Source organism: Bifidobacterium merycicum DSM 6492 (assembly GCF_900129045.1).
GTDB classification, from domain to species: domain Bacteria; phylum Actinomycetota; class Actinomycetes; order Actinomycetales; family Bifidobacteriaceae; genus Bifidobacterium; species Bifidobacterium merycicum.
The window spans coordinates 56,938-287,623 of record NZ_FQTX01000001.1; the positions used below are offsets into that span (position 1 = coordinate 56,938).

Annotated in this window: 177 protein-coding genes, 2 tRNA genes, 2 pseudogenes and 1 riboswitch (2 of these 182 running past the window's edge); of the genes and pseudogenes, 119 read left to right on the top strand and 62 right to left on the bottom strand. The window is 60.3% G+C overall.

Annotated features, from left to right (window positions below):
- Window positions 1–642 carry the 5' portion of a vitamin K epoxide reductase family protein gene (locus BUB29_RS00285; RefSeq protein ID WP_051914933.1) on the bottom strand. 33 nt of this gene lie to the left of the window's left edge, so only the first 642 of its 675 coding nucleotides appear in the window; it begins with the start codon at window positions 640–642; the stop codon falls past the left edge of the window.
- A 107-nt stretch (window positions 643–749) separates the two neighbouring features.
- On the opposite strand from BUB29_RS00285, the gene BUB29_RS00290 reads away from it, so the two are divergent.
- The gene (locus tag BUB29_RS00290) at window positions 750–1,631 is read left to right on the top strand and encodes a PHP domain-containing protein (RefSeq protein ID WP_033523105.1); all 882 of its coding nucleotides are present in this window, start codon (window positions 750–752) and stop codon (window positions 1,629–1,631) included.
- 140 nt (window positions 1,632–1,771) lie between these two features.
- Here the strand turns inward: BUB29_RS00290 and BUB29_RS00295 are convergent, their stop codons facing one another.
- Both BUB29_RS00295 and BUB29_RS00300 read right to left on the bottom strand, forming a co-directional pair.
- A complete protein-coding gene (locus tag BUB29_RS00295) occupies window positions 1,772–1,996 on the bottom strand; it encodes a DUF3107 domain-containing protein (protein ID WP_033523104.1) in 225 nt (74 codons plus the stop codon).
- Window positions 1,997–2,076: 80 nt separating this feature from the next.
- Window positions 2,077–3,555, bottom strand: coding sequence for a phosphotransferase (locus BUB29_RS00300; RefSeq protein ID WP_033523102.1), 1,479 nt, complete (start codon window positions 3,553–3,555; stop codon window positions 2,077–2,079).
- 133 nt (window positions 3,556–3,688) lie between these two features.
- Between BUB29_RS00300 and BUB29_RS00305 the strand changes: the two genes are divergently transcribed.
- A complete protein-coding gene (locus tag BUB29_RS00305) occupies window positions 3,689–5,209 on the top strand; it encodes an ATP-dependent helicase (protein WP_033523101.1) in 1,521 nt (506 codons plus the stop codon).
- Between the two features lie 192 nt (window positions 5,210–5,401).
- Here BUB29_RS00305 and BUB29_RS00310 read toward each other — a convergent pair whose 3' ends face one another.
- The gene (locus tag BUB29_RS00310) at window positions 5,402–7,045 is read right to left on the bottom strand and encodes a zinc-dependent metalloprotease (RefSeq protein ID WP_033523100.1); all 1,644 of its coding nucleotides are present in this window, start codon (window positions 7,043–7,045) and stop codon (window positions 5,402–5,404) included.
- A gap of 131 nt (window positions 7,046–7,176) precedes the next feature.
- Between BUB29_RS00310 and BUB29_RS00315 the strand changes: the two genes are divergently transcribed.
- Both BUB29_RS00315 and BUB29_RS00320 read left to right on the top strand, forming a co-directional pair.
- The gene (locus BUB29_RS00315; protein ID WP_234356109.1) at window positions 7,177–8,028 is read left to right on the top strand and encodes a YlbL family protein; all 852 of its coding nucleotides are present in this window, start codon (window positions 7,177–7,179) and stop codon (window positions 8,026–8,028) included.
- A gap of 54 nt (window positions 8,029–8,082) precedes the next feature.
- Window positions 8,083–8,499 carry a DUF3052 domain-containing protein gene (locus tag BUB29_RS00320; RefSeq protein ID WP_107315276.1) on the top strand — a complete coding sequence of 139 codons (417 nt, stop codon included), beginning with the start codon at window positions 8,083–8,085 and terminating at the stop codon, window positions 8,497–8,499.
- Window positions 8,500–8,669: 170 nt separating this feature from the next.
- Here BUB29_RS00320 and BUB29_RS00325 read toward each other — a convergent pair.
- Window positions 8,670–8,743, bottom strand: a tRNA-Val gene (locus BUB29_RS00325).
- Between the two features lie 158 nt (window positions 8,744–8,901).
- On the opposite strand from BUB29_RS00325, the gene BUB29_RS00330 reads away from it, so the two are divergent.
- From BUB29_RS00330 to BUB29_RS00355, 6 genes are all read left to right on the top strand, one after another.
- Entirely contained in the window at window positions 8,902–10,551 is a 1,650-nt protein-coding gene (locus BUB29_RS00330) for a DivIVA domain-containing protein (protein ID WP_051914936.1), read from the top strand.
- Entirely contained in the window at window positions 10,551–11,735 is a 1,185-nt protein-coding gene (gene dxr / locus BUB29_RS00335; protein ID WP_033523154.1) for a 1-deoxy-D-xylulose-5-phosphate reductoisomerase, read from the top strand. The genes BUB29_RS00330 and dxr overlap by 1 nt, the downstream gene beginning before the upstream one ends.
- Before the next feature lie 85 nt (window positions 11,736–11,820).
- Window positions 11,821–13,035 carry a flavodoxin-dependent (E)-4-hydroxy-3-methylbut-2-enyl-diphosphate synthase gene (gene ispG / locus BUB29_RS00340; protein ID WP_033523098.1) on the top strand — a complete coding sequence of 405 codons (1,215 nt, stop codon included), beginning with the start codon at window positions 11,821–11,823 and terminating at the stop codon, window positions 13,033–13,035.
- Window positions 13,036–13,236: 201 nt separating this feature from the next.
- A complete protein-coding gene (locus BUB29_RS00345; protein ID WP_162178563.1) occupies window positions 13,237–14,919 on the top strand; it encodes an alpha/beta hydrolase family protein in 1,683 nt (560 codons plus the stop codon).
- A 96-nt stretch (window positions 14,920–15,015) separates the two neighbouring features.
- Entirely contained in the window at window positions 15,016–15,738 is a 723-nt protein-coding gene (recO, locus tag BUB29_RS00350; RefSeq protein WP_033523096.1) for a DNA repair protein RecO, read from the top strand.
- A 58-nt stretch (window positions 15,739–15,796) separates the two neighbouring features.
- Complete coding sequence (locus BUB29_RS00355) at window positions 15,797–16,588, top strand: isoprenyl transferase (protein ID WP_033523095.1); 792 nt, start codon at window positions 15,797–15,799, stop codon at window positions 16,586–16,588.
- A gap of 32 nt (window positions 16,589–16,620) precedes the next feature.
- Here the strand turns inward: BUB29_RS00355 and BUB29_RS09980 are convergent, their stop codons facing one another.
- Window positions 16,621–17,004 carry a hypothetical protein gene (locus tag BUB29_RS09980; protein WP_234356108.1) on the bottom strand — a complete coding sequence of 128 codons (384 nt, stop codon included), beginning with the start codon at window positions 17,002–17,004 and terminating at the stop codon, window positions 16,621–16,623.
- On the opposite strand from BUB29_RS09980, the gene BUB29_RS00365 reads away from it, so the two are divergent.
- On the top strand, window positions 16,993–17,835 hold the full coding sequence (locus BUB29_RS00365) for a type IV toxin-antitoxin system AbiEi family antitoxin domain-containing protein (protein WP_234356107.1): 843 nt from the start codon (window positions 16,993–16,995) through the stop codon (window positions 17,833–17,835). The genes BUB29_RS09980 and BUB29_RS00365 overlap by 12 nt on opposite strands.
- Before the next feature lie 98 nt (window positions 17,836–17,933).
- On the opposite strand, the gene BUB29_RS00370 is transcribed toward BUB29_RS00365, so the two are convergent.
- From BUB29_RS00370 to ilvD, 7 genes are all read right to left on the bottom strand, one after another.
- The gene (locus BUB29_RS00370; RefSeq protein WP_033523091.1) at window positions 17,934–19,088 is read right to left on the bottom strand and encodes a nucleoside hydrolase; all 1,155 of its coding nucleotides are present in this window, start codon (window positions 19,086–19,088) and stop codon (window positions 17,934–17,936) included.
- 86 nt (window positions 19,089–19,174) lie between these two features.
- A complete protein-coding gene (locus BUB29_RS00375; RefSeq protein ID WP_407640895.1) occupies window positions 19,175–20,176 on the bottom strand; it encodes an ABC transporter substrate-binding protein in 1,002 nt (333 codons plus the stop codon).
- A gap of 489 nt (window positions 20,177–20,665) precedes the next feature.
- A complete protein-coding gene (locus tag BUB29_RS00380) occupies window positions 20,666–21,478 on the bottom strand; it encodes an ABC transporter permease (protein WP_033523090.1) in 813 nt (270 codons plus the stop codon).
- Between the two features lie 301 nt (window positions 21,479–21,779).
- Window positions 21,780–23,336, bottom strand: coding sequence for a glycoside hydrolase family 32 protein (locus BUB29_RS00385; protein WP_033523089.1), 1,557 nt, complete (start codon window positions 23,334–23,336; stop codon window positions 21,780–21,782).
- A 151-nt stretch (window positions 23,337–23,487) separates the two neighbouring features.
- A complete protein-coding gene (locus tag BUB29_RS00390; protein ID WP_033508553.1) occupies window positions 23,488–24,807 on the bottom strand; it encodes an MFS transporter in 1,320 nt (439 codons plus the stop codon).
- A 435-nt stretch (window positions 24,808–25,242) separates the two neighbouring features.
- The gene (locus BUB29_RS00395; RefSeq protein WP_033523088.1) at window positions 25,243–26,286 is read right to left on the bottom strand and encodes a LacI family DNA-binding transcriptional regulator; all 1,044 of its coding nucleotides are present in this window, start codon (window positions 26,284–26,286) and stop codon (window positions 25,243–25,245) included.
- Window positions 26,287–26,463: 177 nt separating this feature from the next.
- Window positions 26,464–28,323, bottom strand: coding sequence for a dihydroxy-acid dehydratase (gene ilvD, locus BUB29_RS00400; RefSeq protein WP_033523087.1), 1,860 nt, complete (start codon window positions 28,321–28,323; stop codon window positions 26,464–26,466).
- Between the two features lie 110 nt (window positions 28,324–28,433).
- Between ilvD and BUB29_RS10210 the strand changes: the two genes are divergently transcribed.
- The 8 genes from BUB29_RS10210 (at window position 28,434) to BUB29_RS00435 (ending at window position 37,118) form a co-directional block, all read left to right on the top strand.
- The gene (locus tag BUB29_RS10210) at window positions 28,434–28,568 is read left to right on the top strand and encodes a hypothetical protein (protein ID WP_267895170.1); all 135 of its coding nucleotides are present in this window, start codon (window positions 28,434–28,436) and stop codon (window positions 28,566–28,568) included.
- A 179-nt stretch (window positions 28,569–28,747) separates the two neighbouring features.
- The gene (prfB, locus tag BUB29_RS00405) at window positions 28,748–29,869 is read left to right on the top strand and encodes a peptide chain release factor 2 (RefSeq protein ID WP_033523086.1); all 1,122 of its coding nucleotides are present in this window, start codon (window positions 28,748–28,750) and stop codon (window positions 29,867–29,869) included.
- 54 nt (window positions 29,870–29,923) lie between these two features.
- The gene (gene ftsE / locus BUB29_RS00410) at window positions 29,924–31,084 is read left to right on the top strand and encodes a cell division ATP-binding protein FtsE (protein ID WP_033523085.1); all 1,161 of its coding nucleotides are present in this window, start codon (window positions 29,924–29,926) and stop codon (window positions 31,082–31,084) included.
- The gene (ftsX, locus tag BUB29_RS00415; protein ID WP_033523084.1) at window positions 31,081–32,004 is read left to right on the top strand and encodes a permease-like cell division protein FtsX; all 924 of its coding nucleotides are present in this window, start codon (window positions 31,081–31,083) and stop codon (window positions 32,002–32,004) included. The genes ftsE and ftsX overlap by 4 nt, the downstream gene beginning before the upstream one ends.
- Before the next feature lie 115 nt (window positions 32,005–32,119).
- Window positions 32,120–33,520: a CHAP domain-containing protein gene (locus BUB29_RS00420; protein ID WP_051915072.1), complete on the top strand. Its 1,401-nt coding sequence runs from the start codon at window positions 32,120–32,122 to the stop codon at window positions 33,518–33,520.
- 108 nt (window positions 33,521–33,628) lie between these two features.
- On the top strand, window positions 33,629–34,108 hold the full coding sequence (smpB, locus tag BUB29_RS00425; RefSeq protein WP_033523082.1) for an SsrA-binding protein SmpB: 480 nt from the start codon (window positions 33,629–33,631) through the stop codon (window positions 34,106–34,108).
- A 202-nt stretch (window positions 34,109–34,310) separates the two neighbouring features.
- On the top strand, window positions 34,311–36,203 hold the full coding sequence (gene glmS / locus BUB29_RS00430) for a glutamine--fructose-6-phosphate transaminase (isomerizing) (protein WP_033523081.1): 1,893 nt from the start codon (window positions 34,311–34,313) through the stop codon (window positions 36,201–36,203).
- A 117-nt stretch (window positions 36,204–36,320) separates the two neighbouring features.
- Window positions 36,321–37,118 (top strand): pseudouridine synthase, encoded by a 798-nt coding sequence (locus tag BUB29_RS00435; RefSeq protein ID WP_033523080.1) that lies wholly within the window; start codon window positions 36,321–36,323, stop codon window positions 37,116–37,118.
- A gap of 105 nt (window positions 37,119–37,223) precedes the next feature.
- Here the strand turns inward: BUB29_RS00435 and BUB29_RS00440 are convergent, their stop codons facing one another.
- Entirely contained in the window at window positions 37,224–38,645 is a 1,422-nt protein-coding gene (locus BUB29_RS00440) for a DUF349 domain-containing protein (RefSeq protein WP_033523079.1), read from the bottom strand.
- Between the two features lie 96 nt (window positions 38,646–38,741).
- Here BUB29_RS00440 and hisS point away from each other — a divergent pair, with 96 nt between their 5' ends.
- The 11 genes from hisS (at window position 38,742) to BUB29_RS00495 (ending at window position 51,132) form a co-directional block, all read left to right on the top strand.
- Window positions 38,742–40,121: a histidine--tRNA ligase gene (gene hisS, locus BUB29_RS00445; protein WP_033523152.1), complete on the top strand. Its 1,380-nt coding sequence runs from the start codon at window positions 38,742–38,744 to the stop codon at window positions 40,119–40,121.
- A gap of 29 nt (window positions 40,122–40,150) precedes the next feature.
- Window positions 40,151–41,950: an aspartate--tRNA ligase gene (aspS, locus tag BUB29_RS00450; protein ID WP_033523078.1), complete on the top strand. Its 1,800-nt coding sequence runs from the start codon at window positions 40,151–40,153 to the stop codon at window positions 41,948–41,950.
- 406 nt (window positions 41,951–42,356) lie between these two features.
- Window positions 42,357–43,154 carry an amino acid ABC transporter ATP-binding protein gene (locus BUB29_RS00455; protein ID WP_033523077.1) on the top strand — a complete coding sequence of 266 codons (798 nt, stop codon included), beginning with the start codon at window positions 42,357–42,359 and terminating at the stop codon, window positions 43,152–43,154.
- Between the two features lie 15 nt (window positions 43,155–43,169).
- The gene (locus tag BUB29_RS00460; protein ID WP_033523075.1) at window positions 43,170–43,997 is read left to right on the top strand and encodes a glutamate ABC transporter substrate-binding protein; all 828 of its coding nucleotides are present in this window, start codon (window positions 43,170–43,172) and stop codon (window positions 43,995–43,997) included.
- Window positions 43,997–44,674 carry an amino acid ABC transporter permease gene (locus tag BUB29_RS00465; RefSeq protein WP_003825696.1) on the top strand — a complete coding sequence of 226 codons (678 nt, stop codon included), beginning with the start codon at window positions 43,997–43,999 and terminating at the stop codon, window positions 44,672–44,674. Before BUB29_RS00460 ends, BUB29_RS00465 begins: the two co-directional genes overlap by 1 nt.
- A gap of 6 nt (window positions 44,675–44,680) precedes the next feature.
- A complete protein-coding gene (locus BUB29_RS00470; RefSeq protein ID WP_033523074.1) occupies window positions 44,681–45,784 on the top strand; it encodes an amino acid ABC transporter permease in 1,104 nt (367 codons plus the stop codon).
- A gap of 233 nt (window positions 45,785–46,017) precedes the next feature.
- Window positions 46,018–47,661: an ABC transporter substrate-binding protein gene (locus BUB29_RS00475; RefSeq protein ID WP_033523073.1), complete on the top strand. Its 1,644-nt coding sequence runs from the start codon at window positions 46,018–46,020 to the stop codon at window positions 47,659–47,661.
- A gap of 1 nt (window position 47,662) precedes the next feature.
- Window positions 47,663–48,640, top strand: coding sequence for an ABC transporter permease (locus tag BUB29_RS00480; RefSeq protein ID WP_033523071.1), 978 nt, complete (start codon window positions 47,663–47,665; stop codon window positions 48,638–48,640).
- Window positions 48,640–49,497 carry an ABC transporter permease gene (locus BUB29_RS00485; protein ID WP_033523070.1) on the top strand — a complete coding sequence of 286 codons (858 nt, stop codon included), beginning with the start codon at window positions 48,640–48,642 and terminating at the stop codon, window positions 49,495–49,497. The genes BUB29_RS00480 and BUB29_RS00485 overlap by 1 nt, the downstream gene beginning before the upstream one ends.
- A complete protein-coding gene (locus BUB29_RS00490) occupies window positions 49,494–50,360 on the top strand; it encodes an ABC transporter ATP-binding protein (RefSeq protein WP_033523068.1) in 867 nt (288 codons plus the stop codon). The genes BUB29_RS00485 and BUB29_RS00490 overlap by 4 nt, the downstream gene beginning before the upstream one ends.
- Window positions 50,353–51,132 (top strand): ABC transporter ATP-binding protein, encoded by a 780-nt coding sequence (locus BUB29_RS00495; RefSeq protein ID WP_033523067.1) that lies wholly within the window; start codon window positions 50,353–50,355, stop codon window positions 51,130–51,132. Before BUB29_RS00490 ends, BUB29_RS00495 begins: the two co-directional genes overlap by 8 nt.
- A gap of 75 nt (window positions 51,133–51,207) precedes the next feature.
- Here the strand turns inward: BUB29_RS00495 and BUB29_RS00500 are convergent, their stop codons facing one another.
- Window positions 51,208–52,902: a glycosyltransferase family protein gene (locus BUB29_RS00500; RefSeq protein WP_234945664.1), complete on the bottom strand. Its 1,695-nt coding sequence runs from the start codon at window positions 52,900–52,902 to the stop codon at window positions 51,208–51,210.
- A gap of 495 nt (window positions 52,903–53,397) precedes the next feature.
- Between BUB29_RS00500 and BUB29_RS00505 the strand changes: the two genes are divergently transcribed.
- The 6 genes from BUB29_RS00505 to BUB29_RS00530 all read left to right on the top strand — a co-directional run bounded on the left by BUB29_RS00505 (window position 53,398) and on the right by BUB29_RS00530 (window position 62,195).
- Window positions 53,398–54,408 carry a cystathionine beta-synthase gene (locus BUB29_RS00505; protein ID WP_033523066.1) on the top strand — a complete coding sequence of 337 codons (1,011 nt, stop codon included), beginning with the start codon at window positions 53,398–53,400 and terminating at the stop codon, window positions 54,406–54,408.
- Window positions 54,409–54,526: 118 nt separating this feature from the next.
- Window positions 54,527–55,708, top strand: a complete 1,182-nt coding sequence (locus tag BUB29_RS00510) for a cystathionine gamma-synthase (protein ID WP_033523065.1) — start codon at window positions 54,527–54,529, stop codon at window positions 55,706–55,708.
- A gap of 268 nt (window positions 55,709–55,976) precedes the next feature.
- Window positions 55,977–58,811, top strand: a complete 2,835-nt coding sequence (locus BUB29_RS00515) for an ABC transporter ATP-binding protein/permease (RefSeq protein WP_033523064.1) — start codon at window positions 55,977–55,979, stop codon at window positions 58,809–58,811.
- Between the two features lie 117 nt (window positions 58,812–58,928).
- The gene (gene recQ, locus BUB29_RS00520) at window positions 58,929–60,851 is read left to right on the top strand and encodes a DNA helicase RecQ (RefSeq protein ID WP_033523063.1); all 1,923 of its coding nucleotides are present in this window, start codon (window positions 58,929–58,931) and stop codon (window positions 60,849–60,851) included.
- A 208-nt stretch (window positions 60,852–61,059) separates the two neighbouring features.
- Entirely contained in the window at window positions 61,060–61,545 is a 486-nt protein-coding gene (locus BUB29_RS00525; protein WP_033523062.1) for an S-ribosylhomocysteine lyase, read from the top strand.
- 164 nt (window positions 61,546–61,709) lie between these two features.
- Window positions 61,710–62,195 carry a GNAT family protein gene (locus BUB29_RS00530; protein ID WP_033523149.1) on the top strand — a complete coding sequence of 162 codons (486 nt, stop codon included), beginning with the start codon at window positions 61,710–61,712 and terminating at the stop codon, window positions 62,193–62,195.
- A 1,284-nt stretch (window positions 62,196–63,479) separates the two neighbouring features.
- On the opposite strand, the gene BUB29_RS00535 is transcribed toward BUB29_RS00530, so the two are convergent.
- Entirely contained in the window at window positions 63,480–64,973 is a 1,494-nt protein-coding gene (locus tag BUB29_RS00535; protein WP_033523061.1) for an amino acid permease, read from the bottom strand.
- Window positions 64,974–65,271: 298 nt separating this feature from the next.
- On the opposite strand from BUB29_RS00535, the gene alr reads away from it, so the two are divergent.
- From alr to BUB29_RS00590, 11 genes are all read left to right on the top strand, one after another.
- On the top strand, window positions 65,272–66,630 hold the full coding sequence (gene alr / locus BUB29_RS00540) for an alanine racemase (RefSeq protein ID WP_033523060.1): 1,359 nt from the start codon (window positions 65,272–65,274) through the stop codon (window positions 66,628–66,630).
- Window positions 66,631–66,650: 20 nt separating this feature from the next.
- Window positions 66,651–67,253 (top strand): response regulator transcription factor, encoded by a 603-nt coding sequence (locus BUB29_RS00545; RefSeq protein WP_051914997.1) that lies wholly within the window; start codon window positions 66,651–66,653, stop codon window positions 67,251–67,253.
- A gap of 43 nt (window positions 67,254–67,296) precedes the next feature.
- The gene (locus BUB29_RS00550; RefSeq protein WP_143155104.1) at window positions 67,297–68,460 is read left to right on the top strand and encodes a sensor histidine kinase; all 1,164 of its coding nucleotides are present in this window, start codon (window positions 67,297–67,299) and stop codon (window positions 68,458–68,460) included.
- A 143-nt stretch (window positions 68,461–68,603) separates the two neighbouring features.
- Window positions 68,604–69,365, top strand: coding sequence for an ABC transporter permease (locus tag BUB29_RS00555; protein WP_143155105.1), 762 nt, complete (start codon window positions 68,604–68,606; stop codon window positions 69,363–69,365).
- Between the two features lie 56 nt (window positions 69,366–69,421).
- On the top strand, window positions 69,422–69,841 hold the full coding sequence (locus tag BUB29_RS00560) for a hypothetical protein (protein ID WP_143155106.1): 420 nt from the start codon (window positions 69,422–69,424) through the stop codon (window positions 69,839–69,841).
- Window positions 69,841–70,449, top strand: coding sequence for a hypothetical protein (locus tag BUB29_RS00565; RefSeq protein WP_033523057.1), 609 nt, complete (start codon window positions 69,841–69,843; stop codon window positions 70,447–70,449). The genes BUB29_RS00560 and BUB29_RS00565 overlap by 1 nt, the downstream gene beginning before the upstream one ends.
- Complete coding sequence (locus BUB29_RS00570; RefSeq protein WP_234945665.1) at window positions 70,446–71,099, top strand: ABC transporter ATP-binding protein; 654 nt, start codon at window positions 70,446–70,448, stop codon at window positions 71,097–71,099. Before BUB29_RS00565 ends, BUB29_RS00570 begins: the two co-directional genes overlap by 4 nt.
- Window positions 71,100–71,575: 476 nt before the next feature.
- Window positions 71,576–73,639, top strand: coding sequence for a DNA primase (gene dnaG, locus BUB29_RS00575; RefSeq protein ID WP_033523056.1), 2,064 nt, complete (start codon window positions 71,576–71,578; stop codon window positions 73,637–73,639).
- Between the two features lie 214 nt (window positions 73,640–73,853).
- On the top strand, window positions 73,854–75,032 hold the full coding sequence (locus tag BUB29_RS00580) for an anion transporter (RefSeq protein WP_033523055.1): 1,179 nt from the start codon (window positions 73,854–73,856) through the stop codon (window positions 75,030–75,032).
- A gap of 132 nt (window positions 75,033–75,164) precedes the next feature.
- Window positions 75,165–75,238, top strand: a tRNA-Arg gene (locus BUB29_RS00585).
- 278 nt (window positions 75,239–75,516) lie between these two features.
- The gene (locus BUB29_RS00590) at window positions 75,517–76,092 is read left to right on the top strand and encodes a DUF805 domain-containing protein (protein WP_033523054.1); all 576 of its coding nucleotides are present in this window, start codon (window positions 75,517–75,519) and stop codon (window positions 76,090–76,092) included.
- 95 nt (window positions 76,093–76,187) lie between these two features.
- Here BUB29_RS00590 and BUB29_RS00595 read toward each other — a convergent pair whose 3' ends face one another.
- Complete coding sequence (locus BUB29_RS00595; RefSeq protein WP_033523053.1) at window positions 76,188–76,553, bottom strand: phage holin family protein; 366 nt, start codon at window positions 76,551–76,553, stop codon at window positions 76,188–76,190.
- Window positions 76,554–76,648: 95 nt separating this feature from the next.
- A complete protein-coding gene (locus tag BUB29_RS00600) occupies window positions 76,649–78,505 on the bottom strand; it encodes a 1-deoxy-D-xylulose-5-phosphate synthase (RefSeq protein WP_033523052.1) in 1,857 nt (618 codons plus the stop codon).
- A gap of 189 nt (window positions 78,506–78,694) precedes the next feature.
- On the opposite strand from BUB29_RS00600, the gene purE reads away from it, so the two are divergent.
- The 6 genes from purE (at window position 78,695) to BUB29_RS00630 (ending at window position 86,099) form a co-directional block, all read left to right on the top strand.
- Entirely contained in the window at window positions 78,695–79,192 is a 498-nt protein-coding gene (gene purE, locus BUB29_RS00605; RefSeq protein WP_033523051.1) for a 5-(carboxyamino)imidazole ribonucleotide mutase, read from the top strand.
- Window positions 79,176–80,366: a 5-(carboxyamino)imidazole ribonucleotide synthase gene (purK, locus tag BUB29_RS00610; RefSeq protein ID WP_033523050.1), complete on the top strand. Its 1,191-nt coding sequence runs from the start codon at window positions 79,176–79,178 to the stop codon at window positions 80,364–80,366. The genes purE and purK overlap by 17 nt, the downstream gene beginning before the upstream one ends.
- Before the next feature lie 8 nt (window positions 80,367–80,374).
- Window positions 80,375–80,782 carry a Fur family transcriptional regulator gene (locus BUB29_RS00615; RefSeq protein ID WP_033523145.1) on the top strand — a complete coding sequence of 136 codons (408 nt, stop codon included), beginning with the start codon at window positions 80,375–80,377 and terminating at the stop codon, window positions 80,780–80,782.
- 157 nt (window positions 80,783–80,939) lie between these two features.
- A complete protein-coding gene (locus BUB29_RS00620; protein ID WP_033523049.1) occupies window positions 80,940–82,970 on the top strand; it encodes an LTA synthase family protein in 2,031 nt (676 codons plus the stop codon).
- Window positions 82,971–83,186: 216 nt separating this feature from the next.
- Window positions 83,187–84,263, top strand: coding sequence for a LacI family DNA-binding transcriptional regulator (locus BUB29_RS00625; RefSeq protein WP_033523144.1), 1,077 nt, complete (start codon window positions 83,187–83,189; stop codon window positions 84,261–84,263).
- 195 nt (window positions 84,264–84,458) lie between these two features.
- Window positions 84,459–86,099 (top strand): glycoside hydrolase family 25 protein, encoded by a 1,641-nt coding sequence (locus BUB29_RS00630; RefSeq protein ID WP_407640896.1) that lies wholly within the window; start codon window positions 84,459–84,461, stop codon window positions 86,097–86,099.
- Between the two features lie 89 nt (window positions 86,100–86,188).
- Here BUB29_RS00630 and rfbA read toward each other — a convergent pair whose 3' ends face one another.
- The 3 genes from rfbA to rfbB all read right to left on the bottom strand — a co-directional run bounded on the left by rfbA (window position 86,189) and on the right by rfbB (window position 89,631).
- A complete protein-coding gene (gene rfbA / locus BUB29_RS00635) occupies window positions 86,189–87,097 on the bottom strand; it encodes a glucose-1-phosphate thymidylyltransferase RfbA (protein WP_033523047.1) in 909 nt (302 codons plus the stop codon).
- The gene (locus BUB29_RS00640) at window positions 87,094–88,515 is read right to left on the bottom strand and encodes a sugar nucleotide-binding protein (RefSeq protein ID WP_033523046.1); all 1,422 of its coding nucleotides are present in this window, start codon (window positions 88,513–88,515) and stop codon (window positions 87,094–87,096) included. The genes rfbA and BUB29_RS00640 overlap by 4 nt, the downstream gene beginning before the upstream one ends.
- 93 nt (window positions 88,516–88,608) lie before the next feature.
- Window positions 88,609–89,631 carry a dTDP-glucose 4,6-dehydratase gene (rfbB, locus tag BUB29_RS00645; protein ID WP_033523045.1) on the bottom strand — a complete coding sequence of 341 codons (1,023 nt, stop codon included), beginning with the start codon at window positions 89,629–89,631 and terminating at the stop codon, window positions 88,609–88,611.
- Window positions 89,632–89,741: 110 nt separating this feature from the next.
- On the opposite strand from rfbB, the gene BUB29_RS00650 reads away from it, so the two are divergent.
- Window positions 89,742–90,575: an NAD-dependent epimerase/dehydratase family protein gene (locus BUB29_RS00650; RefSeq protein ID WP_033523044.1), complete on the top strand. Its 834-nt coding sequence runs from the start codon at window positions 89,742–89,744 to the stop codon at window positions 90,573–90,575.
- A 26-nt stretch (window positions 90,576–90,601) separates the two neighbouring features.
- Window positions 90,602–92,242 carry a glucosyltransferase domain-containing protein gene (locus BUB29_RS00655; RefSeq protein ID WP_051915002.1) on the top strand — a complete coding sequence of 547 codons (1,641 nt, stop codon included), beginning with the start codon at window positions 90,602–90,604 and terminating at the stop codon, window positions 92,240–92,242.
- A 234-nt stretch (window positions 92,243–92,476) separates the two neighbouring features.
- On the opposite strand, the gene BUB29_RS00660 is transcribed toward BUB29_RS00655, so the two are convergent.
- From BUB29_RS00660 to BUB29_RS00690, 7 genes are all read right to left on the bottom strand, one after another.
- The gene (locus BUB29_RS00660) at window positions 92,477–93,559 is read right to left on the bottom strand and encodes an acyltransferase family protein (RefSeq protein WP_033523043.1); all 1,083 of its coding nucleotides are present in this window, start codon (window positions 93,557–93,559) and stop codon (window positions 92,477–92,479) included.
- Complete coding sequence (locus BUB29_RS00665) at window positions 93,556–95,502, bottom strand: rhamnan synthesis F family protein (RefSeq protein ID WP_033523041.1); 1,947 nt, start codon at window positions 95,500–95,502, stop codon at window positions 93,556–93,558. The genes BUB29_RS00660 and BUB29_RS00665 overlap by 4 nt, the downstream gene beginning before the upstream one ends.
- A 101-nt stretch (window positions 95,503–95,603) precedes the next feature.
- The gene (locus BUB29_RS00670; protein ID WP_073117539.1) at window positions 95,604–96,974 is read right to left on the bottom strand and encodes a polysaccharide pyruvyl transferase family protein; all 1,371 of its coding nucleotides are present in this window, start codon (window positions 96,972–96,974) and stop codon (window positions 95,604–95,606) included.
- Between the two features lie 12 nt (window positions 96,975–96,986).
- Window positions 96,987–98,240, bottom strand: coding sequence for an ABC transporter ATP-binding protein (locus BUB29_RS00675; RefSeq protein ID WP_033523141.1), 1,254 nt, complete (start codon window positions 98,238–98,240; stop codon window positions 96,987–96,989).
- Window positions 98,241–98,269: 29 nt separating this feature from the next.
- Complete coding sequence (locus BUB29_RS00680) at window positions 98,270–99,097, bottom strand: ABC transporter permease (protein ID WP_033523040.1); 828 nt, start codon at window positions 99,095–99,097, stop codon at window positions 98,270–98,272.
- Between the two features lie 143 nt (window positions 99,098–99,240).
- Window positions 99,241–100,266, bottom strand: coding sequence for a glycosyltransferase (locus BUB29_RS00685; RefSeq protein WP_033523039.1), 1,026 nt, complete (start codon window positions 100,264–100,266; stop codon window positions 99,241–99,243).
- A 67-nt stretch (window positions 100,267–100,333) separates the two neighbouring features.
- The gene (locus BUB29_RS00690) at window positions 100,334–102,847 is read right to left on the bottom strand and encodes an LTA synthase family protein (RefSeq protein WP_193349141.1); all 2,514 of its coding nucleotides are present in this window, start codon (window positions 102,845–102,847) and stop codon (window positions 100,334–100,336) included.
- A 326-nt stretch (window positions 102,848–103,173) separates the two neighbouring features.
- Between BUB29_RS00690 and BUB29_RS00695 the strand changes: the two genes are divergently transcribed.
- The 3 genes and pseudogenes from BUB29_RS00695 to BUB29_RS00705 all read left to right on the top strand — a co-directional run bounded on the left by BUB29_RS00695 (window position 103,174) and on the right by BUB29_RS00705 (window position 106,727).
- The gene (locus BUB29_RS00695; protein ID WP_033523038.1) at window positions 103,174–104,130 is read left to right on the top strand and encodes a nucleoside hydrolase; all 957 of its coding nucleotides are present in this window, start codon (window positions 103,174–103,176) and stop codon (window positions 104,128–104,130) included.
- Between the two features lie 41 nt (window positions 104,131–104,171).
- Window positions 104,172–105,613, top strand: a pseudogene (locus tag BUB29_RS00700) (MFS transporter).
- 133 nt (window positions 105,614–105,746) lie between these two features.
- Complete coding sequence (locus BUB29_RS00705) at window positions 105,747–106,727, top strand: ribokinase (RefSeq protein ID WP_033523037.1); 981 nt, start codon at window positions 105,747–105,749, stop codon at window positions 106,725–106,727.
- A gap of 182 nt (window positions 106,728–106,909) precedes the next feature.
- Here the strand turns inward: BUB29_RS00705 and purD are convergent, their stop codons facing one another.
- The 3 genes from purD to purF all read right to left on the bottom strand — a co-directional run bounded on the left by purD (window position 106,910) and on the right by purF (window position 111,010).
- Window positions 106,910–108,181 (bottom strand): phosphoribosylamine--glycine ligase, encoded by a 1,272-nt coding sequence (gene purD / locus BUB29_RS00710; protein ID WP_033523036.1) that lies wholly within the window; start codon window positions 108,179–108,181, stop codon window positions 106,910–106,912.
- A gap of 170 nt (window positions 108,182–108,351) precedes the next feature.
- Window positions 108,352–109,386 (bottom strand): phosphoribosylformylglycinamidine cyclo-ligase, encoded by a 1,035-nt coding sequence (gene purM / locus BUB29_RS00715; protein WP_033523035.1) that lies wholly within the window; start codon window positions 109,384–109,386, stop codon window positions 108,352–108,354.
- A gap of 118 nt (window positions 109,387–109,504) precedes the next feature.
- A complete protein-coding gene (gene purF, locus BUB29_RS00720) occupies window positions 109,505–111,010 on the bottom strand; it encodes an amidophosphoribosyltransferase (protein ID WP_033523034.1) in 1,506 nt (501 codons plus the stop codon).
- Between the two features lie 197 nt (window positions 111,011–111,207).
- On the opposite strand from purF, the gene BUB29_RS00725 reads away from it, so the two are divergent.
- Both BUB29_RS00725 and BUB29_RS00730 read left to right on the top strand, forming a co-directional pair.
- Window positions 111,208–112,806: a Y-family DNA polymerase gene (locus BUB29_RS00725; protein ID WP_033523033.1), complete on the top strand. Its 1,599-nt coding sequence runs from the start codon at window positions 111,208–111,210 to the stop codon at window positions 112,804–112,806.
- Window positions 112,807–112,911: 105 nt separating this feature from the next.
- Window positions 112,912–113,139 (top strand): hypothetical protein, encoded by a 228-nt coding sequence (locus BUB29_RS00730; RefSeq protein WP_033523032.1) that lies wholly within the window; start codon window positions 112,912–112,914, stop codon window positions 113,137–113,139.
- A gap of 94 nt (window positions 113,140–113,233) precedes the next feature.
- Here the strand turns inward: BUB29_RS00730 and BUB29_RS00735 are convergent, their stop codons facing one another.
- Window positions 113,234–113,842, bottom strand: a complete 609-nt coding sequence (locus BUB29_RS00735) for a transcriptional regulator (protein WP_033523031.1) — start codon at window positions 113,840–113,842, stop codon at window positions 113,234–113,236.
- Window positions 113,843–114,174: 332 nt separating this feature from the next.
- Between BUB29_RS00735 and BUB29_RS09765 the strand changes: the two genes are divergently transcribed.
- The 7 genes from BUB29_RS09765 to BUB29_RS00765 all read left to right on the top strand — a co-directional run bounded on the left by BUB29_RS09765 (window position 114,175) and on the right by BUB29_RS00765 (window position 120,099).
- Window positions 114,175–114,348: a hypothetical protein gene (locus tag BUB29_RS09765; RefSeq protein WP_156098193.1), complete on the top strand. Its 174-nt coding sequence runs from the start codon at window positions 114,175–114,177 to the stop codon at window positions 114,346–114,348.
- The gene (locus BUB29_RS00740) at window positions 114,335–115,702 is read left to right on the top strand and encodes a DUF6591 domain-containing protein (protein WP_051915004.1); all 1,368 of its coding nucleotides are present in this window, start codon (window positions 114,335–114,337) and stop codon (window positions 115,700–115,702) included. The genes BUB29_RS09765 and BUB29_RS00740 overlap by 14 nt, the downstream gene beginning before the upstream one ends.
- Window positions 115,703–115,779: 77 nt before the next feature.
- Window positions 115,780–116,283, top strand: coding sequence for a hypothetical protein (locus tag BUB29_RS00745; RefSeq protein ID WP_143155107.1), 504 nt, complete (start codon window positions 115,780–115,782; stop codon window positions 116,281–116,283).
- Window positions 116,284–116,285: 2 nt separating this feature from the next.
- Window positions 116,286–116,897: a hypothetical protein gene (locus BUB29_RS00750; RefSeq protein ID WP_033523741.1), complete on the top strand. Its 612-nt coding sequence runs from the start codon at window positions 116,286–116,288 to the stop codon at window positions 116,895–116,897.
- 28 nt (window positions 116,898–116,925) lie between these two features.
- Window positions 116,926–118,101 carry an SPFH domain-containing protein gene (locus tag BUB29_RS00755; RefSeq protein WP_033523740.1) on the top strand — a complete coding sequence of 392 codons (1,176 nt, stop codon included), beginning with the start codon at window positions 116,926–116,928 and terminating at the stop codon, window positions 118,099–118,101.
- An 18-nt stretch (window positions 118,102–118,119) separates the two neighbouring features.
- The gene (locus BUB29_RS00760) at window positions 118,120–118,914 is read left to right on the top strand and encodes an FxLYD domain-containing protein (RefSeq protein ID WP_033523739.1); all 795 of its coding nucleotides are present in this window, start codon (window positions 118,120–118,122) and stop codon (window positions 118,912–118,914) included.
- A gap of 219 nt (window positions 118,915–119,133) precedes the next feature.
- Window positions 119,134–120,099: an EcsC family protein gene (locus tag BUB29_RS00765; RefSeq protein ID WP_051915006.1), complete on the top strand. Its 966-nt coding sequence runs from the start codon at window positions 119,134–119,136 to the stop codon at window positions 120,097–120,099.
- Window positions 120,100–121,018: 919 nt separating this feature from the next.
- On the opposite strand, the gene BUB29_RS00770 is transcribed toward BUB29_RS00765, so the two are convergent.
- The 5 genes from BUB29_RS00770 to BUB29_RS00790 form a co-directional block, all read right to left on the bottom strand.
- Window positions 121,019–124,753: a phosphoribosylformylglycinamidine synthase gene (locus BUB29_RS00770; protein WP_033523738.1), complete on the bottom strand. Its 3,735-nt coding sequence runs from the start codon at window positions 124,751–124,753 to the stop codon at window positions 121,019–121,021.
- 113 nt (window positions 124,754–124,866) lie between these two features.
- A complete protein-coding gene (purC, locus tag BUB29_RS00775) occupies window positions 124,867–125,619 on the bottom strand; it encodes a phosphoribosylaminoimidazolesuccinocarboxamide synthase (RefSeq protein WP_033523736.1) in 753 nt (250 codons plus the stop codon).
- 147 nt (window positions 125,620–125,766) lie between these two features.
- Window positions 125,767–127,056 carry a formate-dependent phosphoribosylglycinamide formyltransferase gene (gene purT / locus BUB29_RS00780; RefSeq protein WP_033523735.1) on the bottom strand — a complete coding sequence of 430 codons (1,290 nt, stop codon included), beginning with the start codon at window positions 127,054–127,056 and terminating at the stop codon, window positions 125,767–125,769.
- A 136-nt stretch (window positions 127,057–127,192) separates the two neighbouring features.
- Window positions 127,193–131,233, bottom strand: coding sequence for an ATP-dependent RNA helicase HrpA (hrpA, locus tag BUB29_RS00785; protein WP_033523734.1), 4,041 nt, complete (start codon window positions 131,231–131,233; stop codon window positions 127,193–127,195).
- Window positions 131,234–131,485: 252 nt separating this feature from the next.
- Window positions 131,486–132,118, bottom strand: a complete 633-nt coding sequence (locus BUB29_RS00790; RefSeq protein WP_033523733.1) for a class I SAM-dependent methyltransferase — start codon at window positions 132,116–132,118, stop codon at window positions 131,486–131,488.
- 402 nt (window positions 132,119–132,520) lie between these two features.
- On the opposite strand from BUB29_RS00790, the gene hflX reads away from it, so the two are divergent.
- The 3 genes from hflX (at window position 132,521) to BUB29_RS00805 (ending at window position 137,085) form a co-directional block, all read left to right on the top strand.
- The gene (hflX, locus tag BUB29_RS00795) at window positions 132,521–134,242 is read left to right on the top strand and encodes a GTPase HflX (RefSeq protein WP_234945666.1); all 1,722 of its coding nucleotides are present in this window, start codon (window positions 132,521–132,523) and stop codon (window positions 134,240–134,242) included.
- Window positions 134,243–134,534: 292 nt separating this feature from the next.
- Window positions 134,535–135,497 (top strand): L-lactate dehydrogenase, encoded by a 963-nt coding sequence (locus BUB29_RS00800; protein WP_033523732.1) that lies wholly within the window; start codon window positions 134,535–134,537, stop codon window positions 135,495–135,497.
- A gap of 130 nt (window positions 135,498–135,627) precedes the next feature.
- Window positions 135,628–137,085 carry an acyltransferase gene (locus BUB29_RS00805; protein ID WP_081888401.1) on the top strand — a complete coding sequence of 486 codons (1,458 nt, stop codon included), beginning with the start codon at window positions 135,628–135,630 and terminating at the stop codon, window positions 137,083–137,085.
- Between the two features lie 350 nt (window positions 137,086–137,435).
- On the opposite strand, the gene BUB29_RS00810 is transcribed toward BUB29_RS00805, so the two are convergent.
- Window positions 137,436–138,359 (bottom strand): cation diffusion facilitator family transporter, encoded by a 924-nt coding sequence (locus BUB29_RS00810; protein ID WP_033523730.1) that lies wholly within the window; start codon window positions 138,357–138,359, stop codon window positions 137,436–137,438.
- A gap of 117 nt (window positions 138,360–138,476) precedes the next feature.
- Window positions 138,477–139,223: a transcriptional repressor LexA gene (lexA, locus tag BUB29_RS00815; RefSeq protein ID WP_033523729.1), complete on the bottom strand. Its 747-nt coding sequence runs from the start codon at window positions 139,221–139,223 to the stop codon at window positions 138,477–138,479.
- A gap of 220 nt (window positions 139,224–139,443) precedes the next feature.
- Between lexA and BUB29_RS00820 the strand changes: the two genes are divergently transcribed.
- The 3 genes from BUB29_RS00820 to BUB29_RS00830 all read left to right on the top strand — a co-directional run bounded on the left by BUB29_RS00820 (window position 139,444) and on the right by BUB29_RS00830 (window position 143,390).
- Complete coding sequence (locus BUB29_RS00820; protein ID WP_033523747.1) at window positions 139,444–139,776, top strand: LysM peptidoglycan-binding domain-containing protein; 333 nt, start codon at window positions 139,444–139,446, stop codon at window positions 139,774–139,776.
- Between the two features lie 99 nt (window positions 139,777–139,875).
- On the top strand, window positions 139,876–140,340 hold the full coding sequence (gene nrdR, locus BUB29_RS00825) for a transcriptional regulator NrdR (RefSeq protein WP_033523728.1): 465 nt from the start codon (window positions 139,876–139,878) through the stop codon (window positions 140,338–140,340).
- Window positions 140,341–140,819: 479 nt separating this feature from the next.
- Window positions 140,820–143,390, top strand: coding sequence for a DEAD/DEAH box helicase (locus tag BUB29_RS00830; protein WP_033523727.1), 2,571 nt, complete (start codon window positions 140,820–140,822; stop codon window positions 143,388–143,390).
- A gap of 326 nt (window positions 143,391–143,716) precedes the next feature.
- Here the strand turns inward: BUB29_RS00830 and BUB29_RS00835 are convergent, their stop codons facing one another.
- The gene (locus tag BUB29_RS00835) at window positions 143,717–144,712 is read right to left on the bottom strand and encodes a PPK2 family polyphosphate kinase (RefSeq protein ID WP_033523725.1); all 996 of its coding nucleotides are present in this window, start codon (window positions 144,710–144,712) and stop codon (window positions 143,717–143,719) included.
- A 710-nt stretch (window positions 144,713–145,422) separates the two neighbouring features.
- On the opposite strand from BUB29_RS00835, the gene BUB29_RS00840 reads away from it, so the two are divergent.
- Window positions 145,423–146,847 (top strand): replication-associated recombination protein A, encoded by a 1,425-nt coding sequence (locus BUB29_RS00840; RefSeq protein ID WP_033523746.1) that lies wholly within the window; start codon window positions 145,423–145,425, stop codon window positions 146,845–146,847.
- A gap of 289 nt (window positions 146,848–147,136) precedes the next feature.
- On the opposite strand, the gene BUB29_RS09875 is transcribed toward BUB29_RS00840, so the two are convergent.
- The gene (locus BUB29_RS09875) at window positions 147,137–147,451 is read right to left on the bottom strand and encodes a hypothetical protein (RefSeq protein WP_162178567.1); all 315 of its coding nucleotides are present in this window, start codon (window positions 147,449–147,451) and stop codon (window positions 147,137–147,139) included.
- Between BUB29_RS09875 and BUB29_RS00845 the strand changes: the two genes are divergently transcribed.
- On the top strand, window positions 147,423–148,835 hold the full coding sequence (locus BUB29_RS00845; RefSeq protein WP_407640897.1) for an MFS transporter: 1,413 nt from the start codon (window positions 147,423–147,425) through the stop codon (window positions 148,833–148,835). The two genes, BUB29_RS09875 and BUB29_RS00845, sit on opposite strands and share 29 nt — an antisense overlap.
- Window positions 148,836–149,100: 265 nt before the next feature.
- Here BUB29_RS00845 and BUB29_RS00850 read toward each other — a convergent pair whose 3' ends face one another.
- The 6 genes from BUB29_RS00850 to BUB29_RS00875 all read right to left on the bottom strand — a co-directional run bounded on the left by BUB29_RS00850 (window position 149,101) and on the right by BUB29_RS00875 (window position 157,163).
- Window positions 149,101–149,406 (bottom strand): YhbY family RNA-binding protein, encoded by a 306-nt coding sequence (locus tag BUB29_RS00850; RefSeq protein WP_033523724.1) that lies wholly within the window; start codon window positions 149,404–149,406, stop codon window positions 149,101–149,103.
- A gap of 1,115 nt (window positions 149,407–150,521) precedes the next feature.
- Complete coding sequence (locus tag BUB29_RS00855) at window positions 150,522–150,902, bottom strand: thiamine-binding protein (protein ID WP_033523723.1); 381 nt, start codon at window positions 150,900–150,902, stop codon at window positions 150,522–150,524.
- Between the two features lie 150 nt (window positions 150,903–151,052).
- A complete protein-coding gene (thiD, locus tag BUB29_RS00860; protein WP_033523627.1) occupies window positions 151,053–151,853 on the bottom strand; it encodes a bifunctional hydroxymethylpyrimidine kinase/phosphomethylpyrimidine kinase in 801 nt (266 codons plus the stop codon).
- 284 nt (window positions 151,854–152,137) lie between these two features.
- Window positions 152,138–154,708 carry a phosphomethylpyrimidine synthase ThiC gene (gene thiC, locus BUB29_RS00865; RefSeq protein WP_033523614.1) on the bottom strand — a complete coding sequence of 857 codons (2,571 nt, stop codon included), beginning with the start codon at window positions 154,706–154,708 and terminating at the stop codon, window positions 152,138–152,140.
- A 208-nt stretch (window positions 154,709–154,916) separates the two neighbouring features.
- Window positions 154,917–155,825: a hydroxyethylthiazole kinase gene (locus tag BUB29_RS00870; protein WP_033523613.1), complete on the bottom strand. Its 909-nt coding sequence runs from the start codon at window positions 155,823–155,825 to the stop codon at window positions 154,917–154,919.
- A riboswitch (TPP riboswitch) is annotated at window positions 155,817–155,926 on the bottom strand. (Overlaps the previous gene by 9 nt.)
- 85 nt (window positions 155,927–156,011) lie before the next feature.
- The gene (locus BUB29_RS00875) at window positions 156,012–157,163 is read right to left on the bottom strand and encodes a hypothetical protein (protein WP_051915008.1); all 1,152 of its coding nucleotides are present in this window, start codon (window positions 157,161–157,163) and stop codon (window positions 156,012–156,014) included.
- Between the two features lie 298 nt (window positions 157,164–157,461).
- Here BUB29_RS00875 and BUB29_RS00880 point away from each other — a divergent pair, with 298 nt between their 5' ends.
- The 5 genes from BUB29_RS00880 to BUB29_RS00900 all read left to right on the top strand — a co-directional run bounded on the left by BUB29_RS00880 (window position 157,462) and on the right by BUB29_RS00900 (window position 162,274).
- Window positions 157,462–158,142: a nitroreductase family protein gene (locus tag BUB29_RS00880; RefSeq protein WP_033523612.1), complete on the top strand. Its 681-nt coding sequence runs from the start codon at window positions 157,462–157,464 to the stop codon at window positions 158,140–158,142.
- Between the two features lie 95 nt (window positions 158,143–158,237).
- A complete protein-coding gene (locus BUB29_RS00885; RefSeq protein ID WP_033523611.1) occupies window positions 158,238–158,933 on the top strand; it encodes a hypothetical protein in 696 nt (231 codons plus the stop codon).
- Between the two features lie 231 nt (window positions 158,934–159,164).
- Window positions 159,165–160,439 carry an acyltransferase gene (locus BUB29_RS00890; RefSeq protein WP_159430601.1) on the top strand — a complete coding sequence of 425 codons (1,275 nt, stop codon included), beginning with the start codon at window positions 159,165–159,167 and terminating at the stop codon, window positions 160,437–160,439.
- Window positions 160,414–161,724 carry a hypothetical protein gene (locus BUB29_RS00895; RefSeq protein ID WP_143155109.1) on the top strand — a complete coding sequence of 437 codons (1,311 nt, stop codon included), beginning with the start codon at window positions 160,414–160,416 and terminating at the stop codon, window positions 161,722–161,724. Before BUB29_RS00890 ends, BUB29_RS00895 begins: the two co-directional genes overlap by 26 nt.
- A 19-nt stretch (window positions 161,725–161,743) precedes the next feature.
- Complete coding sequence (locus BUB29_RS00900; RefSeq protein WP_143155110.1) at window positions 161,744–162,274, top strand: hypothetical protein; 531 nt, start codon at window positions 161,744–161,746, stop codon at window positions 162,272–162,274.
- A gap of 409 nt (window positions 162,275–162,683) precedes the next feature.
- On the opposite strand, the gene BUB29_RS09985 is transcribed toward BUB29_RS00900, so the two are convergent.
- Together BUB29_RS09985 and BUB29_RS00910 are read right to left on the bottom strand one after the other, a co-directional pair.
- On the bottom strand, window positions 162,684–164,567 hold the full coding sequence (locus BUB29_RS09985) for a type IV pilus twitching motility protein PilT (RefSeq protein WP_033523609.1): 1,884 nt from the start codon (window positions 164,565–164,567) through the stop codon (window positions 162,684–162,686).
- A gap of 200 nt (window positions 164,568–164,767) precedes the next feature.
- On the bottom strand, window positions 164,768–166,513 hold the full coding sequence (locus BUB29_RS00910) for a GspE/PulE family protein (RefSeq protein WP_033523608.1): 1,746 nt from the start codon (window positions 166,511–166,513) through the stop codon (window positions 164,768–164,770).
- 303 nt (window positions 166,514–166,816) lie between these two features.
- Between BUB29_RS00910 and BUB29_RS00915 the strand changes: the two genes are divergently transcribed.
- The 23 genes and pseudogenes from BUB29_RS00915 to BUB29_RS01020 all read left to right on the top strand — a co-directional run bounded on the left by BUB29_RS00915 (window position 166,817) and on the right by BUB29_RS01020 (window position 196,932).
- Window positions 166,817–167,626, top strand: coding sequence for a type IV pilus modification PilV family protein (locus BUB29_RS00915; RefSeq protein ID WP_033523607.1), 810 nt, complete (start codon window positions 166,817–166,819; stop codon window positions 167,624–167,626).
- A 113-nt stretch (window positions 167,627–167,739) separates the two neighbouring features.
- The gene (locus tag BUB29_RS00920; RefSeq protein ID WP_143155126.1) at window positions 167,740–168,408 is read left to right on the top strand and encodes a PilW family protein; all 669 of its coding nucleotides are present in this window, start codon (window positions 167,740–167,742) and stop codon (window positions 168,406–168,408) included.
- A gap of 759 nt (window positions 168,409–169,167) precedes the next feature.
- Window positions 169,168–169,602: a type IV pilin protein gene (locus tag BUB29_RS00925; protein WP_033523604.1), complete on the top strand. Its 435-nt coding sequence runs from the start codon at window positions 169,168–169,170 to the stop codon at window positions 169,600–169,602.
- A gap of 367 nt (window positions 169,603–169,969) precedes the next feature.
- Window positions 169,970–170,425 carry a type IV pilin protein gene (locus BUB29_RS00930; protein ID WP_033523603.1) on the top strand — a complete coding sequence of 152 codons (456 nt, stop codon included), beginning with the start codon at window positions 169,970–169,972 and terminating at the stop codon, window positions 170,423–170,425.
- A gap of 114 nt (window positions 170,426–170,539) precedes the next feature.
- The gene (locus BUB29_RS00935) at window positions 170,540–171,817 is read left to right on the top strand and encodes a type II secretion system F family protein (RefSeq protein WP_033523602.1); all 1,278 of its coding nucleotides are present in this window, start codon (window positions 170,540–170,542) and stop codon (window positions 171,815–171,817) included.
- A gap of 22 nt (window positions 171,818–171,839) precedes the next feature.
- Entirely contained in the window at window positions 171,840–174,242 is a 2,403-nt protein-coding gene (locus tag BUB29_RS00940) for a hypothetical protein (protein WP_033523601.1), read from the top strand.
- A 4-nt stretch (window positions 174,243–174,246) separates the two neighbouring features.
- Window positions 174,247–175,083 (top strand): prepilin peptidase, encoded by an 837-nt coding sequence (locus BUB29_RS00945; protein WP_033523600.1) that lies wholly within the window; start codon window positions 174,247–174,249, stop codon window positions 175,081–175,083.
- Between the two features lie 23 nt (window positions 175,084–175,106).
- The gene (gene pilM, locus BUB29_RS00950; RefSeq protein ID WP_033523599.1) at window positions 175,107–176,153 is read left to right on the top strand and encodes a type IV pilus assembly protein PilM; all 1,047 of its coding nucleotides are present in this window, start codon (window positions 175,107–175,109) and stop codon (window positions 176,151–176,153) included.
- Entirely contained in the window at window positions 176,150–177,154 is a 1,005-nt protein-coding gene (locus tag BUB29_RS00955) for a hypothetical protein (protein WP_033523597.1), read from the top strand. Before pilM ends, BUB29_RS00955 begins: the two co-directional genes overlap by 4 nt.
- A gap of 41 nt (window positions 177,155–177,195) precedes the next feature.
- Window positions 177,196–177,807 (top strand): type IV pilus inner membrane component PilO, encoded by a 612-nt coding sequence (locus BUB29_RS00960; RefSeq protein WP_033523595.1) that lies wholly within the window; start codon window positions 177,196–177,198, stop codon window positions 177,805–177,807.
- A 174-nt stretch (window positions 177,808–177,981) separates the two neighbouring features.
- Entirely contained in the window at window positions 177,982–179,457 is a 1,476-nt protein-coding gene (locus BUB29_RS00965; protein WP_033523593.1) for a glycine--tRNA ligase, read from the top strand.
- Window positions 179,458–179,614: 157 nt separating this feature from the next.
- Entirely contained in the window at window positions 179,615–180,811 is a 1,197-nt protein-coding gene (dusB, locus tag BUB29_RS00970; RefSeq protein WP_073117569.1) for a tRNA dihydrouridine synthase DusB, read from the top strand.
- 212 nt (window positions 180,812–181,023) lie between these two features.
- On the top strand, window positions 181,024–182,280 hold the full coding sequence (ftsZ, locus tag BUB29_RS00975; RefSeq protein ID WP_033523592.1) for a cell division protein FtsZ: 1,257 nt from the start codon (window positions 181,024–181,026) through the stop codon (window positions 182,278–182,280).
- Window positions 182,281–182,337: 57 nt separating this feature from the next.
- Entirely contained in the window at window positions 182,338–182,814 is a 477-nt protein-coding gene (locus BUB29_RS00980; RefSeq protein ID WP_033523591.1) for a cell division protein SepF, read from the top strand.
- Between the two features lie 618 nt (window positions 182,815–183,432).
- Window positions 183,433–183,714, top strand: a complete 282-nt coding sequence (locus BUB29_RS00985; protein WP_033523589.1) for a YggT family protein — start codon at window positions 183,433–183,435, stop codon at window positions 183,712–183,714.
- A 134-nt stretch (window positions 183,715–183,848) separates the two neighbouring features.
- Window positions 183,849–185,261, top strand: coding sequence for a DivIVA domain-containing protein (locus BUB29_RS00990; RefSeq protein WP_033523588.1), 1,413 nt, complete (start codon window positions 183,849–183,851; stop codon window positions 185,259–185,261).
- A 25-nt stretch (window positions 185,262–185,286) separates the two neighbouring features.
- Window positions 185,287–185,832 carry a signal peptidase II gene (locus tag BUB29_RS00995; RefSeq protein WP_033523586.1) on the top strand — a complete coding sequence of 182 codons (546 nt, stop codon included), beginning with the start codon at window positions 185,287–185,289 and terminating at the stop codon, window positions 185,830–185,832.
- Window positions 185,829–186,764 (top strand): RluA family pseudouridine synthase, encoded by a 936-nt coding sequence (locus BUB29_RS01000; protein WP_033523585.1) that lies wholly within the window; start codon window positions 185,829–185,831, stop codon window positions 186,762–186,764. The genes BUB29_RS00995 and BUB29_RS01000 overlap by 4 nt, the downstream gene beginning before the upstream one ends.
- A gap of 798 nt (window positions 186,765–187,562) precedes the next feature.
- Window positions 187,563–187,880: a hypothetical protein gene (locus BUB29_RS09610; protein WP_143155111.1), complete on the top strand. Its 318-nt coding sequence runs from the start codon at window positions 187,563–187,565 to the stop codon at window positions 187,878–187,880.
- 5 nt (window positions 187,881–187,885) lie between these two features.
- Window positions 187,886–191,440, top strand: coding sequence for a DNA polymerase III subunit alpha (gene dnaE / locus BUB29_RS01005; RefSeq protein ID WP_033523582.1), 3,555 nt, complete (start codon window positions 187,886–187,888; stop codon window positions 191,438–191,440).
- 1,209 nt (window positions 191,441–192,649) lie between these two features.
- On the top strand, window positions 192,650–193,537 hold the full coding sequence (locus tag BUB29_RS01010; RefSeq protein WP_234356046.1) for a hypothetical protein: 888 nt from the start codon (window positions 192,650–192,652) through the stop codon (window positions 193,535–193,537).
- A 624-nt stretch (window positions 193,538–194,161) separates the two neighbouring features.
- Window positions 194,162–195,991, top strand: coding sequence for an ABC transporter permease (locus tag BUB29_RS01015; protein ID WP_033523579.1), 1,830 nt, complete (start codon window positions 194,162–194,164; stop codon window positions 195,989–195,991).
- Window positions 195,992–196,135: 144 nt separating this feature from the next.
- Window positions 196,136–196,932 (top strand): annotated as a pseudogene (locus BUB29_RS01020) (ABC transporter ATP-binding protein).
- Window positions 196,933–198,130: 1,198 nt separating this feature from the next.
- Here the strand turns inward: BUB29_RS01020 and BUB29_RS01025 are convergent.
- The gene (locus BUB29_RS01025; RefSeq protein ID WP_033523578.1) at window positions 198,131–199,027 is read right to left on the bottom strand and encodes a carbohydrate kinase family protein; all 897 of its coding nucleotides are present in this window, start codon (window positions 199,025–199,027) and stop codon (window positions 198,131–198,133) included.
- A 44-nt stretch (window positions 199,028–199,071) separates the two neighbouring features.
- On the bottom strand, window positions 199,072–200,289 hold the full coding sequence (locus BUB29_RS01030) for an ROK family transcriptional regulator (protein ID WP_033523616.1): 1,218 nt from the start codon (window positions 200,287–200,289) through the stop codon (window positions 199,072–199,074).
- Between the two features lie 350 nt (window positions 200,290–200,639).
- Here BUB29_RS01030 and BUB29_RS01035 point away from each other — a divergent pair, with 350 nt between their 5' ends.
- From BUB29_RS01035 to BUB29_RS01050, 4 genes are all read left to right on the top strand, one after another.
- The gene (locus BUB29_RS01035) at window positions 200,640–202,259 is read left to right on the top strand and encodes an ABC transporter substrate-binding protein (protein WP_033523577.1); all 1,620 of its coding nucleotides are present in this window, start codon (window positions 200,640–200,642) and stop codon (window positions 202,257–202,259) included.
- A 267-nt stretch (window positions 202,260–202,526) separates the two neighbouring features.
- Window positions 202,527–203,627, top strand: coding sequence for an ABC transporter permease (locus tag BUB29_RS01040; protein WP_033523576.1), 1,101 nt, complete (start codon window positions 202,527–202,529; stop codon window positions 203,625–203,627).
- Between the two features lies 1 nt (window position 203,628).
- On the top strand, window positions 203,629–204,825 hold the full coding sequence (locus BUB29_RS01045; RefSeq protein WP_033523575.1) for an ABC transporter permease: 1,197 nt from the start codon (window positions 203,629–203,631) through the stop codon (window positions 204,823–204,825).
- A 5-nt stretch (window positions 204,826–204,830) separates the two neighbouring features.
- Entirely contained in the window at window positions 204,831–206,582 is a 1,752-nt protein-coding gene (locus tag BUB29_RS01050) for a dipeptide ABC transporter ATP-binding protein (protein ID WP_051915016.1), read from the top strand.
- 122 nt (window positions 206,583–206,704) lie between these two features.
- On the opposite strand, the gene BUB29_RS01055 is transcribed toward BUB29_RS01050, so the two are convergent.
- Window positions 206,705–207,226, bottom strand: coding sequence for an NUDIX hydrolase (locus BUB29_RS01055; protein WP_033523574.1), 522 nt, complete (start codon window positions 207,224–207,226; stop codon window positions 206,705–206,707).
- 170 nt (window positions 207,227–207,396) lie between these two features.
- On the bottom strand, window positions 207,397–208,986 hold the full coding sequence (locus BUB29_RS01060; protein ID WP_033523572.1) for an aminopeptidase P family protein: 1,590 nt from the start codon (window positions 208,984–208,986) through the stop codon (window positions 207,397–207,399).
- 301 nt (window positions 208,987–209,287) lie between these two features.
- Here BUB29_RS01060 and BUB29_RS01065 point away from each other — a divergent pair, with 301 nt between their 5' ends.
- A complete protein-coding gene (locus BUB29_RS01065; protein ID WP_033523571.1) occupies window positions 209,288–210,799 on the top strand; it encodes a bifunctional folylpolyglutamate synthase/dihydrofolate synthase in 1,512 nt (503 codons plus the stop codon).
- A gap of 107 nt (window positions 210,800–210,906) precedes the next feature.
- Here BUB29_RS01065 and BUB29_RS01070 read toward each other — a convergent pair whose 3' ends face one another.
- Genes BUB29_RS01070 through BUB29_RS01085 form a run of 4 tightly spaced genes read right to left on the bottom strand, consistent with a single transcriptional unit; the run spans window position 210,907 to window position 216,134 of the window.
- Window positions 210,907–211,632, bottom strand: a complete 726-nt coding sequence (locus BUB29_RS01070) for an aspartate/glutamate racemase family protein (protein ID WP_033523570.1) — start codon at window positions 211,630–211,632, stop codon at window positions 210,907–210,909.
- On the bottom strand, window positions 211,629–212,873 hold the full coding sequence (locus tag BUB29_RS01075; protein WP_033523569.1) for a carboxylate--amine ligase: 1,245 nt from the start codon (window positions 212,871–212,873) through the stop codon (window positions 211,629–211,631). Before BUB29_RS01075 ends, BUB29_RS01070 begins: the two co-directional genes overlap by 4 nt.
- 58 nt (window positions 212,874–212,931) lie before the next feature.
- Window positions 212,932–214,506 carry a UDP-N-acetylmuramoyl-L-alanyl-D-glutamate--2,6-diaminopimelate ligase gene (locus tag BUB29_RS01080; protein ID WP_034249665.1) on the bottom strand — a complete coding sequence of 525 codons (1,575 nt, stop codon included), beginning with the start codon at window positions 214,504–214,506 and terminating at the stop codon, window positions 212,932–212,934.
- 59 nt (window positions 214,507–214,565) lie between these two features.
- Window positions 214,566–216,134, bottom strand: coding sequence for a UDP-N-acetylmuramoyl-L-alanyl-D-glutamate--2,6-diaminopimelate ligase (locus BUB29_RS01085; protein ID WP_034249669.1), 1,569 nt, complete (start codon window positions 216,132–216,134; stop codon window positions 214,566–214,568).
- 74 nt (window positions 216,135–216,208) lie between these two features.
- Here BUB29_RS01085 and BUB29_RS01090 point away from each other — a divergent pair, with 74 nt between their 5' ends.
- Window positions 216,209–216,886, top strand: a complete 678-nt coding sequence (locus tag BUB29_RS01090; protein WP_033523634.1) for a sigma-70 family RNA polymerase sigma factor — start codon at window positions 216,209–216,211, stop codon at window positions 216,884–216,886.
- Between the two features lie 62 nt (window positions 216,887–216,948).
- A complete protein-coding gene (locus BUB29_RS01095; RefSeq protein WP_234945668.1) occupies window positions 216,949–217,272 on the top strand; it encodes a hypothetical protein in 324 nt (107 codons plus the stop codon).
- A 276-nt stretch (window positions 217,273–217,548) separates the two neighbouring features.
- Here BUB29_RS01095 and BUB29_RS10270 read toward each other — a convergent pair whose 3' ends face one another.
- Both BUB29_RS10270 and BUB29_RS01100 read right to left on the bottom strand, forming a co-directional pair.
- A complete protein-coding gene (locus BUB29_RS10270) occupies window positions 217,549–217,623 on the bottom strand; it encodes a 50S ribosomal protein bL37 (protein WP_003817083.1) in 75 nt (24 codons plus the stop codon).
- A 150-nt stretch (window positions 217,624–217,773) separates the two neighbouring features.
- A complete protein-coding gene (locus tag BUB29_RS01100; RefSeq protein WP_033523635.1) occupies window positions 217,774–218,724 on the bottom strand; it encodes an aldose 1-epimerase family protein in 951 nt (316 codons plus the stop codon).
- A 553-nt stretch (window positions 218,725–219,277) separates the two neighbouring features.
- Between BUB29_RS01100 and BUB29_RS01105 the strand changes: the two genes are divergently transcribed.
- Window positions 219,278–220,306 (top strand): 4-hydroxy-3-methylbut-2-enyl diphosphate reductase, encoded by a 1,029-nt coding sequence (locus tag BUB29_RS01105; RefSeq protein WP_033523636.1) that lies wholly within the window; start codon window positions 219,278–219,280, stop codon window positions 220,304–220,306.
- 336 nt (window positions 220,307–220,642) lie between these two features.
- Here the strand turns inward: BUB29_RS01105 and ybaK are convergent, their stop codons facing one another.
- The 3 genes from ybaK to BUB29_RS01120 form a co-directional block, all read right to left on the bottom strand.
- A complete protein-coding gene (gene ybaK, locus BUB29_RS01110; RefSeq protein WP_033523637.1) occupies window positions 220,643–221,149 on the bottom strand; it encodes a Cys-tRNA(Pro) deacylase in 507 nt (168 codons plus the stop codon).
- A gap of 485 nt (window positions 221,150–221,634) precedes the next feature.
- Window positions 221,635–222,693: a type I glyceraldehyde-3-phosphate dehydrogenase gene (gene gap, locus BUB29_RS01115; protein ID WP_033523638.1), complete on the bottom strand. Its 1,059-nt coding sequence runs from the start codon at window positions 222,691–222,693 to the stop codon at window positions 221,635–221,637.
- A 219-nt stretch (window positions 222,694–222,912) separates the two neighbouring features.
- Window positions 222,913–223,656, bottom strand: a complete 744-nt coding sequence (locus BUB29_RS01120; protein ID WP_033523680.1) for a thiamine diphosphokinase — start codon at window positions 223,654–223,656, stop codon at window positions 222,913–222,915.
- Between the two features lie 183 nt (window positions 223,657–223,839).
- On the opposite strand from BUB29_RS01120, the gene asnB reads away from it, so the two are divergent.
- The 8 genes from asnB to BUB29_RS01160 all read left to right on the top strand — a co-directional run.
- Entirely contained in the window at window positions 223,840–225,726 is a 1,887-nt protein-coding gene (gene asnB, locus BUB29_RS01125) for an asparagine synthase (glutamine-hydrolyzing) (RefSeq protein ID WP_033523639.1), read from the top strand.
- 5 nt (window positions 225,727–225,731) lie between these two features.
- Window positions 225,732–226,049 carry a hypothetical protein gene (locus BUB29_RS01130; protein ID WP_143155112.1) on the top strand — a complete coding sequence of 106 codons (318 nt, stop codon included), beginning with the start codon at window positions 225,732–225,734 and terminating at the stop codon, window positions 226,047–226,049.
- 289 nt (window positions 226,050–226,338) lie between these two features.
- Window positions 226,339–227,067 carry a translation initiation factor IF-3 gene (gene infC, locus BUB29_RS01135; RefSeq protein ID WP_073117541.1) on the top strand — a complete coding sequence of 243 codons (729 nt, stop codon included), beginning with the start codon at window positions 226,339–226,341 and terminating at the stop codon, window positions 227,065–227,067.
- Complete coding sequence (gene rpmI / locus BUB29_RS01140; protein ID WP_033523642.1) at window positions 227,048–227,242, top strand: 50S ribosomal protein L35; 195 nt, start codon at window positions 227,048–227,050, stop codon at window positions 227,240–227,242. The genes infC and rpmI overlap by 20 nt, the downstream gene beginning before the upstream one ends.
- A gap of 42 nt (window positions 227,243–227,284) precedes the next feature.
- Window positions 227,285–227,668, top strand: a complete 384-nt coding sequence (gene rplT / locus BUB29_RS01145) for a 50S ribosomal protein L20 (RefSeq protein WP_033523643.1) — start codon at window positions 227,285–227,287, stop codon at window positions 227,666–227,668.
- 214 nt (window positions 227,669–227,882) lie between these two features.
- A complete protein-coding gene (gene xerD, locus BUB29_RS01150; protein WP_033523683.1) occupies window positions 227,883–228,833 on the top strand; it encodes a site-specific tyrosine recombinase XerD in 951 nt (316 codons plus the stop codon).
- Between the two features lie 186 nt (window positions 228,834–229,019).
- Entirely contained in the window at window positions 229,020–229,859 is an 840-nt protein-coding gene (locus BUB29_RS01155) for a ParA family protein (protein WP_033523644.1), read from the top strand.
- 402 nt (window positions 229,860–230,261) lie between these two features.
- Window positions 230,262–230,686, top strand: the beginning of a protein-coding gene (locus BUB29_RS01160; RefSeq protein WP_051915080.1) for an MFS transporter. The gene runs 748 nt beyond the window's last position; 425 of the gene's 1,173 nt are visible here — the first part of the coding sequence; its start codon is at window positions 230,262–230,264; the stop codon falls past the right edge of the window.

Genomic DNA, 230,686 nt, shown 5'->3' on the forward strand with positions numbered 1-230,686 from the left:
GATGATCGCGAGTAACGCGAGAATCCACACCACATCAACCATCAGGTCATAATTCAGGCGGTAATACGTATCAAGCCCGCGAGCCATGCCCTCCTTGCGCGGTGGCAGCTCCTGCACCACAACCGTCGCATGCGACAACGCGATGAACTGGATGGTCGTGGAGAACATCAGCACCATGCACCACGGGCACAGCGCCTGAATCACGAACAGCGACTGGGACGTCAACCAATACGAATACGCGAGCGCCGCGAGGCCGCCCAGCCACGTGCAGGCTGCGAACCAGCGCGGCACGGCGATGCGCGCCAAGCCGATCACGGCGATGGTGACGAACACGGATTCGGCGGCGATGCCGAAGAACGCGTTCGGGTAGCTCAGACCGCCGAATTTCACGATTTCCGCCTGCCAGGATTGCGCCACAGTGGAGCAGGAGAGCACGGCGTTCACATCGCAGCCCAGCTGTTGGTTGGGGTTGCGGGCCAGTTTCAACGTGTCCGCGCTCAGGATGAACGATACGGCCAACGCCACGGCCGACGCCACCAGCATGACCAGATATACCCAAGTGGCGCTATGACGCCATCCGCGTGGTCTGCGTTCGATATCCGGTTCGATGCCCGGCTGGATATGCGCCGTCTCTTCTCCCATAATCGTTCCTTTCCGTGTTCTTCCTTGTCGTGTTTCCTCGTTGAATCGGCGGAGCGCTCCTCCGCGGTGCTGCGGAACGAGCTTAACAGTGGGCTACGATAGGGGTCATGACACGCTATGAGATTCCCGCCGAACCGCCGGCGGCAGGATGGGATATCCACTGCCATACCGCGTTTTCGGATGGCACGATGACACCGGAAGGCATGGTGGCCCAAGCGGTGCGGATCGGTTTGGAAGGCGTCGCGATCACCGATCATGATACGAGCGCCGGATGGGGCGATGCCGTGGAAGCGGCGCAACGGCTGGGATTGCCGTTGCTGCGCGGCACGGAGATCACCGCGGCGGACGGTGATGTCAGCGTGCACATGCTCGGCTTGCAATACGATCCGACCAATGAGCGCCTCGTCAACATGTTCGCGACCACCAGGCGCAAACGTCTCCAACGCACACGGACGATGGTCGAACTCATGGCCCGCGATTTCCCCATCACCTGGCAGATGGTCGAACGGCAGGTTCGGGAAGGGGAGCGGACCACGGTCGGCAGGCCGCATATCGCGGATGCGCTGGTCGCCGCAGGCGTCTACCGGAATCGCAGCGAAGCGTTCGCAGGCGCGGTGAGCGCGCAATCGAAATACTACATTCCCACGCCTTCGCCGACGGCCATCGAAGTGACACGGACCGTCAAACAGGCCGGAGGCGTGATCATCCTCGCCCATCCCGGTGATCGGCGCAGGAACAGCACGCTGCTGTCCGATGAACGCATCGACGCGCTCGCCGACGCCGGATTGGATGGGCTCGAAGTGTGGCATCGCGGCAATGAACCCGATCAGCGTCGGCGTCTGCTCGATATCGCTCGCCGACGTGATCTGTTGGTCACCGGCGGCTCCGATTGGCATGGCGAGGGCAAGCCGAACAGGTTGGGGGAGAACCTGACCGATGCGGCCACGGTTCGGCGGATCGTGGAACGCGGCGCCATTCCGCTCGTCTGAGTCATGGGCGGGATTGTGCGGTGAGTACGATTCGAAGCCGATACGCAATCCGGAATCGATATACGAATGGGGTCCTTCCATCAGGAAGGACCCCATCGCGTTTTCGCGTCATACGCCGCCAGAATCGTGGCGGCGAACCGTCAGAGCGCGCCGAAACCGACGGCGTGCTTGGTTTCGGAACCGACGATCGCATAGCCGAGCGCTCCGGCGGGAACGATGATCCTACGGCCCTTGTCGTCGTTCAGCACGATCGGCTTGTCCTCGCTCACCGCGGTGCTGATGGCGGCGTTGACCGCATCGGCGGATTCCTCGGTGCTGAAGGTGACGGCACGCGCCACGTTCCGGATGCCCAGTTCGATATCCATTGATTGCTCCTTGATCGTTGTCCTGTTTGTCCTGTTTGAGGCTTTATTCTGCTCGCCCATGGCGAAAAGCGCATCGATGATTACGCTTGCGGCGTGATTTTCCGTTCGTTCGTCACGTCGGAGGCGTCCAGCCCGGTCCGCGCATCCTGCAACGCGCGTTCCTCGCGTTCCAGCAACGGAATCACCTCGGTCGCCGGTACATTGAGGTTCGGCACCGAGAAGCGTTGCGGTTGCTCGGTACGCGGCGCATCGGCGCTCGTACCCGCATTCGCACGATGCACCACGATGTGATGCTCGTTCGTGTCGTCGCTCACCGTGTCTCCGTCGGGCGACACCTGCGTGTCATTGGTTTCGTCATCCATGCGATCCAATGCGATGGTGGCCGAGGAAATCGGCGGAATATCAGGTAGCGGAGCGCTTGCGACCCTACCGCTTGCGGTGCTGTCGGATTCCAACGCGGCATTGGCGGATGCGATATTGGACGAACCGGTGTGATCCGGATCGATCGTATCGTCGGGATCCATGAGCCGGTCGGCCGAACGCGCGTTCCGCTCATCGTCGCGCAACAGCGTACCCACCGTGATCGTGGAAGGATGCTTGCCGGCCGAGGGCTTCAGCGTATTGGCGTTGGACGGGCGAGCATCTCTTACACTCACCCCGAGCTGATGCGCGAGACGATCCACCTGGGCCTTGAACTGGATGATCTTGTCGTTGTCGGCATTGTTCAGCGCACGGATGAAATCGCCCACCTGCTCCATCTGCACCCACAGGTTGGCGCGCAGCATGATCAGATCATCGAGCCTGTTGCCCATCATGCGTCCGTAGGCGGTGAGAACGGCGTTGCGGCGTTCCTCATCGAGTTTCGAGAAAATCCAAGCCAGATCGCGTGCCGGATCGTTGACCTGCATGTTCTGCCAGTTGTTCACCGCGGTGATCGTCGAACCGCTGAACCGAACGTCGCCGTTTTCGAACCCGCCGTGCACCATGCACGTCGAGAACGACCACAGGCCTTCCGTATCCATGATGCGGGCCCAACTCGTCGTGATCTCGCTCGGCACATGACCGGCGTTGCGCAGTCGTTTGATCCATGCGGTGAGCTGGGCACGAATCTGCCCGGTGACGAAGATCGGATAGCCGGCCTCCTGCATGAAATCGGGGCGTAGGCGGTGAATCGCGCCGATGGCGGTGCCCATCGCGGAACATTGGTTCGAGGTCAGCTCGTCAAGAGGCGTTTCCACACCGTCCTGATGGCGCATCACCATCACCGCGGTATCCCCGGTGGGCCCCTTGGAATCGGTGCCGGGAGCGAAGGAAAGCACACGGCCCAGCGAGAATCCGAAGCCGCCGGATTCCCTGATCGTCGAAAGCGCGTGCGACGCCTTCACGCGCGAGGCCAACAGCTTTCGCCCTTGATCGCTATTGGTGGCGTACACGTCGTACACGGTGCCCGATGCATCGCGCACCTGCGCCTGATCGATGTCAAGCGCATGCGTGGTTCCGGCGAACACGCCGGCCACGACGATGGAGGGCATGGCGGCGGAGGTCAGTGCAGCCATCATGAATTCGTTTCGTTCAGTCACCCTTCCACACTAATACATATGAGCGCCCGGAACCGGCAAACATGGCCGAGAATGGGCATTACTGAGCCGATTTTTGTCCAATCGTGGATGCGTGGGCATACCGCTTGCCACAATGGGGAACATGGACGACGAGCTGCTTGAAGGGTTGGATGATGCGCAGCTGGCCGCGGCGACGGCGCTGAGCGGACCGGTGCGCATCATAGCTGGCGCGGGCGCGGGCAAGACCCGGACCGTGACCCGGCGCATCGCCCACGCCTGCGTGAGCGGGGAGTGGGAGGCGTCGCGCGTGCTCGCGGTGACCTTCTCCGTCAAAGCCGCCGCCGAAATGCGTGTACGACTCGAATCCTTGGGCGTGGGCGATCAGGTCACGGCGTCCACATTCCACTCCGCCGCATTGCGGCAGCTGCGTCGCGTCTGGCCCGACGTGTGCGAGGCGCCGTTCCCGCATCTCGTCGAGGATACGCGTGACATCACCAGACGTGCCATGCGCAGGGTCGGCCTTACCGACGATATGGATGACATCACGGTTCGTGCGGTACGTGACGAAATCAACTGGGCGAAGATCTCCCTGGTTGCGCCGGGCGAGGTGGAGCGCGTGGCGGTCGCGGTCGAACGGTGCACACCGGCTGGCATCGAGGCGTCGCGTTTCGCTGACATCTACGACGCGTACGAGCTTGAAAAGGCCGCTCGTGGCGAAATGGATTTCGACGACATCCTGCTCATGATGTGCCATGTGCTGGAGGAATTCGACGAGCAGGCCGCCCGTGTCCGTAAATCCATTGGCTGGCTCACCGTGGACGAGTATCAGGACGTGTCGCCGTTGCAGCACCGGCTGATGCGCCTATGGCTGGGCGATAACCGCAACGTGTGCGTGGTGGGCGACCCCGCCCAGACCATTTACTCGTTCGCCGGCGCGTCAAGCTACGATCTGCTCGCGTTCGCGGACGAATTCAAACCCTTGTCCGCCGACATCCGGCTCGGCACGGATTACCGTTCCACGCCGCAGGTGGTGAACTACGCCAACCGTGTGCTCGCCGCCTCGCCCATGAGACGTGATTATCTGCGGTTGAGTTCCGCTCGTGGGAACGGCGCCAGGGTGTCGCGCAAAGTGTATGAGACGGACGCTCTGGAAGCACAGGGTGTCGCCATGCGCATCGCGAAACTGGTGGCGGATGGGGCGAATCCTTCGGATTGCGCGATCCTGACGCGCATCAACGCCCAGCAGGCCGCGTGTTGCAGCGCGTTGCGCGCCGTGCGGTTGGGATATCGCGTGCGCCGTGACTCCGGGTGGACGGCCTCGTCATCGGTGGCGGATCTCGAAGCCGCCGGGCAGCTCGCGTTGGCCGACACGATGCGGGAGCACGATGACGAGACGACGCGCAAACTCGGCAAGGTCACGGTTTCCACCATCCATGCCGCGAAAGGTTTGGAATTCAAGCATGTGTTTGTGATCGGATGCTCCGAGGGCCTGCTGCCGTACGGGTACGCCCAGGACGACGATGCGTTGGAGGAGGAGCGTCGGCTGATGTACGTGGCGATCACGCGAGCCGAAGACACCCTGCACATGTCGTACGCCCGATCCAAGGACGGCATGGGTGAGCGGCAGCGCAGTCTGAGCCGTTTCCTCAGCTAGGCGGCGCGGTTCGGGCGCTATTCGAGCCGTTCAGGTTGCTTGGGCCGTTCAGGTTGCTTGAGCGGTTCGGGCCGTTCGGGCCGCTCGGGCGATGACGGCAAGGACGACGACAATACGGAAACGGGGTTCCGACGATGCCATATCGTCGGAACCCCGTTTCCATAGTGTTTCATTGTTTCGGATGCCGAAAAATCAGCCCTGTTCGCCGTCCGTGCCGGCATCGCCTTCCTCGCCGAGCAGCTTGGACAGTTCGGCATCCCAATCATTGCCGCTGGACGGCTGATCGGTGGGGGATTGCGATGTGCCGGTTTGCCCGGACCCGTCTTCACCGCCATCAAGCGAAGGCAGCAGATCGGGATGCGCCCACATGGCGTCACGGGCCTCGGCGCCGTCCGCCGAGGTAATCATCGACCACAGGTCGGCGGCCTCGCGCATGCGCTTGGGGCGCAACTCCATGCCGAGCAGACTTTCGAACGTGCGCTCCGCAGGACCACCCGTGGCGCGTTCCCTCCGGGCCATTTCGCTGAGTTGTTCGATATGGGGCAGGTGAGCCATGCCGGCACGCCACACCACGCAGTCGACCCATCCTTCCACCAAGGCCAGCATCGATTCGATGGACGCCATGGCCTGACGCTGTTCGGGCGTATCCGGAATACCGACCTTGGTCAGATCGACCGCGCCGGAAATGGAATCGGGGTCGAAGCCCTCCACATCGCGCAACTGTTCCTCCATCGCATCCAGGTCGATGGAAATGCCCCGCGCATACTTGCCGATCAGCGCCTCGAAACGCGGCGTCAGCCACGGAACCGCGGAGAACAGACGCGCGTGCGCCGCCTCGCGCAACGCGAGGAACGTCATCACCTCACCCTGTGGAATCGGGTCGGGGCGGACGATCTCATCGAATAGCGCCTCGGTCTGCGCGTCCATCGCGGTGTTCCCGTCGTTCCCGTCAGGCGTATCGCCGGCATTCGCCGCGCCTGCCTGGCCGTTCCCGTCCGTATCGGCATCCGTACCGGCGTTCTTCAGCGCCTCTTCGGAAATGCTGTCGAAGGAATCCTCGACATTGCTGTTCAACGACTTCGCATACTCCTCCACGTTCTGCGCCACCAGCGCGCCGGCCGGATTGGACAGCAATGCGATGCCCTGATCGAAGCCGCCGTGCACCTCGCGGCTGAGCACGCCCGCCGCGTGGCCGAGCTGCATGGCGAAGGACGTGTTGCCCAACAGTTTGATGAGCTGGGCCGGGTCCTTCATATTCTCGGGAATCGGAATCGGAACAGGGCCTGCGAACATGCCCGCGATCTCGCCATGGAACGAATCGCCGAGGCGTTCGGAGATCACCGAAGCCAACGCATCGCCCATCGAGGAGGCGATCGGCCCCGCGAACTTCACCCAGGCGTCCAACGTGCCCTCGACCCAGCCGGCGCGCGTCAAAGCCTGCGGTTCCCCAGCGGGAGGCGCGAACTCGCAAGCGCTGTCAAGCCACAGATTCGCCTCGCTCATGGCCCTGCGCACCGCGGCGCCATCCTCGGCGCTGACGCTGGTGCGCGAACCGTCGGCATTCGCATGCTGCAATGCCAGCGTCTTCGCGAGCTTCACGTTGATGGGGCCGTCCTGCACGGTTTGCTGCATCTCGTTCACGGTATTGAGCCCGCCCGCGGTGAACATGCTCATCAGCTGCTGCACCTCGGCGGGATTGGGCAGCGTACTCGGATCCTGACTCAGCAGCTGCTCGCGGATCGATTCAGGCAGCTGGGAGATCTGCTGCCATGCAGCCTCGCCCTGCTCCTTGCCGAAGCAAGTGATAAGCCATTCGTGAAATGCGTTTTCGTCCATGATGGATGTCCCCGATTCCTTGCGGATGTATGGTCGATACACACATAGTAGAGTGTGCCTCACCCGTTTTCACGTTCGGCGTGGAAGAACCATGCCGGACGTTTCCAGTGTGCATGTGTAGTATGCACGGTATGTCGCTTACCTCGATACCTTCACGCATTGTGCGATATTTCCGTGCGCGTTCGCCGCGTTATCTCGCCGGTCTGATCGCGATCGCGCTTTCCGTCGTCGTGCTGTGCCTGCCCAGCGCCTATTCGGTGGAAGCGCCCGGCCCCACGCAGAACGTGCTCGGCTCCAGCGGCGGCAAGCAGGTCATCGCCGTGTCGAAAGGCAAAACGTATGCGAGCAAGGGTGAACTGCTGCTGACCACGGTGAATGCGAGCGGCCTGCCCGGCTACCCGGTGACCAATGCCGAAGTGCTGTGGTCCCTGATCGACCCGCATGCCGTCGTGATGCCCAGGGAGGTCGTGGTCCCCACCGGCCAGACCGCCGACGAGTACGAGAAGGAAAGCGCCAAGGAGATGGACGATTCGCAGAAGGACGCCATCAAAGCGGCGAAACGACTGTTGAACAGCAAGGGAATCGACGTTTCCTCGGTGAAGGCGACCATGCATGTGGACGATATCGGCGGGCCGTCCGCGGGCATGATGTACGCGCTCGGCCTGATCGACAAGCTCACCCCGCAGGACGAGACCGGCGGCAAGGTCATTGCGGGCACGGGAACCATCGACGCCAAAGGCAAGGTGGGCGAGATCGGCGGCATCCGTTTGAAGATGCTCGGCGCCAAACGTGACGGTGCCACATGGTTCCTTGCGCCGAAAGGCAATTGCGACGACGTGGCGGGCCATGTTCCCGAAGGCCTGCGCGACGTGGCCGTGTCCACTCTCGATGAGGCCTATGATGCGCTCGTCGCCATCGGTGAGGGGAAGGGCGCGTCGCTGCCCCACTGCACCGTCGGGACGGCGAACGAAGGCGAGGAGTGAAAAACATGGAAAGTTACCCGCGTATTTCGCCACATGTTGCTATTCTTAGGTTTTGTGAATCAAACGGCATCGCAGAACGCTGAAGAATTTGGATTTGAACGCGGCGACATCGTGCAGGAATGGCTGTGGGATGACGACGTGGACGATTCCATCCGAGAGAAGATTGAAGAGCTGACGGGCGAGGAACTCGTCGATGAGGATTACGGTTCCGCCGTGGATGGTGTGATTCTATGGTGGCGGGACGGCGATGACGAGGATGAGCTTTCCGATACCATCGTCGATGCCTACGCCGTGCTTGGCGATGACGGCCCGCTGTGGGTGCTGACCCCGAAGCCGGGGCGTCCGGGGGCGGCAAGCTCCAGCACCGTGCAGTCCGCGGCCAAGACCGCCGGCATGAACGCCGCCACACCGTTGACGGTGAGCGGTGATTGGAACGGCATCCGCCTGCGTGCCTACGGCAAGGGCAGGTGAGGGGCGGCATAGCTCCGGCCTTCTTTTGAAATCGATACGTTGCGACGGGGAACGACCTTCGGGCCGTTCCCCGTTTTGCATATGCGGCTGTACCTGCACATATGGGACGGGGGAAACAGCCGGGAATATAGGAAACCCCTTGGAATCCTGCGGTTCCAAGGGGTTTATTGTGGGCGATGAGGGACTCGAACCCCCGACATCCACCGTGTAAAGGTGGCGCTCTAACCAACTGAGCTAATCGCCCGCTCCCCAATACCATAGCGTAACCCATGACGAACCTGTGGCCTTCGGGAGAACTTGGCGGAAGCTTCGGCGCGTTGCCCGGTCGGGGTGATGCATGAGTCTCAACGCCCACGTAAAGTGGAACAGAGTATGTTTGTTCCTCTAGGAGGTCGGTAGACTATGGCTCAGCAGTCTGAAGCTTCAATCCCCAGGGCCGGGAAGCGCAAGTGGGGTTATGATCCCGATCAGGTGGATGAGTTTCTGGAACATGCGCACGCGCTGTACGACGAGGATGGTGTGCAGCTGACGCAGCGCGATATTCAAAACGTCTCCTTCGATCTGACCCGCGGCGGTTATGTCATCGCGCAGGTCGACGCCACGCTGGCCCGTTTGGAGCGTGCCGTGGTCGACAAGCAGACCGCATGCGAGATCTCCCAGCATGGTCGCGTCGCCTGGAAGGCGCAGACCGAGGATCTGTACCATGACGTCGCCCGTCATGTCGGACGTGCCGTCGGCGAGCGTTTCAGCTCCGGCGAGCCGCACGTGCCGTCCTACGACCGCAAGCAGGTCGACAAGCTGGCCGATAAGGTCGTCGACAAGTGCGCCGCGGAACTCGGCATCGACGGCATCTCCAAGGAAGACATCAAGGGATACGACAAAATCACCGCCGAAGCGGTGGCCAATTCCGTGTTCACCCAGCGCAAGGGCAAGCGCGGGTATGACGAGCGTCAGGTCGACTACTTCCTGAATTCCTGCGTGCAACTGCTGAGCCGCATCGAATCCTACGCCCGCATTTCCGACCGTATCGCACCCGGCGAGGGTGACGGCATCGCAGTGCCCGGCATGGCGGCCGTCGCTCCGGCCAACCGGGGTGACGGCAACGAGCCGCTGATTTCCAAGGATGCGGAATTCCAGTCCGCGGTCAGCGAATCGCTGCATGCGCCGAGCTTCGAACCGGCTGCCGCCGCCGGCGCGGCCTCCGACTCCACGTTCAATGCGGTCAGCCAGGCGGAACAGAGTCTGTTCGCGCAGACCGCCGCATCCACCGAAGACGAGCCTGCCACGGATGCCGCACCTGCCGCGCCCACGACCCCGAGCATCTTCCCCCAGCAGCTGTCCGATGCCTCCGCTTCCACGCTTCCGCCGTCCTTCGCGGTGCCGCAGCATGAGACCCCGGCCGTATCCGAACAGCCTGCCGCCGAACAGCCCGCAACCGCGCCGCTGTTCACTCCCGAAGTGCCCGAAGCAGCCCAGCCGACCCAGTCGGTCGACAATCATGATGAAGCTTCCCAATCCATCTTCGGCCAGCATGCCGTCGATTTCGGTCAGGTCGCCGCTGAAATGCAGCCCGCGGCCGCTCCCGTACAGCCGGGCGTCACGGAAGCGCCTTCGATTTTCCAACCGCAGACATCCTATGTTTCCGAAGACGCCATGTTCGCGCCGACCCAGCCGGCGGCCGCGGAACCCGCAGCTCCCGCGGAACCCGCAGCGCCCGCTGAGCCTGTAGCTCCCGCGGCCTCTGCGGCTCCTGCGGCTCCCGTCGAGAACCCCAGCTCCTCCCTGGCTTCGCTGGCCCACATGGCCGAGGTCTCCCAGGAACTGCCGAAGATCGAGGAGAAGAGCTTCGTGCCCAAGGTTCCGAGCCTCGACGCGCCCAGCCCGTTCGCATCCACCGCGTTCCCGACCTTCAAGCCCGTGAACGCCGATGACGCGCAGGCAAGCGGCAACGACGGTGACGGCGACGGCGTGAAGTTCAACTTCAATTTCCCCGGAGTCGAAATCCCCGACCTGTCGTTCCCCACATTCGATGACGAAAAGAAAGAGCAGTGATTCACAGCAATACCGTTGTCGTCCTCGGGTCCACCGGTTCCATCGGCACCCAAGGGCTTGACGTCATTTCCAGACATCCGGAACGTTTCACCGTCACCGGGCTTGCGGCCGGGGGAGCACACGTCGAACTACTCGCCCAGCAGGCGGCGCGGTTCCATGTTCCGCTGGTGGCGGTGTTCGATGAACGGGCGGCCAAGCCGCTACGCGAAGCGCTCGATCAGGCCGGCGCGACCGGCACCGACATTCAGGCCGGACCCGACGCTGTGATCGGATTGGCCGGTTCGGGTGCCGACGTGGTGCTCAACGGCATCACCGGATCCATCGGTCTGGAACCCTCCATCGCCGCGTTGCAGGCCGGCTCCCAGCTCGCCCTCGCCAACAAGGAATCTGTGGTGGCGGGCGGTCATCTGCTGTTCGACGCGCAGATCCGCGAAAAGCAGATCAACCCCGTCGATTCCGAGCATTCCGCGATCTGGCAGTCGCTGCGTGCCGGCACCCACGCCGAGGTCGCCCGACTCATCGTCACAGCGTCCGGCGGTCCGTTCCGCGGCTGGACGCGCGAACAGATGACCGACATCACGCCCGAACAGGCGCTGAACCATCCGACCTGGCATATGGGCCCGGTCGTCACCATCAATTCATCCACGCTGATGAACAAGGGATTGGAAGTCATCGAGGCGAGCCGCCTGTTCGATATTCCGCCCGAACGCATCGCGGTGACCGTCCACCCGCAATCCATCGTGCATTCCATGGTGGAATTCGTCGACGGCGCCACCATCAGCCAGGCATCCCCGCCCGACATGCGCCTGCCCATCGCGCTCGGCCTGTCCGCCCCCGACCGTCTGGGCGATGTCGCGGCCGCCTGCGACTGGACCAAGGCCGCGCAATGGACCTTCGAACCGTTGGATGACGAGGCGTTCCCCGCGGTTTCGCTTGCACGCCACTGCCTCGCGGCATCCGAAAAGCATACCGCCGTGCTGAACGCGGCGAACGAACAGGCCGTGCACGCCTTCCTCGACCATCGTCTGCCATACCTGGGCATCGTGGACACGGTCAAGGCCGTGCTCGACGAGATGGATGCCGAACTGCGCGGTGCACCGAAGTTCACGGACGTGGAGGAAATGGGCCAAGTCGAGCTTGAAGCTCGCCGTCGCGCCGATGATTTGATAAACCGTCAACAGTGACCCATGCGTGAGTGACCCATGTGCGCGGGCGACCCCGCGCGCATGGCATTGTCCGTCAATGCAAGAATTGCGAGTATCGAAACCCATGGCAGAAACCGAAAAGCCGTTCCGTCCGACCGGCGACCCCGTCGCCCTGACCAGCGAAAGCCCGTTGCATCCGCGCCGCAAGTCCCGCCGCATCATGGTAGGACCGGTGCCAGTCGGTGGCGGTGCCCCCATCTCCGTGCAGTCCATGACCAATACGGTCACCGCGGACGTGCCCGCGACGCTGCGCCAGATCGCTGAACTGACCGCGGCCGGATGCGATATCGTGCGCGTCGCCGTACCCAGTCAGGACGATGCCGACGCATTGCCTGAAATCTGCGCGAAATCACCCATTCCAGTGATCGCGGACATCCATTTCCAAAGCAAATACGTGTTCCAGGCGATTGATGCCGGCTGCGCCGCCGTGCGCGTGAACCCCGGCAACATCCGCAAGTTCGACGAAGTCGGCCCCTCGATCTGCAAGGCCGCGACCGATGCGGGCATCTCGCTGCGCATCGGCGTGAACGCCGGCTCGCTCGACAAGGAACTGTACGCCAAGTACGGCGGTCCCACCCCCGAGGCGCTGGTCGCCTCCGCGCTCAAGGAAGCGCACATGTTCGAGGACGTGGGATTCAAGGATTTCAAGATCTCCGTCAAACACCATGACGTGATCACCATGGTGGAAACCTACCGTCTGCTCGCCTCCAAAGGCGACTGGCCGCTGCACCTCGGCGTGACCGAGGCCGGCCCGGCCTGGCAGGGGACCATCAAATCCTGCCTGGCGTTCGGCGCGCTGCTCGCCGAAGGCATCGGCGACACGATTCGCGTTTCGCTGTCCGCGCCGCCCGTCGAAGAGGTGAAGGTCGGCTGCAAGCTGCTCGAATACATGGGATTGAGACCGCGCAAATTCGACATCATCTCCTGCCCGAGCTGCGGTCGCGCCCAAGTCGATGTGATCCAGCTCGCCTCCGCCGTGACCGAAGGATTGAAGGACGTCACCGCGCCGATCCGCGTGGCGGTGATGGGCTGCATCGTGAACGGTCCTGGCGAGGCCCGTGAAGCCGATCTCGGCGTGGCATCCGGCAACGGCAAGGGGCAGATCTTCATCAAAGGCAAGGTGATCCAGACCGTGTCCGAGGATCAGATCGTCGAAACGCTGCTCACCAAGGCGCAGGAAATCGCCGCGCAGATGGAGGCGGACGGCCAGGTGCCCGCCAACTCCACCGGACCGGTCGTGGTACCTATCCAGAATCCCGGTCACCAAGCCGGCAACTGATCTACTGACCTGCCCAACCGCCGCCCCGAGCCCGAACCAAGGCCGGGGCGGTTCGGTATCGGCCCGGAAGGTGCGCGCATCAGGTTGGCGGGACTCCCTACAATGAGACCTGTGTTGAGCAACGGTGAAGCATCAGACGAACGTTCCCAAGCCTGGCCGGTATGGCGCCGACTCGCCGTCGGCCTGCCGATCTTCATCGTGATGATGGGCCTGCTCATCGGCATATCCAGTCTCACCACCGTGCCATGGAACAATAATCCGACCGGCCAGACCATCGCCACCCTCGCCAACGACACCGCCGTCACCTTCGCCTCGTCGAACGGCGACGGCACGGCCGACCTGCCCGAACCCGGCGATTATCAAGTCCGCGAGCGCGCGCTCAGCATCACCGTGGACCGTAACGGCAACCAGGTGGGCAAGGCGCGTTCCGTGAAAGTCGATGAGAGTGCGGACAGCACGTGGAATGTGAGCGGCAAAGGCGACCAATGCACGCAGACCATCACCGTGCTGATCCGGGAACCGGTCGGGGCCACGGGCAAACACCCCGGCGCGGTGTTCATGCATGGCGCGGGATTCGGCACCGCCTACAATTCGTTCGGCGATGTCGCGGAAACGCTCGCATCGGCCGGTCTCGTCACCGCGGTGATCGACAAGCCCGCATGGGACACCACGGATGTGAACCGCGATTACCCGGCATCCGCCCGCGTTTACGACGACGCGATCAACCTGCTGCGCGGTTTCGACAATGTGGATGGCGGCAAGGTCGGCATCTACGCCACGTCGGAATCCACGTGGATCTCCCAATATCTGCTGGAAAACGACCCCGATGTTGCCTTCCAGGTGCTGCTCAGCCCCATGGTGTTCTCACCGCGCGAATCGTTGGGCTTCTTCGTGTCGCAGGATTTCGCGCTCGCCGGGGCGAACGAAGGGTACCAGTCGATTGTGCGCCGCGTGTTCAGCGCCGACACCGCCATGCTCGGGTTGGATAATTTCGATCTCGACCTGCCCGAATCGCATGCCTACTCCATTCCCACATTCGTGGCTTACGGTTCCAAGGATGTGATGACCGCCCAAGTTGAGGGTGTGAAACGCATCTTCGCCAAGGCGCGCGCATCAGGCAACCGGGACGTGACCGTACGCAGCTATCCGGTGGCCAATCATGTGCTCAGGCTCGGCGACGAGGCACAGACCGGTACGTTGCTCGCCGACGAATACGTCACCGATATGACCGCCTGGGTGGAAGGCACCGTGCAGGGGCTTGCACAGACCAGCGAACGGGTGGCGGGCAGTGCGATCTTCCAATCCATCGCCGTGCCGCATGACCTGCAGCCGCGGCGGACCGGAACCGTGTATGGCATCGTGCTGCATGCGAGTATGCTGCTTCTGCTCGTCGCCACGGGCGTCATGTGGCTGATCGCCCTGGTGCGTTGGATTCGCGGGCGGGGTCGAGGCGTCAGGCATCCGTTGGGTTTCGCCCACGGGCTTGACAATGTGCTCGTCGTTTTGACCGTGGCCACGTTCGCGACGCTGCTGCTGTTCGTGGCGGGCCTGTTCCAGGTGGTCATGGCCGTGGTGCACTTGGCGTGGGGCGCGGCGCCGACGGATACTCCCGGCATGATCCAATGGAGTTGGCCCGTGATCAAAGTGGTGTGCGTGCTCGTCGTACTGGCTTGGTCGCGCGTGTTCACGCGTCTCATCGAAGCCGCCGCGCGTCAAGGGGTGCTGCGTTGGCCGTTGCGCGGCGATCCCATCCGCAGAATGGTGCGCGGGGAGGAGCCGGTGATCGCCTCGACCAGATTCGCGCGCGTGCTGTTCTGGCTTACCGCGGCGACCATGATGTACATCCTGTTCTTCTTCGCCTTCTGGGGGTTGTTCGTGTACTGACGGCGTGGCGGAATGCGCGTTTGAAGGCGTGTCGGCATTGCGCTGATGGTGTTGACGGTGTCGGCGGTGTCGAAGGTGTACTGAAAGGTCGGATTCATGGCTCTCTACCACGATGAGGGAGTGGTGCTGCGCACCGCCAAACTCGGCGAGGCGGATCGCATCATCACCATGCTCACCCGCGACCACGGCAAGGTCCGTGCCGTCGCCAAAGGCGTACGCCGTGCCAAATCACGATTCGGCGGCAGGCTCGAACCGTTCATGCGCGTGGACGTGCTTATTGCCGAAGGGCGTACGCTCGACACGATCTCCCAAGCCGAATCCATCTCCGCTTACGCGGGTCCCATCTGCGCCGACTACGATTCATACGCCGCCGCCAACGTCATCGCCGAAACCGCCGACAAACTCGTCTCCGCCGAAAACGAATACGTTCCGGCGCAATACCGGTTGCTGGCCGGCGCGCTCAACGCGCTCGCCAAACATGCGCACGCGCCGACGCTCATCTCATCCTCCTATGTGATGCGCGCCCTCGCGCTCGCCGGCTGGACGCCGCGTCTCGCCTCATGCATGGTGTGTGACAATCGCGACGTCACGCATTTCTCCGTGGCGGACGGCGGCATGCTGTGCGCCACGCATCATACGCCGGGTTCGGAGCCGATACCGCTGCCCGTCCGCGCCGAATTGGAGGCGTTGACGGAAGGCGACTGGCCGGAGCTCGACGCGAGCGGTGATCTTCTGCCGCAGACGCGGGCGATCGTCGAGGAATGGGCGGAATACTATCTTGAACGACCGTTGCGGTCCATGCGGGTCACGGGAACCTGATCGCCGTGACAGGAGCTTTGGCCGTATTCGTTCCGTCGGGTTGCTACATTGGGGAACTATGACTTTCGAAAACGTCGATTACACTTCGTTGAGCGTTCCGGCGGCGCCCTTCTCCGACCCGTCGCGCATCCCCGATTTTCCCAAGAACAAGGTTCCGCGCCATGTGGGCGTGATCATGGACGGCAACGGCCGGTGGGCGCAGCAGCGCGGAATGATCCGCACCGAAGGGCATCAGGCGGCCGAACCGGTGGTGTTCGATACTATCGCCGGCGCCATCGAAGCCGGCGTGAGATACCTGTCGCTGTACACGTTCTCCACCGAAAACTGGAAGCGCAGCCCGCAGGAAGTGCGCTTCCTCATGGGTTTCTCGCGTGACATCATCCATCGCCGTGTGGCGCAGATGGACGAGTGGGGCGTGCGCGTGCGCTGGTCGGGCCGCAAGCCGAAGCTGTGGAAGTCGGTGATCGACGAACTGCAGGCCGCGGAGGAACGCACCAAAAACAATACGACCATCGACGTGGTGTTCTGCCTGAACTACGGTGGTCGCGCCGAAATCGCCGACGCTTGCGCCGCCATCGCCCGTGAAGTGCGCGACGGCAAGATCTCCGGCGATCGCGTGACCGAGAAGATGATCGCCGAGCATCTGTACAACCCGGACATTCCCGACTGCGATCTGGTGATCCGTACGTCCGGCGAGCAGCGCACCTCCAACTTCCTGCCGTGGGAAGCGGCTTACGCTGAGCTTGATTTCGTGCCCGAACTGTTTCCGGATTGCGGGCGTGAGGTGCTGTGGCGTTCCATCGACCACTACATCCACCGCGATCGCAGATTCGGCGGCGTGAAGAAGTGATATGCTGCGGGCGGCTGATGCGTTGTGACGCGTCACCGCCCGTTCTCGTATCCGTCCGCACACAATCCGCACATTCGCCCCACTGGGCGGTTCATTCGGACGAAATCCGGCAATTGGCTACCCATTCGGACGAAATCCGGGCTGAATTCGTCCATTTCAACCGCCCAATCGCGGATTTCATCCGAATGAACCGCACAATCGCGAATCGCATCCGTGCATCCGACCGCCAACGCGACTTGTTCTCGGGCAAGGTAAGCGTTTAGACTGCGCAAATGGGTGAAAAAGAGCAACATCATTCCTTGAATCTCCTGATTGCGAAGGCGCAGCGGGAACGATGCTGCATGCGGCCGTTCTGGGACACCGACATCAAGGTGGTCGCGCGGCGAGTCAAGCAGGGGAGCATTGTGCGGGTTCATCGCGGCCTGTATGCGGTGAAGGAGTATTGGGAACAGTTGGATCCCCACGAACAGATCCGCCATATCATGCGTTCGCTGGGGCGATGGCATGAGCAATGGGTGTTCTGCGGGGCGAGCGCGGCGATCATGCACGGCTTGGAATGTTCATATCGGCAATTGCGTCCGATTCATGTCGCGGTGGGCAAGAGCAGACGTGCGAAGAACCAGGCGACGATACGGTATCATGCGCTGTCCGATCCCGATGCGGTGATCATCGACGGTGTGAAGGTGACGTCGATCCAACGCACGCTCGTCGATTGCGCGTCGACGATGCCGTTCCGCTATGCGCTGGCGCCGATCGATGCCGCGCTGCGTCAAGGGCGGATCGGCAAGGAATCGCTGTTGGCATATGTGGATTCCCTGCCGATGCTGCGTGATCGTGAACGTGTTCGCTCCATAATCGCCTTGGGTGATGGCACAAGCGAGAACGGTGGGGAATCGGAGTGCCGTGCGGTGCTGCATGATATGGGTTTCCCGGTGCATCGTCTTCAGGTTGAATTCCCATGCCGGTCGCATCCCGGTCGCGTGCACAGAGTGGATTTCCTGTGGGTGCGCGAGGATGGCACTCTGATTGCCGGGGAATTCGATGGGGTGCGGAAATTCGTGGATCCGTCGATGACTTCGGGGCGCACGATCAGGCAAGTTGTGGATGATGAGCGTGACCGGCAGGAGTGCCTGAAGGGGAGTGGGGTGGATATGGTACGCATGTACTATTCGGATTTGGATGATCCGTGGACATTGTCGAGGCGGCTGGAAACGGCCCGCGTGCCGCGACGGATGCGGGGAAAGTAGCCCTGTGCGCGGGTAGTGCGGTCGAAATGGACGAAATCGGGGCTGAATTCGTCCATTTCGACCGCCCAATCACGGATTTCGTTAAGAGCGGGCCAGGGCTAGCCGAGCATGCCGCCGATACGTGCCGTGAATTCGCCGACGAACCGCGCGGCGTCGACATGCAGCGCCACATGGACGCGGGGCGCTTGAGGGTCGATCAGGCCCTCCGGATCGCCGATGGTGCGCCCGCGTGTGCCATGGAAGTCGCCGGATTCGGTTTCGACCTTCATCGGCAGGTCGATGCAGGAGACGAGCATCTGGTCGAGGGCTACGGCCACGGCGAGCGGATCATGCAACGGCATACCGGACGAGAACAGGCGTGCGTCGGCCCGGAGATTGGCGGCGATGGAGAAATCCGCGATGTCGGCTAGGAATCGCAGCGTTTCCGGGCGGGGGAGGGAAGTCTCATCGGATGCGCACGCAGGCCTGCTGGTGGCGGCTTCACGCCAGGATCGGGTGGCGGCCGTGCCTATCAGGCACTGATGCGTCACGTCCAAGCCGACCATGGTGATGTCCGCGCCGGAATGGAATACGCGGTCCGCCGCCTCCGGATCCTGGATGATGTTCGTTTCCGCGGTCAGATCCCAGCAATTCCCCTCCTGGGTGAGCGTGCCGCCCATCATCACCAGCCTGAGCAGCGGCGCGATATCAGGCGCCGCGGTGAACGCCGCATCGACATCGGTCAACGGCCCGGTCGCCACGACCGTCACGTCATGGCCATACCGTCGTACCTGATCGATGATGAACCGTACGCCGGGAGACAACCGATCGTCGGTTTCGCGCCCGCGTACGGAATCGACGGGATACGCGGGGTTCGCATGCGGATCGTCCACCGTGTATCCGCCGACCGAAACGGTAAGCCCGCCGGCCTCAATCGCCGGACAACCGTCGTGGCACGTTGCCGCGGGACGCTCATCGGTTCCGGGGCCGAAACCGCCCAATCCGTCGGTTCCATGGAATTGGGCGCATCCGGCATCGGGGATGAACCAGTCGGCCCATGACGGGCCGTTCGATCCGCGCAGCACCGGCACATCGCCCATTCCGAGCAATCCCAGCACATACGCCGTGTTGCGCACGGCGGTGCCGACCGAGACGTTGCCGTACGTGCCGATCACGCCAAGCACGTCGATATCGTTGAACGTCGAGAGATATGCGAGCGCAAGCGCGTCATCGATGCCGGTATCCATGCTGAGGATCAGGCGTGTGCTGTTCATGATCGTCTCCTTAGCGGTGTCGTGCCGATACGTCGCAGCTGGGCCGGGTTGCTGGATTGCACGGGGCATGGCGCAGCGCGAACCGGTTATTTGAGGAATTCGTCGGTGGACAGGTCCTTGGCCTGCGGGGCCTTGTGCACCACCTTGTCATGCGAATCAGTGTAGGCGTTCTCCTGCGCCAGGAAGTCAAAGTACTGCTGTGCACCCTTCACATCATTCGTACCGAAGGTGAACGAACCGTCCTTGATCTTGGCGGGATCCCCCCAATACTGGCCGTCCATGATGGTGTGCATGCTCTTCTTGACGAAAGCGGGCTTGAGATTCGCGTCGGGGGCTTCCTTCACCAGGATGTTCGCGGCATCGTCGGGATGGGCGTATGCGTATTCGTAGCCCTTCTTGGCGGCCTGCACGAACTGTTTCACCAGCGTGGGATTGCCGGAGATGGTTTTGTCGTTGGCGATGATGCCGATGGTGTCCGCGTTGCCGGGCACGCCGTAATCCGGCTCGGTGAAGCAGGTGAGCTTCGGACCGTACATGTCGGCCTGCACGCCCTCCCAAGTGGCGTAGAATCCGCCGAAGTCGGCCTTGCCGCTCGACAGCGTCTGGAACGTCGAAGTGCCGACGGTCACCTTGTCGAATTCGCCCTTGCCACCATCGTGCTGGATCATGCGACGGACCACGGCGTCGGATTCGCTGGAACCGAACGTGGCGAAGGTCTTGCCGTCCAGATCCTTCGGACGGGTGATCGCGGTGTTGGATGCCAGTGAGCACCAGATGGCGCTCGGCTTCTGCTGCACTTGCATGACCTGCTTGATTTGCGCGCCCTTGGTCGCGTACACGCCCACGTTCGTCAGATTCGACAGTGCGAAGTCGGCCTGACCGTTGTTCACCGCCTGTTCGGCGCCGGCTTGCGCCACGGCCACGATGTCGACATCAAGGCCGGCCTGCTTGAAATAGCCCTTGTTCTTGGCCACGTACACGCCGATGTGGTTGGTGTCGGGCGCCCAGGAAAGCATGAACGTGACCTTGGTCAGGCCGTCAGCCGTGGTGTTCGCGCTGTTCCCGCATGCGGCGACGCCGAACAGCATGGCGATTGCGCCGAATACGGCAATCAGACGGTTGATGACTTGCTTGGTGCGGTCGCGCAGAAGACCGCCGAGGATGCTATGTGCCATTGATTTCCCTGAATCCTGTGTTCTCGTCGTTTTCTAGGGATGTGCTGCGGGCGGAGTTCGGGCAGAAAACGATACGAAGGGCCCCGGCCCCCGCTCGTCCAATGCCCCCGACTGCCGTTATCGCACCGTTTCGCAACGGTTCGTGGAATCAAGTCGGTTTGCCACACATTGGCTGAACAGCGTCACCCATTATACGGGTGACGATGACTTGTGTAAGGACCTGGGTAGGGTAGGAATGTGTTCGGGGTATGGAAATGCGTCCGGATGTCCGGCAGAGAAGGGCAGATTCCAGTGGTGGTTGCAACGCCTTCGTCATCAATCGGTCTTCGGTCTATGGTCCCGCGCTGCCATGAGCCGTGCGGATCGCAGAAGTACGCCTGCATGTCGAGCGCCGCCGCACCTCTATTCCTCAGCATCCGGGTCGGCGTCCGAGCCGGCGGGACCGAGCAGCACGCGTTCGCTCAGGTTCACCAGGCACATGAGGATGCCGGTGATCGCGATGATGACCAGCGTGGCCGAGAAGATGAGCGGCGTGCGGAAGGAGTTGTAGACGGCTTGCAGCCAGATGCCGAGCCCGCCGCGTGCACCCAAGTATTCGGCGGTGGCCGCGGTGGCGTAGATGTATGCGGCGGAGACACGGATGCCGCCGTAGATCTGCCGTGCGGCGACGCGCAGTTTCACATGCCATAGCGTCCATGTGCGGGTTGCGCCGCAGGTCAGCGCCACGTCGGAGTAGAACGTGGGTACCGCTTCAAGGCCGCGTATCGTCTGCACGGCGATGGGGAACAGGCCGAATATGGCGACGATCACGATTTTGCCGGATATTTCGAAACCGAACCAGATGAGGAACAACGGCGCGATGGAGATCAACGGCATGGTCTGTGCAGCGGAGAGCAGCGGGAAAAGCGCCGCGTTCGCGATCCGTGAACAGTACAGCAGGATGCCGATCAGAATGCCGAGCGTGACGGCGAGCAGGAATCCGACACTTCCCTCAAGAAGCGTGATGCGTGTGGCGGGCCAGAGCGTCGGCCACGTTTCGACGGTGGCCTGCGCGATTTCGCTGGGGGAGGGGATCATCGTCGCGGGTACGTGCGCGATCCGCACCCATGCCTCCCAAGCGACGAGCATCAGCAGCACTGTCACCATTGTGGGAACACGGCGCTTGAATGCCTTGACCAATGTGTTCCAAGTGTGTTGAACGCGGTTCCCGACCATCGTTCACCTTGCTTTCTGCGCCGAAGTGGGCGCGCACACGGCCGGCGGCGAGAAACCAGTAAGGTGAGGAGCCTGTTCGCGCATCGGCCAGAAACCTGTAATCCAGCAGGTCAGTATAGGGCAGATGCGCGAACATGCGCGAATCAGCGTGGGTGGGTGACGCCGTCAACGTATTGGGCGGTCCATTCGGACGTTTCCATGCATTGGGCGGTCCATTTGGACGAAATCAACCCGGATTTCGTCCAAATGAACCGCCCAATGGTGTGAGTTTACTGCTATGGGGCTCGCAATGAGCTTCGGATCACTCCAGTCCGATGGACTTCAGGTGGTGCAGCTTGAGGGATGCGACCTTCAGGGTGCCGGATTCGGATTCGAGCTTGATGGCGCGTGGGCCTTCGGAGGCGTAGCTGTAGGAGCTCATGGTCTGGCGGCCATCGTTCACGTACACTTCGACGCATCCGCGATCGACATACACGCGGAGCTTGAGCGTGCCGGACGCCAGTTCCTCGGCGGACAGCGGCGCGGTGCGATAGCCGCGATCGCCACGGGCGTTGGCCTGGCGGTCGATGACCACGCGGCCGATCTGATCGTCATAGCCGATGAAGGTGTAGGCGCCGTCCTCGGTGGCATGCACTCTCAGGCCGGCACGTTCCGCGGTGGAGTTGGCAAGGTCGATGGTCATTTCGATCTCGACGGCTTCGGCATCATCGGCGATGGTGCGCTCCTCGTTGATATCCAGTCCGATCGCGCCGAAATCGAAGGTGTCTTCACGCAGACCTTCCATTTCGGTCACGGGTGCGGTGTGCAGGTCGCCGTCCGCGCCCAGCGTGATCTCACGCGGCAGGGTCAGGTTGCCGCACCAGCCGTCGTCTTCCATGCAGATCGGCGCGACGAACGGGCTCATCCAGCCGTAGACGATCTGGCGCTTGCCGTCGTTGAAGGACTGCGGAGCATAGTAGTTGTGGCCGCAATCCCACAGGCGGAACTCGGTTTCCGGCTTGAAGGCCTCGCCCGGCGTCCACGTGCCGATCATGTAGCCGGCATTGTTGACGTTGCGGTTCATGAAGCCGCTGGCCTTGGCACCCATGGCGGAAAAGCCGATGACCCACTTCTCGTTGCCTTCGGTGTCGCGAATGGGGAAGAAGTCGGGGCATTCAAGCATGAATACGTTCGGATCCGGGTGCTCGAATAGTACGCGCTCGTAGGTCCAGCGCACCATGTCGTCGGAGGAGAACAGCCACATCTGGCCGCGCTTTTCGGCGGAGGAGACGCCGAAGGTCATGTACCACTTGTCACCGGTCTTCCAGACCTTCGGGTCGCGGTAGTGGTGATCCACCTTGTCGGTCGGGCAGTCGATGACCATGCCGCGCTTGGTGGCGCTGGTCAGCTCGTCGTTGTCCGGCTCGGCGAGCATCTGCACCTGCCAGTCGCCGCCGGTGTCGTCGTGGCCGTTGGCCCAACGGTGGCCGGTGTAGTAGAACTTGAGCTTGCCATCGTCGCCGATTACCGCGGAACCGGAGAACACGCCGTCCTTTTCCTGTTCCAGGGACGGGGCGAACATGATCGGTTCGCGCTTCCAGTTGACCATATCGGTGGAGGAGACATGGCCCCAGTGCATCGGGCCCCACTGGGTGCCGTACGGGTGCAGCTGGTAGAACACGTGCCAACGGCCCTGGTAGTAGCACAGGCCGTTCGGGTCGTTGATCCAGCCGCCGTTGGAGGCGATGTGGAACTTCGGGTACCAGCGGTTGTTGCGCTTGGCGGCGAAATCGGCCACGCCCGCTTCGGCTTTGGCGAGTTCCTCGGCGTGGTCCTTGATGGGGGTGAACACCGGTTCGTTCGGGGTGAAGTCAGTCATCGTGATCGTCTTTCTGTGCGTTGCCGTTCGGTAGGGTGTGGCACCTTGTTGAGCGGCGGAGGGGATTCTAAAGTGCTGTTGGAGAGCAAAGCGGCATCCGGCAGGAAGGGGAAGACAAACCGGATGCCGCTTGTGGTGGTGATTGTTCAGGTCAGGCCTTGGAGGCTTCCATGGCCTTAAGCTGCTTGTCGGTGTAGAACGGGTCGCCGCCGACTTCCTGGTCGTCCTTCTTGATCACGAAGATGCCGTAGATCAGAGCGGCCAGCACGATGCCCGAGATGGTGAAGAAGGTCGGGCGGTCGCCAAGGTGATCGTGCAGGGAACCGAGCGGGGTGGAGAAGATCACCTGGCCGACCTGGGATGCGATCTGGAAGCCCACCATGTACAGGGTGGCGGACAGCTTGGTGTCGAAGTGCAGGGTGAAGTAGCGGAATGCCGGCAGGCAGAACAGCGGCACTTCGATGGAGTGGAACAGCTTGACGATGGATACGGTGACCGGATCATGGAACACGCCGCACAGACCGATGCGCAGGAACATGACGGTGGCGCCGAGGAGCAGAGAGTTGCGCACGCCGATCTTCTTCATGATGATCGGGACGATGCCCATCATGGCGGACTCGAGGAACACCTGGAAGGAATTCAGGGTGCCGTAGGTGGCGTTACCGATTTCGGTGGTCGGGAAGAGGGAAGCGTAGTAGTTCGGGAACATCTGCTGGTCGAACACGGTGTAGAAGGTGTTGGTCAACAGCATGAAGACGATGAGCACCCACAGGGTCGGCATCTTCAGGACGGCGATCATTTCCTTGAAGGAGGGGTTGGTCGGAGCCGCGTTCGGATCGGCTTCCTTCTTGAGCTCTTCCTTCTGCTCGGCCGGAACCCAGAATGCGTAGACGCACAGCATGCCCAGGCCGCAGATGGAGCCGACCCAGAAGTTGAGCATCGGGTTGATGTTGAACAGGAAGCCGGCGCACAGGGCGACGATGGCGTAGCCGAAGGAGCCCCAGGCGCGGGACTGGCCGTATTCGAAGCCGAACTTGCGGGAGTAACGTTCGGTGACAGCTTCGAACAGGGAGCAGCCTGCCATGAAGCCTGCAGACAGCACGATGGAGCCGATGAGCACGCCGATGAAGCGGGTGGTGCCGCCGGCCTGCAGCATCGGGGCGTACACGAACTGGACGAACGGGCCGACGCATGCTGCGACGGCGGAGACGAAAATCACGAGCTTACGCTTGATGCCGAGCTGGTCCTGAATGGTGCCGTAGGCGAACATGATGATCAGGGTGGCCAGAGAGTTGATGGAGTAGATCTGGCCCTGCTGGGCGGAGGTCATGCCCAGGCCGTGCGTCGGATCGGTGAGCCATCTGGAGAAGAAGGACCACCAGATGCCCCAGGAGCAGAAGAACATGAAGATGCCGAAAGAGCTCTGCAAGTAGGAAGGATTCTTCCATGCAGACTTATGTGCGCTTGCCATTGTTTTCCCTTTTCTCTGAGCGCCCGCTGCTGCACGAACGCTGTGCTTGAATAAGGTTTTCCGCCGTCGGCTGCGATGCCTTTGCCGAAAAACGTAATTATATTGTAAAGCGTCAATCGATTGGCGTAAATCGATTGACGTAAAAAACAACGATGAGAATAATTACATGTCCGTAAATCGCCTGTTTACAGCCGATTGTGCGTTTCCCCTGTATTATGCCATCGGTGTGTCGTGGTGAGGTTGGTGTAAACGATTACATGCAGACGCTGCAACAGATTGCGTGATGATGTCGAATTAGCAAATAGGTATGCAACAGCGGATGCCCATTGCAGAGAAGACGGAGATACCATACAGCCCGGGCGTATTCGGCAGGTCGGATGCCGAACATGCCCGGGCCGCATGCCGTTGCTCAACGACTGTGGCAAAGATGCAACGCTAGCGTGCCACGGACCCCTTCTCCAATAGGGTGCAGTGAATCTTCGCCGGAATCGGCGCATCGATGGGTGGCAGGGGAGCGGTGGTCTTCGGCCATTCGATATCGTTCATCGGGCGATTCTCGATCATCGAGATGAGTTTGGTCGCGGCCCAATACCCCATCTCGAAATGGGGGAGCTCCACGGTGGTCAGCTGCGGTTCCAACGTCTCCGCGAATACGCGGTGATTGTCCACGCCCACCACGGAGATATCCTTGCCGACGGTCAGGCCCCGCCGCGCCGCACACTCGTAGACGTACCAGGCACGCGCATCGTTGAAGCAGAAGAACCCGTCAGGGTGCTCGGCATCGAACAACGTGGACACCTCCCGCAGTGCCGGCCCATTATTGGGCACATTCGTCACCACACGTTCGTCGAAATCGCGACCGGCGTTCTCCAACGCAGCACGGTACCCGGCCAGACGCCCCTCCTGCGCGATCATCGTCTCGCTACAGCCCACGTAGGCGATGCGCTCGCAACCAGCCTTGATGAGATGGGTGGTCGCATCATAGGCGATGAGGAACTCATTGGGTTCCACGCTGGGAATCACGCCGTTGCGGTCGGTCGCGTCGGTGAGCACCACCGGGTAGTCGAGCAGTTTCGACGGCACGTCGGTGATGCGATTCGACATTTTCGCATACAGAAAGCCATCGGCGCCGTAGCGTTTCAGTGCATCGATCTCGTCGTCCTCCTTCATCCCGCCGTCCGTGCTGACGGTGATGAGCATGTAGCCCAAACGGCTCGCCGCGCTCTGCGCGCCGAGGATCATACCGCCCGCGTACGGCGTGGTGGCGACCGCGTCGCTGATGAAACCGAGAATACGCGTGCTATTGGTACGCAGCGAGCGTGCCATCGGGTTGATCTGGTAGCCGAGCTGGCGGGCGGTCTCCCTCACACGCGAGGCGATTTCGGGTTTGACCCTTCCCGCGTCGCGGTGGTTCATTACCAGCGACACCGTCGATACGGACACCCCCGTCTGCCGCGCAATCTCTTTCATCGTCGTCATACCACCACACGATACACCCCGGGCGGCGTTTGGGAACGGCGTATGTTCGGCGTGGGCACTGGTGTGGGCACTGGTATGGGCGCGGGCATGTCCACGGCGCAAACGCTGCCATGGAACGCGAATGCCCCGCGGTCGGAAAGACCGCGGGGCATTCTTCAGGAAAGGAACGAGCCGTTATCAGGCGAGGCCGGACAGCTTGTCGATCAGTTCCGGATCCCTGGTCGCGCCCTTATCGGCGGAACGGGCGAAGGCCGCGTAGGCCTTCAACGCCTGGGAGACCTTGCGGTCACGGTGCGCCACATAGCCGTCGCCGGCTTCGAGTTCGTCGCGGCGCTGGGCCAGCTCCTCGTCGGAGAGCTCGACGTTCACCGTACGGTTCGGGATGTCGATGTTGATGATGTCGCCGTTCTTGATCAGGGCGATCGGTCCCTTGTTCGCCGCCTCTGGGGCGATATGGCCGATGGCCAGACCGGAGGAGCCGCCGGAGTAGCGGCCGTCGGTCAGCATGGCGACCTGCTTGCCGATGCCCTTGCCCTTGACGAAGGAGGTCGGGTACAGCATCTCCTGCATGCCCGGTCCGCCCTTCGGGCCCTCGTAGCGGATGACCAGCGCCATGCCGGGCTTCAGGGTGTCGTTGAGGATGACCTCGATGGCCTGCTCCTGGGATTCGACGACCAGTGCCGGTCCCCGGAAGGTCCAAATCTCCTTAGGCACGCCGGCGGTCTTCACCACGCAGCCGTCGGGGGCGAGGTTGCCGCGCAGCACGGCCAGACCACCTTCGGTGACGGCCGGATGGTCGATGTCGTGGATCGCGCCGTTCACACGGTCGCGGTCGAGGGAATCGAACAGGGTGGTGTGCGTCCACGGATCCGGGGACACGATGTGACCCGGGGCTGCCAGATACATCTGCTTGGCCTGCTCGGTGCAGGTGTCGCGCATGATATCCCAGTCGTTGAGCTTGTCTTCAAGCGTCTTGTAGTCGATGGAATGCACGTCGCGGTGCAGCTTGCCGGCACGGTCGAGCTCGCCGAGGATGCCAGTGATGCCGCCTGCGCGATGCACGTCGGAGATCTCCCATTCGCCGGACGGCGAAGCCTTGCAGATGCAGGGCACGGTGTGGGAGATGCGTTCGATGTCATCAAGCGTGAAGTCCACGTCGGCGGACTGCGCCATCGCGAGGATGTGCAGCACGGTGTTGGTGGAACCACCCATGGCCACATCCATGGTCATGGCGTTTTCGAAAGCTTCCTTGGTGGCGATGGAGCGCGGCAGCACGGAATCGTCATCATTGTCGTAATACTGCTTGGCGATTTTGACGACCTGCTCGGCGGCGCGCTTGAAAAGGTCCTTGCGATAGGAGTGGGAGGCCAGGATGGTGCCGTTGCCCGGCAGGGCCAAGCCGATGGCCTCGGTCAGGCAGTTCATCGAGTTCGCGGTGAACATGCCGGCGCAGGAACCACAGGTCGGGCAGACGGTCTTCTCGTAGGCGAGCAGATCGTTCTCGTCCAGATTGTCATCGGCGGAGGCGTACATCACGTCAATCAGATCGGTGTTCTTCTTCACGGTGCCGTCGGGCAGCACGGTCGTGCCGGCCTCCATCGGGCCGCCGGAGACGAAGACCGTCGGGATGTTCAGGCGCAGCGCGGCCATGAGCATGCCCGGCACGACCTTGTCGCAGTTCGGGATGCAGATCAGGGCGTCGGCGCAGTGCGCGTTGACCTGGTATTCGACGGTGTCGGCGATGATGTCACGGCTCGGCAGCGAGTACAGCATGCCGGTGTGGCCCATGGCGATGCCATCGTCCACGGCCATCGTGTTGAACTCGCGGGGGATGCCGCCAGCTTCCTTGATCGCCTCGGAGATGAGGCGGCCGACCTTATTCAGGTGCACATGGCCCGGCAGGAACTCGTCGAAGGAGTTGGCGATGGCGATGATCGGCTTGCCGAAATCCTTGCCATCCACACCGGCGGCGCGGTAGAGGGCGCGAGCGCCCGCGAATACACGTCCATTCATTAGTTTTGCAGATCGCATTTCCATGCCTCTCATTGTTGCGTTCCAACGGGACACACGTTCCGTGGGAAGTCACATTATGGAACTGACTGCGATAACGTATGCAAAATCCGCGCTGTTGCGTACACTCGTGACCTATGACTCATGATCAGCGGGAAGAGCGCGAGATGCGCGAGCGCCGCCGTCGCGTGGTGACGCGGGCGGTGTGCATCGTCATCGCCGCAGCCCTGCTGATCTCCATGGTGGTTCCCGCCATCTACGCGGGTCTTTGACGCCCTCTCGCACATTCCTGTGGGGCGTTTCCCGCGTCGAACGGCTGGTTCGCGGTCGCGAGGGGAAGGGAAGACAACGGCGTGCCCGCAAAGAGAATGTGTAAAACCCCCGGGTTGGGCTGAAAACCCAAGTATGTTCGAAGACAATTTCTACAGAACGAACGTAAAGGTGAAACATAATGGCAGAATTCGATTACTCCGAGGCGATCTCGGAGGCCCGTTCGAAATACGATTCCATCGCCCAGGCGTTGGATATGGACCGCATGAAGGCGCAGATCGCCGAGCTGGAGCAGCAGGCGGCGGAACCCGGCCTGTGGGATGATCCCGAGAACGCGCAGAAGGTGACCAGCCGTCTGTCCGCGGCGCAGGCGCAGCTCAAGCGTCTCGATTCCGCGGCGCAGCGCATCGATGACGTGGAGACGCTCGTCGAGCTCGGTCGTGAGGAGAACGACGCGGATACGCTCGCCGAGGCGCAGGCCGAAGTGGAGAAGATCCAGAGCGATCTGGACGATATGGAGATCCAGACGCTGCTGGACGGCGAATACGATGAACGTTCCGCGGTCGTCACGATCCGTTCCGGCGCGGGCGGCGTGGATGCGGCTGATTTCGCGCAGATGCTGCTGCGCATGTACCTGAGATACTGCGAGCGCAACGGTTTCAAGGCCAAGGTGATGGACACCTCGTACGCCGAGGAGGCGGGCATCAAGTCCGCCACGTTCCAGGTGGACGCGCCGTACGCGTACGGACGCCTGTCCGTCGAGGGCGGCACGCATCGTCTGGTGCGCATCTCGCCGTTCGACAACCAGGGACGCCGTCAGACCAGCTTCGCCGCGGTGGAAGTCGTCCCGCTGGTCGAGGCCACCGATCATATCGACATCCCCGACAGCGATATCCGCGTGGATACGTACTGCTCCTCCGGCCCCGGCGGCCAGGGCGTGAACACGACCTACTCGGCCGTGCGCATCACCCACCTTCCCACCGGCCTGGTCGTCACCATGCAGGATGAGCGTTCCCAGATCCAGAACCGTGCCGCCGCCATGGCCGTGCTGCAGTCCCGACTGCTGGTGCTGCGCCACGAGGAAGAGGCCAAGAAGAAGAAGGAGCTGGCCGGCGACATCAAGGCGAGCTGGGGCGACCAGATGCGCTCCTACGTGCTGCACCCGTACCAGATGGTCAAGGATCTGCGCACCGGGTATGAGACCTCGCAGACCCAGGCGGTGTTCGACGGCGATCTGGACGGCTTCATCCAGGCCGGCATCCGCTGGCGTCACGAGCAGCGTCGCGCCAAGGACGCCGAGTAAGGCTTGCCGCTTCCCGCACGGGCGTGCGGCGCAAGCGGAAACGGAAGGAATGACATGGCACTGATTTCGTTGAACCATGTAAGCAAGATCTATCCCAAGGGGACCAGACCGGCGCTCGACGATGTCAATCTCGACATCGAACGAGGCGATTTCGTGTTCCTCGTGGGCGCGTCCGGCTCCGGCAAGACCACGCTGCTGAGCCTGCTGCTACACGAGGAGGAGGCCACCGAGGGCGAGATCCGCGTGGCGGGCAACGACCTGCGACGCATCACCAACCGTCAGGTGCCGCAATACCGCCGTTCCATCGGTTTCGTGTTCCAGGACTACAAGCTGCTGAACAACAAAACCGTATGGCAGAACGTCGCGTTCGCGCTGGAAGTCATCGGCATGCGCAGGTCCGCCGTCAAATCGATGGTGCCGAAGGTGCTGGAGACCGTGGGGCTCACCGGCAAGGAGAAGAACTATCCGCATGAGCTCTCCGGCGGCGAGCAGCAGCGCGTGGCCATCGCCCGCGCCTACGTGAACCATCCGCAGATCCTGCTGGCGGACGAGCCCACGGGCAACCTCGACCCGACCACGTCGCTGGGCATCATGGAGGTGCTGGATGCCATCAACCGCACCGGCACCACCGTGGTCATGGCCACGCATAACGAGGAGATCGTCAACTCGATGCGCAAGCGGGTCGTCGAACTGCATAACGGCAGCATCGTGCGTGACGAGGAGCACGGCTCCTACGATTCCGCCGAGTTCTTCCCCGATTCCGAGGTGACGAGCAGGTCGAAGCAGGCGTTGCGTTCGGTCGCCGGCGACATCGCGCAGGGTGCCGTGGCCCACAACGCCGCTGATGCGCTGCGGGCGAGCGCGATCGCCGCGCGTGCGATGGACGAGGGCGAAGGCATCGCCAGGCTGGCTCAGTCCGTGCATTCCGGACGTACCGGCCGTTACGGCGAGGCGTTCGCGCCGCCCGAAGATACCATGACCTGGGGCAGGGGACTGCCTTTGGAGGAAATGGCCAAGGAACAGCAGGCGAAGAACAACGAGGAGGAGCGCCCCGGCGAGAGGACCGAGGCCATGCCGGTCGGGGAGGAGACGTTCATGCCGCCCGCCCCACCCGCACCGTCCGCCCCGCCGACTCCGCCGGCGCCCCCGGCCCCGCCCGCACCGCCTGCGCCGGGCGAATGGGGTCGCGCCGACGATCAGGAGGACAACCGATGAGAACGCGATTCATCCTTTCCGAAACATGGACGAGCCTCAAGCGCAACGTGCCGATGATCATCTCGGTGATGCTCGTCACCTTCATCTCCTTCGTGTTCATTGGTGCTTCGGCGTTGCTGCAGGTGCAGGTCAACAAGGCGAAGGGCGACTGGTATTCCAAGGTCGAAGTTGTGGTCTACCTGTGCCCGGACGGCAGCAGCCAGGCCGCCACCTGCGCGGCCGGCAAGGCGCCGACCCAGCAGGAGATCGTGGAGCTTCAGGATTTCATCCATCAGGAGCTGCGCGACAACGTCTCCAAGATCACGTACGTGAGCCGTGACGACTTCTACAAGAACACCTTCCTGAAGAAGTACCCCGACGGCAAATACCAGGGTCGTACCCTGACCGCCGCCGACATGCAGGATTCGCTGCAGCTCAAGCTCAAGGATCCGACCAAATACAAGATGGTCTCCGAAGTGCTGTCGGGCAAAACTGGCGTGGAAAGCGTGGTCGACCAGAAGCAGATCTTCGACCCGGTGTTCGCCGTGCTCAACAAGGCCACGGTGGTTACGGTGGCGCTCGCCGCCGTCATGGTGGTCGTGGCGATCCTGCTGACCGGCACGACCATCCGCATGTCCGCCGCAAGCCGCAAGAACGAGACGGAGATCATGCGTCTGGTCGGCGCGTCGAACTGGACGATCCAGCTGCCGTTCATCCTCGAAGGCCTGTTCGCCTCACTGGTCGGCTCCTTGCTGGCAAGCGGCGCGCTCGCGGCGATCGTGCAGCTGTTCATCACCGATGGCATCGCGCAGTCGGTGAGCTGGATTCCGTTCGTCACCCAAGGCACCGTATGGCTCATCTCCCCGGCGCTCGTGCTCGGCGCGATGCTGCTGTCCATCATCGCGTCCGTGGTATCGCTGCACCGTTATCTCAAAGCGTGATTGACCCCTCAGGAACTGCCGCTACAATGTGCCGAAGGAAGTAGGAGGTCCCACAGTAGTGAACAAGCGAACAAAGTCCGCGAAGACCGTCGTCGGCGTGGCCATCTCGTGCGCGATGGTCATGGCAGCCGGATTGGCGGTCACCACCACGAACGTGTCGACCGCGCATGCGGCATCCTATGCGGAACTGCAGCAGAAGCAGGCCAATCAGGAGAATCTCAAGGCCCAGCTCGCCGGAGTCGATTCCGACCTGGCCAGCACCATCGAGGAGTTGAACGATCTGGCCAACACGCAGATTCCGGCGGCGCAGCAGGCCGCACAGGAAGCGCTGCAAGCCTCGTATCAGGCGCAGAGCCTCGCGGACGCGACGAATCAGCGTCTCGAAGCGGCCAAGCAGGACAAGGCCACGTTGGAGCAGAAGATCCAGGAAACCGGCGTCGAATACGACGATGCGAAGGATTCCGTCGCTGAGATCGCGCGTAACAGCTTCCATGGTTCCGACGCGTCGAAGATGATGGACGTGGTGACCGACGCCAAATCCGCCGACGAGTTCGTGGAACAGATGCAGTCCGATGCCGCGGCGGCGCGATCCGCGTCCAACACCGCGGATGCCGCGGCCACCACACTCAACACGTCCATGAACCGCCAGCAACGTCTCGACGCCATCGAAAAGCAGATCACCAAGCTCAAGGAGCAGGCCGACGAGCAGGCCGCGGCGGCGCAGAAAGCCTCGCAGCAGGCCGCCAACAAGCAGAGCGATCTCGAAGCGCTGCAGGCCAAGGACACGTCGGTGCGCCAGGAGCTTGAATCCAAGAAAAGCAGCCTGACCACGCAGAGTGCCAAGGAAGCCGCGGAAATCGTCTCCATGCAGGCCGAACTGGCCGCCATGGCGGCGAAGGCCGCAGCCGAGGAGGCCGCGCGACGGGCCAACAGCTATACGCCTTCGAACGTCGGCCAGCAGACTTCATCCGGTGGCAATTCCGGTGGAAGCACAGGTGGCAACACCAGCAACTCCGGTGGCAATTCCGGTGGCAATTCCGGCGGAAACACGGGCGGCAACACCGGTGGCGGCTACGCCAGCGGCATGAACTACGCGGTGCCGGGAAGCTGCCCTGAAGGTTCCAGCTATTGCTACGGGCATAACACCGGCAATACGGTCGGCGGCGCCGCCTACCCGGCACGTCAGTGCACCCTGTGGGCGTATCTGCGTCGCTCCCAGCTGAGTTTGCCGGTCGGTTCCTACATGGGCAACGGCGCGCAGTGGGCGGCCACCGCGCGTGGTCTTGGCTACTACGTCAACAACACGCCCCATGTGGGAGCGGCCATGGTGTTCGCCGCGGGCCAGAGTGTGGGCGGCCATTGGACCGCCGACTGGCAGTACGGCCATGTGGCGGTCGTGGAACGTGTGAACGCCGACGGTTCCGTGCTCATCTCCGAAGGCGGCACCGGTTTCGCCACCTTCCCGGCATGGGAGACCATATCGAACGCCAGCAGCTACCAGTACGTGCACTACTGATCGTCAGGGCTCGGCACAACGAACCCGCCCGCATACGCCGTCTGAACCGTTTCAGGCGGCGTTGCTGTTATTGTGGGGTTGCGGAAACACTCAGGAAAGGAGGAGACCGTGGCCAAGGAACAAGGCATGAAGCCGATCGCGCAGAACAAGAAGGCGCGTCACGATTACGCCATCGAAGACAAGTACGAGGCCGGTCTGGTCCTGACGGGCACGGAGGTCAAGTCCCTGCGCGAAGGACGTGCGTCCCTCGCTGAGGCCTTCGTCTCCATCGACAGGCGCGGCGAGATGTGGCTGGAAAACGCGAACATCCCCGAATACCTCAACGGGACCTGGAACAACCACGCCCCCAAGCGCAAGCGCAAGCTGCTACTGCATGAGCGTGAGATCATCAAACTCGCAAGGCAGAGCGAAGCCAAGGGATACACGATCATCCCGCTGAGCCTGTATTTCAAGGACGGTCGCGTGAAAGCCGAGATCGCGTTGGCCCGAGGCAAACGCGAATACGACAAGCGTCAGGCGTTGCGCGAGGAACAGGACAAGCGTGAGGCGTTGCGTGCCATGCGGTACGCCAACAAGCGCGTACGCTGAACGAGGAATTATGTAGACATGCGGTAAATGCATGACGGCGCCCGGTGCGTCTGCGGCGTTCGTCTGACAGACTTGGTTGAGGAATTACCGCATCGCGGCTTGGAACCGCGGCCCGTGGCGGCGTGATAGGTGCCGGCCCGGGCGATGGCAACGATATCCGCGCCGACCGTTTCGGCGCACGATAGGTTAGGGCTGGTGAAATATGTGTGGAATCGTCGGATACGCAGGACGGATCGAAACCGCGTGCGGCAAGCCGCTGGAGGTATGTCTCCAAGGCCTGCAGCGGCTTGAATACCGCGGTTACGATTCGGCCGGCGTGGCGTTGAGCGCCCCCGGCATGGACCATGTCGAGGTCCGCAAGAAGGCGGGGCGTCTGTCCAATCTCGTCGAGGACATCGAACGCAACCCGATGCCGATGGCCACCGTGGGCATCGGCCACACCCGTTGGGCCACGAACGGCGTGCCGAACGATATCAACGCGCATCCGCACACCTCTCGTGACGGCAAGGTCGCCATCATCCACAACGGCATCATCGAGAACGCATCCCAGCTGCGTCTTGACCTGCAGACCGAAGGCTACCGTTTCGCCTCCGAGACGGATACCGAGGTCGCGGCCAAGCTGCTGGGCAAGATCACCGACAAGATCATCGAGGAGGAGGGCGCCCCCGACCTGTTCAAGGCGGTCCGTCGACTCGCCCGCATGCTCGAAGGCGCGTTCACCATCCTCGCCACCGACTGCCGCCAGCCCGATATCGTCGTCGGCGCACGCCATGATTCCCCGCTGGTCGTGGGTCTTGGCGACGGCGAGAACTTCCTCGGCTCCGATGTGGCCGCGTTCGTCGCCTACACGAAGCGCGCCATGGAAGTCGATCAGGATCAGGCCGTGTGCGTGAGCGCCGACAAGGTGATCGTTTCCGACTTCATGGGCAATATCGTGCCCGATCCCAAGGTCTACACCGTGGACTGGGACGCCTCCGCCGCGGAGAAGGGCGGATGGGATTCCTTTATGGACAAGGAGATCCATGAGGATCCCGCCGCGGTGCAGCGCACGCTGCTCGGCCGTCTCGACGAGCATGGTGATCTGAACCTCGACGAGGTGCGCATCGACGAACACGACTTCAAAGGCATCGACAAGATCATCGTCATCGCCTGCGGCACCGCCGCCTACGCTGGCATGGTCGCCAAATACGCCATCGAACATTGGGTGCGCATCCCGGTCGAAGTGGAACTCGCCCACGAATTCCGCTACCGCGACCCGATCCTGACCCCGCGCACGCTGGTCGTCGCCATCTCCCAGTCCGGCGAAACCATGGACACGCTGATGGCATTGCGCCACGCCCGCGAACAGGGGTCCAAGGTGCTGGCCATCTGCAACACACAGGGCGCCACCATCCCGCGCGAATCCGACGCCGTGCTCTACACGCACGCCGGCCCGGAGGTCGCCGTCGCGTCCACCAAGGCGTTCGTCGCGCAGATCACCGCCGCCTATGTGCTCGGCCTGTACCTCGCGCAGGTGAAGGGCGCGATGTACCGTGATGAGATCCAGCAGACGCTTGACTCCCTCAAAGACATGCCGCGTAAGATCCAGTGGGTGCTCGACACGCAGACCGACACCGTCCACGCCGCCGCCGAACAGATGGTCGATGCCAAGTCGTTCCTGTTCCTCGGCCGTCACGTCGGCTACCCGGTCGCCATGGAAGGCGCGCTCAAGCTCAAGGAGATCGCCTACACCTTCACCGAAGGCTTCGCCGCGGGCGAGCTCAAGCACGGGCCGATCGCGCTGGTCGACGAAGGTGAACCCGTCGTGTTCATCGTGCCGCCGGCGCGTGGCCGCAATGTGCTGCACGCCAAGGTCATCTCCGGCATCGAAGAGGTGAAGGCGCGTGGCGCGTACATCATCGCCGTGGCCGAGGAGAACGACCCGGATGTGGAACGTTACGCCGACGTGGTGTTCTGGCGCCCCGCATGCCCGACGTTGATGAGCCCGCTGGTGGATGTGGTCCCGCTGCAGCTGTTCGCCATGGATATGGCCAAGCTGAAGAAGTATGACGTGGACAAGCCGCGTAATCTCGCCAAGTCCGTCACCGTCGAATGATGATGTCGCGTAAGGCCCGGCCCGCGTGGTCGGGCCTTACGCTTGGCCGGAGGACGGTGAGTCCTCACATTCCGGGGAACGATAAGCATTGAGGTGGTCGCATTGGGGCATCGATGGGTGACCGAGGAACCGCGGATTCCGTTCGAACTCGGTATCGTGTATGAGGATGAGCGGATCATCGTGGTGGATAAGCCGCATTTCCTGGCGACCACGCCGCGCGGCATGTGGTACCGCGAAACCGCGCTGATACGGTTGCGTGACATGTACGACGATCCCGGCATCGTCCCCGCGCATCGATTGGACCGGGCCACCGCGGGCATCGTGGTATTCGTGCGCGACCCCGCCAGCCGAGGCGCCTACCAGATGCTGTTCCAGAACCGTCTGACCACAAAGACCTACGAATGCCTGGCACCGCTCAGACCGGTTTCGCGACCGGAATACGGCACCATACGCAGGCTCACGACGCCTCGCCCGTTCCCGCTCGAGCGCCGCTCGCGCATCGTCAAACAGCGTGGAATCCTCCAAGCCTATGAGGAGCTGGGCACGCCGAACGCGCAGACGATGATCGAACGCGCGGGCGGCATGTCATGCCGCGCGGCGGGCGAATCTGGTATGCCGTGGCATACGGCCGGCGTTCGGAACCGTATGGGCGTGGCGCGATACGTACTGCACCCGAAAACCGGCAAAACGCATCAGCTGCGCGTGCACATGAACTCGCTGGGTCTGCCCATTCTCGGAGACGATCTCTACCCGCGCGTCATCGACCGCCCCTATGACGACTTCTCCACGCCGCTGGAACTCGTGGCGCGCGAACTCTCCTTCGACGATCCGATCACCGGCGAACACCGCCGTTTCACCTCGCGCATCCCCTTGGGTGAGGGGCCTTTGGACGGGCAGGCGGGGGAGCGGCGCTGACTTGGAGCGAACTCGCATATGCATATGCCGAAGGGGCGGTACCCATGCGGGTACCGCCCCTCCGGCATATCACTATGATTCAGACGGGCGAAAGCCGGAGCCGAATCACTTCACGGCGTTCAGCCACTGCTCCTTGGTGGCCTTCTCGGCCTCAAGCTTGGCCTTCTTCGCCGGATCGGTCTCGGCGGCGATCTTCTCCTCAAGCTCGGCGAGCTGCGCGTTGAGTTGCTCCTCGAAGCTGGACTTACGGGCATCGGCCTCCGGGTCGGACTGCTTCCACGCGGCCTCCTCGACGGACTTGATCTGCTTGTCCACCTCGTCCAGACGGCCTTCGATGCGGCGCATATCCTCACGCGGCACATAACCGATCTGATCCCACTCGTCCTGGATCTCGGCCAGAGCCTGACGAGCCTGCTTGGCGGCCTTCTCGTCGGCGACCGGCACCAGAGCCTCGGCCTTCTTCAGCAGCGCCTCCTTCTTGGCGAGATTCTCCTTCTCGTCGGCGGAGATCTGCTCGCGATCGGCCTGACGTGCGTTGAAGAAGGTGTCGGCGGCCTCGCGGAAACGTGCCCACAGGGTGTCATCCTCGTTGCGGCCAGCGCGGCCGGCCTTCTTCCAACGATCCATCAGCTCGTTGAACTGGCGGGAGGTTTCGGTCCAAGCAGTGGAATCCTTGATCTCGTTGGCCTCGGCGATGATCGCCTCCTTGGCGGCCTTGGCCTGGTTGCGTTCATTGTCGCGGGCCTGCGCCCACTTGCGGCGGGACTGGTTGAAGGTGGTGCGGGCGGCGGAGAAACGCTTCCACAGCTCGTCGGCATCCTTCTTATCGATACGCACGTTGTTGCGCTGGTGAGTCTGCCACTCGTCGAACAGGGCACGGAACTTGTCGGCGGTGGAACGCCAGTTGGTGTTGTCTCCCAGACCGGCGGCCAGCACCTCGGCCTTCTCCACGATGGCGGTACGGCCTGCGACCGCTGCGGCGACCGCGGCCTTGCGGGCCTCGGCCAGCTCGGCCTTCTTGGCGTCCGCCTTGGTCTTCAGATCCTCATACTGGGCCTTCAAAGCAGCCAGATCGCCGACCACTGCGGGAGATTCGGTCTCTTCGGCGAGCATCTTCATCGTCTCGTCGATCTCACGCGGCTTGACGTTCGCGCTCTTCAGACGGGCCGCCAGAGCGTCGAGCTTTGCCTTGAGATCAAGGAAGCGACGCGCATACAGGGCCAGAGCCTCCTCCTTGGAGACATCGGGGAACTGGCCGACCTCACGCTCGCCGTCGCCGTCCTTGACGAACACGGTGCCGTTGTCGTCAACGCGGCCGAAGGACTCGGCCTGCTTGACCTGCGCCTCGGTATGGGAGACGGCGGATGCCGCGACACGGGCGGCGGGCGCGGCCTTCTTGGCGAATGCGGCGGGGGACGGAGCGTGGGGCTTCGGGGCGGCCGGCTTCGGTGCCTTGGCTGCTCCCTGCGTTTCCTGTGCGGTGGTCTCGGTGGTGGTTTCGTTCTTGGTGACGTTCTCGTCGGCCATGGCCAGCTCCTTACAGCTTGGAAGTGTGTGCATCGCGCTTCACATCCTGACGGAACAGGGATGTTTGACGCAACCTTCACCTATTATATTGATTCCGTGGCTAAAGGCGCATCAATATCAGGATTTCCAGAGTGGCTCCCCTCTGAACGTGTTGTGGAGCAGCGTGTCATCGACACGCTCCGTGAAGTATTCGAGCTCAACGGCTTCCTAGGCATCGAGACGAGAGCCGTGGAAACCGGGGCTTCCTTGCTGAAGAAAGGCGAAACCAGCAAGGAGATCTACCTGCTGAGCCGTCTGCAGGACGTCGGCAACGAATCCGACACCCCGATCGAGGAAAGACTCGGCCTGCACTTCGACCTCACCGTGCCGCTGAGCCGTTACGTGGTCGAACATTCGGGCGATCTCGCCTTCCCGTTCAAGCGTTGGCAGATCCAGAAGGTCTGGCGTGGCGAACGCCCGCAGGAAGGACGATTCCGCGAGTTCGTCCAGGCCGACATCGACGTGATCGGCAACGGCGACCTGCCGGACCACTACGAAGTGGAACTGCCGCTGGTCATGGTCTCCGCGCTGGAACGCCTGCGCGAATTCGGCCTGCCCAAAGCAACCGTGCACGCGAACAACCGCAAGCTTTCCGAAGGCTTCTACCGTGGCCTCGGCCTCGACGACATCGAAGGCGTGCTGCGCGAAATCGACAAGCTCGACAAGATCGGCGCCGATGAAGTGGCCAAGCTGCTGGTCGAAACCTGCGGCGCCACCGACGCGCAGGCCCGCGCCTGCCTCGAACTGGCCGAGCTCACCGCCGCCAACGGTACCGAACTCGCCGAAAAGTTCGACGCGCTCGCGGCCAAGCATGGCATCCCCACCGATTCCGAAGCCTACGCGCTCGCGCATGAAGGCCTGAGCACGCTGGGCATGATCGTCGACCAGGCGGCCGCGATCCGTCCCGGCTCCGTCATCGCCGATCTGAAGATCGCCCGCGGACTGGACTACTACACCGGTTCCGTGTACGAGACCTTCCTCGACGGCGTGGCATCCCTCGGCTCCATCTGCTCCGGCGGACGTTACGACAACCTCGCCTCGCAAGGCAACCGCAAGTACCCGGGCGTCGGCCTGTCCATCGGCCTGAGCCGACTCGTCAGCTACATGCTGCACACCGCGGGCGCACACGCCAACCGCGTATCCCCGGCAAGCGTGCTCGTCGCCGTGTGGAACGAAAGCGAACGCGCCGAATCCAACGCGATCGCCAACGCGCTGCGCGCACGCGGCATCGCCGCCGACGTGGCGCCGACCGCCGCCAAACTGGGCAAGCAGATCAAGTACGCCGACAAGCTCGGCATTCCGTACGTGTGGTTCCCCGGTCAGGAGGGTGCGGGCGACGAGGTGAAGAACATCGTCTCCGGCGAGCAGAACCCGGCCGATCGCACGTCGTGGGAGCCGGATACTGTTAATGCCCGGCAAACCGTTGTTATTGATTGATTAATCGAATAATTGGGAGTATTCAAAGCATGAGCCAGACGGCATACAGAACACATCATGCCACTGAAGTCACCGAGGCTCTCGTCGGCCAGAAGGTCACCCTGTCCGGTTGGGTCGACCGTCGCCGCGACCATGGTGGAGTCGCCTTCATCGATCTGCGCGATTCCTCCGGCCTGGTGCAGGTCGTCATCTACGACGAGGAGCAGGCGCGTCCGCTGCGCTCCGAGTTCGTGATCCAGGTCACCGGTGAGGTGCGCCTGCGTCCGGAAGGCAACGAGAACGAACATCTCACCACCGGCAAGATCGAAGTCGTGGCCGAAACCATTGACGTGCTCGCCAAGTCCGACGCGCTGCCGTTCCAGGTTTCCACCGCGCTCGAAAACGAGTCCGAGAACAAGCTGCCCGGCGAGGAAGTGCGCCTCAAGTACCGCTACCTCGACCTGCGCCGCCCCGGCATGCAGCGCAACCTGAAGCTGCGCTCCGACATGGCCAAGGCCGCCCGTCACGCGCTCGAAGACCTCGACTTCACCGAAGTCGAAACCCCGACCTTCATCAAGTCCACCCCGGAAGGCGCCCGCGACTTTGTGGTCCCGGCCCGTCTGGTGCCCGGCTCCTGGTACGCGCTGCCGCAGTCCCCGCAGCTGCTCAAGCAGCTGCTCATGGTCTCCGGCGTGGAACGCTACTACCAGTTCGCCCGCTGCTACCGTGACGAGGACTTCCGCGCCGATCGCCAGCCTGAGTTCACCCAGCTCGACATGGAAATGGCGTACGTGGATCAGGAGGATGTGATGGCCATGGCCGAAAAGGTCATCGCCGCCATCTGGAAGGCCGCCGGCTACGAAGTCCAGCTGCCGCTGCCGCGCATCACCTGGCAGGAAGCCATGGACAAGTACGGTTCCGACAAGCCCGATCTGCGTTTCGGCAACCCGATCATCGAGCTGACCGACTACTTCAAGAACACCCCGTTCCGCGTGTTCCAAGCCCCGTACGTGGGCGCAGTCCTCTTCAAGGGTGGCGCCTCCACGCCGCGTCGTCAGTTCGACGCCTGGCAGGAGTGGGCCAAGCAGCGCGGCGCCAAGGGTCTCGCCTACGTGCAGTTCACCGACGACGGCGAGCTCAAGGGCCCCGTCGCCAAGAACCTTTCCGATGAGGAGCGCGCGGGCCTCAAGGAGGCCGTCGGCGCGGAGAACGGCGACGCCGTGTTCTTCGCCGCAGGCGCCCGCGAATCCTCCCAGCTGCTGCTGGGTGCCGCCCGTGTGGAGCTCGCCTCCCGCGCCGGTCTGCTCGACCCGAAGAAGTTCGCCTTCACGTGGGTTGTGGACTTCCCGCTGTTCAAGCCGACCGACGATCCGGACGACGACGATGTGGCGGTCGGCCACTCCAAGTGGACCTCCATGCACCACCCGTTCACCATGCCGTCCAAGGATTGGATCGACAAGTTCGATCAGGATCCGGAACACGCCATGTCCGATTCCTACGACATCGTCTGCAACGGTGAGGAAATGGGCGGCGGCTCCGTGCGTATCCACCGCGACGACATCCAGGACCGCGTGCTCAACGTGCTCGGCATCAGCAAGGAAGAGGCCGAAGACAAGTTCGGCTTCCTGCTGGAAGCCTTCAAGTACGGCGCACCGCCTCACGCGGGCATCGCACTCGGCTGGGACCGCACCGTGTCCATCCTCGCCGGCGCCCCGTCCATCCGCGACGTCATCGCTTTCCCGAAGGCCGGTGGCGGCCGTGATCCGCTGACCGGTGCCCCGGCTCCGATCTCCGACGAGCAGCGCGCCGAAACCGGTGTCGACTATGACCCGGATGAGGACGAGGACTGATCGTAGATTCGATTGCATGAGCGCCAAGTTGCATGATGCGGCTTGGCGCTCATTGTGTGAAGCCCTGTTATCAGGCTTTTCCAAGAAGTTCACCTGCCGTTTGCCTGAGTGCATGCGGTGCAACATCTTGCTGGTCTACCGTGTATCGCATGAGTCGTTATCCGTGGTGTCGCATGCATGACTGGTTCGTCCGGAATGTGCCGGAACGCGTGGCGTTTGCGGTGGTGGGGGTTATGACGCTAGCCGCCGTCGTTGCCATCGCTGCGTTGCGCTGGATGATGCTTGATTGAAGCAGTCCCGATAGGGGTGGGGCGTTTACTTGTGGCGTCTATTGACTTCTCTGGTTTCTCGGGCGTTTATGAGACAAAACCCGGGCGGAAACATACTTCGTTTATATTGTGCAGCTATGTCAGATATGAACGAACGCAATATCACGCGCCCGCTGGTGCCAGGCACTGAAGACAGCGGGCAGCCTCTAGTAGAACTCACCCACGTGGAGAAGCATTTCGGTGATCTCCACGTTCTCAAGGACATCAATCTCACCGTCGACAAAGGCGAGGTGCTGGTCATCGTAGGACCGTCCGGATCGGGCAAATCCACCATGTGCCGCACCATCAACCGACTGGAAACCATCGATTCCGGCGTCATCCGCATCGACGGACAGCCCCTTCCCGAGGAAGGCAAGGAGCTTGCCAATCTCCGTGCCGAAGTAGGCATGGTGTTCCAGTCCTTCAACCTGTTCGCCAACAAGACCATTCTCGACAACGTCACGCTTGCCCCGATCAAGGTCCGTCATATGGATAAGAAGGCGGCGGAAGACATGGCCATGGATCTGCTCGACCGCGTCGGTGTGGCCAGTCAGGCGTCCAAGATGCCGTCCCAGCTGTCCGGCGGCCAGCAGCAGCGTGTCGCCATCGCCCGAGCTTTGGCCATGAAGCCGAAGGTCATGCTGTTCGATGAGCCGACATCCGCACTCGATCCTGAAATGGTCAATGAGGTGCTTGACGTTATGGTGCAGCTCGCCCGCGAGGGCATGACCATGCTGTGCGTCACGCACGAGATGGGCTTTGCGCGCAAGGTGGCCGACAAGGTCGTGTTCATGGCCGACGGCCAGATTCTGGAACAGGCTTCGCCCGACGAGTTCTTCGAGCATCCGAAGACGGAACGCGCCAAGGACTTCCTCTCGAAGATCCTGATCCACTGAGAAAGAGGGCGGAGTATGAAGAAGACATGGTTCAAACGCGCGTTGGCGGCGCTGTGCGCGCTGACCTGCGCGGTTTCGTTGGCGGGCTGCGGTTCGTCGCAAAGCGACGGCAGGATTCGCATCGGCATCAAATTCGACCAGCCGGGCCTGGGCTTCAAGAAGTCCGGTACGTATGTCGGGTTCGATGTGGATGTGGCCAAGTACATTGCCAAGAAGCTCGGATATACCGAGGATGAGATCGTATGGAAGGAGGCGCCGTCCAAGCAGCGTGAGGCCATGCTGCAGAACGGTGACGTCGATTTCATCATCGCCACGTATTCCATCACCGATGAGCGCAAGAAGGTCGTGGATTTCGCAGGCCCGTACTTCGTGGCCGGCCAGGATCTGCTGGTGCGCAAGGGCGATACTTCGGTCAGGGGCCCTGAGGACCTGAACGGCAAGCGCCTGTGCTCCGTGACCGGCTCCACTTCGGCCGTCACCGTCAAGGAGAAGTTCGCCAACGAGGTGCAGCTGATGGAACAGCCCGGCTACGCCGAATGCGCAACCGCATTGTTCTCCGGCATCGTGGACGCGGTGACCACCGACGACATCATTCTCGCGGGTCTCGCATCCGCGTCGCGTGGACGACTGGAAGTGGTCGGCAAGCCGTTCACCCAGGAATATTATGGTGTGGGCGTCAAGAAGGGGAGCAATGATCTGAAGAAGAAAATCAACGCCGCCATCACGGACATGGAGAAGGACGGCTCCTGGAAGCGTGCCCTGGCCGACAACACAAAGGGCGCCAACTACACGCCGAATCCGAATTACAACCCGCCGGTGCCGAACGGAAAGGGGAACAAGTAATGCAGGACCTGATGACGCTGCTTAGCGAATATAACGTGCCGGGCGCCTTTCTGGTGAACATCGAGCTCACGCTGTGGTCCACGCTGTTCTCCACGATTCTCGGTGTGATCCTGGTCATGATGCGTATCTCGCCGATTCCCTCCTTGCGCACCGTCGCCGGCATCTATGTCGAACTGTTCAAGAACCTGCCGCTGACCATCATCATGGTGTTCATGGTGCTGGGTGCCTACGCGCAGCTCAAGCTCACCTTCTCCGACACGTTCTCCACTAATTTCTTCTGGCTGGCGGTCACCGGCTTGAGCCTGTACACCGCGGCGTTCGTGTGCGAATCGCTGAGGTCCGGCATCAACACCGTGCCGCTCGGTCAGGCGGAGGCCGCGCGAGCGCTCGGATTGAACTTCACCCAGGCCGCGGTCCAGATCATTCTGCCGCAGACGTTCCGCGGTTCGGTGGCGCCGTTGGGCAACACCTTTATCGCGTTGCTGAAGAACTCCACCGTTGCAGCTGCGGCATCCGTGGCCACCGAAACCTCGACCATGATGAGCGAGATGATCGAATACCATGCCGATCAGATTGTGCTGATCTTCCTGATCTTCGCCTTCGGCTATGTGATCCTGATCATCCCGATCGGCATGCTGACCACCTATCTGTCCAACAAGCTCGCGGTGAGGAGGTGACGCGCAATGGCAGCAAACAATGAAAGCGCAGTGCTGTTCGATCAGCCGGGCCCTAAGGGCCGCAAAACCATCCGTATCATCAATTGGATCGCAGGTATCATCTTCGCCATCGTCGTGGTGCTGATCCTGATGCGTCTGCATAATCCGCCGGACGGCGAAAACCAGCTGAGCTGGGAGCTGTGGAAACCGGCGCTCGACCCCGAGGCGTGGACGGACTTCTACCTGCCGGGCCTGTGGGCCACGATCCGAGCTTCCCTGCTGGCCGTGGTGGGCGCAGTGGTGTTCGGCCTGGTGTTCGGTATCGGGCGTCTGATGCCGAACCCGCTGGTCCGTGTGGTTTCCGGTGCGATTGTCGAATTCGCGCGAGCAGTGCCCGTGCTGCTCATGATGATCTTCTTCTGGCGCTGGTTCGCCTTCATCGGCCTGCCCAGCCCCGCCTACTGGTCGGTCGTGCTCGCCCTGATAATCTACAACGGTTCGGTTGTGGCCGAGCTGGTGCGTTCCGGCGTGGGCAATCTGCCCGACGGCCAGCGTGAGGCATCGCTTGCGTTGGGACTTACGCAGACCCAGTCGCTGATGCAGATCGAAGTGCCGCAGGCCATCGTTGCCATGCTGCCGGCCGCCGTCACCCAGCTGGTCGTGGTGCTCAAGGACACCGCACTCGGTTCCATCATCATGTATACCGATCTGCTGCAGCAGTCCCGTCGACTCGGCTCCATGTACTTCAACATTCTCCAGACGCTGGTCGTGGCCGGTGTGATCTACTTCATCGCCTGCTGGCTGCTGTCGCGACTGGCCGAATGGCTGCCGTCCAGACTCCAGCAGCACACCGCCGCGCCGACCGAGCCTGAGCCGGTGGCGCCGATCGCGGCGGGCGACCCCTCCAACGTCAACCAGATCGCCGTGGCCAAGGAGGTCGAGGAGCTGCCGCTCGGCGGCGCCGATCGCCAGTACCATGTGCATCATCGCGGCACCAACGCCTCCATCCACCAGTGGAGGCAGACCAAATACGTGCAGGGGTACGATGCGACACACCCCGAATCGCAGGAGGAAACCGACAAGGAGAAGCATTTCAGGCTTCACCACAGGAAGAGCAACGAGGAAGAGTGACCCTCGCGTTGCCGGCATGAATCAGGCCGTTCGCGTAAAGCAGATGCCATACAGGGCAGCTTCGCGCGAACGGCCTGATGCGTTACGGGCTTTACGTAAACGCCTTGTGCGGCATGTGGGCGAGTATACTTATGCGCGGCGATCGATCCGTATGGGCGGTCAGCCGGACACAACACAGGCAGGCAAAGGCCAAGGCGGCCAAAACCTGCCGAATAACCGCATAAAGGAATATCATGACAGCATCACATGGTGCATACGGCAATGCCGATGCAACCACGACGGCAACAAGCAACGCAGCAAGCTCTAACGGCGCGGCCAGCACGGACGAGAGTCTCAACGCCCGCGTCAGAACATCGAAATCCCCAAGACCGAACAAGTGGGGCATCATTATCGCGGCAGTCGTCGCCATCGCCATCATCGTAGGCGCGGTCGCCATATTCAACGGCCGGAATGCGCAACAGTCGGCAAACAAGGCCGACACCGTAACCATCGGACTCAAACTCGCCCCGCCCAGCCTCGACATTCGCCGCCAATCCGGATCGGCCATCGAACAGGTGCTTATCGGCAACGTGTACGAGGGACTTGTCAGCCGAGACTCCGACAATGCCGTACAGCCCGGTCTGGCAAAAAGCTGGGACATCTCCACAGACGGCACAACCTACACCTTCCATCTCAATCGGAACATGACCTTCTCCAATGGGGATGCGCTTGATGCCGACGACGTGGCATGGTCCATCAACCAGTTGAAGGAGAAGCAATACTATAACGCCAACCAGGTGGAAAGCCTGAGCAAGGCCGAAGCGCTTGACGCGAACACCGTGCGAATCACCCTCAGCTCCCCGGACTCCAACCTGCTGTGGTATCTGACCGGGCGCCCGGGCCTGGTGTTCGACAAGGACGCCACCTATAACGCGAAGACCCAGGCCGTGGGCTCCGGCCCATACACCGTGGAATCCTTCGATTCCGCCAGCAAGATGGTGCTTAAGGCCAACCCGAAATATTGGGGCACCGCGCACAAGCCGGCCACGCAGCATGTGGTCATCGATTTCATCACCGATGACAACGCCGCCGTTAACGCCCTGAAAAGCGGCGACGTGGACGTGCTCTCCCCAGTGAACGCGACCTTGGCGAAATCCCTTGACGCCAACACCTACCATGTCTCCGCGTCCGACGGCAGCGACAAATTCGTGCTCGCCTTCAACTGCGCGAACAAGAAACTCGCCGACAAGCGCGTGCGCCAGGCCATCCGATACGGCATCAACCATAAGGAGATCATCGCCTCCCGCGGCGGAGTCGACGCTGCACTTGGCGGGCCGATCCCATCCGTCGACCCCGGCTACGAGGATCTGACCGGCCTCTACCCCTACGACGTGGCCAAAGCGAAGCAGCTTATGCGCGAAGCCGGGTATTCGATCAGCAAGCCGTTGAAGCTCACCCTGACCTACGCCAACACCTACGGCACCGAACTCGGCGACCAGCTCAAAAGCCAGCTCGCCGCAATCAGCATCGACCTCAACATCAACTATGTAGAATTCTCCACCTGGCTGCAGGACGTGCACGCCAACGGCGACTACGAGCTCTCCCTCGTGGACCATGCCGAAAGCCACGACTTCTACAAGTGGACCATGCCCGAATACTACTACCACTACGACAACAAGGACGTGCAGGCGTTGTACGCCAAGGCGCTCGCCGCCAACGACGAGAAGGAAAGCGACGAATACCTCAAGCAGGCGGCGAAAACCGTCAGCGAAGACGCTCCGGCCGACTGGCTGTTCGGCTACCGTGTGACCGTGGCGTACAACAAGGGCGTCAAGGGATTCCCCGACAAGCTCAGCCAGACGGTACTGCCGCTATGGCAGATTTCCAAGGCGGAATGATATGAGATTCGTGGCCAAACGGCTGCTGCTGTTCATAGCGGCATTGGTGGGATTGTCGATACTGGTGTTTCTGGCATTGCGCGTACTCCCCGGTGACGTTGCAGCCGTAATGGCCGGAACGAACGCGACCGCGGCCCGTATCGCCGCACTGCGGACGCAGATGGGACTCGACAGGCCGCTGCCCGTACAATACGTCGACTGGCTTGGCGGACTGCTGCATGGCGATCTTGGCATATCCGCCATCAGCGGCAGATCGGTCGTCTCGCAGGTCGGCGCCCGGGCGGCGGTCACGTTCCCTCTTATTGTGCTCAGTCTCGCCATAGCCCTACTGATCGGATTGCCGCTTGGCTGTGCTGCCGTCATCACCAGGAACAGGCGGTGGCGGGGGCTGTTCCATGTGCTTGCCATTGTCGGAGGTGCTATTACGGCGTTATGGAGCGGACTGCTGCTGATCCTGCTGTTCTCGCACGGCTCGGGACTGCTGGGGCTGTTCCCCTCGCAGGGTTTCCCGAACGATGGCTGGAAGGATTGCGGGCGGGCCATGGCGTCGCTCGTGCTTCCGGCATTGGCCACCGGCATCACCGCCGGTGCGGGGATCATGCGCTATACGCGTGCCGCGTTGGGCGATGCCGCGCAATCCCAGGCCGTAAGCATGGCCATGGCATGCGGCATGACGCGCAGGCAGGCGCTGCTGCGCGTAGGCCTGCGACTGTCAATGCCGCAGCTGGTGTCGGTTATCGGATTGACCTTCGCCCAAATGATAACGGGCGTGATGGTGGTCGAGAACCTGTTTGCCCTGCCGGGGCTGGGCTCGATGCTCATCACCGATGTGGGCAATCGTGATCTGATCGCGGTGCAGAGCGAACTGTTCCTGTTGGCAGCGTTCTTCCTGCTATTGGGATTGGCGGTCGATATGGCGCATCATGCGCTCGATCCGAGACTGAACACCGCTTCCGACGACGTGCAGGAGGTGCTGTGATGTCGGCCGCTCGTGTGGTTATGCGTTCGATGTGGCGCAAGGCCAGTGGAAAATATGCGTTGATCGTGCTCGGCCTGTGGGTGCTGGTTTCGCTGATTTCGCTGGTGTGGACGCCTTATGCGCTACTTGAGACGGACGGATTCCACGCATGGGCTTCGCCCACGGCCGCGCATCCGTTGGGAACCGATGGCGTTGGCGCCGACGTGCTGAGCTGGCTGATGGCCGGTTCGCGCACGAATCTTGCAATCGCATCGCTTACCGTAGTCGTGGCCGGAATATTCGGATTGGCGTTGGTGGCCGCCATGGTGTCACGCCATACCGCGCTGCGATCCACGTCGGTGGTGGTGGTCGATGCGCTGATCTCGATACCGACGGTGCTGATCGCATTGATGTTGTCGGTGCTGTTCGGCGCTTCCACGGCGGTGATCGTGGCCGCATGCGGATTCGCCTACGGATTGAATCTGGCACGCATCGTAAGACCTGCGGCCATACTCGCCGCGCGTTCGCAGTATGTGGAGTCGGCGGTATGGTCCGGCGCTTCGGGGTCGCGCGTGTTCGTCAGGCATATTATGCCGAACGTGATGCCGGTGCTGCTGGTGCAGTTGTCGATGAGCGCAGGGATGTCGATACTGGCTGAGGCTGGCCTGACCTATCTTGGCGTCGGCGTGGGTGTCGGCGTACCCAGTTGGGGGCATTCCCTCGCCACATCCGTACGATTCATCAGCATCTACCCGCTGACCGTGCTATGGCCGGGACTGATCGTCACGATGACGGTGATCGCGCTGCATCTGTTCGGCGACGCACTGCGCGACGCCATCGACCCGTTGACCAATCCTGAACTGAGGGAGGCGGCATGAGCATCGAGATTCGTGGGCTGACCATCACCATCGGCGACAAACCCATCGTGCGCGATGTGTGCATGGACATCGCCGACGGTGAGCGCATCGGTCTGGTCGGTTCCTCCGGCTCGGGCAAATCCATGATCGCCAAAGCCCTGATGGGGTTGCTGTCCGACACGGCGCGGGTGAGCGGTTCCATCATGGCTGGCGGCAGGCAACTGATCGGGTTGGACGATACCGCCATGGCCGATCTGCGCGGGCGTTATATGGGCATGGTGTTCCAGAATCCGGCGGCAGCGCTCAATCCCGTGATGACGGTTGCACAGCAGGTCGGTCTGCCGCTGTACCTGCGCTATGATCTGTCGCTTGACGAGCGTCTTGATCGTGTCAAGGCGATGCTTGACAAAGTGGGGCTTTCCCAGGATGCACTGCTGAAATACCCACATCAGCTTTCCGGCGGGCAGCAGCAGCGTGTCGGCATCGCCACCGCGTTGATCACCTCGCCGCGATTCATCATCGCCGACGAGCCGACCACGGCATTGGATTCGATCACGCAACGTCAGATCGTCGACCTGCTGACGTCGCTGGTCGACGATGCCGGCGCGTCCATGCTGTTCATCACCCATGATTTCGCGGTGCTCGCACGCGCCACTACGCGCTGCTATGTGCTGGACGGCGGTTCGATAGCCGAAACAGGCACGACCGCAAGCCTATTGCGGGAACCGGCAAGCGAGCCTGCGCGGCGCCTTGTCGCCGCAGCCAGACAACTTACGCTGTCACGTGACGGCGGCATCGGCGACGGTGACGTCGGAAGTCGGGAATCCATGGGAGTGGAATCCGGTGATAGGGTGATCATGAGGAAAGACGGCGGCGATGAATGAAATCGTGTTGCAGGGACGTGGCATCTGCAAAAGCTATGGGTCGAAGCGGAATCGCAGGCAGGTGCTGTTCGACGTGGACATCGAGGTGCGCAGCGGGGAGTGCCTGGCGATCATCGGTGCTTCCGGCTCGGGCAAATCGACGTTGACGCGAGTGCTGTTCGGCCTGGAATCCGCGGATTGTGGTGAGATCGCATACCGTGGCCAGGCGATGGGGGAGCGGAACGATGCCGTGCGCCATATGCTGCGCGGTGAGACCGGACTGGTGTTCCAGGACCCCTTCGCCTCGCTCGACCCACGCTGGCACGTTGCGCGTTCCGTAGAGGAGCCGTTGCGGTTGCACCATAGGGGCATGGGCGATGACGAGGCCGCTTCGCGGATCGGGCGAGCATTACGACTGGTCGGACTCGATCCGGCGGTATTCGCCGCACGGTACCCCATGGATCTATCCGGCGGGCAGGCGCAACGTGTCGCCATTGCGCGTGCCATAGTGGATGATCCGGGCGTCATTCTTGCCGACGAGCCGATGAGCGCCATCGATGTGGCCGCGCGTGTACGGATCCTTGAGACCTTCCACGCCATCCGCGAGGCGAACCCGAATATGTCGCTGGTCATGGTCTCGCACGATCTTGGCGTGGTGCGGCATATCGCCGATCGTATCGTCGTACTGCATGACGGGCGCGTCGAGGAAAGCGGTACGACCACGGAAATACTGAAGCATCCCTGTTCCGCGTACACGCGCTCGCTCATCGAAGCCGCGTCCATGCAGGCCTGATCGCAGGTCGGATTGATGCAAGGTAGGCGGCTGGGCCGGCTGAACCGACTGGATCGCCTGAATCGGCTGAACCGACTAGAACGTGAACAGTCTGCGCAACCAGTCGTACAGGGCAGGATTCGAAACATTCCAGCTTTCGCTCCGCCCCGGGGTCATCAGCCATAGCAGTTGCAGGCCGATGCCGACGATAAGCAGGGCGACGATCACGACGGTCAGCCACCGACGCCCGTTTTCGCGCACATCCGTGTTCCACGCGAACAGCAGGCACATGGTGCCGATGAGCATCAGCCATGTCATATCGCACAGGTAACGCGCGTTCACGCCGAACGGTCCGTCGATGCAGGCGATGAGAACGGCCAAGGCCAGGAAGGAGAGTCCCAGCGCCCCGCAGCGGGTTGCCTGTGGGCTTCGATCGTGCCGCAACCGGATGATGTACCGGATGGCCGCGGGCAATGCGAGCAGGCAGATCGGTGACAGCGCGACGAGTCCGCCGGCGAACTGTTCCGGAATGATGTTCCGGTTACGGAACAGGAACCCCCATGGGTTTGCCTCATCCAGCGAGAACACGTCCATGGTGTAGGGGAATTCCTTCGTGAAACCGATTGGGGTGAGGAACAGCAGGAGGACGGAATACAGGCGTGCTTTCAGACTGACATGCCGTTGCGTCAGATCGCAGCCGGTGAGATTGTAGGCTGCGCCGAAGTCGAACGGGTTGTCGAAACGGGCCGTGTTGTATGCCATCATCGCGCAGCCGATGACGAGGAACGGCAGAATCGCCGCGATGGTGGAGAGGATGGCGTGCCTGGAACGGATGGACAGGATATCGCGGGTTCGGATTTGCGGCCATAGGAGGATGATGCCGAACACCGCGGTGAGGATGAACGCCGGTCTGCAGGCGATGGTGAGCGCGACAAGCGTCGAACCGGTGGCGATGAACGGGATGCGTGGGGCGTGACGGTCATCCCTGGAAGAGCGTGCCCACAATGCGATGCCTGCGGGTGCGAGCGCGAGCGATGCGAGGATGGGAATCGAATAGAACCATGGGACGAGCACCAGATACGTCAATCCGGATGCCGCCACGATCGCGGTGCAGGCGAGGACCGCGAGCCATCTGGGGGTGCCGCGCCAATAGCGCTTCCACAGTGTTTCGATAAGGAATATGAGCGAAGCGCATGCCAGTATCGCAAGGAACGCGCATCCTGCGGCGGTCGGCAGATCGGTTCCGGTCAGTGCTTTGAACGGCGCGAAGAGCAGAAGCGCCGGCAGCGGGCCGAAATAGCAGTAGTACCGGCCATGGTAGAACGCCCAATCCCAGCGTGACGGATCGCCGGTTTGCGCGCCGAGGGTTCCTCTGGTCTGCTCGTCGTACGGATTATCCATGGCAGCAAGCCAGTCGGGGATATGCGCGTCGATCCAGGTCCTGCCATGCAGGAACGCGTCGGCGAACTGCTGGTACTGCGAACGGTCCACGAGGAAGGTGCCACCCTGGTATTGCAGGGTGTACACGCTGTCGGAAGGATGCGTGGACACCGTCAGCAGTATGAGAATCGTCGACATCACCGCCCAGAGAACCACGAAAGGCGTCCATGTGTGATGGCGTTTGCGGTTGGTGCGGTTGGTGTGATCGGTGCGGTCGATGCAGTCGGTGTGATCGGTGCGATCGGATTCCGGCGTGAGCGGGGAACGGCCGTCGTTCCCATCGACGGTCGCGTTCGTTGCGCGGGGATGTGAGGGGGGCCGATGCTCGCGGGGGTTCTGCGCATGATTCACTGTATATCACGCAGATGCGATGATGCCCGGTGGGGTGGCGGGCGCTGTGAGGGGCGTCATATCGCGGTTTGCTAGGGGTGGAACGAGCCTGTTTCCGGGAATCCGGTACGGTCCGCGCGTCCGCATGATGAACGCGGGCGACATGCCGATGTCCGGGGGAGTGGTAATGTAAGCCACATGTTCAATCGCTCTTGTTGTTGCTGTCGCTAACCAACCGCCCGAGGGGGCGCGTGGTTCATCGACGCATAACTTGAGATAGGACATTCCAGAACGTCCGGCGTGGTCGTCGGAACTTCGATTTTCCGGATTCCCGCAACATATCGGCGTAAGCGCCCGACTTTCGACATACGGCGAACCGTAACCACATACGGCGTATCCCGTACGAACGCGGGAATCCATACAGGTCCTGTTTCAACCGCTGCACATGACGACGCGGCTTCCCGGGAACGCATCCCAATCCGAACCCCCGAAACCGTAAAACCCAAAGGAAACGTCATGACCATCCACAACAGCACCTCGGAACTCATCGGCAACACCCCGCTCATCAAACTCAACCATGTGACGGACGGCATCGAAGCCACCATCGCCGCCAAAGTCGAATACTTCAATCCCGGCGGCTCCGCCAAGGACCGCATCGCCGAACGCATCATCGACGCAGCCGAACGCAGCGGCGAACTCAAGCCGGGCGGCGTGATCGTCGAACCGACCTCCGGCAACACCGGCGTCGGACTCGCCCTGGTGGCGCAGCAGCGCGGCTATCGCACCATCTTCACCCTGCCCGACAAGGTTTCCGAAGCCAAGCGCGCCGTGCTGCGCGCATACGGGGCGGAAGTGGTGGTGACCCCCACGGACGCCGGTCCGGACGATCCCCGCTCCTACTACCAGGTGGCGGAACGTCTCGCCAGGACGATTCCCGGCGGCTACCGCCCGAACCAGTATGACAATCCGAACGGCCCGCTGAGCCACTACCACACCACAGGCCCGGAAATCTGGCAGGCCACCGACCATAAGGTCACGCATTTCGTGGCGGGCATCGGCACCGGCGGCACCATCTCCGGCACCGGACGCTACCTCAAGGAGGTTTCCGACGGCAAGGTGCAGGTGATCGGCGCCGATCCGGAAGGCTCCATCTACTCCGATCCGAACGACGTGCACCAGTACAAGATCGAAGGCGTGGGCGAGGACTTCTACCCGAAGGCCTTCGACCGCGACCTGCCGGATGAGATCGTGCAGGTCACCGACGCCGAAGCCTTCGAAATGACCCGACGTCTCGCGGCCGAAGAAGGGCTGCTGGTCGGCGGCTCGGCCGGCATGGCCGTCGTGTCCGCGCTGAAATACGCGCGTGAACACGAACTCGACGCCGATCAGACCGTTGTCGTGCTGCTGCCCGATTCCGGGCGCGGCTATATGGAGAAGATCTTCAACGACGATTGGATGCGCGCCAACGGATTCGGCGACGTGGTGGAACGCACCACCAGGCCGAGCCTCGCCGAACAGTACCTGTGACAGCGGAACGCCACCCCGCATCATCCGGACGCATCCCATCCAAACTCATCAAACTCATCAAACCAACCGACAACCCGAACCATCACCCATCGAACAACCAAGCAAAGGACACACGATCATGACCATCTCCACCAACACCGAAGCACTGAACGCCTCCGCACTCGCCACCCGCGCCATCCACGCAGGCCAGGAACCCGATCCGATCACCGGCGCCGTGGTCACGCCGATCTACATGACCTCCACGTTCAAGCAGGACGGCGTCGGCGGCCTGAGAAACGGCTACGATTACAGCCGTTCCATCAACCCGACCCGCAACAGCTTCGACGAGCAGCTCGCCAGCGTCGAAGGCGCGAAATACGCGCTGAGCTTCTCCTCGGGGCTCGCGGCCATCGACGTGCTGCTGCGCTCCACGCTCAAGCCGGGCGACAACATCCTGCTCGGCAACGACGTGTACGGCGGCACCTACCGTCTGCTCTCCAAGGTGTTCGTGCCATGGGGCATCGGCCTCGACGTGGTCGACATCATCGACACCACCGCCGTGTCCGCGGCGCTCGCCAAGAAGCAGTACGCGTACATTTGGGTCGAAACCCCGTCCAACCCGCTGCTCAACATCACCGATATCGCCGCCACCGCCGCCGTGGCCCACGCGCACGGCACCAAGGTCGTGGTGGATAACACCTTCGCCTCGCCGGTATTGCAGCATCCGCTGGCTGATGGCGCGGACGTGGTCGTCTACTCCACCACCAAGTACATCGGCGGGCATTCCGACGTGGTCGGCGGTGCGGTGGTCCTCAACGACGAGGAGACGCGCGACGCCGTCGCCTTCCTGCAGAACGCCGCTGGAGCCGTGCCCTCCCCGTTTGACTCCTGGCTGGACATCCGAGGTCTCAAAACCCTCGACCTGCGCGTCAGGCAGCACAGCCGCAACGCGATGAAGGTGGCGCAGTGGCTCGAAACCCGTCCCGAAGTGGAACGCGTATGGTACCCGGGTCTCGAATCGCATCCGGGCCACGAAATCGCCGCACGTCAGATGCACGGCGGATTCGGCGGCATGATCTCCGTGCAGATCGCAGCCGGTTTCGAAGCCGCCAAGACGTTCGCCGGAGCCACGCAGGTGTTTACGCTGGCCGAATCATTGGGCGGCGTGGAATCGTTGATCGAGCATCCGGGCGCCATGACCCACGCCTCGGTGGCCGGCACCACGCTTGAGGTGCCCGCCAATCTGATCCGACTCTCCATCGGCCTTGAGGATGCCGATGATCTCATCGCCGACCTCGAACAGGCGTTCCAGCGCATCTGACGGCAACGCGGGGAATGCGGAAAGATGAAAGACTAGGGGGAAACCAGGGGGGAAACAAGGGGACCTCGAGGGGCTGGGCGAATCCGACGGCAGGTCGTGATCGCGCGGCCCCTCGCCGTATGCAATGGGATACGAAACGTATCCCATTGCTTTCCCGACATCGTTATGACGGGGGTATCGCCCTATAATGCTTGGCGACAGCGTCCGCGCTCCATTCGAGCGCACCCCGCTTCGGGGAGGGGACGACGATTAAGCGAGACGAGGCGGCATGCTGCAGATCCAAGGCATCTCCAAACAATACAAAACCGGCGATTTCGTGCAACAGGCGTTGGACGATGTCAGCCTGAACCTGCGCGACAGCGAGTTCGTGGCCATCCTCGGTCCTTCCGGATCGGGCAAAACCACGCTGCTCAACATTATCGGCGGGCTCGACCATTATGATTCCGGCGATCTGGTGATCAACGGCATCTCCACCAAGCAGTACAAGAGCCGCGACTGGGATTCCTACCGCAACCACACCATCGGCTTCGTGTTCCAAAGTTACAACCTCATCCCGCATCAGACGATCCTGTCCAATGTGGAACTCGCCCTGACCATTTCAGGCGTTCCGCGTTCGGAACGACGCCAGCGTGCGCGCAAAGCGCTCGAACAGGTGGGTTTGGGCGCGCATGTCGACAAGAAGCCGAACCAGCTGTCCGGCGGCCAGATGCAGCGCGTGGCCATCGCCCGCGCCCTGGTGAACGATCCCGACATCGTGCTGGCCGACGAACCGACCGGCGCGCTCGACTCCGAAACCTCCGTGCAGATCATGGAACTGCTCAAGGAAGTCGCCAAGGACCGACTTGTCGTCATGGTGACCCACAACCCCGAACTGGCCTACCAGTATGCCACGCGCATCGTGGAACTCAAGGACGGCATGATCCGTTCGGACTCCGATCCGTACGAACCGGCCTCCGATGAGTCGACCGCAGCGCCCGTGCATAGGACGATGGGCCGCGCATCCATGTCGTTCCTCACCTCCATCGCGCTGAGCTTCAACAACCTGCGCACCAAGAAGGGGCGCACGTTCCTCACCTCGTTCGCCGGTTCCATCGGCATTATCGGTATCGCGCTCATCATATCCGTTTCGGCCGGCGTAAACACGTACATCGCCAACATCCAGCGCGAAACGATGACCGCCTACCCGATCACCATCGACGAGCAGACCTTCGACCTGACCAGCATGATGACCTCCGGCAAGCAGAGCGCGGAGAATCAGGGCAAGAAACACGGCAACGACGCGATCTACCCGGATGACACGGCCATCAAAGGCACCGCTTCGATGACCAGCAGCATCACCGAAAACAATCTGAGCGCATTCAAGAAGTATTTGGACGGCAAAAACAACGCCGTGCGCGAGCATGTCGGCTCGGCGGGCATCCAGTATTCGTACGACACGAAGTTCTCCGTGTACTCGCATGATGCGGACGGCACGCTGGTCAACGCGGACGGCGTGACCGTGGGTGGTTCCGGCAGCACGTCGATGGCCGACCAGATGGCCAACGGCTCGCTCATGTCGGCCGATTCGTCCACCTTCACCTCCACGCGCGTGAGCATGCTCACCGGCAAAACCGATCAGAACGCCGCGCCGAGCTCGTTCCACGAGATCATGCCCAGCGCCGACGGCAAGCAGAACGTCGGCAAGGTCGTTTCCGACAACTACCAGGTGGTCAAGGGCTCCTGGCCGAAGAACAAGAACGAGGTCGTGGTGGTGCTCGACGAGAACAACTCGCTGTCGCTGACCACCGTGTACGAGCTTGGTCTGAAGTCCGCGAGCGACTACCACGACATGATGAACCAGCTCAACTCCGGCGACAAGGTGAAAACCGACACCAAGAAAATCAATTACGGCGACGTCGTCGGACGCACGCTCAAACTGTTGCCCGCCTGCGACCAGTATGTCAAGGGTGATGACGGGCATTGGACCTACGTGGGCGACGATGCGGATCAGATCAACACGCTGATCGACTCGGACAAGGCCATCGATCTGAAGATCGTGGGTGTGGTCAAGCCGGTTGCGGACGCCGACGCGACGCCGTTGTCGTCCGGCGTGGGCTATATGCGCGCGCTGACCGATGCGCTCATCGACCGCGCCGCATCCAGCCAGATCGGCACCGAGCAGAAGGCCGACAAGACGCACAACGTGCTCAATGGCATGACGTTCTCGCCGTCCGACGATGCCACCAAGGCGCAGGACGCCCGCGCCTACGTCGTGTCCCTCGGCGTGAGCAAGAAGGCGCAGATGGCGCAGAGCCTCATGGCATCCGCGCAGGGCATGACCGGTCAGGCCGGTGCCGCCGGTCAGGCCGGACAGCAGGGTGCCGCAGCCCAGCAGGGCGCAGCCACGGCGCAGATGAGTGAACAGCAGCTCGCCGAACGGTTCGACGCCTACATCGCCACCGCCGACGAGTCGACGCTGGTCGCCATCTACAACCAGTACGTGTCCACCGGCTCCTACAACGACAACCTCGCCGACTTCGGCGTGATCAGCCGCAGTGCGCCCAGTTCCATCAACATCTACGTCGACAGCTTCGAAGACAAGAACGCCATCAACGACGCCATCGACGACTACAACGAAACCGCCAAGGAAAAGGACAAGATCACCTACACCGATTACGTGGGCCTGATGATGAACTCGGTGACCACCATCATCAACGTCATCACCTATGTGCTCATCGCGTTCGTGGCCGTGTCGCTGGTGGTCTCCTCGATCATGATTGGCATCATCACCTACATTTCCGTGCTGGAACGCACCAAGGAGATCGGCATCCTGCGTGCCATGGGCGCCTCCAAGCGCAACGTGTCCAACGTGTTCAACGCGGAGACCGGCATCATCGGCCTGCTGGCCGGCCTGATCGGCGTGGGCGTGACCGTGCTGCTCAACATCCCGATCAACAGCGTGCTGCACTACTTCATGGGCACTGATGAGGTCAGCGCCGTGCTGCCGGTCGGCAACGCCATCGTCTTGGTGATCCTCAGCGTCGTGCTCACGCTGATCGGCGGGCTCATCCCGTCGCGTGGCGCGGCCAAGCGTGATCCGGCCACCGCGTTGCGCACCGAGTAGCGGACGTTCCGGGTGCGGATGCTTCGGATGCTTCGGATGCCTCGGATGGCGGAGCACCGGATGACGGAGCATATTGGATGACTCATGCGCCGCGCGTCGCCTACTAGACTGTCGCATATGGCAGATACCACGGCGGCGCGCGGCGCTTTACGCACATATTTCGGCTACGATGCCTTCCGACCGGGGCAGGAGGGCATCGTCAACGCGATCCTCGACGGGCGGGACGTGCTCGGCGTCATGCCCACCGGCGCTGGCAAATCGGTCTGCTATCAGATTCCCGCCATGCTGCTTCCGGGCGTGACCGTCGTCGTATCGCCGCTCATCTCCCTCATGCAGGATCAGGTGGACGCGCTCAACGATGCGGGCATCCCCGCGCTGTTCGTCAACGGCACGCAAACCCCCGACCAGCAGGATCTGGTGTTGTCCATGGCGGCGAATGGTCAGGTCAAACTGCTGTATGTCGCCCCGGAACGCTTGGAAACGCAACGTTTCCGGAATTTCGCCAGCCGCACGCCCATCTCCATGGTCGCCGTGGACGAGGCGCACTGCGTCTCCCAATGGGGTCAGGATTTCCGCTCCTCCTACCTCGGCATCGGCGAGTTCATCGCGGGCCTTCCCACGCGCCCCACCGTGGCCGCGTTCACCGCAACCGCCACCGAACGCGTCCGCCGCGACATCATCGGCATCCTGGGCCTTATGAACCCGCAGATCACGGTCACCGGATTCGATCGGACGAACCTCTACTTCGACATCCTCAAACTCGACACCAAGGAGAAAGCGGCCTGGATCGCGCGGTATGTGGCCGATCATGCCGCCGAATCGGGCATCGTCTACTGTGCCACGCGCAAGGAGACCGAAAACCTTGCCGCATCGCTGAACCACAGCGTGCCCATGCTGCTCGACCCAACCGCCGCGGAAGGGCGCGTCGCCGTCGCCTACCATGGCGGGATGCCCTCGGAAGTCCGCGAGCAGGCGCAACGTGATTTCGTCAACGACCGTGTGCCGGTGGTCGTTGCGACGAACGCCTTCGGCATGGGCATCGACAAATCGAACGTGCGGTACGTGATCCACCACAACATGCCTGAAAGCATCGAAGCCTACTATCAGGAGGCCGGGCGTGCCGGGCGTGACGGCGAAGCGAGCCGATGCACGCTGCTGTGGAACGAATCCGACATCGTCACGCGGCGGCGTCTCATGGACTCGGATTACGAGAACGAACGACTCACGCCGGAGGAGCAGGAGATCGTACGCCAGTCGAAGCGCCGACTGCTTGACGGCATGGTCGGTTACTGTCGCACCACCGAATGCCTGCACGACTATATGACACGGTATTTCGGCGAAGAGACGGCCGCGCATGACGGCATGTGCGAAGGCGGATGCGCCAACTGCGGTCGGACCTTCGAAACCGTGGACGCGACCGACGTGGCGCGTGCCATCAGCATGTGCGTGCATGACGTGAACCAGAAGGTCGGCATGGGTAAGATCGTGAAGATCCTACGCGGTTCGAAAGCGCAAGATCTGGCGGTATGGCATCCGGAAACCATGCCCACGTACGGCAGGCTCAAGGACGTGCCCGAGGCGCGTGTGCGCGACGTGCTCAATCAGATGGTGGCCGACGGGTTCCTCCACATTTCCGAAGGGCGCATGCCGATCGTCTGTTTCGGGGCGCGTGCCGCCGAAACCGTGCAGCCGGATTTCCGCTACGAGATGAAACGCGTTGCGCGTCGCCCGGCGGGTCGCCGCGGCGAAAGCCAGGCGCAGGCGCGAATGCTGTCGCAGAGCGGCGGGGAGACGGCAAGCCCGGCACAGGAGGAGATGTTCGGCAAACTGCGTGAACTGCGTCTCGCCATCGCGCGTGAGATCGGCAAGCCGCCGTACATCGTGTTCAGTGACAAGACGTTGCATGACATGGCGCGCATCCGGCCGACGACCGCCGAACAGATGCTGGAAATCAGCGGCGTCGGCGAAGTCAAGATGAAACGGTACGGCGAGCGGTTCCTCGAAGCGATTCGTGCGATGGGGAAGCCGGGTGAACTGTGAGAGTCGGGAGCTGAGCCGGAGGCTGAGTCGGAGACGGGACGGTAGATGGAACCGGAACTGGAGACGGAAGTGTAGGTGGAACCGTAGGCCATTGATAACCGGTGATTGGAGACACGAATAACGATCGGATTGACTTGGACGCGCGAACCGGCCACAGTGGTAACAGACGATACCGGCCGCGACGGCGGCCTCAACCGAAAGGACAATCATGGCAGAGGAGAAGCCGGTGGTCGAAAGCTTCCAGCTCGACCACACCAAGGTGAAGGCGCCCTACGTGCGTTACATCGATACCGAAACCGGCCCCAACGGCGACGTGATCTCCAATTACGACCTGCGCCTGGTGCAGCCGAACGAGAACGCGATTCCGACCGGTGGCCTGCACACCATCGAACACACCATCGCCGTACTGCTGCGCGAACGCATCCCCGGTTACATCGACTGCTCGCCGTTCGGCTGCCGGACCGGCTTCCACCTGCTGACCTGGGGCACGCATTCCACCGAAGACGTGGCGCGTGCGCTCAAGGAATCGTTGGAATTCATCGCCTACAAGGCGACGTGGGACGACGTTCCCGCCACCACGATCGAAAGCTGCGGCAACTACCGTGACCACAGCCTGTTCACGGCGAAGGAATGGTGCAAGGACATCCTCGCCAAGGGCATCAGCTCGGATTCGTTCGAACGCAAGGTGGTCTGATTTCCCGCCATCCGTCGCCCTGGTCTGATGAGCGTACGGGGGTATGGCTGTGATGCTTGGTGATGTGCACCGAACGTGCTAGCTTTATCGCTCGGTAATACATGATACGAGCGAGGTGAGCTGTGAACGACGATACCGTTACGAGACGTTTCCGCCATGCCACGATGAATGATCTGCCGACGATACACGCGATTTACCAGCATGCCCGTGAACTGATGGCGGCCAGCGGCAATCCCACGCAATGGGGGGATAAGTTCCCTCGTGAGGAAGTGGTTCTCGACGACATCGAATCGCAACGTACCATGCTGCTCGTCGATACGCTTGACGGCAAGGAGCGCGTACTCGCCCAGTTCGCGCTGTGCACGGGTGCCGATCCGACATACGAGCACATCGATGGCGCCTGGCTGGATGACGATCCGTATGTGACGATTCACCGCATCGCCTCGTCGGGTCTTGCGCACGGCGCGGCCAAGGATTGCATCAACTGGTGCATCGAGCATTACGGTAATGTGCGTGCCGACACGCATCCGAACAACAAGGCCATGCAGCATGTTCTGGAGACGAATGGTTTCGCCCGCTGCGGTCTCATCCAGCTGCTCGATCGTCCCACCGACACCACACGCATTGCCTATCAGCGCCACGAGTGGTGATTTCGGGTTTGCCGTTTCTTTTCCAGCGCCCTCGGCGTAGCCATATGGCCGCGCCGAGGGCGTTCGTCTATGCTGAGTGGCCCTGAGTGGCCCTGAGCGTAGCCATTTGTGTGTTCCGTCTCCATCTGTCTACGCTGAGGGCTTCCCAGCGTTCGGTGGGATCATCTCCGACTGTCTACGCTGAGCGGCCGTAAGCGTAGGAATTTGGTGATGTTTTCTCGGCTTGTTTACGCTGGCAGGTTCTCAGCGCAAACATATGGAGAAGCCGTCGCTGTCTAGCTACGCTGACGGCTTCCCAGCGTAGTTATTCGGCAGGATCACCTCCATCTGTCTACGCTGAGAGGAAATTGAGAGGGCGACATGGAATGTGTGAGACTGTAGCCTTGAGTGTGTTGAGCACGTTCCATGTTGCCTATTACTAGGGTTTGTGGGGGCGTCCTCGTAATCAGATAAAAACAGGCTGATTTTGTCTGATTTTGGGGATGCGGTTTGGGATTGTCCTCGGAATCGGATGGAAATGGGCCGATTCCGTTCGATTTTGGGGATGGGGGCGGAGTTGACTATAGCCGTTTGCCTATGCCGAGAGGGTTCTGAGCGTAGCCATTTGTGTGTTCCGTCTCCATCTGTCTACGCTGAGGACTTTTCAGCGTAGCTATCCGGTGTTGCCATCTCCATCTGTCTACACTGACTGGCCCTGAGCGTAGGCATCTAGCGAAATCATCTCCGTTTGGTCACGCTGAGGACTTCCCGGCGTAGCCATTTGGTGGAGTCGTCGCTGGTTGGCCACGCTGATTGGTCGTAAGCGTAGTTATTCGGTGGGATCATCTCCGACTGTCTACGCTGAGTGGCCCTGAGCGTAGCCATTTGTGTTCCGTCTCCATCTGTCTACGCTGAGTAGCCGTAAGCGTGGCCGTTTGGCGATGCTTCCTCTGTTTGGGCACGTCGACTGGGCTTGAGCGTAGACAGATGTGTGTTCCGTCTCCGTTTGTCTACGTTGGTAGGTTCTCAGCGTAGCCAAATGGAGAAGCTGCCTCTGTTTAGCTATGTTGAGTGGCCCTGAGCGTAGGCATCTAGCGAAATCATCTCCGTTTGGTCATGCTGAGGACTTCCCGGCGTAGTCATTCGGTGGAGTCGTCTCCGTCGAATGCGCTAGCGGCTTCTCAGCGTAGCTGTTTGACGAAGCTGTCTCCATATGCCTACGCCAAGAGATGTCACGCAGTCGCGCGAATACGGGAACGGCCCGCATCCGATGAATCTCGGGTGCGGGCCGTTGGCAGGTATTGATCAGGCTTCGACGGCAGCGCCGGTCGCCTCGGTTGTAGAAGCAACCGCCGCGTCGCCATCAGCGGAACCGTTGGCTGCGGAACCGTTGAGCTTGGAACGCTTGCGGCTGTATGCGAAGTACACCACAAGGCCGAGCGAGAACCAGACGGCGAAACGCAGCCAGGTCTCCCAGTTGAGTCCGCCAATCAGAATCAGACAGAACACAATCGAGCAGATCGGCGTGAACGGCACACCCGGCGCGCGGAATCCGCGACGCGCATCCGGCTGGGTCTTACGCATCCACAGAATACCCGCGGACACGATGATGAACGCGGACAAGGTACCGATGTTCACCAGCTCGAACAGCACGTTGATGTTGATGAAACCACCGGCGATGGCGGTGAGAATGCCGAAGAACCACGTGCCTTTGAACGGGGTGTGGTACTTCGGGTGCACTTCGCCGAAGAACTTCGGGAACAATCCGTCACGGCTCATGGCATAGCAGATACGCGACTGGCCGTACAGCTGCACGAGCATCACGGTGGTCATGCCGATGAGCGCGCCGAGGTTCACGATCACGGCTAGCCAGTTCAGCCCGGTGGCGAGGATCACGCCGGCGACCGGGGCGTCCACGAACTTGGCGAACTCCTTGTAGGGCACGACGCCGGTCATGATGAAGGTCATGGCGATGTACAGCACGGTGGAAATGATCAGCGACAGCAGGATGCCGCGCGGCAGCGTCTTGTTCGGGTTGATGGTTTCCTCGGCGGAGGAGGAAACGGCGTCGAATCCGATGAAGCTGAAGAACACGATCGAGGCCGCGGGCACGATGCCATAGGGCTGCGTGGATCCGGGCTGGAAGGTGTAGATGCCGTACGGGGAGAACGGCTTCCAGTTCGCGGGGTTCACGTACCAGACGGTGCAGATGATGAACAGCACGATGATGATGAGCTTGATCATCACCATGATGTCGTTGGTTTTCTTGGTCTGGTTGATGCCGATGGACAGCAGCCAGGTGATGAGCAGCACGATGACGAAACCGGGCAGGTTGAAATAAGTGGTGACGCCGGGCGTGGTGCCGTATGCCGCGGTGAGTTCGACGGGCAGATGCAGACCGAACCCTTCGAGCAGCTTGTTGAAATACCCGGACCAGCCGGCCGATACGGTGGCGGCCTGCAACGCGTATTCCAGAATGAGGTCCCAGCCGATCACGAAGGCGACGAGTTCGCCGAATGCCAGATACGCGTAGGAGTAGGCCGATCCAGACACGGGTGCCATGGAGGCGAACTCGGCGTAGCACAGGCCTGCGAAACCGCAGCATACCGCCGCGAGCAGGAAGGATACGGACAGTGCCGGGCCTGCGGTGAGCGCACCCTTACCGGTGAGGACGAAGATACCGGTGCCGATGATCGCGCCGATGCCGAGCATCGTCAGATCGAAGGTGCGGAGGGTTCTTTTCAGCGGCGTCGCTTCGGAAACAAGCTGGTCCACCGACTTTTTGCGGAATAAATCCATTGGTTTCTCTCTCGAAAACAAGCGAAATTGGGCAAAAACCGGACGGTGTTCCGGGACTCTGGCACGCCTCAACGCCAGAAATCATAAGGTGCGTCGCCTCGTGGGGGAGACGAATCGCAACGTGGTTCAGTAGTGTACGTGCCCGGGCGGAAAAACGGGCGCGGCGTCTCGGCATATGTTCCGCAAGTGTTCCGCATATGTTCCGCATATGTTCTGCAAGTGTTCCGCATGCGTTTCGGATGCCCGCCGGGCGATTCTTGTGCATATTTGTTACCGGGCCGCGCGACAATGGGGAACCATGAGTATGAATGCAGCACCAGAAATCGCGTTTTCATCCGAACAGGGCAAAGCCAATTACGAGGCGGCCCGCCGTCAGTACCCGGCGCAGGCGATCGTCGACCTCAAGGCGATGCGCGACAACATGCGTCATCTTGTCGCCACGGTGGGCGGCCCGGATTCAGGTACGGCCGTGATGGGCGTGGTCAAGGCGGATGCGTACGGGCATGGTCTGCTGCCGTCGGCGCTCGCCGCTCTGGCGGGAGGTGCCACGTGGCTGGGCACCGCGCAATCCCATGAGGCCCTGCTGCTGCGCAAGCTTGGCATCGGCCCGGATCGTTGCCATATTCTCACATGGGTGTACAACGGCGCCGCGGTGCCGTTCGATGAGCTCATCGATAACGACATCGACGTGTCGGTCGGCTCTCTGCCGGGCATCGACGCCGTGGCCGCGGCCGCACGCAAGGTGGGTAAGGTCGCCCGCGTGCACGTGAAGGTCGATTCCGGTTTCGGTCGTAACGGTTTCACGCCGGAAGGGTTCGGTGCGGCGCTTGACAAGCTGGTGCCGTTGGCCAAGGAGGGGGTGATCGAGGTTATCGGCCAGTGGAGCCATCTCGCCGTGGCCGACAGCCCGGACGTTCCGGAATTCGTGGAATCCACCGACCGTCAGATCGCGAACTTCAACGCGTTCACCGACCGTATGAAGCAGGCCGGCATCGCGCCGAGCATCCGGCATCTCGCCAATACGGCGGCCACGTTGGACCGCCCGGAGATCCATTTCGAACTCACCCGCCCCGGCATCGGCTTGTACGGCTATGAACCGGATCCGGCGATGGGAACCCCCAACACCTATAAGTTGAAGCCCGCGATGAGGCTGCAGGCGCAGCTCGGCACGGTCAAGGACGTCGAGGCGGGGCATGGCATCTCGTATGGCCGCACCTATCTGACTCCGGAGAACACATCGACCGCCATCGTGCCGCTGGGCTATGCGGACGGCATCCACCGTTCCGCCTCCGGTTTCGATATGGAAGGCGCCAAGCACGTGGAGAAGCCAGGCGGTCCGGTGCGCGTGATGACCGCGCAGGGGCCGCGCGTCTACCATGTGTCCGGTCGCGTATGCATGGACCAGTTCATTCTCGACCTGCACGGTTCCGCCGCCGAGCTTGGCATCGCCGAAGGCGATACGGTGGAACTGTTCGGCCCCGGCCGTGGCGAGGAGTACGGTGAGCCGACCGCCGACGATTGGGCCCGTGCCGCCGACACCATCAGCTATGAGATCTTCACCTGCCTGCGCAACCGCATCCCGCGCCTGTACGAGCATGCGCCCGAAGTGCTGCTCGCCGAGGATCTCGCCAAGCTTGATCCGGCAAGCATCCTGTAAACGCAAGGTGCGCTGGCAGAATGCTTACGCTGGGCATTGTCGATAATGACCCTTTGGCTGCGCAGGCCATTGAACATGTTCTCATTCAGCGTCAAGCGCCTCTGAAGGTACTGTGGTCGGTCACCGGTGCCGCCGACGCCATTGACCTGTGCAGCCGCGATTCATGCCGCCCGAATGTCGTCCTGACGGATATGGAGATGCCGGGAATGGGCGGCTTCGCGTTATCCGAAGCACTGCATCGACGTTGGTCGGATCTCGTTATTGTCGGTATGACTGCTTTCGCCGTCGACACCGCACGAATGCGCGATGTCGGGATGAGCCTTATCGTGCATAAAGACGTGCCTACCGAACGATTGGTGCATCGTATCGGTGCCGCGGCGCATGATGAGGATGCGGTCACATGGGTTGATGGCAGCGTATCGGCCGCCAACCTTGTGCTCACCGAAACCGAGCGGCAGGTGTTGGCGCTTTTTCTCAAAGGCCGAACGGTTCTGGCGGTGGCGCGTCAGCTGCACATGAGCGAGGGAACCGTGAAAACGCACATGAATAGTGCCTATAAGAAGTTGGGCGTTCATAATCGCTCGCAGGCGATCGGGTTGTGCGTTAAAAAAGGAATCATCTGACGTGGGCAAAGGCTCTCATGATATTCGCCTGTTTTCCCGGAAGATGGGGAACGGCGTCAATCTCGTCGATATTCTCGTCTCCTGCGTGGGCATCGTCTACGCCGTGTATTCCGCTTGGATGCTGCATGAGGATTCCGTTGCCATGTCCACGCTTGTGCCGTGGATGGTGATGGCGATGCGCGTGGCCCTGTATGTGGTTCTGCCATGTGCTCCTATTGCCGCCGCCTATGCGATAAGCGTGTTCAATGTGGTTGCTTTTGCCGCCCCGATTCCAGGCAATGGGTTGGAATATATCGGAATGTACTATGCGTTGGCGTTGCTGGCTTGGCGGGGAAGCCGGAGGAAAGCCTGTGCATGCCTGGCTGTGGTTCTTGCGGGAACCGTTGCCGTGCTTCTGGTGAGGAGTGACGGTTACCTCCCTGCCCCGGTTTCGTTGCTTGGCATTCTGGCCCCGTATTGCATTGCGCTGCTTTGCGGATCAGTGGTGCGTGAATGGCAGAGCCTGCTGGTGCGCCAACGGTTGGCTGATCGCGAGATCGCCTATCGGAGGGAACAACTGCGTATGATGCACACCTTGCATGATTCCGTGGCGAATACGTTGAGTTATGCGGTGCTGCTGTGCCGTAGCGGGCAGGGCGGGCATGATGAGCGGGTCGAACGACTTGTGGAGCAGGCGCTGAAAGCATTGCGTTCGGATGTGATTGTTCCGGTTGCCAGTCGGATCGACGATGATGGGCGAACCATGGGCGCGTCGTCACAGACGAGTCTGTCGGATACGGGCCATGGCGATGATCGCTCCTGCATGGACGATGTAAGAGCGGCATTGCATGAGGTGGATGAACGGCTGGACGCGCTCGGTTTCACCGGCGAGGCCATATTGATCAACCGCGGTGGTGTTCCCGATCGGCAATGGGCCCAATTGGTATGCGCCATCGTCGGCGAGTTGGGATCGAATATCGCGAAGCATGCCGTTCCCGGTGATTACGCCATGACCGTGGTGACCGACGCGAATCGAACGACGATCATGTCGTCCAATGGCTGTGGCGATGGACGTCAAGCGAGGAGGGAATACGCGGAAGCGCTTTCCTCGGGTTTCGGACTGCATGATCTGTCGGCTATCGTTCGCAATGCCGGAGGCACTGTTGAACGGTGCGTGGAAGGTGGCGAATGGTCCATCGCGATGGAACTGCCGTGGGCCAAAGTCTGACCATTCGTATGATTCTTGTAGGCGCGGCATAGTCGCGCCTTTTTTATCTTTGCGGTATGAGTGTTTCGTTATTGCGCCAACAGTTGTCCAGAACGCTCCGAAGCTGGAGGTTCCCTGCCATCGCCGGCATCGGAATAGTGCTGGTGGCTTTGAATTATTGGACGACTTTTCATGCCACATTCGTATTGCCGAAATCCGATCCCACGTTCTTTCGATACATGATGCTGTTCAGTGATGTGGGCGCCGGCGGATCCATATACTGTATGCTGCTGCCGTGCATCGCTGCTTTGGTCGGTGGCGGACTGTATTCGGATGAGAAGAACAGTGGCCGTTTACGTATGATGCTTGCCCGTACCGGGCGACGTGATGTGCTGCGCTCATCATTCTGCGCCGGATTCGTGCTGGGCGGATGCGGAGGGGTTCTTCCCCTGCTGCTCAATCTGGTGGTTGCGGTCGTTCGTCAGCCGCATATGTCATTCATCGATGGCGTCGACCATATTGCGACGAATCCGTATTTTGCGTACTATCCGGTCATCCGGTCGGACTCGTGGCTGTACCCCTTGTATAAGGCCAGTCAGCCGTTGATGCTGGTGGTTGTTTTTGCGCTGATATTCGTGCTTTCCGGAGCGTATGCGTGCCTTGCGATCGGCGCATCGGCGTTTATCGGAAAACGATATGTGGAGATACTGGTTCCTTTTGCGGTGTCGTTGCTGATCTGGCTGCTGCCCGCGATTCTGCCGATACGCGCCCAGTTGGTCGCCAACGAATTCAGTCAGGTGGTTTTCCTGAATTTCAGCGCCGATGCCGGACCATATGGCGCATGGGGCGCTGCGGCCAACGTAATGCTGTTTCTTGTTCTTGCCGGGGTGCTGTATGGGATTGAACTTCACAGAGACGCTCTATGAATGGCGTCACTTGTGGCGATTCTCTCCGCTGTGGGGGGGGGAAAGCGCTGTGCGGCATGGTCGTCGCATTGTCATCGTTGCGCATGGCGGCGTATGTTCCGCAATCGTTGGCAACGGGGAATGTTGTTGGAGGATTCCTCAGCCCCATGTTTTGGGGTGTGTGGATTGCGCCGACTTTCATATTCCTGTTGTGGATGGGGACGGTGGACCGCTCTCCGATGGAAGTGGTAAGACGTTCCGCTTCCTCGCAATTACGTGTCAACGATATGTGGCTATGGTGCGCGGCAGTGGCGGTTTCCGGTTATTACAGTGCGCTGTATGCGGTGCTGTGCCGGGTGATGAGTGGGGGAGCATTACCGGCCGTGAGCGGTTTTTGGCCGTTGTCGCTGTTCGTGCAGACGTTGCTTGCCTTGGTTGTGCTTGGCATCGGTGATGCGTCTCATGGTTGCTTGTGGCGTTGCATGGGGGGCGGGTGATGCCCGTGATGCTTGCCGCCGTGGTATTCGAATATTTGATTCGGGAGCCATCGCAATCGGTTTTCCTCGGATGTTTCGGTAGTCCGGACGATACGGGTGATTGGCCGTTACTCGCCAATAAAGTGCCCCTTGCGTTCCTGGTATTCGGCATGCTGATCATCCTGGAATGGCCTTGCTCGGTTCTTCTGTCGAATAACGCGATGACATGTGTACGCAGGCGTGGCGTGTGCGGGAAAGTCCGGCGTTATCTGATTCGCCTGGCTGCATACTGTTTGGCTTTCACAGGCGTTCCATTGCTATTGACCGTGGGTGTCGTCGGAGGATGGGGCGAAGGCGGTTCTTTGATATGTACTGCCGTCTGTGCGGCATTGCAATTGCTGCTTGCCATCGCGATCCGTGATGCGGGAACACTGCTCGGCAATCGTGCGGTAGGGTATGTCGCTGCTCTGATGCTCTGCATGATTCTGGAGTCGGCGAAGCCGGTTGAATCATGGTTGATGGCCGATTCGTATTGCGGATTGCCGCATTGGCTGATCGTCCTGAGCCTTGCCTCGATGATGGTCATCGCTTCCCCCATACCGTTATGCAGGCGGATGGAAATCATTTGAAATTATCGAAGAAGAAAACCATGTATGTTGAGATTCACGATTACACCAAGATAATCAAGCGCAAAACCGTGCTTGACCATGTGAATTGCGGATTCGAACGCGGCGAGATCTGTGGATTGGTGGGGCCAAACGGTTCCGGCAAGACCATGCTGCTGCGGGCGATATGCGGTTTCATTCGGCCTACGGATGGGCGGGTGCTCATCGGAGGCAAGCCGGTGGTGTTCAATGAGGCATTGCCGGAGAAGATCGGTGTGCTCATCGAGCATCCCGGGTTCATCGGCGCGGATACGGCTTGGGGAAACCTGGAATATCTCGCCGGGCTTGACGGCGGATTCGACGAAAAAGAGACGGAACGGCTTATGAAGGTGTTCGGTCTGTGGCAGCATCGTGGCGACAAAGTGAAATCCTTCTCGCTGGGCATGCGTCAAAAGTTGGCGATTGTGCAGGCGATCATGGAGCATCAGCGTCTGATCCTGCTTGATGAACCGATGAATGGATTGGACCGTGAATCCGTGACGGCGTTCCAGCAAGAGATGAGACGCCAGAGGGAGCGCGGAAACGCAGTGATCATTGCATCCCATCAAGGGGCGGAGCTGCAGGAAATCGTTGATCGTGTCCTGCATGTGGAAAATGGCCGGATCATGAGCTGATTATCGAAGATGCGGACGCCTGCCACAGCCCGACATAGGATCCGGACGACGTCGCCCGACCATAGGTCGGACCGAATGACCGTGAACTTGTCGAACGCATCTCATACCGTTCGGCCATTTCAGGAGACAGGGTGTAGCCGTTTGACGAGGTCATCCCCATCTGGCTGCGCTGGCGGTTTCTCAGTGTAGGGGTTTGGTGGTGTCTTCTCCGTTTGTCTGCGATGACAGTCTCTCAGCGTATGGGTTTGGTGGTGCCGTCTCCGTTTGGCTATGCTGGCGGCTTCTCAGTGTATGGGTTTGGTGGTGCCGTCTCCGTTTGGCTACGCTGACGGTTTCTCAGTGTAGGGATTTGGCGATGATCTCTCGGCATGGCTACGCTGACGTCCTCTCAGCGCAGCCATATGGGGATACCGTCTCCAGCTGTCTACGCTGCGCCTGCGCCGAGAAGGGCGGCACGGCTGCTAGGGTGGTGGATTATGCCGGGAATGATTCTGAAAGAGGATGTGGAAAAGGTGCGCGCGGCCGCGGACCTTTACGACATCGTATCCGCCTCCGTTTCGCTCAAACCTTCAGGAACCGGGACCTTCGTCGGACTGTGCCCGTTCCATGACGAGAAAACCGGCAGCTTCAACGTACGCCCCGCGCTCGGCGTATGGCATTGCTTCGGCTGCGGCCTGGGCGGCGACGTTTTCAAGTTCGTGGAGGAGCAGGAGAACATCGACTTCCGCGAAGCGGTGGAACTGCTGGCCGACAAATACCATATCGAACTGCATTACGAGCAGAACGGTTCCAAGCGCGCTGAACATTCCGGTTCCAAACGCGCCAGGCTGCTGGAGGCGAACGAGGCCGCCCAGCGTTTCTTCGTCAGTCAGATCATGACCAAGGAGGCGCTCGCCGCACGCAAGCTGTTGGGCGGACGAATTTTCACGCAAGCCGATTGCGAACGTTTCGGCTGCGGGTATGCGCCGCAAGGATGGGATAATCTGGTGCGTCATCTTGCGTCCCAAGGGTTCACGCAGCAGGAGATGCTGGATGCGGGCCTGGCCAGGCAGGGTCAGCGCGGCGTCTACGACTATTTCCGAGGCCGCGTCACCTGGCCGATCCGCGATTCGACCGGCCGCACGCTTGGTTTCGGCGCTCGCAAACTGTATGAGGATGATCAGATCGCCGCGAAGTACATCAACACTCCCGATACGCAGCTGTACCACAAGAACCAGGTGTTGTACGGCATCGATCTGGCCAAGCAGGCCATTGTGAAGAAGCGACAGGCCGTGATCGTCGAAGGCTATACCGATGTGATGGCCATGCACTTGGCCGGGGTGGATACCGCCATCGCCACCTGTGGCACGGCGTTCGGCGAGGAGCATGCGAAGATCGTGCGCAGGCTGGTGGCGGATGATTCGATGGGCGCGATCCAACTGGTGGGCCCGCGAAAGGTCGATGGCCAGCCGTTGAGTTCGCGCATCGTGTTCACGTTCGATGGCGATGCGGCCGGGCAGAAGGCGGCGTTGCACGCGTTCGGCCTGGATCCGGCGTTCCTGTCGCAGACGTTCGTGGCAGTGGCCGAGAACAATCTCGACCCGTGCGATCTGCGTATCGAACAGGGTGATGAGGCGGTGCGCTCGCTCGTTACCAATGCGAAACCCTTGTACGATTTCGTCATCGATGCCGCAATCGAGCGGTTCGATACGAGTTACAGCACGGGGCGTCTTGGCGCGGTCAAGGCCACGGCCCCGCTGATCGCGCAGATTCGCGACCGTTCGCAGGTCGACTTGTATATGCGTCAGGCTGTGCGGCGTATCGGCGGCATCGATCTCGATATGATGCGCCGCGAGGTGGAGCGCTGCAAGCGGCAGATGCATGTGCGCGACGAGGATGCGTATGCGCCGAAGCGCCGTTTCTCCTCACCGCAGCGGGATGATAGAACCATGACGTCCGAGCGCAAGCGGCTTATCGAACGTGGGAATGCGGGGCGGCAGACGTTCTACCGTATGGATGATGCCGTGTTCATCGCCGAGGAGCAGTTCATGGCCGTGCTCATCCAGATCCCCAATGCCATCAACCGTGAATGGTTCGCGTCGTTGACACCGTCCAGTTTCGAAACCCCGATTTTCCGCACGCTGTTCCAAGCGGTGGCTGCCGCGGGCGGCCTGCCGGAGGTCACCACCCCACAAGGCCTGTGGATGCATAATCTCACCAAGGCCGGTGGGCCGATGCTCGAATCGGCGATCAACGAACTGGCCGTCATGCCGTTGCCACTTGCGGATGGCTCCACGGGCGGCGGTGACGTGCAGGGCGGGGGAGTGCAGAATGGCATGCAGGGCCCAGCTCCGGCGACCAAAGCCGAGCTGCAGTATGCCTCGGAGCTGCTTGCTCGGCTGCTGGATATGGGTCTGATGCGCCGCATCGCCTCGGCTAGGGCGCGTATGTCGCGCCTGCCGGACGGCGAGGAGAAGATCGCGTTGCTGGGTGCGATCACCACCATGGAGGCGTCGCGTAAGAACCTGCAGAACCAGGTGCACGGCAATACCGTCGACTGAGCCGACGCGATCGCTTCCGATATTCGATGGATATCCGGGAACCCGACGAATGCCTATTGGATGTCTATCAGCTGTCTGAAGGGTGTACGACGGGTGAATCGCCAGCAACGCCGGAGTAATGCGTAGGTATGGCATCGAGTAAAGTAAGTATGGCATTTGAAAAGAAAACCCGTGGCGCACAAGGGGTGCACTACGGGAGTGCATGGAGGAATGGATGCGGCATCTGCTGGTCAACGTCCTGAAGAATGAGACCATTCTCGTCGTTGCTTCTATACTCGCGTTGATCTCGTGCTTCATCGTTCCCCCGGACGGTGAATATGCGGGCTACATCCACGCCAGCACCATTTCGCAGCTGATCTGTCTCATGATCGTGGTCTGTGGCTTCCAGCGCATCGGCGTGTTCCGCATCATAGGCTCGCGTCTTCTGGAACATGTGGGGAGTCTGCGAGGGCTGGTGGTCACGCTGGTGGCGCTGACGTTCTTCTCTGCGATGCTCATCACCAACGACGTCGCTTTGGTCACCTTCGTTCCCTTCGCCGTGGCGGTGCTGCTCATGGCGGACATGGGGGAGAGAACCATATTGGTGGTCACGTTGATGACCATCGGCGCGAACGTGGGCAGTATGCTCACCCCTATCGGCAACGCGCACAACCTGTATCTCAAAGCGCTCACTGGTATGCCGGCAGGTGAGATGATCGGCATCATGGCACCGTATTCCGCAGCTGCGGCGGTGCTGTTGCTCATCGTCATCTTCTTCGCTTTCCCCAAGCTTCCCGTTTCCGAACTCAGCGATCTGGAAACCGGTGTGCTCGCCCCCGAACGCGGCAAACATCAGCCCGATGAGATCCGCATCACCGGTTACGGCGCAGGCTACGGTGGTTGGCGCACCGTGGTGTATGCGGTGCTGTTCATCGTCTGCTTGTTGGCGGTATCCGATTTCATCCCACTGTGGGTGATGTGCGTGATCGTCGTGGCCACCTTCCTGGTGACCGATCGCCGCGTGTTCCGTTACGTGGATTGGGGTTTGCCGCTTACGTTCTGCATGTTCTTCATCTTCATCGGGAACATGAAGCGCGTACCGGAGTTCTACCAGCTGGCCCAGACGCTGGTCGGCGGTCATCCGCTGGAAGTCGCCGTCGTGTCCAGCCAGGTGATCAGCAATGTGCCTACCACGCTGCTGCTGTCCGGTTTCTGCGACCAGTGGCGTTCGCTCATCATCGGCACGAACCTCGGCGGTATGGGCACCCTGATCGCGTCCATGGCCTCGCTCATCTCCTATAAGAACGTGGTGCGCCAGTATCCGGATCGCAAGGGACGCTATCTTGCCGTGTACAGTGTGGTGAACGTGCTGTTCCTCATCGTCCTCGTCGGATTGAGCTGGATCATCGAGTAGTAGGTGTCTGCAGACGTATACGCGGTTTCCGTGGCAGCCTTCCATATGGGTGGGATGCGGTCCGGAATGCGAAAAACAGGCACATGCGCAGCGTGTCTATTTATATACCCCCCATTATGATAGGTGTGGTTTGGCCCCGTAGCTCAGCTGGATAGAGCATGTGACTTCTAATCTCAGGGTCGCCGGTTCGAGCCCGGCCGGGGTCACGATCGGTCCTTGGAATCCAATGATTCCAAGGACTTTTGTATATTGTCCGATTTTCGTGCGGCATATTTGTGTGTGATGGCTGGTGCCGGTCACCTTGTTTTCGGCAGGGGAGGAGTAGGTTTGCCGGGAGGTACCCGTTCAGGTCGTTCTGGCAACGTTTGCACCATGAGGGCAGTGTTTGCGCCGACAGACGGACGGATATACGAAACGTCGCGCAGTATTCGGGTATAGTGGGCTGCGCAACGAAGCTTTTGGTCATTCGAAAAAGAGGCATCACATGACTGCAAACCATACCGAATCCAATGCGGCGGGCACCAGAGGACCCGCATTCGACCAGCCGTACCCGAACATCTCCTTCAAGGAAGCATACGTACGCATGTTCAAGAAATGGCGTGTGTTCTCCGGGCGCGCGTCCCTCGCCGAATACTGGTGGTCCGTGCTGTACATCTGGATGGTGAACGCCATATTCCTGGTGATGTACTTCTTCTACGAGAGCTTCGAATACGCGCTTGTGGGATGGCTGATAGTCGTCATCATCCCGAAGCTCGCGCTCACCGTGCGCCGCTTGCATGACGCCGATATGCCAGGCTGGTGGGCTGCGTTGCCGTGGGTGGCCGGTCTTACCGGCGGGTGGCTGACGGCTTCACCCGTCGCCAAGGTGATCATCGCGCTGGGCATCACTGACCCGGTGCAGTTTGCGGGGACCGCATTCAAAGGCGCGATACAGCAGATTGGCGGCGGCTCGACCGCGGTGGTGATCATCGGTATACTGCTCATGGTCGTCGCGGTGGCCGGGCAAATCGCGCTGGGCTTGAGGCTGAGCAAGCCGGAAGGTGCGCGATGGGATAAGTAGTCGCGGGACCTTGCTGAACCAGACATATGGGCGGTGCGGATGCAATTCCACACCGCCCATATGCGTACAGGCCGGTTGTGTCGGCAGGAGCGTTGTCAGTCGCCGACGATTGCGGAGACGATGCCCGAAACAATCGAAATGATGATGGACGCGAGCACCGACCACCAGAATCCCCGCACGTTCACGCCCACGTCGAACAGGCTGATCGCCAGCCAGGAGGCGAGCCGCATGAACAGCCAGTTGATGATAAGCGACACGATGCCGAAACTTAGTACGGAGAACGGCAGCGCGATCATATGTACGACAGGTTTGATGGAGGCGTTGATCAACGCCATGAACAGGGCGAACGCGGCGATGCCCAGTACCGGCGGGTTGCCGACAACCTCCATGCCGGGGAGCAGCAGCACCGTCACGGCGACCGCGACGGTCATAACGAACCAACGAGTGATGAAATGATCCATAGCCACCATCGTAGAACCGCGGGTGCGCCATTCGTCCCCATCATCGTGCGGGAATCGTGTGGGAATCCGGGGAATCCCACTGTTCACTGCTCGATCTAGTCGATCAGACCCAGCACTGCGTCGACCACCGATTCGATGGTGAGACCATAACGCTCATCCAACTCATCCAACGGCACACGGTCGGTGAACTCCTTGACCGCGCCGAATGTCAGCACATGCGGCGCGACGGCACGCGGCAGGCGACGGTTGGCGCAATAGGTGGCGACCTTCTCTCCCCAGCCGCCCTCGCGCTGGCCGTCCTCAAGTGCGACGATCAAACGATGGGAGCCCATGATGGCATCCAACGCCTCCCCATCCAACGAACCGAACTGACGCGGATCGACCACGGTCGCATCGAACGGCAACGCATCCGCCACCTGCAACGCCAACGGCAACATATTGCCCAACCCCAGAATCGCCACCTCGGAACCATGGCGTACGGCATGCCAGCGCAGCCAATCGGCACCGGTGATTCCACGGCTTTCGCACGTCGCCCGATATACGCTTTGCGCATCCGCCGCGAGCACCGTCTCGCTGGGCACGCGAATCAGGATCGGGCCGGGATGCGCCGAACCGCGACGGGCCGGATCGGTGGCCCAATCAAGCATGCCGAGGAAATCGTAGCCGCTCGTAGGAGCCAAGCAGATCAGACCCGGGATATTACCGAACATGGCGATGTCATATGCGCCGGAATGCGTGCTATCCGAACCGGACAGGCCGCTCAGGAACGACAGCAGCGTCACGGGCTGGCGATTCAACGCCATCTCCTGGAAGAACTGGTCGTAGGCGCGCTGGAAGAACGATGCCGTGGTCGCCACAACGGGTGTGCCGCCGGCCCGGGCGATGCCGGCGGCGAACGCCACCGCATGCGATTCGGTGATGCCGGTATCCACGTAATGCGAGCCCGCACGTTCGCGGAATTCGCGCGTGATGCCGTTGGAGCCCGGTGTGGCGGGGGAGATGATGGTCAGTCCCGGCTCGGCTGCGAAACAGCGTTCCAGTGCGGCCATGGCAAGCTTGCCGTAATGCTTGCGCGGATCGTCCGGCTTGCCCAATGCGGCGTCCGGCGTCTGCCAATGCGAAGCCTCGCAACGCCCGGCATGCGGTTCGCTGCCGGACAGATCGCAATGATCCACCTCGTGGCGGTCATCGGCGGCGGGCAAGCCAAGCCCTTTGAGTGTGTGGATATGCACCACGACCGGATGGTCGATATCCTTCACCTCGGTGAATGCGTCGACCAGCGCTGCCACGTCATTGCCCTGCTCGACATACCGGTAGTCAAGGCCGAACGCGTTGAAGATATTGGGCTGCGCAGTGCCGCCCGATTCGCGCAGACGGGCCAGCGGGCCATACATGCCGCCGAAATCCTCGGCGATCGACATTTCATTGTCGTTGAACACGATGATGAGGTTGCCTCCCTGCTCGGCAGCGTTGTTCAAGCCTTCGAACGCCACACCGGAACTGAGCGAGCCGTCGCCGATCACGGCGATGACGTTGTTGGTCTCGCCGCGGGCGTCACGCGCCTTCGCCAAGCCGCAGGCAAGGGAGATGGAGGTGCCGGTGTGGCCGAGCACGAACTGGTCATGCTCGCTTTCCTCCGGATTCGTGAAACCGGTGGTTTCACCGGCGCGGGCCGGATCGAGATAGGCCTGTGCGCGGCCGGTCAGCATCTTATGCACGTAGCTTTGATGCGACACATCGAACACGATGCGGTCGTTGGGGGAGTCGAAGACGCGGTGCAGGGCGACGGTGGCCTCCACCAAGCCGAGATTGGAACCGATATGGCCGCCATGCCGGTGCCCGTAGTCGAGCAGCGTCGTACGGATCTCGGCGCACAGGTCGGGAAGCTGGTCGGCTCTCAGGGCCTTGACATCATCGGGTCCCGTGATACTTCGCAGCAGCCCGTCGTGCATATGTCCACTCCTTCTCACGATGCTTCGGTGTTCCTCACTCCAAATGGCACATCATACAGCCGCATGCCGCGCAGCGCCCGACTATTCCGCAAATGCTCCCAACTTCCCCCACATACGGGGGTGTGTTCCCAATGACTTGCGGCGAGGGTAGAGTGAGACCGTATTCTCAATAAACGGAGGTAAATGATAATGAGCGAAAGCAAGCCCGAGGTTGCCGTGGTCATGGGCTCTTCCAGCGATTGGGAGACGATGAAGCACGCCTGCGAGATCCTCGACCAGTTCGGCGTCCCCTATCACAAGCAGGTCATTTCCGCCCACCGCACGCCGGAACTGATGGGCGAATTCGCTCACGCCGCACGCGGCAACGGTTTCAAGGTCATTATCGCGGGAGCGGGCGGCGCCGCCCACCTTCCCGGCATGATCGCCGCGCAGACCACGCTCCCCGTCATCGGTGTTCCGGTGCGCTCGCACGCCCTGTCCGGCTGGGATTCGCTGCTGTCCATCGTGCAGATGCCGGGTGGCATCCCCGTGGCCACCACCGCGGTCGGCAATTCCGGTGCCACGAACGCCGGCCTGCTCGCCGTCTCCATCCTGTCCACCACCGATGAGCGTCTCGCGCAGGCGCTGCAGGAATACCGTGATTCGTTGAAGGAGAAGGTGGCGGAATCCAATGCCCAGCTTGTCTGAAGAAACCAGCGGGCGCGTTGAGCGCCTGATGCCGGGTTCGACCATCGGCATCATCGGCGGTGGCCAGCTTGGCCGCATGATGGCGCTGTCCGCACGATACATGGGCTTCAAGGTCGGCGTGCTCGACCCGACCACCAACTGCCCGACCGCGCAGGTCGCCGACTTCCAGATCACCGCGGAATACGATGACAGGACCGCCATCCACGATCTCGCCGTCAAGTCCGACGTGCTCACCTACGAGTTCGAGAACGTGGACGCCGATGCCATCGATGAGGTGCGTGGCCTGGCCGCCGTCCCGCAGGGCACCGACCTGCTGCGCGTCACGCAGGATCGCGTGAACGAGAAACGCTTCATCAACGAACATGGCACGCCGACCGCGCCGTGGCGCGAAGTCAACGATTTCGACGAACTCGACGCCGCGCTGGACGAGATCCACTACCCGGCGGTGCTCAAAACCCGTTCCGGTGGCTATGACGGCCACGGCCAGACCGTGCTCAGGTCCGACGCCGATCTGGAACAGGTTCGCGCGCGCGGCGACCGTGGCGGCGGTTTCCCGCCGAGCATCCTCGAAGGATTCGTGGATTTCGCGTTCGAGGCGAGCATCCTCGTGTCCGGCAACGGCAAGGATTTCGTCACGTTCCCGATCGTGCGCAACGAGCATCGCAACAACATCCTGCACATGACCATCGCGCCCGCCGAGGTGAGCGAGGAAGTCGCCCGCAAGGCGCATGAGCTTGCGCTGCGTCTGGCCAAGGGCTTCGAACTCGCCGGCACGCTCGCCATCGAGCTGTTCATCACCAAGGATGACGAGGTGATCGTCAACGAACTCGCCCCGCGTCCGCATAATTCCGGGCATTACACCATCGAGGCCTGTTCGTTCGACCAGTTCGACGCGCATGTGCGCGGCATCGCAGGCTGGCCTCTGGAACAGCCGAAGCTGCTGAGCCCTGCCGTCATGGTCAACGTGCTCGGCCAGCATGTGGAGCCGACGCGCGCCCTGATCGCCACGCATCCCGAATGGAACGTGCACGATTACGGCAAGGCCGAGGTCCGTCACGATCGCAAGATGGGTCATATCACCGTGCTCACCGACGATACGGCCGCCACCGTCGAGGCGCTCGAGGAAACCGGGTGCTGGGCCGATCTCGATCCGCGAGCGACGGCCGAGGCGTGATGCCGGCGATGGTGGAACATATCGAACGGCAAACCAAACAGAAGGATGCGATCAGGAATCAGCTTGCGGGCTGCGAGGAGTTCCTCTCCGCGCAGGATCTGCACCGCAGCCTGCAGGATTCCGGCATCCGCATCGGTCTGGCCACCGTCTACCGGCAGTTGAACTCCCTGGCCGAATCCGGCGCGGTGGACACGATCCGATTGGACGGCCAGCAGCTGTTCCGCCTATGCGGGGACGACGCGCACCATCACCACATGGTGTGCACCGGGTGCGGGCGTACCGTGGAGATCGAATCCCCGGGGGAGAGCTGGCTTCGCGGCATCGCGGAAAAGCACGGGTTCACCATCAAAAGCCACACCATCGAGGTGTTCGGCCTGTGCTCGGATTGCCGCAACAAGATGGAACACGGTGAATGAACTGTGGCTGATTCGCATGGGCGCTGGCGTGGTCGGCGCCCATGCACTACGCTGAGAGAACGCAAGAGAGAACAAGAAGAAAAGTCAAGAGATCCACTGCGACGCCGAGGCATGACGCGTTAATAGCTGAATATTCGATTCGAACGAAGAGAAGCGTATGGAAAACCAAGAAGCGGAGATCACATTGAAAAGCCCCAGGAAACCGTTCCCCGGCTGGTTGTACGGCATCCTGTTCGTCGTATTCGACGCCATCGGCGTGGGCGTGCTCGAATGGGGCGTCACCGCGACGTCCCGCGTCAAACTGTCCAGCCCGACCATCGGTTGGGGTTTCGTCACCAAGATGTGGACGGATTTGAATTTCGTCGCCGTGCTGAACCTGCTGATCTGCGGCATCGTCTACCTGATCCTGCTCATGATCTGCAACCGGTTCTGGGTCGCCACGCCGATATATCTGGCGATCGCGATCATCATCGCGGTCATCGAACATTTCAAGATCGTCATCCGCTATGAAGCGGTGCTTCCCTCCGATCTGAGCTTCCTGAAATCCGATACGGGCAATCTCATGAGCTTCATGCCGGCAGGCGCGCACTGGGTGATTCTCGGCGCGGCCGCCGGGTTCCTCGTCCTGCTTGGCCTGTGCCTGTACCTCAACCGCATCGACGGCCGTCATGGTCGCATGTTCCGCTCCTCCGACCGTCGCACGGGTCTGGTGAACGCTTCGGCCCGCATCCTGCTGGTGATCCTCCCCGCCGGTTTCCTCGGCGCATACGCCATGCAGGCCGGAACCGTGGGATCCTGGGCCAACAACTTCAACCTCGCCATGGGCGATCAGGTATCCATGTGGGATTCCGTGTATGACGCGCAGCGCAACGGCCCGATTGTCTCCTTCCTGCGCCAGCTCAACCCGAAGGTGATGGAGAAGCCCGCAGACTACTCCGAAGCGACGATGAAGAAGGTCGCCGAGCGGTACAGCAAGGACGCCGACACCATCAACGCCAAGCGCAGCGCCAATCTGAACGATTCGACCGTGGTGTACATCCTGTCCGAATCCTTCTCCGACCCGAGCCGAGTGCCGGGCCTGAAGGTCAACAAGGATTCCATGCCGAACATCCGCAAGATCAAGGAGCATACGACCTCCGGCTACATGCTGTCGTCCGGGTACGGCGGCGGCACCGCCAACCTCGAATACATGGGATTGACGGGCATGAGCATGGCCAACTTCGACTCCTCGCTGTCCAGCCCCTACCAGCAGTTGGTGCCGGGGCAGCATTGGACGCCGACGATCAACCAGCTGTGGGGGGCGCCGAAGAACTCCATCGGCGTGCACCCGTACGAGTCCTCGATGTATTCGCGTGCCACCAACTACAAGAAGTTCGGCTTCTCGCACTTCTACACGCTGACCGGCCCGGACATCATCTCCCATCAGGACAAGCTGGGTACCAGCCCGTACGTCTCCGACGCCTCCGCATATGAGAGCACGTTGGAGGAGCTGCGCAAGACCAAGGGCAGCCAGTTCATCCAGCTCATCACCATGCAGAACCACATGCCGTACCACGATTGGTACCCGAACAACGAGTTCACTGCCGAATCCACCACGGGAACCCCGCTGGGCAAGAATGAGAAGGAATCGATCCAGACCTATCAGAAGGGCGCCGCGATCACCGACAAGGAGACGGAGAAGTTCCTCAACCAGCTCGACAAGATCGACAAGCCCATCACCGTGGTCTTCTACGGCGACCACCTGCCGGGCATCTATTCGACGGCCAGCGAGGATGAGAACAATTCGCTCGCGCTGCATCTGACCGACTACTTCATCTGGTCGAACAAGGCGTCCTCGTCCCAGGGCAACAAGGTGGAGAACAGCGAATACACGTCGCCGAACTTCTTCATGGCGCAAGCCGCCGAGCATATGAACGCCAAGGTGTCGCCGTTCATCGCGTTCCTGACCGAAATGCATGGGAAGATCTCCGCCATGGAGCCTCCGGTGGTCAACAAGATCCAGGGCTGGCAGCGCATCCCCGAAGGCCAGAGCCTGTACTTGAACGCGTCGGGCAAGCCGATGGTCGAAAGCGATTTCGACAAGGAGACCCAGCAGTTGGTCGACGACTACAAGCTGATCCAGTACGACATCACCGCTGGCAGCAACTATCTGAAGGATCTGGGATTCATGGACCTGCCGAAGCGGTAACGCGACGGAATCCTGATCGTGCGCGGCTCTTCCCGTCGACTTCCAAAAGTCGGGGAGGTCCGCGCATGTGCGTCGAATGCCGGACTGTCAACGGGTTAATCGTTTTATCGGCGGTATGCTGGTGGGAAAAGGAGCGTCCGGCAGTGTGGTCTCGGCGATGGGAACGAACCCGAGACCCGTCGACGCATGACGAGCGGTTTCGGAAAGGGGCGGATCATGGCGGTCAGGGTCACGTTGAAGGATGTCGCGGCGGCTGCCGGGGTGTCGCCGGCGACGGTGTCGTTGGTGCTTAACGGCAAGCCGGTGCGAATCTCGGACAAGCGGCGCGAACGCATCCTGCATGTCGCCTCGACGATGCACTACCGTCCCAACCAGTCGGCCCGTACGCTGGTCACCCGCCGTTCGAATATGGTGGGGCTTGTGGTCCCCGACATCGAGAACATGTTCTTCTCGTCGTTGTTCAAGACATTGGAGGATGTGGCCATCCGCGACGGGTATTCGTTGATCGTGGCCAACAGCGACGATTCGCGGGAACGTGAGCATGCGCTGATCACAGGCGTGGCCGCACGCGGCGTTGATGGCCTGTTCCTGGTGCCGGCGTTGGAATCATGCGCGGATGGGGAGGCGTTGCGCCGGGACGTGGAGGAATGCCCGTGCCCGGTGGTGTTCGTGGATCGCCTGGTGGATGCCGGATACTGCGACGGCGTGGGGGTGGATAATGCGGAAGGCGGACGTCTTGCCGCCGAGGCGCTGCTCGCATCCCTGGGCATGGATGCCGACGGCAAGCCGATTTCCCGTTCCGCGCGGACCGGCGGGGCCGGGGGAGTGCGGCCGGGGCGTATCGGCTGCGTGTGCGTCGAGCGCCCGGACGGCTTGGCGGATCATAGACTCCACGGCTTCGTCGAGGCGTTGGGGCGGGCCGGCGTAACGCTTGATGACGACTGCGTGGCGATGGGCGACTACCGGTATTCCAGCGGTTATGATGCCGCTGATCGACTGTTGGATGCCGGTGTGACGGCGGTGTTCTGTGCAAACGACCTGATGGCGATGGGCTTGCGCAAGCGGGTGGAGGAGCGCGGTCTGCGCGTGCCCGAGGATGTGTCGATTGTGGGGTATGACGATATTCTGGCGCGGTTCGGTCTGTCGAACGATCTCACCACGATCTCGCAGAATGTGGATACGCTGGCCACGGAATGCTGGGCCGTGCTCAAACGGCGGTTCGCCGATCCGCATGCGCCGCTGCATGTCGGCATGATCACGCCGCATCTGGTTTTGCGTTCGACGGTGCGCTGAGTTCCAGAGGCCTTTAGTGTCAAGGCTCCGTGAATGATAACGATTTCGCGCAAGGCGCTGATTGGCTGAGGTTGCTAATACAGTATGTAACGCATACAAGGCTTTACACTGATTCGCGGAGACCTGAGACTACTTGAAAGAGGCTAACGGATAATGTTCCCAAAGGGTATTGCGAGAATCGCGGTCTGCGTGTCCATGATTGCGATGACGGTTTCCGCTACGGCGGTTCCCGCATATGCATTGCAGGATACCGCAATCGACGGTTCCGCGGCGCAGCATGGTTTCGCCATGCAGACGGACAATGAACAGAACTCGGGGAAGAGCATGCCGGATAATCCGGATGCGAAGCTTCCGAATACAGTGAGCGCGAAGATCCCGGATGATTCCACCGTGGTCTCGGAGCAGCTCGCCGCCACGCCGGATGGAACCGTCAAGAACCTCGAGACAGGTGAAACGGTGACCGATACGACATTGGTCGGTACGCAGGATCAGCAGCCGGATCCGTTGGCCAAAACGGACGGCGAATCATTCATTCCGGTCAGCGCCGAGGATGTCAAGAAGGCCGTATCGGATGCGAACGCGAATGATACCGGGGTCCGGCCGTCCGGATTTGAAAGCAACAGTTACGGCGCGCATTGGGGCACCTATAACGGTACGAAGGCTTTCTTCGATTACAAGAACAACCTGTTCGTGCAGCAGGGCAAGGGCGTGATCGATGTCTCCCAATGGCAGGGTGACATCGATTGGGCCAGGGCGAAGGCCGATGGCGTGGAAGGCGCGATCATCCGTCTTGGCTATGGATCCGACAACGCGGCCGATTCCAAGGCGCAGCGCAACATCTCCGAATGCAAGCGACTCGGCATCCCCTTCGGCATCTACTGGTATTCCTACGCGCATGACGCCAATGGGGCCGCCGAGGAAGGCGAGGATGTGGTCGCCAAGCTTCGGCAGTTCGGCGTGAGCTCCGGCGACCTGCAGTATCCGGTGTACTACGACCTTGAACAATGGACGTGGACCGGGCATACCCCGCCCACCGACCCGAACGTTTATAACGGCATCGCCAACAAGTGGTACGCCGCCCTCCAATCCGGCGGTTACACGAACCTCGGTGTCTATTCCTATACCAGCTACCTGCAGGGGCCGTTGAACCATCCCGACATCCACGCCAAGACCACGTGGGTGGCGCAATACGGCGCCCGCATGGAGTACAACGAGTTCCCGACCAATAGGCGCGGCTGGCAGTACACCAGCTCGGGTCATATCAACGGCATCAGCGGCAACGTCGACATGAGCGCCTTCGGCAACAAGGACTACGAGTCGCTTATCAACATGCTATGGGTCGTCAGGGATGAGGACATCGCGGTCGGGGCATCCGTGAACACCACGGCCAGCAGCCTTGAATACAAGTGGCAGTCATATAACGTGAGCACCGGCACTTGGAAGACCATCGCGGACTGGACATCCGCGAATTGGGCTGGATGGTCCGATAACGCCGGAACCTACTGGCTGCATCTCGAAGTGCGCGACGCCGTTTCCAAGAAGAGCATCGGGGAGAAGACCGTCGCCTTCGCCTACGTGCCCGGAAGCAAGAGGATAAACGGAACATACGCGGCATGGCAGTCGAAGGACGTTCTGCTGGGCGTCTCGTCGAACAACCCCCAAGGCCGCTACAAGATCAAGATCTACGATGTGGACAAGAAGCAGTGGGTGGCAGGTTTCAACGGTCCGTGGGCGACATGGAAGAAGCCGGCCAAGGGCGTGTACTGGACGCATTACGAGCTGTACACATCGACCGGATATCTGGTGGAGACGCGGACATACGCGTTCGGCGTGTGATAGTTCCCACTCCGTATGCGTTGATACGAGTCGGGCCTTCGCATTGCACTGCCAATGCGAAGGCCCGACTCGTATATCGATGAGAAGAATTACTTCATCAATTGCGGATCATCGTCAGGGTGGGAGATGATCTTGTGATCGGCCACATCCTTGAGATGCTTGCCGTACGGCGACTTTCCGTACTTGGTGGCGGCCTCCATGAGCTGTTCGGTGGTGATCCACCCGTTCTCGAAGGCGATCTCCTCGGCCACCGCGATCGGCAGACCCTGCGCCCGCTGGATGGTACGGACGAATTCACCCGCCTCGAACAGGGAATCCATGGTTCCCGTGTCAAGCCAGGCATAACCGCGTCCCAGCGTCTGCACGTTGAGACTGCCGTCCTCCAGATACATCTTGTTCAGATCCGTGATCTCAAGTTCACCACGGGCGGAGGGCTTGACCTGCTTGGCGAATTCGGTGACTCGTGCATCGTAGAAGTAGAGTCCGGTCACGGCGTAGTTGCTCTTCGGGTGCTGCGGCTTCTCGACAATCGACACGGCCTTGTGGTTGTCATCGAATTCGACGACGCCATAGCGTTCGGGGTCATCGACGTAATAGCCGAAAACGGTGGCACCGCGTTCGGCCGACGCCGCTTTGCGCAGCGTCTTGCCGAGACCGTTGCCGTAGAAGATATTGTCGCCGAGGACCAAAGCGCACGGTTCGCCTGCGATGAACTCCTCGCCGATGATGAAGGCCTGCGCCAGACCATCCGGCGACGGCTGCACCTTGTAGCTGAAGTTTACGCCGTACTGGCTGCCGTCTCCGAGGAGACGCTGGAAATTGGGCAGATCCTTCGGGGTGCTGATGATCAGGATGTCACGAATCCCCGCCATCATCAGCACGCTGAGCGGATAGTAGATCATCGGCTTGTCGTAGATGGGCAGCAGCTGCTTCGACGTGACCGTGGTCAACGGGTACAGCCTGGTGCCCGAACCTCCTGCGAGGATGATGCCTTTCATTGTGCGAGCTCTTTCTGAAGGTAACGGTGAAGGGTTTCCTCCCAATCGACCGGGTGGTATCCGGTCGACTCCAATTTGCTCAGGTCAAGGGAGCAATTGTGGGGACGGGGGGCGGCGTTATTCTCACGGGCGTATTCCTCGACGGAATTGGCCGTGAGCTTGGAGGTGTCGGCATCGGCGGCGTCATAGACGATCCTCGCGATGTCGTACCAGCTGGCGACACGGCCGGAACCGGTCATGTTGTAGGTTCCGTAGGGCGCGCTGGTCGACAGAAGGTGGAAGATGGCGTTCGCCATGTCGAAGGTGAAGGTCAGGCGGCCGAACTGGTCACGGGGCGCTTCCGCAGGTTCCCCAGACCGGGCGAGGCTCAACATGCGGGTCACGAAATTGCGTCCTTCGCCGATGACCCAGCTGGAGCGCAACAGGTAGTGCTGGGGGACGTTCTCGATGAGCGCGTCGCCCGCCGCCTTGGTCTGGCCGTAAACGCCCAAGGGGGCGAATCCCTCGTCTTCCTTATGGAATTCGAGTTCGCCGTCGAAAACGTAGTCGCTGGAGATATGGACCAGCGTGATCTTATGATCCGTGGCGACCTTGGCGAGGTTCTTCACGCCCTGCACGTTCGTGCGCCATGCGGTCTTCCGGCCTTCGGTGGTTTCGGCGGCGTCGACGGAGGTGAATGCCGCGGCGTTGATGATGGTACCGTACAGATCCCAGTCGATGCCGTCGAACGCCTTCTCATCCGCGATATCGAAGGTGTCCGAGTCGTGGTATTCGAAGCCATGCAGATCATGGCTTTCCGCGTACTGCCTGATCGCCTTGCCGAGCTTGCCGTTGCATCCGAAGACCATGGTCCGCTTGGGTTCCATGGGCTTGGCGTCCTTGAGCATCGGATGATGCAGGTCGGCCTCGCTGCGCTCGGATTCCTCCAGCGGGATCGGCCACTGGATGTTCAGCTCCGGGTCCGCGAGATTCACGAAGGTGTAGGTCTTCTTCTGCTCGAGGCTCCAATGCGCGTTGACGAGATACGTGTAGGCGGTGCCGTCCTCAAGGGCCTGGAAGCTGTTGCCCACGCCGCGCGGCACGTAAATCGCCTTGGACGGGTCGAGGCAGGTGGTGTACACCTGGCCGAAGCTTTCGCCCGGGCGCAAATCGACCCATGCGCCGAACACGGCACCGGTGGCGATGCTGATGTACTTATCCCACGGCTCGGCGTGGATACCGCGGGTCACGCCCTTCTTCGCGTTGAACGAGATGTTGTTCTGCACCGGTCCGAAATCGGGCAAGCCCAGCGCGGTCATCTTCGCGCGCTGCCAGTTCTCCTTGAACCAGCCGCGGTTGTCGCCGTGCACCGGCAGATCGAACACGATGAGGCCGGGGATGTTCGTCCTTTCGACCTTCAGTTCCTTCTCAAAATCCATGAGTCCTATTCCTTGATAGACATCCGAAACGTTTCCAGCCCGTCCAGGCGGACCATCCTTCGCCCTCCGGTTGCAGCTGGAAGGCGAGAAGCGTCACTGGCCCTGCTGCTTGTACTTGGCCTCGGTGGCGGCCTTCGCAGGCTCCCACCAGGCGCGGTTCTCGGTATACCACTCGATGGTCTGCCTGAGTCCGGATTCGAAGTCGGTGTGCGTGGGCTTCCAGCCGAGTTCGGTCTGCAGCTTGGTGGAGTCGATGGCGTAGCGGCGGTCGTGGCCCGGACGGTCCCTGACCCAGTCGAACGCGTCCTCGCTCTGGCCCATCATCTCGAGGATCATGCGCAGCACAGTGATGTTGTTCTTCTCGCCGTTCGCGCCGATCAGGTAGGTTTCGCCGATCCTGCCCTTGGTCAGGATGGTCCACACGCCGCTGGAGTGGTCCTCGGTGTGGATCCAGTCGCGCACGTTCTCGCCCTTGCCGTACAGCTTCGGGCGGATGCCTTCGAGGATGTTGGTGATCTGGCGCGGGATGAACTTTTCCACGTGCTGGTACGGGCCGTAGTTGTTGGAGCAGTTGGAGATCGTGGTCCTCAGGCCGTAGGTGCGGGTCCACGCGCGCACCAGCATGTCGCTGGCGGCCTTGGTGGACGAGTACGGGCTGGACGGATGGTACGGGGTGGACTCGGTGAACTTCGCCGGATCGTCCAGCGCCAGGTCGCCGTACACCTCGTCGGTGCTCACGTGATGGTAGCGGATGTCGTACTTGCGGACGGCCTCCAGAAGGCGGAAGGTGCCTTCGACGTTCGTCTTGAGGAACGGTTCGGGGTTCGCGATGCTGTTGTCGTTGTGGGATTCGGCCGCGTAGTGCACGATGGCGTCGTGACCCGGCACGATTCTGTCGAGCAGCTCCGCGTCGCAGATGTTGCCGTGCACGAACTCGACGCGGTCTTCGGGAAGACCGGCGATGTTCTCGATGTTGCCCGCGTAGGTCAAGGCGTCCAGCACGGTCACGTGCACCTCGGGATGATTGTTGACCACATAATGTACGAAATTCGAACCGATGAAACCGCAGCCACCGGTCACGATGATGTTCTTAGGAGTGAAAGGTTCTTCAGCCATACGGTCAATAGTAGCTGAAAACACGTACGAAGCTTGGTGGAAACGTGAAAATTCAGCCGGGGAGTAAGGCTTCATGCCGTTGTGGGTACGTTGCTGGTAGACTCGACCGTATGGCTAAGAAAATTTTGGTTACTGGCGCAGGCGGTTATATCGGTCGTCATGTGGTGAAGGCCCTGCTGGACGCCGGTCAGGATGTTGTCGCTTCCGATATCCGAATCGACGGCATCGACGATAGGGCTGAGAAGATTCAAGCGAACATTTTCGAACCGAGCGACAACCTGTTCGAAGAGCTCGGATCGCCGGATGTATGTCTGCACATGGCTTGGCGCGACGGATTCAAGCATAATTCCGATAATCATATGGGGGACCTTTCAAGCCATTACCGCTTCATCAAGACCATGCTGGATTCCGGCCTGAAGCAGATCGCCGTCATGGGAACCATGCACGAGGTCGGCTACTGGGAGGGCGCCATCGACGAGAACACCCCCTGCCACCCGGCATCCATGTATGGCATCGCCAAGAACGCGTTGAGGGAAGCCACTCTGATGCTTGCCAAGGAGCACGAGGCAACCGCCCAATGGATTCGCGCGTACTACATTGTCGGCGACGACGTGCACGGCAGTTCCATTTTCTCGAAGCTGTTGCAGGCGGCCAGTGAAGGCAAGCCCACGTTCCCCTTCACTACGGGCAAGAACAAATACGATTTCATCGACGTGGACGAGCTCGCCAGGCAGATCGGCGCGGTCGTCTCCCAGGATGAGGTCGATGGCGTCATCAACTGCTGCACCGGGGAACCCGTGTCCCTCGCCGATCGCGTTGAACGCTACATCAAGGAGAACAACCTCGACATCAAGCTCGAATACGGCGCGTTCCCGGATCGTCCGTACGATTCCCCCGGCGTGTGGGGAGATGCCACCAAGATCCAGAAGATCCTTAACAAGTGACGAAAGCGGTTGGGCAAATCAAGCAGATGACATGTACAGAGGCAACGGAAGCGGAGGCGATTGAAAAGCCCGGCGTCGAAAACGTCGCCGAGGGGGAGAAAAGGAAAGCGGACGCGTGCACCCTGCCGCTGAGGAACAAGTATTCCCTGCGTGGTTTCATGCGATATCTGCAGGGCAATCCTTGGGATGTGGCGGCAAGCATATTCTTCCTGCTTCTGGGGTACGAGCTGAAGATGTTCGGCGATTCGTATTCCATCGACACCGAAGCCATGATGCAGGCGCAAGGCAGCCTGTACCAATCCTGGATCGAGCTTGAACGCTTCGGACTGCTGTACTTGAAGAAGGCTCTGGGACTGTACTGGTATAACAATGCCGTGGCCTCGTTCCTGTCCGCTGTGTGTCTGTTGGCCGCGGCCCTGCTGTGGGCTTATCTGCTCGCCGAGGTGAATAATCTACGGGGGAGAATGCATCCCGCGTTCTTCGCCGTGCCGTTCGTCACATCGCCCGTTCTGGCCGAAATGGTCGGTTTCACCCTGACTGGACCGGAAATCGGCATGGCCTTGGGCCTTGTTGCGACATCCCTGATGATGTTGCTGAACTGCATGGCATACAGGAAATGGTGGTTGGGGATTCTCTCGCTGTTCGTGGCCGCAGCTGGGTTCACGCTGTATCTGGCCATGGTGACCGTTTTCGTCGCCGGCTTCGCCATGGTGTTCCTGATGCTGTTCTGGGATGCGCATCACGAGTATAAGCTGGGTCGGCGCATCGGCTTCATCGCTGTTGGCGCCGTCGCGTTCGTCATGTCATATCTGTTGTATGTGGCCTGCAATGCGGCCGCCCTCGCCATGCATCACACGACGACGAACCCTTATATCAGTGAGCAATCCAGGTGGGGCAAGGATTCCACATCCTCCATCATCCAGACGATTCGGGACCATGCCCAGTCGTTGTACTCCGGCGAAGGCATATATTATGCCGGGATCTTCTCCGTGCTGCTTGTGCTGTTCGTCGCGACCATGCTGGTCGCCGTGATCCGCCGTCACACCGATGTGCTCGCGCTGCTTGTAGCGCTGTGCCTGTGCGCTTCGCCGATGATGATGAGCCTCATTCTGGGAAGCAAGCCTTCGGTGCGGACGGAACTGTCGTATCCGCTGATGCTGGCTTTCGTGGTCGCCTTCCTCGCCGTTCAGGTCTTCGGCATATTCGACAGGAAGCGCACCGTCAAAACAGTGGCGGCCCTTCTGGTGCTGGCGCTTGGCTGGAGCCAAGGGCTTATCGTGAACCGCATCTTCTACACGGAGTCGATCAACCACCAGCAGGACATGGAACTGGCGCAGGATATCAGGACACGCATTGATGATCTGGGCATCACCGACCAATCCAAGAAGACACTGGTATTCCTCAACTACCACAAGTCCGCATGCAACAAGGATTGCTATACGTCCGATCAGCTGGGCCTTGTCGGACGTTCCCTGTTCGAGGTGACGGTCTCGCCCAAGCAGGGAACATTCGTGAAGACGAACTTCCTGAACATCACGGGCACCAACTTCCAGCAGGCAAGCGAGAAGCAGCTTGAACGGGCGGAGAAGATAGGCGAGTCGATGCCGCATTGGCCGGCACGTGGAAGCGTCATCCAGAAGGGTGATCTCGTCATCGTCAAATTCTGACTTGCGGCGTCCCGAACGCCACCCAGACGAACGACATTATCGGGCCATGCTGGTCATCGTTGCGCAGACCGTTCCGCGGCGAAGACAGCATGGCCCGTTGCCGTATGATTCCTGATGGATGAGATATGGTGCATGCGCGGCGGTTCGGCTGCGCATGCCTATGCAAAAAGGCCGTCCAACCGATGATTCGGCAGGACGACCTTTTACGCTGATACGGCCAGTGCCGGAGAGGAATCACTTGGCTTTGCGGAACATCATACGCACGTAGGCGATGGTCGCCTTCTCCAACTTGAATAGGCCAATGGACAAGGCCATGATGATCATGAAATCAACGACGAACAGCAGGTAGCCGTCAGCGGTCGAAAGAGCCGAGGAGTCAACAATCGTGAACACTTGGGCGATCAGCACGTGGTGCACCAGGAAAATCGGATACGAGTACCTTGAAACGGATTTCACCGGCACCCGGACAGGCTGCACGTCAAGCCAACGCGCGGCATAGACGATGACGAGGAACGCGCAGATGCCGACCACCGTCACGCCCAGCGAATCCCTCAGCAGCGGATGGATCTCCTGAACGACGAGCACCAGCAGGGACGCGATGGCGGCGGCCACGGGTACCTTTTTGATGTATTGGATGAAGTACATACCGAACAGGAGTTCGGGCAGACGCATGGTGAGCAGCAGATCGGGGGACAGGCCGAACGGCCTCGGCTGGAAGTACAGCGTTACCGCATACAGGATCACGGCGATGACGCCGATGATCACGGGGTGCTTTTTCACGCCATACCGCAGCAGCGGGAACACGACATAGAAAACAAGGATGAAGCCCAGGAACCACTCACCGAGCGTGTAGAACGTGGGGAGGGAGGTGTTCGCCACCAATCCGTCCACGCCGAGCACGGAGAAAATCAACGACCATTTCGGCGCGGAGGCGAATATATGCCCGCCGTTCCTCAGGAACAGGAAGGCATTGGCGAGGATGAACGCGATCCAGAACATCGGGTATATGCCGATGAACCGCTTGTAGTAGAACCTACGGTAATCCAGCTTCTCCGACTGCCCATACGTGTACATCAGGGCCGCGCCCGAGATGATGAGGAACAGCGATACGCCGAATCCTCCGATATAAATGCCGAACGGTTCGTACGCGAACACCGAGTGACCGATCATATACGGATTGTTGAAATGCGTGATGACGATGATGATCGCGGCGAGCGCGCGTACGAGATCCAGATAGAAGAGGCGTGGTCGCTTATGCGGCGTGCCCTGCGTGGTGGGTACGGTATTCCCGGAGGTAACGCTGTTCGTCTCGCTCATGTGCGGTCTTTCGTCAGGTGGCCGTTCTTATTGGCGAATCTCGCCTGATAGGTGCGCGGGTGCCGGATATGACGGTATGCGTTCAGCACCTTGGCGCCGGCATGGAACGCGAATGGAGTACGTACGAGTATACGCTTGAACCACAGAACGATGGCGGCGCGCAGCGAGAAGCCTCTGGGAATGTTGAGACAGGTGCCGAACAGGGTGGCATCGAGATAAGGGGCAGTGCTGCCGGCGAGCTTCTGCACGTCATAGGAGAGGTTCGTGAGCTCGATGCGGGCGAAACGGTCGGAATAGATGTACCCGGTGTAGAAGCCGTTCGCTTGGGGTACGTAACCGTAGGCGCGTTCGATGAAATGCAGCATGGAACCGTCGATCTTGTTCGGCTCCGGCGGGAAATCCTCATACTTCCAGTTGATGTCGAACAGTTGGTGCAGAGCCTGCGGGCGGAACCAGAACATGGTTCCCATCGGCGCGATCGGCTCCTTGTTCGGATCCAGCGGGACCTTGACACCGAGCGTCTCGTTCAGCATCTTCTTGGTGCCCTCGTAGTTCGGGCCCCAAAGGCTGGCGAAATTGCCGAAGTAATCGGCGTGGTCAGGCGGTGTCGGAGCGAGCACACCGGCATGCGGGTCGTGCTCGAAGTGGTTGATGATATTGGTCACCAACGCCTTGCTGCCGAGGATGTTCTCGAAGCATTTGTAGGCGAAGCCGTCGCCGATGCTGTACGGCGAAAGCTGGGTGACCTTCTTGTCGTGCGCGAAGCAGACGTAATCGTACTTCAGGCAGTCCTTGCCTGCTCCGACCAGCAGGGCGCTGACGTCGCGGCCGCGGTTCTGGATCACCCGCACATCGACGTTGTAGGGCAGGTCCTTGCAACGTTCGCGTACCAGCTGCGCGTTCTCCTCTGAACCGACGGTGAGGATGAAATCGCATCCCTCCGGCATGGACTTGGCGTATTCCAACGTCTTGTCAAGCAGATCCATGTAGTAAAGGTGCATGATGAGCGCCACACGCCTGTGCTCCGGAAGAGGGGAGGGGGTGCTGTCGGACAGCACGAAATCGAGATGCAGGTTCTTGACCAGATCCGCGAGGTTCATGGTTCGCAGCGCGTTCTGCCAAATCAGGTTGACATCATAATCGGTATGGTCGCGCAGGTATTCAAACAAATCCAGCGCGGCATTGCCGACCGACTGGTTCATGGTATCCATGTAGTCATGGAAGAACGAGCGGCGTTTGAAGATCGGGCAACGCTTCTCCGCGATCAGCGTCTTCGCGGCGAACGTGATAGGGCTGTATGTGAAGTTCTCCAGATCGTCGGTGTTGACGTAGACGTCCCACTTGAAGCCCTGATCGGCGAAACGTTTGGTGAACAGCGATTCGTGCAGGCCGACGGAATCGTAGTAGCTTTCGATGGGAGGCATGTTGTCCCAGTAATCCTGGAACGCCTTGCTGGTGATCAGGCTGCGGCGGTACGCGTGGAAATGGGATTGGATATGCTCCGGCAGGTAGCCGAAGGGGCTGCGGCCGAACGGATCCTGCGGCACCTTGTGGAATTTGGTGATGCCCCAGAAGTCCAGATCGCGCTGGTCCATCGCCTCGAACATTTCGGAGAACGGGTAGACCGGGCCCATGATGGTCGCGTTGAACAGCACGACTTCATCGAAGTGTGCCAGATTCTCCCAGCCATGGGATTCCATGGCCGTCTTGTAAGCCCATACGTCGAAGCCCTTGTTCGGGCGGACGATGAGATTATTAGTGTACGGGGACAATTTCGCCTTGCCCTCGGCGTTGAGCTTTCCGTTGCAGACGATCGTCATTTCGGAGAAATGCGGTTTGAACCCGTCGAGCAGTGTGGTGACGTAATCGTCTACGACGCCCTCGGCGTCGTAGAAGAAGAAAATTCCAAGACGGTTCACTGAAGACTCATCCTGTAATCGCATGATAGTAGAATCCTTCTTTCCTCATCGTGAGTCAGCGCTCCCCCGAAAGGCGGATGATTCTTCCATCATCGTCCGGGTTCTCGGGAGTATCGGTGAAATTCCTATTTTCTGTGGGTCAGTCTCGATTTGGTGTTGTTCAACTTGTAATCTAACGTTTCCGTCATTTCTTGTTGAAGCTTGTCATTCTCCTGCTGCAGATATTCGCTGCGTCCCTTGAAAATTTCTACGAATCTCAGATTCGTGTCAAGAGCCTCGGTAAGCTCTTTGACACGTTTCCGGAGTCCCTCGCATTCGTAGGCGTAGGTGAAGAACAGGAATGCCATGTCCGAGAATTGCGACGCCTGGGTGGTGGGATTCGGGTGCAGGCATTCGCCTTTGTCCAATACGGAGACGATGGTGTCGAAATGCTGTTTGATGGCATCCAGTATTTCCGTGAAATCGACGGGCCGCTGCTGCTTCAGCGCCAGATCAACCGTCCGCGCGAGCTGGGATCCATCGGTCACGTAATAGTCACCCAGGCCAAGCGTGTTGTACAAGTCGTGGGTCTTTTTCGTCTGCTGGTAGTCGAAGCTGACGACCTTTCTGCCGTACACCGATGCGGTAACGGTGCCATGCAGGCTTGTGCCCACGTACATCGCGCAGCCGGACAGTACCGCGATGATCTGGAACAACGACAGTGGCGACTCGGGCATGCGGAACCTGCCGCCGGAACGGTCCCTGATCGCGGCGAGTTTCGCATCATCCCCATGCGTATAGGCGAGCGGCAGCAGATAGACGGCGTAACCCTTGTCGTGGAGGCCGTTGAGCGCGTTGAAGGCGGCGTCCTCGTCCTCCTTGGAAATGAAACGATTGCAATGGAAAACGACATACTTGCCCTCGTCCAGCTGCAAATCGCCCCTCATCCTTGCGAGATCGGCCGGCGCGGCGAGCGAGCCGAGCGCGAAACCGGTGTCGGGAATCTGATGGATCCGTTCGGCGGGAACGCCGCAACGCTGAAGAACCTCCTTGGAGAAGGTGTTCCTCACGCTGATATAGTCGATGTTCGAGAACAGGAAGTTCGCGCACTGACGCTCGATGTCGTAATCGTAGGGGATGCCCGGGGCATTCCAGATGAGCGGCACATTGTATTTCAGCTTCATCATGAACGGAACGATCCAGACCTTATCCATGGGATAGTCCCTGAACGAGTCGCGGGAGAACGAGTACTTCTGCTGGTACCTGTGCCAGTGGATGATCTCGCCCCCGCCTACGATAATCGCACGGAACGGCTGCTCCTGATGCATGCGCTCCATATCATCCAACGAGTGGATATGGGAATCCTCGACAAAGCATTCCCGCGCATCGGAAGGAGAGAACAGCACGACCTCGTAATCGCAGCCGCGCTTGCGAAGCTCGTTCCTGACGATAAGCGGGAACAGATGATCCCCATAATTGGGGATATCGAACACACCGCAGAGGGCTATTCTTTCCATGCAGTTCCTTCGCTAGTCGATCTGCTCGATCTGCTCGAATTTCAGGACACGGTCGCTGAGAATGCCGTTCTCGCTGTTGCGGTCGTTGCGCACCGCGAAATAGCAGCAGAAGTCGTCGTTGGTGAAGGCGACGAATTCGGGATGCTCGGGATCGTCCGACTCGGTGCGGACGGTCGCGAAGATACGGAATTCACTGTTGTTGAAATAGTCCAGCGGAATGGAGAACCGTACCTTGTGATGGCCGCTTTCGATCGGAACGCCCAAGTAGTGGCTCTGCGTGTCGATGTCGTAGACCTGGCCGCCGCGACGGGCATCCTGAAGGATCAGGCCGAGATACCCCTGCTTGTCCTGCGGCGTGTACTCGTATTCGACGTCGAAGACGAACGGAGACAATCCGTCGCAGATCTTGGGGGATACGGGGGTCACCTGAAGCATAGGGACTAGAGGATTCAGACCGTTCGGGAAGCGGTATGCCTTCTCCGACTCGCTCTTGGTCTTGAAATAGTTGAGGTCATGCGCGTTCTCAAGGGAATATTGGTCGGCGACGTTACCGGGGTCGCCGGATACGATGATCTCGCCGTCCTTGATGAGAATGGCCTTATTGCAATACTTCTTGACGGCGCCCATGCTGTGCGTGACGAGAATCACCGTCTTGCTTGGATCGTCCTTCACTTGCTTGAAGAAGTTATCGCATTTCTTTTGGAAGGCCTCGTCACCGACCGCAAGCACCTCGTCCAGTACGAGGATGTCGCCTTGGGCCTTGATCGCCACGGAGAACGCGAGACGCACCTGCATGCCGCTGGAGTAGTTCTTGAGCTTCTGGTCCATGAAGTCGGTCAGTTCGGCGAATTCAACGATATCGTCATACATCGCGTCGACCTGCTCACGCGAGAAACCGAGCAACGCGCCATTCAGATACACGTTCTCGCGGCCGGTCAGTTCCGGGTTGAAACCGACGCCGAGCTCGATGAAGGGGACCAGTGTGCCGCTAATGGAGACATCGCCTTTTTCCGGGATGTAGATGCCGGAGATGATCTTGAGCAGCGTCGACTTGCCGGAGCCGTTTCTGCCGACGATGCCGAAGAAATCGCCCTTGCGCACATTGAAGGAGATGTCGCGCAGCACCTGCTGCTCGCGGTAGCCTTTGATGCCCTTGGTCCAGTTGAGGAACGCCTGCTTCAGGCCGCTCGCCTGTTCGGTGGGCAGGCGGAAGGATTTGGCGACATGTGATACGGACAGTGCGATTTCGTTGGGATCGTCGTTCATGTCAGTCGCTGGATTGTTGACCGTGGTCACTAGAGCACCTCCGCGAATTTGCTGCTGTTCTTCCGGAATACATACACGCCGAGCCAGAGCAGCAGCAGCGACAGCACGTAGGGGATGAGGGAAAGATAAGGATTGCCGACCCATGTCCAGACGGTCGGGATGTCCTCGGGGGACAGGAGGTTATGACGTACGTCCATGATGGTCTGGGCTATCGGGTTGAGCAGCATGATCTTCGACACCAGCGGGAAGTAGTGGGCGACCATGGACAGCGGGTAGATCACGGGGATTGCGTAGAACATGGCCTGCAGAACCACATCCCAGATGTGGGAGACGTCACGGAAATACACGTAGAGCGTGCCCATCAGCAGCGAGATCGCTAGCGCCAGAACATATAGCTGCAGGATGTTGAGGGGAACCAGCAGGACGTGCCAGGTGTAGTGCGCGTGTGAGAAGAAACCGAATACGATGACCACGATCAGGTTGATGCCCAAGGAGATCATGGAACCCATGGTGGTGGCCGCGACGATGATATAGCTCGGGAAATGCACCTTGCGCAGCAAGTCGCCGCGGTTGACGATGGATTGCATGCCCATTGTGGTCGCCTCGGAGAAGAAGGACCACAGGCAGGTGCCGCACAGCAATGAGATCGCGAAGGTGGGAGTGCCGTCGGAGAAACGCAGGAACCGGACGAAAACCGTGTACATGACCGCGAACAGCATCAGCGGTTTCAGCACGGACCACAGCACGCCGAGGAACGATCCCTGGTAACGCAGCTGGAAGTCGGTTTTCACGAGTTCTTTGAATACGACTATCGAATATCGGTACTTGTCTTTGAGACGTTGCATTAAGGCACTCATAGTTTCCTCAGTCTATCAAAGGGGTTGTGGGCGGCTCATACGTGCGGGGAACCTACACCCTACATACATTCGGGAACACTGGAATGGCACCGTTCGGGGCATCTCATTCCGGTGTTCCCGGTGGACGGTGAACCGGCGTGGGGTTACTTCATGTTCTTGATTCGGCGGTCGTATACCTGCTTCTCCGCCAACCTGATCATTCGCAGCGCGGCGCAGACGAGCTTACGCGGTGCGGACAGCCTGGCGATCAGGGAGCGCACGGTGTCCTCGTCGAGTGTGTGCTCATCCCGATGCTCGCTGAAATCCGGGGCGTGCGTCGCCTCATGCAGGGAGCCGACCGCGGTGTAATAGCTGCGCGCCGGCAGGATACCCTGATCCAACGCGTGCTCGAAGTTGGCCGTTCCCGCACGCAGGTTGTCCCGGTAGAAGGAGTAGTTCCGCTTGCTGTGCGTGACGGAGCCCGCGGACTGGAGCCAGTAGTACAGCACGCAGTCGATGTCCACGACCTTGTCCATACGGGAATAGAGTTCGCCGGCGACCATCACATCCTGGGCGTACATGCCTTCGGGGAAACGGATGCCGTCCCACAGCTCACGCCTGTACAGACGGCACCAGTTCGCCTCGTTGAAATAGCGTGCCTCGGTGTTCCTGCCGAGCGCGTCGCCCAACAGTCGCAGACTCTTGCAGAAAACGGTCTGATAGGCGCGAAGCGGATCCCTGAAGACGGTCATCTTCTTCGGCGTTTCCGCTCCTTGTGAGGCTTTGCCCTCGATCTCGTCAAGCGTGGAGACACCGAACTGCTGCCAACGCGCCTTGCTCATGTCGGCGCCGCTACGTAGCAGCGCGTGCAGCAGGAACTCGATGTTGCGGCGATCCAGGATATCGTCGTTGTCGGCGAACGCGATGTAGTCGCCATGCGCCGCATCAAGGCCAGCGTTCTGCGCCTTGGCGATGCCGCCGTTCTCCTGGTGGATGACGGTGACCCGCGGGTCCTTGGCCGCATAATCGTCGCAGATGCTGGGGGAGGAGTCCTTGGCGCCGTCATCGACAAGAATCACCTCAAGGTTGTCATACGACTGGGTGAGGATCGAATCGACGCAGTACGACAGATACGCTTCAGCGTTGTATACGGGAACGATAATTGAGACCAAAGGCTTCGGATCGGTCATAAGGTTTATCCTCGGTACTGACTGTGACATCGAACACTGATTATACAGTTCTACCTGACTTTGGCTTTTACTTGACTGTGGTGAAGCCGCTGTTGTTGAGGTATCCCTTTCCCGCGGTCATGTCGTATTGGACCAGACGATAGTCGTGCAGCAGCTGGTGCGCCTGTTTGCTGAGCGACTTCTCCGACAGTTGGTTGCCCGCATTATCCAGATAGATCGTGTCGCCGGCACCGATGCTGTTCGTGTTCGCCGCGACGCGGCTGGTGGCGGCGAACTGCTCGTGCAGTTCCGTCAGCATCGCCAGATATGGCGAGACCTTCGCGTTCATGTGGGTTGCCGCGAGCGACATGAAATAGTTGGGCGACATGTAGGCCGTGGTGGAGGCGTCGAGCTTCATCCCATTCGAGGGGGAGGCTTGGTTCGACCAGATGAAGTAGTCGGTTTCGTGAAGCGCCAGGGTGTTCGCGGCGTTCTGGCTGGCCGTCGAATAGATGCTGGGCAGGTGGTCGCCGTAGAACACAACGGTGATCGGCTTGTCAAGCTGATTCAGGGAGTTCAGGAACGAGGCGGTCGCCTGATCGGTGTAGTTCAGTCCCTTCGCATACGTCTCGAGGTTGTTGTGCTCGTCCGTCGAAATGCCCTCCGAGGTATCCGACCCCACGAACTCGTTATTCGTGTACCACCCTGTGTAGGGCATGTGGTTCTGCATGGTCGACAGCTGCAGGAACTGCGGATGCTTCTGCTTGTTGAGCAGGTCGATGACGTTCTGGTAGGCGTCCGCGTCGCTGACATACGGCGAATAGTCGATGGTGTCCGTGTGCTTGATGCTCGGCGTGCTGTCCAGGGTGCGCAGATGGGAGAACTGGAACTTCTTGTAGTCCACATTGCGCAGGTACATGCTCTGGTAGTACGGATGCACCGCGTCGGATCCGCTGGCGCCATACCGGTCGTTCCAGATATGGTTGAACGCATAGGGGTTCTTCTGGTTCGGGACGAGCTGCTGGAACGGGACATTGAGAGAATCGTCGAAATTGGCGAGGTCGAGGCCGGTCAGCGCCTGGTATTCCATATTGGCCGTGCCGCCGCCATAACCGGACGACAGCATCAGGCCGGACGTGGTCGCTTCCTTCAGCGCGCGGATGTTGGGGATGGGGTCCGTTGAGAGGGAGATGCCCGGAACGCGCGTCGGATCGGAGAACGTTTCGGAAAGGATCAGGATGACGGTGCTGTCGGTGAGCTTGTTCGTCCTGGTCGCATTGATCGACTTGGCTTCGGCGGCGTACTTCTTCGCGATTTTGCTCATGGCTTCGCGGCTGTAATCCGCCGGCTTATCCATTATCTTGGTCTTGGTGAGGCTGAGGAACGTCGTTGCGGGGCCGTTGGCCGTGGCATCGACCTTCGTGTCGAACAGTGACGGCGCATAGCCCAGCGAGCCGGCGAAGGAATAAGCCCAGGAGCCTGGAATGCTGAGATTCCATGAATACGAGCACAGGATCACGATGCTGAGTATCGCGGCGAGAACGCGGGTGATGGTGCCGGCGATGTTCTTGAGACTGGCGAAAGGCCGCCTCCATGAGCAGAAGATGAAGCATCGCCTTCCGTCGAGGATGAACAGAGCGAGGCACAGACACACAAAGCACACTGTCAGAAGGGTGACGTTCCCGACGAACGCCTGCTTCTCATCGGGCACGAAGGAAAGCAGTTTCCCCGAGTTGCCGCCGGTGATGAAGGTCAGATCAGCGGGGATGATGGGTTCGTTGCGCAGATTCACCTTGATGCTGTTCGCGGTGCCGTACACGGTGAAGACGACGCCGAACAGCAACGTCGCGATCCAGAAGCGGTTGGTTATGAAGATGAAGACGAGGTAGATGAGCGCTAGGACGAATGCGTTGAGCAGGAACTGGTATTTGTGCTCGAGCCACATCTGGGAGACGAATTTGGCGACTTGCCCGGCGACGCTTGACAGGATCCTGGTGGTGCTGTCGACGTCGGAGTTGTCGTCGTATTCCGGCTCGCTGTACATGCCCCACTGGAGGAAAATGACCTCGCCTGTGGTGAGCAGCGTGAATACGATTGTGTAGAACGCGTAGGAGAACTTCGGGCGCTTCTTCCAGATGGGGCGGAACCTGAGGAAGAGGCCTGTGATGAGACGGATGAACGCGAGTCCGGTGAAGGCGCTCCATACGTTGTGGATTGCGTGCCGCGTCTTACGGGTCGCGCGCTTCATGGCAGCGACGGCTGTGGAAACGGTGTTCGGCGATGTTTCGTCGGCCGCCTCGTCGTCTTCGACGTCCGGCGTTTCCGATGTGGTCTCGCTGGGAGCGGAATGGGTCGGCGTCGTGACGTCCTCGGCGGTATCCTCGTGCGTGGATGTCACTTCGTCGTTCGGTTCGTCGGTCACCTCGTCTGCGTGGGTCGATGTGGTTCCGTCTTCACCGTCGGGTGTCTTCGTCGGTGTGCCGGTGACGAACGGCACGTCCGTGATGAACGGCACATCCGCGATGGACGGTATGCCCGTGGAGGATGATGCGTTCGTGGAGGTGTCGTCCCCCACGGAAAGGGGAATGCTCCCCGATGCCATGCCGGTATCGTGGTCATCTCGATCCGAGTATGGGAAATCGGAATCATGGGAATCGTTCAACAAACTAGGCATTATCGCATCCTTCGAGGTGGGTCCCGTGGGCGGAAACGTGTTTGAGCGAGATACATACTAGTGCCCATCTCTGGACGTGCGCCGTCATATTCCACCATCGTGCATGTGAAGTGCGGGGAATGGTGGAAAGTGGTGCCGCGCAAGGCGACACACTGCGCTTTGCCAAATTGATAAAACGTTTTATCATAAAGGGAACGTCACGCGTATTCCCTTAACGGAGTGACGGGGCCATCAAAGTTGAAAGGCGAATTCCAATGAAGAAACTCGTTCTTGATCTTGACACCGGTGTCGACGACGCTCTGGCCATCTCGTATGCGCTGGGCAGCCCCGAAGTCGAGCTCATCGGCATCACCGGCACCTACGGCAACGTCCTGGTCGAGCAGGGCGTGCGCAACGCGCTCGCGATCACCGATCTGCTCGGCCACCCAGAAGTGAAGGTCTATCAGGGCCTGCTGCACTCCAGCACCACCGAATCCTTCTCCGTCCTACCCGTCTCCGCGTTCATTCACGGCGAGAACGGCATCGGCGACGTCGACATCCCCGACTCCAACCGTTCCGCCGAAACGCAGTCCGCTGTCGATTTCATCATCGATGCGGTGAAGACGTATGGCAAGGACCTCATCTACGTGCCGACCGGTCCGATGACCAACATTGAGGCGGCACTCAAGAAAGCCCCGGAAATCAAGGATGAGATTGGCAGGATTGTGCTCATGGGCGGTGCCCTCACCGTCCCAGGAAACTGCAACGCCTGCATGGAAGCCAACATCTCCCAAGATCCGGAAGCAGCTGACTACCTGTTCCGTTCCGGTGCCCCGACCACCATGATCGGCCTCGACGTCACCCTCCAGACGCTCCTGACCTACAAGGAAACGCAGCGCTGGCGTGATCTTGGCACCAAGGCCGGCACCTTCCTGGCCGACATGACCGACTTCTACATCAAGGCCTACGAGACCACCTCCCCGCATCTGGGCGGATGCGGCCTGCATGACCCGCTGGCCGTGGGCGTCGCCGTCGACCCGGCCCTCGTCACCACGCTCGACATCAACATGAAGGTCGACTTGGAAGGCCCCACCCGCGGTCGCACCATCGGCGACGAAACCCGTCTCAACGACCCGGTCAAGACCATGAAGGTCGCCGTCGGCGTTGACGTGCCGCGCTTCCTCAACGAGTTCATGACCCGCATCACCAATCTGGCGAAGAACGCCGATTGAGACACAGAGACACGTATTAGGAACGGAAAGAGAGAACGACCATGACCAACGAAACCACCGGCGTCGCGCCGAAGGATCCGTTCGACGACCCGGTCATCAGCAATAAGATGGCCATCCGAGCCCTGATCCCGCTGCTCATCACCTTCGTGCTCGGCACCCTGTGCCTGCAAGGCTTCAATCTGGTATTCCAGCAGGTCGGCACCGACGTGGGCGCGCCGAACCAGGCATCGCTGATCACCGCATTCCCCAGCATCGTGCTCGGCATCGTATGCTTCATCTACGGTTCGCTTGGCGACTTCGTCTCGCTGCGCAAGCTCGTCACCGTAGGCCTGGTCACCCTGTTCATCGGATCCCTCTTCGGTTTCGTGACCAACTACTTCTTCACCGCGAACCTATGGACCGTCATCATCGCCAGAGTCCTGCAGACCGCAGGCGAACAGGTGGCCGGTTCCGCCTTCTTGGTGGTGGCGACCAAATACCTACGCAATGATCTCAAGGTGATCTTCTTCGGCTGTTCACCGCCGCCTACCAGCTGTCCGCATCCATCGGCGTGTTCGCCGCCGGCATGCTCAGCTCCATCGCATGGCAGTACCTGTTCCTCATCCCCTCCGTCACCATCCTCTTCCTGCCGATCCTGCTCAAGACCTTGCCGTCCAAGAGCGGCAACGGCCAGAAGGTCGACGCGTTCGGCTTTGTGATCTTCGGCTTCGCCACCGCGTTCCTCACCCTGTTCTTCTCCTACATGGCATGGTGGATGCTGCTGGTGTCGGTGGTGCTGTACGTGGCGTTCGGCTTCTACATCAACAAGGCCGCCAACCCGTTCATCACCCCGGCGTTCTTCAAGAACACCCGCTGGCTGCGCGCCATCAGCCTCATCCTCGTGTTCTACTTCGTGAACTACGCGCTGAGCCCGATCTTCAACGCCATCGGTACGAGCATCTACCACATGACCACCACCCAGGTCTCCCTGCACATCGTGTGGGCCTTCGTGGTCGCCGCCGTCGTGGGCACCTGCTCGGGCATGATCATCGGCAAGATCGGCATCAAGGCCGGCCTGGTGACCGCAGGAACCCTCATGTTCGTAGGCTGGACCGGCGCCGCGTTCTGCGTGAACTCCGGTTTCGTGGTCCTGACCGTGTGGGCCTGCGTGTTCTACGCCGGCTGCGGCATGATGTATTTCCCGGTCGTCTCCACCGTGCTGGGCACCATCGAGAAGGATGAGTCCGGGCGTGGCGTGGGCATGAACGATCTGGCCATGAACGTGTCGCCGTCCATCGGCATCGCCATCATCGGCAGCCTCCTGGGATCCAACGCGCTTAGCGGTTCCTCCATCGTCGGCACCACCGGTGTAGCCGCCGGTTACTCCAACCTGCTGCTCATCGGCTCCGCATCCGCGGCGCTCGGCCTGATTGTGTTCTTCGTGTTCAAGAAGAAGATTTACGAAGGCAACCACGCGTTGGAAAGTGACGAGGCCTCCAAGTAGCCACCGTTCCTGCTGCGGACGGGCCGGTCTTCAGACCATGTCGACCAGACCAGCCCGTCAGGGTCGGACGAATCCCAAGCTCGCTCGCCGAAGAATAAGCCATAAGATAACCCACACAAGGAAGGAATACACGATGAGCTCACCCGAAGTACTTTCCGCATTGGACCGCATCCACGGCACGGTCTCGGTGATCGGATCCATGAACGCTGATTACACCGTCACCGCGCAGCGTCTTCCCGGACCGGGGGAGACCATCACCGGAGGTCCGCTGCAGCTGCTGCCCGGAGGCAAATCGGGTAACCAGGCCGCCGCAGCCGCCAGAATAGGCGCCACCGTGCGCATGTTCGGTGCGGTGGGCTCGGATTCCAACGCCGACTTCCTGCTGGAACGGCTTGAGGATGCCGGAGTCGACGTGTCGAACGTGCGCCGTGTGCTCGGGCCGAGCGGCACCACCGTCATCGTGGTGGACGCCGACGGCGAGAACATCATCGTGTATTCCCCCGGATCCAACGCGCAGGTCACCGTCGACTACGTGCAGTCCATGAAGGATGAACTGGTGTCGTCCAGCGTACTGGGCCTATGCTTGGAAAGCCCCATCGAAACCGTCACTGCGGCCGCACGCATGTGCCATGAAGCCGGAGTGAAAGTGCTGCTGAACGATTCCCCGTTCACCCCCGTGATTCCCGCCGAACTCGTCGAAGCCGCTGACGTGCTCCTGGTTAACGAGCATGAGATGGCCCAGCTGTTGGGCATCGACGAACCCGAGGATGACGATTGGGACAACTTCGATTGGAATCATGCGGCGGATTGCATGGCCGAGTACGGATTCAAGGAGGCGATTGTCACCCTGGGCGGCGACGGTTCCGTCGTACTCGACACTGCAGCACCCGAAAACAAACGCATCATCCGCATCGCCCCGGTCAAGGTCGATGCCGTCGACACCACCGGCTGCGGCGACTCCTTCATGGGCACCGTGCTTGCCGGTCTCGCGTCCGGCTTCAGCCTTCAGGACGCGGCGAGACTCGCCTCGTACGTATCGGCCTACGCCGCAACCGGTTACGGCGCTCAGGCCTCGTACGGGAACGCGGCGCAAATCAAGGCGCGATTCGCCTGAACGAGTCGTAACCACTAAGGGCCCACGGATCATGACGGTGAACATCATGATCCGTGGGCCCTTTTCATGCTCCGAACGGATGCGCGGAAGTCAAGCGGCGATGCGCGCGTTGGCTAGGCGCACCGAGGGAAGGCATATGTTGATATGTCGACCGAAGAGCAACGCCGCTAACGCGCGCATCGTCATGCGTCCAGCGCTTTGGAGCCGATGTCGTGGCGGTAAAACATTCCCGTCGTGTCAAGCTTGTCGATGATCGCGTAGAGCTTGTCCTGCGCGGCCTTGATGTCGGGGGCGGAGGTTTCGACGAGGAGGACGCGGCCGGAGGAGGCGACGAGGCCTTCGTCGGAGTTGGTGACGCCGGCGTAGTAGACGTGGGAACCATCGTCGGGGACGGGGATTTCGGGGATGCGGGCACCCTTGATGACATCGACGGGGTAGCCGTTGGAAGCGAGGACGACGCCGAGGGTGGTGTTGTGCTCATCCCAGGTGAAGGTCGGGGTGCCGCCATCGAGGATGGTCTTGATGCCGGTGGCGAGGTCGCTGGTGAGCTGGGGGAGGACGACTTCGGTTTCGGGATCGCCGAAGCGGGCGTTGAATTCGATGACCTTGGGGCCGTCGGCGGTGGCGATGAGACCGGCGTAGAGGATGCCGGTGAAGGGGGTGCCTTCGGCGGCCATGGCTTCGACGGTCGGACGAACGATGGTGTCGATGGCTTCATCGACGACGTTTTGCGCAATCTGGGGGACGGGGCTGTAGGCACCCATGCCACCGGTGTTCGGCCCCTTGTCGCCGTCGTAGGCGCGCTTGTGATCCTGTGAGATGGGCATGGGCCAGAATTCGGTGCCGCGCACGAAGCTCATGAGGGAGAATTCTTGACCTTCGAGGAAGTCTTCGATGACGACTTTCGCGCCGGCCGCGCCGAAACGATGATCGATGAAGATGTCATCCAGGGCGTTGATGGCGGTTTCGACATCCATGGCGACGGTGACGCCCTTGCCCGCGGCGAGGCCGTCGGCCTTGATGACGATCGGCGCGCCGTGCTCCTCGACGTAGGCCTTGGCCGGTTCGAGTTCCTCGAAGGTGCGGTACTGGGCGGTGGGGATGTTGTGGCGTGCCATGAGCTGCTTGGCGAAGTCCTTGGAGCCTTCGATCTGGGCGGCGGCCTTGTTCGGGCCGAACGCCTTGATGCCGGCGGCTTCGAAATCGTCGACGATGCCTTCGATCAGCGGCACTTCCGGTCCGACGAACACCCAGTCGTACTGGTTGCTGCGCACGAATTCGATGAGCGCGGCGTGGTTCGACAGGCTGATCTGCGTGGTGCGGATGCCATCGAGCTCCATGCCGGGATTGCCGGGGGCGACGGTCACCTCGTCGACGCTGCCGCCGCGCATGAGCGCGTGGGCGATGGCGTGCTCACGCGCGCCGGAACCGATGACCAGAACCTTCTGACCCATAATCTTGTCTCCTCAACTTTGCTTGAAATCTGTGAAAACTGTAGAATTGCGTAGATCTTGGAATGGAAATTGACCGGATGCGGAAATGGACCGCGGCCGCGCCGACCGGGGCGAACGCGGCCTGATGGCATAAGGTAAGGCCTCCTTTTCGGGGGAGGCCTTACCATCTATCAGACGAGTTCCACGTCGGTGCCGGTGTTCTTCACGATATTGCCGAGCACGTATGCGGCTTCGCCGTTCGCTTCGAGCATCGCCATGGTTTCGTCGGCGCGGTCGGCGCTGACGGCCAGCACCATGCCGATACCCATGTTGAAGATGTTGAACATTTCCATATGGTCGATGTCGCCGGCCTTCTCCAGCACGTCGAAGATCGGCAGCACGGGCCAGGAACCGAGGTTGATGTGGGCCGCGAGACCATCGGGGATCATACGCGGGATGTTCTCGATGAAACCGCCGCCGGTGATGTGCGCGACGCCCTTGACCACGCCGGCCTTGAACAGCGGGGACAAGGTCTTGACGTAGATCTTGGTCGGGGTGAGCAGTACGTCGCCGAGCTTGGCGCCGCCGAGCTCATCCAGCTGGGTGTCGACGGTGTAGCCGGCCTGCTCGAACAGGGCCTTGCGCACCAGGGAGAAGCCGTTGGAATGCACGCCGGTGGACGGCAAACCGATCAGCACGTCGCCTTCGGTGATCGTGGAGCCGTCGACGATGGCGGACTTCTCCGCAACACCTACGGTGAAACCGGCCAGATCGTACTCATCCTCGTCGTACATGCCGGGCATTTCGGCGGTTTCGCCGCCGATCAGACCGCAGTCGGCCTGCACGCAGCCGTCGGCCACGCCGGAAACGACCTGCTCGAGCAGCGCCGGATCGTTCTTGCCGCAGGCGATGTAGTCGAGGAAGAACAGCGGTTCCGCGCCCTGGGCGGCGATATCGTTGACGCACATGGCCACGCAGTCGATGCCGATCGTGTCATGCTTGTTCGCCATCTTGGCGACGACGAGCTTGGTGCCCACACCGTCGGTGCCGGAAATCAGCACCGGCTCCTTGTAGCCCAGGGAGGCGAGATCGAACAGGCCGCCGAATCCGCCGATGCCGCCGACTACGCCGGGGCGATTCGTGCGTGCCACATGGGACTTGATTCTCTTGACGACTTCGTAACCCGCCTCGACGCTGACGCCGGCGTTTGCGTATGCTTCTGGCATGTTGGCCTTCCTGTTGCTTGTCCTATGGTTTGTAGGTTTTGATTTGGGGGTTGATGGTACAGGTGACGGTGATGTTGGGCCGTGCTGCTTGCTGCTGCTTACTTCGGCTCGCTGCGGCTCAGGACTGGGGGAGTGCCTGGTATTCATTGCCCTCGTACTTGCTCTTGTACAGCGCGAATTCAGGCAGACGCACACGGTCCTCCGGGGTGAGCGACTTGAGGAAATCGGCCTCGTAATCGTCCAGGGCGGTCGGGTAGTCGCCGTTGAAGTATGCGACGCACAGGCCGCCGTACGGGGCGTCGGCGCCGAGTCCAATCGAATCGACCAAGCCGTCGAGCGACAGGAACGCCAGGGAATCCGCGCCAATGTATTCGCGGATCTCCTCCACGGACTTCTCCGCGGCGATGAGCTCCTTGGTGGTGGAGATGTCGATCCCGTAGAAGCAGGGGTATTTCAGCGGCGGGGAGCTGATGCGCATATGCACTTCGGCCGCGCCCGCCTCCTTGAGCAGACGCACGATGCGCTTCGACGTGGTGCCGCGCACAATGGAATCGTCGATCACGATCACACGCTTGCCCTTGACCACGCCGCGCACGGCGGACAGCTTCATGCGCACGCCCTGCTCGCGCAGCTCCTGCGTGGGCTGGATGAAGGTTCGCGCCACATACTGGTTCTTGATCAGACCCATCTCGTTCGGCAGGCCGGCGGCCTCCGCGTAACCGGACGCGGCGGACAGCGAGGAGTTCGGCACGCCGATCACCATATCGGCTTCGACGGGGGACTCCTGCGCCAAGCGGGCGCCCATGCGCTTGCGGGCGGAATGTACGTTCACGCCATAGATGTTGGAATCGGGGCGGGCGAAGTAAATGAACTCCATCGAGCAGATGGCCAGCTGGGTCTGATCGGTGTAACGGTCGATCCGGTAGCCGTCATCGTCGACGACGACGATCTCGCCCGGACGGATGTCGCGCACGAGTTCGGCGCCGACCGTGTCAAGCGCACAGGTCTCGGAGGCGAGCACGTAGGCGCCGTTCGTCATCCTGCCGAGCGACAGCGGACGGAACCCGTTCGGGTCGAGCGCGCCGATCATGGCGTGTTCGGTCATGATCAGGTAGGCGAAACCACCATGAACGGTGTTCAGCGCCTCCTTGAGCTTGTCCATGAACGTGGGCTTGTCGGAACGACGGATGAGGTGCATGAGCACTTCGGTGTCGGAATTTGAATGGAAGATCGCGCCCTCGTCTTCGAGTTTGCGGCGCAGGGAAGGGCAGTTGGTCAGATTGCCGTTATGGCACAGGGCCATGTCGCCGTCATGGAAGCGGAAAATGAACGGCTGGATGTTGTCGTTGCCGCCGGAACCGGCCGTGGCGTAACGCACATGGCCGATGGCATGGCTGCCTTTGAGACGCTGGATTTCGCGTTCGTCGCTGAACACTTGGGTGAGCAGTCCCTTGCCGCGGTGGCCATTCAGATGGCCGTTGTCGTTCGAGACGATGCCGGCACCCTCCTGACCGCGATGTTGCAAAGCGTGTAAGCCGAAGTAAGTGAGTCTAGCTGCGTCTGGGTGCCCCCATACGCCGAAAATACCGCATTCCTCGTGGATGTCTTCGAGTTCTGCTGACACGCCAAAGCTCCTTCCGAAACAGTGGAGACAGGGGATTTCTACCGCGTCAACCCTATCAAGCGCCGGCTACATTCACGCCGCCGCATCTTGTATGCGAGACGGAGCGTGTATGATGGGGAATCGAACGTCTGTTCGATTCATTGCGCCGTCCCGCGCGAGCGGACGGAGTGAACAACGGTGCCGCGAAGAGGGTGTGAGTGGATAAGGAACGTGCGTATATCGCCATCGACCTGAAATCCTTCTACGCATCCTCCGAATGCGTGGAACTGGGATTCGATCCGCTGCGCACGCATCTGGTCGTCGCCGACGAATCACGCACCGACAAAACCATCTGCCTTGCCGTGTCGCCGTCATTGAAGGCCTACGGGCTGCCCGGGCGTGCCCGATTGTTCGAAGTCAAGGAGAAACTGCGTCAAATCAACGCGGAACGGCAGCTGAGCGCACCGGGGCATCGATTCCGCGGCACATCGTATTACGCCGACGAGCTGGAAGCCGACCCGAGCCTGGCCGTCGACGTATACATCGCCAAACCGAGAATGTCACACTATCTCAACGCCAGCGGGAAAATATACGGCATCTACCTGAGGTACGCCTCCGCGGACGACATTCACGTGTATTCCATCGACGAGGTGTTCATGGACGTTACGCGGTACCTGCACGCCTACGGCAAAACCCCGCACGAACTGGCGCGAGACATCGTGCGGGCGATCTACAACGAGACCGGCATCACCGCCACCGCAGGCATCGGCACCAACCTGTACCTGGCCAAAGTCGCCATGGACATCGTGGCCAAGCATATTCCGGCCGACGCCGAAGGCGTGCGCATCGCGCAGCTCGACGAAACGTCGTACCGCCGGCTGCTCTGGGGGCATAGGCCGCTCACCGACTTCTGGAGAGTCGGGCGCGGATACGCGAAGAAGCTCGAAGCCCACGGGCTCATGACCATGGGCGACATCGCCCGCTGTTCGCTCGGGCGGGCCTCCGACTACTACAACGAGGACCTGCTGTACCGTCTGTTCGGCGTCAACGCGGAACTGCTCATCGACCATGCATGGGGGTGGGAGCCGTGCACCATAGCCGACATCAAAGCATACAAGCCCGCCGAACACAGCGTAGGAGCCGGCCAGGTGCTGACCGGCGTGGCACTGTTCGGCACTGCTCGGCTGATCGCAAAGGAAATGGCGGAGGCGCTGGCATTGGATTTGGTGGGCAAAGGGCTGAAAACCAACAGGGTGGCGCTCGCAGTCGGCTATGACACCGCAAGCCTCGACCCGGGAAGACTGGATGTTTGCGCGCCGGATGAAGTGAAGCGTGCGGCCCAGACCGCTGCTGCGGCATATACGGGGCCGATAGGCACGGACTATTACGGCAGGCGCGTGCCTAAAGCCGTGTCGGGGTCGATCGATCTGGGCGGGTTCACCTCATCGTCGGCGGAGATTCGCGCTGCGATCGACGGGTTGTTCTGCCGGCTGGTCGATTCCCGACTGTTGGTGCGTAGGCTGAACGTGACGGCGCTTGACGTGGCGACGCCGGCGGAATTGGAGGCTGGCAAACGCTATGAGCAGCCTGACCTGTTCTCCGTCACCAGTGAGGGTGAGAGTGGCGAAGTGTGCTCTGATTTGCGGGAGCAGGGGAGCTGTGGCAAGGCGGACGAGCGTTCCGAACAGGCCGTGCAGCAGGCATTGCTGGATATCAAGCGCAAATTCGGCAAGAACTCGGTGATCAAGGCCATGGACATGTTCGACGGGGCGACCGGCCAGCAGCGCAATAATCAGATTGGCGGGCATGCCGCATGATTGGTCGCCTGAATGTGCCTGAGCGTGCTTGAGCGTGACCTGAGCGTGCTTGATGAGATAGCGGCTGAACGGTATTGGAAGATTGGAAGCGAATGAGGGGAACGTATGGCACTTACGGAAACGCATGACTACGACGACATCATTAACCTGCCGCACCACCAGTCTCGGCGTCACGCGCACATGGCGTTGTCCGGCAGAGCCGCGCAATTCATGCCGTTCGCGGCGCTGACCGGGTATGAGGATGTGCTCAACCGCACGGTTCGCGTCAACGAGGAGGCCATCGCCAAAGCCAATACCCCGGTTGATGTGGCGGAAGGCTATATGCCGGCCTGAGCTATTGCCGGGTGGTGTGATTCGTTGGTTTGGTGAAGGCGAGCTTGTGCGGGCTGCGCGCGTGACGGCAGCGGTGGTTTGTATCACCGGCGACTTATTCCGGCATGGGGTATGCGTCATGCAACAAAGCGGAGAAGCTTTCGCTCGCCATGCCATAGAACGCACCGAGCAGCAGTTGCAGGGCCAGGTCGTCCGGTAAGTCGTTGTCATTGGCAAGGGAACCGAGAATGCCTTCAAATTTCTGCGGATTGTTGCTCCAGATCGCCGACATTTCCTGCAATGTCAGCAGCTTCATTGCCAGTTCGGGAAATTTCGGTGACGACAGAAGCCGGTTGATGGTGGCGGCACGGTATTCGTGCATCGGGTCATCTGCATGCGCGTGATTGGTGTTCTGCGGTGCCGGCGATGTTCTGATCCATGACTGGATGGCGGTGATGGAGCTGCTGCTTAGCCCGGTGAATGCGCAGGCGTGGCTCATGGCATAGGTCTTCTCGTCCGTTTCGCCGGTTAGATAGCCGACATCCACTCCGAAGAAGTCAGCGATGGTTGCCATGGTCTCATATTTGGGGAACCCGATTTCGCCCGATGAGGTGCGATTACCGGTGTTCAGCCATCTGCTGACGTCCTTTTGATGGAATTTCGTGAGATACTGCCGGTTCAATGCGCGTACGAAATCCAGTTGCGTGAGACCTCGTTCATCCATACATTGCTTGAGTCGTGTTCTCCAGCAGGCGCTGTTTCGTGCTGATATACCACTCATAGTATAAACCCCCTTCAAAATACGAGTGAATTATAACATGTTACGTCATTGACGCCATAGCGGGGATGAAAGAGGATAGACACCAAAAGGAGAGAACTCATCTGCTGTGGAACTCAACACCGTATTTTCGCGTCTTGTGGAAGAAGGGAGAAGCTGCACGCGAAAAAATCACGCCCCCTGATGACGGGTTCCGCAAAGAGACCGATTCGTGGTCTTGGAATGACTGAAGGTCAGTCGTTTCTCATAGGGAACGCCGTCAGAAAGGAAGCAAGGTCATGTTCGCACAACTGGCAAACACGATTCTGCACGGCGTACGCATATTCGACGAGGCGGCAAAGAACACCACACCGGCCGAGATGAATCGCCCCGACGATTGCGACGAGGCACGGAGCAGACACCATCGCGGTGAGAACTCCCACAAGAAAGGGAACGACAATGACATTCGATGACGAAAACAAGCCAAAGTCGCAGGATATTCCGAACACTCAGGTGCCGCAGGCATCGGGCGATGAAGTCGAACCGCAGAGTGGTGCAGTTGGGGCGAATGCCGGTGGTTTAGAAGAGACGGATGCCAAAGAAGCAGCGGTGCAGTTGGGGCACAATGCTCGGCAAGCGGATTCCGAAACGACGCAGATGTTCAATCCGAACGATTATGCACAGTGGAATTCGTTTCAGGACTCTACGCGGCAGATGCCGAGTGCCGCACAGTTGCAGGAGCAGCAGACTGATAGCTCTCAAACCTATATTTCGACGGTTCCCCCTGTGGAGGAAGCCCAGCCGAAGAAGCGTAAAAAACTATCGAAAATCGTAGTGTTCGCTGTTATCGCCGCCGCAGTGTTCATGCTGCTTGCATCGGTGGTAACCGCTTCCGATATCACCGTGCCGCTCATTGCGGTATTGGCATTCATACCTGCACTGTTGTCCGTTCTGGGGGTGATCTTCACGCGGAAGAACGGCAAGGTCGGAGGCCGTATCGGGGCATATGTCGCCATCGGTGTCACTGTGGCTGCCGTAGTGGTCATGGGCGGCAGAATGATCGCTTACACCGTGCATGCGAAGGCCGAGCATAAGGCTGCGATTGAGACATCATGCCAGTCGATTACTTGGCCGGATGGGGACTTCGCCAAGAAACTGCCGGTGCTAGCTAATCAGAAAGGTGAGGTTTATAGCGATTCATCGGACCATGTTTCCATTAAGTTGTGTAATGCGACGCGATCCTCTTTCGATTCCTATGTAAAGGATGCGAAGAAAATGGGGTTCACCGTTGACTATGACAAATCCGCGGATATCTATACTGCGAAAGATGCTGAGGGCAATGAGATTAAGGTCTTCTTCATGGAGGATGAGGAGGATGGAAACACCATGGACATCACCTTGGATGCCCCGAAATCCGAAGATGATTCAAAAGACCAGGATTCGACAGACAGTCAGCCGACTCAGGAATCGCAGAGTCAACAGCAGTCGCAGAATACGCAGCAGGAACAGCAGTCGCAGCAGAGCCAGCAGAGCCAGCAGAGCCAGCAGAGCCAGCAATACGACCCATCGCAGGTCAGTGCCGACTTCAAGGCTTCGATGGACAGCTACGAGAAGTTCTTCGACCAGTACGTCGAATTCATGAAGAAGTACAAGGACTCGGGGAACTCCATCAGCATGCTCGCGGACTACACGAAGATGATGCAGCAATATACCGACACCATGACCAAGTTGAATGCGATCGATCAGAATTCGTTGAGTGCTGCCGATGAGGCGTACTACCTCGAGGTAATGGGGCGCATCACGCAGAAGCTGGCATCCGTCGCATAAGGAGTTAAGAGGCTCCGGGGCATCTTAGCGGTGCCCCGGAGCTCTCTTGCGTGTGAATAGAGAGGATATACGGATACATGGTTTTGGCAGTTCAACAAGGCAGTTTCTCATCATCGCCGTCGATGGTTTATCAGTCCATCCGTACGATGCTGGCAACGAGCGCGACATTCATGCTTACCGGTGCGAACGATACGAGTATGACAGTGCTGTTCAGCGCATACAACGGCGGCACATTTACGGCTGTGGTATCTCCCCGCGAAAATGGGGCTCTCGTCAAGGTGAGCAGTGAGAACGATGACGAGACACAGTACATGCAGCACGTCAAGCAATTCTTCCAAGATATTGACGCCCAGCTGAGCATTCGCGCCGTCACGCAGAAGAGCGAAGCTGCCAAGCTTGAGCAGAACAAGCAGATGCTGCTTATCGGTATCGTTGCCTGTGTGGTGATGTTCGTCATCATTGCCATTGCGTACATGATCTGGGGAGAAAGTTTTCTCGGCCTGATTGAGCTCATCATTATCATTGCGGCGATCTGGTTCTTTAAACAGCGCAAAGGAAACAAGGGGGAGAAGAGAGGGTGACGATGAGCGGATACAAGTTACGATCGGACGAAACGAAAATCCTGACCTGCACGCAGGCCCGACGCTGCGGCGACGACCGTGAGCAGGCATGCGTGGAATTGACTCTGACCAATAGGAATCTGATATATGTATGGCAGATCAGAAAGATGTTCGGTAAAGGGGCGGAGCATGAGGATGTGTATCCGCTATCCCGACTCAAAGTGTTGGATGGGGTTGTGCAGGCGAAATATGCGGAAAAAAACGACCTTGCGGTATTGGATTTGTTCTTCGCCACGGATGAGGTGTCATTCGTGTTTGAGACCGGTGACAAGTACTCCAGTCGGAAACTGGTAGCCCAATGGCTGGATGCCCTCAGCCAAGTCACCACAGGACTTCCGTCCAGCCAGGCTGCGGAATTGCGCAAGACCATACCCAGTGTGGAGATGCTGGCGGGGGCCATCAAGGGGACCCTTGATGTTTTCGCCAAAACGTTTACCGGAAAGACGATGGATTCGCAGGAAAACACAGAAGAACAGGTCACGGTCAAATGCATCGGATGTAGGGCGCCTATCTCCGGGCGTTCTGGCATGACGATCCAATGCCGCTACTGTGACACCACACAGACGTTGAAATAGTCGCGCTAACAGGTGAAAGGCATATGACATGGGCATTCTGCAGGCAATAGGTGGGGCGGTCGGCGGAACCTTCGGCGACCAGTGGAAAGACATCATCACCTCGGGACATTTCGATGAGCACACGGCATTGGCTCCTGGCGAACGGCGGAACACCGATAACGGCCGCGGCTCCAACGGGCGTGGCTCGGAAGGCGTCATCACCAACGGTTCAAAGATTTATGTGCCGGAGAACACGGCAGCGTTCATCTTCAACCAGTCCGGCATTGAGAACATCATCTCCCAGCCAGGCGGCTACGAGTATCATGACGGGCAGGACAGTGTTTTCAATGGCGACGGAGTAAAGAAATCGATCTTCAAACAGGTCGGCGAACGCATTGGCTATGGTGGCATCACCTCCGATTACAAGCAGATTGCCTTTGTAAATCTGCGTGAGATTCGTGACATCAAGTTTGGTACGCGCGGCCCGCTCATGTATAACGATCTGTTCTATGGGACGGATCTTGAGATTTTCGCCTATGGTTCGTTCACCATCCAAATCGGTGACCCGGTGCGGTTCATCCGTAATTTCGTTCCGGCAAACGTTACCTACTACTCGTTTGATGATCAACGAGCACGTTCGCAGATTCTGGCTGAGTTTCTGCAGTCGTTCACGGTGGCACTGAATGCGCTGTCAACGCAGTACAGAATCTCGCAGTTGCCAGCGCAGGCGAATGATATTGCGCTCAAGGTGGCGAATGATGGGCAGAACGCGGGGACGTGGCCTGCCCGGTTCGGGTTCAATATCGTCAAAATCGGTATTGAGAACATCGAGTTTTCGGATGCTTCGCGTGAACTTGTACAGAAGTTCTCCGCCAACAAGATGGATCTGAAGGCGTATGAGGATGTGTCGCAGCACGCTTCGAATGTGGCGGCGCAGCAGAAGATTGCGCATGGTGTTGAGGCACATGGGTTCGGTGATGCGGGCGCGATGATGTTCGGCGCGGCCTTCGCGCAGGGCGTGAATCCTGTGACCGGGGCGCAGACCAATGCTGTAGTTGCGGAGCAGCCTATGGCGGCGCAACAGTCGGCTTCGACCGTGGCTGTGCCTTCCATGTCGGTCGGTGAACAGTTGGACGCGGTCAAGAAACTCAAGGAACTGCTGGACGCCGGGATTCTGACCCAAGATGAGTTCGATTCCAAGAAGAAACAGATTCTTGGTCTATAGATTTATAAGGAGGACAACATGATGAAGAAGGTCTTTGCTGCGATACTGAGCATTGCATTGATTGCTGGTGTATCCGCATGCGGCGAGAAGAAGGCCGAGGGGCCAGACTATGCCGATGACGAGGCGATGTCCATTATCGCGGAGGGTTTCAGCAAGCGTTCCTCGCTTATCGATAAGCTCAAGGGACAGGGCAAGGATACAAGCGAATCAAAGAATCTTCAGCAGATCGTTCAGGCTGAGATCGATAATGATAAGCCGTTGAAGGCTCGTCAATTCAAGGATTCGAAGCTCCAGGAGCAGATCATCGCCTATTTGAATTCGCTGGATGATCAACTGTCCGTGGTCAAGAAATACTCGAGTACCAGTGCTGAATACACTACTGCGTGGAGCGAAGCATATGACAAGCGGTCCACAATTCTGAAGACATTCGTGGATAAGTATGGGCTTAAGGTCGATTCGAAATACCAAGACACCCTTGACGATCTGGTTCGTAACGGCAATTCCGTTCAGGAGAAGAACGAGACGGATCAGGTGATCAATAATCTGGTCTCATCGGCTCAATTTGACAGAACAGAAGCGGAATATGGTGGTTACTACACGTATTCCGCAGTCATCGAGAACACCAGCAAGATCAATTTTGGCAATGTCTCGCTGCTGTTGGCGCTCTATGATGCTGACGGTGTGAAGGTTGAGGAGACTTTTGCCAACACCAGTTCATGGGCGGCAGGTGAGAAGGTTCGGTTCGAGGCTGGTACTGATGTGAACGCCGCACAGGTCAAGGTATCGGTCAGTAACTACGACGTGGTGAAGTAGGGGACGCTTTTTGTCGTTGCGCCGGCTGATATGAAAGTTCAGTTATCGGAGTCGTACCAGCCGGTCATCTGCTAGTATTTTCATGTCAGCGTGCTGGTAAGTAGTGAACATTCACGACGATGAAGGTAAGCGCCCAATGCCTAAATACAATGTTCCATCTCCAATTATTGATCTGCGCGAGAAGAAAGTCTTGACAAGGTAACCCGAGACTACGAGAAGATGCTGGAACCTGGACCTGTGCAAAAGGCAGGCGATGTGATTGCCAGAGCCATTCCAGGACAGATTAAAACGCTTGCCGGAAACATGGGAGCTGCTGTTTCCCAAGCCGAAATGTACAAGCAGATTATGGACTATGTGGTTACAGCGTACGCGAAACTTGAAGAGCAGGCTGCGAAATACACCATCGACGAGAATAGCGTTTGCGAACGGCTGAACAAAATCCATGCGGATGACAAGATTTGTTCATTGGACGAAGTGTGTCTCATGAGGGAATATGACATTTCCAAAGCCGTTAACGATGTTAAGAACTGGAATCTTGGGTTTGCGGCTGTAGAAGGCGGCGCGACGGGTGCGGTTGGATTAGTCGGGCTGATTCCGAATCTGGCGGCCAGTACATTCCTATATTTTCGTGCGGTGCAAAACATGGCCATGATGTACGGATACGATGTCCGCAATGATTCTGAAGAGATGGAAATCGCGTCAGCTGTTTTGATGAACGCGATGAGTCCAGGGTTCGCTGGCTCCGGTGATCTTTCGACGATGATTGGGAAAATCATGGTTGCCGGAGAAATGGCGGCAGTCAAACAAGCGGCTAAAAAGGGGTGGGCGGCAATGGCTCAGCATGCGGGTCTGCCATTGCTCATGGCGCAGATGCGGGCACTTGCCAACAATGCTGCAAAGAAGGCTGTACAGAACGCCGGACGGAAGACGCTTGAAAAGACGGTGTATACCAATGTTCTTGAACAGGTGGGGCGGAAGCTTACACTGAAGACCGCGCAACGAGCGGTGCCCATCATCGGAGGCGTGATCGGAGCTGGGCTTGATGCCTATCAGATGAACGTCATTCTTGACTATGCCGAGAAGTTCTACCGCAAGCGTTTCCTAGTGGAGAAAGAGGAACGCATTATTCAGTTGACATCCGATGGCATCGTTGAAGCTGTTGATGTATCGGTTGAAGAGCATTGAACAGATCCTCTCTCGATGGAGTTCCCTCCTGCGGACATTCATCAGTCATTGAATATGCTGGTGATATCAATCTCGATCATGCTTGGCTGTTGTTGACTTGTCTATGATGCTGGCTCGAAAAACTGTTGTCAGCGCAAGTTCATGGGCCATATGAGAGAAGGTGGGTTCGAGCGTCTAGTGGGTAGACGCTGTACATGTCAAGCGCTGGTCAATGATTATGACGTAACGAATAGGCGTTCCGCTTTTTGATGGAATCCTTCATCCGGTTATAGGGTTTATCCCCATGTAGGTGCTATTTCGCCCAGAGAAGCAGGTTTTTGATCTGTGGTCAGGCTGGAGCGTGACGCTATCTCGCTTGTTTGTGGCATCTTTTTCGCGGTACCCCGAGTATGAGCGTTGCGATTCCGCGGATTGCACTCGGGTTAATGCGTTTTGAATGCCACCGATAAGCCACTTAGCGATTTTCAGAGGTTAACGGCTTGCCCAGAAAACCGATTACCGCACGTCTTCGAACATGTTGTTTACGCAGACAACGGTCAGGTCTGATTTATGGCGTTCGCGTGCGGCGGCGGCCAGTTTATCCGTCTTAACGAACAGGGCGTAATGCCGCTCGGAATAACCGGGTATGAGATTGGCGCGGGAACGAAGTGTGGCGATGGTGCCAACGATGTTCAGGTGTGAATGATTCGTTATTGCGTATCCCCGAACATGTTTTATGCAGATATCGATTCGATCTCTAATTGTTTTATGCTTATGCGCATCATACTCGTGAGCATAAAACGGGGCTCATTGTCACACTTCTATACGGCGGACCAAAAACGCGAAGAGGGTGTGTCCGGAATCCGAAGCAATTCCGAACATACCCTCTCAGTCTCACAGGCGGTTTATATCGAACCGGCCTCTAGGCGGCCTCGCGCGATCAGGCGGTGAAGTACTCCACGCCGGCTGCGAACAGCGGCTGATCCTTCTCGCCGGGCACGTTCTTGAACGTGCCGTTGCTGTAACGCTCCGAGTGGCCCATCTTGCCGAACACGCGGCCGTCCGGGCTGGTGATGCCCTCGATGGCCAGCAGTGAACCGTTCGGGTTCACGCTCAGGTCCATGCCCGGCACGCCGGCCTCGTCCACGTACTGCGTGGCGATCTGGCCATTGGCCTTGAGCTGGGCGAGGACATCGTCGGAAGCCACGAATCGGCCTTCGCCGTGGGAGATGGCGATGGTGTGCATGTCGCCCACCTCGGTCTTCGCCAGCCACGGGGAGAGGTTCGACGCCACGCGGGTGCGCACCAGACGGCTCTGGTGGCGGCCGATGGTGTTGAACGTCAGCGTCGGACAATCGGCGGTCATCGGCACGATGTCGCCGTACGGCACCAGGCCGAGCTTGATGAGCGCCTGGAAACCATTGCAGATGCCGAGCATCAGGCCATCACGGTTGTTCAGCAGGTCGCGCACCGCTTCGGTGACGGCGGGCGCACGGAAGAACGCGGTGATGAACTTGGCGGAACCGTCGGGCTCGTCGCCGCCGGAGAATCCGCCGGGGATCATGATGATCTGGCTCTTCTTGATTTCCTCGACCAACGCGTTGGTCGACTCGGCCACGGCGGCGGGGGTGAGGTTGTTCACGATGAGCGTGCTCACGTCGGCTCCCGCGCGTTCGAAGGCGGCCGCGGAATCGTATTCGCAGTTGTTGCCGGGGAACACGGGGATGATCACATGCGGCTTGGCGACGCCGGTGCCGGTGTACACGGTCTTCTTCGGCGCATTGAAGGACACGGTCTCAACGGTCTTGCCCTTTTCGTCGCCCTTGGATCGGTACGGGAACACGGATTCGATGCCGCCCTCCCAAGCGTCCTGCAGTTCGTCTAGACCCAGCGTCTCACCGGCTGCCACGAACTGGTAGGCCTCGGTGGTCTCGCCGACCTCACTGACCTCAACCAGGTTGGATACGGCCGGAACCTTCGCGTTGTCGGCAAGTTCGATGATGAAGGAACCATAGGCCGGGGCGAACAGGTCGTCCACGCTGATGCCATCGGCCAGCTTCACGCCGATCTGGTTGCCGACCGTCATCTTGAAGATAGCCTCGGCGGTGGCACCGTAGCCAGGCGTGGACACGGCCAGCGCATCGCCAAAATCGGTGAGCTTCTCGACCGCGGAGAACACCTCCAGCAGCGCGTCCTTATCCGGCGTGAGACCATCGGCGTTATAACGCGGGGCGATGCGGACCACGCGGTGGCCGGCGCCCTTGAACTCGGGGGAGGTGGCGCGCTTCATATTGCCTACGGCCACAGCGAAGGAGATCAGGGTCGGCGGCACATCAAGCTGTTCGAAGGTGCCGGACATGGAATCCTTGCCGCCGATCGCGCCAGCGCCCAGATCCACCTGAGCCATCAAAGCACCCAGCACGGCGGCCATCGGCTTGCCCCAGCGTTCCGGCTCGTCGCGCAGCTTCTCGAAGTACTCCTGGAAGCTCAGGTATGCCTTCTCATGTTCGAAGCCGGCGGCGACCAGCTTCGAAAGCGATTCGACCACAGACAGGTAGGCGCCCGTGAACTGGTTCTGCTCCATGATGTACGGGTTGAAGCCCCAAGCCATCGCGGAGGCGGTGGTGGTCTCGCCGAACACCGGCAGCTTGGCCACCATGGCCATGGTCGGGGTCAGCTGCTTACGCCCGCCGAACGGCATGAGCACGGTGCCCGCGCCGATGGTGGAGTCGAAGCGTTCGGAAAGTCCCTTGTTGGAGGCCACGTTCAAATCGGTGAGCATGGTGTGCATGCGTTCGGCGAGCGTGCCGGTCTTCCACGGGGTGGCGTAGCCGTGCTGCGCCTCGACATGCACCACCTGATGCTTCGGAGCGCCATTGGAGGCGAGGAACTCGCGGGACAGATCCACGATCGTGTCGCCGTTCCACACCATCGTCATGCGCGGCTCTTCGGTCACGGTAGCGATGACCTCGGCCTCGAGGTTCTCCTCCTTGGCGTAGCTCAGGAACTCGTCCACATCCTCGGCGGCCACGTCCACGGCCATGCGCTCCTGGGATTCGGAAATCGCCAGTTCGGTGCCGTCCAGGCCCTCGTACTTCTTCGACACCTTGTTGAGGTCCACGTACAGGCCGTCGGCCAGCTCGCCGACCGCCACGGACACGCCACCGGCGCCGAAATCGTTGCAGCGCTTGATCAGACGGCATGCGTCGCCACGACGGAACAGACGCTGCAGCTTACGCTCCACCGGAGCGTTGCCCTTCTGCACCTCGGCGCCATCAAGCTCCAGGGATTCGACGTTATGCGCCTTGGACGCGCCGGTGGCGCCGCCGATGCCGTCACGGCCGGTACGCCCGCCGAGCAGGATGACCTTGTCGCCCGGAGCCGGGGTTTCGCGGCGTACATGATCGGCCGGGGTCGCGGCCACAACCGCACCGACCTCCATGCGCTTGGCCACATAGCCGGGGTGGTAGATCTCGTCCACCTGACCGGTGGCCAGGCCGATCTGGTTGCCGTAGGACGAGTAGCCGGCTGCGGCGGTGGTGACGAGCTTGCGCTGGGGGAGCTTGCCCTCAAGCGTTTCGGACACCGGCACGGTCGGATCGGCGGCGCCGGTCACGCGCATGGCCTGGTACACGTAGGAACGGCCGGACAGCGGGTCGCGGATGCAGCCGCCGATGCAGGTGGCCGCGCCGCCGAACGGTTCGATCTCGGTGGGGTGGTTATGCGTCTCGTTCTTGAACAGGAACAGCCAGTCCTCGTCGTGGCCGTTCACATCCACCTTCACCTTGACAGTGCAGGCGTTGATCTCCTCGGATTCGTCGAGGTTCTTCAGAATGCCGTTCTTCTTGAGCCACTTCGCGCCGATCGTGCCCATATCCATCAGACACACCGGCTTGGCGTCGCGGCCCAGCTCGTGGCGCATCTCAAGATACTTGTCGAACGCGGCCTTGACCGCGGCGTCATCGATTGCGACCTCGTCAAGCTGCGTGCCGAACGTGGTGTGGCGGCAATGATCGGACCAATAGGTGTCGATCACCTTGATCTCGGTGATCGTCGGATCGCGCTGTTCCTCGGTGAAATGCTCGCGGCAGAACTGCAGATCGGCCAGATCCATGGCCAGACCGCGATCCTCGATGAATTGTTCGAGCTCGGCGTCGCTCATGGTGCGGAAGCCGCTGATGACCTCCACCTTGCCGGGAACCGGCACCTGGGTCTTGAGCGTGGTCTTCACATCCAGCGAGGCCTCACGCGCCTCCACCGGGTTGATCACGTAATGCTTGATGGCCTCGACATCGGCTTCGGAGAGCTCGCCTTCCAGCGCATACACCTTGGCGGAACGCACGGTCGGGCGCTCGCCCTGCGAGATCAGCTGGATGCATTCGCTGGCGGAATCCGCGCGCTGGTCGAACTGGCCTGGCAGGTATTCCACGGCGAATACGGTTGCGTCGCCGAAATCAGGCAGATCGGCGGAGACATTATCCACCTGCGGCTCGCTGAACACGGTCGGCGTAGCCTGAGCGAACAGCTCCTCGCTGATGCCTTCCACGTCGTAACGGTTGACAAGACGGACGTTCTTCAGAGCTTTGATGCCGAGGATGGTCGTGAGCTCATTGGCGAGCTGCTGCGCCTCGACGTCGAAGCCCGGCTTCTTTTCCACGTATACGCGAAAAACCATAAGGTCAACTCCTTGAAAAGGGCTCTAAAAATGTAACGGGTTGATGTGAAAACGATGGTGAAACAACGAAGCCCGCATCCGAGCGGAGACTGCGGATGCGGGCTGTACGTGCGTCATTCGGCGACTTCGATGCCTTCGGACTTGGCGAGCTCAGCCAGGCGGCTTTCGATCTTCTCGTAGGCGGGGATGATGTCGCCCAGGTCGCGGCGGAACAGATCCTTATCGAGATGCTCGACCTTGCCGGAATGGTCGCGCTGATCCCACAGGCGGCAGGAATCCGGGGTGATCTCATCGGCGAGCAGCAGCGTGCCGTCGGAGGTACGGCCCATCTCGATCTTGAAGTCCACGAGCTTGACGTCGATCTTGGCGAAGATCTCGATCAGGGCCTCGTTGATGCGGCGTGCGAGCGGCGCGATTTCGGCCAGATCCTCGCGGGTACACACGCCGAGCGCGACGAGATCGTCGTCGTTGACGAACGGATCATGCAGATCGTCGTTCTTCAGGAAGTATTCGAGCACGGGTTCCTTGAGCGGCAGGCCTTCCTCCACGCCGAGACGGGAGCAGAAGTGACCGGCGGCGGTGTTGCGCAGCACGATCTCCAGCGGGAACATGTTCACCTTCTTGACCAGCTGCGCGGTGTCGTTGACGCGCTTGATCAGGTGGCTGCTGATGCCGCGCTTCTCCAGGAGTCCGAAGATCAGCGTGGTGATGAGGTTGTTCAGCCTGCCCTTGCCTTCGAAATCCTCCTTCTTCTCACCGTCGCCTGCGGTGGCGGAATTCTTGTACTCGACCCAGAGCACTTCCGGATCCTCGGTCGCGAACAGCTGCTTGGCTTTGCCCTCGTAGAGCTTTTCCAACTTCTCCATTACTCGCCTTTCCTGGGGTTGGGAGGTAGATAGTTTGGTGAACTTGACGGTTACAAGATAGCAACGGGAGGCTACATTCCGCAGCCTCCCGTGGTGTTTTCGGACGGGGGTCCGCGCGGGTGCGCGAACGGCTCGCCCGATGGGGTGTCAGATGACCGTGATGTCGAGCGCGTCGGCTACACGCGCCGCCTTGGCGCGGGCGTCGGATTCGCCGCCGCCGATGGCGAGCGCCACGGCCATGCGGCGGTGGCCGTGCACTTCGGGTTTGGCGAAGATGCGCAGGCCGGTGCCGGGTTCCTGAAGGGCGTTCGCGACGTTGGTGAAGACGGTTTGGCCGTCGCCTTCGACCACGATGGCGTGGCTTGCCGCGGTGGCGCCTTCGGGGATGCTGAGCGCGACGTGTTCGGGGGTGACGGGCAGGCCGAGGATCGCGCGGGCGTGCAGGGCGAATTCGCTCAGACGCTGGGAGATCATGGTGACCATGCCGGTGTCGTGCGGGCGGGGGGAGACTTCGTTGAACAGGATCGACCCGTCGGTGAGGACGAAGAGTTCGACGCCGAAGACACCCCATCCGGTTTCGCCGGTGGCGCGGGCTTTGGCGACCAGTCCTTCGACGGCGGTTTTGGCGATGCGCTGGGCGCGGGCGGTTTCCTCGGCTGCGGCGGCACTGGTGTTCGCCGCGTTGGTCTGCCAGGATTCGCGGTAGTCGCCGGATTCCTGACGTTGGCCGATGGGTGTGCAGGTGACGATGCCGGCGCTGGAGCTGACGGTGAGTACGGTCAGTTCGCGTTCGAGCGGGGCGAGCGCTTCGACGATGACGCGCGAAACGTCGCCTTCGTCGTGGGCGCGGCGGCCTTCCTGCGCTTCGGTCCAGGCGGCGTCGATGGCATCCGCGGAGCGCACGACGGATTGGCCGTGGCCGGAGGAGCTCATGATCGGCTTGACGACGCACGGGTAGCCGACTTCCTCGGCTCCGGCGCGCAGTTCCTCCAGGGAACCGGCGAAACGGTAGGGGGTGGTGGGCAGGCCGAGTTCCTCGTGGGCGAGGACGCGCAGGCGTTCGCGGTCCATGCAGATCGCTGCGATTTCGGCGCTGGGTACGACCTGTGCGCCGTTGGCGGCGGCGTCGGCGAGTTCCTGGGTGGCGATGGCTTCCACTTCCGGCACGATGATGTCGGGCTTGACGTCGTCGAACAGGGCTTTGAGCTGTTCGGGGTTGGCCATGTCGAGTACGCGCGACTCATGGGCCACCTGTTGTGCGGGGGCGCCGGCGTAGGAGTCGGCGGCGCACACCCATGCGCCGAGGCGCATGAGTTCGATGGTGACTTCCTTGCCGAGTTCGCCGGCGCCGAGGAAGAGCACGCGGGTCGGGTGGTCGCCTAGCGGCGTGCCCAGGGGACGGTTGATACTGCGTTGTGCGGAGGTGGAATCAGTCATGGTTCACATTCTGTCACTTGCGCTGGATGGCGGGCGGTGAACCGTTCGGAAGGCCCTGCTGCGGGCCCTCCGAATTTGAAGCGGATTCAGGTTGGTTCATGTCGGTTCAGGTCGTTTCAGGTCGTTTCAGAACGGTTCAGGCGAGCGCTTTCTTGATGCGATTGAGACTGGCGGGCTTGGGGGTGCCAAGTTCCTGCGCCCACAAGCTCACATAGAACTCCTCAAGCATCCACCTCGCGTCGGTGGCCTTGCGCATCAGCTCCTCATGCTTCGGGCCGGCGGGTTCGGCCTTCGCCTTGGCCATGGCCTTGTCCACCAGTTGCCTGGCCTCATCCGCCTCCCACGCCCAGCGCACGTCACGGTTCTTGTCGTTCTTCGCCTTGGTCAGACGCATCAGATCGGCATGCAGGTAGCGTTCCACGGATTTGAGTGAAGCGGGCGGCGTGGCCCCGATGAAACCGGGGAACACGAGCGTGGCGATATGCTCGCGGATCGACTGCAGCACCGAGAGCATCGGCAGGTCGGCCTTGCCGCTCACCGCTTTATCGACTTCCGCATAGCGTTTCAGAATCGCGATCACATCGTGGGACACGGCGTATACCGTATCCTCATACACTTCACGCACGTCGAGCACCGCGTTCGCTAACGCCTCATCATCCTGAAGCTTGTCCACCTGCGGCAACAGACGTTTCACCGCGGCCAACTGCAGATCCTCCGCCAGATCCTTCGTCGACTTGTACGGCGCGGACGCGAGCATCAACGCCTCCGCACCAAGCCAACGCGAGGAAATACGCTCATCCGGCAACCGCAGCGCGTCGAGTGCACCATGCCACAGCATCGAAGCGCGGGATTCGGTGGTGGCGCCGGAACGGTGCAGCAGATTCGCCTGCTGCACGATCTTGCCTTGGTCGGCAGCCTTGTCGGCCTGCTTCTTGACCATGCGGCGTGCCGATTCCTCGGCCTCCTGCGCGAATTTGACCTGCAGCGCCTTCAGATCCTTGGACTTGCCCAGCACCTTCACCTGCCGGCGTGGGTTGCGTCTGCCGTGACCGGACGCATTGCGCCCGGTCACGGCAGACTGTTCCACGGCGAATGTCATACGCAGGTACGGCGAAAGACGGTCGGTGAGCTCCTTGCCCAGCACTTCGGGGTGGATCTGTGCGCCGACCGTGGCGATGGCCGCCTGCGTGAACGCGTGCGCCAGATCGGGGCAGTCCACGTCCAACGCGGTGCCCGGCAGATTCGGGTACTGTTCGTCGATCCACGCGCGGATCTTGCGCGCGGCATCGGGCGCCGGCACGAACTGCACGCGCAACTGCTTGGGCAGCGCCTTGATCATGGCAAGCGTCAACTCATCCAACAGGCCCGGCACATTCCACGTGAACTGTTCCGGCGTGATACGCCCCAACGCCTTCAATGGCACATGCACGGTCACACCATCATCCGGATCTGTCGGATCGTAGATGTACGACAAGCGCAGATCAATCGGTTGACCATCCGTGCCGCGCGTATGCCAATGATCCGGATAATCGGCCAAGCTCACCGCATCCGCTTCGTTCAGACGCTCCACCTTGTCCGGGTCGAAATCCAGCAGCGTCGGATCGGCATCATGATTCGACTTCCACCATTTCGCCAGCGACGCCAACGACGTCACATCCTGCGGAATCACACAGTTATAGAAGTCGAACAGATCCTCATCCGTGATGGTCTGCGCAAGCTGACGCGTACGATTCGCGTCATCGGCGGCGTCCTCAAGAATGCGCAGATTCCTACGCACGAAATCGTCATAGCTGAACCGCTGCTGGATATCACCCTCCACCAAACCCTGGCGGATCAGGAAATCACGCGCCTCCGGCGGATTGATACGACCCCACAGCACCGTACGATCCTGCACGATCGGCAGGCCATACAACAGCACCTTCGCGCTCGCCACCGCGGAACCGCGCGAACCGGACCAATGCGGCTCCGCATACGTCACACGGGTGAGGGAACCGGCCAACGGTTCGGCCCACGCCGGATCGATCGCGGCGCAATAGCGCGCCCACAAGCGCGACGTCTCCACCAATTCGGTGCTCATCACCCAACTCGGCGTCGACTTGGCCACCGCGGACGCAGGGAACAACGCGAAATGCGTACTGCGCGCACCCTGATAATCGTTCTTCGCCATCTTCTGCGCACGCTTGATGGCCTTCGCCTTCGCCGCACCCTTCAACCCGGCGAAATCGGAAGCCTTCGGCTCACGCACCACCTGCATGCCCATCATCGACAACAGGCCGGCAAGCATGGACTTGTGAATACCCTCGGCATCCCACGAACAGCACAGGCTATGCGCCGCCTGCTGATTCAACGGCAGCTGGCGGATCTCCAAACCGGCACGCGAAGACGGCAACGGGTCGCCCACCTTGAAGCGCATCTCACGGCACATCTGACGCAGCTGCGCGACCAGATCCTTCCACTGACGCATGCGCAGCCAGCTGAAATACTCGGTTTTGCACATGCGGCGCAACGCGTTATTGCTCGGCTCGCCATCAGCCTGGAACACACGATCCCAAATGTTCAACGCGGTGAGGAAATCACTCGTCGGATCGGCATACCGGTTATGGATACGATCCGCCTCCTCACGATGCTCCTCCGGGCGTTCGCGCGGATCCTGCAAACTCAGGAACGCCACGATCACCAGTACGGCGGCAAGCGTGTTCGGCGACGTGGAACGCGCCGCCTCGATCACCATACGACCCAAACGCACATCAATCGGAATACGCGCCAACTGGCGGCCGATAGGCGTCAACGTCACCTCGCCACGCCTACGCGCCACCGCCTTCAACTCGGTCAACTCGTTGAAACCATCGGAAACGGCCTTCACATCAGGCGGATCGATGAACCCGAACTCCGTCACATCACTGGCCGTACGCGCCACGCCCACGCTCAGCATGTGCAACACCACTGCGCCCAACGACGTGCGAAGAATTTCCGGATCGGTGAACCGCGGGCGCGTCTCATAATCCTCACGGCTGTACAGGCGGATCGCGATACCATCCGCCACACGGCCGCAACGGCCCGAACGCTGATCGGCACTGGCCTGGCTGATCGGCTCGATCGGCAGACGCTGCACCTTCGCGGTCTTGGAATATCTGGAAATACGCGCGGTACCCGGATCGACCACATAACGGATGCCCGGCACGGTCAACGACGTCTCGGCCACATTCGTGGCGATCACGATGCGCTGATGCGTATGCGATTCGAACACCTTATGCTGGTCGGCCGCGGACAGACGCGCGAACAACGGCATGATCTCAATCGCATCCGGACGGCGCATATCCTCGGCACGCGGGCCGAAATGGTGCCGCAGCGCCGCCTCGAACTCGTGGATGTCGCGCTCGCCGGAAGCGAAAACGAGAATGTCACGCGCACCACGCTCATGGCCCGAATGGATGATGAGCTCAGCGCATGCGCGGGCCACGGCGGTGGGCATGTCGGTTTCGCCGGCGCTGTCCCCCGTGCCGTACTCGTCGCTGCCCGGATCCACGCCACGCGCGAAACCCGGCACATCATGCATGAGCGCGGGCGCCGCGCCCAACGGCTCGTAGACGATCTGCACCGGATAGGTGCGTCCGGACACTTCGATCACCGGCACCTTGGTGTGTAGCGCATGCTCGAAATGCTGTTGGAATTTCACCGAATCGATGGTCGCGGACGTGATGATGAGCTTCAGGTCGCGGCGCTGGGGCAGCAGGGCCGTCAGATAGCCGAGCAGGAAATCGATGTTGAGGCTGCGTTCATGCGCCTCATCGATCACGATGGTGTCGTAGGCGCTGAGCTTCGGATCGCGCTGGATCTGCGCGAGCAGGATACCGTCGGTGACGACCTTCAGACGCGTGGCCTTGGACGTGTCGTCGGTGAATCGCACCTGATAGCCGATTTCCTCGCCCAAACGCACACCCATTTCGGCGGCGATGCGTTCCGCGACGGTACGGGCCGCGATACGACGCGGCTGCGTGTGCACGATCTGATGGCCATGCGAGCCACGCCCGAGCTCCAGCAGGATCTTCGGCAGCTGCGTGGTTTTGCCGGAACCGGTTTGGCCGGAAACGATGACCACCTGGCTCGAACGAACGGCCTGGGCGATGTCGTCGCGTGCGGCCGATACCGGCAATTCAGGCGGGTAAACGAATTTCATCACGGTCCTTAGTGTCTCAGTGGCTGAGTGAATGGGTGAATGAGTGTTTGGGCGAATGGCGGATATCCGTGGGCTCGGTCTGCGGAGCGGGGAGGGGCGGCGCCGGATTCCGGATGACGGGACGCGGGGGTGGTTTCCGGATGACGGGATGCGGAACCGACGAGCGCTCGCCGACCTCACCGATCTCGTCAACACATGGATGCCCACGTGTCGGCACCTACCGTGCGGACTCCTATGCGCTCCTACGTGTTCCTACGCGCGGGCGACCTCGATCACCCGGAATCCCTTGGCGCTGTGGTATTTCGACACCGCATAGCCGTCGCCCAGCGCGTCGGCCAGCCAGTTGATCAGCGAATCCGCGCCCAGATTCTTCTGCACCACCAAGTAGGTGACGCCATCGGGCGACAGACGCGGCAGCCAGTTCATGAGCATCGTATGCAGCGCCTCCTTGCCGATGCGGATCGGCGGATTCGACCAGATCGCGTCGAAGGTCAGGTCGGGGCTGAGCGCGGTCGGATCGACGGGCTTCGCATCGGCATCGGTACGGATGACGCGCACATTGCCGCATCCGTTGCGTTTCGCGTTCAGCTCGGTCAGTTCAAGCGCACGTTCGTTCACATCCGCCGCCCACACGGTGGCTTCGGGCGAGGCGAACGCGAGCGAAAGGGCAATCGGCCCCCAGCCGCATCCCAGATCAAGCAGATTGCCATGCTCGGGAGGCTCCGGCGCCTGCTTGAGCAACACCGACGTGCCGAGATCAAGACGCGACCCGGAGAATACGCCGTTCGACACCTCGACATCGGTGTCACGCCCACGCAACTGCACGTGCAGGGTGCGACGCACGTCCTTCGATGAGGGGTCGGCCGAAAAATACTGTTCCGCCATGATGTGTCCCGAACCTTTCCGTTTTCTCCGTCTGTCGTCTGTTCCTCGAAGTCTGTTTTCCGAAGTTCGTTTCCCGAGGTCTGCTTCCCGAGGTCTGCTTCCCGAGGTCTGCTCCCGGAAGTTGCTCCCGGAGGTTGCTCCCGGAGGTTGCTCCCCGAAACGCCTTCGGATGTTCGGCCAGTGCCCCTGCCCGCCCGCTCCGCCGGGGCGAACCCTTGGGGCGAAGTGGACGGTGGCTGGTCTGTCACCTCACATGATGATAATAATGAACGTGCCCGCCCGTTTCGTATGGCGGCGGCGCGGGTGAACGAGACGCGGCGGCGAGCCGGGGCTCGAAACGAAACATGAACCGAAACGCGGGCCGAAATACGGGCCGAGACGCGAGCCGAGAACGAGGTGGCATTGACCCTGAGCGACGATATCGACAAGACCGGTGAAGGCGATCGCTTGACGGACCGCATGACGGGTGGAGCGGCCGCAAGCCCTGTGAATTCCGCAAGTCCTGTGAGCCCTGCAAGCCCCGCAGGTCCCGCCAGCGCAGGCGCTGGCTCTGGTGCCGGTTTCGGTGCGGGTTTCGGTACGGGTTTCGGTACGGGTTTCGGTGCGGGTTTCGATGCGGGAGCGCGCCCGGAAAGCGCGGGCGACGGCGCCCACGGCGGGAACGCGACCGCCCATGCGGATGTGCTCGCGGAATCCTCCGAAGTGCTGCTCGGAGACAACGCGCACGGCGTGGGCTTCGATTCCTCCGGCAGCGAGGAATGGGCCGAACGAGAATCGCGCAATCAGCTCAAGCGCGTCGCCGGCCTCGGCGAACTGCAGGACGTCACCGAAGTCGAATACCGCAAGGTCAGGCTCGAACGAGTGGTGCTCGTGGGCGTATGGTCGAGCGCCGTCACCACGCAAGCCAAAGCCGAGGAATCGTTGCGAGAACTGGCCGCGCTCGCGCAGACCGCGGGCGCCGTGGTGTGCGACGGCCTGCTGCAGCATCGTTCAAGACCCGACGCCGCCACCTACGTGGGTTCCGGCAAGGCGAAGGAGATCGCCGACATCGTGGCGCGTGACGAAGCCGATACGATCGTGGTCGACGACGACCTGCCGCCGAGCCAGCGTCGAGGATTGGAGGACGCCGCCAAAGTGAAAGTGGTGGACCGCACCGCCGTGATCCTCGACATCTTCGCCCAGCACGCCACTTCGCGCGAAGGCAAGGCGCAAGTGGAACTGGCGCAGCTCGAATACATGCTGCCGCGACTGCGCGGTTGGGGCGGATCCCTGTCCCGTCAGGCCGGCGGCCAAGCGGCCGGGCAGAACGGCGGCATCGGTTCCCGAGGTCCCGGCGAGACGCAGATCGAAATGGATCGTCGCGTGATCCGCACGCGCATCGCACGCTTGAAGAAGCAGATCGCCCAAATGGCGCCGGCCCGTGAAGTCAAGCGCGGATCGCGCCGTCGTTACGGACTGCCCACCATCGCCGTGGTCGGCTATACGAACGCAGGCAAATCATCGCTCACCAACCGGCTGACCGGTTCCGGCGAGCTGGTCGAAAACGCGCTGTTCGCCACGCTTGACACCGCGGTGCGGCGCACCAAGGCGAAGGATGGGCGACTGTACGCCTACGTGGACACGGTCGGCTTCGTGCGCAGACTGCCCACGCAGCTGGTCGAAGCGTTCAAATCCACGCTGGAGGAGGTCGCCGACGCGGACGTGATTCTGCACGTCGTGGACGCCTCGCACCCCGACCCGTTCTCGCAGATCGACGCGGTCAACGAGATCCTTGCCGACATCGAAGGCACCGCATCCATCCCGCGCATCCTGGCATTCAACAAGGCCGACCTGTGTGACAAGGCAACCGTGGAACGCTTGGCGGTGCTCGAACCCGACGCGCATATCGTCTCCGCATATTCCGGCGACGGTGTGGAAGGATTGCGCGCCGCGGTGGAGGCGCTGCTGCCCACGCCCGGCGTGCACGTGGAGGCGCTCCTGCCGTATTCCGAAGGGGCGTTGCTGTCCAGAATCCGCGAATACGGGCATGTGCAGGACGTGCAATGGCAGGATGACGGCGTGCACGTGTCGGCCGACGTGGACGACCGGCTGTCGGCGCAGATCGTCGCGGCGGCGATCGACTAGGCGACTGGCTGGTTGGTTGGCTGGTTGGCTGGTGGGATGGCGAGATACGCTGCTGATGGTGATGCTGGCGCAGCCTTTCGCTGCGGTTGTTCGCTGGTGGCAGCGTGTCAGCCGTGCCTTGCCGTGTTCCGTCGTGTGTCGAGATACTCCGATGCGTTCCCGCAGGCGGATTCCAACGTGGCACGCGGTGATATGTGAGCGCTGCCAGTGTCAGGTTATGTGAGTACAGTTGAAGTGATGTTTTGAGGAACGATGCGCCCAAACGGCGCATCTCTCTAAGAGAGGTATAGCCATGGCAGAATCGCTTATCAAGCCCACGAAGCTTGCTGTTATCGGTGCCGGCGCAGTCGGTTCCACCCTCGCCTTCGCCGCCGCCCAGCGTGGCGTCGCCCGCGAGATCGTACTCGAGGACATCGCCAAGGAACGCGTGGAGGCCGAAGTGCTCGATATGCAGCACGGCTCCAGCTTCTACCCGACCGTGTCCATCGATGGTTCCGATGATCCTGAGATCTGCCGAGACGCCGATATGATCGTCATCACCGCTGGCCCGCGTCAGAAGCCCGGCCAGACCCGCCTTGAGCTCGTCGGTGCCACCATCAAGATCCTTCAGGCGATCATCCCCGGCCTTGTCAAGGTCGCTCCGAACGCCATCTACATGCTCATCACCAACCCGGTCGACATCGCGACCCACGTTGCCCAGAAGATCTCCGGCCTGCCCGAGAATCAGGTCTTCGGCTCCGGCACCAACCTGGACTCCGCCCGTCTGCGCTTCCTGATCGCGCAGCAGACCGGCGTCAACGTCAAGAACGTCCACGCCTACATCGCCGGTGAACACGGCGATTCCGAAGTCCCGCTGTGGGCTTCCGCCACCATCGGTGGCGTCCCGATGTGCGACTGGACCCCGCTGCCTGGCCATAAGCCGCTCGACGCCGAAGTGCGTGAGCAGATTCACCAGGACGTCAAGAACGCCGCCTACAAGATCATCAACGGCAAGGGTGCTACCAACTACGCCATCGGCATGTCCGGCGTCGACATCATCGAGGCCGTGCTCAAGGATTCCAACCGCATCCTGCCGGTCAGCTCCATGCTGAAGGACTTCCACGGTATCTCCGACGTGTGCATGTCCGTGCCGACCCTGATCAACCGCCACGGCGTGAACACCGCCATCAACACTCCGGTGTCCGACCGCGAGCTCGCCGCGCTGAACCGTTCCGCGGAGACCCTGAAGCAGACCGCCGCCCAGTTCGGCTTCTGATAGTCGCTAGGTTGAGTCAGGTTTCTAGGCTAGATCGGCTTCCCGGTTCCCGAGATTCCTGGGTTCTCTGGGGCAGGTCAGTCGTTGGGCGTTCTGGATTGAGTCAGAACCCATAAGACCTGACTCTCCAATGGGAAAATTTGACTCCCAAACGGGACGTTGCCTTCGCAACGTCCCGTTTTCGTTTTTCTTCCCTTTCGTATCGTTTTCGGACAGATTCGCCCTGATTTTGTCTGATTCCGGTAGGGAAGAGCGGCAGAACAGGGCGGAAAATCAGGGATTCTCGCCATCGCTTCAAGCATATTGCCATACCCCGTACCGCTGTGAAACGAGATGCCAGCGTCAAACATTATCGGTATGCTTACGTTTGCAAATACTGCTCATGCGGCTGTTTGTGGATGATTCGCAGGCGCTGAATCGAACGCAGGGTATGAACGTGCATACCCCCGTGCATCCGCTCAGGCAGGCCGTCGATGGAGGAACAGGAAGGATCATACCGACGAAGTACAGAGAAAGCAACTATGACCTGTTGCGCATCCTCAGTTGCGTTGCCATTATCGTGATTCACGTAGCCACGCAGTGGGTGGACATCGGTCAGGGGAATCAAGCGTTCCTCGCCGGACTGAACCGCCAAATGCTGGTGAATATCTACGATTCGCTGTCACGGTTCGCCGTGCCGTGCTTCGTCATGATCTCAGGCGCGTTCATCCTGGACAATCCGAAGAATCTCGATTACAAGACGTTCTATCGTAAATCGTTCCGTCACGTGGTCGTACCGACCTTCATATTCACGATCCTCTACACCCTGTTCAAAGCGGGCATGAACCTCGCCGGCACCGGTTCGGGGTGGGGTGACGTGTTGTCCGGACTGGTGGCCGGCAAACCGTTCTATCACATGTGGTACCTGTATATGCTCATCGGTGTCTATCTTCTCGCCCCGTGGGTGATTCGTGTGAAGAGCGAGATCGGTGAGCGCATGTTCGAGAGGGTCGCGGTGGCGTTCCTGCTCCTCGCGGTCGCCAGCATGTGGACGATGGGCGAGGTCAAGTTGGCGTGGAATCTGGGCATGGTGTTTTGTTATCTCGGCTATTTTGCTGTTGGATACGTGCTGAGGAAGAGAATCGGCAAGAGCGCGAAGGTCGCGGTTCTGGCGTTGTCGGCCGGCCTGTTGATCGAGGTGTTCAATGGGGTCGTGTACTACTGGGCGCACTATGTTTCCGCCAATGGTTTCCCGCTTGGCATTGTCGGACCGTTCACCCCGCTTGTCGCGCTTTCTTCGGTGCTGATATTTGTCGGATTCGCTTCGATGGACGTGAAGGCTCCGCTTGGCGGTCTTGCGAATATGACGTTCGTGATCTATCTGTTTCACGCCGGTGTGGTTGAGAGCATTTCGATGGTCATGGTGTTGATGAACGGTAAGGATTGGATGATGGGGTACGACCCCTTGTACTGGGTGTGGATTTTCGTGTTGCTGGTGTCGTTGGTTTCCGTGATGCTGACGGTGGTGTATGACAAGCTGTTCGATGCGCTGGATGCCAGATTCTCCATTACCGATGGGCTGACTCGTTTGGTGAGGCTTGATGGCTGATTCGTCCCGTTTTCAGACAGAATCGGGACGATTTTATCCGAAAACGATACGAGCTAACCTTCATCAATTACCGGAATCAGACAGGAACGGCCTGCTTTTGTCCGATTCCGGTTAAGTCTGTCCGGGGTCGTGGAGCGGTTCAGAAGGCCGGGTGTCTCTCATACCGTTTTCAGACAGAAATGGGCTGATTCTGTCCGATTCCGGTGAAGTTGGGAACGCCATTCCTCATCGATCGCAGCGGGGCGAGGCGAATGGCACCGGTTCCCGAGTGGGGAAATCGATGCCATTCATCTTGCCATATGGTTCCAGCGTTTTAGCTGCTTCGGTGTCGTAGTGGATCTCCAGCAAAACTAGCGGTGCATCTCTTCGATGGACAGCGAACTGTACCCCTCCGGTTCGAGCTGGAAGGTGGTGTGCGGCACGGACACGGGGAAATGCTCGCGCAGGCAGTCCTGCAGCTGCTTGAGAATGGCAGCGCCATCCTCCATGGTCAGGCCGTTCTCCACCACCACATGCGCCATCAGAATCGGCAGACCCGTCGAAACGGTGCTGGCATGCAGATCGTGCACGGCGACCACGCGCGGCACCGATTCCAGATGCTTGCGCACCTCATCGAGATCCAGCCCCTGCGGGGTCTCCTCCAGCAGTACGCGGACGGCGTTGTGCAGCAGTTTGATTGCGCGGGGGATCATCATCAGTGCGATGATGCCGCCCGCGATCGCGTCGAACTTATCCCAGCCGGTTGTGAGCATGACCAGGGCGGATGCGACCACGGCTACCGAACCCAGTGCGTCGTTCATCACTTCAAGGAACGCGGCCTTCATATTCATATTGTCGCCGCGCTGCGAGGAAAGAATGGTGATGGAGACGATGTTCGCCACCAGCCCCAATATGCCGACGAACAGCAGAAGCCGAACATCGCTGATCGCCGTTTCGGAATCGCCGAACAGTCGCATGCATGCCTCGAACAGCGCGTAGATGCCCACGAACAGCAGCACCAACGCGCCGCATGCGGCGGTGATGATTTCGAGTCGGGCCCAGCCCCAGGTACGGGTGCTGTTGGGCTTGCGGCGCATCAGTATGGCGGTGATGGTGGATGCGACGAGTACGGAGACGTCGGTGAGCATGTGTCCGGCGTCGGTGAGCAGGGCGAGCGAATCGGTGATGAACGCTGCCACGACTTCGACCACGAATACGGTGAGGGTGACGGACAGTGTCGCGATCAATCGTTGTTGATGCCCCGCGCCTTGCGGGGTGGTATGCGTGTGCGCCATGTTCAGATCCTTTCCGGAAAACAGATGAGATTGTTTCTCAATACCATTTGCTTTTAGCCTCAGATACGACGAAACCCCGGCGCATGGCCGGGGTTCCGTTACTTGTCGTGAATGACTCTACAACTTTCGGAGGACGGTGACAACCTTTCCCATAATGGTGGCGTAGGTGCCGTCGATGGGAGAGTATGCGGGGTTGTGCGGCATAAGCCACACGTGGCCCTTCTCTTTGCGGAAAGTCTTCACCGTCGCCTCGCCGTCGAGCAACGCCGCCACGATATCGCCGTTCACCGCTGTGTGCTGTTCGCGCACCACCACGAAATCGCCGTCGCAGATTGCGGCATCGATCATGGAATCGCCGTGCACTTCCAGCATGAACAGGTTGCCGCCGGAGCCGGTGAGGCGCTCGGGCAGACGCATTACGTCGTCGATATGCTGTTCCGCGGTGATGGGTGTTCCCGCTGCGATACGGCCGACCAATGGGATGTCACGGGATTCGAGCACCGCTTCGCTTGCCTTCGAGGAGGGGAAGGGGATGATGGTTGCGGTGCCATGCTCGGAGTTGCTGTCATGCTCGGAGGTTCCAGTGCCGGACGACTGAGCGGAGAACGGATCGTGCAATATCTCGACGGCACGGCCTTTATTGGCGTTAAGTCTGATATAGCCCTTCTCCTCAAGTGCCTGCAGCTGATGTTTGACCGACGAGGGGCTTTTCAAACCGGCTGCGGCGCCGATTTCGCGGAATGAGGGAACGAAACCGCGCTCATTCTGATAAGTGGTGATTGCCTTGAGCACCTGAAGCTGACGATCGGTGAGATCGTCGGCCACCGAGGCGTCTGCTCGTGGCGTGTATGGGACAGTGCTCATGGCGTTCCTTTCGTCATTTTACCTAGCTTAACGTGAATCCGTTTTGAAATCAAACATTTGTTCGATACGGCGGGTTGTGCTATTCGAACATCTGTGCAACAATTAGAACAAACGTTCGATAGAACAACTGTTCGAAAGGTCGGTGGTCGCGATGGGCAGACATGTATTTGGGGTTCCGATGGTCGGCAATAATGTTGCGCCCGGAGCGGAAAGCGGTTCTGTGAAGCGTGGGGCTTTCCTCTCTCATGTGGCTGTGTGGCTGCGGGAGTCGGGGGAGGCTGGGCGATCGAAGCTGCTCGCCGTGGTGTTGTCCGTCGTGGTCGTATGTCTGGGGTTGGGGTGGTTGACACCATCCAATGCCGATTCCGCGACGGAACCCATGCGGGTGGTGAGCTATACAGTGCAGCCGGGCGATACGTTGTGGGCATATGCGGCCTCGATTACTCCGGAGGGAGGTGATGTATCGCGTACGGTGAGGGAACTTATCGATTTGAATGAGCTTGATTCGGCATCGCTTATTCCAGGTCAGCGGATCATCGTGCCGGCCGAGTGATACAGGTACTGCGTGTGATCGTGTCCGAATCGTGCGCGAGCTACATGCGAACCGCGTCGCAACACGCGAATTCCTGCGGTTTCGGGTATGGTGGGGGTCATGCATTGCCCTTATTGTCATCATTCCGAAACCAAGGTCATCGAGACGCGTGTCAGCGAGGACGGGTACTTCATCCGTCGTCGGCGTCTGTGCCTGCACTGCAATCGTCGTTTCACCACGCTGGAGACCACCACTTTGCTGGTGGAGAAGCGTTCCGGAAGCCTTGAACCGTTCAACCGCGACAAGGTGATTTCCGGTGTGCGGAAGGCGTGTCAGGGCAGACCGGTGCAGGAAGCCGATCTGAAGAAACTGGGGCAGCGGGTCGAAGAGGATCTGCGATCTGCCGGTCAGGCACAGGTCACGTCGGCTGAGGTAGGCAAGGCCATCCTCAAGCCGTTGCGTGATTTGGACGAAGTGGCGTACATGCGATTCGCAAGCGTGTATCAGAACTTCGAGAACCTGGAGGACTTCCAAGCCGCGATAGATGAGCTGCGCAATGATAACGAGGAGGAATCCGAAGCGTAGCCGATTGCCGAAATCGCAGGTTTCGGGTGATTGCTTTCGGGCGATTGGTCATCGTATATCAGGAGTTCGGAGCAGGAAAGGGTTCCGAACGTGTGACGCGACGATGCAGGCAATGCGACGGTTCACGGACAATGCGACGGTTCACGGACAATGTGATAATTCAATATGGTGATGCGGCCATGGTCGCGGTATGAAGCGGCATACGTGTTATGCGTTGCGCGTTGCGCTGATGCCGGACGGCCGGGTGGCGGGACGTCATTGGGTGATAAATATGGCGAGGTCAGGGCGTTGCCCTGATGTCGTGTGGCATGATGATGCGAATCGTCGACGATGTTGCTCATGCCTGTCGTTGCGACGATGATGGTTGTTGCGGCGGGTGACCGACCATGAACGCTGATAATCCAATACGGACCAATAAAAGGATCAAACGGACTTAAACGGGCCAATACTGGCCAATATGGGAATGCAAGGTGGACAAGATGAGTGATGAAACAATGTATGGCTCCTTGGGGCGGCTCGCCCCGGAGTGGGATGGGGATGAGAGAGCCCGCAATCTGACGGCGGACGACATCTATGAGCGGTTCTTCGACTGGGCCATCGATGTGAAGGGCATCGAGCCATGGCCGCATCAGGAGGAAGCCATCATGGATATCCTCGCAGGCGACCACGTCATCCTGAACACGCCGACGGGATCGGGCAAATCCCTGGTGGCGTTGGGCATGCATTTCGCGGCCCTGTGCACCGGTCGCCGTTCGTACTATACGGCTCCGATCAAGGCGCTGGTCAGCGAGAAATTCTTCGATCTGATCGAAGTGTTCGGACGTGAGAACGTAGGCATGATCACCGGCGACAGTCATATCAACGCCGACGCGCCGATCATCTGCTGCACCGCCGAGATTCTGGCCAATCAGGCGTTGCGCGAAGGCGAGCATGCCGATGTCGGTTTGGTCGCTATGGATGAGTTCCACTATTTCGGCGATCCCGAACGCGGCTGGGCATGGCAGGTGCCGTTGCTCACCCTGCCGCAAACGCAGTTTCTGCTGATGAGCGCCACATTGGGCAATGTGGACGCCATCGCGAACAAGCTTTCCGAGCTGAACGACACGCCGGATGTGGACGTCATCGCCAATGCCCCACGCCCTGTTCCGCTGAACTATGAATACACGCTTGATCCGCTTGAACGCACGGTCGAGCTGGCCTACAAGGATGGGTCAACGCCTATCTATGTCGTGCACTTCTCGCAGGATGCGGCGCTGGAAACGGCGCAGGCGCTGGCCTCCACCGGCGTATCCAGCAAGGAGCAGCGCAACGCCATCGCGGAAGCCATCAAAGGCGTGAAGTTCACCACGGCGTTCGGCAAGATTCTGCAACGCTTGCTGCGCACCGGCATCGGCGTGCACCATGCCGGCATGCTGCCGCGGTATCGCAGGCTGGTCGAACAGCTGGCCCAGCAGGGGCTGCTTTCGGTGATCTGCGGCACCGATACGCTGGGCGTCGGCATCAACGTGCCTATTCACTGTGTGGTGCTTACCGCCCTGACCAAATACGACGGCAATAAGATGCGTAAGCTCAAGGCGCGCGAATTCCATCAGATCGCGGGTCGAGCCGGGCGTATGGGGTTCGACACCGAAGGATTGGTGATCGCCGAAGCACCGGAATTCGAAATCGAGAATCAGAAGGCCATAGCCAAGGCCGGAGGCGACCCGAAGAAGCTGAAGAAGATCAAGCGCAAGAAAGCTCCCGAAGGGTTCGTGAACTGGAACCAGAACACCTTCGACAAGCTTATCGACGCTGAGCCGGAAACGCTGGTCCCGCACTTGAAGATCACGCATTCCATGGTGCTTAATGAAGTGGAACAGGGCGGCGATGCCCGCGCCCGCATCGACAGGCTCATCGACGATTCGGCACAGACCCCGGACCAAAAGGAGCGTTTGCATCAGCGGGCCGACGAAATCTTCCAGACCTTGTTCGACACCGAAGTCATCGAAACCGAACGTCTCGCGGACGGTAGTCTGGACTATCTGATGACGCTCGACATGCCGGACGATTTCGCACTCGACCAGCCGCTGTCGCCGTTCCTGCTGGCCGCGCTCGAACTGCTCGACCCCGAATCGGAAACCTATGCGCTCGACGTGATTTCCATGGTCGAAGCCACGTTGGAGGATCCGCGTCAGGTGCTGCGCGCACAGGAACGCGCCGCGAAAGACAAGGCCATGGCCGATATGAAGGCGGACGGGCTCGACTACGACGAGCGCATGGACAAGCTCGCCGAAATCACCTATCCGAAACCGTTGGAAGACATGCTGGAAGCGGCCTTCACCCAGTATCGTCACGACGTGCCATGGGCGAACGATTACTGGCTGAGTCCGAAATCCGTGGTGCGTGACATGGTCGAAACCGCTTCGGACTTCACCGGCTATATCGCCCGATACAACATCGCGCGTTCCGAAGGCACCCTGCTGCGCTATCTGTCCGACGCCTACCGTTCCCTGGCCCGTACCGTGCCGCTCGAAAAGCGAGACGAACGTCTGAAAGACATCATCGCATGGCTGCGTGTGCTCGTGCGCTCCATCGACTCCAGTTTGGTGGACGAATGGGAGAATGCAGGCGGCTCCTCGGATGAAGCGTCCCAGGCCGCGGCCTCGTTGGCGGCCCCCGGTTCGGGCAATGAGGTCGTTGAAGACCGGCGCGGTCTGACCGTACTGGTGCGCAATGCGCTGTTCCGTCGCGTGCAGCTCATGGATCTCGACAAGCCCGATGAGCTGGGCGCGCTCGACCGGAATTGGGGTTACGGTGTGCACGAATGGGAGGATGTGCTCGACGACTACTACGACGAACACGAATACGTGAACATCGACGCCGAAGCCCGTTCGCCCAAGCTGTTCATGTTGGATGACACACATGAACGCGACGAGCACACGTGGAAAGTGCGTCAGATCATCGACGATTCCGATGGCGACCATGATTGGGCCATCAGCGGCGTGGTCGACCTCGACGCCACGCAAAGTGGTGGCGAAGTCGTATTCCTCGACTATTCGGTCGGCGACTGACAGCGAGGACGGTCGGTCATATGAATGGCCGTTCATATGACCGGTTGGCCGGACGGAATAGTTGGCCGGACGGAATAGTTGGCCGGACGGAATAGTTGGCCGGACGGAATAGTTGGCCGGACGGAATAGTTGGCCGGGCTAATAATTGGAATTAGCCCGGCCAACGGTTGGAATCGGGCTGTGTCGGTCCGGAGGCCAGCGGTCGGAATCGGGTAACGGTCAGTCCGAAGACAAGCAGCCGGCACCGGGCGATGGCCAGCTGGAATCTGCCAGCCGGAATCTACCGGCTGGAATCTACCGGCTGGAATCAGGGGAGCGACTGGCGATCAGTCCTCCTCCAACCGTCGGCGCATCTCGTCGGCGTCCACAGACAGCGGAGGCCACAGCAAGTTCATGTTACGCATGCTGATACGCAGCAACTCCGACACCACGGCACGCGAATACCAGCGGTTATCCGCCGGAACCACATACCAAGGTGCATCATCGGTGCTGGTCTTCTCAAAGACCTCCTGCCAGGCGTCCATGTACTCGTCCCAACGTTCACGCGCCTCCAAATCACTCGGATCGAACTTCCAATACTTCGTCGGATCGTCCAAACGATCAAGGAAATGCTTCTTCTGCTCCTCGCGGCTGGACACGAGGAAGATCTTCAGAATCGTGCAGTCGTCGGCAACCAGATTATGTTCGAACTGGTTGATTTCGTCATAGCGTGCACGCCACTGATCTTCCGCCACCGTGCCATAGATGCGTGGCATCACGATGTCCTCGTAATGCGATCTGTCGAAAATGCCGATCCAGCCGTTCTGCGGCAGCTGTCTTCTCACACGCCACAGGTAATCATGCTGCTTCTCCTCCTCGGTGGGCGCGCCGAACCCGTGGTAGTGGATGCTCATCGGGTCGCCCTGACTGAACACGTGGCGTACGATACCGCCCTTGCCGGAAGCGTCCATGCCCTGCAACACGATGAGCAGTCGCTTGTGCGAATGCTTCGTGCCGTTCGCATACAGCAGACGCTGATAGCGGGCGATGCTCAGCGAACTGATCTGCATGAAATGCTCAGCCTCATCGCGGCTGCCGCACCATCCCGGCAAAGCATGCGGGTCGACCGCACGCACGTCCACATCGGAATGGAATCGCAGCAATTGCGCGGGCGGCAACTCCCAGACGGAACTCAGCAGTTCGCTGACCTTCGCCACATGCGCCAAACGCTCCGACACGGTTTTCGCGCGTCTGATCGTGTCGAGATGATCCTCCACCTTCTTCAGGGTCTTCTCCACACCCGTGTCCTTGACAGTCCCCTTTTTCGTATCCTTGTCAGACATTCCAGCCTCCTTGCCAACAATGCGACTTTGCAAATGCAATCGATTCCATCCTAGCGGCGAAATTCGGGAAACGACGGTTTTAAGAGGGGATTGCCGGGGATTGAGGAGGGGTGTTTGGGAATGCGAGGAGAATTGCGTTTGTTTTGGATTGGCGGGAAGCGCAAGAAGAATGGTCAGGGAGAAGGTGGAAGAAGGGGAGCGGATGGGGAGAGGGGATTGAGGGAGGAGAGGGGATTGAGGGAGGAAAGAGGATTGGGGGAGGGAGAGAGGAAGGAGAAGACAGGGGTAAAGGGGGTAAAGGCTGAAACATTGAGTTGCAGTGAAATCATGTGCAGAGGGAACGCCATCTTACGTAACATCAGACAATCCAGAAGGTTACAGACACAATCTCGTGCTCCACTTCACCAAAATCAGACAGAAACAGCCTGATTCTGTCCGAAAATGAGGGAGATTACCCCGTTTCACATCCCCAGAATCGGACAGAAACGGGCTGATTCTGTCTGATTTCGGGGGAGGGTGTCCGGTTCCGTATCCTCAAAATCGGACAGAAACGGGCTGGTTTTGTCTGATTTCGGGAGAGAGCGTCCCGAAGTACGCAGTCACACATATTGGAATTATTGGAATCGGACAGAAACGGGCCGCAAGGAGACGCGGCGGATGATCGGAAGACAACCACAATCCCCGGAAGGCAGAGCGGTAGAGTGGACAACATGAGCGAGCAGGATTTGTTCGGTGCGGCGGACGCACCTGAAGACATGACCAGACCATTGGCGGTGCGCATGAGGCCGCAAACCATCGACGAAGTGGTGGGACAGGATCATGTGCTCGGTCAGGGGTCCCCGCTGCGTCGCCTCGCCAATCCAGCCTCCAAAGGCTCGCTCACCGCACCGAGCTCCATCATCCTGTTCGGCCCTCCCGGCGTGGGCAAAACCACGCTCGCCACCATCGTGGCCAAACAGTCCGGCCGTGAATTCGAAGAACTTTCCGCCGTCACATCCGGCGTCAAGGATGTGCGCGACGTGCTGAACCGCGCCCACGAACGCTTGGTGACACAAGGCAAGGAAACCGTGCTGTTCATCGACGAGGTGCATCGCTTCTCCAAATCCCAACAGGACGCACTGCTGCCGGCGGTCGAAAACCGCGACGTCACCTTCATCGGCGCAACCACCGAAAATCCCAGCTTCTCCGTCATCAAACCGTTGCTGTCGCGTTCCGTGGTGGTCAAACTCGAATCGCTCGAACCCGAACAGCTCCATGAGCTCGTCACGCGTGCGCTCGAAAGCCCGAACGGGCTGAAAGGCGAGGTTAAAGCGAATGATAAGGCTATCGATGAGATCGTGCGCATGGCCAGCGGCGATGCGCGCAAAAGCCTGACGATCCTGGAAGCCGCGGCGGGTGCGGTGACGGGGGACAAGGCGCGTAGGAAAGGCGCGCGCAAACCGATCATCACACCGGATGTCGTTTCGACCGTCATGGACACGGCCACGGTCCGTTACGACAAGGATGGCGATGATCATTACGACGTGATCTCCGCGTTCATCAAATCCATGCGCGGTTCCGATCCAGACGCCGCCATCCACTATCTGGCGCGAATGATCCGTGCCGGTGAGGATCCACGCTTCATCGCCCGACGCATCATGATCGCCGCGTCCGAAGATGTGGGCATAGCGGCACCGCAGATTCTCCAGGTCACCGTGGCCGCAGCGCAAGCGGTGGCGCTGATCGGCATGCCGGAAGCGCGCATCATCCTCGCCGAAGCGACCATCGCCGTGGCCACTGCACCGAAGTCGAACGCCAGCTACAACGCCATCAACTCGGCTCTGGCCGATGTGGACGCTGGGCATATCGGTGCGGTTCCGCTGCATCTGCGCAACGCTCCGACCAAGCTCATGAAGGAATGGGGCAACCACGAGGGGTACCGGTATGCGCATGATTGGCCCGGTGCTGTGGCGCCGCAGCAGTACATGCCCGACGAGCTGGTGGGCAGGGAATACTACCATCCCAACGATCGCGGTTACGAGCGCGAGGTATCGGCGCGACTGGCGAGGATTCGCCCTATCCTGCACGGGGAGAGCGGGATGGCCGGGAACGGTGGAACGGTAGGGAACGGTGGAACGACCGGGGAAGCGGGATGACCGTAACAGCGGAACGACCGCGGAAGCGGGATGATCGGGAACGGTCAGGCTGGCGAAACCGATTCAGTCAGCCGAGCTTCCATCCGGCTTCCATCCGGCTTCCATCCGGCATCCATCCGGCTTCCATCCGGCTTCCATCCGGCATCCATCCGGCTTTCACCCGGAAGCGCACTGTTGTCCACCTGACCCGGCTACACTGAACACTCGGCTATCAAACGAAACGTCTGCCGCGTGGGTGCGCGGCGCGAGGATACATACGCCGGTTGGCAATACCTTATATTCCACTTCTTCAGCACAACAACGAGTCCCGGGAAATCGCTTCCACTGCGGAGCGAAGCGCGGGGCGCAGCGAAACCACGAATGAGAATATGAGCGAGAACACGAAAAACACGAACACGAAGATCACAGACACGAAGAACGAGAGCAATATCACGACGAACACGAACGCAAACGCGACGAACGCGACAAACACGGCAAACACAAACACGACAAATGGAGCAAACGCGGCAACAAGCACCGCCGCCGCATCCAAAAGCACCGCCGACGAGAAAATCAGCGGCCGACTCATCGGTTCAATCGTCGCGGTCGGGTCCCTCGCCTTCATCGGCATCCTCACGGAAACCGTGATGACGGTGCTGTTCCCCGCACTGATGCGCGAATTCAACGTCACCACGTCCACCGTGCAATGGATCACCACCATCTACCTGCTGTCCGTCGCGGCGACCATGCCGGTCAGCTCCTTCCTGAAACGACGCTTCAAGATCAAGGCGCTGTTCCTTGCCGCGGTGGCGCTCGCCCTCATCGGCTCGCTGATCATGATCGTCGCGCACGCGTTCCCGCTGCTGCTCATCGCCCGTGTCATCCAAGGCATCGGCTCCGGCATCGCCACGCCGCTCATGATCAACATCATCCTCGAACAGTCGCCGCGTTCCAAAATCGGTCGTCTTATGGGCGTCGGTTCGCTCGTGATCACCGTCGCGCCCGCCATCGGCCCGACCGTCGGCGGCGCGGTGACCAGCATCCTGCCGTGGCGTGCGATTTTCGTCATCGCGATTCCGCTGATCCTGCTGGCCGCGGTGATCGGTTGCCGTTGCCTCGAACAGAAAGTGCCCACCGAGGACGCCTACCTTGAACCGTTGCAACTGACCGCCATCGTATTCGCCTTGGTCGGTCTGGTGCTCGCCTTGAATCAGGGCGGCGTGGCCGTGGGCAAGCTCGTATCCGGTGCAAAGGCGACCGCATCCTTCATCATCACCGCGGTTTGCCTGGTGGTGGGACTCGGCTCGCTGGCACTGTTCGCATTCATGTCCCGCCGCGCGTTCTCGCCGCTGCTGCGTCTCGGCATCCTGCGCGATCCCGTGGTGCTGCTGCACGCCGTCGCGTATACGCTCATGCCGCTTGTCGCCATCGGCTATGGCTACGTGATCACCAATGTCGCACAGCTGTCGCTCGGCACGTCCACGTTCGTGGCGGGTGCGCTGGTGTTGCCAGGCGCGTTGATCGGCGCGGTGTGCGCTCCGCTCGGCGGATGGTTCTACGACCGGTTCGGCGCGGTCAAACCGATCCTCATCCCGATGGGTATCGCCGTGCTCGGCCCCACGCTGATGCTGGTGTTCTCCATGCACCTGACCGCCGCGATGCTGGCTGGTTTCTACTTCGTGTTTGGTTTCTTCTACGCCATCGGCAATGCGAACGTGATGACCAGTGCGCTGTCTGAAGTGCCGGGCGTGTTCAAGCCCGATGGAAACGCCATTTTCAACACATGTCTGCAGTTCGGCGGTGCGGCCGGTACCGCGCTGTTCGCCACGATCCTGTCGGTGGCGCAGGCCGGTGCGGGCAAGGAAGGTTCCGCTTCGTTCGCCCACGCCACGGCGGTTGGTGGCGCGTGGACCTTCGGCACGATGATTCTGATTTGTGTGATCGGTTGGACGTGCCTCGCCACGGCCATGCGCATCCGTGTGCGGCGCAGTGGCCGTGCTGTGCGCTGAGGTGCGCTGATTGGTGAGCTGATTGGTGAGCTGATTGGTGAGCTGATTGGCGAGCTGATTGGCGAGGTGGGCTGGCCGGAACCATCCGACCGGAACCATCCGACTTCATACGGCGAAGGGCGACCCCGTTATTCGAGCGGGGTCGCCCTTTCGCTATCCGTGGTATGCGCGGCGTGCGCGATCACATGCGGTCCGCGGCTGATAATCCGGCTGCGCACCTGGTCGCGCACCTGATCACGCACCTAGTCACGCACTTGAGCCGAATCTATTCGCGCACCAGCTGGATGTGCTCGACGTCGTCGCGCTTGGAACGGCGGTAGATCACGAAACGGTTGCCGATGGTCTGCACGACTTCGGCGTTCAGCTGCTCCGCCAGGCCCTCTGCCGCTTCCTTGGCGGTCAAGCCGGAACCGTCCTGCACGGCGCATTTGATGAGCTCGTGCTTTTCAATCGTCTCGTCGGCCTGCTTGATCGCGGCTTCGGTCAGATCGTTCTTGCCCACGTAGAACAGCGGCTTCAGCGAGTTCGCGAGAGCACGCAGCTGCTTGGTCTGCTTCTTAGTCAGTGCCATTGATACGTCCTTACGTTTTCGTTACGTCTTTCGATTGATCCGCGCGTGTTGTGCGCGGTTTCATACCATTCGTCAGCATAGCGCAAGGGGTTGCAAAGGGCTGATTGACGGGTTGCGGGCGGTATTTCGCGAGTGATGGGCGTGGGGTTACAAATGGCTGGGATTACAGGTGTGGTGCTGCGGATGAGGCAGTTGGGAGCGGGGCACGAATGACTCGACTCGACATCACCTCCTGTCCTCTCAGCGTAGTCGTTTGGTGATGCCGTCCCCGTATGGCTGCGCTGAGGGGTTCTGAGTGTAGCCGTTTGGTGGTGCCGTCCCCGTTTGGCTACGTTGGAGGGGTTCTGAGTGTAGCCGTTTGGTGGTGCCGTCCCCGTTTGGCTACGCTGAGGGGTTCTGAGCGTAGGCATCCGGTGGTGCCATCTCCGTTTGGCTACGCCAAGGGCGGGGAACAGGGAAGGAGAGGAAGGAAACAGGGGGGAGGAGCGAATAGGTCTGAGCGTAGTCGTTTGTGGATGGCTTCGCCGTTTGGTTACGTTGACGGGTTCTGAGCGTAGCCGTTTGGCGATGTCTTCTCCATTTGGCTGTGCTGAGGTGCCGTAAGCGTAGCCATCCGGTGACGCCACTCTTGTTTGGCTATGCTGACGGGCCCCAGTGTAGCCGTTTGGTGGTGTCATCTCCGTTTGTCTACGCTGAGAGGCTCTGAGCGTAGACATTTGGCGATGCTTTCTCCGTCTGGCTGTGCTGAGGTGCCGTAAGCGTAGACAAATGGTGATGCTGTTCCTGTTTGTCTACGCTGAGGGGTTCTGAGCGTAGTCGTTTGGGGATGGCTTCGTCGTTTGGCTACGCCGATAGGGGAACGGATATAAATGGGAGGGAGAGCAGGAGCGGGCGAGAAAGGGACGGGAACGGACGAGAAGGGGAACGGACGAGAAGGGGAACGGACGAGAAGGGGAACGGACGAGAAGGGGAACGGACGAGAAGGGGAACGGACGAACATAGCAAAGCACCGGCGAATAGGGCGGATTCGCCTCCCCATTCGCCGGTGCTTTGCCTGGGTTATTTAAGAGATGGACTGCTGTTCAGCCTGACTCGGTCCTGTGCAGCCGAACCACTCAGTCCTGTGCAGCCTGTTCGCTCAGAATCTCGTCCACCAGCTCCTGCTTGGCGTGGATCTGACCTTCGAAACCGGGGCGGATGTCGAGACGGATCACCACATCGGTGCGGTACCCTTGGCCGGCCAGCTTCATCGTCGCGTCACGGATCACCTTGAGCACGTCGTCGATGTCACCCTCGATGTTCGTGAACATGGCGTTCGTCTCATTCGGCAGACCGGACTGGCGAATCACGTCCACCGCCTGCGAAACGTACGTGGACTTCTCCGGGCTCGCTCCGGCCGGGCTGATGGCGACGGCCGCCAGCGTATTGATGTACGGCTTGCCGGTCTTCGGGTCTACGGGCACTTCCTGCTTCTCGGCGTTACGGTCAAGAGCCATGATTCCTCATTTCTGCGTTTGATTTCTGTGATGTTGTGATTATTACTTGCGGCCAATCAGTCGGTCAGTCAGTGGTCAGTCAGTGGTCAGCAACCAGCCAGCCAAGCCAGCCAAGCCAGCCAAGCCAGCCAAGCCAGCGCAAAGCCCCATTCAGCGCCAACGCCACGCGTGGTCCATCGGTCCGGAACCGTGACCCAGGTCGAGCTGCGCGTTCAACGCACCGGTCAGGTACGCCTTGGCGCTGCGAATGGCTCCGGGCAGCGTCTCGCCGAGCGCCAAATGCGATGCGATGGCGGAACTCAGCGTGCATCCGGTGCCGTGCGTGTTCGGATTGTCCACGCGCTGCCCGTCGAACCACGTGATCGTGCCATCGGCCTCGGCCAGCACATCGTTCGCGTCGTTCGTATTATGCCCGCCCTTCACCAGGGATGCGCAACCGAACTGTTCGGCGAGTTTCAGCGCCGCACGCTCCATACCATCCGCATCCTCGATCTGCAGTCCGGTCAGCGCGGAAGCCTCCGGAATGTTCGGCGTGATGACCGTGGCGAGCGGGAACAGTCGTTGCGTGAGCGCGTCGACCGCATCATCGCTGATGAGTTTCGCACCCGACGTGGCGACCATGACCGGGTCCAGCACCACATTAGTGGCGTGATGCGCGGTCAGTCGATCCGCGATGACGGTGATGAGATTGACGGACGAAACCATGCCGATCTTCACGGCAACCGGCGGAATATCGTCGAAAACCGCGTCGATCTGATCGGCGAGGATCTCAGGCTGCGTGTCCTGGATGGATCGCACACCGGTGGTGTTCTGCGCGGTGAGCGCGGTGATGGCGCTCATGCCGAACACGCCGTTGGCGAGCATGGTTTTCAGATCGGCCTGAATGCCTGCACCGCCGGAGGAGTCCGATCCGGCGATGGCGAGTACCGGTTGCAGTGTCGTATGTTCCATCTGTTCTCCTTTTGTTTCGGTCCTCAAAATCCTGATTCTAGGCGGTTCGTACGCCGTAGGCCACCGGTCCGGCGAACCGGGCGGGTGGCCTACGGCGCGGCTCGGTGCACATAACGCGCACCGAGCCATCGGTGCGTCAGCGCGTCGGTGCGTCGGACCGTCTGCAGTGTCAGTGCGTCCGCACGCACTCAGCGCGACGACACACACAGCACGCACAGCGAACACCAAGCGCACCAAACACTCAGCGCACCAAACGCATCAAACACCAAGCGCCCCAAACACAATCACTTCTTCAGCGCCTCATCCACCAGTTGCGCCTGCGCGGCCGCGTCGCCGAACTTCTTGCGGATGTTCTGCGAGATGGCCATGGAGCAGAACTTCGGGCCGCACATGGAGCAGAAATGCGCCATCTTCGCGGGCTCGGCGGGCAGCGTCTCGTCATGGTAGGCGATGGCGGTGTCCGGATCGTAGCTCAGGTTGAACTGGTCGAGCCAGCGGAATTCGAAACGCGCCTTGCTCATGGCGTTGTCACGGTCCATGGCGTGCGGGTGGTGCTTGGCGATGTCGGCCGCATGGCAGGCGATCTTGTAGGCGATCACGCCCTGTTTCACATCGTCCTTGTTCGGCAGGCCGAGGTGTTCCTTCGGTGTGACGTAGCACAGCATGGCGGTGCCGTAGCGTGCGATCTCCACGCCGCCGATGGCGGAGGTGATGTGGTCGTAGCCGGGGGCGGTGTCGGTGGTGAGCGGGCCGAGCGTGTAGAACGGCGCATCGTTGCAGATGGCCTTCTCCATCTCGATGTTCATGCGCACGGTGTCGAACGGAATATGGCCCGGTCCTTCGATCATGACCTGCACGTCCTTGGCCCAGGCGCGCTTGGTGAGTTCGCCCAGCGTCATGAGTTCGGCCAGCTGCGCCTGGTCGTTCGCGTCCGCGAGCGAACCGGGGCGCAGGCCGTCGCCCAGCGAGAACGCCACATCATACTTGGCGAAAATGTCGCACAGTTCGTCGAAATGCGTGTACAGGAAGCTTTCCTGATGATGCTGCAGGCACCATTCGGCCATGATCGAACCGCCGCGCGAGACGATGCCGGTCATGCGGTTGGCGGTCAGCGGCACGAAGTGCATAAGCACGCCGGCGTGGATCGTCATATAGTCCACGCCCTGCTCGCACTGTTCGATCACGGTGTCGCGGAACAGCTCCCAGCTCAGCTTGGATGCGTCGTCCTCCACCTTTTCCAGCGCCTGGTACATCGGCACGGTGCCGATCGGGACGGGGGAGTTGCGCAGAATCCACTCACGCGTGGTATGGATGTCGTTGCCGGTCGAAAGGTCCATCACGGTGTCGGCGCCCCACTTGGTCGCCCACGTGAGTTTCTCCACCTCTTCGTCGATGGACGAGGTGACGGCCGAATTGCCCATGTTCGCGTTGAGCTTGGTGAGGAACTTGGCGCCGATGATCATTGGCTCGGCTTCGGGGTGGTTGATGTTGCACGGCATCACCGCGCGGCCCGCGGCCAGTTCGGAGCGCACAAGCTCCACGCTGCAATGCTCGCGTTCGGCCACGTAGCGCATTTCCGGGGTGATGATGTTGTGGCGTGCATACCACATCTGCGTCACCGGATGGTCCTTGGCGCGCATGGGCTTGTGCTGGCGGCCGCGCCACTCCTTGGATGCCTTGCCGCGCTTGATGGCACGCTTGCCGTCATCCTCGAGATTGCGGCGGCGACCTTCGTATTCCTCCACGTCGCCACGGTCACGGATCCAGTCGAGACGAAGCGGCACCAGGCCTTCCTTCGGATCGCACTTGGGGCCTTCCGTGTTGTAATCCTTGAACGGCGGGTTCGGGCCGACGCCGGGCGTGTCGGACAGTTTGATCTCGGTGTACGGCACTTCCAGATCGTAGGTGCCGAACTGGTTTTCGAAATGGATCGGCGTGGTCTTGCGGATATGCGCCTTGTCGCGTTGGGTGCAGCCGCGGGCCGCGATGTCCACGCGCTGCTGCTTGGCCAGCTTGGAGGCGGCCTTGGCCTCCTTGGCGTTGGTGAACTTCTTTGCGGCGGGCTGTGCCGGCTGCTGGCTGGCGTTCTCCGCAACGGCTGCCGGGCGTTGCGCGTAGCCGTGCCTCCTGTTGCCGCGTACGGCCTTCCAGCGCGTCACCATCTCACGGGTGGCGGCTTCCGGATCGTCCGCGCCTGCAATGGCGGATACCACGAACCAGCCGGCAGCGTCGGTGGAGGCCAGCATTTCCATATCATCAGCCGTCACACCGCCGCCGACCACGACGGGGAAATCGCTTGCCGCGCAGATGGTGTTGATCTGTTCCTCGTCAAGCGTGTGGCCGGAGCCGTCGTTGCCGCCCACGGAGGCTTCGGGCTTGGTGGTGGAGACGTGCAGCGGGCCGGCACCGATGTAGTCGATGCAGCCTGCCGGCAGTTCGTTGATGAGCTTGACCAGGCTTTCGGTTTCCGCGGACAGGCCGACGATGGCGTCCTCGCCGAGCAGTGCGCGGGCTTCGCGCGGTTCCATATCGGTCTGGCCGATATGCACGCCGTCCACTTTGATGCCCTTGTTGCGAGCCTGCCAGACCACGTCCACGCGGTCGTCGATTACGAACGGCACCGTGTCGGACTTATTGTTGTCCTCGATGATCTGCGCGATGTCGCGTGCGGTTTCGGTAAGTTCCTTGGCGTCCATCTTCTTGGCGCGCAACTGGATGAAGGTGGCGCCGCCACGCAGGGCGTCGTCCACCACGTCGGTGACCGGTCGGCCCTTGCAATCCTCCGGGCCTACGACGAAGTAGGCGCTCAGATCGAAACAGTCGCGCATGGATGCGTATGGGAAATTCTTGCTCATTGGTGTCCCCTTATAGCTTGATATGGAAGGAAAGTATGGATGGATTTCGCCGCGCGTTACGGGTATCTGTATGCGCCGCGCTGCTGTACGGAAAGCCGATCCACGGGCTTGGCGCATGTTTCGGCATAGAGCATGACGGTATGCGCCAAATGCTGCGTGCATACCCGTCTGGCAAGCGGCTTGATACGTGTGGAAGCCGCTTCGACGGTCAGCCGATCAGAATCTCGGACTGAGCCACCTGTTCTGCGGTGACGTTCCACAATGCGTCGAGGAACGCGACCTGGAAGGAGCCCGGGCCGTTGGACTCACGTTCGGCGATCTCGCTGGCACGGTTGTACAGCAGCGATGCCGCGATGGAGGCGACAAGCGGTTCCGCCACGGCCAGGTAGGTGGCGGTCACGCCGCCAAGCGAGCAGCCGGCTCCGGTGATCTTCGTCATCATCGCGCTGCCGCCGGGCAAACGGTATACGGTCTCGCCATCGGTCACCAGATCGGATGCGCCGGATACGGCGACCGCGCCCTTGCCGCCAGCGGCATGCTGCGCAAGATAGCGTGCCAGTCGTTTGGCGTCATCCACGGCGGCCTCCACCTCGTCCACGGCTTCCACGCCGGCGGGGCGGGTGGTCTCGCCTTCGGTGCCGTCGTTCGCGCCAAGCTCCCACATGGCGTCCAAGGCGATGATCTCGCTGGCGTTGCCGCGAATCACCGTCGGGGGAGCGGATTTGAAGGATTGCAGGATGGCGGTGCGGGTCTTGCCGATACCCGCGGCCACCGGGTCAAGCACCCACGGCTTGCCCAAATACTGCAGTTTGCGGGCGATATCCGCCAGCGCGTCCTTGTAGAACGGCAGCAGCGTGCCCACGTTGATGTACGTCGATCCGGCGATCTTCGCGGTATCCACAATGTCGTCCGGCAGGAAGCTCATGGCCGCGGTACCGCCCGCGGCGAGCTGTGCGTTCGCCACCAGGTTGATGGTGACGAAATTCGTGAACGACTGCGCCAGCGGCGTGGTGGAACGTACGTCGTTCACCGCCTGTGCGATGCGCTCGCGAATCGGGTCTGTTGCGGAAATCGAGGAAACGGCTGCTGTGCCGTCAGTGTATGAGCTGTCACTCATTGCGCTGCTCCCTACGTTGGTCCTAACCAACAGGTTCAAAGGGTCAGGCGTTCGCCTATCTCAGCTTCCCGCGCGTGCGGGAAGCCCCCCTGCATGTACAAATACGGTTTTCAACGTATACAAGGGTATTGACCAAGGGTATTGACATGGCGGCGCGATGCTGGTAAAGCATTGACACCGCGTGGCTCACGCACAGGTGCCGTTGTGAATGGACTGCGCGATCTGGTCGCTCTGCGCGTCCATCGCATACGCGGCCAAACCCTGCTGACTGCCAGCGATGCGCTCGCGGCTGGCACCGAGGAACTGCACCGCATACGAATTGGTCACCGCCTCCGTCCGGTTCGCGGCGATCTCAGGCTCTGTGGTGCCGCATACGATCATGATCGAACGATGCGCCAGCTCATGCTTCGTGTAATCGACCAGCAGCGGGCTGCTTTCCACCATGGGCCACTCCGGGTGCGTGGTCAGCATGTTCACCTCGTTGCGGCTGGCTTGCGAGCCGCCACAGAAGAAGCCGATCACCATGTCGGCGTTGTCGTCTCCGTTGTCGTCAGCGCCGGGGCAGCCGTATACGCTGGTCTGTTTGACCTGCACGCCCAAGGTGGACGCCACCGATTGCGCCGTGCCCAGCCACCCGGCGGCATCCATCGCGCCCGCTTCGGTCGGCACGGCAATCTGCGCCGCGTTCGTCTCGCCCGCATGCACGGCGGCTATGGAATCCGCCACCTGTTGGCGCACCCGCTGCTCCAGGTTGTACAGGCTTTTCAGATCATCGAGATGCTCCTGCAAGGTCTGGTATGAACGCTGCTTGCCATAGCGGGAAACGAGTTCGTTGATGGCGGCTGGGTCGTCGACCTGTACCATCCAATGCCCGCCATCGGTGCGGAAATCGTTGGCGAAACTGGTTTCCATGGCGTCGATAAGCGCGGCTGTTTGCGTTTGCATGGTATTCGCGGCGTTGTTGAGCCTGTCGACGGTGCTCAGCAGGGTGGTTCGCGGGGTGAAGACGAACTGGGCGAATGGCGAATCCGAAGTGAAACGCGTGAGACTGGCGCTCGCGGCCAACTGGTCATAATCGGCAACGGCTCGGCGAGTGGATGTGATGGCGCTTTGGAAATCGTTGGCGTGCATGGCGCCTTGCGCGAAATCCATACTTGCCGCTGCGGTGGCGCGTGTGGATTTCGCGGATTCGATCACGGTGCGAATGTCTGCCAGCTCGCCGCTGGAAATCTGCCCGCGACCGGCAATGCCAATGCCTCCGGCCACGATCAGCAGCGCGATGAGAATCCTCGCCGCAATGCGCGAACCACGTCGGTTGGCATCGTAGAACATCATCATGTGCCGATCTCTCTTTCACGGTATTGCCTTGAGATTGTATTCCCTCGGAGCGCCTGTGGTTGCCCAGTCTAGCCCAGACCGTTCTTTGCCCTTGCCGTCGCATCGTTTCTGCGGCCGTGCGGTTTCATGGGGATTCACGACAGGATGGGCCGTTTCTTGTCGCAAATTGCCGATACATGTCATGTTTCATTGCGTTTTGCGACATGATGGATATCAACACCGGTTGGCGAAGGCGGAAGAAGACGGAAGTCGATTCCCGTACCACCACCGGCCGCGCATCGTTTTCGAAGGAGAAGCCATGGATATGATCCAGGCCATGAGGGCCCGCCATACGGTCCGCCAATACCTTGGTAAGCCGATTCCCGCACATGTGGTGGAGCAGCTTGAGGAGCGGCTCGAAACCGATAACCGGGAATACGGCATCGCCATAAGCCTGATGACGGAGGATTCGAGTGCGCTGGGTCTGTCGGCCAAGCTGGTGCGGGCCAAGGGCGTGCGCAATTACTTTATGGTGTCGGGTAACGCCGGTGGCGATGATGGCATCGATCTTGACTATCGCCTGGGGTATGTCGGCGCTGACCTCATGCTGTATGCGCAGACGCTGGGGCTGAACACATGGTGGGTGGGCGGCACCTATAACCGCAAGGCTGTGGCCAGGATGGCGCAGGGCGATCACACGATTGGAATCATCACGGTGGGTTATGGTGTCGTTCAGGGCGAGCCGCACCGTTCCAAGCGCCCCGATGAGGTAAGCAAATACGATGGCGCTGTGGTGCCAGACTGGTTCAGCAATGGCGTGAACGCCGCACTGCTCGCACCGACCGGTCTCAACCGGCAGCCGTTCATGATAACTGGAAGCGGGAATCGCGTCACCATCTCGTCCGCTTCGGGTATGCCGTTCGCAGGCGTCGACGTAGGTCTTGCTGCCTGTCATTTCGAGCTTGGAGCTGGCAGTCGGAATTTCGACTGGCGGCGATAATCAATAAGTGTCTTTGGTGTGCGAATATTTGTGTGATGCCTGATACGCTGGGTAGGTAATCATCTTGTCAGATAAGAAAAGGCGAAGGAGCCGGGATGGGCAACTATGGGGAGAGTGGGGGAAACTCAAGCGGTTCCGATGTGGAGGAACTCGTTAATGAGTTGAGTTTTCGCGTGGGCAATGTGGAAGATCAAGTGTCGGATTTGGAGGAAGACGTCGAACAGGTGCATGTCTCATTGGATGACCTTGCGCGTCGAATGAGTAACTATCAGTTCTCGATGTGGATTCAGTCAGAAGAGGGAAAAGAATATCGTGCTTGGAAAGATAAGTGGGAGCCGATTCTGGTTACATTCAAATCATTGAGAAAGGTGGCGGAATCCGATCGTTGTGAATATGCCCGATCCCAAACGATCAAGGCGGGGTTTAAGGCGAAACCGGATTGGAGGCAGTATCGCGCTCAGGAGAAGAACCCGATCATGCGGTTCCTTGGTCAGGGAGGAATGAAGGCGAAATTCGATCACGATATCGAGGAGTGGCAGCGGATCTATGACGAAGCCATAAAGCCGCTTCCTCACGCGTCGAAATTCGTAAAAGGCGGTCCTCGAATCGTCAAAGCGATCGAGGATGCCTTTAAGGATATTGACTCATATATCGAGTCAGGGGATTATGCAGAGATACGTTCGGTGATTCAGCGACCGCTGAGGGGGATTGAATATCTGTATGATGCCGAGGTTCCTGGTGAGCTTCCGGGAGTCGCTGAATGGCTGAAGGAGAACGAAAAAGAGGCTTAAGTCGGGGCCTTGGACGCGCAACGGAAAAGGAATGGGTGTTTCCTGTTTCACCGGTTTGGGTTGCGCGTTTCCATATCGGCGGATGCGGAATATCTGCATGCAAGGTTATGCAAACCTTCGCATAACGAGGATGTTGCCTGTCCGATAGGTGTACTTTGGTTGGACTGTGCCTATTTTCTGATGGTACGTTTTCTATGGGAGAAGTCGTCGCCGGGGATGAAGGACCAAAAGATGCAAACGCTGTCAGATGTAGTTCGCGACGTTGCGAAGAAAGAGGGGCTATCGCGAGATGGCAGAAAGGAAGGTCCTTTTCGAGGTCTGATGTCTCGCTGGCGGAGAAGGGAATCTGGAATCGAGCTGTTGCGTATTCTGGCCATGCTGATGATAGTAGGCCATCATTGCGCAACGCATGCTTCCATTCAATTGGACATTCTTCCTCCCTCCGCTTTTCGTTTCTTCATGCTCATGCAGATTCCATTTGGGAAAATCGGTGTTGCGTTGTTCTTCATGATTTCGGCTTGGTTCCTATGCGAAGCGGAAGATCCTAAGCTTAGGCAGTCGTTGAGAAGAATCTGGAATTTAGAGCGAGAAGTTTTATTCTACAGTATTTCCATATTTATACTTTGTTCTTTATTGGATGTTCAATCATCATTGACGAATGAAACCGTGGTGTTCTCGTCGTTGTTTCCTATAGCGTCGGGGAACTGGTGGTATTTGACGGCATATGTGATGTTTCTTCTTCTATATCCTTTTCTCACTATAGGTTTTAAGAAGATAGGATATAAACGTCATGGAATTATCTGTTTGATATTTCTTGTGGCATGGGGATTGATATACGGAATGACTGGCCTGGGAAATATGAATTTCTCAAATTATAGCTTCGTGTATTTCGTGTATTTGTATATTTTGATCTCATTTTATCGATGGTATATGAAGCCGCTGTCCACAAAAGCGGCAATGCTGTTCTGCGGTGTCGGGACGCTGTTTGTGGTGCTTAATGTTGCTATTCGCGACTATGTTCCAATGGATTTGGGATTCATCGAAAATGTCGATCATAATCGGCTTTTTCTATGTTCCGAGGGTAAGGCCCCCATTGTATTGGTTTCCTTTGGCCTGTTGATTCTCTTTTCGCGTTGGAATTTCTGCAGCACGTTCATTAATGCGGTATCTTCCGCAACGTTTGGCGTGTATCTGATTCATGAACATTTTAGTCTTCGTGATTATCTGTGGAGCGATGAACTATACCCCTTCTCCAAATTAATCGTGTCAGATCATGCTATTTTATCTTGCATTGCGATTATAGTTCTTATCTTTATTGGATGCATTGTTATCGATATTGTTCGACAGATTTGTTTCGTGATATGCGTTGATAGAAAAGCCGATATGTTATTTGACATGTTGTGTAATGACATATCATCCAGTTCTCGCATTCGCCGGATTAAGAAAAGATTTGTAGATAAATATTTAAGGGAGAACGTAGATGAGCCGGACGACAACGAAAACTGAGGAATCCGTCAGGCGTGTGCCTGGTAAGGCGTGTCGGCGTGATGGTTCTCCGCAAAGAGAAGAAAAGGAAGCGGGCGTAGAACGTTTTTTGCGGTCTCTTCCGGTGTTCGTCGGTACGCATCGCACCGCTATCCATAGTGCGGTGTTCATCGTTTATCTTGCCGTGGTCGTTACGGTCATGTGCTTCCACGAGCCATGGTTCGATGAGGCGCAGGCGTGGCTCATCGCCCGAGACTGTTCGTGGAGGGAGCTCCTGACGGTCCGTACACATTACGAAGGCCATCCGCCGTTGTGGTGGATGTTGCTTGCCGTTCCCGCAAAGCTTGGCATGCCATACGAGTGGGGCCTCAAAGGCGTGCAGCTACTGACTGCGGCATTGATGATCTGGTTGTTGGAATTCAGGACGAAGCTGCCCGAGATTCTGAAGGTCATCATGCCGTTCTCGTATTTTCTGTGCTACCAGTATGGTGTCACTTCGCGCCCATATGCACTGATGATTGCCGCCATGTTCTTGGTTGCGATTAACTGGAAGAATCGCGATGAGAAGCCGTGGCCGGTTGTGCTGAGCATGATGCTGCTGTGCCTCACCAGCTCGTACGGCATCGTGATTGCCGGTTTGTTTTCAGTGCTGTGGGTGTTCGATTTCATTCGTTCCGACAAATCCCTGTTTTTGAATAAAGGCAGATTCTTTGCCTTGCTTGCTCTTTTGGTTTTGGCGATTTGCCTTATATATGCCATTCGCCCGATTGACGGAACATCGACCGGTGCCATTGGCGAATCCGATGATGACATCAACTCGCCCGCGATTCGATACCTATACATATGGCTGCTTCTTCCATCTGAGACGATGTTCACGTCATATACCGGCGATTCCTCCTTGGAAACGGTGGATCTGTCCGCCGGAGCATTTCTCTATGCTGCGGCGATTTCGATCATGGTCTGGTGCGTTATCGGTTGGATATGTCGTAGACGAAATATGTTGAGGCTATTGCTGGTTCCATACGTTGTTCTCAGCGTGATCTTCATGATGTATTTCTCGATGCATCATGAAGGCATTATTCTTGGATATTTTCTGATGATTCTGACTATTGCATGTGATGTAAAAGAATTGGGTATGGCGGATGTGCCTCGACAACTGTTGAAAGCTGAGAAGGATGTTGCGGAGAAAATAGGCAATTCAAAATTCCTCTGGTATAAGGCAATGCTTTGTTGCGCCGGATTTGTCGGTCATGTTCATAGGCGTGTACTGGAACGTAAGCGCTTGTGCGTGCGACATCAAGTATGACTACAGTTCCAGTCGTTATGTGGCAAGTTTCATCAAAGACAATGATCTTGAAAAATATAAGTGGATGAGTGGATGGTCGCGAATCACTGAGGGGCAGGCAAACGCCAAGGTGAAACAAATGATTCGATCCGGTGAATGGTATTGCGCCGGTGAGGAATGTGTTGACTTCACTCCTTGGATTGAAGGCACGCTACTTATCTCCAATCCGTACTTCAAATCAAATCTCATAGGAAATTCATATGAAAATCAGACGTATCTCTCGTGGGAGTGGATGAAGGATCCTCAGCGCGCCCGGAAGGACATCGAGCGATGGCGATCCTCTGAGGAACCTGAATTCTACAGCACCATCTATCAGCCTTTTTATTTCTCGGATCTTGGTTATAAAAGAAACGATTATATCAAATTCCATGTTGGAACGCGCATTACACCCTGGAAAGATTCAAGAACGAAGAAAGATACGGATATCTACATCCGTAAGGATATCTATCGTGGTGTGTTGCATTCGCCAGATGCCGGCATCAAATGGTCGGATGGCAGCAAGATCAAGTAGTGCAAAGATGGAAGCCGTGTGACGGTTCGTTTCGTTTTCGCGGCGAATTGATTCACTCGACATGTGAGGATGGGCAGGAATGGCATGAATGACCGCAACCGGGGTTCCGTAGGTGGTTTTTGCGTTCCGTAGATGGTCGGTGCCGGAAAGCGGTTACGGAATCCGCTTTATCAGGCCGTTTTTATGTCTTGGTTCCGGAGGCAACCGCCTACGGAACCTCAAAACCCCCTACCGAACTCGCCAGAGAGGGGAGTGACCCGTCTCATCCCTCAATTCGATCGGCTGTTGCCGTCGTTCGCTCTGATCGGATTGCTCAAAACAGAAGGGTGTGAAGCCGTTTGTCTGCTTCACACCCTTGGGGCGGTTACGGAAGAAAGAAAAGCGTCTCCGGATTCAGGCTCGGCCGCTTCTAGAACACGGACCGGGCGCCGGCCATCTTTTCGAATTCCTCAAGCACCTGCACCTTGGCGAGGGCATCCTCGTATTTCACGGTGCCCTTGTTCACCAGGCGCGCCAGATCCTGGTCAAGCGTGTGCATGCCTTCCTTTTCGCCGGATTGCAGCACCGTGCGGATCTGATGGGCTTTGCCGCCGCGGATCAGTGCCGCCACGGCCGGGGTGTTGAGCATCACTTCGGTGGCGGGCACTCGGCCATGCCCGCTGGCGCGGGGGAGTAGGGTCTGCACGACCACGGCGCGCAGTGTGGATGCCACCTGCACGCGGATCTGCTGCTGCTGGTTCTCCGGGTATACGTCGATCAGACGGTCCACGGTGGAGCCTGCGTCCTGCGTGTGCAGGGTGGCGAATACCAGGTGGCCGGTTTCCACTGCGGTCAATGCGGTGGAGATGGTCTCCAGGTCTCGAAGCTCACCTACTTCGATGATGTCAGGGTCTTCGCGCAGCGCTCGCTTCAGCGCTTCGGCGAAGCTTTTCGTGTCGGTGCCCACTTCGCGCTGGCTCATTACGCAGCGCTTGTGCTGGTGCACGAATTCGATCGGGTCTTCGATGGTGATGATGTGGTCGGCGCGTTCCGCGTTCGCCTTGTCTACGATCGCGGCCAAGGTGGTCGACTTTCCGGAGCCGGTCGGGCCGCATACGAGCACCAGTCCGCGCGGCAGCATGGCCAGGTCGGCGATGCGCGGGTCGAGGTCGAGCTGCTTCGCGGTTTTGATTTCGGTGGGGATGGTTCGTAGAGCGGCGCAGATGCCCAGGCGGTCGCGGTATACATTTACGCGGAAGCGTAGCAGGTCGCCGATGGAGAATGAGATGTCGAGTTCCAGGTCGTCTTTGAAGCGTTCGAGTTCCAGATCGTTGGTCATGGTCTGCACGGCGGCGAAGGTGTGGTCTTTGTTCCACACGCTCAGGCCTTTGGCGGGCTGGAGTTTGCCGTCCACGCGCAGCATGGGAGGGTCGTTGATCACCAGGTGCAGATCGGAGGCGTTCAATTCCACGAGCTGGCGGATGGCGGCTACGAACTCGTCGTCTGCGTCGGGGTGTTCGGCGCGTAGGGTTTCCTCTACGAGCCGGGCTTTTTCCAGCCGTTGCGGCGGGATGGCGTCTTTGTCGGAGCCGGTGGTTTCCGGCACTACGAAATCGGTGACGGGCAGCGGTGAGGGAATGCTGTTCAATGGGATTTTCGGTGTTGTGTCGGTGTCGCGCGTGAATTCGGGGTCGAGTTCGGGCATGCGCGCCGTCAATGGCTCGTCTTGTTGCTCTTCGAACGTGTTTTCGGGCATGGTGTAATAGCCTTCGACCGGCGTCATGGAGGGTTTTTGGGTTTCGGGGAATGACGCGGGGCGCTGTACGGGCGTGGAGGGGGCCGGTTTGGAGAACCAGGGTTTGGTGTGGCGTTTGTTGCCGTCGCCGTGTGCTGTGGCATCGACTTGGCTCGGGGCGGACTGGCGTGGGGTCGGCTGGTGCTGGGCGGCTGCGGGCGAGGCTGCGGTTGCGCCGTTGGCTTTCCTGTGTTCGTCTTCGTTGCCGCGTGCCGTCTGATTGGCATTGTCGGTGTTCTCTGCGTTCTCTGCGTCGTCGCCTTCGGCTTTCGGGGCCGGTTTTGCCGGGACGATCGATTCGACGGTCATTTGCACGGCTGGTTTGCCGTTCAGTGATTCGAAGATGCCCATCATGTCGGATGCGTTGGCTCGCAACGCGTCTTCGGTTGAGCCGTGGCGACCGCGTTTGTGCGATTCGTTGAGCGAGGGGGCGGTGCCGGGAATGGTCACGCCTTTCAACCCGGCCAGATATGAGCCATTGTCCGAATCCCACTCGGCCTGCTCTGCCGCATCAGTCATGTGTTGTCCTTAATCTCGATTGCTTTCTTCGTTGAAAATCTTGGGGGAGCGGTGCCCCGGCGCATTGGCCGTTGGGCGGCCGCCCGATGAGCGCGGGTACAGTGTGCATGAACGTGCATGAACGTGTATGAACATGTATGAACGTGTGCCGTGCCGCCGGTCACAACCACGAAATCGGTGGCACGGCATTGTCCACACTGTCACACGGTGACGCGCAGCACCTCGTCCACGGAGGTGATGCCTTCCAGCACCTTCTGCCAGCCGTCGTCACGCAGACTGGTCATGCCTGCGGCCTCGGCCGCGGCCTGAATATCCAGCGAGGTGGCGCCCTTGGCGATCATGTCCTCCATTGTCGCGTCCACGCCCATCACCTGCTGGATGGCCACGCGCCCGCGATACCCGGTGTTGGAGCATTCGCGGCACCCCACGGGGCGGTACACGGTTGGCAACGGGTCGCCCGGCTTGTATGGCACGCCCATCAGCCTGAGTTCCACCGGTGTGGCCTGGTCGGCTTTGCAGCATTTCTTGCATAGGCGTCGTGCCAGTCGTTGTGCCATCACGGCGGCCAGCGACGAGCTCACTAGGAACGGTTCCACGCCCATCTCCGTCAAACGGGTTACGGCGCTCGGCGCATCGTTGGTGTGCAGGGTGGAAAGCACCAAATGGCCGGTCAGCGAGGCCTCGATGGCGATGTTCGCCGTTTCGGCGTCACGGATCTCGCCGATGAGCACCACATCGGGGTCGGCTCGCAGGATGGAACGCAGTGCCGCGGCGAAGGTCATGCCGGCCTTGTTGTTCACCTGCACCTGGTTGATGCCCCTCATGCGAAATTCCACAGGGTCTTCGACGGTGATGATGTTGATCTCCGGCTTGGCCACGTCGCCCAGTGTGGCGTACAGGGTGGTGGATTTACCCGAACCGGTCGGACCGGTGACCAGCACCATGCCGTATGGGCGCGAATACGCTTTGGAATACACTTCGAAGTTGCGTTTGCTGAAGTTCAGATCCGCCACCTTCAGGTTGCCTGCCGGGGTGCTGAGGATTCGCATGACGATTTTCTCGCCCCACACGGTCGGCAGTGCGGCCACACGCAGATCGACCTTCTCGCCGTTGTGCTTGACGGTGATGCGGCCGTCCTGTGGCTTGCGGCGCTCGCCGATGTCCATGTCGGACATCACCTTGATGCGGCTGATCACGCCGGCGGTCATGGCGCGGGGTGCCCGCTGGAACACGTGCAGTACGCCGTCGATGCGGTAGCGGACGAGCAGGCCGTCCTCCTGCGGTTCGATGTGGATATCGGAGCAGTGGTCGTCGATGGCCTGGTTGATGAGCAGGGTGACGAATCGTGCGACGGGCGATGACGCTTCGGCATCGTCCTTTTCGAGGTCGATTTCCTTTTTGGCGGTGACGGCGACCTCATGCGAGATCTCGTCGAGCTCGGCGTTAGCGCGCAGGTGTCGGTTGATGGATTCCTGCACTTGGGATGGCATGGCCACCATGGCGATGACGGGCATGCCGGTGATGGCGGAGACGTCGTCGATGGCGGAGAAGTTCTTCGGGTCGGCCATGGCGACGGTGAGTCGCCCGTTGATGATGGACAGCGGCAGCAGGTTGTTGCGGCGGCACAGGTCATCGGGCACGAGTTTCATCACGCTGTCGTCGATCTGGTATTCGTTGAGGTCCACGAAGGGGAAGCTCAGGCTTTGCGCCAGGGCCAGCGCCTTGGCGCGTTCGGTTTCCTCGTCCATTTCCTCGTCGCCGGCTTCGGGCATTTCCGGTTTGGGCAGCGTCATGTTTTCGGCGGCGTGCCGTGGCATGGCTCCGGTGGGCGTCGGTGCGAACACCTGTGGGATGTCGCCGGTGCTGACGTGCGGCGCGGTGTCGTCTTCGTCTTTGTTTTTCCGTCTGAAATTGAACAGAGCTCCTGCGGCGTCACTCATGCTCATGACTCCTCCTCCCCGCCCCGCACGCCACTGTGGGGCTTGTTCGTCCGCGGTTTCAGAGCTTCCGTGCTTGCCGGAGCCGCGGACTGTAACGTATGCAAAAAAATTGCAGACTTTCGTAGTCATTGTAAAGGATGAATCTGGAAAAATCTAATACAGCACGGTTTGTGAGACGTCTTCTGTCCTGAAAACGTTGGCACGGTATCGTGGTATAGTCAAGCAAAGAGTGATAATGCGTGGTTGTGTTGTCAGGTCTTATGATCGCGTGCCCACTGATGGGCGGGCGTCGGCGTGGAAGGGCTGAATATGGGGCGCAGAAGAGGCGTCGGCTTCCCGCAGGAAGGCGGGGCCGAAGGCGTGATGCTGGCTGGGCGCATGCCGAAACGAGGCATGCCGAAACGTGGCGAACGGGGTTTCACGTTGGTGGAGACCATTGTGGCCGTGCTGGTGCTGAGCCTGGTCGGCTTGGCGGCGGCGCAGTTCGCGGTGACGGCGATTCGCACATCGTACGCGCAGCAGATGCGTTCCACCGCCGTCTCGCTGGGCGACGATGGTGTGGAGCGCGTGCAGGCGCAGATCGCCTCGGTGAATTCCGACTCGTATTTCGACGAGCTGACCAAAGGCATGGGCGAGTCCAGAGTGGACGACGCCTATACGGCATTGCAGAAGGCCGGTGCCTTCACTTCCAACGGCGCCGTCACCACGCAACTGAAGGATCTGGGCTGGGCCGCCACGGCCGACTCCTCCGATACATACATCCATCCGGCTCGTACCACTACCGGCAAGGATTTCAAGCAGTCCGAGTTCATGGTGTATACGGTGGTGGAGAAGGCCTACCGGCTTTCCGGCACCATGCAGGTCAAGACGGCCAGCGCATGGGGGCTTCCCAATCACGGCCTGGACTATGTGAACGGCGGCGACGCCTCGGGTGATGTGTGGACGCCCACCAAGCCGGTCACCAAGGCGTTCAAGTCCGGTTCCACCAGCACCTATGTTCCTGTGATCCGCGTGGTTGTGGGCGTGACCTGGCCGGATAACCTGACCAAGAACAAGACCTGCATCTACACCACGTCCATGGTGCTTGACGTGAATGCCGACTGGAAGCTGATTGTGTGATCGGTGCCATGATGCCGGAGCAAAAGCCAAGCCGTCAGGCGTGTGAAGGAAACGGGGGAGCGGTGACGATGAATAGGGAATGCGAAGCGGGTGTGAGCGGTGTTGTGCGCCGGATGCGGCGTGGGCTTCGGGCAGGCTGTGGCGCTGGTCGGCGTACCGTATTCCCCGCGCGGCGGGGCGAGCGTGGCGTGAGCATGGTGGAGTTGATGGTGGCGTTGTTCATCTTCATGATGATTTCCGGCATCTTCCTCACGTCCATCATCCAGTTCCTGCACACCACCACCACGGATGCGATCCGCACCAGGTCGGCGTCCGAGATCGCCACGGCCACGCAGCGCATCGACCGGTATGTGCGCTATGCCTCCGCCATGGAATACGATGATGCGGCGCAGCGGGTCACCATGCTTATGTCGGGCGAGACCGCCGGCAAGCAGCGCTGCGTGGTGCTGCAATACGATGAGGCCGCGTGGGCGAACGGCACGGTGAACACCTATGGCAAGCTGGTGCTTAAGACCAAGGATGCCGGGGCGGCTTCGTGGAGTTCGAATGTGGTGCTCGGCTCGCTGATGAACCATTCGTCGAGCAGTGGTGTCACGTCGGACGATTCCTTGTTCGGCGCGCAGATGTTCAGCCTGGACGGCACGAAGAAGGTGCTGACCTTCTCGCCGGTGGCCGGCTCGTATTCGGGCGGCAAGCCGATCACTTCGAATGTGACTACCACGTTCACCGCACGTAATGTGAAGGCCACGAACCCCACGCCGGATTTTTCGGTGTGCAGCTGAGCGGTGTGGGCCGGGCCGTGGGCCGGGCCGTGTGCACTGTGGGCAAGTTCTCGGCTGTAGTGCCCGGAGCGTTTTCGGGGCCCTGTGTCTGCCGCTGGCTGGTGGCGGGCGCGGGGCCTGTTGCTGCCACACGTGCCGGGTGCGGCTGGTTGAGGAGCTTGATATATAGGTATGCCGCATATGGAGAGGTGTATGGCGGAGGCGGCGATGGCGTGCGACACGCGGGATTCATGATGTGGACACATGGTGCAGAGGGGATTTTCGGGGAGCCGGCAGGCTGGCGGAAGCGGCGATGGTCATGGATTTGTTTTTGTGTTTTCATAAACATAAACGGCGTTAACGTTTTGTGGCCGTGGCGCAGACCTTGTAACGACGGGGGTTGCGACGGGGGTATGCGTGCGAAAAAGCGGAGTGCGTGATCGGTAATGCATTAGTTGATGAAATAAAGTAAAGATTCTGTAATACCATCGTTTGCAGGAATTAAACGAGTTAATCGACAGATGTGGTGCAAATATTGGGTTTCTTGGTTTGACAACGGTTGCGGAACGACGTACAGTAGGAGCCATCAGTTCACAAGACTGAGGCGTTGCCCATAAGGGCAGGGCAAGGTGCCGGAAGTCCGCAGATGGGCGTTCGGCAACAGGAGATTGGTTGCGATTCCAATAGGTATTCCGTGGGGGAAGCACTGGTTGGAAATGTCTGTTGTGTGGGACATGAGGTTGCAGCCACTCTCCGCTGAATTGGAGGGAAGAATCCAATATGAAGAGTGTACAGAACGCGCTGAAGCGTCGCGCCAACGGCGAAAAGGGCTTCACCCTCGTCGAGCTGCTTGTCGTGGTCATCATCATCGGCATCCTTGCCGCCGTGGCCATCCCGATCTACCTGAACCAGCGCAAGGCCGCATGGAACTCCGCCGCCCAGAGTGACGTGAAGAACGCCAGTGTTGTTGTGGAAACTGCCATGACGAATAATAACGGCAAGGTGGACGGTCTTACTACGACTTGCAATAAAAAGGTGGGACCTAGCACGTGCACCGTTGGTGCGGATACTGTCACCATTTCCGATAAGGTCGAGCTGACTATCGATTTTGATAAGGCCAACAACAAGTACACCATCACGGGTCAAAATAAGAGCGATAGCAAGTGCAAGACTTATACCTATGATTCCTCTGTTGGCACCATCTCTGCCAAGTGAGTGAAACTCAGGTAGTCGCGTTATGAAGAGTGGGGTGTTGAGGGTGTCCATCACCTTCGACACCCCACTCTCTACGTGTCTTTCATCGTGCAGCGCAGATCAGGTTTTCAGCTGTTTCGCAGAATTCTTGCATTTGACAGCACGCGCCGACGGGGAAACAGGGGGGGGGGTAACGGCAACAAGCCGTGGCTTTCGCTCACACGGGCGGAAGCGGAAAGCCACCGTCCAACGTCGGGCGGTGCGGCGAACGAGGATCGATGATGATCCCAATGGTTGTTCCGTGGGGGAAGAGCCATTCGGAATCAACCGGTGATTGAAGTACGGGTCCATGGTCGGTTTTCGGCATAGCTCTGAAAGGAGATTCGACATGCGAAGTGTGCAGAATGCGTTGAAGCGTCGTACCAAGGGCGAACAGGGCTTCACCCTCGTCGAGCTGCTTGTCGTGGTCATCATCATCGGCATCTTCGCCGCCGTGGCCATCCCGGTCTACCTGAACCAGTGTATGGCCGCCTGGGACTCCGCCGCCCGAAGCGATCTCAAGAACGCCAATCTTGTCATGGAGACGGTCAGATCGCAGGCGAATTCGCTGACCGAGGTGAGTCTCGACGACTGCGGCAGGGTGGACGGCGGTGCGAACGGTACGACCTGCCACGTCGAGGGCAGCGCGATCGGTGTCTCCCCCAGCGTCGTGCTCGCCGTCGAACACGATAAGGCGAACGGCAACGAATATCGCATCACCGCCTACAACACCAACAGCGGCAGATGCAAATCCTATACGTACACATCCAAGGACAGTCGGACCGTCGCGGGGGAACGGCAGTGAACGGTCGATTCCCGCGAAGCGGGGTGTCGCGCGGCCGGTGCACGCGGCGCCACACCCGCACGGTCCACAACGCAAGCATGAAGTTGCACGCTACACGGTAACGAAGGAAAATTCATGGCCAAAGCACAAGCACAGACGCCCATGCAACAGAACACCGCACAGAAATGGCGGTATAAAGGTGTCACGCCCGATGGCAGCAAACAAGTCAAAGGCACCATCGAAGCCAACTCGCGCGATCAGGCCGTGGCGCGCATCACCCAGATGGGTGCCATCCCCACCGAACTGGTGAACCTCTCCGCAGGCACCGGCCTCAACAAGAACATCGAAATCAAGGGCCTGGCCAAACTGCCCTCCAAAAAGGACTTCGCCGTCACCTCGCGCCAGCTCGCCACCATGGTCTCTGCAGGCGTCTCGCTCATCCGCGCGCTGAACATCGTCATCGAACAGACCCGCAACGAGAAGCTGCGCAACGCACTGGCGGAATGCGCCGCCAAAATCGAAGCCGGCTCATCCTTCTCCCAGGCCATGGAGGAGAACGAGGACGACATCTTCCCGCCCGTCATGGTGTACATGGTGCGTGCCGGCGAAACCGGCGGCTTCCTTGACAAATCGCTTATCACCGTGGCCGACAGCTTCGAAGCGGACGTGCGCCTGCAGGGCCAGATCAAATCCGCCCTCGCCTACCCGGTGGTCGTATTGTGCATCGCCCTGGCGCTGGTGGCCGTGATGCTGCTCACCATTGTCCCCATGTTCGACAACATGTACAAGTCCATGAACGCCACCCTGCCGCTCATCACGCAGATCATGGTGGCCATGGGCAAAGTCGCCCCCGTGGCCATTCCGCTGGTCATCGTGGGGCTTATCGCATTCTTCATGTTCTGGCGGCGCAACCGCAACAAGGACTTCATCCGCTCCTGGTGGGAGCCGTTCCTGCTCAAAGCGCCGGTATTTGGCAAGCTCAACACCAACGTGGCCCTGGCGCGCTTCTGCAACAACTTCTCGTCCATGCTCGCCTCCGGCGTGCCGATTCTCAACGCCCTCGACATCGTGGGCTCCACCTCCGGCAACTATGTGCTCGACACCGCCTCCAAACGCGTCTCCAACCTAGTGGAACGCGGCTACCGCCTCTCCGACAGCATGGCCAGCGAAAACGTGTTCCCCACCATGCTCACCCAAATGGTCTCCATCGGCGAGGACTCCGGCGCCATCGACCAGATGCTCGCCAGCGCCGGCAAAGCCTACGACGAGGAAGCGCAATCCATGGCCAAGCAGCTCACCTCGCTGCTCGAACCATTGATGATCCTGGTGCTCGGCGTGGTGGTCGGCTTCATGGTGCTCGGCCTGTACATGCCGATGTTCTCCATGTTCGACGCCATGAACGCCACCGCCTGACGGCTGGGGAGAGGAAGCAACCATGAAGCATTCGCAGCTTTGGGCAACATTGAACAAACGCTACCGCGCACGCCTCAACGCCTGCGTGGGGGAGCAGGGCGCCGCCATGCTCATGGCCATCATGTTCGTGATGGTGGTGCTCGCCACCTCCGCACTGGTATTGAGCATCCTGCTCGCCCAGGCATTGCCCTACAAGAACAACAGGGCCAACGCCCAGGCCGGCTACGCCGCCGAATCCGGGCTCGAAGCCGCATTGAGCTTCCTGCGCGAGGCCGAAGCCGGCGGCAGTGCCTCCGCGCTACTGCCCACTATCGTCGCCGACAAGGGCGCGGCCGCCAAAGACGAACAGTTCACCAAAACCGCGGGCGGCACCGTACTGCTCAACAACGTCGCCGTGAATGCGGGCACCGCCAACGCCAGCACCATCGCCTACGCGCCGGCGAACATGTCGTACAAAGTGGAGATCGCCTACTTCGACGGCGACCCCGACGCCAGCGGCACCAACCAGATCACCACCACCAGCGGCCTAAGCGGCGTGAAATACGCGGTGGCCAAATCCTACGGTTACATCAACCGCTACCCGAACGGGCGCACCGGCAGCGAATCCAATCCGCTGCGCTCCATGCGAGCCGTCTACAAGTTCGAACAGCAGAGCAGTGTCACCCCGCCGCCCACGCCATCCGGTGGCGGCGGCCGCGTCGGCATGGGCTTCTACGCCGCCGCCCCATACAACGGGCGTATGGACAACCAGCCCACATGGAAGATCATCGCCAAGCCCGACTTCGACACCGACAAGAACCCGACCGGCGAAGTCAAATACGCCAACGGTTCGGGAACCTCGGGCGGTTCCGATCCCATTTCGCCCTCCAGCGTGATGAACCCGGTGAACCAGACCTGCATGCTGGCCACCACCAAGGTGGTCGACAAGGCCGAGACCCTGGACCAGATGGTCGACCCCACCGGCATGCCGCAGGTCGGCTCCGCGCTGGTCATCATCCCGCAAGCGCATAAGACCAGCAGCAGCGACAACGCCGTACGCTACACCGAACAGTGCAAGGCCAACGGCACATACTCCAAGCTCAACACATGGGTGTATTGGACGGACAATACCATCCGCCCCAGCTCCGACATGTCGCTATGCGTCACCGGTGCAGACATCAGCAGCTCCAATATCAGAGGCGGCATCGCGGCCCCGGCCACCCTGCAGAAATGCGGCACCTCCTACGGCGTGAACATCGCCGGTCAAGCCGACTACTACACCAACACCGGTGACGACGGGCCGCAGCAGAAGGAGAAGCGCGACCCCAACAGCACACTCAACCTGTACCAGAAGTGGGCGTTCTACAACGGCTTCATCAACGCCGGGTATCTCAACGAACTCTCCTCCGTGCAGGATCAGGCCGCGGCCTACGACGGCAGCCTGCCCGAATCGCAGGGCTTCTCCGTAGGCGGCGTGCAGAAGCAGAAGAAGACCCGCTTCCAGGTGCTGGAGGTCTCGACCAGCGTGAACCCCGGGCAGGATATTCGGTATCTGAGCGGCGGCCACTGGGCATCCAACATCGATGACTTCGCCAACCTGCAAGTCCGTTTCCTTGGCGCATCAGGATGGAACACCTCCGCCGACGTGACCGCATGGTTCGACGTGGCTGGCGATATGGAGAACGCCACCGCATCCTTCGGACAGGCCGGCGAAGCCGGAGCCGCCACCCAGCAGCTGGTGAACGAGACCTCCGGGTTCTGCCTGTCCACCTCCGCGGACGGCACCGACACCTACACCGACACCTGCCATGTGAAATCCGGCGATTTCAACCCGTACTGCTACAAGAAAGCACTGACCGGCAACCCTGCACAGCAGGACTCCGACCTGCATGTCACGGACTACTGCAGTGCCGCCGACCATAACGAGGCCGCGCCGGACGACCACGCCGAATACGACGAGAACACCTCCACCGACGGTTCCGGCACGCCGACCAAGATCTGGAAGAGCGTAAACGGCGCGAAGAAGTACTTCGTCATTGACGGCGACAAGATCAAACTCACCGACAACGAGGGCGCCGCAACGACCTTCACGCGCTACAACGCCAAGGCCGCCAACAAGAGCGACAAAGGCACCTTCCAGGCCAACGGCCAATGCCTGACCGAGGTCTACCCCGGCGATAAGATCGGCGGCGTCTCCGCCTACGCGCGCACCGACGGCAAACCGGACGTTCGCATGGCCGCCTGCGGCTCGTCCACCGACTACCTCGACCGTTCCATCAAATCGCAGGTGTGGAACGCGGCCGTGCAATGGGATTCCAGCGGCCCAAGCGGTGGCGGTAGCTCCGGCGGCTCCAGCGGCGGCACCGTCGTCACCACGCACGAAGCCTCCCAATACAAGGGATACGTGACCTCCAAGGAAATCGGCGCCACGTATACGGGCTGGTGATCGCATGAACACGCAACCGCATCTGCTGCTCGACACCACCACCGCCGTGGTGGTGATGGTCGCCGCACTGGTGATCGGCGCCATCATCGGCTCGTTCCTCAACGTGGTGATCTGGCGCGTACCCAACCACATCAGCATCGTGAACCCCAAACGCAGCTTCTGCCCCAACTGCAAGGCGCAGATCGCATGGTACGACAACATCCCCGTCGTCTCCTGGCTGGCGCTCGGCGCGAAATGCCGCCATTGCAAGGAGCCCATCGCCGTGCGCTACCCGCTGGTCGAAAGCCTGACCGGCGTGGCATTCGCCGCAGTGATGGCCGGGGTGGTGTTCGGCCTCTACGAGCCGTGGGCGCTGCCCGCACTGCTGTTCTTCGCCGCGGTGTCGATCGTGGTGGCGTTCATCGACCTTGACCACCATCTCATTCTGAACGTCATCATCTACCCGAGCCTGGGCATCACCGCGGTGCTGCTCGCACTGGCCTCGCTGCTTACCGGCGATTGGATGCGCATGGTGCACGCGCTTATCGGCGCGGTGGTGCTCGGCGCATTCTACCTGCTGCTCGCACTCGTCTGGGCAGGCGGCATGGGCGGCGGCGACATCAAACTCGCCGTGCTCATCGGCTTGACGCTCGGCTGGCTCGGCTGGCCGCAGCTCGTCGTCGGCGCATTCGCCGCGTTCTTCGTCGGAGGAATCATCAGCATCGTGCTGCTCGCCCTGCACAAGGTCAAGCTGCGCGGCGGCATACCCTTCGGCCCGTCCATGGTGATCGGCGCATGGATCGGCATCTACGCCGGTGCGCTCATCGCCAACTGGTATCTGCAGATTTCGGGCCTCGCCTAGAGCCCACAACAAGAGGAGAGTCCATGAGAGCTATCTCGATACTGGCGTTGTCCAACGACGCCATACGCGCGGCAGTCATTGCCGACCCCTATTCGGCGCACCCCACCATCAAGCATTTCCAGGTCTTCCCGCTGCCCAACGGCACCGTGGTCGACGGCGAAGTGGTGGACGAAACCACCGTCAAAGGCCTGCTGGAAACACTCGTCAAGCGGTTCAAATACCCGCGCGAAGACACCGCGCTGCTGTACTCCAGCCGCCGCATGGTCTTCCGCGAAGCCGACTTCCCGTACATGGCGCTCGACGACCTGCGTGCCACGCTGCCGTTCCAGGCCAAAAGCATGATCCCGCTGCCGGCGGAGGAATCCGTACTGGACTTCGTGCCGCTGTCGCTGGAGGAAGGCGACCAGGGGCAGCAGCTGCACGGGCTGATCGTCGCCACGCTTCGCGCCGGATTGGAGAAAACCGCGCGCGTCATCGAAGACGCCGGATTCGTCGTCACCTCCGTGGACGCGGCGCCGTTCGCATTGTCGCGACTGTTCGGCGACCCGAACCAGGAGAAGATCGAAGCCGTGGTGAACGTGGGCAGCAACAGCACCGACGTGATCGTGCTCGACCACGGCAAGCCCGCATACCTGCGCGTCGTGCCATCCGGCACCGACGATCTGACCGACGCCGTGGCCAACGCGCTCAACATCTCGTTCGAAGACGCCGAACAGATCAAACAGCGTCTCGGCCTGCAGAACGTGGTCGGCGACGAACGCCTCGAAAAAGCCGAGGAAGTCATTCGAGAAACCGCGGCCCAGCTCATCGTCGGCATCCGCAACACCCTGAACTACTACAGCACCGATCACGAGGGCAGCACCATCGAAGGCATCATCCTCACCGGCGTCGGCTCGCAGCTCGAAGGCTTCCCGTCCGTGCTCGCCAGTTCCACCGGCAAAGTGGTGCGCATCGGCGACCCATTCGAGAAATTCAAGCTGACCAAGGAAGTCAGAAAACAAGACATCATGATGCATGCGACCGATATGGCCGCAATGCTCGGACTCGTAATCGGAAAGAGGGCACGATGAGCAGGGACAGGGGAGAAAAGACCCGGCGCACCAGCAGTTCCACAACCAAGACGAAAGCGCAGAAGCCAGCCAGGAACCAGCGTGGCAAGCGCGGCGGCGACGAAGGCGACGTGGAAAAGACCTCGATTCTGTCGATGGACTTCTCCGACATCGGCCAGGCGCTGAGCCGGGGCAGCAGCAAGCGCAGCGGCAAGGCGGAGACTCCCGACCAGTGGGTCATGCGCGCCAACCTCATGCCGAAATCGATCATCGCCCTGAACCGCGATCGCGCCATCAAATACCTGCTCGCCTACGTACTGGCCGCAGTGCTGATCGCCGCGATCGTGGTCAGCGGCGTGATGATGGCACAGGTCGGCTTCGCCAACCACCGCACCGACAAGGCGCAGGAGCATTCCATCGCACTGCAGAAGCAGCGCGCCAAATACAAGGACGTGGAAGACACCCTGAACTTGCTGGCCGACAGCCAGGTGGCTCGCGTCTCCATGCTGTACGACGAAATCGACTGGTACAAGGTGGCGGACGGACTCAACGGCGCATTGCCTGCGAACGGCAAATACACCAACCTCAAGCTCAGCGAATACCAGCTGGGCGGCGACAACCAGAGCTCCTCGTCGTCCACTGGCGACAACGCCTCCTCCGTGTGGGCGTCCAAGGGCGTGATTTCGATCGACTTCGCCGTGCAGTCGCCCGACTTCGTGTCCGCCGAGGCGTTCATCTCGAACTTCTCGCACATCAACGGGTATATGACCGGCGACGTCAGCTCCATCACCAACGGTTCCGACAGCAATCAGGGCTACACCTACACCGGCAGCGTGTCCATCGATTTGACGGACAACACCACCTCGCGCGGCGACAACTCTGCAGGCGCCGTCGACTCCCACCGCGTATTGCTCAAGCAGCTGCGTGAGAACCTGGCCAAGACCGCAAGCGGCACCGAGGCGGGCAACGCCAGCTCGTCGAACGGCACGTCCAATTCCAGCACGTCAAGCTCGTCCAACTGACGTGGCAACGGAAACGATTCAACGGAGAGTGAGCGATAATCATGAACCTCAACAAGCATAGAATTGCGTGGATCGGCTTTGCCGTAGGCATCGTGCTGGTCATCCTCATCACATGGATGGCGGCCGTCTCGCCTTGCCTTGACAAGATCCACAACGCCGACGAGCAGACCGCGCGGATCGAAGCGCAGAACGAGAAGACGCAGAAGAAGATCGACCAGCTGATGATCGCCAGCGAAACCATGACCATCCAGCGGGCGCGTCTGAAGCAGCTGCAGGCGCAGCTGCCGGAGAACTTCGACCAGTCGGCCTTCATCACCTCGATCGACCAGGCTGCGGCGGGAACCGGCGTGACCATCAAGTCCGTCACCTTCGACGATGCGGTCGAGGCGGCATTGCCGGCGCAGGCGCAGAAAAGCATCGTGGCCGGTCATCTGGTCGAAGTGCCATTGGCCATCACCGCTTCCGGCAGCTACGACTCCATGCGCGCGTTCGTCGACGCGGTGCAGAAGATCGAGCGTATCGCTGTGCCGAACACCGTGACCTACAGCATCGACAAGGATGGCGACGACACCAAGAACAGCGTGGTGCTCGAATGCAACATCTGGTCGATGATGCTCAGCGGCTCCTCCGCCGAGAACAAGGCAAACGGCTGATTCGTAGCTTCTTCCGCCTCTCAACCCATTCCCCAAACCGCCGGCGCTTATCTTCCTTTCATCGCCGGTGGTTTGGGGATTTTTCCGTCGCCGTCACGGCGTGCAGAAGTCAGCGCATAACGGTAGGCTGTGCGCTTGTATAGACCCCAAACCGTTCGAACCAGAAGGTGCATTGTGGCTCAGTCCAAACTCGATGAAGTAGTATCCCTTGCCAAGCGTCGCGGCTTCGTGTTCCCCGCCGGCGAAATCTACGGTGGAACCCGTTCCGCCTGGGATTATGGCCCTCTCGGCGTTGCGCTGAAGGACAACATCAAGCGCGAATGGTGGCGTTCCATGGTCGTCACCCGTGGCGACGTGGTGGGTGTGGATACCTCCATCATCCTGCCGACCCCTGTGTGGGTCGCATCCGGCCACGTGGCCGTCTTCAACGATCCGCTGGTGGAATGCCTCAACTGCCATAAGCGCCAGCGTTCCGACAAGCTTGAGGAAAGCTACGCCGAGAAGCATGGCGACAAGCTGCCCGAAAACGGCATGGCCGACATCGCCTGCCCCGACTGCGGCACCCGTGGCAAGTGGACCGAACCGCGCGACTTCAATATGATGCTGCGCACCCATCTCGGTCCGGTCGAGGACGAGAACTCCCTGCACTACCTGCGCCCCGAAACCGCACAGGGCATCTTCGTGGACTTCAAGAACGTCATGACCTCCTCCCGTAAGAAGCCGCCGTTCGGCATCGCCAACATGGGCAAGTCCTTCCGTAACGAGATCACCCCGGGCAACTTCATCTTCCGCACCCGCGAGTTCGAGCAGATGGAGATGGAATTCTTCGTCAAGCCCGGCGAGGACGAAGCCTGGCATCAGTACTGGATCGACGCACGCACCCAGTGGTATCTCGACCTGGGCGTCAAGCCGGAGAACCTGCGCCACTACGAGCACCCGAAGGAGAAGCTCGCCCACTATTCGAAGCGCACCGTCGACATCGAATACAAGTTCGGCTTCCAAGGCTCCGACTGGGGCGAGCTCGAAGGCGTGGCCAACCGCACCGACTTCGACCTGTCCGCTCATGCCAAGCACTCCGGCGAGGATCTGAGCTACTTCAACCAGGCCACCGGCGAAAAGTACGTGCCGTACGTCATCGAGCCGGCCGCCGGCCTGACCCGTTCCCTCATGTGCTTCCTGGTCGACGCCTACGACGTCGACGAGGCGCCGAACACCAAGGGCGGCGTCGACAAGCGCACCGTGCTGCACCTCGACCCGCGCCTGGCTCCGGTCAAGGCCGCCGTGCTGCCGTTGAGCAAGAAGCCCGACCTGCAGAACGTGGCACAGAAGCTCGCCGCCGATCTGCGCCAGCACGAGTGGATGATCGACTACGACGAGGCAGGCGCCATCGGTCGCCGTTACCGTCGTGAGGACGAGATCGGCACCCCGCTGTGCGTCACCGTCGATTTCGACACCCTTGAGGATCAGGCCGTCACTATCCGTGAGCGCGACACCATGCAGCAGGAGCGCGTCAGCCTCGACAAGGTGGCCGACTACGTTGCCGAGCGTATCGGCGAAAAGCGCGTCAGCGTGCCGCAGATGCCCGAATCCATGGGCGGCGAGGCGTGGCCGGATTCCGTCCACATCGCCGAAGCCGGCGGTCTGTACTGATAGCGGACTGATGGCGGGCTGAAACCGTCAGGCATACCGAAACACACAACCGTACCGGGGCCTTATCGGACCATATGGAACCGATAAGGCCCTATTGGAGTCGTATCGAATCGTGGCAACCAACGAAGAAACAATCGACGTGCATGAAGGCTGCCGAGTGGGGGAGAACCCCTGTTCGCCGCAGCATTCGCAGCATGCCGCTTCGCACCGGATCGCGCCGGTGAAACTCGGCAACATCGACGTGCCCACGCCCGTGGTGCTTTCGCCCATGGCCGGGGTGACGAACTGGCCGTTCCGTGTGCTGTGCGAACAGTACGGACCCAGCGGCCTGTACGTTGCGGAGATGATCACCGCACGCGCACTGGTCGCACGCAACCCCAAGGCGTTGCGCCTATGCCGCTTCGACCCGAGCGAGCGGGTGCGCTCGCTGCAGCTGTACGGCGTGAACCCGGCCATTGTGGAGCAGGCGGCGAAGATCGTGGTCGATGAGAACATGGCCGATCATGTCGATCTGAACTTCGGCTGCCCGGTGCCCAAGGTCACCCGTCGCGGTGGCGGATCCGCGCTGCCGTGGAAAACTGATCTGCTGCAGGAGATCATCTCCCGCGTGGTGAAGGTGTGTTCCGCGGCGAATATCCCCGTAACGGCGAAATTCCGCGTCGGCATCGACCATGAGCATGAGACGTTCCTTCAGGCCGGTCATATCGCGCAGGAGGAGGGGTGCGCCGCCGTGACCCTGCACGCCCGCACCACCGCCGAATATTATGGCGGGCATTCCGATTGGACGCGCATCGCCGAGCTGAAGCAGGAGCTGGATATTCCGGTGTTCGGCAATGGCGACATCTGGGGTGCGGACGACGCGTTGGCCATGATCGCGGAGACGGGCTGCGACGGCGTGGCCATTGGCCGCGGATGCCAGGGGCGCCCGTGGCTGTTCGCCGATATCCGGAACGCGTTCGAGGGTTCCGCCGAGCGTATCGATCCGACGTTGGGCGAGGTGTGCGGCGTGATCGAACGTCACGCGGAACTGCTCACCGAGTTCTATGACGGCGACGAACGCATGGCCGTGCATGATTTGCGTAAGCATGTCGCATGGTATCTGAAAGGGTTCCCGGTAGGTGGCTCTACGCGCAAGGCGTTCATGGAATGTGAGTCGCTTGATGACGTGCGCCGTGAGATCGGCAAACTCGATCCCGATATGCGGTTCCCGGAGCGCGTGGTCGATAAGCCGCGTGGCAGGGTCCGTTTCGCCAAGAAGGTGCACTTGCCGTATGGCTGGTTGGAGTCCAGAACCACTACGCATGAGGAGCGGCAGGCATTGTTCGGTGACGATCCGATGGATGATGTCTATTAATGATGTCTATTAAGTAGCGGGGTGCCGTTCCGGGGTGCCATTGTGGGGCGCCGTTTTCGGTGTTGGGGCGCGTGTCGCGCGGTGCAGGCGACGCGGCAGACCCCAAACCTGAAAATCACCTGATAATGTATGCGTACACTTGAAAAAAACGCCCGAATCGGGCGTGCCCTGCGCTAGAGTTATGCGTAACCGTGTAAGGACAGGAGCCAAACGTGAGCGAGATCGCCCAGACTGAGTTGAACGACAAGACCAATATCAAGGTTGTTGGTGTCGGTGGTGCAGGTGGTAACGCCGTAAACCGCATGATCGCTGAAGGTCTGCAAAACGTTGAATTTGTGGCCATTAACACCGATGCGAAGGATCTGCTTCGCTCGGACGCCGATGTGAAGATCTCACTGTCCGATCAGACGAGCCGTGGTCTGGGTGCTGGTGCCGATCCGGAGAAGGGTGCGAAGGCGGCTCAGGATCACCAGTCCGATATCGAAGAGGCGCTGAAGGGCGCCGATATGGTGTTCGTCACCTGCGGTGAGGGCGGCGGCACCGGTACCGGCGCAAGCCCGATCGTCGCCCGTGCGGCTCATCAGCAGGGGGCCCTCACCATCGCCGTGGTCACCCGTCCGTTCTCCTTCGAAGGCCCGCAGCGTGCCGCCTCCGCCAAATTCGGCATCGAGAACCTGCGTCAGGAAGTCGACGCGCTCATCGTCATTCCGAACGATCGCCTGCTTGAACTGTCCGACCGCTCCATCACCATCATGGATGCGTTCAAGACCGCCGACGGCGCACTGCTGTCCGGCGTGCAGGGCATTACCGACCTCATTACCTCCAACTCCTACATTCACGTTGATTTCTCCGATGTCACCGCCATTCTGCGTGGTGCCGGCACCGCCCTGTTCGGTATTGGCTCCGCCCGCGGCGAGGATCGCGCCACCCAGGCTGCCGAGCTGGCCATCAGCTCGCCGCTGCTGGAGGAAAGCATCGAAGGCGCCCACGGTGCACTGATCAACGTTGCCGGCCCGACCGATATCGGCCTACAGGAGGCTTCCGCCGCCGTGGAACTCGTGCGTAAGGCCATTCACCCCGAAGCGCAGATCATTTGGGGCCTGGCGCTCGACGACGCTTACGGCGACGAAGTTCGCGTCACCGTCATCGCCGCTGGTTTCGATTCCAACAAGCCCACCGCCGAGGAGCGTGCGGCTCAGGCTGCAGCCCAGGCCGCGCCCACCACGCAGACCGCCCAGCAGGCTCAAGCCGATCCGCGCACGGATGCCACCCAAGCCCAGCAGGGCCAGCCGGTTCAGGCTCCGGTTCAAGGTCAGCAAGCTCCCGCCGCCGCACCGCAGCAGGCGCAGCAGTCGTCCCCGTTCACGTTCGCCCCGGCAGCCGGTGATCCGGCGGCTCAGCCGATGCAGAACCCGTCTTACACCACGGATGATTCCGACTACATCGACATCCCGGACTTCCTGCGCTGACGGGCGTGCTAGCGAAATCGTTGAGGAATTCGTAGATAATAAGGAAAGGAACCTTGTATGGCAGGGTTTATGAAGAATGCGATGTCCTACCTCGGTATGGCTGACGTGGCGGACGACGACGATTTCGCGGTCGACGAGGAGAGCGCCACCGTCGCTGAGGGCACATTCGACTCCGATCATTCCGTCACCCCCATGCCCACCGCGGCACCGGCACAGCCTCAGACATCGTCTCGCACCACTCCTTTCCCGGGTAAGATGAGCCGCATTACCACCATTCATCCGAAGACCTATGAGGATGCGCAGATGGTTGGCCGTGCGATCCGCGACGGTGTTCCCGTGGTGCTCAACCTGACCGGCGTGGCCGAGCCTGTGGCGTACCGCATTGTCGACTTCTCCGCCGGCGTGGTGTTCGGCGTGCACGGCTCCATGGAGCGTGTGACCCCGCGCGTGTTCCTGCTGAGCCCGGCTCAGGTGAACATCAAGGTCGAGGAGACCACTACTCCGGATTCCGCGCGCAGCCTGTTCGCCAGCTGATATTCCGTTTGACGGGCTGATTGGCTGACAGGCTGGTTGGTCTGTTTGATTGGTTGGCTGTTTGGCTGTTCGGTCGGCTGTTCGGCTGTGAATGAAGACTTATCGATGGTTCCGTCCGACGATTCGTTATCGGGTCGTCGGACGGAACCATTCTTGCAATGGGATGGCATTGCGGTTCCTTACCGTGGTTCCTTACCGTGGTTTCTTCGCATCCGTTCCGCATCGTTATCACGGTTCGTGATCGGTTCGTTATCACGATTCGTGATCAGCCTGCTGCCAGCCGACTATCAGTCACACCGCCGATAATAGACGGCGGTCGTCAATACTCGACAACCGTCCATATTCGATAACCGTCCATACCGACAACCGCCGATACTCGACAACCGTCCATATTCGATAACCGTCCATACCGACAACCGCCGATACTCGACAACCGTCCATAAACCAATCCATTTTCATCCGCAAAACATCAACGTTTATCCGCAACCGTTATCCGCAACCGTTGGCATCGTGAACGACGCATCGTGAACGCCGAATCACGAAAGATACCACCGGCCGGACAACGTAATCCCTATACGTTCCGGGCGAAATGCCCGCATACCCTGATACGGTAAGGCCATGCTGATCTATCTTTTGCTACGCATCATCAACTTCGCGATCGACGCATATCTCACGGTGCTATTCATTCGCATGCTGCTTGACTGGGCCGCGATCCTGTTCCCGCGATGGTACCCGAGAGGCGTCGTCGCGCAGCTCATCAACGCCGTATACATGGCGACCGAACCGCCGCTGCGATGGCTTAGACGCTACATCCCGCCGATTCGCATGGGTGCCATCGGGTTGGACGTGAGTTTCATGGTGCTGTACTTCCTGCTCATCGTGCTCCGCGTGCTCATCTGACGGTTACTCGGCAGGCTTGACCACAAGCCTGAATAATCGCCGTTTTGCCCACGTAAGGACGTATTCCGTGGTAAGGTCGGAAATGTTATCAACGTAACCGAGGCATACACGGCCTTGAATCGAGGTGTAATTTTATGGTTCTGTTGACGCCGAAGGACATCAGGGAACATCGTTTCCAGCTCGTGCGCTTCAAGGAAGGCTATAACGCCGACGAGGTTGACGAGTTCCTTGATCAGGTCACCGAGACCATCGAGGCTCTCGGCAAGCAGGCTGTTGCTGGCGGTCAGTCCACCCAGGCTCTCGGCCCGGACGTCTCGTCGCTGAATACCAAGATTTCCGATCTCACCGCTCAGGTGCAGCAGCTGCAGAATGAAAACGCGGAACTGAAGAATGTCGCCGCAGCGGCATCCTCCAACAACGACAATGACGTTCTGACCGCGAAGCTGAACGAAGCGACCAACAAGCTGAACGAAGCGAACGAGAAGCTCGCTGAAGCCGAAGGCGCGAACCGTACGCTCGCTTCCAGCAACGAACAGCTCAAGGGCCAGGTCGATCAGCTCAACGCACAGATCGATCAGCTCACCGCACAGGCGGCTCAGGCATCCGGCAATCAGGATGCCGTCGCCCAGCAGATTGCCGCCGTCCAGCAGGAACGCGATCAGTTCCGCGCTCAGAGTGAACAGCTGCGCGGCCAACTCGAACAGTTCCAGGCCAACAACCAGCAGCTGCAGGCTCAGGGCCAGCAGGTGCAGGCGCAGGCCGAAGAGCTGTCCCGCAAGCTGCAGGAATCCCAGAAGCGCGAAGAGCAGCTGCGCGCCCAGCTCGCCAAGGTCGAGCCGAGCACCGAAACTGGCTCCCTGCAGAAGATTGCAGGCGCAGCCGCCACCGGCAGCAACGAAGCCGAGCGTGCCACCGCAATGCTTTCGCTGGCCATGCAGCTGCACGACCAGTACGTCGACAAGGGCAAGGCCCAGGCTCGGGAAATGGCCGAGGAAAGCCAGCGCGAATACGACGCCCTGATCGCCAAGGCCAACGAATACTCCAAGCATTCGCACAACGAAGCCGACGCATACAACGCGCGCATCCACGAGGAAGCCGACGCCTACAGCAAGCAGACCCGTGATGACGCCGATGCCTACTCGCAGACCACGCGCAACGAGGCTGACGCGTACTCCGCGAAGACCCGTCAGGATGCCGAGAACTACGCTCAGAACAGCGCCAACGAGGCCGACGCGTACTCCGCGAAGACCCGTCAGGACGCCGACACCTACCTGAGCGGCAAGCACAACGAGGCCGACGAGTACGAGAACGAGGTTCAGAAGCGTGCCGCCGAGTACGATCAGCAGACTCGTACCGCCGCCGACAACTACGCTCAGCAGGTGCGCGACAACCTCACCCACCAGTCCAAGGTGATCGAGGGCAACATCCAGGGCCTCAAGCAGTTCGAGAGCGAATACCGCGCTCGCCTGACCGAGTTCCTCACCAACCTGCAGCAGCAGGTGTCCGACTCCAACAACTACGACACTGTTGAGCAGCCCGCTCAGTGAGTGACGAAGAGTGAGCGACAAGGCTATGGCAAGACGGCCGCGCCTGTGCGTGGCCGTCTTTGTGTGCGTGGCGGCGGTGGCGCTGCTGCTTGATCAGATCACCAAGCTGTGGGCACTATCCGCTTTGAGCGACGGCCGTTCGTACCGTGTGATCGATGGCCTGCTGTCTTTCACGCTGGTGCGCAATCCCGGCGCGTCGCTCGGGCTCGGTTCGGGATTCACCTGGGTGATTTCCGTTCTCGCCATGGTGGCGTGCGTGGTCATCGTGGTGCTCGGGTTGCGAACCACGTCCAAAGCGTGGGCGGCGGCGCTTGGGTGCGCTTTCGCCGGTGCGTTGGGTAATCTCGTTGACCGCGTGAGCTACGCGGACGGATTCCTCAACGGCAAGGTCGTGGACTTCATCAACTACGGATGGTCGGTCGGTAATGTGGCGGACATTTTCCTCACGATCGCCGGCGTGGGCATTGTGGTGATGATCCTGCTGAACGTGCCGTTTGCCGATGAATCCTCTGAATCCTCTGAATCCTCTGAATCAACTGAATCATCCGAACAAGAAGGCAAGGTTCGATGAGTCGTTTGGTGCCCGCTCCCGATGCGCTTGTCGGTGCGCGTTTCGATGTCGCCGTTTCCAAGATGCTCGGCGTGTCGCGGTCCAAGGCCGCCACGCTGATCGACACAGGTCAGGTGCGCGTGCTGAATCGCGACCTCTCCAAGTCCTCCACGCTTCAGGCGGGGGAGACCGTGGAAATCGACCTTATCGAGGAACGCAGGGAGCTGGAACCCATCGCCGACGATATGGCGATCAGGTACGAGGATGACGACGTGGTCGTGGTCGACAAGCCGGTGGGCGTGGCCGCGCATGCGTCCGTCGGTTGGACCGGGCCGACCGTGCTCGGCAGTCTGCTCGACCGCGGCGTGCACATCACCTCCTATGGTGCGGCCGGACGCCAAGGCATCGTGTCGAGATTGGACGTCGGCACGTCCGGACTGATGCTGGTATGCAAATCCGACCTCGCGTACGTGGAGATGCGCCGGCAGTTCGCCGAGCATGAGGTCGTCAAAACGTACCACGCGCTCGTGCAAGGCAATCTGAAAGAGGATAAGGCAACCATCGACGCGCCGATCGGGCGTGCGAAGGTGTCCGATTTCCGGTTCTGCGTGACGCCTGCAGGTAAGCCTGCAATCACGCACTGGGATGTGATGGAGCGGTTCGGTAGCGAGGCGACCCTGGTGAAAGTGAATCTGGAGACCGGGCGCACGCATCAGATTCGCGTGCATTTCTCCTCCATCGGACATCCGCTGGTAGGCGACCACATGTATGGCGCGAATCCCGTGCTCGCCGAAGAGTTGGGGATCGAACGGCAGTGGCTGCACGCCATGCAGCTGGAATTCCGCCATCCACGCACGCATGTGTGGACCACGGTGCGCAGCTCCTATCCGGCCGATCTTGCGCACGCGCTTGATGCCATGAGGGCGCGCCACGCGGAGGATGACCAGCGCTGAGGAGCGCTGCGCTGCGGATATGTGGCGCTGAGGATACGCGGCGCTGATTCATGTGATCCTGAATTACTCTGGGCATAGGCAAATGGCGAAGTCTTCTCCGTTTGTCTACGCTGAGTCGCTTTCAGCGTAGTTGTTTGGTGGCGCCATCTCCATGTTGCTGCGCTGAGGGGTTCTGAGTGTGGTCGTTTGGTGGCGCCGTCTCCGTTTGTCTACGCTGGGGAAGGGAATAGGGAAAGGAACGTGGATATAGAGAGGAAAGAAAGGGGAAGTAGGGGGGGGAAAAAAGACCACTGGCGTAGCCGTTTGGCGAAGCCATCCCGTTTGTCTACGCTGAGAAGCCGCCAGCGTAGACAAACGGGGAAGACCTCATTAAATGGCTACGCTGAGAACTGATCAACGTAGCGGCTAGAGGATGGTTTTGCAGAATGACTACGATGAGAGCGTCTCAGCGTAGACAGTTGGCGAAGCTGCCTCCGTTTCTTTGTGTTGAGCCGCTCTCAGTGTGGCTGTTTGGCGGAGTCTTCTCCGTTTGTCTACGTTAAGGTGCCCTGAGTGTGGCCGTTTGGCGATGCTTTCTCTGTATGAGTACGCTGAAGGGCCAGGGGCGTAGCTATTTGGTGATGCCGTCCCCATATGGCTGCGCTGGCGGCGTCTCAGCGTAGACAGTTGGCGAAGCTGCCTCCGTTTCTCTGTGTTGAGCCGCTCTCAGTGTGGACAGTTGGCAGAGTTGTGCCCATATGGCTACGTTGAGGGGTCCTGAGCGTAGCCATATGGTGATGCAGTCTCTGTTTGCCTACGTTGGGGAAAGACAAAGAGGAAAAGACGGAGAGGGGAAGGACAGAGGAAAGAGAGAAGAAAGACGGGGCGAGAAAAGGATGGAGAGTACAGGGCGAGGACAGAGAAAAGACAGGGAGAAGAAGGACAGAGGGTATCGATGGGCGGGGAAGGGAAAGAGAAAAATGGGGAAGGACAGAGAGAACAGGGAGAAGACAGGAAGAGAACAGGGGAAAAGAGGACATAGGACAGAGAGGGACGAAAGAGGGCATCGACAGGGAGGGAACAGAAAAAGGGAAGAAGAAAAACCTGAAAAGAAAATCCCCGCATGCGGTACATTAGAGGGTATGTCTGATTCGGGAAACTTCGTACATCTGCACAATCACACGCATTATTCGCTCTTGGACGGTGCGTCGAAAATCCCCGAATTGGCGAAACACGCGGCCGAACTCGGCATGCCCGCGGTAGGCATCACCGATCACGGCAACATGCACGGCGCCTACGAAATGTACACCAACTGCGTCAAGGTCGGCGTCAAACCGATCATCGGCATCGAAGCCTACGTCACACCGGAAACCGCGCGCCAAGACAAGAGCCGTGTGCACTGGGGTACCGAAGCGCAACGTCGCGACGACGTTTCGGGCGGCGGTCTGATCACCCACCTCACACTGTGGGCGGAAAACGACGCAGGCCTGGTGAACCTCATCAAAGCCAGTTCCGTGGCCAACCTCGAAGGCCGCGTGCAGCGCTACCCGCGTATGGATAAGGAAGTATTGTCCACCTATTCCAAGGGCGTCATCTGCGGCTCGGGCTGTCCGTCGGGCATCATCCAAACCAGGCTCGCGCTCGGCCAGTTCGACGAAGCCCTGCGTGCCGCCGGCGAAATGCAGGACATCTTCGGCAAGGATAATTTCTTCATCGAAATCATGGATCATGGTCTGAACATCGAAAACCGCAACATTCCGGGCCTGCTTGAAATCGCCAAGAAACTCAACGCGCCGCTGCTGGCCACGAACGACTCCCACTACGTGCACGCCGAGGACGCCGAAGCCCAGGACGCCATGCTGTGCATCAACTCCGGCTCCCATCTGGACGATCCGGACCGTTTCAAATTCGACGGCACCGGCTACTACCTGAAACCGGCCGAGGAAATGCGTGAACTGTTCAAGGATTTCCCCGGCGCATGCGACAACACGCTCGAAATCGCGGAACGTTGCAACGTGATGTTCGACGATCACGAGGACGGCGCGTTCATGCCGCAGTTCGATTGCCCCGAAGGCTGGGATGAGGCATCGCTCTTCCTGAAGAAGGTCGAGGAAGGCCTGGAACGCCGGTACGACAACAACGTGCCCGAAGAGGTTTCCAAACAGGCCGACTACGAGTGCGGCGTGATCTGCCAGATGCAGTTCTGCGGCTACTTCCTGGTGGTGGCCGATTACATCCAGTGGGCGAAGGATCACGGCATCATGGTGGGACCGGGGCGTGGTTCTGCGGCAGGTTCGATGGTCTCCTACGCCATGGGCATCACGGAACTCGACCCGCTGAAGCACGGTCTGATCTTCGAACGCTTCCTGAACCCGGAACGTGTGTCGCTGCCTGATATCGACGTCGATTTCGACCCTGAAGGCCGTCTGCACGTCATCGACTACTGCGGTGAGAAATACGGCCGCGACAAGGTCGCGCAGTGCGTGATCTACGGTGTGATCAAAACCAAGCAGGCGTTGAAGGATTCCGCCCGCATCATGGGCTACGATTTCGCGATGGGCGATAGGGTCACGAAGGCGCTGCCGCCCAGCAAGAACGGCAAGGACGCGAGCCTGAAGGAGATCTTCGACCCGACATCCAAGCATTACGCGGAGGCGCGCGAATTCCGCGAACTGTACGAATCCGATCCGGACGCGCATAAGATCATCGACAAGGCGAAAACCATCGAAGGCCTGATCAGACAGACCGGTGTGCACGCCTGCGCCACCATCATGGGTAGCGAGCCGATCACCGACACGTCGCCGCTGCTGCAACGCGTGGACAACACCGTGACCACCACGTTCGAATACCATACGTGCGAAACGTTGGGCCTGGTCAAAATGGATTTCCTTGGCCTCTCCAACTTGACGGTCATCCAGGACACGTTGAAGAACATCGAAGCCAACGGCAAGGATCCGGTGGATTACACGAAGATTCCGTTGGACGACAAGGAAACCTACCAGTTGCTGTCGCGCGGCGACACCCTGGGCGTGTTCCAGCTGGATTCCGACGGCATGCGAGCGCTGCTCAAATCCCTCAAACCCGATAACTTCAACGATATTTCCGCACTGATCGCGCTGTACCGTCCGGGCCCGATGGATATGGATTCGCATAACAACTATGCGAAACGTAAGAACGGTTTGCAGAAGATCGAGCCGATCCATCCCGAGCTGGAGGAACCGCTCAAGCAGGTGCTTGACGAAACCTACGGTCTGATCGTGTATCAGGAGCAGGTGCAGTCGGCGGCGCGTATTCTCGCGGGTTATTCGCTGGGCAAGGCAGACGTGCTGCGCCGAGCCATGGGTAAGAAGAAGCCGGAGGTGCTGGCCAAGGAGAAGATACCGTTCTTCCAGGGCATGAAGGAGCACGGCTATTCGGAGGAGGCCGCGCAGGCGGTATGGGATGTGCTCGTGCCGTTCTCGGGGTACGCGTTCAACAAGGCGCATTCCGCCGCGTATGGTCTGATCTCCTATTGGACGGCGTATTTGAAGACGCATTACCCGGTGGAGTTCATGGCGGCGTTGCTGCAGGGCACCAAGGATAATAAGGACAAGACCGCGCTGTATTTGGGCGAGGCGAGGCGCATGGGCATTCAGGTGCTGTCGCCGGACGTGAACGAATCCGTGTACGCCTACTCCGCTGTGGGCGACGTGGTGCGTTTCGGTCTTGGCGCGATTCGTAATGTGGGTGATAAGGCCGTGGCCGATATCATCGCGGAACGTGAGGGCAAGCGCGGCAAGTTCGTGAATTTCATGGACTTCATTCGCCGTGTGCCGTTGAGCGCGTTGAACCGTCGTCTGGTGGAATCGCTGATCAAGGCGGGTGCGTTCGATTCCATCGATCCGAACCGTCGTGCGCTGTTCCAGATCCATGAGACGGCGATCGAGTCGGTGGTCAGTCTGAAACGTAAGGAGGCGGAAGGCCAGTTCGACCTGTTCAGCGACATGGATGATGCCGACGAGCAGAGTGCGATGGGCGATGCTTCCGTCACCGTGCCCGACGTGGAGGAGTGGGATAAGAAGACGAAGCTCAATTTCGAGCGTGAAATGCTGGGCTTGTATGTGTCCGACCATCCGCTTTCGGGTATGACCGCGGTGCTTGCCGGGTTGCGTGAGATGTCGATCGCGCATCTGATCGACCGTGCCAAGACCATGGGCGAAGGGCAGCAGGTGACCATCGCCGGCCTGGTCACGAATGTGGATCGGCGTGTGTCGAAGCGTGGCAACGCGTGGGCGATTGTGACCGTGGAGGACTTGGAGAGTTCGATCCAGTGCATGTTCTTCGGCAAGGTGTATGAGGCGGCCGCGGCGGAACTGACCGTTGATCAGGTGGTGCAGATTCGTGGCATGGTCGAATTGCGTGATGAGAGCGTGAGCCTGCGTGCCACCGAAATGCAGGTGCCGACGTTGGAGGCTGCGGATGAGCGGCCGGTGATCATCACGTTACCGCAGGCGGCGCTTGACCGGCAGCATATGATGCAGTTGGGGCACGTGCTGACGAATCATCCGGGGTATTGCGAGGTGAAGCTTGCGATCATGGATGCCAAGGGCAATGCCGAGGTGCTGACGTTCGGTGACCGGTTCCGGGTGAAGCGTGATACGAGCCTGTTCGCGGAGATCAAGATTCTGTTCGGGCCGAGCTGTCTGCCGGCTGCTTGACGGGTGTTGGCTTGGGCGGGTTGGCTTGGGCGGCTTGCGGGTGGGGGCTGCTCTTGGCGGCTCTTGGTGCGTGGTCATTTGGCGGCATCATCCCTGATTGGCTACGTTGAGTGGTCCTGAGTGTGGCCATTTGGTGATGCTGTCCCTGCCTGCCTTCGCTGATGGGTTCTCAGCGTAGATGTCTGGTGATGTCTTCTCCGTCTGTCTGCATTGAGATGCCCTCAGTGTAGCCATTCGGTGATGTTGTCTCCGTTTGGCTACGTTGAGTGGTCCTGAGTGTGGCTATCTGGTGATGCCTTCTCCATTTGTCTGCACAGGGGAAGAGAAGGCGGAGGAAAGGGTGTGAGCCGGATAAGGGTTCTGAGGATTGCTGCTTGATGATATCTTCTCCGTTTATCCACGCTGAGTTGCGCCAAGCATAGGCATCTGGTGTTTTCCCTTGTTGACTACGTTGACGGATTCTTAGCGTAGTGATTTGGCGACATCATCCCTGATTGGCTACGCTGGCGGGTTCTCAGCGTAGGTGGATGGCGGTTCCATCCCCGTTTTGCTACGTCGATGACCTATCAGTGTAGTGATTTGGCGGTGTCTTCTCCATCTACCTGTATTGAGATGCCCTCAGCGTAGTGATTTGGTGACATCATCCCTGATTGGCTACGCTGGCGGTTCCTCAGTGTAGCCATTCGGCGGTGTTCTCCCTGTCTGCCTACGTTGAGTGGTTCTAAACGTAGTTATCTGGTGATGCCTTCTCCATTTGTCTACGTCGGGAGAGGAAAAGGCGGAGGGAAAAGGAGTGATGTGGTAGGGGTGTGCTGAGCGTAGCCATTTGGTGATGCTGTCCCTGTCTGTCTACACTGGGATCGGCTCGGCGCTGTCTTTCCATGAATCATGCCGACATCATGCATCCATCCGTGTACCGACATGATGACATGTCCGCACCCATCCGTATCCCGGCATCTCTGTATCTCCGCATCTTGGCATTCCCATATCTCGCATCCCATCACACGTCATCCAGCAAAAATGCATCAAAAAGTTATCCACATAGGTAAAACCGTTGGAACACGCGAGCTGAGGAGGTATAAACCACAACCCCCGAAAAAAGATGCCGAACGATCACCGATAGGCTAGGTTCGACGTATGAAGAATCATAGACAAGTAGACAGACTCATATCGGAGGCCAAAGCCGGCCGTCGATGCATACATTCAACGGTGAAATCCGAGGTTGCGGCGCTGCGCAGAAGAGCCACGGATAATGGGGAACTGGTGCGTGTGATCCCAGGATTCTACGCTCCCCGCGAGTATTGGCATGGTCTTCCTCCGCCGGAACGTACGCTGCACTTGGCTCGCGCGGTCGGCAAGGAGCATCCGCAATGGGTGTTCGCCGGCACCGTCGCGGCGGCCGCGCATGGACTCGAGCACCAGTGGGTGCTGCACGATGACATGATCACCATTGCCGACGCTCGTCGGAGGGGCTTCCGTGCGGGCAGCGGGGTGCGGCGCTTGTACGTGCCGGATCGGTGCAGGCGGTCGGTCGAAACGGTGAATGGGATTCGTGTGACCAATGTGGTGCAGACGGTGTTGGATTGCGCGAGGATGCTTGCGTTTCGGCATGCGTTGCCGATTGCCGATTCCGCGTTGGCACGTGGCGTCAAGTTGGACGAGCTGCTAGCTGGTTGTACAAAACTGGGCGGTGACATGCGGAAGGTGATGCGCGTATTGAAACATGCCGATGGCGCGAGCGAGAACGGTGGGGAATCGTTGTGCCGTGCGGTGATGATTGAGGGTGGATTCATGGTACCGAGTCTGCAGGTGGTATTCTATGATCCCGAATCGAGACGGTTCTATCGGGTGGACTTCATGTGGGTGCTGCCTGATGGTTCGATTATTGTCGGCGAGTTCGATGGGGCCGAGAAATATTTCAATCCGCAGATGACCGGTCGAAGGAGCATTCAGGCGACGGTTCAGCAGGAACGTGAACGTGAGGCTGCTTTGCGTCGTGCCGGTGTGCGCGGGATTGTGCGATTCACCTATGACGAAGTGGCGGATGCGACGCCGTTGTGGAACAAGCTCGCGCAAGCGGGTATCCCGCGCACCTAGTTTCCAGTTCGCTCCGTCGATTTTTCTGCCGTTCTCTCCATCCTTGGCCTCTAGGATTCCACGGCTTCACCTTGTCTCCCTCTCGGTGAAGCCGTTTCCCTTGACAACGCTGGCCGTCTCTCAGCGTAGCTGTTTGGTGATGGCATCTCCGTTTGGCTGCACTGACGGGTCCTTAGCGTAGTGATTCGGTAGCGGTTTCTCCGTTTGGCTACGCTGGGGGTGGCTGAGCGTGGTTATTTGTCGGTATCGTCTCCGTTTGACTACGCTGGGTGGATTTGAGCGTAGCCATTTAGCGCTATCTTCTCCATTTTTCTATGCTGACAGATTCTCGGCGTAGGTATTTGGCGGTGGCATCTCCGTCTGTCTACGTTGGCTGGCTCTCAGCGTGGTCATTTGGGGGAATTGTCTCCGTTTGGCTGCGCTGAGTTGCCCTCAGCGTAGCCACGTGGGAGAAGCCATCTCCGTTCGGTTGCGCAACAAGATTTCGCTCTCAGAAAAAATCCATGAATCGTCCAGTTTCAGAGCAGTGTGTTGCTAGTCAATCGCAAACCTCCGGGAGCATGCTGAGCTGTGACGCGGCGAGCATGGGGTCTGCCGCATGACATATGCCAAGGGAACCACAGTATGTTCGTGTTGAAAAATGCCTGGAGATCCGTCGTACGCAACGCCGGGCGCAACATACTCATCGTCATCATCGTCGCGGTGATCGCAGCCGCGGCCACCATAGGACTTGCTATCCGCAACGCCGCGCAGGTCGCGCGTGACACCGGACTGAGTTCAACCACCGTCACCGCAACAATCGCCGTGGATCGCGATCAGATGATGAGTGGTGCCATGCAATCATCAACCAGTGACGGCAAGCCGGACAAGAACGCCATGCGCGAGGCCCTCGACCAGAACTCGCTGTCCTTGTCCGACTACAAGAAATACGCCAAGGCATCCAGCGTTCCGGTGACGACCTACTATACGGAAACCACGTCGGTCAACGGCACCGACGACTTCCAGCCGGTGGAGACCACCACTTCCAACAGCGAGCGCAGCGATTCGTCCGATTCCTCTTCGTCCGATTCCGTCGATTCGCGTAATGGCGGTGACGCTCCCAGCGGTCAGAACGGCCAGAACGGCCAGAACGGCCAGAACGGTCAGAGCGGCCAAGGCGGTAACGGCGGCTTCGGCGGTATGACATCCGGTGACTTCTCCCTGGTCGGCTTCTCCTCCGACACCGCGGTTTCCAACGCATCCAACGGCAGCTTCACCATGGTCAAGGGCAAGGTGTTCGGCTACGGAACGGATTCGGACGGCCAGGTCATCATCCCGCAGGCGCTCGCCACATTCAACGGTCTGAAGGTCGGCAGCACCATCACCGTCGAGGATCTGAGCGGCAGCGACACCACGTACACGCTCACCGTGGCCGGCATCTACAAGAACGACTCGTCCACCGATACCGGTTCGCACGGGCCGATGGGCGGCATATCGTCAGATCCGGACAACGCCATCTACACGTCCGTCAGCACGTTGAAGAAGCTTGGACTGTCCGCGGAATCCGCAGCAGCGTCATCCAATTCCGCCGATTCGTCCGATTCCGATTCCGCCACCCAAACCTCCGCGTCGCGCACCCAGCTGAGCTTCTCCTACGTGCTGGGCAGCAAGGACGATTACGAGACCTTCGCCTCCGATGTGAAGAAGGCTGGCCTCGATTCGACGCACAAGGTGTCGTCCGCCGACGTGGAGAATTACGAGTCCAGCCTCGTGCCGCTCGACAATCTCGCCAAGTTCGCGTTGACCCTGCTGATCATCGTGCTGGTGGTCGGTGCCGCGGTGCTCATCGTGATCAACCTGTTCAACATCCGTGAGCGCAAGTATGAGATCGGCGTGCTGACCGCAATCGGCATCACCAAGGCGAAGGTGGTGGCGCAGTTCGTGACCGAGCTGCTGATCGTCACGATGGCGGGTATCGCGATCGGCGTGGCGGGCGGCGCGGCCGCGTCGGTGCCCGTGTCCAACCAGCTGCTCGCACAGCAGGTTTCCAGTCAGGAATCGCAGGCGTCGAGCCGCCAGGTGCAGTTCGGGCGTAACGCCGATATGCCGGGTGCGCCGGGCCAGAGCAGCCAGGGTGGTCAGAGTGGCCAGGGCGGGCAGTCGACTGATTCGGGTCTGTCGGGTCAGTCCGGCCAGTCCAGCCAGTCGACGGACAGCCAGTCCAGCCAGTCGACGGACAGCCAGTCCAGCCAGTCGAATCAGTCCAACCAGCCGTCCGCGCCGTCCGGCAAGGGTGATGCGCGTGGCTTCGGCAAGGCGGTCGAGTATGTGAGCACGATCAACGCCACGGTCAATTTCAAGATCATCGGCGAACTGGTGCTGATCGGTATCGCGCTCACGCTCATCTCCGCATTGGTCGGCGTGGTGGCGATCATACGCTACGAGCCGTTGCAGATTCTCGCCGACCGTTCCTGACGGCCGTGGCGGGCGAATCTGCGCATCACATGAAGCGTGCAAGAGCAACGATTACGAACGTTTATGAAAGGACCTGATATGACCGACAAGACCAAATCGACAGTGACGGAACCCGCTGATTCGGCCGGACTCGCGACCGAACCCATGATCGAACCCGTCGCGCGTGATCCGCGCGATCCGGGTGATTCGCGCGATCCGGGTGGTCCGCTCGATCCGAATACGGCGAACAATCCGAACAATCCGAACAACCCAAGCAATCCGAGCACCACGAACACTGCAATCCTCGCGCTCGACCATGTCACCTATTCGTATACGAAAGGCGGCAAGAAAGTCATCAACGATCTGAGCCATGACTTCCGGCCTGGCAAACTGATCGCCATTACCGGGCCTTCGGGCGCGGGCAAGACGACCGTGCTGTCGCTCCTGTCGGGACTGACGTTGCCCACCGAGGGGCGGGTGATGTACGACGGCAGGAATCTCGCCGAACTCAACCGGTATCGTTTCCGGACCATGACATCGGCGTGATTTTCCAGAGCTTCAACCTGCTTCCCGCGCTCACCGTGGAGGAGAACATCGTGCTGTCCATGGAGGCGTCCGGGGTGTCGTTCGATAGGCCGAAGCACGAGATCGTGCTGGAATTGCTGCGGAAGGTTCGACTGCCGGAGGAGTATGCCAAGGAACGTATCCTGCACCTGTCCGGCGGCGAGCAGCAGCGTGTCGCCATTGCGCGGGCGTTGAGCTATGGGCCGAGGGTTGTTCTGGCCGATGAGCCGACCGGCAATCTTGATATGGCCACGCAGGATGACAGCATGGCGATTTTCCGCGATCTGGCCCATGATGAGGGCAAGTGCGTGATCATCGTGACGCACAGCCCGGCGGTGGCGGGGCAGTCCGATGAGGTGTTCCAGCTCAAGCCGTTGCGGCGCGGCGGGCGCAGGTAGGTTCCGTTAGGTTCCGCTGGGTTCCGCTGGGTTCCGCTGGATCCGGCGGGCTCGGGTGCGCGGGTGCGTTGGGCTGGCCGGTCGGGCGGCTCGGGGATTCCTGGATTTTCTGGGATTTCCTGGGCCGCTTTCTGCTTTCGGGGCGGTACCCAGCGTAGTGATTTGGAGATGTCAGCTCCATCTGGCTATGCTGAGGGGCTCTCAGCGTAGTGTTTCGGCGGTGCTGTCTCCATCTGGCTACGCTGAGGGGCCGTGAGCGTAGCGATTTGGTGGTGCCGTCTCCATCTATCTACATTGACGGGTCCTGAGTGTAGCTATTTGGTTACGCCGTCTCCGCTTGTCTACGCTGAGGAGTTCTGAGCGTAGTGATTTAGCGATGGTTTCTCCGTCTGGCTTCGCTGAGGGGCCGTGAGTGTAGCTGTTTGGTTACGCCGTCTCCGCTTGTCCACGCTGATGGGCCGTGAGCGTAGTGGTTCGGTGGTGCCGTCTCCGTCTGGCTACGCCGGGAGAGGAAAGCGGAGGGACAGGGGAGAGAGAAAGAGGAGGGAAATGGGCGGAGGTGTATGGAGATGAGAGGGCGGGAATTCTCGGCGTAGCCATTTGGGGATGGTTTCTCCGTCTGGCTTCGCTGAGGGGCCGTGAGTGTAGCTGTTTGGTTACGCCGTCTCCGCTTGTCCACGCTGAGGGGCCGTGAGCGTAGCTGTTTGGCGGTGTTTCCCCTGTTTGGCCACGCTGGTGGCTTCTGAGCGTAGTGGTTTGGTGGTGCCGTCTCCATCTGGTTACGCTGCCCAGCCGTTTCCGGGGTTTGAGGGATTCTTCCTCGGAATCGGACAGAATCGGGCTGTTTTTTGTCTGATTTTGGGGATGGGGGATTGGGGCTGAATGGGAGTGCGGAAAACAGAGCGCTTCAACACATACGAAAACGCCCGCTGCGGTGAGGCAACGGGCATTTTCGCGGAAGAGGGATGATGATAAGGAGGGTGGAGAAGAGCGGAATATAGAGGTTCCCGGGGTCGGAACCGGCGGGGTTGGGCTCAGCCGGAACCCAGTCCACCGGAACCGGCGGGGTTGGGCTCATCAGAAACCAGTGAAACCGCCGGTTCCAGAACCTCAGCAGAGAATCCCAGCAGAGACCCCTAAAGAACCCCAGTAAGGGAACTTCTAGTGAGCCCCGGCAAGGAACTTCAGCTCCTGCCGCTCACTTGCCGGCCGCGGCGAGGTAATCCGGGATCTGCTCCGGGTACTCCGGCCATGCGCCGTTCTGGGTGCATACGAAGGCGGAGGTGTTCACGGCCTTGCGGTGCGCTTCGACCAGGGAATCGCCCTGCAGGATGCGTGCGGTGAACGTGCCGGAGAAGGAGTCGCCTGCGCCCACGGTGTCGACCACTTCGACGCGGGCGGTGTCGACGGTGGAGGTTTCGCCCTTTTTGGAGATGATGGTGGAGTAGGCGGCGCCGGCGGTCAGGATCACGTAGTCGAGGTCGAACTTGTCCATGAACCAGTGGCAGGCGTCTTCACCGGAGGTGCCGCGGATGTCGAACATGTCGCGCAGGAGCAGGAGCTCTTCGTCGTTGATCTTGAACACGGTGGCGTAGCCGAGCAGTTCTTCGATGAGTTCCTTGGAGTAGTGGTCGCCGCGCAGGTTGATGTCGAAGAATTTCATTGCGCCGGGCTTGGCGTGCTTGAGCAGTTCGGTGATGGTGGCGTGGGATTCGGGGGAGCGCAGGGCCAGGGTGCCGTAGCAGATGGCGTCGGCCTGCTGCACGATGTCGATGAGCTGACGGGTGTAGAGGATGTGGTCCCAAGCGACGCCTTTGACGATGGTGTATTCCGGGATGCCGTTGCGCAGTTCGACTTCGACGGTGGAGGTGGGCCATGCGTTGCGCTGGATGACGGCGTGGATGCCTGCCTTGGCGGTTTCGGCCAGGAGTTCGTCGCCGAGCTCGTCTTCGCCGACGGCGCTGATGGAGTAGCCTTCGGCGCCGTTCTTCATGGCGTGGTAGGCGAAGTTGACGGGGGCGCCGCCTGCGCGCTTGCCGGTGGGGAGCATGTCCCAGAGCAGTTCGCCGAGGGAGAGGACGATGGGCTTGGTCATGATGGGGTTCCTTTCGGTTGGTTGTGGGGTTGTTGTTGGTGTGTCTATTTCAGGTTGAAGAATTCGGAAGGGTGGTCAAGGAAGTAGCTGATGGCCACGGCCGCCGCGCCCAGCACCGCGGCATCGGTCGGTGTGGACGTGAGCCGTATGGTGGTGGATGCGTAGATTTCGGGTATCGCGCGTTCCTTGACGATTCGTTTGACTTCGTCGAGCAGGGGTTGCCCGGCTTCGGAGACGATGTCGCCGATCACGATGGTTCGCGGGTTGAACGCGTTGAAGATGATGAGGCATCCGTACCCGACGTACCTGCCGATGGTGCGGATCATGCCGAGCGCCGTCTCGTTGCCCGCGTTCGCGAGGGCGAACAGCTTGCGGCATGCTTCGGTGTGGCTCATGGTGGCTGCGTCGGGGATGAGCGTGCCGTCGTCGATGATCATCTGGTGGATGGCGGGGGTGGAGCAGTAGCGTTCCAGGCATCCGATGTTGCCGCAGTCGCAGGGGCGTCCGTTCACGTCGATGGAGACGTGGCCGATTTCGGTTGCGGTGCCGAGCGAACCGTTGATGATCCGTCCGTTGTCGATGACGCCCAGACCCACGCCTTCACCTACGAGATAGTAGGCGAGGTTGGCGTTGCCGGCTTCGGTTTCGGGGTCGAACAGGTAGTTAGCGAGCACGCCGGCGCGGGCGTCCTGTTCGATGAGGGCTGGCACGCGGAAGCTTTCCGCGAATTCGCTGATGAAGTTGACCGCACGCCAGCCTTGCATGGAGGAGACGACCGCGGTGTGGCCGTTTTCGCGCAGGTAGGGGCCGGGGACGGCCATGCCGATGGTGAGGATGGTGGGGTCGTCGTCGAGCAGCCGTTCGATGGTGCCGTGCACGGTGGCGATGGTTTCGTCGATGGTGTCGTTGGACACGTAGGGGAGTGTGGTGAGGCTGGACGCATGCCCGGCGAGGTCGAAGACGCCGATCTGCACGAGGGAGCGTGCGAATTTGACGCCGATGACGTGGAAGCGGGTGTTGTCGAGTGCGAGGCCGATGGATCGGCGGTTTTTCTCGCCTTCCAGACCGCCGGTTTCTTCGATTGCGCCCGCTTCGATGAGCTGTGCGGTGATCTTGGTGATGGCGGCGGGGGTGAGTCTGAGTGCTTTGGCGATTTGCGCGCGTGAGCTGATGCCGTGATGATAAAGGTGCTGCATGATGCGTGAACGGTTGGTTTCCGCGACTCCTGCCTGCGACAGGGCCCCTATTCGCGATGCGGCGATGGGGTTCGCTGTGTTCATGGGTGACACCTCCTTGCGTCATATTCGTTCGGCTTCGAATCAGAACTCTGAACTTCGTTAAGAGATTAACACCGTTAACAAATGACGGCAAACGCTCGTCGCCGGCGGCGTGTCGTGATGTCGGTGCTCGCCGAAGGAAGGCTCGCGTCCCATAATATGGACACGTTTCCATCGTGATGATATGAGGGCGTGAACCGTTGCCCTGTCGGGGATTTTCGCCTTTTACCATCACATTGTTTCCTCCAGGTGAAATGGAGGGGAAACATACGGCAACTAGCTTGACCCAAGTCCATGCCGTATCGAGGCATGGGAGATGAGAGAGAGGAATTCCCATGAATTCTAAGAAAATCCTTGCGGCGGCCGTATCGCTGGCCGCCGTTGCCTCACTCGCCGCATGCGGCGGCGTGAAGGACGAGGCCAGCACGGGCGACGCCGTCACCATCGGCACCACCGACAAGATCACCAGCCTCGATCCGGCAGGCTCCTACGACAACGGTTCCTACGCCGTGCAGATCCAGGTGTTCCCGTTCCTGTACGCGCAGGATTACAACACCTCCGAGCCCAGCCCCGACATCGCCTCGGATGACGGCACCTGGAGCTCCGACGGCACCGAGTTCACCGTCAAGCTGAAGTCCGGACTCAAGTTCGCCAACGGCCATGACCTGACCTCCTCCGATGTGAAGTTCTCCTTCGACCGCATCAAGAAGATCAACGACCCGAACGGCCCCGCCTCGCTACTCGCCAACATCACCGACGTCACCGCGAAGGACGACACCACCGTGGTGTTCAAGGACTCCGTGCCCTACGACGTCACCCTCAAGCAGGTGCTGTCTTCCCCGGCCGGCCCGATCGTCGACGAGGACTCCTTCTCCGGCACCAAGCTGACCGACGCCGACACCATCGTCAAGGACAACGCCTTCGCCGGTCCGTACAAGCTGACCTCCTTCAAGCTGAACGAGGCCCTGGCTTACGCCAAGAACGACTCCTACAAGGGCCTGACCCCGGCCAAGAACGACGCGGTGCAGGTCAAGTACTTCGCCGATTCCTCCAACCTGAAGATGGCCGTGCAGCAGGGACAGGTCGATGTGGCCTTCCGCTCCCTGACCCCGACCGACATCTCCGACCTGAGCAAGGACAAGAAGGTCAAGGTCGTCACCGGCCCCGGCGGTGAGGAACGCTTCCTCGCCTTCAACTTCAAGATCCAGCCCTACGGCGAGAAGAGCAGCGAGCCCGACACCGCCAAGGCCAAGGCCGTGCGTCAGGCCGTCGCCAACCTCATCGACCGCGACGAGCTGGCCACCAAGGTCTACAAGAACACCTACACCCCGCTGTACTCCTTCATCCCGGACGGTCTGGCCGCCCACAGCGACACCCTGAAGAGCGCCTACGGTGACGGCAAGGGCAAGCCCAGCGCCGACAAGGCCAAGAAGGTCCTTTCCGACGCAGGCGTGAAGACCCCGGTCGACCTCAAGCTGCAGTACAACAGCGACCACTACGGCTCCAGCTCCGCCGACGAATACGCCGCCATCAAGTCCCAGCTGGAATCCAGCGGTCTGTTCAAGGTCGATCTGCAGTCCACCGAATGGACACAGTTCAACAAGGAACGCGTGGTCACCGACTCCTCCGACGGCTCCTACCCGGTCTACCAGCTCGGCTGGTTCCCGGACTACTCCGATCCGGACAACTACCTGTCCCCGTTCTTCCGTGACGGCAACTTCGTCAACAACGGCTACTCCAACAAGGAGATCAACGACCTGATCATCAACCAGGCCGCCGAGAAGGACGAGTCCAAGCGTGAAAACATGCTGAAGGAGATCCAGGAGAAGGAGACTGAGGATCTGTCCACCATCCCGCTGCTGCAGGGTGCCCAGACCGCCGTCACCGGAACCAACGTGAAGGGTGTCGTGCTTGACGCGTCCTTCCGCTTCCGCTACTCCTCCATCACCAAGTGATTCCGGTCACCAAGTGATTCCAATCGTCTGATGAGTCTCATCGGGCGATTCCCACCCCATCTGGTGTGAATGGCCCGCGGACCGGATTTCCGCGTGCCTCTCCATACGGATGCGCGGCGCATCTTCCACAAGAAGCCAAGGCGGGCGCATCCGGATGACCATCGAAACGTGCATGCTGGGGGACGGACGTACCACGCCCGTCCCCCAGCATTCGCGTAATCGAATCCATGTCGAACGTCAACCAACATTGGCCCTATATAAAGGAGCTTGAGCGTGTCAGCTACAGCAGCTCCGGCAGCCGCGGATCAGGCGGACAAGCCGAAAGAAGCCAAGAAAAACCGATTGTCAGGCGGATTCTTCCGTTTCGTCCTGACCCGGTTCCTGCTTATCATCCCAACCGTTTTCATCCTCGTCACCGTCGTGTTCTTCGTGATGCGCGCGACCGGCGACCCCATCTCCGCGGCGCTCGGCGGTCGTCTGACCCCGCAGGAGCTGAAGGCGCGCGTCCACGCCGCAGGCTACGACAGACCGCTCATCGTGCAGTACATCGATTATCTGGGCGGTCTGCTGCACGGCGACCTCGGCACCACCATGACCGACAACCAGCCCGTCATCTCCATCCTCGTCCGGTACGGTTCCGCCACCTTCGAACTGGCGCTCCTCGCGCTCATCATCGCGCTCATCGTGGGCATCGGCCTGGGCCGTCTCGCCGCACGCAAGCGCGACCACGCCGCCGACGCGGGCATCCGCACCTTCGCCATCCTGTGCTACGCCACCCCGGTGTTCTTCCTCGGCCTGATCCTCAAGCTCATCTTCGCCATCTGGCTCAACGTGCTTCCCGCCTCCGGCCGTTCCTCACTGTCCACCGAAATGCAGTTCTCCCGGCTGGTGTCGCCGACCGGCTTCTACATCATCGACGCGCTGCAATTGGGTGACGTCAACGTGCTCATCGACGTGCTGCGCCACGCGGTGCTGCCGGCCCTCGCTTTGGGGCTGCTCACCGCCGGCGTGTTCATCCGACTGGTACGCACCAATGTTATCTCTACCTTCAACTCCGGCTACGTCGAAGCTGCCCGTTCCCGCGGCGTCTCCGAGAAGCGCCTGCTCGGCAAGCATGCGTGGCGTCCGGCCCTGATCCCGATCATCACCGTGATGGGTATGCAGATCGCCATGATGCTCGCCGGCGCGGTGCTCACCGAAACCACCTTCGAATGGAAGGGATTGGGCTTCATGCTGTCCCAGTACCTGAAGGCGCGTGATTTCGCCGCGGTGCAGGGCATCGTGATCCTTATCGCCATCATCGTGGCCGTCGTCAACTTCATCGTCGACGTGATCGCCGCGCTTATCGATCCGAGAGTGAGGTACTGACATGGCCGGATCAACAACCACCAAGCTCGCCAGCAAACGCGATCACCGACTCGAAGGGTTCAACCTCGACAAGAAGTCGTTCTGGCGGAAACTGCCGATCGTCAAGCAGCTGCGCGTGGCCGTCGGCTGGCAGAAAGGCATGCTGATCACCGGTCTGGTGCTGTGCGCGTTCTTCCTGCTCGTCGCCCTGTTCGCGCCGGTCATCGCGCCGTATGGCCATGCCCAGATCAAGGATGCCAGCGGGTCGTTCCCTGCGCAGGAGGCTCCCTCCGCCAAACACATCTGGGGCACCACCGCAGGCGGCTTCGACGTGTTCAGCCGTGTGGTGTGGGGTACCCGCACCGCCATCATCGCCATCATCGTGGCCGTGCTGCTCTCCATCTTCGCAGGCGTGCTGCTCGGCCTGATCTCCGGCTACTTCGGCGGCTGGCTTGACCGCGTGCTGGTGATGATCGCCGATGCCGTCTACTCGTTCCCGTCGCTGCTGCTCGCCATCCTGATGGCCATTATGATCTCCCACGGCCAGTCCGGCCTGGTCAGCGGCATCCTCGCCTCCGGCATCTCCATCACCGTGGTCTATATTCCACAGTACTTCCGCACGATCCGCGCCGAAGTGATCCGCATCAAGGAATCCGCCTACGTGGAATCCGCCCGCGTGGTGGGCGCATCCACCTGGCGCATCCTGACCAAGCATCTGTTCAAGAACTCCACACGAACCCTGCCGGTCATCCTGACGCTGAACTCCTCCGAAGCCATCCTCACCCTCGCGGGCCTCGGCTTCCTCGGATTCGGCATCGAACCGACCGCGGCCGCCGAATGGGGCTACGACCTGAACCGTTCCGTGTCCGACGTGACCGCAGGCATCTGGTGGACCGCCGTGTTCCCCGGCCTGGCCATCGTGCTCATCGTGCTCGGCATCACGCTGGTCGGCGAATCGCTCAACGATCTCGCCGATCCGCGACTGCGTGCACGCAAGTCCGCCGGTGAGGTCGTCGGTTCGATCGAGAACACCTCCGTCGACGAGCCGACCGACATGTCGGCGCGCAACGAGGTCGTCGCCGAGCTCGACGCCGCGAAGAATCCGATCGCATCCGGAACGCCGGTGACCGTCACCGACCGCGACGCTGATTTCGTCGCCCCCGAATGGACCGGTGAAGGACAGGGCACGGGCGCCGCAGACGATAGGGGAGAGGAGTGATCGCCATGACGGAACAGCACGATCAGAAGAACAATCAGGATCAGCGCAACCAGCAGCGGGACAATCTCGCCAGCATCAAGGATCTGTCCGTGTCGTTCATGACGGACGCCGGATCCATCAAGGCTGTCGAGAACGTGAGCTTCACCATTCCGCGCAAGACCGTGGTCGGCGTGGTCGGCGAATCCGGTTCCGGCAAATCCGTCACCGCACGCTCCATCATCAAACTGCTGCCCGAAACGGCCGCCACGTCCGGAGCCGTCTACCTGTCCAACAGGGAAGGCTCCAACACGCTCGACGTGCTATCGCTGTCGGGTGAGCAGCTGCGCGAGATGCGCGGTGCCGAAGCGGCCATGGTGTTCCAGGAGCCGAACTCGGTGCTGAACCCGGTGTACACCATCGGCTGGCAGATCGAGGAAGGCCTGCGTGCCCACGGCATGAAGGACAAGAAGGAGCTTCGCGCCAAGGCCATCGACATTCTCAAGAAGGTCGGCATCCCGGACGCCGAAACGCGCGTGGACTATTATCCGCACCAGTTCTCCGGCGGTCAGAAGCAGCGCATCGTCATCGCCATGGCGCTGGTGCTCAACCCCGGACTCATCCTGGCCGACGAACCGACCACCGCATTGGACGTGACCGTCCAGGCCGAAATCCTCGACCTGCTGCGTCTGGCGCGTGACGAGTTCGGCGCATCCGTGCTCATCATCACGCACAATATGGGTGTGATCGCCGATATCGCCGATGAGGTCGTGGTGATGTATCGCGGCCATGTGGTGGAGCAGGGCCCGGTGGAGCAGATCTTCTACAAGCCACAGCATGACTACACCCGCAGGTTGCTGGCCGCGGTGCCGCACATCGGCCAACAGCTCGTGGTGAAGGATCGCGAAGGCAAACCTATCGAGCGTAAGACGGATTGGCATGACCAGCCGCTCGCCGTCAAGGCGACGAATCTGAGCATCATGTATCCCGGTCACCTCATGCAGCCCGATTTCAAGGCCGTGGACGGCATCGATTTCGAAATCCACCGTTCCGAAGTGCTTGGACTGGTCGGCGAATCCGGTTCCGGCAAGTCCACCACGGGTCGTGCGATCGCGGGCCTGCAGAAGGTATCCGGCGGTTCGCTCAACGTGCTGGGCGTGGAGATGAACGGTGTGAAGGAACGCGAGTTCAAGTCCAAGCGTGCCGACATCGGATTCGTGTTCCAGGATCCGGGCTCCTCGTTCGACCCGCTGATGACCATCGCCGAGAATGTGGCCGAGCCGCTGCTCGTGCATCACAAGTTCGGTTCCGTGGCCGAAGCGAGGAATTATGTGGGCGACCTGCTGGAAATGGTCCAGCTGCCGCGCGTGTACATGAACCGTTACCCGCACGAGCTGTCCGGCGGGCAGCGCCAGCGTGCCTCCCTGGCACGAGGACTCGCGTTGAAACCGTCGCTGCTCATCGCCGACGAGCCGACATCCGCACTGGACGTGTCCGTGCAGGCCAAGGTGCTTGAACTGTTCAAGACCCTGCAGGCCGAGATCGGGTTCGCCTGTCTGTTCATCACGCATGATCTCGCGGTGGTGGACATGCTCGCCGACCGCATCATGGTGATGCACAAGGGCAGGATCGTGGAACATGGCGATGCGGACGATGTCATCCAGAACCCGCAGAACCCCTACACGCGCAAGCTGCTTGCCTCGTTGCCGCTGCCCGATCCGGTGGAGCAGCGCGAACATCGTGCGCACCTGCACGAGCTGCTCGCCACCGAGAAGATCTGAGCGGCGTCGCGGATTATGACGAAGCCCCCGATGGGAATCATCCCACGGGGGCTTCGTTCGTTTTCGTTCGGCATGGTCCCGCCTATGGCAGGGCCGCGCCGAACGGGACCATGCCGAAACGATCAGTTCAGCACACCGTCGAATTTGAACAACGTGTGTGCCTCGCCATGCGCCTTGTCGTCGAGATACCGGCGGAACAATGCGAGCCTTTCCACGCTGCTCGCCGTCATCGGCTCCGGCAGATCATCCCAGTCGAACCAGCCGACCTCCAGGCTCTCATCGTCGCCGACGAACGGTTTCGCGTTGCCGCCCGGCTTCAGCTCGCACAGGAACGAATGATCCATGTACTGCGTGTTGTCGCCGTTCATATAGGTGACGACACGCGAATCCGAGATGACGGACACCAGGTCGGTGACGATCACGTCGACGCCCGTCTCCTCCTTGACCTCGCGTGCCACCGTGTCGGCGGGCTGTTCGCCCGGCTCGTTGATGCCGCAGATCAGCGCCCACTTGCCGTTGTCGGAACGCCTGCCCAGCAGGATACGGCCCTGATCGTCGCGCACCAGCGCGGTCACGCCTATCAGCCAGAGGAGATCGTGGCCGATTTTCTTCCTCAGTTCCAGTACGAATTGCGGGGTTGCCATGCCATTACCTTTCCGGTGCCACGATCCTTCGCGGCATAGCCGCTCACTTCGCCTACGTACAGCCCACTGGGCTGTACGCTTGACGGCTCAGCGTGGCCGATTTTCTTCCTCAGTTCCAGTACGAATTGCGGGGTTGCCATGCCAAACCTTCCGATAAGCGGGACGGGCAATCACGCGCGGGCGCGTTCGGCCATCCAGGCCTCCACGTCGTCGATCTGCTTCGGGATGCCGGCGGACAGCCATTCCGGGCCATGCTCGGTCATGAGCACGTCATCCTCGATGCGGATACCGATGCCACGGTATTCCGGCGGGATGAGCATATCGTCCTCACGGAAGTACAGGCCGGGTTCGATGGTGAAGATCATGCCTGGACGGATCTTTGCGCCCTGATACGCCTCGAAGCGGGCCTGCGCGCAATCATGCACGTCAAGACCAAGATGATGCGCCACGCCGCAGGCGAGCCAACGGCGATGCTGCTGGCCTTCGGGGGAGAGGGACTCCTCGACGCTCACCGGCAGCAAACCCCACTCGTGCAGGCGCTCGGCGATCACGCGCATGCAGGCGTGATGGATGTCGCAATACGTGGCGCCCACCTTCGCGGCTTCGAAACCGGCCTGCTGGGAGTCGAGCACCGCCTGGTACAGGCGCTTCTGCAGATCGGTGAACTTGCCGTTCGTCGGGAACGTGCGGGTGATGTCGGCGGTGTACAGCGAATCGACCTCCACACCGGCATCCACCAGCAGCAGGTCGCCGTTGCGCACCACGCCCGTGTTACGCATCCAATGCAGGATCGGGGCGTGCGGACCGGAGGCGACGATCGAATCGTAGCCGACCGTATTGCCCAGCTCACGGGACACGGAATTGAACGCGCCTTCCAGAATGCGTTCGCTGCGCGGCTTATCGAGCGCGGACGGCAGCGTGGAGAGCAGACGATCGAAACCGGCCTTGGTGGCGCTGATCGTCTTGCGCATCTCGCCCACCTCATAGGAGTCCTTGCACATGCGCGCCTCGGAGGTGAACTCGTGCAGCTTGTCGTCATCGGCGGCGTTGCGATCCGGATCGGTGAACCCGTTGGCCTTGCGCACATCCTCCACCAGTGCGGTGATCTGCGGATCGGTTTCTCTCATGACGCGCACGCGCACGGCACCGGCCTCGGTGCCGACATCCTTGCCCAGCGCGTCGGCCAGCTGCGCGATGTCATGCGTTTCGATGCCGGTCATGGCCTGCATCTCGACCAAGCCGGCACGCGGGCCGACCCAGTATTCGCCGTAATGCGGGTTCATGAAGAAGTCGGCGGTGGAATTATCGGCGCGAGGGGCGACGAACAGTTCCGGCACATGGGTCTGACCGGCCTTCGCCTCCGGCGAATCCGGGTCGACGGGGTTGAGCACGAGCACGGCACCGGCCTCGTAATCGGTGCCGAGACCCGTGTAGTACGCGAATGCGCTGTCCGGGCGGAACATGTAATCGCAATCATTGTTGCGCACCTTCGGCTGACCGGCGGGAATCACCAGACGTTCGCCCTCGAACGCCTTGCCCAGCGCCGCGCGACGGGCCGGAGTGAACTTGGAGGATTCCAACGGTTCGATATCCGGATTCTCATCGGCCCAACCGGACTTCATGAACTCGCGGAACGCGTCGGAATTCGGGCGCAGAGAACGGTTGTTCACGCGATCGCCCATGGCCTGGTCGTCGCCCGGCGCGGCGGCCTGCTCCGCCGCCTCATATTCCCTGTCCTTATCGGTGATCACTTCACCCATATCTACTCCTTGGCTCATTGATTCCTGATCGATGGTTTCCGTGAATCCGGACGGCTCGCGTGGAACAGTCGGCCACACCATCACACCATCGTCCCATCGTAGTCCACGTGCGCCCCGCGCACACCGTGTTTCCTATGGTGCCACATGTGCGACGCAACCTGGGAGCGGGGCGGGCGGGGCGTGCCAGGACGGGATATCCGGAACGCTGCGAACCGTACATCGGGGCGTGCAATAGAATATGAGAGGTTTGTACGTATCGGTTGTGCAAGTTGTACATATCCGTACGTATCGAGAGGAAGTCATGTCATTCGAGCATCCGAACAGAAACGGTGAATCCATCCACGACGTGGAGCGCGACATCATGAGCCGCCCGCCGGAACACAACACCACCAATCTTGACCTTGACCGCATGAATCTCATGCTGGACGTGCTGGGCCATCCGGAGGAATCGTTCCGCGTGATCCATATCACCGGCACCAACGGTAAGGGATCCACCGCACGCATGGCAGAAGCCATCTGCCGCGCCTACGGTCTGCGCACCGGCCTGTACACGTCGCCGCACCTGGAGAAGGTGAACGAGCGCATCGCCATTGACGGCCAGGAGCTCAGCGATGACGACTTCATCGATGCATGGGATCAGATCAAGGATTACGTCGATCTGGTGGACGCCAAAATGGAGGAGCAAGGCAAGCCGCGCATGAGCTTCTTCGAAGTGCTCACTGCCATGGCGATCTGGAAGTTCGCGGACGCGCCGGTGGACGTCGCCGTCGTCGAGGTCGGTATGGGCGGCGCATGGGACGCCACGAACGTGCTGAACGCGGACGCGGCGATTATCGGGCCAATCGACATGGACCACATGAAGTGGTTGGGCGACACCGTCGAGGACATCGCACAGGAGAAAGTCGGCATCATCAAGCCCGGCTGCACCGCGGTCATCGGCCGTCAACCCCACGAGGAGGCGGTCATGCCGATCATTGAGGAAGCCGCGGAACGCAACCACGCCAAGCTGGTACGCGACGGCTACGAGATGGAGGTCGTCGAACGCATGCCCGCGGTCGGCGGTCAGGTCGCCACCCTGTCCACGCCGCTCGGCACCTACACCGAAGTGCCCATCGCCAAGTTCGGCGAGCATCAGGCGCATAACGCACTCGCTGCGCTCGCCGCCTGTGAGGCCGTGATCCCCACGTCCGGCGCGTTGGACGGCGATCTGGTGGCCGAGGCATTGAGCGGCGTGAAGATCCCGGGGCGCATCGAGCAGATCCGCACCTCGCCGACCATCATCCTCGACGGCGGGCATAACATCAACGCCGCCGAATCGCTGCGTGCGGCGCTTGAGGAGAACTACAACTTCGAGCAGCTGGTCGGCGTGGTGGCCATGATGGCCGACAAGCAGGTCGAACAGTATCTGGGCATTTTGGAGCCGGTGCTCAGCCAGATCGTGGTGACCGAGAACTCGTGGCGCGACCGCGTCATGCCCGCCGATGAACTGGAGAAAATCGCCATCGACGTGTTCGGCGCCGATCGCGTGATCAAGGAACCGAACCTGCCCGACGCCATCCAGACCGCCGTCAACCTGGTGGACGCCGACGATGAGCTGGGCGTGGGCTACGGCCACGGCGTGCTCATCTGCGGCAGCTTCGTCACCGCGGGTGATGCGCGAGCCATGCTGAAGGAGCACGCGAGCCCGGTCATGCAGAAGGCCATGAGCATCCATCAGGCCACCGTGGAGCCGGATGATCGCGGGGATGCCGAGGCTGGAGCCGGTGATACTGAAGCCGGCGATGCCGGGAACGCCGAAACGGCCGAGGAGTGACGTAAGTCGGCGATCCTACGAGAAACGGGAGCCGGGCTCAATGGCTCGACTCCCGTTTTCCTGTTATGTACGCTTATCCGCTTGGAGCGCTCGGTGCGCTGGCACATTCAGCCGCGCAACGCCTCCGCCCGTTCCACGGTCACATCCACCAGCACGGCCTGCGCATCGATGACGGGCAGCTGCGGGAGTGGGAAGGCCTCGTTGAGCACACTGAGCTCGGTGCAGCCGAGGATCAGCGCATCGCACGCGCACGGACCGGCCGGGTCGAGCATGTCGCGGAGCACGGACTCGTAGCGTGCGAGATTCAGCTCGCCGGTGCCCTTCACATCGTCATAGATGAGCGACGTGATACGCTGCTGCAGCGCATCATCCGGTTCCACGAACGTGTATCCGGCCTCCTCCACGGCATGCTTGTACACGCCCGAAGCGCGCGAACCCACCGTGCCGAGGAATCCGACGCGCGTGGCGGAACCCGCCGGGTACGATTTCGACAGTCGCTTGACCGCCTCGCGCGGCATGTGCAGGATCGGCACATCGGTGAGCGCCTGGAAACGGTCATAGAAATAATGGGCGGTGTTGCAGGTCAACACGATGAAGCTCGCGCCCATCGCCGTGGCCTTTTCGATATCGTCCGCGAGTACGGGGAACGGGTTGTCATCCGATTCCCCGATGATGAACGCGGTACGATCGGGCACGGACGCATCGTTGAACACGACGTAATCCAGATACTCCTGATCGCTGTGCGCGTGCGTGGCCGCGTCGACCAGACGGACGTAGCTTTCCGTGGCCAACGTGCCCATGCCGCCGAGTACGGCGAAGAACGGTCGTTTCATTTCAATTCGTCCTTTTTGGTGAAGTATTTGGCGTAGCTCTTCTTGTAAATGGAGAACATGTGGCGGACCATGGCCCATCGCAAGGGGTTCATGTCCTTCTTGTATTCGAGGGTGGTGCCCCAGTTCCCGGAGGCAAGCATCGCGCGCCCCGCTTCCTTATCCGGGCCTTCGGCCACATAATCCATGAAGATGGATTTCGGGATTTCAAGCCACAGCTTCGACCCGCGGCCGAACAGCGTGTCCCCGTCGAATGGGGTGTCCTCGACCAGATCGTCGACGAAGTACTTGGCCAGATTGAATCCGTTCAACGTCACGAAATAGCTGGAACGTCCCTGACGCAGATTGATCTCGAACAGCTTGTATTCGCCGTCGCGCTCATCGTATTTCATATCGAAGTTGGCGACGCCCTCATAGCCGATATCCTCAAGGAAGGCTTTGATGATGCGGAACACCTTCTCGTTGTAGTCGGGCAGGATGGCCGCATAGTTTCCGGCCGCCACGGGGGAGGGGTCCTCGAGCAGCGGATGGCCGAGGAACATCATGCGCACGCGATGATGCTGATCCACGTAGGCGTTCAGTACGCGCATGCGCGAATCGTCGCCGGGGATGAAATCCTGAATGACCATTTCGGACGTGTAGCCCGCCGCGTAGGCACGTTTGATGATCGTCTCAAGCTTATCCGGACTGTCGAAGATGTAGGCCTTGCGGCGTCCTTCGAAATCGATGTTCAGCCATTCCACCGAATTGGCGGGCTTCATCGCAACCGGGTATGCGAATGGTAGATCCTTGTATGCACCGGCCGCGACCTCATCGGCGGTGACCGTCTTCGTCTTCGGATGCGGCAGATCGTACTGTTCGCAGATGCGGTAGAAGGTCGACTTGTACGCCAGCCTGCGGGACAGGTTGATGTCCAACGTGTTATAGACGAAATACCGGCGCAGGTCGTCGCCGCATTGGCTGAGCAGATTCGCATACACGTCGCCGCAGGGGATGAGCAGCAGCACACGGTCCGGGTCCTCGGCCTTCATCCTTTTGCCCAGGTCGAGCATGAAATCACGGAACGTGACGAAATTATTGAAATCGTCGACGATATGGACATTGACGATCCGGCTGAACTTCGTCGGACTGAGCTGGAAATACGCATAGGCTTCGGAGACGATGCCATACTCCTCATGGAAAGCCCTAGCCATGCCGTAGACGTTGATGTCGCTGCCTAGCAGAATCGGTTGGAATCTTGTCATAAACCCTCACCTTACCGTTGTCGTGTGGTCAAGTCGTTTATTTGCCCAGCTGTTTACCCTACAACCCGGCCGGACGGGCATCCAGCTCGCGGCGCACGATCGTCGCGTCGCCGGGCCAGGGGACGGCCTTGCCGTTGATGATGTTGCGCCGTTCATGGCCTTTGCCGATCACCAGAACGATGTTGAACCGGTCCGCATGTTCGCGAGCCTCGCCGATCGCGGTGGTGATGGCCTGATCGCGGTCGACGATGATTTGCGTCCGCGCATCATCCGTCACATACGAGGCCATCTGTTCGCAGATCGCCTGCGGATCCTCGAAATTCGGATCGTCTGTCGTGAAGATATACGATTCCGCTTGGCCGAGCGCACCCTTGACGATGCCCTCACGCCGGTCGATGGCCTTGCCCCCGGTGGAACCGGCGACCACGGTGATATGCGGGTCGCGCTCGCCATACACGCGCACCATCTCATCCACCAGCGCCTTGGTGGACAGGTAATTATGCGCGAAATCCACGAATACCAGCAGATTCTCGCCGCCCGTGAACCGTTCCATATGACCGGGAACCTGCACGGATTCGATGGCCTTCATGGCATCGCTGTCGAACGGTACGCCGATATTGACAGCCAGCGCGATGGCGGCCGCGGCGTTGAGGAAGTTGAATTCGCCGAGCATATCGAGGGTGAACGCGCGCGTCTCGCCATCGCAGGAGACAGTGATGCCGGTTTTCGTCCCCTCGGTGGGGGAGACGGTGAGATCGGCGGGCGTGCGCTCGCCGGCGGCTTCGTCGTGAAGCGCGAACGAGAACACCGGCACATTGTTCGCGGCGGCGTCCTCGCGCAGCAGATCGGCGTGATCGCAGTCCGCGCCGAGCACGAACCAGCGGCTGTGGGCGATGATCTGCCGCTTGCAATGCAGATAATCCTCGAACGTCGGATGTTCGATGGGACTGATGTGATCGGGGGAGATGTTGAGGAACGCCCCGGCATCGAAGGTCAGATCGTAGACGCGGTTGACCTTGTACGCCTGCGAGCTGACTTCCATGACGAAATATTCCATGCCGTTATCCACGGCTTCGCGCATCATGTGTGCCAGATCCAACGACACCGGTGTGGTGAGCTTGGAAGGGATCCAGGTGTTGCCGTCCAGGCAGCAGGCGATGGAACTGGTGATCGCGGCACGCCCGTGCGAATACGCGTTGAGGATCGCGTGGGTGAAATAGTTGGTGGTGGTTTTGCCCTTGGTGCCGGTGATGCCCACCATCTTCAATTGCCTGTCGGGGCGCCCGTAGAATTCAAACGACAACAGGGCCATGGCCTTCGGCGCGTCCTCGACGATGAGCCCGACCGCCGATGTACGATCCGAAAACTCGGTTTCGGATACGTAGACGGCCAAGCCCCGCTCGTCGATCCCGTCCATGAACTCGGGTTTGAACCGGCCTTTGACGAACAGCAGCGATCCGGGCGTGACCTCACGGGTGTCGTAGGTGATCGCGGGAATCGGCGTATCCGCTCCGGGAAGACCCGCCGTGTTGACGGTCCAGCGTTCGGGCGTGATGATTTCACGGAGCAGATGATGCTGCTTGAGCAGTTCGACCGCACTGGTCAGGGTGAACGATGCGTTCGTGAATGCCATAGGGGGAATGCTTCGACTTTCCTTCGGGAAACAGAATCCCCACCATCGTACCCCAGTGTCTATCGCAGCAGACGCTCCACTACACAATCATCACCTTCGTACGGCACATGCTTGTTGAGATCCTTAATCCAACGCTCGTGCCCTTTGCCGATGATTAGTACCACGTCGAGGCGGTCGGCGTCGCTGCGCGCCTTTTCCACAGCGGATTCGATGGCTTTGGTGCGGTCGATGATCGTGCTGGACTTCACCCGGTCGTTGGTGATGCAATTCGCCATATCGCGGCAGATATCCTCATACGGTTCGGTGTCGGTGTCTTCGGCGGTGAACACGAAACGCATGATGCGGTCCTGCGCGGCCTGGACGATGCCTTCGCGGCGATCAAGTGCCTTGTTGCCAGCCGAACCGGTGACCAAGGTGATGCCCGGATTCTCCTCGCCGTACCGCACGTCGACATAGTCGAGCAGTTTGACCACGGAATCGTAGTTGTGCGCGTAATCGACGATGACGACGGTGTTCGCGCCCTCGTCGTAATACTGCATCATGCGGCCGGGCACCTTGGTGTGTTCCATGGCATGCATCGCCTCGCTGTCGACGGGCACACCCGCGGCATGCGCGATCGCGACGGCCGCCAATGCGTTCCGATAGTTGAAATCGCCGTCCAAATCAAGTGTGTACTCGCCCAGATCCACGCCGTCCACACGCATATGGTAGGCGCGGTGCGTGCAGTCGACCGCCCAGGCGCAGGTGGCGGGAAGATCCTCCAAATGCTCCGGATCGTAATGATCCTCCAAATTGTCGAATACCGAGAACTCGCTGACCGGCACGTTATGCGCGGCGGCATCCTCGCGCAACAGGTTGATATGCTTGCAGCCGGAGCCGAGCACGAGCTTGCGGCAGTTGGCGATGAGCTGGCGTTTGCAATACAGGTAATCCTCAAGCGTTGGATGCTCGATGGGACTGATATGGTCCGGGGTGATGTTGAGGAACGCGCCCACGTCGAACGTGAACCCGTACACGCGTTGCACCTTGTATGCCTGCGAGCTGACCTCCATCACCAGGTACGTCATGCCGTTATCCACGGCTTCGCGCATCATGCGCAGCGCGTCGAACGATTCGGGCGTGGTGAGATCCGATTCGGCGTAGGCGTGGCCGTCAAGACAGTTGTCCACGGAGGAGAACAAGGCGCAGCGCCCGCCGCTGTAAGCGTTGAGGATGGCCTGCGTGAAATAGGCCGTGGTGGTTTTGCCCTTGGTGCCGGTGATGCCCACCAGCGTGAGCTCGCGTTCCGGATGATCGTAGAATTCGGCAGCGAGCAGGCTCAGCGCCTTGCGCGCATCGTTGACGATGAGGCCGGGGCGATCGGTGCGCTCCGACAAATCGGTTTCCGCAACATAGGCGGCGAGCCCCTTCTCCGCCGTGCCGTCAAGAAATTCCGGCTTGAATCTGCCCTTGCAGACCAGCAGCGTGCCGGGGGCGATCTCGCGTGTGTCATACGAGAGTTTTTCAAAAGGCGTGTCCGCACCATCGATACCCGAGGCGTCGAGTTGCCAGACGTCGCCATGAACCACCTCTCTCAGAAGATTATGCTGTGAGAGAAGCGATGCGGCGGAAGCCAGTGTCAGCGTCATGTTGGGTCCTTTCCCAAGTTTTTCCCGACCCCCCATTGTGCTGAGCGATCCTGACAAAAAAACTGGGGATTACAATGGTGTTCGTGACGAATGATGACGGCGAAACTCTGACGCAGAAGCGGGAACGCTTCGAACGGCTCGTCATGCCCGCAGTCAACGCGCTGTATCGTCAGGCGATGAAGCTGACCAATAACCCGGATGACGCGCAGGACCTGGTGCAAGACACCTTCGAACGAGGATTCAAGGCCTTCGACTCCTTCAAGCAGGGCACGAACTTCGAAGCATGGATGACCACCATCGAACGCAACGCCTACTTCAACCAATACGCCAAAGCCAAGCGCCGTCCGCAACGCGCCAACGATTCCTCCGGCGAATACGATGATTGGGATATCTACTCCGCTTCGGAACACTCCTCGGACGGGCTCAAATCGGCCGAAGAGGAATATCTGGACGCGTTCGCGCCCGAAGAGATCATGGCCGCGCTCGCGAAGCTGTCGCCGGAACGCCGGCAGGTGTTCATCGACGCCGCGATCGACGGCAAATCATACAGTCAGGTGGCTGAGGAACAAGGGGTGAAAATCGGTACGGTGATGAGCCGTTTGAATCGTGCCCGCACCCAGCTCAAACATGAGCTGGCAGCCTACGCGAAGGAGCGTGGGTACCTTGACCGCAAGACCGGCGGGCCGAAGGGTTCACTATGCGCAAAGACCAGTGACAATCCGCGGTCGGACAACGATAATACGAATAAATAGGAGAGAGAACTATCATGTGTTGTTGTTGCGAATCGCCCCAGCGAAGCGAAACGTCAGGCGACATGCCGAGCGACAGGCGGACAACCGTCTCCGCCGTTTCTGCTACATCTGCCGTTTCTGCTGCCTCTGCCGCCATCGAACGGCATATTTCCATCACCCGCGCCGGTGCGGATGGTGTGGTGGGACATACGGAAGTGCATATCACCACTACCACCACTACTGCCGCAACGGGTGAGTACTTCGATCCGTCATCCTGCTGCGATGTGCATGAGCGCGCGATGATCGCCACGCTGCGCAGCTATCTGCGGCCGGAGGTGGCGCCCGCCTGTCTGATGGCACGGTTGAAAGCCACGCTGGACCACTGCTGCGAGGAGGAGCGCGAATAGGGGTTGTTGTGAGGCTGGGGTTGACGGTTGCCGTGTTCGGAGTCGACGGTTGTCGTGTTTGATCGGACGCGATGGAACAGGTGCATCGAGTCGAAGCATTGAACCGTTGAACCGTTGAATCGCCGGGCCACCAGACCATCAAACCTCGAACCGTGCCTGACCGAACGACCGAACCAGTCAAGCTGGGCCGCTGAAATCCTCGGATAAAGCATCAGATAAAACGAAACCCTCCCGAACCGGAAGATTCGGGAGGGTTTCTACGTCTATTCGACAGGATCAGGCGTTCGGGCGCTTGCCGTGGTTGGCGGCCTTCTTACGACGATCCTTGCGCTTACGTCCACGCATGCCCATGATTGGACTCCTTTTCAGTAATAAAAATAAGCCTTAGGCATTATGCCATGACCGAAAGACCTTGGCAAATACCCGTTTCATTATCCAGCCATGGTACGACTGTCGATGCGGGCGCGCCACGACTGTGATACGGCTGGTGAAGCCTGCGAATCAGGCCAGTTCCGCGCCGAGATAGATTGCGGTGGTGCTGGTTTCGCCCGGCTTGATGACGATAAGCCCGTTACCGGTGTTGAATGCGTTTGCGTAGGCGGTCTGCGGTTCCACGGCGGTGCCGGCTGGGTGTTTCTCGGCGGGGAAGCCGGTGCCAGTGCACACCTGGAAGGACGTGATGGTCTCGTCGCCGCCCACGGTGATGGTCAGGCCGTCCGGGCGGGTGAACGTGGCGGTGACCTTGCCGTCCGCGTCATGTTCGACATCCGTCCAGGCATCATCGAACGGCTGGTTGGTCAGCAGCGTCGGCTTGCGCAGATCGTACTTGGTGCCGTCAACCGGCTCGGTGCCGGTCGGGATGAGGTTCTCGTTCACGGTGACGTGCGTCTTCGCCGGAACCTGCAGCGTGCACTGCGCGTTATGGCCGTCGATCTCGTCGCCGTAGCCGTTGAAGCCGTTGTCCAGCCACGGGTGGAGCGCCAGAGCCCACGGGGCGTCGATATCGCCATTGTTGGTGGCGCTGATGGTGACCTTCATGCCGTCCTCGGTGAGTTCGTGCGTTGCGGTCACCGTGACGTCGAAGGGGTAGCCCAGCAAGTACGGCACGCGCCAGGACTGGATGACGGAGGTTTCGGTGAGTGATTCGAGCTTCCAGAACGAGCGGTAGCCGTAGCCGTGGATGGCGTTGTTGCGGTCATGCTCGTCGATGGGCAGCTCGTAGGTGACGCCTTCGAAGGTGTAGGTGCCGGCTTCGATGCGGTTCGGGAATGGAACGAGCATCTGTCCTTGGCAGCAGGTGACCGGGTCGTCGGGGCCGAGCGGGACGATGATGTTGCGGCCACGGTACGTGAGCTTGCGCAGGGTTCCGCCCAGTTCGGTGACGACGGCCTTCCAATCGCCGTATGCAATCGAGTACTGCTGGCCGGTACGCGGGGAAAGATGCTGTGTCATTGTTCACACTCCCATAGTGTTCGATGTATCTGATGTTCTGATACGCAACGGTTGGAATAGTGGGCTTGTTACCGTTAACAGCCGTTGCCGTCACTATCTAGTGTAGCGCGGTGGGCCGGTGCCGATGTCGTTCTAGTAAAAACTGCGGCGGTACTGATGGTGGTTGGCGCTTAGCGTAGGCAGACGGTGATGGTATCTCCATTTGGATACGCTCGAGGTTCGTCAGCGTTGCCGGTCGGCGGTGTCGTCTCCGAATCGCTGCGCTGAGGGTCTGTCAGCGTTGCTGAACCGTGGTGCCGTCTCCATTTGCCTACGCTGAGGAGCTATCAGCATGGCCAGACGGTGATACCGTCTCCGAATCGCTACGCTCGGGGTTCACTAGTGTAGACAAACGGTGGTGTCTTCTCCAAGCGCCTACGCTGGGGTCTTGCCGGCATAGCTAAACGGTGATCTCGTCACCAAATCACTACCTCAAGTTCGCGTGGTGCTGTGCACGGCAAAGGGTTTACGGCTATGCTTGGTGGGGTTGTTTTTGAGACGAAAGGCGGATGATATGGGCAAGCGCATTATTCTGGCCGATCCACGCGGTTTCTGCGCCGGCGTGGACAGGGCGATATTGACGGTGCAGACCATTCTGAAATCCGTTCCGCAAGATGGCGAACATGGTGATTTGCCGCCGGTGTACGTGCGTCGTCAGATCGTGCACAATCGTCATGTGGTCGAGGAGTTGGCTTCGCAAGGCGCGGTGTTCGTCGAAGAACTTGATGAGATCCCTGATGCTGCGGCCGAGGCGAATGTGCCGGTGGTGTTTTCCGCGCACGGCGTGTCGCCACAGGTCAAAGCCGAAGCGCAGCGTCGCGGTCTGAATGTGATCGACGCGACGTGCCCGCTGGTGGGCAAGGTGCATCGTGAGGTGCTTCGTTTCGTGCGCGAAGGATATGAAATCGTGTACATCGGTCATCTCGGCCATGACGAGGCGGTCGGAGTGGTAGGGGAAAGCCCCGAGCATGTCCATCTGATCGAACACGAAGGCGATGTGGCGGAGCTTGATTTTTCGCCGGAAACTAAACTGGTGCTGCTCACGCAGACCACGTTGAGTGTGGATGAGACGGCGGATACGATTGCCGCGTTGCGGAAGCGGTTCCCGTGGATCGAGATGCCTCCCAGCTCTGATATCTGTTATGCGACTTCCAACCGTCAGGCGGCGGTCAAGCTGGTTGCAGAGAAATCCGATTGCGTGGTGATCGTGGGGTCCGCCAATTCCTCGAATTCCGTGCGGCTCATGGAAGTGGGGCAGGAGGGGCTTGACGCTCGTTTTGCAGCGGAGGATGCGCCGGCGCGAAATGGGGCATGCGGGTTGGCGCATCGTGTGGATGATGCGAGCGAGCTTGATCCCGCGTGGTTCGATGGCGTTGAAGTGGTCGGCGTTTCCTCGGGCGCGTCGGTTCCGGAAATGTACGTGGAAGGCGTGGTCGAGGCGCTGCGTGGCATGGGGTATACGGATATGGAATCCGTGGAAACCACCAAGGAGAACATGCATTTCGTACTGCCCGCGGAGTTGCGCCGTCAGACTGTCCGTTGATATGTGGATATGCCCCGTGCTTGGTTGCTGCGGACTGCGATAAGCCGTGATGAGTGGTTCTCGGTATGGCTTCCCAGCGTAGTCATCTGGCGAAGCTATCCCCGTATCTGCGCTTTCAGCCCCTCAGCGCAGTGATTCGGGTAGGTCGTTCCCGTTTGGCTACGTTGACGGGTTCTCAGCGTAGGTATCTGGAGAAGACGCCACCGTCTGTCTACGCTGACACGACCTCAGCGTAGACAAGTGGAGGTGGCGACCCGGTTTAGCTACGCTGGGAGTGGCTCAGCGTAGCCAAACAGGGAAAGCACCTCCGTTTGTCCACACTGGACGGATGATCTATCACCAAGTACCAATCGGTGCGGTAATACCATCCAACACTTTCAACAGGTCGTATGGGTTCAATCCCACGGAGAACCCGCGCTTGCCGCCGGACAGCAGAATCTCGTCGAATTGCAACGCGCTCTCATCCAACACGGTCTTATGCTTCGTGCGCTGCCCCAACGGTGAAATGCCTCCAACCACATATCCCGATTCACGCATGGCGACCTTCGGATCGGCCATCGCCGCCTTCTTCGCGCCGACCGCCGCCGCCAAGGCCTTCAGATCCATATGACCGCTTACGGGCACGACGCCCACCACGCGTTCCGAACCGGTGTCGGCCATCAGCGTCTTGAAGACCTGATGCTCGTCGAAACCGAGTTTCTTCGCGGCTTCAATGCCATACCCGTCATCCATGTGATCGTTCGAATGCTCGTACTCGTAGGTCTTGAACTCCACGCCTGCCTGTTCCAGTTGCACGGTCGCGGGAGTGGAGCCTGCGCCCTTCTCACGTTTTTTCTTGCTCATGGTGCCTCATCATAGAACCCCGCGTGACCGATTCGGGAATCGAGCACGAAAGAAGCCGGGAAAAGGAAAAGAAACAAAGAAGCGGAAGGGGATGAAGAACGGCGGGAAAAAGAATAAAGGAAGCGGGAGGGGATGAAGAACGGGGAGGAGAAGGAAAAGAATCAAGGAAACGGAAGGGGATGAAGAACGGGGAGGAGAAGGAAAGGAAGAGGTGAGAAGAGACAGGAAGGAAGAAGAAAGAGAAGAAATGGGGAGAGAAAGAGCGGAAGAGCGGGAAGCACAGGGACACGCCGCAGTTAGGTCTTCCAACCATGTCTCCGTAACAACCATGTCTCCGTACACAGTCGAGTTTCCGTAACAACCACAACCATGCCCCGTAATACGAAAAGCCCCCGCCGAAGTGGGCGGGGGCTTTCCATCGAGACCGTCAGAGTCGTATATCAGACGGTCTCCTTATGACTCGTTGCGGATCACTCCGCGTCGGTTCACTCGGAGATCTCGGCGAAGTACAGCAGGGTACGGATCATGTTGGAGGTGAAGCCGTACTCGTTGTCGTAGAAGGAGACGGTGCGAGCCAGGGTCACGCCGTCAACGGTGTTAACGTCGGTCTGGGTCGGATCGAACACGCCACCGTGGGTGTCGCCCAGGATGTCGGAGGACACGATGCCCTCGTCGTTGTAGCCGTAGTACTCGCAGTCAGCGAAGGCTTCCTTGAAGGCCTCGTTGATCTCGTCGGCGGTGGTCTCCTTGTTCAGGACAGTGGTCAGCTCGGTGACGGAGCCGTCCGGGACCTGGATACGCTGGGCGTGCCCCTGCAGCTTGCCGTTCACGGACGGAACGACCTTGCCGATGGCCTTGGCAGCGCCGGTGGAGTGGGCGATGGTGTTGATGGCGGCAGCGCGCAGGTTGCGGCCGGTCTTGGTGCCACGCGGGCCGTCCAGCAGCATCTGGGTGCCGGTGTAGGCGTGGATGGTGGTCATGAAGCCAGCCTTGATGCCGAACTTCTCGTCCAGCAGCTTGACCATGGCGGCCATGGAGTTGGTGGTGCAGGAGCCGGCGGAGACGATCACGTCGGAAGCCTTCAGGATGTCGTGGTTCACGCCGAACACGACAGTCGGGGTGGTGTCATCCTTGGCCGGGGCGGAGATCAGGACCTTCTTGGCACCAGCGTTGATGTGAGCCTGGGACTTCTCAGCGGAGGTGTAGAAACCGGTGCACTCGAGCACGTACTCGACACTGTCGTTCTTGACCCACGGGATGTTGTTGGCGTCCTTCTCGGCGTAGACCTTGTATTCCTTGCCGTCGACGATGATGGAATCCTCGGTGGCCTTGACGTCGACCGGGGTGCCGTCGTCGTGGCGGAAGGTGCCGTGGGTGCTGTCGTACTTCAGCAGGTAGGCGAGAGTTGCCGGGGTGGTCAGATCGTTGATGGCGGCAACTTCGATGTCGCCGGCCTGGCCGCCACGAGCCTGCAGCTCGAAGATGCGGCGGAAGGCGAGACGACCGATACGACCGAAGCCGTTGATACCAATCTTAACTGTCATGTAATTCTCCCTTTGGGAAGGCGTGACATGCCGTTGCGCATGCCGCGCCATGGTTTTACCAACGTCTCCACTCTAATGCCTTACCTGTACTTCAGGCAATGAAAACGTGCGCATTTTCGTTTCGCGGCGCGTGTTGTCTCGATGGCGTTCCGCCGACGTTCCCTAGCCGTCCGCGCATGTTCACACGATGTCGGCACGGTGCGTCGGCATCATGCGTCTTCATCGCGTTCCGTCGTGCAACGCCGACGACACCGAAGTGTCGAGCGCACCCAGATCGCCGGTGAAGCTGTGCCGTCTCGTCACGACGGGAATCGGCGCCTCGACGGGGAAAGTGACGATGAGCGTACCGTGGGCGACGGCGATTCGAGCCGGATTGCCGTGCAGGAATTCGTTGCTGACGCCGTTGACGTGGATGCTGCTCATGGTGGCGTCGGTCAGTTCGTATTTGAGTCCGGTCTCATTCACGCCGGTGGAAATGTCGGAATGGGAGAACACGGACACCATGCGTCCGGGGCGCACGCGGTTTTCGGGGAATGCGAGTTCGCCGTCGCAGATGGCGGTGATGATCGTGCCATCGCCATGCAGGAAACCGGTGCCGCCACGCTGGGCGAGCAGTGCGGTGAGCTGGATGTTCGAGATCGTGTGGTCGACGCGTCCGCCGAGCGCACCATATATATGGAATGTGCTTGCGCCGTGCGACCAGCCGATTTTCAGCGCGGACAGCATGTCGGGGTCGTCTTTTTCCGGGGGGAGCGCGATCGTACGGTCGCCGGTGCGCGGCATCCGTCCGTTCAGCGAGTCGAAATCGCCTACGATCACGTCGGCGTCGATGCCGAGTGCGCGTGTATGGTCGAGTCCGCCGTCGGCTGCCACCACGAACGCTCCGTTCGGCACGATCGGCGTTTCGTCGTAGTATTCTCCGGCTCCGAAAATCACGCATGTCGTTGCGTCAGTCATGCTCATCATGCTCACATAGTCTAATCAGCCGGTGTGTCGAGGTGATGGTGTGGTCTGGGCCGACGGCGGCGTATCAGGAGGAATGGGGGGGTAAACGGGAGTAAGCGTGTCGTTTCGGCACAGGTTTGATACAAAAGCTTTGCTAGTGTGGGGTCTGAATTTTCAGGATGAAAGGTTGAGGCAGCATCTATGTGTGGAATCGCCGGATTCGTCAACGACATGCCCATTGACACCAAGTGCCCGATACTGCGGAAAATGACCGATATCATCGCACATCGCGGACCAGATAGTGAAGGGCATTATATTGACGAGCATGTAGCCTTGGGACACCGTCGACTGAGCATCATCGATCTGGGTGGAGGCCAGCAGCCGATCTATAACGAGGATGGCAACCTCATCATCACCTTCAACGGCGAGATCTACAACTATCAGCCGCTGCGCGAACAGCTGATCGAAGCCGGTCACACCTTCACCACCCGAAGCGACACCGAGGTGCTGCTGCACGGGTACGAACAGTGGGGCGTCGACCTGCTGCAGAAGATCCGCGGCATGTTCACCTTCGTGATTTGGGATAAGACCAAGCGCGAGCTGTTTGGCGCACGCGACCATTTCGGCATCAAGCCGTTCTACTACGCCAAGATGAACGGCACGTTCATGTACGCCTCGGAGATCAAGAGCCTGCTGCAGCACCCCGATTTCGTCAAGGAGCTCAACAAGGAGGCTCTTAAGCCGTATATGACCTTCCAGTACCCGGCCATCGGCGAAACCTTCTTCAAGGGAGTGTTCAAGCTGCCGGAAGGACATTACTTCACCTACCGCGACGGCGAGATGAGCATCCACCGGTATTACGATGAGAACTTCCGCGAATCGAACACCAAGCTGGAGCCTCTGGTCGATGCCATCGACCGGACCGTCTGCGATTCCGTCAAAGCCCATCAGATCGCGGACGTCGAGGTCGGATCGTTCCTGTCCAGCGGCGTGGATTCCAGCTACGTGGCGGCGGTCGCGCGTCCGCAGCACACGTATTCCATCGGCTTCGGCAAGGGGACGTACAACGAATCCCAGCAGGCTGGTGAACTTGCCAAACTCATCGATCTGAACAACACCGCCGAGGCGTTGACCGACGAGGAGGCGTTCTCCGCATTCCCGCGCATCCAGTGGCATTTGGACGAGCCGGATTCCAACCCGAGCTGCGTGCCGCTGTATTTCCTGTCGGCATTGGCGGCGAAGGACGTCAAGGTCGTGCTCAGCGGCGAGGGCGCCGACGAATTGTTCGCCGGATACATCGATTACGGCGTGCACACCAAGTTCAAGCCGATCAAGGTGCTGACGCGTTGGCTCAGCCATCTGCCCGCAGGCGCCCGCCATACCATCGCGAAGTGGTGCAAGGGCAAGACGTTCCATGGCGCATGGCATATGTATGCGAATCTTTCGCCCGCCGAGGAGAACTTCATCGGCCAGGCCAGGGTGTTCGACGAGTCCGAATCCGACAAGCTGCTTAAGCCTGAATACCGCAAGGCTCCCAGCGTGCGGAGCATCGTCGGCAAGACCTATGCCCGTGTGGAGGGCAAGGGGCTGAGCGAGCTTAAGAAGAAGCAGTACCTCGACATGCATCAGTGGATGCCCGGCGACATTCTGCTCAAGGCCGACAAGATGACCATGGCCCATTCCCTGGAGTTGCGCGTGCCGCTGCTCGACAAGGAGCTTATGGCCGTGGCCGAGCAGGTGCCGACCAAGTATCTGATCACCGACGAGAACACGAAGTACGCCTTCCGTCAGGCCGCGGGCCGTCATCTTCCGAAGGAATGGTACGACCGTGAGAAGCTCGGCTTCCCGGTGCCCATCAAGAAGTGGCTGCGCGAGGAGAAGTTCTACAAGTACGTGCGTTCCGTATTCGAACGTGATTACGTGTCCGAGTTCTTCGATCAGGATGCCCTGCTTCGGATGATCGACGACAATTATGCCGGCAAGACCGACGACCGCCGCAAGATCTGGACCGTGTACTCGTTCCTCACGTGGTACGACGTGTACTTCGTGCACGATGGTTCCAAGCCGGACATCATCACCATCGCATGAAAAGCATGGCGAGAGCCCGTGCCGCGAAGCGTGCGGCGGCAGTAGTGTTAGCGATGGCGACCTGTGTGCCGGTGGGCGGCTGCACCATCGAGATCAAAGGCGGCAAGCGTGCGTCGCTTAACGGCAAGGCGCTCGATCTTACGGACGGCAAATGGCATACCGGCAGCAACGGGTATGGCGGCAGTGACAGTTCCAGCTACCGGTATGTGACATTGAAGACTCCGGACGGGGAGAAGCATTGCGTCGTGTTCCGTGACAGCGGTGGCGCAGGCGGCATGAACTGCTGGGATAAGCAGCCCGAGAGCAAAGGCGACACGAAATAGCGCCCTGTCAGGGTGCCATACGGGCCGCTCGTGAGTGCCGGAAGCCCGCCTGACACGCGGGGAGCCGTTTGTCAAGACCGGTGGTACACTAAACGATTGGCTTGAGAAATCAAGAAAGCGGGGCGACCCCACCTGGGAACCTTTCAGGGTTTCGGGTTCAAGGCAGTTTCCTCATGCGTTGCGCATGGAAGAGAAACATGAGGCCGATGATTCGTTCGTGTGATTATGAACGGGTGTTCGGCGTGCCGTGAAACCGATGCTGTGATTCCAAGGTGAGCCTCGTGAAGGAATACAGAGGATTGGAGTCATCATCAGCGACGAACCACGCATTAACGACGAGATTCGCGTCTCGCAGGTGCGCCTGATCGGCCCTAAGGGCGAGCAGGTGGGCGTTATCGCGACCTCGGTCGCACTGAACCTTGCGAAGGAAGCGAACCTCGATCTCGTCGAGGTGGCGCCCAATGCAAAGCCTCCGGTTGCCAAGCTCATCGATTACGGCAAGTACAAGTACAACGAGAAGATCAAGGCTCGTGAAGCTCGCCGCAATCAGAACACCGCAGAAGTCAAGGAAATCCGCTTCCGTTTGAAGATCGATGACCATGACTTCGATGTGAAGAAGGGTCATGTCACCCGCTTCCTCAACGGCGGCGACAAGGTCAAGGTCACCATCATGCTGCGTGGCCGCGAACAGTCCCGTCCGATCGGCGGCGTCGAGCTGCTGCAGCGTCTCGCCGCGGAAGTGGAGGAGAGCGGCACCATCGAGTCCCAGCCGAAGCAGGAAGGCCGCAACATCATCATGGTGCTTGCGCCTAAGGGCAAGAAGGTGCACACCCAGTCCGAGCAGCGCCGTCGCGGTGCGGAATCCCGCGCCGAACGTCAGGCTCGCCAGGCCGCTCGTCTCGCCGCGAAGCAGGAGGCACAGGCCCAGGCGGCAGCTGAGGCGCAGGCCTCGATTTCTAAGACTTCCAGCAAGAAGCACACCAACAAGGAGGGCAGCAATGCCGAAGATGAAAAGTAATTCCGCCGCTTCCAAGCGTGTCCGTCGTACCGGTACGGGCAAGCTGATGCAGGCCGGCAGCGCCATGCGCCACAACCTTGAGCACAAGTCCGCTCGCAAGCGCCGTGCGCTGAAGGCCGATCAGGTTCTCGCGGGTCCGCAGACCAAGAAGCTCAACCGCATGCTGAGCAAGTGAGACAACTCTTTTAGGATTTTATAAGAAAGCGAAGGAATAAATATGGCACGTGTGAAGCGCGCAGTCAATGCCCACAAGAAGCGTCGCGTCGTTCTCGAAAGGGCCTCCGGCTACCGTGGCCAGCGTTCCCGCCTGTACCGCAAGGCCAAGGAACAGCTGCTCCACTCCTTTAACTACAACTTCCGCGACCGTAAGGCTCGCAAGGGCGACTTCCGCAAGCTGTGGATCCAGCGCATCAACGCCGCCGTCCGCGCTGAAGGCATCACCTACAACCGCTTCATCCAGGGCCTCAAGCTGGCTGGCATCGAACTGGATCGCCGCGCCCTCGCCGAGCTCGCCGTGAGCGACCCGGAGACCTTCAAGGCCATCGTCGCCGAAGCCAAGAAGGCTCTGCCGGCCGACGTGAACGCTCCGGTCAACGCCTGAGATTCATTGGAATCGCACTTCCGATTGCGAGAGGCGATCGGATGAGGAGCGAAGCCGCATAGGCTGCATCGAACCCCGCCATATGGCGGGGTTTTGTTTTCTTCGCGTGATTCATGCGGTCCTGTGCAATTGCGTATGATGCCGTGCGCATTTTGCTCATCATGCCGCGCGTCCTCCCGGAATCCCCGCCCGGCACGCGCATACAATGGTCGGCATGGATAGGACCGACGCCATCGCACGCTTGCAAACGCAATTCATCGCACACATCGATGTGGAACGTGGACTTTCGAAGGCGACGGTCGCGGCATACACTTCCGATCTCGACCGGTACCGCGCATGGCTGAACAAGCGCGGCATCACCGATCCGAACGCCATCACCAAACAGCATGTCGAGGATTACGTCGCGTATCTGGATGCCAATGGCGCGAGTGCCCGTTCCAAGGCCCGCAACCTCGCCTCCATCCACGAATTCCACCGCTTCGCGCTCAGTGCGCATGCCGTGACCGATGACGTATCGGCCACGGTCAAGGCACCGAAGGGTGCGAGCACGCTGCCTGACGTGTTGACTGTCGATGAGGTGGCGAAATTACTGGATTGCATGCTCGTGCCGGCTCCCGGATGCGTGATGGATGCGCCGGACGCCGTGCTGTTGCGCGACAAGGCGTTACTGGAGTTCATGTATGCCACCGGATGCCGCGTTTCGGAGGCGGTCGGTGTCGACTTGAACGATATCGACTTGGACGAGCGCGTGGCCAGGGTGACGGGTAAGGGGGCGAAGCAGCGCTTGGTGCCGGTGGGTGATTGTGCTTGCGCGGCGATAGCACGATACCTGCGTGAGGGGCGGCCGATACTGGAAGGTTGCGTGAAAAGCGGGGAGCCCGAGCGCAGGGCGGTGTTCCTGAACAAGCGCGGGCGGCGCATGTCACGCCAGTCGGTATGGGAAGTGGTGAACCAGGCCGGGCAGCGGGCGCATATCGGCAAGCCGTTGCACCCGCATACGTTGCGCCACTCCTTCGCCACGCATCTCATCCAGGGCGGTGCCGATGTGCGTACCGTGCAGGAGCTGCTCGGGCATGCGAGCGTCACCACCACGCAGATTTACACGCATGTGAGCCCGGAGAATCTCATCGAAACCTATCTCACTGCGCATCCGCGTGCACGGTGACGTGTTCCGGTGCATCGGCGTATGGCGACGTAATGTAGACGGTGAGTGTGATCGGTATGTGGCAGGTGTTGCGTGCATCACGCGAACCGCCGATGAACACGCCGGGAAGTCATGCGTGAAGCGGCGTTGTTCCAAGGGGTGCCCGATTTCCCCGACGAATGTCGCGGGTTTGGTAGAGTGGAGGCTATGCCTACGGATTTGCTTGGACGCGACTATGAGACCTTCCCCGCTCCCGAGCCGCTGGAACACCACGGCCCGGCACGGGTCATCGCTATGTGCAATCAGAAGGGTGGCGTCGGCAAAACCACCAGTTCCATCAACATCGCCGGTGCGCTGAGCCAATTCGGCCGCCGTTGCCTGATCGTCGATTTCGATCCCCAAGGCGCCGCGACCGTCGGCCTTGGCATCAACGCCAACACCGTGGAGAACACGATCTACACCGCGCTGTTCACCCCGGACATCGACCCGCATGAGGTCGTGCAGCATACGAAATTCGAGAATCTTGACGTCATCCCCGCCAATATCGACCTGTCCGCTGCGGAAGTGCAGCTGGTCACCGAGGTCGGACGCGAGCAGATGCTCGCCAGCGTGCTGCGTCCGCTGAAGGACGAATACGATGTCATCATCATCGACTGTCAGCCGTCCCTCGGCCTGCTCACGGTGAACGCATTGACCGCCGCCGACGGCGTCATCATTCCCGTGGCCGCCGAATTCTTCGCCCTGCGTGGCGTGGCATTGCTCATGCAGTCCATCAAGAAGGTGCAGAGCCGTATCAACCCGAGCCTTGAGGTGTACGGCGTGCTGGTGACCATGTTCACCAAGACCCTGCATTGCGAGGAGGTCATGCAGCGCATCTACGAGGCGTTCCAGGAGAAGGTATTCCACACCGTGATCTCCCGTTCCATCAAACTGCCGGATTCCACCGTGGCCGCCGCGCCGATCACGTTCTACGCCCCCGGGCACAAGACCAGCAAGGAATACCGTGAAGTGGCACGCGAGCTTGTGGCGGAGGGCATCGTCGCCTGATCGCCGATTGCTGGTTGCTGATCGTTAGCTGCTGATTGTCCGGCCGCTGCCCGCGCAGGTGGGGTGGCGGCCGATTGTTATGCAAGTCTCGGTTATGCGAGTCTCGGAGGACACCAGGTATTGGCTGCAGGGGCTTGCTATTGATGCGCGTCTTTCGGGTGCTTTCTCGGGCGGGTGCATACGGCGGAGATGCTTGGATGATGCCTATGCGGTCGTTTCTTGAAGAGCCGTGTGTTGGGGTAGCGGAGGACTAATCTGTTCGCTGGCTATGTACGACGATTGACGGAAGGGTGTGCCGTGAACGTAGCGCAGGATGGGCAGGCGTCGCAGGTCTCGAAGGCTCCCGAGGATTCGGGTGTTTCGGCTGATACAGGAGGTTTCTTCAACCTTCCCGTCGTCACGTTGATCGCATTGAGCTTTGCTCTGGGCATGAGCGAATTCATCATGGTCGGCATCCTGCCGGATATCGCGGCGGGATTGAAGGTCTCGGAGGTGACGGTCGGCAACCTGGTATCGCTGTTCGCGCTCGTCTATGCGCCCGTCACGCCGCTCGGCTCGGCATTATCCGCCAGATTCCCGCGTTTTGCCACGCATCTGACACTCGTCGCCGTGTTCCTCGTGGGCAACGTGATGTGCGCGTTCGCCCCGAACTATACGGTGCTGCTCATCGCCCGCATCGTCATCGCACTCGTATCCGGCACGCTGGTCGCCATCGCCATGACCTATGCGCCGGACGTCACTGTCGAACGGTACCGCACGAAGTTCATCGCCTGGGTGTTCTCCGGCTTCTCCATCGCATCCGTGGCCGGCGTGCCGGTGGGCACGTG

Bases quoted from the DNA above. Each gene is read 5' to 3' on its own strand.
- BUB29_RS00290 (WP_033523105.1), top strand. From the start codon at position 750: ATGACACGCTATGAGATTCCCGCCGAACCGCCGGCGGCAGGATGGGAT.
- BUB29_RS00295 (WP_033523104.1), bottom strand. From the start codon at position 1,996: ATGGATATCGAACTGGGCATCCGGAACGTGGCGCGTGCCGTCACCTTC.
- BUB29_RS00300 (WP_033523102.1), bottom strand. From the start codon at position 3,555: ATGATGGCTGCACTGACCTCCGCCGCCATGCCCTCCATCGTCGTGGCC.
- BUB29_RS00305 (WP_033523101.1), top strand. From the start codon at position 3,689: ATGGGGAACATGGACGACGAGCTGCTTGAAGGGTTGGATGATGCGCAG.
- BUB29_RS00310 (WP_033523100.1), bottom strand. From the start codon at position 7,045: ATGGACGAAAACGCATTTCACGAATGGCTTATCACTTGCTTCGGCAAG.
- BUB29_RS00315 (WP_234356109.1), top strand. From the start codon at position 7,177: ATGTCGCTTACCTCGATACCTTCACGCATTGTGCGATATTTCCGTGCG.
- BUB29_RS00330 (WP_051914936.1), top strand. From the start codon at position 8,902: ATGGCTCAGCAGTCTGAAGCTTCAATCCCCAGGGCCGGGAAGCGCAAG.
- ispG (WP_033523098.1), top strand. From the start codon at position 11,821: ATGGCAGAAACCGAAAAGCCGTTCCGTCCGACCGGCGACCCCGTCGCC.
- BUB29_RS00345 (WP_162178563.1), top strand. From the start codon at position 13,237: ATGATGGGCCTGCTCATCGGCATATCCAGTCTCACCACCGTGCCATGG.
- recO (WP_033523096.1), top strand. From the start codon at position 15,016: ATGGCTCTCTACCACGATGAGGGAGTGGTGCTGCGCACCGCCAAACTC.
- BUB29_RS00355 (WP_033523095.1), top strand. From the start codon at position 15,797: ATGACTTTCGAAAACGTCGATTACACTTCGTTGAGCGTTCCGGCGGCG.
- BUB29_RS09980 (WP_234356108.1), bottom strand. From the start codon at position 17,004: ATGAACCCGCACAATGCTCCCCTGCTTGACTCGCCGCGCGACCACCTT.
- BUB29_RS00370 (WP_033523091.1), bottom strand. From the start codon at position 19,088: ATGAACAGCACACGCCTGATCCTCAGCATGGATACCGGCATCGATGAC.
- BUB29_RS00375 (WP_407640895.1), bottom strand. From the start codon at position 20,176: ATGCTGTTCGGCGTCGCCGCATGCGGGAACAGCGCGAACACCACGGCT.
- BUB29_RS00380 (WP_033523090.1), bottom strand. From the start codon at position 21,478: ATGGTCGGGAACCGCGTTCAACACACTTGGAACACATTGGTCAAGGCA.
- BUB29_RS00385 (WP_033523089.1), bottom strand. From the start codon at position 23,336: ATGACTGACTTCACCCCGAACGAACCGGTGTTCACCCCCATCAAGGAC.
- BUB29_RS00390 (WP_033508553.1), bottom strand. From the start codon at position 24,807: ATGGCAAGCGCACATAAGTCTGCATGGAAGAATCCTTCCTACTTGCAG.
- BUB29_RS00395 (WP_033523088.1), bottom strand. From the start codon at position 26,286: ATGACGACGATGAAAGAGATTGCGCGGCAGACGGGGGTGTCCGTATCG.
- ilvD (WP_033523087.1), bottom strand. From the start codon at position 28,323: ATGGAAATGCGATCTGCAAAACTAATGAATGGACGTGTATTCGCGGGC.
- BUB29_RS10210 (WP_267895170.1), top strand. From the start codon at position 28,434: ATGACTCATGATCAGCGGGAAGAGCGCGAGATGCGCGAGCGCCGCCGT.
- prfB (WP_033523086.1), top strand. From the start codon at position 28,748: ATGGCAGAATTCGATTACTCCGAGGCGATCTCGGAGGCCCGTTCGAAA.
- ftsE (WP_033523085.1), top strand. From the start codon at position 29,924: ATGGCACTGATTTCGTTGAACCATGTAAGCAAGATCTATCCCAAGGGG.
- ftsX (WP_033523084.1), top strand. From the start codon at position 31,081: ATGAGAACGCGATTCATCCTTTCCGAAACATGGACGAGCCTCAAGCGC.
- BUB29_RS00420 (WP_051915072.1), top strand. From the start codon at position 32,120: ATGGTCATGGCAGCCGGATTGGCGGTCACCACCACGAACGTGTCGACC.
- glmS (WP_033523081.1), top strand. From the start codon at position 34,311: ATGTGTGGAATCGTCGGATACGCAGGACGGATCGAAACCGCGTGCGGC.
- BUB29_RS00440 (WP_033523079.1), bottom strand. From the start codon at position 38,645: ATGGCCGACGAGAACGTCACCAAGAACGAAACCACCACCGAGACCACC.
- aspS (WP_033523078.1), top strand. From the start codon at position 40,151: ATGAGCCAGACGGCATACAGAACACATCATGCCACTGAAGTCACCGAG.
- BUB29_RS00455 (WP_033523077.1), top strand. From the start codon at position 42,357: ATGTCAGATATGAACGAACGCAATATCACGCGCCCGCTGGTGCCAGGC.
- BUB29_RS00460 (WP_033523075.1), top strand. From the start codon at position 43,170: ATGAAGAAGACATGGTTCAAACGCGCGTTGGCGGCGCTGTGCGCGCTG.
- BUB29_RS00465 (WP_003825696.1), top strand. From the start codon at position 43,997: ATGCAGGACCTGATGACGCTGCTTAGCGAATATAACGTGCCGGGCGCC.
- BUB29_RS00470 (WP_033523074.1), top strand. From the start codon at position 44,681: ATGGCAGCAAACAATGAAAGCGCAGTGCTGTTCGATCAGCCGGGCCCT.
- BUB29_RS00475 (WP_033523073.1), top strand. From the start codon at position 46,018: ATGACAGCATCACATGGTGCATACGGCAATGCCGATGCAACCACGACG.
- BUB29_RS00480 (WP_033523071.1), top strand. From the start codon at position 47,663: ATGAGATTCGTGGCCAAACGGCTGCTGCTGTTCATAGCGGCATTGGTG.
- BUB29_RS00485 (WP_033523070.1), top strand. From the start codon at position 48,640: ATGTCGGCCGCTCGTGTGGTTATGCGTTCGATGTGGCGCAAGGCCAGT.
- BUB29_RS00490 (WP_033523068.1), top strand. From the start codon at position 49,494: ATGAGCATCGAGATTCGTGGGCTGACCATCACCATCGGCGACAAACCC.
- BUB29_RS00495 (WP_033523067.1), top strand. From the start codon at position 50,353: ATGAATGAAATCGTGTTGCAGGGACGTGGCATCTGCAAAAGCTATGGG.
- BUB29_RS00505 (WP_033523066.1), top strand. From the start codon at position 53,398: ATGACCATCCACAACAGCACCTCGGAACTCATCGGCAACACCCCGCTC.
- BUB29_RS00510 (WP_033523065.1), top strand. From the start codon at position 54,527: ATGACCATCTCCACCAACACCGAAGCACTGAACGCCTCCGCACTCGCC.
- BUB29_RS00515 (WP_033523064.1), top strand. From the start codon at position 55,977: ATGCTGCAGATCCAAGGCATCTCCAAACAATACAAAACCGGCGATTTC.
- recQ (WP_033523063.1), top strand. From the start codon at position 58,929: ATGGCAGATACCACGGCGGCGCGCGGCGCTTTACGCACATATTTCGGC.
- BUB29_RS00525 (WP_033523062.1), top strand. From the start codon at position 61,060: ATGGCAGAGGAGAAGCCGGTGGTCGAAAGCTTCCAGCTCGACCACACC.
- BUB29_RS00530 (WP_033523149.1), top strand. From the start codon at position 61,710: ATGAATGATCTGCCGACGATACACGCGATTTACCAGCATGCCCGTGAA.
- BUB29_RS00535 (WP_033523061.1), bottom strand. From the start codon at position 64,973: ATGGATTTATTCCGCAAAAAGTCGGTGGACCAGCTTGTTTCCGAAGCG.
- alr (WP_033523060.1), top strand. From the start codon at position 65,272: ATGAGTATGAATGCAGCACCAGAAATCGCGTTTTCATCCGAACAGGGC.
- BUB29_RS00545 (WP_051914997.1), top strand. From the start codon at position 66,651: ATGCTTACGCTGGGCATTGTCGATAATGACCCTTTGGCTGCGCAGGCC.
- BUB29_RS00550 (WP_143155104.1), top strand. From the start codon at position 67,297: ATGGGGAACGGCGTCAATCTCGTCGATATTCTCGTCTCCTGCGTGGGC.
- BUB29_RS00560 (WP_143155106.1), top strand. From the start codon at position 69,422: ATGGTCGTCGCATTGTCATCGTTGCGCATGGCGGCGTATGTTCCGCAA.
- BUB29_RS00565 (WP_033523057.1), top strand. From the start codon at position 69,841: ATGCCCGTGATGCTTGCCGCCGTGGTATTCGAATATTTGATTCGGGAG.
- dnaG (WP_033523056.1), top strand. From the start codon at position 71,576: ATGCCGGGAATGATTCTGAAAGAGGATGTGGAAAAGGTGCGCGCGGCC.
- BUB29_RS00580 (WP_033523055.1), top strand. From the start codon at position 73,854: ATGCGGCATCTGCTGGTCAACGTCCTGAAGAATGAGACCATTCTCGTC.
- BUB29_RS00590 (WP_033523054.1), top strand. From the start codon at position 75,517: ATGACTGCAAACCATACCGAATCCAATGCGGCGGGCACCAGAGGACCC.
- BUB29_RS00595 (WP_033523053.1), bottom strand. From the start codon at position 76,553: ATGGATCATTTCATCACTCGTTGGTTCGTTATGACCGTCGCGGTCGCC.
- BUB29_RS00600 (WP_033523052.1), bottom strand. From the start codon at position 78,505: ATGCACGACGGGCTGCTGCGAAGTATCACGGGACCCGATGATGTCAAG.
- purE (WP_033523051.1), top strand. From the start codon at position 78,695: ATGAGCGAAAGCAAGCCCGAGGTTGCCGTGGTCATGGGCTCTTCCAGC.
- purK (WP_033523050.1), top strand. From the start codon at position 79,176: ATGCCCAGCTTGTCTGAAGAAACCAGCGGGCGCGTTGAGCGCCTGATG.
- BUB29_RS00615 (WP_033523145.1), top strand. From the start codon at position 80,375: ATGGTGGAACATATCGAACGGCAAACCAAACAGAAGGATGCGATCAGG.
- BUB29_RS00620 (WP_033523049.1), top strand. From the start codon at position 80,940: ATGGAAAACCAAGAAGCGGAGATCACATTGAAAAGCCCCAGGAAACCG.
- BUB29_RS00625 (WP_033523144.1), top strand. From the start codon at position 83,187: ATGGCGGTCAGGGTCACGTTGAAGGATGTCGCGGCGGCTGCCGGGGTG.
- BUB29_RS00630 (WP_407640896.1), top strand. From the start codon at position 84,459: ATGATTGCGATGACGGTTTCCGCTACGGCGGTTCCCGCATATGCATTG.
- rfbA (WP_033523047.1), bottom strand. From the start codon at position 87,097: ATGAAAGGCATCATCCTCGCAGGAGGTTCGGGCACCAGGCTGTACCCG.
- BUB29_RS00640 (WP_033523046.1), bottom strand. From the start codon at position 88,515: ATGGATTTTGAGAAGGAACTGAAGGTCGAAAGGACGAACATCCCCGGC.
- rfbB (WP_033523045.1), bottom strand. From the start codon at position 89,631: ATGGCTGAAGAACCTTTCACTCCTAAGAACATCATCGTGACCGGTGGC.
- BUB29_RS00650 (WP_033523044.1), top strand. From the start codon at position 89,742: ATGGCTAAGAAAATTTTGGTTACTGGCGCAGGCGGTTATATCGGTCGT.
- BUB29_RS00655 (WP_051915002.1), top strand. From the start codon at position 90,602: ATGACATGTACAGAGGCAACGGAAGCGGAGGCGATTGAAAAGCCCGGC.
- BUB29_RS00660 (WP_033523043.1), bottom strand. From the start codon at position 93,559: ATGAGCGAGACGAACAGCGTTACCTCCGGGAATACCGTACCCACCACG.
- BUB29_RS00665 (WP_033523041.1), bottom strand. From the start codon at position 95,502: ATGCGATTACAGGATGAGTCTTCAGTGAACCGTCTTGGAATTTTCTTC.
- BUB29_RS00670 (WP_073117539.1), bottom strand. From the start codon at position 96,974: ATGGAAAGAATAGCCCTCTGCGGTGTGTTCGATATCCCCAATTATGGG.
- BUB29_RS00675 (WP_033523141.1), bottom strand. From the start codon at position 98,240: ATGAACGACGATCCCAACGAAATCGCACTGTCCGTATCACATGTCGCC.
- BUB29_RS00680 (WP_033523040.1), bottom strand. From the start codon at position 99,097: ATGAGTGCCTTAATGCAACGTCTCAAAGACAAGTACCGATATTCGATA.
- BUB29_RS00685 (WP_033523039.1), bottom strand. From the start codon at position 100,266: ATGACCGATCCGAAGCCTTTGGTCTCAATTATCGTTCCCGTATACAAC.
- BUB29_RS00690 (WP_193349141.1), bottom strand. From the start codon at position 102,847: ATGGCATCGGGGAGCATTCCCCTTTCCGTGGGGGACGACACCTCCACG.
- BUB29_RS00695 (WP_033523038.1), top strand. From the start codon at position 103,174: ATGAAGAAACTCGTTCTTGATCTTGACACCGGTGTCGACGACGCTCTG.
- BUB29_RS00705 (WP_033523037.1), top strand. From the start codon at position 105,747: ATGAGCTCACCCGAAGTACTTTCCGCATTGGACCGCATCCACGGCACG.
- purD (WP_033523036.1), bottom strand. From the start codon at position 108,181: ATGGGTCAGAAGGTTCTGGTCATCGGTTCCGGCGCGCGTGAGCACGCC.
- purM (WP_033523035.1), bottom strand. From the start codon at position 109,386: ATGCCAGAAGCATACGCAAACGCCGGCGTCAGCGTCGAGGCGGGTTAC.
- BUB29_RS00730 (WP_033523032.1), top strand. From the start codon at position 112,912: ATGGCACTTACGGAAACGCATGACTACGACGACATCATTAACCTGCCG.
- BUB29_RS00735 (WP_033523031.1), bottom strand. From the start codon at position 113,842: ATGGATGAACGAGGTCTCACGCAACTGGATTTCGTACGCGCATTGAAC.
- BUB29_RS09765 (WP_156098193.1), top strand. From the start codon at position 114,175: ATGTTCGCACAACTGGCAAACACGATTCTGCACGGCGTACGCATATTC.
- BUB29_RS00740 (WP_051915004.1), top strand. From the start codon at position 114,335: ATGACATTCGATGACGAAAACAAGCCAAAGTCGCAGGATATTCCGAAC.
- BUB29_RS00745 (WP_143155107.1), top strand. From the start codon at position 115,780: ATGGTTTTGGCAGTTCAACAAGGCAGTTTCTCATCATCGCCGTCGATG.
- BUB29_RS00750 (WP_033523741.1), top strand. From the start codon at position 116,286: ATGAGCGGATACAAGTTACGATCGGACGAAACGAAAATCCTGACCTGC.
- BUB29_RS00755 (WP_033523740.1), top strand. From the start codon at position 116,926: ATGGGCATTCTGCAGGCAATAGGTGGGGCGGTCGGCGGAACCTTCGGC.
- BUB29_RS00760 (WP_033523739.1), top strand. From the start codon at position 118,120: ATGATGAAGAAGGTCTTTGCTGCGATACTGAGCATTGCATTGATTGCT.
- BUB29_RS00765 (WP_051915006.1), top strand. From the start codon at position 119,134: ATGCTGGAACCTGGACCTGTGCAAAAGGCAGGCGATGTGATTGCCAGA.
- BUB29_RS00770 (WP_033523738.1), bottom strand. From the start codon at position 124,753: ATGGTTTTTCGCGTATACGTGGAAAAGAAGCCGGGCTTCGACGTCGAG.
- purC (WP_033523736.1), bottom strand. From the start codon at position 125,619: ATGGAGAAGTTGGAAAAGCTCTACGAGGGCAAAGCCAAGCAGCTGTTC.
- purT (WP_033523735.1), bottom strand. From the start codon at position 127,056: ATGACTGATTCCACCTCCGCACAACGCAGTATCAACCGTCCCCTGGGC.
- hrpA (WP_033523734.1), bottom strand. From the start codon at position 131,233: ATGAAATTCGTTTACCCGCCTGAATTGCCGGTATCGGCCGCACGCGAC.
- BUB29_RS00790 (WP_033523733.1), bottom strand. From the start codon at position 132,118: ATGGCGGAACAGTATTTTTCGGCCGACCCCTCATCGAAGGACGTGCGT.
- BUB29_RS00800 (WP_033523732.1), top strand. From the start codon at position 134,535: ATGGCAGAATCGCTTATCAAGCCCACGAAGCTTGCTGTTATCGGTGCC.
- BUB29_RS00805 (WP_081888401.1), top strand. From the start codon at position 135,628: ATGGGAAAATTTGACTCCCAAACGGGACGTTGCCTTCGCAACGTCCCG.
- BUB29_RS00810 (WP_033523730.1), bottom strand. From the start codon at position 138,359: ATGGCGCACACGCATACCACCCCGCAAGGCGCGGGGCATCAACAACGA.
- lexA (WP_033523729.1), bottom strand. From the start codon at position 139,223: ATGAGCACTGTCCCATACACGCCACGAGCAGACGCCTCGGTGGCCGAC.
- nrdR (WP_033523728.1), top strand. From the start codon at position 139,876: ATGCATTGCCCTTATTGTCATCATTCCGAAACCAAGGTCATCGAGACG.
- BUB29_RS00830 (WP_033523727.1), top strand. From the start codon at position 140,820: ATGAGTGATGAAACAATGTATGGCTCCTTGGGGCGGCTCGCCCCGGAG.
- BUB29_RS00835 (WP_033523725.1), bottom strand. From the start codon at position 144,712: ATGTCTGACAAGGATACGAAAAAGGGGACTGTCAAGGACACGGGTGTG.
- BUB29_RS00840 (WP_033523746.1), top strand. From the start codon at position 145,423: ATGAGCGAGCAGGATTTGTTCGGTGCGGCGGACGCACCTGAAGACATG.
- BUB29_RS09875 (WP_162178567.1), bottom strand. From the start codon at position 147,451: ATGAAGGCGAGGGACCCGACCGCGACGATTGAACCGATGAGTCGGCCG.
- BUB29_RS00850 (WP_033523724.1), bottom strand. From the start codon at position 149,406: ATGGCACTGACTAAGAAGCAGACCAAGCAGCTGCGTGCTCTCGCGAAC.
- BUB29_RS00855 (WP_033523723.1), bottom strand. From the start codon at position 150,902: ATGGCTCTTGACCGTAACGCCGAGAAGCAGGAAGTGCCCGTAGACCCG.
- thiD (WP_033523627.1), bottom strand. From the start codon at position 151,853: ATGGAACATACGACACTGCAACCGGTACTCGCCATCGCCGGATCGGAC.
- thiC (WP_033523614.1), bottom strand. From the start codon at position 154,708: ATGAGCAAGAATTTCCCATACGCATCCATGCGCGACTGTTTCGATCTG.
- BUB29_RS00870 (WP_033523613.1), bottom strand. From the start codon at position 155,825: ATGAGTGACAGCTCATACACTGACGGCACAGCAGCCGTTTCCTCGATT.
- BUB29_RS00875 (WP_051915008.1), bottom strand. From the start codon at position 157,163: ATGATGATGTTCTACGATGCCAACCGACGTGGTTCGCGCATTGCGGCG.
- BUB29_RS00880 (WP_033523612.1), top strand. From the start codon at position 157,462: ATGGATATGATCCAGGCCATGAGGGCCCGCCATACGGTCCGCCAATAC.
- BUB29_RS00885 (WP_033523611.1), top strand. From the start codon at position 158,238: ATGGGCAACTATGGGGAGAGTGGGGGAAACTCAAGCGGTTCCGATGTG.
- BUB29_RS00890 (WP_159430601.1), top strand. From the start codon at position 159,165: ATGCAAACGCTGTCAGATGTAGTTCGCGACGTTGCGAAGAAAGAGGGG.
- BUB29_RS00895 (WP_143155109.1), top strand. From the start codon at position 160,414: ATGAGCCGGACGACAACGAAAACTGAGGAATCCGTCAGGCGTGTGCCT.
- BUB29_RS09985 (WP_033523609.1), bottom strand. From the start codon at position 164,567: ATGACTGATGCGGCAGAGCAGGCCGAGTGGGATTCGGACAATGGCTCA.
- BUB29_RS00910 (WP_033523608.1), bottom strand. From the start codon at position 166,513: ATGAGCATGAGTGACGCCGCAGGAGCTCTGTTCAATTTCAGACGGAAA.
- BUB29_RS00915 (WP_033523607.1), top strand. From the start codon at position 166,817: ATGGGGCGCAGAAGAGGCGTCGGCTTCCCGCAGGAAGGCGGGGCCGAA.
- BUB29_RS00920 (WP_143155126.1), top strand. From the start codon at position 167,740: ATGCGGCGTGGGCTTCGGGCAGGCTGTGGCGCTGGTCGGCGTACCGTA.
- BUB29_RS00925 (WP_033523604.1), top strand. From the start codon at position 169,168: ATGAAGAGTGTACAGAACGCGCTGAAGCGTCGCGCCAACGGCGAAAAG.
- BUB29_RS00930 (WP_033523603.1), top strand. From the start codon at position 169,970: ATGCGAAGTGTGCAGAATGCGTTGAAGCGTCGTACCAAGGGCGAACAG.
- BUB29_RS00935 (WP_033523602.1), top strand. From the start codon at position 170,540: ATGGCCAAAGCACAAGCACAGACGCCCATGCAACAGAACACCGCACAG.
- BUB29_RS00940 (WP_033523601.1), top strand. From the start codon at position 171,840: ATGAAGCATTCGCAGCTTTGGGCAACATTGAACAAACGCTACCGCGCA.
- BUB29_RS00945 (WP_033523600.1), top strand. From the start codon at position 174,247: ATGAACACGCAACCGCATCTGCTGCTCGACACCACCACCGCCGTGGTG.
- pilM (WP_033523599.1), top strand. From the start codon at position 175,107: ATGAGAGCTATCTCGATACTGGCGTTGTCCAACGACGCCATACGCGCG.
- BUB29_RS00955 (WP_033523597.1), top strand. From the start codon at position 176,150: ATGAGCAGGGACAGGGGAGAAAAGACCCGGCGCACCAGCAGTTCCACA.
- BUB29_RS00960 (WP_033523595.1), top strand. From the start codon at position 177,196: ATGAACCTCAACAAGCATAGAATTGCGTGGATCGGCTTTGCCGTAGGC.
- BUB29_RS00980 (WP_033523591.1), top strand. From the start codon at position 182,338: ATGGCAGGGTTTATGAAGAATGCGATGTCCTACCTCGGTATGGCTGAC.
- BUB29_RS00985 (WP_033523589.1), top strand. From the start codon at position 183,433: ATGCTGATCTATCTTTTGCTACGCATCATCAACTTCGCGATCGACGCA.
- BUB29_RS00990 (WP_033523588.1), top strand. From the start codon at position 183,849: ATGGTTCTGTTGACGCCGAAGGACATCAGGGAACATCGTTTCCAGCTC.
- BUB29_RS00995 (WP_033523586.1), top strand. From the start codon at position 185,287: ATGGCAAGACGGCCGCGCCTGTGCGTGGCCGTCTTTGTGTGCGTGGCG.
- BUB29_RS01000 (WP_033523585.1), top strand. From the start codon at position 185,829: ATGAGTCGTTTGGTGCCCGCTCCCGATGCGCTTGTCGGTGCGCGTTTC.
- dnaE (WP_033523582.1), top strand. From the start codon at position 187,886: ATGTCTGATTCGGGAAACTTCGTACATCTGCACAATCACACGCATTAT.
- BUB29_RS01015 (WP_033523579.1), top strand. From the start codon at position 194,162: ATGTTCGTGTTGAAAAATGCCTGGAGATCCGTCGTACGCAACGCCGGG.
- BUB29_RS01025 (WP_033523578.1), bottom strand. From the start codon at position 199,027: ATGACCAAGCCCATCGTCCTCTCCCTCGGCGAACTGCTCTGGGACATG.
- BUB29_RS01035 (WP_033523577.1), top strand. From the start codon at position 200,640: ATGAATTCTAAGAAAATCCTTGCGGCGGCCGTATCGCTGGCCGCCGTT.
- BUB29_RS01045 (WP_033523575.1), top strand. From the start codon at position 203,629: ATGGCCGGATCAACAACCACCAAGCTCGCCAGCAAACGCGATCACCGA.
- BUB29_RS01050 (WP_051915016.1), top strand. From the start codon at position 204,831: ATGACGGAACAGCACGATCAGAAGAACAATCAGGATCAGCGCAACCAG.
- BUB29_RS01055 (WP_033523574.1), bottom strand. From the start codon at position 207,226: ATGGCAACCCCGCAATTCGTACTGGAACTGAGGAAGAAAATCGGCCAC.
- BUB29_RS01060 (WP_033523572.1), bottom strand. From the start codon at position 208,986: ATGGGTGAAGTGATCACCGATAAGGACAGGGAATATGAGGCGGCGGAG.
- BUB29_RS01065 (WP_033523571.1), top strand. From the start codon at position 209,288: ATGTCATTCGAGCATCCGAACAGAAACGGTGAATCCATCCACGACGTG.
- BUB29_RS01070 (WP_033523570.1), bottom strand. From the start codon at position 211,632: ATGAAACGACCGTTCTTCGCCGTACTCGGCGGCATGGGCACGTTGGCC.
- BUB29_RS01075 (WP_033523569.1), bottom strand. From the start codon at position 212,873: ATGACAAGATTCCAACCGATTCTGCTAGGCAGCGACATCAACGTCTAC.
- BUB29_RS01080 (WP_034249665.1), bottom strand. From the start codon at position 214,506: ATGGCATTCACGAACGCATCGTTCACCCTGACCAGTGCGGTCGAACTG.
- BUB29_RS01085 (WP_034249669.1), bottom strand. From the start codon at position 216,134: ATGACGCTGACACTGGCTTCCGCCGCATCGCTTCTCTCACAGCATAAT.
- BUB29_RS01090 (WP_033523634.1), top strand. From the start codon at position 216,209: ATGGTGTTCGTGACGAATGATGACGGCGAAACTCTGACGCAGAAGCGG.
- BUB29_RS01095 (WP_234945668.1), top strand. From the start codon at position 216,949: ATGCCGAGCGACAGGCGGACAACCGTCTCCGCCGTTTCTGCTACATCT.
- BUB29_RS01100 (WP_033523635.1), bottom strand. From the start codon at position 218,724: ATGACACAGCATCTTTCCCCGCGTACCGGCCAGCAGTACTCGATTGCA.
- BUB29_RS01105 (WP_033523636.1), top strand. From the start codon at position 219,278: ATGGGCAAGCGCATTATTCTGGCCGATCCACGCGGTTTCTGCGCCGGC.
- ybaK (WP_033523637.1), bottom strand. From the start codon at position 221,149: ATGAGCAAGAAAAAACGTGAGAAGGGCGCAGGCTCCACTCCCGCGACC.
- gap (WP_033523638.1), bottom strand. From the start codon at position 222,693: ATGACAGTTAAGATTGGTATCAACGGCTTCGGTCGTATCGGTCGTCTC.
- BUB29_RS01120 (WP_033523680.1), bottom strand. From the start codon at position 223,656: ATGAGCATGACTGACGCAACGACATGCGTGATTTTCGGAGCCGGAGAA.
- asnB (WP_033523639.1), top strand. From the start codon at position 223,840: ATGTGTGGAATCGCCGGATTCGTCAACGACATGCCCATTGACACCAAG.
- BUB29_RS01130 (WP_143155112.1), top strand. From the start codon at position 225,732: ATGGCGAGAGCCCGTGCCGCGAAGCGTGCGGCGGCAGTAGTGTTAGCG.
- rpmI (WP_033523642.1), top strand. From the start codon at position 227,048: ATGCCGAAGATGAAAAGTAATTCCGCCGCTTCCAAGCGTGTCCGTCGT.
- rplT (WP_033523643.1), top strand. From the start codon at position 227,285: ATGGCACGTGTGAAGCGCGCAGTCAATGCCCACAAGAAGCGTCGCGTC.
- xerD (WP_033523683.1), top strand. From the start codon at position 227,883: ATGGATAGGACCGACGCCATCGCACGCTTGCAAACGCAATTCATCGCA.
- BUB29_RS01155 (WP_033523644.1), top strand. From the start codon at position 229,020: ATGCCTACGGATTTGCTTGGACGCGACTATGAGACCTTCCCCGCTCCC.